This is a genomic window from Leifsonia sp. GW821-FHT13C09, assembly GCF_058806435.1.
On sequence record NZ_JBXAPS010000006.1, the window covers coordinates 24724 to 204984 of the forward strand.

The window sequence follows — 180261 nt, forward strand, 5'->3', positions numbered from 1 at the left end:
CGCTTGTTGGGGGGGGGGAGAGGAGAGGGGGAGAAGAGACAGGGCCGGAGGCCCCGGCCGCTGCACCGGCGGCCGCCGGCCGCAGCACGCCGAAGCGGGCCCCGCGGCGCACCCTGACGCCGCGGGTGCGCCGCCGCCGCTGGCTCGGGCTGGCCTTCGCCGCCCCTGGTCTCCTGTTCTACGGCTTCGTGGTGATCGTCCCGATCCTGCAGAGCGTCAACTACTCCTTCTACCGCTGGGACGGCGTGACCAACGCCACTTGGGTCGGCCTGAACAACTACATCTCGTTCTTCACCGATCCGGCCCTGGTGGAGTCCCTCGGCCATGTGCTCGTGCTGGTCGTCTTCTTCGCCCTCCTTCCGATCGCGCTCGGCCTGCTCTCCGCCGCGCTCCTCGGCCGCGGTAAGCTGCGCGGCGGCGGGGTCTACCGGTGGCTGCTCTTCCTGCCGCAGGTGCTGACCAGCGTCGTCGTCGCCGTGATCTGGAAGCGCATCTACGGTCCGGACGGCCCGCTCAACGAGGCGCTCCGCGCGGTGGGTCTCGGCGACCTCGCCAAAAACTGGCTCGGCGACTTCAACTGGGCGCTCCCCGCGCTCGGCGTCATCGGCACCTGGACCGCCCTCGGCCTCTGCATGGTGCTGTTCGTCGCCGGCGTCGCCGCCATCCCGACCGAGCTCTACGAGGCCGCGCGCATCGACGGCGCCGGCCCGATCCGGGAGTTCTTCTCGATCACGCTCCCGAGCCTCCGCGGCCAGGTCGCCGTCGCGCTCACCCTGACCGTGACAGGAGCCTTGCGCGCCTTCGACCTGGTCTGGATCACCACGCAGGGCGGCCCGGGCACCTCTACCACCACGCCCGCGCTGATCCTCTACCGCAAGGCGTTCCTCAACCCGGATGTCGGCATGGCCGCGGCCATCGGCATCGTCATCGCGATCGTCTGCCTGGGCGTCGCGCTCGTCATCACCCGGCTTTCCGAGGAGAAGGACGCATGATCTCGCGCACCGAGCGAACGCTCAACCACGCCATCCTCGCGTTCGTCACGATCCTCGTGCTCTTCCCCGTGGTCTGGTTCGTGTTCACCGCGCTGAGCCCGAGCCGGAGCGGCCAGATCGACCTCCTGAACCCGCACTTCGAGAACTTCGTCACGGCCTGGAACACGGGCAACTTCGGCTCGGCCATGATCGCGTCGGCCGTCATCACGATCGGCGCGGTGCTCGGCCAGACCGTGCTCGCCATCCTCTCCGGCTTCGCGTTCGGCGTGCTCGGCGTGGTGGGGCAGAAGGTCATCTTCCCGCTGATCCTGTTCGGCCTGATGATCTCGGCCGAAGTCTTCATCATCCCGCTCTATTACACGTTCCAGTCGCTCGGGCTGACGAACTCGTGGCTCGGCCTGATCATCATCCAGATCGGGATGGGCGTGCCGTTCGGCGTGTTCTGGATGCGGGCGACCTTCCGGGCCGTGCCGAAGTCGCTGATCGAGGCGGCCGAGATGGACGGGGCGCGCAGCTGGCGGATGCTCTGGCAGATCCTGCTGCCGATCTCGCGACCCGCAGTGCTGACGCTCGCGCTGCTGTCGTTCATGTGGACCTGGAACGACTTCTTCCTCTCGCTGGTCTTCATCGCGGATCCGGGCATCCAGCCGGCGACCCTCGCGCTCGGCGTCTTCCAGGGTCAGCACTCCCTCGACGTCAACATGCTCGCGGCGGGCTCGCTCATCGTGGCGCTGCCGGTGCTGATCCTCTACGCGTTCTTCCAGCGCCACTTCATCCGGGGCGTGCTCAACGGCGCTCTCAAAGAGTGACCGGCGCCGCTTTTCCCGACTTCCACTGCACCAGAAGCAACAAAGGAGTACCCATGCGCATCGCGCCCGAAATCCTCGACACCGCCGACGACGTCGGTCGGGAGGCCGCGGTCCAGCTCGCCGGCGCGATCGCCGAGGCTGCGGCCGAGGGGCGGACGTTCATCCTCGGCTGCCCCAGCGGCCGCAGCCCGATCGCCACCTACTCGAACCTGGCCGCCCTCGTCGCCGAGCGCGACCTCGACCTCTCCCACGTCGTCGTCGCCCTGATGGACGAGTACGTGGAGGAGGCCGGCGACGGCTTCCGCGCGATCGACCCCGGCCTCCCGCACAGCTGCGTCGGGTTCGGGCGGCGCGAGATCCTCGGGCTCCTCAACGCCGCCGCGACGCCGGAGCACCGCATCCCGGAGGCGAACCTGTGGTTCCCGGACCCGGCCGCCGAAGCCGGCGCGTACGACCGTGCGCTCGCCGCCGCCGGTGGCATCGACGTCTTCCTGCTCGCCTCGGGGGCGTCGGACGGCCACGTCGCGCTCAACCCGGTCGGCGCCGCCGCCGACACCGTGACGCGCGTCGTCCCGCTCGGGGAGGACACCCGCCGCGACAACCTGGGCACCTTCCCGACGCTACGCAGCCTGGACGAGGCGCCGCGGTTCGGCGTGACCGTCGGCATCGCCACCATCCGCGAGCTCTCCCGCTCGGTCGTCATGGTCGTCACCGGCGAGCACAAGCAGGACACCGTGCGCCGGCTGGCCGCTGCGGACTCCTACGAGCCCGACTGGCCCGCGACCGTCCTGTCGGAATGCTCCGACGCGCGCTTCCTCGTGGACCGCAGCGCGGCCGGGCTGCTCCAGACCACCCGCTGACCTCCCCTCTCCGACCAGAAAGGCTCTACTCACACCCATGGCTTCCATCAAGCTCGTCTACATCGGCGGAGGATCGTCCCGCGGTGCGGGCACCATCGCGTCCATCCTCGAGCACGGCGAGGAGTTCGACGGCTCGGAGATCGTCATCCAGGACGTCGACGCCGCGCGCCTGAAGGCCGTCGAGACCATCGGTCAGAAGATCGCGCAGTCGAAGGGCCTCGACATCACCATCACGTCGACCACGGACCGCCGCGCGGCGCTGACCGACGCGGACGCGGTGCTGTCGAGCTTCCGCCCGGGCAACTTCGCCGCCCGCGCGCTGGACGAGCGCATCCCGCTCAAGCACGGCGTGATCGGCCAGGAGACCCAGGGCCCCGGCGGGTTCTTCATGGCGCTGCGGTCGATCCACATCTACGAGGACATCATCCGCGACCTCGACGCCGTCGCGCCGAACGCGATCCTGTTCAACTACACGAACCCGGTCAACATCGTCTCGCAGGCGGTCACCCGGTTCACCGACCGGACGATCTGGTCGATGTGCGAGGGCCCGATCGTCTTCCCGAAGACCGTGCTGCGCGCCGCCGGGCTCGATCCCGAGCGGGCGAACGTGGTGATGGCGGGCGTCAACCACAACTGCTGGTCGACGGAGCACACCTACGACGGCCAGGACCTCGTGCCGCTGCTCGACGCGGCGTGGGAGGCCCGCAAGGACGACCCGACCCTCGGCACGCTGGAGAAGCGGATGCTGCAGCTCGCCGTCACCATGCGCTCGGTGCCCGCCGACTACTTCCAGTACTACTACTTCCGGGAGGAGATCCTGCGCGAGCTGCAGGGCGCACGAACGACCCGCGCCGAGGACCTGCTCGCCGCGCTGCCGGGCTACTGGGAGCACTACGACGAGCAGTCGCAGGCGGCCGTCCCCGAGCTCGACCCGCGTCGCTCGCGCGGTGGCATCCACGAACTCGAGCTCGCCATCGACGTGATGAGCGCGTACTACAACGACGCGCCGGCACGCCTGCCGGTGAACCTCCCGAACACCGGCGGCGTGCTGCCCGGTTTCGACGAGGATGTGGTCGTGGAGATGTGGTGCGACGTGGACGGTTCGGGAGTGACCCCGCTGCCGCAGAAGCCGCTGCCGCACGCGGTCCGCGGACTCGTGCAGCAGCTCGCCGAGTACCAGTACCTTGCGGCGGAGGCGGCCTGGAAGGGCACGCGCGCCGACGGTGTCCGCGCTCTCGCCGCGAACCCGATGGTGCCGACGCTGCGGGTCGCCGAGGAGCTCTACGACGAGATGGCGTACGCACACCGCGCGTACCTGCCCGAGCGGCTGCTGCGCTGAGCATGGCGGAGCGCGCGGACGCCGGGCCGCTGTACCTCGCCGTCGACGCGGGCAACTCCAAGACGGTCGCCATCGTCGTCGACGGTTCGGGCATCGTGTTCGGCCGCGGTCGCGGCGGCCGAGGCGACATCTATGGGGCGTCCAGCATCGAGGTCGCCGAGACGGCGGTGTTCAGCGCGGTCGCGGCGGCGCTGGAGGCCGCGGACGCGGCGGTCGCGGACATCCGATCTGCGGCGTTCCGCCTCGCCGGGGTCGACTACCCGGAGGACGCGGAGTTCTGGGACGAGCGGATCGCCGCCCGGCTGCCCGGGCTGGGTGGCTGGAGCGTCAAGAACGACGGCTTCGCGTCGCTGCGCCTGATCGACGGCACCGGCGTAGGGCTCTCGATCACGGTCGGCACCGGGCCCGCGATCGCCGCGCGGTCGGCGGACGGGCGCGAGCAGTGCTCGGGCTGGTACGTGTTCCACGATCTCGGCGGGCAAGGGCTCGGCAACAGCGCGCTCAAGGCCGCGTGCCAGGAGTGGATGGGGCTGGGGCCGGCGACGCGCCTGACGTCCGTGCTCTGCGAGCACTTCGGCGTGGCCGACGCCGGCGAGCTCCGGCACGTCTTCACCCGACGCTTCGGCGCACTGGACGGGACCGAGCTGTGGAGGGCCTCCCGGCTGGTGCTCGCGCTCGCCGGCGACGGCGACGAGGTCGCGCAGGGGATCGTGGACGACCAGGCCGCCGCGTTCGTCCGGTACGCGGACTGGTGCGCCCGGAGCGTGGGCGCGGACCTCGCGGCGGGCGACCTCCCTGTGCTGCTCAACGGGTCGGTCGCGACCTCCGAGCATCCGGCGATGCGAGAGGCCATCGTGGCCGAGCTCGGCCGGGTCGCGCCGGGCGCCCGCGTCACCGTCGCCTCCGAGTCGCCGCTGCACGGCGTCCTGCTCGACGCGCTCGCCGAGGGCGGCGTCGCGGTGACGCCCGAGCTGATCGCGCGCATCCGGCACGAGCACCCCGAGGACTTCCTGGCGACCTGAGCCGCTTCCCTCTTCTCCCGGCTTCTGAAAGGCCCCCAATGCAGATCCCTCCGTTCGTCGTGGACGACGTCCTCGCCGCCCTCACCCTGGAGGAGAAGGCGTCGCTGCTCTCCGGCGTCGACGACTGGTTCACCCAGGCCATCGACCGGACGGGCCTCCCTGCGCCGGTCCCCGCGATCGAGGTCGGCGACGGCCCGCACGGACTCCGCAAGGAGACCGGCGTCGACATGGTCTGGGTACCGGCCACCGGCTTCCCGACCGCGTCCGCGATGGGCGCCTCCTGGGACCGCGACCTGATGCGCCGGGTCGCCGCCGCGATCGGCGCGGAGGCCCGCGCGGAGGGCGTGCAGGTCGTGCTCGGCCCGGGCGTGAATATGAAGCGGTCTCCGCTGTGCGGGCGCAACTTCGAGTACTTCTCCGAGGACCCAATGCACGCGGGTGAGCTCGGCGCGGCGTACGTGGCCGGCCTCCAGTCGGCCGGCGTCGGGGCGTCGCTGAAGCACTTCGCCGCCAACAACCAGGAGATCGAGCGGACGCGCATCTCCGTCGTCGCCGACGAGCGGACACTGCGCGAGACGTACCTGCCGGCCTTCGAGCGCGTGGTGCGCCAGGCCGAGCCGTGGACCGTCATGTGCTCGTACAACCGGTTGTTCGGCGTGCACGCGTCGCAAAACCGCTGGCTGCTGACCGAGGTGCTGCGCGAGGACTGGGGCTACACCGGCGCCGTCGTCTCCGACTGGGACGCCGTGCACGACCGGGTCGCCGCACTCCGCGCCGGTCTCGACCTGGAGATGCCGGGGACGCACGGCCGGACGGTCGCGGAGGTTGTGGCCGCGGTCCGCGCCGGCGAGCTGGACGAGTCCGTGGTCGACGCGTCGGCCCGGCGGGTCCTGGAGCTGGTCGCCCGCACGTTCCCGGGCCCGGACCTCGTGAACGGCCCGGTCATGGACCTCGGCCATACGGCGGGGGACCGGCTGAGCGCAGCGCAGCTCGACCTCCTCGACGCGTCCGCGCACCACGACCTGGCGCGGGAGGCCGCGGCCGGGTGCATCACTCTGCTGCGCAACGAGGGGGCCATGCTCCCGCTCGCGGAGGCCGGCGGCACGATCGCAGTCGTCGGCGTGTTCGCCGAGCATGCGCGCATCCAGGGCGGCGGCTCGTCCGGGGTCGACCCGACACGGGTGGACGTGCCGCTCGACGCCATCCGGGCGATCGCGGGGGAGCGCGTCGTCTACGCGCCCGGGTACGTCGACGTCCCGAAGAACGCGTACCAGGACGACAACGCGGCCGTGTTCCGGGCGCACGGCGTCTCGGCCGCGGTCGATCGTCCCGCCGTGGCGCGCCGCTCGGAGTACCTGGTCGAGGAGCTGCGGGTCGCGGAGTCGGTGCAGCGGCTCCGTCGGGGCCCGCTGTCCGACCGCGCGCTGCAGCTCGTCCAGGAGGCGGTCGCCCTCGCCGCCCCGGCCGAATCGATCGTGGTCTTCGCCGGCCTCCCGCTCTCCCACGAGCAGGAGGCCAACGACCGGTTCACCCTCGACCTCCCCGCCGAGCAGATCGCGCTGATCGAGGCGCTGGCCGACCTCCGCGACCGCACCGGCGCCTCCCTCACGGTCGTCCTGTCGAACGGCTCGCCGGTGACGATGGACCCGTGGCACGACCGCGTCGACGCCATCGTGGAGGCCTGGCTCGGCGGCCAGGCCGTCGGAAGCGCCGTCGCCGACGTGCTGTTCGGCCGGGTCAACCCGTCCGGCAAGCTCGCCGAGACCTTCCCGCTCGCTGTCGAGGACACTCCCGGCTTCCCGAACTGGAACGGCGAGCGCGGCACCGTCGTCTACGGCGAAGGTGTCTTCATCGGCTACCGCTGGTACGACGCGCTGCGCCGACCGGTGCGCTACCCGTTCGGGCATGGGCTCTCGTACACCGAGTTCGCGTACGGCGATCTCCACGCGTCGGTCGTCGACGCAGCGTCGGGCCTCGTGCGGGTGACCTGCACGGTCACCAATACCGGCGCCGTCGCGGGAGCGGAGGTCGTCCAGCTCTACGTCGGCGACCCCGAGGCGGAGGTGCACCGTCCGGTGCGCGAGCTCCGCGGCTTCGAGAAGGTCGCGCTCGAACCGGGCGAGACGGTCACGGTCTCGTTCGACCTGGTGAGCCGGGACTTCGCCTACTGGGACGCCGCGGCGACCCGCCCCGATGGGCGAACGGGCCTGTGGCGACGCGAGGGCGGCGCGTTCACGATCGAGGTCGGCGCGTCCTCCCAGGACCTCCGGCTGGCCGCGACGATCGAGCTGCCCGACGACCCTACGATCCCGCCGCTCGTGCGCGACGCGGACCTCCGGGGCACCGAGGAGGGTGGAGCGCCGACGTCACGGTTCGTGCAGGGCCACGCCGGCTGAGTCCGCAGTGCTCGGCCGTCCTACTGGGGCTCCTCCTCCGACTCCAGCGTCTCGTCCGCGTCCACCGCGGTGTCGTCGGTCTCGGTCGCTTCCATCGCGGCCTCCGCCTGCGCCCGCTGCTGGGCCTCGGCGGCGGCCTCCCGCTCGCGTTCGTGTCTGCTCATACGCTCCAGTCTCGCTCGAAACGGCTCTCTGCGCCTACGTTGGAGGGGATGAACGCCGACACCGCCGTCCCCGCCGCGTATTTCGTGCAACGGACCGAGAACACCTTCACTCCCACCCCGCACGCCGGTGGCGCGTGGGCCGACGACGAGATGCACTTCAGCCCGCTCGGCGGCCTGATCACGCACGGGATCCTCCGGCACGCGGCGAACCCGGACGGCCCGACGCTGCAGCTCGCGCGGATCAGCTTCGACATCCTCGGCTTCCTCGCCCTGGACGAGGTGCAGCTGTCCGTCGAGACGATCCGCCCCGGTCGAACGATCGAGCTGGTGGAGGCGACCGCCGTCATTCACGGGCGCACCGCCGTGAAGGCGCGCGCCTGGCTGCTGTCCGCGTTCGACACCGCCGAGGTCGCCGGCGGCGCCGCCGGCCGGCTCTCGCCGCCCGAGTCGGCGACGCCCTGGCCGATGACGGACGCGTGGCCGGGCGGCTACGTCGCATCTCTCGACATCCGCGCCGTGCGCACGCCGGAGGCGGGCCGGGCCACCGTCTGGCTCTCGACCGGCTGCGAGCTCATCGAGGGCGTGCCGGTCGACCCGGTCACGGCCTGGATCACACTGGTCGACACGGCCAACGGCGTGGCGGTGCGCGAGCACCCGACCCGGTGGATGTTCCCGAACGTCGACCTGACCATCCACCTCCACCGCGCGCCGTCCGGCGGCTGGCTCGGGCTGGACACGGAGGTGGTGTTCGGGACGACCGGGCTCGGCATCACGCGGTCCGTGCTGCACGACCGGGACGGGGCGGTGGGGTTCGCGGAGCAGGCGCTGACCGTGCGGCGGCTGACGGAGTAGGGGACGAGGCTAGATGACGCACCGGCCGGAGGTCACGACCTCCCGCTGTCGGGCCAAAGCGTCGTCGATGCGGTGGCTTCCGGCGATATAGCCGGAAACGTCGCCATCGATGTAGTCCGCGCACTGCACGATCTTGTCCCGCATGCTCTCCAGATTCATGCCATAGATTGGCTCGTGATGCGCGATGCGATTGCGGAATTTCCTGATGCCGTCGAGCTGAGCGTGAAGTTCCTTGCGGCTCACTCCGCCGAGGTTCCCGAACGCATGCCGAAGCCTTGGCTGCCAGAGAGCGGTCTCGTAGCTGTAGAGCCGGTCCCGGGGCACGCCTGGTCCGGTGAGACCGACCCAGAATCCGAAGGTGGATGCGGCGACCACCTGATCAGGGGTCGGTTGGCCATTGTTTCGACCGAGCAGGTGATCGATCGTCGCTCGGAGTACCGAAGCCTCGCGCTGCGCCAGATTGACGCCGTCGTTCCACCAGGCATCTGAACGCCCGTGGCGCAAGGCATCGTGGATGCTGTTCCGCAGCATGATCTCGAGCACCCCGATGGGTCCCCAGAACGCAGTCGACACTTCGATGTTCCAGGCGTAAAGCCGGATGGCGAGCCGGCGTTGCCCGTCGTAGCGGTCCAGATACCGCCGGAATCGCGGCTCGCTCAGAGATGCGGCGAAGGCCGGAATGGCGTGCGGATCCATCGCTCGACCCTATGAGATGCAAGAAGCCCCGGGAGTCCGATCAGATCGAATAGTCCCGGGGCGCAACAGGGACAAAACTACCACCTCGCGGCTGATGGAGTCCTGCCCCGTCCCTCGAATTCACCCCTTGACTAACCCACTTGTTTTTTGCAAGTATGGTCCACATCAACACCCGAACACAAAAAAGGGGGACCACGATGTCCATGATGTTCGTCAACCTGCCGGTGACCGATCTGGAGCGCGCCAAGGCGTTCTACCAGGCCGTCGGCTTCACCATCAACCCGCTCTTCAGCGACCACAACGCCGCGTGCGTCGTCGTCGACGAGGACCACAACTACTTCATGATCGTCACGCGCGAGTTCTTCCAGACCTTCTCCGACCGCCCGGTCGGCGAGCCCTCGAAGACCGTGTCCGCGTCGACCTCGATCATGCTCGACAGCCGGGAGCTCGTCGACGCGACCGTGGCCGACGGGATCGCCGCCGGCGGCGTGGAGGAGCGTCCGGCCGCCGACTACGGCTTCATGTACCAGCGCCAGCTCGCCGACCCGGACGGCAACATCCTCGAGTTCGGCTGGATGGACCCGGTCGCCGCGCAGCAGGGCCCAGAGGCGTACCTGAACCAGCAGGCCTGAGGTCCGATGGTCGCACGCGACTACGGGCAGTACGACGGGATCACCCGGGCCCTGGAGCTCGTCGGGGAGCGCTGGGCGCTGCTGATCGTCCGCGATCTGCTCGTCGGGCCGCGCCGCTACGGTGAGCTCGCGGCGGGGCTTCCCCGCATCCCGAGCAACATCCTGGCGGCGCGGCTCAAGGAGCTGCAGGCGGCCGGCGTCATCCGCCGGGCCCCGCGCTCGCGCATCGTCCTCTACGAGCTCACCCCCTACGGGCGGGAGCTCGAGCCGGTGGTGCTCGCGTTCGGGGCCTGGGGGTTCAAGACGCTGGGGGATCCGCGGGCGGAGCAGATCATCACGCCGGACTCCATGACCATCTCGCTGCGTACCGCGTTCCAGCCGGAGGTCGCCGCCGAGCTGCCGGCGACGGCCTACGGCGCCCGCTTCGGGGACGACGGCCTCCTCATCCAGGTGGAGGGGCCGCGGCTGGCCGTGACCCGCGGCGACGGGCCCGCCGACCTGGCGTTCGCGAGCGGGCCGGACATCCGGCGGCTCATCTCGGGTGAGCTAACGCCAGAGGCGGCGATCGACGCCGGCGTGGTGGAGGTTCTCCAGGGGCCGCGCACGCTCCTCACCCGCTTCGCGACCACCTTCCACCTCGCCGCGTAGCGATCGACGCCGGCCGATTCCTGCCGAATGTCGTGATTAACGGCGCCGGAGGCAACATTCGGCACGAATGCGTCAGCCGAGGACCCGGTAACCGAGCATGAGGTAGCCGGTCGAGGACACGGCCGAGGATATCGTCTCGAACCGCATCGCCGGCACGCCCTCCAGCAGCCGCCGTCCGCCCTCGGCGACGCCGGGCGCGATCACGAGCCGCAGCTCGTCCACGACCCCGGCCGTCAGCAGCGCTTGCGTGACCGAGATGCTGGCGTGCACGCCGATGTCGCCGCCGTCGCCCTCCTTCAGCCGACGCGCGAACTCCACGACGTCGCCCTCGATCGCCGACGCGCCCGACCATGCAGGCTCGAGCGGCGCCGACGTCGCGACGTGCTTCGTCACTCCGTTGATGAAGTCCGAGAACGGCTGGATGTCGCTGCCCGGCCAGTACCGCGCCCACTCGTCGTAGCTGCGCCGGCCCAGGATGACGGCGTCCTGCGTGGCGATCACCGCGCCGAGGTTGGCGTCCATGTCCGCGTCCCAGTCGGGGATGAATGTGTTCGGATCCTCGGCCACACCGTCGAGCGACACCAGTTCGTAGACCACGATCTTCCGCATGGGACGAACCTAGCCCGGTCGGCCGGAACGCGACAGCGGCGCGGCAGGCGAGTGAGCGGACAGCCGCTCAGGCGGCGCGGCGCGTGCGCCGGGCAAGCCGTCGCCGCGCTGCGGCCAGCTCGTTCACGCGTGCCGTGACCGCCCGCGCCGCCGTGCCTTCGTCGACTTTGACCAGCGGCACGCAGGCGCGCTCACGCCGCCAGACGGCGGTGCGGGTCAACGGCGGACGGCTCATGAAGCGAGACGGTATCCGGATGAGCGCAAAGCGTCAACCGGTCCCGGCCCGGTTCACCCCGCGCGTCACCCGTTTGTCGACCGCCGTTCACCTCAGGAACGCCTCCACCCGCTCGGGCCAGGTGTCTGCGTCCGCGGCGTTCTCCGCGACGAACAGCTCCGAGCCGTCGATCAGCTCGTGCAGGCGCTCGGCGGTCGACAGCGGGTGGCCGGGGTCGCCCGCCCAGGGGAGCAGCAGTACCGGCATCCGCAGCGTCGCGAGCTGGCCGGGACGGGGCAGATCGGACAGCGCCGCGCCGCGCAGCACGGCCGGGGCGGTCGCAGGCTGCAGCTGCGGCTCCGGGGTGACGCCGCGCTCGGCGAGCACCGGCGGCATCGCCAGCGTCGAGGCCGCCATGAGGCCCATGAGCGCGTCCCAGCCCTGTGTCTCCAGCAGGTCGGCCATCTGCCGGTAGATCCCGGCCTGCGCGGGGCGCGTCTCCCACGCGGTCGGCGGCAGACCCAGCACGAGGCGGCGGAAGCGCTCGGGGTGCCGCACGGCGGCGGTGAGGATCGTGCCGGTGCCCATCGAGATGCCGACGGCGTCCACGGGCCCGGTCTCGCCCAGCGCGTCCAGGACCGCCAGGAGGTCGTCGGCGAGAGCCGTCCAGCGGTAGCGTTCCGGATCGTCGGGGCCGGCCGAGTGCCCGTGGCCGGCGGCGTCGTAGCGGACGAGGCGCCGACCGCGAGCGGCGAGCGGGCGCAGGTCGAGCAGGTCCAGGTCGGCGTCGCGGCTGGAGGTGAGCCCGTGCGCCTGCAGGACCGTGGGGCCGTCGCCCTCCATGTCGTAGCTCAGCGTGGCGCCTTCTCGGGTGAGGGTGAGGTCGGCCATGTCGCTCCGTTCCTGCGCGCCGGGAGAAGGGCGCGCGTCGGAGGCGATGGTAGTCCCGGCGGGGGCGGCCGACGCCGTCACGCCACCCGCGGCCTCCGGAACGCGACGCCCGACGTGACCGCCAGGATCACGATCCCGATCGCCTCGATGACGACGGTCTCCGGGACGAGCGTGAAGGTCCACACCTCGCGGATGCCGAAGAGGCCGACCGTCAGCGCGAGCAGCAGGGCGGCCAGGCTGGCGATGACGAACAGCAGGCTGAGCGTGGTGGCGAGCCGCAGCCACGCGCCGCGCAGCGCCAGCATCCCGATCGCCAGCACGAAGGCCGCGACGGAGTTGAGGACGAAGAGCACGCCGAGCAGTCCGCCGACGCCGTCGAAGATCAGGAACAGGTGGATACCGCCGATCAGCACGAGCACGATCGCGCTGAGGATGCGCATGAGCCACAGGGGCCCCTGGCTGCTCTGAATGCTCTGGGTCATGGCACTCCCGCTTCCGTTTCGTCTCCTGGCCTCCGCAGCCGAAGGCCTCATGGGGAACACGAACGAGGCTCAGTATCGGTTCAATCGGCCGGGCGGGGCTAGCATCGCAACCATGCCTCACGCGTCGGACTGGAGCCCGGGCACCGTGCGCGAGGCGGCCGGCGGAGTCGTCGCACTGACGGTCGCGACCTTCCTCGCGGTGACGACCGAGATGCTGCCGGTCGGGCTGTTGCCGGCGATCGGGAACGACATGCGCGTGTCCGATCCGGTCGCCGGGCTCCTGGTCACGGTCTACGCGTTCATGGTCGCCGTGCTGGCGGTGCCGCTGACGCTGTCCACCTCGCGGGTCTCGCGCAAAGGGCTGCTGCAGGCGACGCTGGTGGCCTACACGGTGAGCAACCTCGTCGTCGCGGTCGCGCCCGACTTCGGCGTGCTGGCGGCGGGACGCGCGTTCGGCGGGATCGCGCACGCGCTGTTCTTCTCGGTCAGCATCGGGTACGCGTCCCGGCTGGTGACGTCCGCCTTCACGGGGCGGGCGCTGGCGCTGGTCACCGCGGGAGCCGCGGCCGGGTTCGTGCTCGGGGTTCCGCTTTCGACGTCCCTGGGCACGGCGCTGGGCTGGCGCGCGGCGTTCGGCGTGCTGGCCGCGGTGTGCGCGGTCACGGTCGTCTTCGTCGCCGTGCTGCTGCCGGCGGTCCCGGGAGGCGGGACCGGGCACGTCGGGGAGGGCGCGGGCGCTCGCCGGGTGCGGCTGAGCATCGTCTCGGCCACGAACGCCGTCGTGTACCTGGGGCAGTTCACGGTCTACACGTTCGTGTCGGTGATCCTCCTCGCTGCCGGACTGCCGGTCGCCGGGGTCGGGCCGGTACTGCTCGGGATCGGCGCGGTGGGGCTCGTCGGGACGTGGTTCGCGGCGGTGACCCTCGACCGGCGGCCGCGGGCGACCGTGCTGACGCTGCTGTCCGCGGTGACGGTCGGACTGGTCGGAGTGGGGTTCGCGTTCCCGGCGCTCGCCGGCGTGCTGGCGGCCGCTGTGGTGTGGGGTGCGGGCTTCGGCGGCGTCGCGTCGGTGTTCCAGACGGCGGCGATCCGCACCCGCGGCGCCACCCCGGAGGTCATCGGTGCGCTCGTGAACTCGACGGCCAACATCGGGATCGGCGGTGGCGCAGCGGTCGGCGCCGCGGTGCTCGCCGGACCCGGCCTGGGCTGGCTGCCGTTCGCGGGCGCGGCGCTGGTGGTCGCGGGACTCCTCGTCATCCTGCTGGCGCGCCGCTCCTTCCCATCCGCGCCCGACGCGTGACGCGCGAATCGCGGCGCGCGATTCGTGCCGAATGTCCGGAATCGAAGCGCGAAACGCGACATTCGTGCCGAATCGTGGGGACGGGATCAGCGGCCGTAGGCCGTGAGGAAGCGGTCGCGGAAGGCGTCCATGCGCCACACGGGGGCGTCGGCTGACGGCAGCAGCCCGGGCTGCCAGCCCCACGAGGCGATCCGCGCTGTGACGGCCGGGTCCTTCGCGATGATGCTGATCGGGACGTCGTGGTTCGCGCCAGGGCCGCTGACGATCGTCGCCGGCTGGTGGTCGCCGAGCACGATCAGCACGAGGTTCGGGTCGTCGAAGGTCGTCAGGAACGAGGTCAGCGCGCCCATCGTGTACTGGATGGACTCGCCGTAGAGCTGCTGCACGTGGCGCGGGTCCTGCCAGACGACGCTCGGCGGGAGGCCTTCGGCCGGCTGCGGGTCGTAGACCGAGCCGTCGCCGAGCCGGTCCCAGGGCAGCAGTCTGGGCAGCGGCGTCCACGGCGTGTGCGAGGAGACCAGGTCGATCTCCGCCATCAGCGGCCGGTGCGGGACGGCGAGCTCGTGCTGCTGGAAGTACGCCCAGGTGTACTGGTCGGGCACCTGGGCATAGCTGAAGATCGGCCCTCTGTAGCCCACGTTCGTGGCGTTGAGCTCCTGCTCGTAGTGGTAGAACGACGTCCCGCCCGGCCACGGCTTCGAGTCCGACGGCACGTCGCTGATCGTCCGCCAGCCGGCCTTGCGGAAGGCGGCGGCGAGGGTGAAACGGGTGCCGGCGGTGACCTGGTCGTAGCGCCGCTGGGAGTCGATCCACAGCCCGCTCTGCAGGGTGGAGTGCGCGAGCCAACTGATCCCGCCGAACGTGGACGACGTCAGGAAGGCGCTGCGTTCCGTGTAGCCGTGTGCGGCGAGGGCCGCGTTCCCGCTGCGGAGGACGGCGTCCACCCCCGGCGAGAACGAGGCTCCCTGCACCGCCACCCGCCCGTAGCTCTCCACGAAGGCGATCACGACATCCTTGCCCTTCAGCCCGGTCAGGAGGTCGGCGGCCGGGAGCGTGGCGAAGCGGTCGCTGGACGCCGCGCGGTCGAGGACGGCCTGGTCGCGCGCCGCAGCCTGCACCTGGTTCACCGAGGACGCGGCGGCCGAGAGCCCGTCCGCCGCTGCGACCGGCTCACCGGGCACGAGCTGCACGCCGGCGAGCGCGAGCACCAGCCAGCCGGCGGTGACGGCGGCCGCCGCGATCAGGCTCGGGCGCCGGCGCGGCGTGAGGACGCGCGCCAGGCGCAACAGGGAGGCGGCGACCGCGACGACGGCCGCGACCGCCACCAGCCCGGCGAGCGCCAGGAGGACGATCGCCCCCGCTGTCCCGGCGGAGTCGCGGACCACGCCGTACCCGTCCACCAGCTCGGACCATCCGGCTACGACGTCGAACGGCCGGCCGACCGTCGCCTCGAACACGCGGTCGAGCGCGGCGACGATCGTCGCGAGCACGAGCAGCACCGCGACGAGGATCGCGAGCGTGCGGCGCGCCCACCGCCACGGGAGCAGGACGAGCACGGCCAGGGCGAGGACGCACTCCAGCGGGACGCGCACCAGGGCGAGCGCCGAGTCGGAGGCGACCAGGCCGGGGGCGAGCGCGGCGAGGAACAGGACGAGGGCGGCCAGGGTGGTGGCGAAAGGGGACAGTGCGGTTGCGACAGCACTCCGGACCCGGCGCCCCCGAAGCGACCCGCTCACGGGAACCCCCCGAACCGGTCCGAGAGCGCGTACCGCAGCAGCACGACATCCCCGATCGGCCGGGCCTCGACCAGCGCCGCCCTGTTGTCGCACGTCCACGGGAACGCGCCCTCGCCGACGAAGCGCGGCGCGTCCGGGTCGCCGACGAAGAACGGCGCCACCGCGAGCTGCAGCTCGTCCGCCAGTCCGTCCACGAGGAACTGGGTCAGCGTCCGGCCGCCGCCCTCCACCATCAGCCGGCGGACGCCGCGCTCGCCGAGGTCACTGAGGAGGTCGGCCATCCGGACGTCGTCGCCCAGCGGCACGACGGTGGCGGCCTCGCCGAGCCGGTCGGTGAGGCGGGCGTGCTCACCGCGCGGGCAGTAGACGAGTTTCCGCGTGTCGCCCAGCGTGAAGAAGTTCGCCCCCGGGTCGAGGTCGCCGGTCGAGGTGACGGTCGCCTTCCACGGCGTGCGGCACTTCCCGGAGGCCTCCCGCCGGTCCTGCCGCTCGGCGCTGCGGACCAGCAGCCGCGGGTTGTCTCGGCGCACCGTGCGTGCGCCGACGAGGATGACGTCGTGCCGCGCGCGGACCTCGTCCACCCGGTCGAAGTCGGCGGCGTTGGAGAGCGCGAGCTTCGGCGGTCGCGCGGTGTCGAGGTAGCCGTCGAGGGAGACGGCGCAGCTCACGGTCACATAGGGTCGGTCGCTCATGCCCGCATCCTCCTCCGCCCCGCCGCTGCCGTGAACCGCACGATCAGCGCCGCCGGGGCGAAACACACGAACGCCAGCACGCCGTACAGCGTCGCGGCGGAGACGCCGGCCGCGGCGCTGACGCCGGCCATCGCGAACGCCCATCCGGCCGCGCCTTCCCGTGGGCCCCAGCCGCCGAGGTTGAACGGGATGGACGCCGCGAGGAGCACCACCATCCCGAGCGCGAGCAGGCGCAGCGGCGGCATGCCCGCGCCGACGGCGACGGCGGCGATCGCGAACGTGCCGAGGTGGCAGGCGCAGACGATCACCGACGCGACGACCGCCCGGACGCAGACCGACACCGAGCCGAGGCCCTCGCGGACCTCCCGCCACTCGTGCATCAGAGCCCGCCGGACGCGCCCGCTCGCGAAGGCCGCGACGCCGCCTCCGATGATCACCGCAGCGAGCGCGACGCCGAGCACCGGCAGCAGGAGGCCCTCGAACTCCATCCCCACGACGGCGAGGACACCGACCGCGAGGACGACCTGCACCCCCTGGCCGAGCAGCCGCTCCAGGGCGACCGCCCGCGCGGCCGCTCCCATCCGGTCGGCGGTCCGGCCGTGGTCGATCGCGCGCTGGACGTCGCCGACCACGCCGCCCGGCAGCACCGTGTTCACGAACTGGGAGCGGTAGTACGCGGCTATGGCCGTCGACCAGCGCAGGCCGACGCCGAGCCGCGCGGCGATCAGCCGCCAGCGCCAGGCGGCCGCGACCGTCGCGAGCCCAGTGAGGGCGAACGCGCCGACCACAGTGGGCCCGTCGAGGCTGAGGAGGCCGTGCAGGAAGGGGCCGGTTCCGACGCGTGCGACGATCGCGATCAGGATGGCGACGGGGACGAGGACGCGGAGAGCGATCCGGAGCCAGGGGCGCGCGGTGAGGCGGGGACGCGGCGCTGCCGTCGTCGTCTCCTCCGCTCCGTTCAGCCGTACGGTCATCGCGGCCACGCCAGGACGTCGAGGTGGTACACGACGGCGGAAAGCACGCCGCGGCGCTGCTGCTCACGCCGCAGCTCCCGGTAGCCCGCGGCCTGGTCGAGCAGAGCCCGGTCGCGGTCGGCCTCCGCCTGCTCTGTCGCCGCGTCCACCCAGCCCTCGAACCACGCGCCCAGAAGCGGGGCGCGACGGTCCAGCCGCCACGTCGTCAGCGCCGTGCGGACGTGCCAGCCCGCGCGCGCGAAGAGCCCGCGCACGATCGGCGCGCCGTACCGCCCGAGCAGACGGCGGCCGTCGATCTCCCGGCGCTGGTGCTCGTTGAAGGCGCGGGCGAAGCGGATGTCGCGCGGATCCCACGGTCGCACTTCCACGTCCCCGGTCACGCTGAGCGGCAGGAACGCGGGCGCGCCGACGGCGAGGCAGGCGTCCACGATCGCGTGCGCCTCCTGCGCGGTCACCACGTCGAGGAGTGCGGAGGCCGTCACCAGGTCGGCGCCGGCGACGTCGGCGGGCGCGAGTCGGTCGAGCGGGGTGACGCGGGAGTCGACCGTGATGGGGCGGCCGGTGCGGTCGCGGGGAGGCGCTGTCCGGATCGCGTGCGCGGTGAGGTCGGCGTTCCAGTCGTGGAGGACCCAGCGCTGCGGCCCGGAAAGCTGCGGCACGGAAAGCTGCGGCCCGGAAAACTGCGGCACGGGAAGCTGCGGTGCGAGCCAGCGCATCATCGCGCCTGTGCCGCTGCCGAGGTCGTGCACGGTGATCGGGCGGCCGCGCGTGCCGGCGTCGCCGACGAGTCCCGCGGCCAGGCGCGCGAGCCGCCGCGACCGCGCGCGCCCGTCCTCCGCCTCCCGCAGCGCGAGCCAGTCGGCACTGACCTCCAGGACGCCGCTCACGACGGCACCGCCTCCGTGCGCAGGCCGTCGAGCGCGGCCTCTCGCAGCGCGGATGCGACCACCGCGATCGTGTCCTCCCACCGGCGGCCGGCCTCCCGCGCCTCCAGTGCGGCCGCCTTCAGCGCGTCCCGCCGGGCCGCGTTCGCCCACCACTGCTGCAGCACCACGCGCAACGCCCACGCGTCGTCCGGCGGCACGATCATCGCCGCGTCCTCCCGGGTGATCGCCTCAGGGATGCCGCCCACGCCGGTGGCGAGCACCGGGACGCCGTGGGCGAGCGCTTCCGCGACGGCCATCCCGTAGCTCTCGCTGCGCGACGGCAGCACGACCAGGTCGGCCTGCGCGTACGCCTCCGAGAGCGCGCGCGGGTCGAGGACGCCCGCGAACCGGATCCGGCCGGCGAGGCCGGCGGCGTCGATCACGGCGGTCAGCGCCGCGACGAAGTCGGGGTCGACCTCCAGCGATCCGACGAGCGTGCAGGTCCAGTCGTCGCGGTCGGCGAAGCCCGCTAGGGCGCGCAGCAGGAGGTCCTGCCCCTTGTGCGGCGCGACCGCGGCGACGCACAGCAGGCGGCCGCCGTCGGGGGAGGCCGTGGTCGCGGGGGCCGGGTCGACGCCGGGGTGGGCGACCACGATCCGGTGCGGGTCGGCGGCGTCCTGCTCGAGGAGCTGGGAGCGGGTCGACGCGCTCGTCGCGATGATCCGGCGCGCGGAGCGCAGGGTGGCGAGGTCCCGGTCGCCCAGCAGCCCGTCGCCGGGTACCCCGTCGTCGCGCATCCCGTCCTCCGGTGCCGCCGCCGCGACCATGTGCGCCAGCACCACGATCCGCAGCCGCGACCGCTGCGCGACCACCGCCTCCGGCTCCCGGGACACCAGCAGTCCGTCCACCAGCGCGAGCGCGCCCTCCGGCAGCGCGGCGAGGGCGCGTGCCGTCCAGCCCGTGCCGCGGCCGGTGACCAGGAGCATGTGCACCGTCCACCCCTCGGCCCGGAGGCCGTCGCGGACGCGCTGGTCGTAGCGGTTCCCGCCGCTGACGTGCCGCGGGTCGTCGATGGTGTCCGGCACCACGAAGAACACGTCGGTCACAGCGGCCTCGAATAGCTCGCCCACGCGATGTGGGACTCGTGGAGGGTGACGGCGATGGAGGTCAGCCCGGTGGCCCGGCCGAGCGATCCGTCGGCCGCGGCGTCCGCCAAGCGGTCGGCGATGACCCGGCACAGCACCTCGGTGGTGGTGTTCATCCCGGCGAACGCGGGCTCGGCATCCAGGTTGCGGTAGGTGAGCGAGCCGGTGATCTCGGCGAGCACGGCCGTCGCGCGGCCGATGTCGACCACCACGCCGTCCGCGTCGAGGTCGTCGGCGCCGAAGGTCGCGTCCACGACGAAGGTCGCGCCGTGCAGTCGCTGCGCGGGCCCGAACGCCTCGCCGGTGAAGCTGTGGGCGACCATGAGGTGGTCGCGGACGGTGACCGTGAACGGCATCAGGCGTTCCTCCAATCGATGCTGTGGCAGAGCTCGGGGCCCGGGTCGGCCGCCAGTCGCGCGAGGACCTCCGGCAGCTCCCGCCACGACGACGACCCCGTCAGCAGGGCGTCGAACGCCGGATCCCGCAGCAGCTCGAGCGCGAGCGTCAGCCGGTCGCCCGTGCTGCGGCGGTCGCGGCGGCGCGGCGACACCGCGCCGACCTGGCTCGACCGGAGGGTGAGCCGGCGGGAGTGGAAGTCCTCCCCTAGCATCAGGGTCACCGGCCGGTCGCCGAACCAGCTGGCCTCGATCACCTCGCCCTCGGCGACGACGGTCTCCAGCGCGAGGCGCAGTCCGGCCTCCGACCCGCTGGCGTGGATGACGAGGTCGCGGTCGTGCGGGGCGGCGTCCGGTTCGGCGAAGTCCACGCCCAGCCGCTCGGCGACGTCCCGCCGAGACGGGTCGGCGTCGACCAGCGTCACCTCTGCGCCCGGGATGCCCTGCGCGAGCCGTGCGACGCAGCAGCCGATCATCCCGCCGCCGATCACGGCGATCCGGTCGCCGACGAGCGGTGCGGCGTCCCACAGCACGTTGACCGCGGTCTCCACCGCGCCCGCGAGCACGGCGCGCTCGACGGGCACGCCCTCCGGGACCGGGAACACGGCCGCCGCCGGGACGACGAACGCCGACTGGTGCGGGAACAGCGTGAACACGGTGCGCCCGACCAGCTCGTCTGGCCCCTGCTCGACCATGCCGATGTTGAGGTAGCCGTACTTGACCGGCGCGGGGAAGTCGCCCTCCTGCCATGGCGCCCGCATCAGCGCGTACTGGCTCGGCGGCACCCGGCCGCCGAACACGGTGGCCTCGGTGCCGCGGCTCACGCCCGTGCGCAGTGTGCGGACGAGCACCTCCCCGTCGAGGGGCTCCCGCAGCGGCTCGGAGCGCAGGGCGCCGACGCCGGGCTCCTCGATCCAGAACGCGGTGGCTTCGAGCACGTCCAGCTCCTCTCGCGGCGGCCTCCCGATGGACCGGCCCTTCTGAACCATCCGCCCACACCCTGCGTGTTAAGGCAAGATGCGGCAGCACACGGCGCCGTTCCCCAGAGACACGAGGCTCACGTGAAAAGGGTTCAACTCGCAGCGGTCGGCTGGGCCGGCGCGGGCCTGGCGGTCGCCCTCCTGATCGGGCTGCTCGCGGTGGAGTGGTGGATGACACCGCTGCCCGCGTCGGGCTGGGCGGCTGCAGCCGCCTACCTCCTGGTGTCGAACGTGCTGCTGGTCCGGGGCCTCCAGCGCCGCCGCTCGGAGCGCTTCGGCCCCGCGAACATCGTCACCTCGATGCGCTCGACGCTGGTCGGGCTGATCGCGGGACTGGTGGTGGCGTCGTTCGCTTCGCCGGTCCCCGTCCCGCTGCTGGTCGGCCTCGTGATCCCGGCCCTGGCGCTCGACGCGGTCGACGGCTGGGTCGCCAGGCGCACCGGCAGCACGAGCGAGCTGGGCGCGCGCTTCGACATGGAGGTGGACGCGTTCCTGCTCCTGGTGCTGAGCGTCCACGTGGCGCCCGCGCTCGGGATCTGGGTGCTCGCGATCGGGGGACTGCGGTACGGGTTCGCGGTGGCGGGCCGGCTGCTGCCGTGGTTGCGGGCGCCGCTGCCGTACCGGTACTGGCGGAAGGTGGTGACGGCGTACGCGGGGGTGGCGCTCGCCGCGGCCTGCACGGGGGTGCTCCCGGGGGTGACCACAGTGCTGGTGGCGGCGGCGCTGGCGCTGCTGGGGGAGTCGTTCGGGCGGGATGTGGTGTGGCTGGTGCGGGAGCGGGGGAGGGTGCGGGACGGACTGTAGCGCTGCGGCGACCGTTTCTACGGTCCATCAGTGGCCATTCCTACGATCAACGACAAGCCATTTCTACGACAGACCAGTGGCCATTTCTACGATGATGGCGTGGCCGTTTCTACGATCGATTGGTAGCTTGGTGGCGTGGCCCTCATCGATCGAAACGTCTTCTCCTTCGCGGACTCCATCGCCAGGGCTTTTCCTGCCCTCGTCATCCAAGGGGCACGTCAGGTCGGCAAGAGCACGTTGGCGGGCCAGCTCGCCCGCGGCAAGGACGCACTGGTTCTCACCCTCGACGACGAACAGACGCGGGCTGCGGCAATCGAGGATCCGGCGGGATTCGTCGATCAGAATCGCGACGGCCTGCTCGTGATCGATGAGATCCAGCGTCACCCCGAACTCACGCTCGCCGTCAAGGCGTCGATCGATCGCAACAGGCGTCCTGGTCGCTTCATCCTGACCGGGTCCAGCGACCTCTTGCGCTCTCGGCGGTCGACGGACAGTCTCGCCGGTCGTGCGGTATCGGTCTCGCTGAGGTCGTTCTCGCAGGGTGAGCTCCGCGGAGAGCGCGAGGATTTCGTGCGGGCCGCTCTCGGCGGCGCTCTCCGGGCGAACCAGACATCGGAGGTGACCCGCGATGACTATGCGCGGATGGTCGTTTCGGGCGGGTATCCGAACGCCTACGATCAGACCGTTCGGTTGCGCCGTGTCTGGCTGGACGGCTACGTGGACCGCCTCGTGCGTCGCGATGCGCGTGAGCTGATCAACATATCCGACCCGATGCGGTTGAAGAGTCTTCTGCGCCTCATCGCGGCCAATCAGTCCGGCGAAGTGGTCAAGGCGCGCTTCGCTCAGGACGCCGCCATCCCGCCCACGTCGATCACCTCGTACCTGGACACGCTGGAGATGCTGTTCCTGGTGGACCTGCTCCCGCCCTGGACGCCCAATCTCACATCCCGCGAGACGGGACGTTCGAAGGGGACGATCACCGACTCCGGCCTGGCTGCGCGCTTGTCGCGCGTGACCGAAGCGCAGCTCACCCCCGTCGACGGAAGGGCGCAGCACTTCGGCGGGCTGATGGAGGGCTTCGTCGTCGGCGAACTGCTGAAGCAGCAGGCGTGGTCCGACGAGGAGTTCGAACTCTTCCACTATCGGACCAAAAGCGGAGTCGAAGTCGACATCGTGGTCGAACTCGCCGACGGCAGGGTTCTGGCCATCGAGGTGAAGTCCGGAAGCACGTTCAAGACGGACCACTTCGGCGGCCTCCGCTATCTACGCGACCGACTTGGTGACCGGTTCGTCGCGGGGATCGTCCTCAATACCGGTCAGACCGGATACCGATATTCGGAGAGGCTGTGGGGCCTCCCCGTCGCGGCACTGTGGGAGATCGGGACCTGAGGCATCCCCGATGGTTTCTACGATGGGGAAGTGACCACTTCCACGCACGACGTTCCGGCTTCCCGCCGCCCCCGCATCCTCTCCCTCGGCGGCCCCAGCCTCCTGGTCGAGTTCGGCGGCGCCCGCTTCGCCGTCGACCCGACCTTCGATCGCGCGGGCGAGTACCCGATCGGCTCCCGGGTGCTCACCAAGACCACGGACGCGCCCCTCCGACCGGACGACCTCGGGCCTGTCGACGCGGTCCTGCTCTCGCACGACCAGCACCCGGACAACCTGGACAACGGCGGCCGCGCGTATCTGAGGACGGCGCCCCTCGTCGTGACCACGCCTCTCGCCGCCGGGCGGCTGGACGCCTCGTGCCGCGGGCTCGAACCGTGGGAGTCCGTCGTGATCGGCGGGGTGACCGTCACCACGGTCCCCGCCCGGCACGGCCCGGAGGGGACGGAGGCCGCCACCGGTCCCGTGACCGGTTTCGTCCTGGAGGCGGACGGTTCGCCCACGGTCTACATCTCCGGCGACAACGCCTCCCTCGAGCTCGTCGCCGAGATCGCCCGGCGCTTCCCCGCGATCGAGCTCGCCGTCCTGTTCGCGGGTGCGGCGCGGACGCCGCTGGTCGACGGCTTCCTCACGCTCACGAGCGCGGAGGCGGCGGAGGCTGCGGCCCTCCTGGGCCGGCCGCGCGTGCTCCCCGCGCACACCGACGGCTGGGCGCACTTCACCGAGAGCGCCGACGACGTCACGGCCGCGTTCGCCGCAGCCGGCCTCGGCGACCTCCTGTTGGACAGCACGCGCGGGAGCTGGGCGTCGATCTGAGCGGCGTGCTCTAGGCTGACCATCCCACCCTCCCGTCGAAAGGCCGCTCACATGCCGAACCCCATCGGACGGGCACTGCGCGATCGGCGTGCCGGGCACGACAAGGTCGCCTGGCTCCGGGAGGGGCTGCAGGCCCCGGAGTCGTTCGTGCTGACCAGCCCCGCCTTCGCCGACGGCGCGCCGATCCCGGCGCAGTATCGCGGGAAGCTGCTCGGGCAGGACCTGTCTCCCGCGCTCGAGTGGACGGCGCCGCCCGTCGCCGCCGAGGAGCTGGTGCTCGTCGTGGAGGACCCGGACGCCCCGCGCGCCGAACCCGCCGTCCATACCATCGCGCGCGGCATCGACCCGGCGCTCGGCGGCCTCCCTGAAGGCGCGCTGGCGAGGAAAGGCGCACCGGACGGGATCGCCTACGGCCGGGGGTCGCTCGGCTCCCGCGGCTGGCACGGGCCGATGCCGGTGCCGTCGCACGGGCCGCACACCTACGTCTTCCAGCTCTTCGCCGTGGACCACCGGCTCGACCTCCCGGCCTCGTTCGGGCTGGGCGATGTCGTGCGAGCGATGAACGGCCACGTGATCGCGCGGGCGCGCCTGGATGGGACGTACGAGAACCCGTGAACCCCCTGAACGCACGAACGCCCCCATCCGCGAAGGATGGGGGCGTCCGCGTCTGCGACGGCTACTGGTCGTCGTGGTTCGTCGACCCCGGGGCGATGCCAGGGACGTCGTTCGGGCCGTAGATCTTCGCGTCACCCGGGTAGGGCGACGTCCAGTGCTTGGTCTGGTACCAGGTGTAGCGGTTCATCAGCAGCGGGTTGTCGTAGTCCGGGATGGCCGGGTGTCCGGCCGTTCCGGTGAAGTGCTGCTTTCCGGCCCACTTCTGCCACTCGGCGGCGACCGACTTCTCGGAGGCGGGCACGGCGGCGTCCTTCGCGGCCTGCGCGTTCACCGCGTCGGCCGCGGCTCCCGTCTGACCGAGGGTGTCGTAGCCGCAGGCGGGCTTGGTCGCCACGCCTTCGGTCAGCGGGACCTGGTTGGCGACCGCGGTGTACGGGGTCAGGTCCGGCTTCTTCGTGAACGCGTCCACCATCGGCGTCGCCGCAGCGATCTTCTGGTTCAGCGGCTGCGCGCCGAGGATCTGCTCGATCGTGCGGACCATGCTGATCTGCGAATAGTAGGTGCTCACCGTCTTCCCGTGCACCGCATACGGGCTGATGACCTGGATGGGCGCCCGGTGGCCGTCGACGTGGTCGGCGGAGTCCTGGCTGTCGTCCTCCGCGACGAAGATCGCGGAGTCCTTCCAGTACTGCGAGTGCGAGATCTCGTCGACGATCTTGCCGAGAGCGAGGTCGTTGTCGGCGACCATCGCCTTCGGGTCGGCGGTGCCACCGGTGTGGTCGCTGGAGAGCCAGACCATGTTGAAGTTCGACGGACCGTTCTTCTCGAAGTCCTGCTTCCAGGTCTCGTACCGGTAGATGTCGGGCACGCCGAGGTCGAAAGGCGCCGCGTTCGGGTCGGAGATCGCGTTCAGCGACGGGATGACCGAGCTCGAGTTCCACTTGATGGAGGGGTCGAACAGCTGGGAGGGCGAGCCGCCGGCCATGGTGCTCGTGGCGGCGCAGTAGTACTGCTGCCAGGTCGCGCCGGCCGGCTTGCCCTCGCCGTACTCGAACTCGCCGTAGTTCTTCGCGCTCTTCCCGGCGGACTGCACCGAGTTCCAGAGGAAGCCGCTGCGCTGGTGGCCCAGCACGTCCTCCTCCGTGTCGTACGAGCGGGTGTACTCGCCAGCGCTGGTCTGCGTGTAGGCGGTGTTGTCGCCCTGCATCAGCCAGTTGTGGCCTTCGGCCGAGTTCGTCCCGATGTCGTACGTATTGTCGTACAGGCCGAACTGCGAAGCGAGGGCGTGCTGGTTCGGCGTCACCGTCTGGCCGAACTGGGTCAGCGAGGGGTCGCCGTTGCCCTGCTTCATGTCGCCGTAGAGCTGGTCGTAGCCGCGGTTCTCCTTGACCACCAGGAACACGTGCTTGATCGCCGACGGGTCGCCCAGACGCTTCGGGATGACCGCCGCGGCGTTCTCGCTCCGGTCGCCCTCGGCCTGCTTGAGGGAGTTCTCGGTCCAGCCGTTCTGCGCGAACACCTGAGCCGTGGCCTTCTGGATCTCCTTGTCGCTCGGAAGCGCGAACTTCGTGAGCGAAGCCGTCGTCGAGTGCGTGCCGTGCCCGGTCACCACGGGGACGCCCGCACCCTTGTTGACGGTGATCCCCGGACCGCGCGCGTCGATCCCGCGCGTGTTCGTGACGACGATCGAGCCGTTCACCGCCGCGACGTTCTCGGGGTAGTAGTCGGTCGGCAGGAGCCCGATGAGCGCGGCGGGGTCGCGTGGGTCCTTCGTGTCGACCTTGTAGACGGCGATCGCGTTCGCGTTGCCGAGGGAGACCAGGAGGTGGTCGCCCTGCAGCGTGACGGCGGTCGGCTGGTAGCCGGTCTTCGACGACGCCCACGGCTGGGTCGCGATCGTCTGGACGACGGCGCCGGAGCGCGTGTCGATCACCGAGACGGTGTCGCTGTTGGTGTTGACGACGTAGAGCGTGTTCCCGCTGACGTGCATGGCTGTCGGGTGCAGCTCCACCGGGATGGAGCCGACCGCGGCCGACGGGTTCGCCGTGTCGATGACGCTGACCGTGCCGGTCGTCGACGTTCCGAGGGTGGTGTTCGCGGGGACCGGCGTGCCGTACGAGCCCATCGTGGTCTCACCCGGGAGCGCGTAACGACCGCCCTCGTTGGAGACGTAGAGCTTGCTCCCGACGAACGTCAGCTGCCGCGGCGCGATGCCGACCGCGAGGGTCTGCTTGATCGTGCCGGCGGTGGGGTCGATCGCGACGACGGTGTTCTGGCCGTTGACCGCCGCGTAGAGGGTGGAGCCGTCGGGGGAGAAGGTCATCCCGGCGGTCAGCGCCTCCTGGCCCGCGGCCGAGTTCGGGATGGCGATCTTCGTGCCGGCGCCGAGCGAGCCGTCCGCGTTGAACGGGTAGCGGACGATCCCGGTCGCGACCGGCTCGAACAGGAACTTGCCGTCGGGCGAGAAGACCGGGCCCTCCTGGCCGACGGTGCCGTCCGAGATCTTGAGGTAGTTCATCGAGCCGTAACCCGCGTTGGAGGCTGCGGTCGCGAACGCGGTCGCTGCGAGCGTGCCCGCCGCCGCGACGGGCTTGTACGTGCTGAGGTCGAAGACCTGGAGGTCGACGGAGCGGTCGGCGCTGGTGCCGACGAGGAAGCGGCCGTCGGGGCTGACGGTCGAGCCCATGAGCTTGCCGAACGGCGTCATCAGGCGCGTCCCGGTCGGCTGGATCACCTGGTCGGACGAGATCTGCTCGCCGCCGGCGTAGTTCACGCCGACCTGCTGGTTCCCGAAGGCGATGGTGGAGGCGGTGGCGATGCCGCCGCCGAGGACGACGAGCGCGCAGGTGGCCGCGGTGACCGCGAGGACGCGCTGCCGCGTCGTGAGGGAGGCGAAGCGGCGCCGGCCGGATTTCTGGCGCCGGGGGGTGTTGCGAGGCATGGGACGAGACCTTTCCCGAGAGTGGAGGAGCTGAGAAGGCGAGCGACCTCAGAGCGGGGTCACAGAGAAGACACTGCTGTGACCCTCTTCGGGGGGTCAACCAAACGGTTCGTGAATGCAGGGTTACGGCGGTGCCGCGCTCTCGGGCGTGTCGGCGGCGGCATCCCAGGCGAGAGGCGCGAAGCGCAGGTGAACGCGGGCTGGGCGGCGGGCGCGTCGTCTGTCAGGACTCTCAGGCTGCCCGCACGGCCTTCGGCGGTGGGACCATGGCGGCATGGACAATCTGGAGACCGCCGAGGATGCCATCCGCCGGGCCCGCGCGAGCCTCGCGAGAGCTGCGACCGCCGCCGCTCCCGCCGCTCCCGGTGCCCCCGCCGCCTGGGTCGAGCCGCTCCGTCTCGCGCTCGACGCGATCGAGAGCGCCGTCGCCGAGCTCAGCGAGCTGCGCGACCCGCCGCTGGAGAGCTCCGGGGAGACCGGCCCGGACTCCTCCTACATCCGCTAGCCGCCGAGCGCGGCGACGATCGTCTGCGCTTCGCCCCAGTACTGCTCGTAGTAGCCGGGGTCGGCGTTGACCTGCACCGCGTGCGCCGCCTCGGTGGGCGTCATGGACTGCCAGCCCGGAATGCGCACCAGCTGGCGGAAGAAGTGCGTGGCCGCCGTGTACGGGTCCATCCGGTCGGCGAGCGTGCCCCACGCCCCGTTGTCCCGCTGCTGGAAGAGGCCGCGGCTGTCGGGGCCGGCCGCGTCGCCGTAGTCGAGGTTGCGGAGGCCGGACTCGCCGATCGCGGTCATGACGCCGATGGTCTCGCCGTACTGTCCGACGCCCTGATCGCGGGCGGCCTGGAGGATCGTCGCGGCCATCGCGAGCTCGGGTGCGCAGAATCCGGCGACCGGTCCCTTCGGCACCGCCCGGCCGGCCACCGTGGTCGCTGTGGCGTCGGCGCACGGCGGTGGCGGCGCGGCGACGGTCGCGGTCGCCGTCACGAACCGGGAGGCCGCGAACAGCCCGCCGGCGACGAGGAGGGTCGTCACGAGGAGGGCGACGACCGACTTGCGCATCCGGCACCTCCTGTTTCGATCAGCATGGTTCGTCAGGCCAACCTATGGGGGCGCGCTTTGCGGGTGCTGAGGGCTCCCTGACCAACGTCTGGGCGGGACGGATGCGTCACCGGCGGCGCGAGGCCGCGCTCCCCGCGGTGAGGAGGGCCGCCCCTGCGAGGGCGGCGCCGGCGGCCCCGAGCGCGCGGCGGTTCCGCGACGCCCACGCCTGCACGCTCATCCGCTTCGCCCGCTCGTCGAACGGGCCGTGCGTGCCGTGGTCCACCTCCCGGTCGGCCGGCTCCCACAGGTTGGCGGGCTGGTCGGCGGGCCGCGGCTCGTCGGTCTGCTGGGAGTCGAATCCGGTCTTGCCGAGGTAGCGGTCGAGCAGGCCGGGGATCACCCGGTTGCCGATGATGGCCTTCACCGTGGAAGCCCCCACCCAGTACGCCCGCCGCGGCCGCACGGCCGCCTGGACGATCGTGCGGGCCGCCACCTCCGGCTGGAAGATCGGCGGCACCGGCTGCGCCTGCTTCGGGAGCCGGGACAGCAGCCAGCGGAACTGCGGGGTGTTCATCGCGGGCAGGTGCACCATCGTGATCGCGACAGCGCTGTGGTCGTGGATCAGCTCGGTGCGCACCGACTCGGTGAACCCGACGATCGCGTGCTTCGCTCCGCAGTACGCCGACTGCAGCGGGATGCCGCGGTACGCCAACGCCGAGCCGATCTGCACGATGGTCCCTCCGCCGGCCGGGCGCATGCGGCGCAGCGCGGCCATCGTGCCGTAGACGAAGCCGAGGTAGGTCACCTCGGTGGTCCGGCGGAACTCCTCCGGCGTGATCCGGCCGATCTCCGCGAACACGGACGAGAACGCGCAGTTCACCCAGACGTCGATGCGGCCCCACTCGCTCACGACGCGCTCGGCCGCAGCCTCCACCGCCTCCGCGTCGGCGACGTCGACCGGCACGGTGATCGCCCGGCCGCCGGCGTCGCGCACCTCGGCGGCCGCGGCCTCCAGCCCTGCCTCGCCGCGGGCCAGCAGCGCGACGCTCGCGCCGTGCCGCCCGAACTCGACGGCGGCGGCGCGGCCGACCCCTCCACTGGCGCCCGTCACGACGACGACGGCGCCCTCCAGCGTCTCGATGCGGCTCACGCGTGCTCCTCTCGCTCGGCGGGATGATCCCATTCCGATGCTCCGCCGCCTCCGAATCGGTTCAACCCCTTGCGCTCGGCGGGCCCAGGGCATTCCATCCGATAAGAGGCGTCGGGACGACAAGGAGGCACGAAAATGACCGTCAAGCTCAACCGCAAGGCGCTCGACCACGCCCGTTCGCTCGTCGAGAAGGGCACGGTGGTCCGCGACGAGCGTGACGACTGGAGCGAGCACGCGCCCAGCGCGGACGAGGAGAACGCGTTCATCGAGAAGCACGGCTGGGAGCAGTACGCGCTCTGGCACCTCGGCGAGGACGCCGAGAAGAGCGAGGAGACGAAGGGCCGCTACAGCTTCCCCTACGGCGACTTCGCCAAGGTCCACCGCTGCGCGGTCATCTCGCTGGAGAGCCGGGCCGCCCAGAACGACCACGACGACATTGCGCGGTCCTCCAAGAAGCTCCTCGACCAGATCGACGAGTGATGTCGAGCGTCATCACCTCCGGCGGGGTGGACGTCCGCACGCTGGCCGGTGTGCTCGAAGACCGCGTGGACGGCGAGGTGCGCTTCGACGACGGCAGCCGCGCCGCCTACGCGACCGACGCCTCCAACTACCGCCAGGTGCCGATCGGCGTGGTCATCCCGTACACGGTGGAGGCCGCCGTGGCGGCGATCGAGGTCTGCCGTGAGTTCTCCGCACCGGTCTTCAGCCGCGGCGGCGGCACGAGCCTCGCCGGCGAGTGCACCAACCACGGCGTCGTCATCGACTGGAGCAAGTACTGCAACCGGGTGATCTCCGTCGACCCGGACGCGCGCGTGGCCGTCGTCGAGCCCGGCATCGTGCTCGACGACCTCAACGCGGTGCTCGCCCCGCACGGCCTCCAGTTCGGCCCGAAACCGGCGACGCACTCGCACTGCACGCTCGGCGGGATGATCGGCAACAACTCCTGCGGGTCCAGCGCCCAGGCCTACGGCAAGACCGTCGACAACGTGCGCCGGCTGGAGGTGCTGACCTACGAGGGCGACCGGTTCTGGGCGGGGCCGACCTCCACGGCGGAGTTCGAGCGCATCCAGCGGGCCGGCGGCCGGGTCGCCGAGCTCTACGCGGCGATGCGCGACCTCGCCGAGGGGGACGGCGACCTGATCCGGGAGCGCTACCCGCGCATCCCGCGCCGGGTCTCCGGCTACAACCTCGACTCGCTGCTGCCGGAGGCGGGCTTCGACGTGGGCAAGGCGCTGGTCGGCTCGGAGTCCACCCTGGTCACGGTGCTGCGCGCCGAGCTCGACCTGGTGCCCGTGCCGCCGACCCGCACGTTCCTCGTGCTCGGCTTCCCGAGCATCGAGGACGCCGCCGACGCCGCGCCCACGATCGCCGAGCACGACCCGCTGACGATCGAGGGGATCGACGAGGTCCTGGTGGAGGACCAGAAGACCAAGCGCCAGAACGTGGAGGCGCTCCACCTGCTGCCCGACGGGAAGGGCTGGCTGGTCTGCGAGTTCGGCGGCGACACCAAGGACGAGTCCGACGCGAAGGCGCAGCGGATGGTCGCCGCGCTGAAGCAGCGCGAGATCGTGCCGACCGACCGCGAGTTCGACGACGCCGAGCACCAGAAAGAGATCCTGGAGGTCCGCGAGGCCGGCCTCGGCGCGACCGCGTGGATCCCCGACCGGCCCGACACCTGGGAGGGCTGGGAGGACGCCGCCGTCCCGCCGGAGCGCCTGGGCGACTACCTGCGCGACTTCGGCCGGCTGCTCCACGAGTTCGGCTACGAGAACGTCTCGCGCTACGGTCACTTCGGCCAGGGCTGCGTGCACTGCCGCATCCCGTTCGACCTGACGACGGAGGAGGGCATCGCGCTCTACCGCGCGTTCATCGGCCGCGCCGCCGAGCTGGTCGCACAATACGGCGGCTCGCTCTCCGGCGAGCACGGCGACGGGCAGTCGCGCGGCGCGTTGCTGCCGATCATGTTCGGCGAGGAGGTCGTCCGCCTCTTCGAGCGGTTCAAGGCGCTGTTCGACCCGCACGACCGGATGAACCCCGGCAAGGTCGTGCACCCCTACCAGCCCACCGACAACCTCCGGCTCGGGGTCGGCTACGGCCCGAAGGTGGACGTGGAGCTGCACTTCTCGTACCCGCAGGACCGCGGGCAGTTCGAGCGCGCGGCGCTGCGGTGCGTGGGGGTCGGCAACTGCCGCAGCCACAGCGGCAATGTCATGTGCCCGTCCTTCCGCGCCACGAACGAGGAGGAGCACTCCACCCGCGGGCGGTCGCGGCTGCTCTTCGAGATGCTGGAAGGGCAGTACCGGGAGAGCCCGATCACCGACGGCTGGCGCTCCACCGAGGTGGGGGACGCGCTGGACCTGTGCCTGTCATGCAAGGGCTGCAAGACGGACTGCCCGGTGAACGTCGACATGGCGACCTACAAGGCCGAGTTCCTGTCGCACCACTACGCCGGGAGGCTGCGCCCGGCCGCGCACTACACGATGGGCTGGCTGCCGCTCTGGGCGCAGATGGCGAGCGTCGCCCCCGCCCTCGTGAACCGGCTCGCCCGCCTGCCCGGCGTCGCGCGCGTCGCGAAGCGCGTCGGCGGCGTGGAGCCCGACCGACCCGTTCCGCGGTTCGCACCGCAGCGGTTCACCGACTGGTTCGCCGCCCGGCCGCCCGGGCCTCCCGCGCCGCTCGGCGACGTGATGATCTGGCCGGACACCTTCACCGACAACTTCCACCCGTCCATCGGGCGCGCGGCGGTCACCGTGCTGGAGGACGCCGGCTATCGCGTCGTGCTGCCGCCCGGACACCTGTGCTGCGGGCTGACCTGGATCTCGACCGGCCAGCTCGCGACGGCGGGGAGGATGCTCGCGCACACGGCGGCGGCGCTCGCCGAGGCGCTGGGCGACGATGTGCCGCTGGTGGGGCTGGAGCCGAGCTGTCTCGCGGTCTTCCGCTCCGACGCGCCGGAGCTGCTCCCCGACGACGCCAACGTGGCCGTGGTCGCGGAGCGGGCGACGTCGTTCGCGGAGCTCCTGCAGGGGACCCCCGAGTGGTCGCCTCCGCACGTCGGCGGCAGCGCGGTCGTGCAGCCGCACTGCCACCAGCACGCGGTCGGCGGCTTCGGCGCGGATCAGGCCATCCTCGACGCCGCAGGCATCGAGACCACCACCGTGGAGGGCTGCTGCGGTCTCGCGGGCAACTTCGGCTTCGAAGCGGGCCACCTGGACGTGTCGGCGGCCGCGGCGGAGCACGCGCTGCTGCCGGCCCTCCGCGAGGCGGGCGCCGACGCGCGCGTGATCGCGGACGGCTTCAGCTGCCGGACGCAGGTGGAGCAGCTCGGGGACACGCTCTCCCCGGGTCAGCGACCGCTGCACCTCGCCGAGGTGCTCGCCCTCCAGCTCGGCGCCCGCCGCGGCGTCCCGGTGCGGGTCGACCGCCCCGGCCGCGCTGCCGAGCGCATCCCGGCCGCGGCGGTCGAACGCGCGCTGGCCTCCGACCGGGTGAGGCAGCGCTCATGAGCGGGCGGCTGGATGGCATCCTCCCGCAGATCGACGCGGTCGAGACGCGCGTCTTCCGCATCCCCACCGACGCGCCGGAGGCTGATGGGACGGCCACCTGGGAGCAGACCACGCTCACCGTGGTGCTGCTGCGCGCGGGCGACGTGACCGGACTCGGCTACACGTACAGCTCGGCTGCTGCCGCGACCGTGGTCGACGACGAGCTCGCGCCGGTGCTGCGCGGGAGGTCGCTCACCGACCTCGGCGCGATCGTCGCCGACCTGGAGCACGCGCTCCGCAACCCGGGCCGGCCGGGGATCGGCGCCTGCGCGATGTCGGCCGTCGACGTCGCGCTCTGGGACGCGCGGGCCCGCGCGCTCGGGATGCCGCTGGCCGACCTCCTCGGCCGGGTCCGCGCCTCCGCGGCGGTGTACGGCAGCGGCGGCTTCACGACCTACGACGACGAGCGGCTGCACGACCAGCTGGCCGGCTGGGCGCGCGACGGGTGTCGCTGGGTGAAGCTGAAGATCGGCGAGTCCTGGGGCACCCGCGTCGACCGCGACCTGCACCGCGTCGAGGTCGCGCGCCGCGCCATCGGACCCGATGTCGGCCTGTTCGTGGACGCCAACGGCGCGTACGGCGTCGGCCAGGCGCTGCGCGTCGAGCGTGCGATGCGCGAATTCGACGTGACCTGGTTCGAGGAGCCGGTGAGCTCCGACTACCCCGACCAGCTCGCCGCGGTGCGCGCCGGGTCGTTCGCCGACATCGCGGCGGGGGAGTACGTGTACCGCCCGTCCGACGCCGCCGGCCTGATCGGGTCGGTGGACTGCCTCCAGCTCGATGTCACCCGCTGCGGCGGCTACACCGGCTGGCTGCAGCTCAGCGGGCTGGCCGCCGCCCACGGCGTGCAGGTGTCGGCGCACTGCGCGCCGCAGCTCGCCGCGCACGCGGGCTGCGCGACGCGGAACTTCCGACACCTGGAGTACTTCCACGACCACGCCCGCCTGGAGCCGATGGTGTTCACCGGCACGCTGCCGTTCGTGGACGGCGCGCTCACGCCGGACCGTCGGCCGGGGCACGGCCTGGCGCTGCGCGAGTAGCGCGGACGGGCGCGTCCCGCCCAGGCCAAGGCGGGGACGAGGTCCCGAACACTCGTCCCCGCCGCCTGAGCCTCCGGCACCGCGGCCGCGGATGCCACGCAGCCGCCGATGCCGGGGAGGTCAGCCGCGGAGTGCGCCGTCCATCATGTGCTGGACCGCGGGCGGCGAGCCCACACCGCGTCCGGACACCTCGGACTGGCCGTCTTCGCCCGTGACCACGAGGCCGGTCGCGCTGGCGGCCGACTCGGCGAGAGCCTCCAGCCAGTCGCGGTTGATCGACGGCGTCCGCGATCCGGAGAACTTGAAGTAGAGCGGGATGGACGGGTCGAGCCAGATGGTCGACCTGCCGTCGCCGATGTCCGGGGAGTCCCGCCACGACATCGCGAAGCTCTCGCGCCGCCGCAGCTTGTTCACAATGACGATCTGGAGGTGCAGGAGCAGGCGGTCGTCGAACTCGATGACCGTCGAGTCGTAGATGAGTGAACCCACTGCGGCAACCTCCCTGAGGTGTACGCGTTAAGCGCAAGTGTGATCCGATTCACGCAGAAAGTCGATGCCTCCGCCCGGGATTCGTCGGCGTCGCCCGATGATGCGCGCCCCACCCCGCGCGCGGCATGATTGCCGCATGAGCTCACGTCCTCCCGCCGTGGTCGTGCGCGACCTCCGCAAGTCGTACGGGTCGTTCGAAGCCCTGCGCGGTGTCGACTTCGAGATCGCCGACGGGGAGACCTTCGCGCTGCTCGGGCCGAACGGCGCAGGGAAGAGCACGACCATCGAGATCCTGGAGGGGTATCGCGACCGCTCCGGCGGCGAGGCGAGAGTGCTGGGCGTCGATCCCGGCAAGGCGGGTACCGCGTGGAAGGCGCGGCTCGGGATCGTGCTGCAGTCGGGGGCCGAAGCCGCGAACGTGACCGTGCGCGAGCAGCTCACCCAGTTCGCGCGGTACTACCCGCGCAGCCGCGACGTCGAGGAGGTCATCGCCGCCGTCGGCCTGGAGGAGAAGGCGAAGGTCCGCATCCGGAACCTGTCCGGCGGTCAGCGCCGGCGCCTCGACGTCGCGCTCGGCGTGATCGGCCGGCCGGAACTCCTCTTCCTGGACGAGCCGACGACCGGGTTCGACCCGGAGGCGCGGCGGCAGTTCTGGGAGCTGGTCCGCACGCTCAAACGCGAGGGCACCACCATCCTGCTCACCACCCACTACCTGGACGAGGCCGCGCAGCTGAGCGACCGGGCCGCGGTGATCGCGCACGGCGCGCTGCTCGACATCGGGGCGGTGGACGCGATCGGCGGTTCGGCGGCGCGCGTCCCCATTGTCCGCTGGCGGGACGCCGCCGGCGCGCCGCACGAGGAGCGCACCCACGAGCCGGCCGCCCTGGTCGCCCGGCTCGCCGCCGAGGCCGGAGGGGAGCCGCGCGACCTGGAGGTCATCCGGCCCAGCCTGGAGGACATCTACCTCGGCCTGGTCCGCGAGGCCGACGAGCGCGCGGGAGCGACGGAGGGTGCCGCCGGGCGCCGCGCCTCCGGCGAGGAGGTGGCCGCATGACGTCGGTCGCGCTGGGCTGGGCCCGCATCCGCTACGAGGTGCTCGTGTACTTCCGCCAGGCGGACACCATCTTCTTCACGTTCCTCTTCCCGGTGGTCATGCTCGGGATCTTCTCCGTCGCGTTCCAGGGCCTCGGCAAGGTCGGCGCCGCCCCGGACGGCAGCGGCGGCATCAGCCAGGCCGCCTATTACCTGCCCGGGATGATCGCCGCCGGCATCCTGCTGAGCGGCGTGCAGAACCTCGCCGTCGACATCGCCATGGAGAAGAGCGACGGGACGCTGAAGAGACTGGGCGGCACCCCGCTGCCGGTGGTCTCCTACTTCCTCGGCAAGATGGGCCAGGTCATCGCGACCAGCATCCTGCAGATCGCGCTGCTGCTGTTCGTCGCCCGGGTGCTGTTCGGGGTAGCGCTGCCGACCGACCCGCAGTCCTGGTTGCGCTTCGCGTGGATCTACGCCCTCGGCATCGTGACATCGGCCGTGCTGGGCATCGCGCTGTCTGCGGTGCCGCGCACGGGCAAGAGCGCGACGGCGGTGATCATCCCGATCGTGCTGGTGCTGCAGTTCATCTCCGGCGTCTACCTGGCCTTCAACCTGCTGCCGACCTGGCTGCAGAACATCGCCAGCCTGTTCCCGCTGAAGTGGATCGCCCAGGGGATGCGGAGCGTGTTCCTGCCCGCCGCGTTCGAGGCGAAGGAGCCGAGCGGCAGTTGGCAGCTCGGCTGGATCGCCGTTGTCCTGCTGATCTGGCTGGTAGCGGGGCTGATCGCGTGCCGGGTGTCGTTCCGGTGGATCCGGAAGGACGGTTAGCCGCGCCCCTCGCTCACTCGATCGGCGTGTCCGCCTCGTGCCCCCACTCGGCCCACGACCCGTCGTAGACGCGCGCGTTCGCGTGCCCGAGGATATACCGCAGCACGAACCATTCCGCCGACCCGCGGTTGCCGATCGTGCAGTAGGTGATGACGTCGGCGTCCGGGGCGACCGAGGCGAACATGCCCGCCAGGGTGTCGCGGTCGCGGAACCGGCCGCGCTCGTCGAACACGCCGGCGGCATCCACGTTCACCGCCGACGGGACACGACCCGCGCGGCCGCCCGGCTCCGGGGTCCCGGACGGCCAGAAGCGCTCGCCGGTGTACTCGGCGGCGCTGCGGGCGTCCACGATCGTCGCGCCGGGGCGTCCGATCGCCGCCCGCACGTCAGCGGCGGTGGCCCGGATCGAGTCGTCCGGCGCGGGCAGCGGATACCGGGAGGGCGTCACCTCGGGCGTCTCGGTCGTGAAAGGCCGGCCGGCCTCCTGCCAGACGGCGCGGGAGGTGTCGAGGATGCGCACGTCCGGGTGCCCGTAGAGCGTCATCAGCCAGAACCCGAGCGATGGCGCGTAGCCGTAGAACACGACGGTCGTGTCGGGTGTGATGCCCGAGCGTTCGAACAGCGCCCGGATCGCGTCGTCGCCGACCGGCCGGTAGTCCGGGCCTTTGAGGTCGGCGTACGGATTCCAGAGCACGGCGCCGGGGAGGTGACCGGACGCGTAGGCGGTGGCGTTCACGTCCACCTCGATGACGCGGACCCCGGGGTCCGCGAGGTGGGATTCGAGCCAGTCCGGCCCAACGACGGGGACGGGGTCGAGGGGAGCAGCCTCGCGCACGTCGCGCGTGGCGGCTCGGGTGGTGGTGGAGCTCATGGTGGCCTCCTTGCGGCTCACTCCAACTGGATCCAGCCGAGCAGGTCCTCCCGCGCGACTGCCTGGAAGAGGGCAGGATGGTCGGACCGCAGGTGGGCGCTGATGTCGTCGACGACCTCGGCGTCCGTCTCGCCGCGGGCGATGTAGCCGCATTCGCACCGGATGATCCTGGTCATCTCGTCCTCCCTCATAGTTCTACGCAGGGCCCGTTGGCAGAATGTTGGCATGACATTGGCGTCCGGTGGAGTCCGGGTGCAGCTCTGCGGGACCCTGCACCTCGAGCGTGCAGGTGAGCGGCTGGAGGACGGCCTCCCTGGGCGGCAGGGACGGCTGCTGTTCGCGTATCTCGTGCTCAACCGGCACCGCCCCTGCACCCGCGAGGAGCTGGCCGAAGCGGTCTGGCCCGGCGCGGTCGCCGTCCACGGAGCGGGACTGAACCCGCTCGTGTCGAAGCTGCGGCGGCTGCTCGGCGCCGACGCGCTGGAGGGACGGTCGGCGCTGCGGCTCGAGCTGGGGGAGGACGCCCGCATCGACGTGGAGTGGGCGGAGCAGGCCGTGCACCGCGCCGAGTCGCAGGTCGCCCTCGGGCGCTGGGCGACGGCGTGGGGGCCCGCGACCGGTGCGATGCTGATCGCCCAGCGCGAGTTCCTGCCCGGCGAGGAGGCCGGCTGGATCGACGAGGAGCGTCGCGCGCTCGCCGACATCCTCGTGCGCGCGCTGGAGGCTTACGCGGTCGCGACCCTGGAGATGGGCGGCACCGAGCTTCCCGCGGCGGTCCGCGCGGGCCGTCGGCTGGTGTCGATCGCTCCGTTGCGCGAGACCGGCTACCAGGTGCTCATGCGGGCGCTGCGACGGCAGGGGGATGTCGGGGCCGCGGTCGGAGTGTACGGCGAACTGCGCTCGCTGCTGCGGGACGAGCTCGGAGTCTCCCCGAGCCCGGCCACGCAGCAGCTGTACGCGTCGCTGCTCGCGGAGCCGTGAAGCGTCACTCCGCCAGCCCCTTCGCCAGCATGCTCTCGGCCGCAGCCGCCACCGCTTCTTGCCACGCCCGCGGGTCGAACCCGAGCACGCGCCGCGCCTTCGTGTTCGACGCCTTCTTCCGGTACCCGAGCTCAGCCGCCATCGGGCGCATCCCCGGGTTCGTCTCCGCCGCCGCGCGCACCGCCGCGTCCGGGAGCAGCGCGGTCGCCGGGGGTACGCGGCTCGCGCGCTCGCCGAGTTCGTCGCGCAGCACCGCGCCGACCTCCGCGAGCGGCACGGCGTCCTCCTGGGCCGCGAGCAGGAAGCGCTCGCCGGCCGCGCCCTCCGCGGTGATCGCCGCGATGTGCGCGGCCGCGACATCCCGCACGTCCACGAACGGGACGGCGAAGTCCGGATACGCGGGCAGCTCGCCCGTGAGCACACGCCGGACCAGGTGGTTCGCACCCGACATCCCGGTGCCGATCAGCGGTCCGACGACCGCGACCGGGAGCATCGTGACCAGCTCGGTGGGGCCGTCGCCGATCAGCTCCCAGGCGGCGCGCTCGGCGAGCACCTTGCTGCGGCCGTAGGCGTCCATCCCCGGCCCGTCGAGCGGCGACCAGTCGGCCTCAGTGAACGCGCGGTCGAGCGGAGGATGGCCGAACCCGACCGCGTGGAAGGCGGAGGTGAGCACGACCCGGCGCACTCCCGCGCCCTGGGCCGCGCGGAGCACCCGCAGCGTGCCCTCCCGCGCCGGCACGATCACGTCGTCCTCGTCGTCGACCGGTCCGAGGTGCACCGGCGAGGCGACGTGCAGGACCGCGTCCACGTCCTCCACCGCCTCGGCCCAGCCGGCGTCGTCCAGGAGGTCGGCCGCGACGAAGTGCAGCGCGTCGCCGTTCGTCATCCCGGCCTCGGCCAGGGCCGCGCGAGCGGAGTTCTCGCGGTCGAGAGAGCGGATGGTGGCGCGGACCTCGTGGCCGCTGCCGAGGAGCTGGAGGATGATGTGCCCGGCGATGAAGCCGGAGCCGCCGGTGACGAGGATGCGCTGGTCGGCCATGCTCGGTCCTTTCGGTTGGTCGGGTGCTGACCCTTCGATGGTTCCCCGGCAGGCCGGGCCCAGCCAGCCCCTGTCCACACTGGTAGTGGGAGGGACAGCCTGGACGCTCGGCTCCCGCGTAGCGTGGACTCCATGAACGCGGACACCGACGGGCCGGCCAACCTGCTGGGCGAGTTCCTGCGCGCCCGCCGCGAGCTGGTCTCGCCCGAGAGCGTCGGCATCCCCGTGCTCGGCACGCGCCGGGTGGCCGGCCTCCGCCGCGAGGAGGTCGCGATGCTGTCCGGCATCAGCGCCGAGTACTACCTCCGGCTGGAGCAGGGCCGCGACCGGAACCCGTCCGGGCAGGTGCTGCGCTCCATCGCGCGCGTGCTGCAACTGGACGACGAGGCGACCGCGTACCTGCTCGGGCTGCCGGACGACGACCGCGCACCGCGCCGGCCCCGGCGGCCTCGGGCCGAGACCGTTCCCGGGAGCCTGGCCGCTCTCGTTCCGCAGCTTCCGTTCCCGGCGTTCGTCGAGGGCCGCTACCTCGACGTGCTCGCCGCGAACTCCCTCGCGTCCGCGCTCTCGCCGCGGCTGGTCCCCGGTCGCAACCGGATGCGCGATGTCTTCCTCGACCCCGCCGAGCAGGCGCTCTTCCCGGACTGGGAGGCCGCCTCGGCCGTGCTGATCGCGGGCTTCCGGCGCTCGGTCGGCGCCGACGCCGACGACGCGCGCGTGGTCGAGCTGGTCGGCGAGCTGTCGATCGCGAGCCCGGTGTTCCGGAGGCTGTGGAGCCGCCACGACGTCCGCGAGCGCCAGGGCGCGACCTTCGTGTTCCAGCATCCTCAGGTAGGGCCCCTCGCGGTGCACCGCGAGAAGCTGCAGATCACCGGCACCGACGGCATCGTGCTCGTGCTCTACCACGCCGTCACGGAGGCGGACGCGGAGAAGGTGCGGCTGCTCGGCGCGCTCGCCGACACCGCGGAGGAGAGCACCGCGGAGGAGAGCACCGCGGAGGAGAGCACAGCGGAGCGCTCGAGCGCGTAAGGTGGAGTGGTCCACGGGGGACTCGCCTATCGGGGCGACTTGTCTGGTTCGATTTCCAGAGTCCTCCACCACACTGTGCTGACCAGCCTCAGCCCGCTACCGCGCTCGGCACGGCGAGCTCACCGGTGACGTACTGCGACCTCCCGAAGCCGAACGACCAGTCCTCCGGGCCGTTCTCGACGTAGCCGATGAACACGTCCTCCCCGGCGACCCCGACCCCGGCGAGCCGGCGCGCGATCTCTGCGAACAGGCTCTGCTTCGCCTCAGGCGCGCGGCCGCGCTGCGTGAAGATCTGGATGACGACCACGCCGTCCGTGCGGTCGAAGCCGAGCCCGGCGTCTTCCGCGATGATCGAGCCGGGCGGGCGCTCCGTGACGATCTGGAAACGGTCGCGCACGGGGATGCGGTACTCGGTCACGATGGCGTCGTGGACGGCGTCGGCGATGGCGCGGACGGCCGCCGCGGGTCGGCCTTCCTGCAGTTCGATGCGGACGAGGGGCATGGGGTCCTCCGATGGTTCAGGACGAGGGATCGTTTCCATAGTGGCAGAAAGCTTGTCAGTTTGATAGAACATACGGTGTAGGCTGTGATCAGCGAGCACAGCACGAGCCCGACGAAGGAGTTCCACGCCATGACCGACCAGGGGCAGCCGTTCGACCTGATCACCATCGGGCGCATCGGTGTCGACATCTACCCGCTCCAGGATGGGGTGGGCCTGGAGGACGTCGAGACGTTCGGCAAGTTCCTCGGCGGCAGCGCCACCAACGTGTCGATCGCCGCCGCGCGCCACGGCCTCCGCTCGGCCGTCGTCACGGCGACCGGCGACGACCCGTTCGGGCGCTATGCGCGCCGCGAACTGCGTCGGCTCGGTGTGGACGACCGGTTCGTCGGCACGGTCGGCACCCTCAAGACCCCGGTGACCTTCTGCGAGATCTTCCCGCCCGACGACTTCCCGCTGTACTTCTACCGCGACCCGCTCGCGCCCGACCTCGCCATCACCGCGAAGGACCTCGACCTCGACGCGATCAGCCGGGCGCGGATCTACTGGTCCACCGTGACGGGGCTGTCTCGCGAGCCGAGCCGCACCGCCCACCATGTGGCGTGGGAGGCCAGAGATCGGCGGCCGCTGACGATCCTCGACCTCGACTACCGGCCGATGTTCTGGCCGAGCGGGGCGACGGCGACGGCCGAGGTGGAGCGCGCGCTCGGCCACGTGACGGTCGCGGTCGGCAACCGCGAGGAGTGCGAGATCGCGGTGGGTGAGACCGAGCCGCTGCGCGCTGCGGACGCCCTCCTCGAGCGCGGCGTCGAACTGGCCGTGGTCAAGCAGGGTCCGCGGGGCGTGCTCGCCAAGACGCGCGAGGAGACCGTGGAGGTGCCGCCCTACTTCGTGAAGGTCGTCAACGGCCTCGGCGCGGGCGACGGTTTCGGCGGCGCGCTCTGCTACGGCCTGCTGCAGGGCTGGTCGCTGGAGCGGGTCATCCGCTTCGCCAACGTCGCCGGAGCCATCGTGGCCACGCGCCGCGAGTGCTCGACAGCGATGCCGACGACCGACGAGGTCGAATCCGTGCTGAAGGAGCTCCAGAATGTCCACAGCTGACCTGATCGCCGGCCCGACCCCGATCATCGACGAGGCAGCGTTCGAGCGCCTCCGCGCCCGCCGCCACACCGGCCCCGACGACGTCGCGACCGTCCTCGCCGCCCGCACCCGGCGCCCGCTGGTCCGCGACGACGGCCGCCTCTTCATCGTCGCCGCCGACCATCCCGCGCGCGGCGCGCTCGGCGTCGGCGACGACCCGGTCGCGATGGCCGACCGCTACGACCTCCTGCAGCGGCTCGCGCTCGCGCTGTCGCGCCCAGGGGTGGACGGCGTGCTCGGCACCCCCGACATCATCGAAGACCTTGCGCTGCTCGGCGCCCTGGACGACAAGATCGCCGTGGGCTCCATGAACCGCGGCGGCCTCCGCGGAGCCGTCTTCGAGATGGACGACCGCTACACCGGCTACGACGTCGACGCGATGGTGCACGACGGCGTGGACGCGGCCAAGCTGCTCGTCCGCGTCAACCTGGAGGACGCCGGCACGGCACGCACGCTGGAGGCGACCGCCCACGCGGTCACCGCGGCGGCCCGGGCGCGGCTCCCGATCCTGCTCGAGCCGTTCATGAGCCGCTGGCACGAGGGCCGGATCGTCAACGACCTCACGACGGACGCCGTCATCCAGTCGGTGGCCATCGCGTCCGGTCTGGGCGCCTCGTCGTCGTACACGTGGCTCAAGCTCCCGGTCGTGCCCGAGATGGAGCGCGTCATGAGGGCGACCACGCTGCCGACGCTCCTGCTCGGCGGCGACACCGACGCCGCGCCCGAGGAGACCTTCGCGTCGTGGGAGGCCGCACTCGCGCTCCCCGGCGTGCACGGCCTCGTCGTCGGGCGTACTCTCCTCTACCCGAAGGACGGGGACGTCGGCCGGGCGGTCGACATCGCCGCCTCCCTCGTCCACGGCCGCTGATCCGGCCGGCTCACCGCACGCAGTACCGCGAAGGAACACGATCATGACCAGCACCGACACCACCACCGCCCCCGTCGCCGCGGGCCAGCTGCCGACGATCCCGCACTGGATCGACGGGGCCGAGCGACCCTCCACCAGCGGTCGCACCGCTCCGGTCTTCAACCCGGCGCTCGGCGTCGCGACGGCGAACGTCGCCCTCGCCGATCAGGCCGAGATCGACGAGGCGATCGCCTCAGCGCAGCGCGGCTTCGAGGTGTGGGGCCAGTACTCGATCGCCAAGCGGCAGTCGGTGCTGTTCGCGTTCCGCGAGCTGCTGAACGCGCGCAAGGGGGAGCTGGCGTCGATCATCACCGCCGAGCACGGCAAGGTGCTCTCCGACGCGATGGGGGAGATCCTGCGCGGCCAGGAGGTCGTGGAGCTGGCGACCGGGTTCCCGCACCTGATCAAGGGCGCCTACTCGGAGAACGCCTCGACCGGCGTCGACGTGTACTCCCTGAAGCAGCCGCTCGGCGTGGTGGGCGTCATCTCGCCGTTCAACTTCCCGGCCATGGTGCCGATGTGGTTCTTCCCCATCGCGATCGCGGCCGGCAACGCCGTGGTGCTCAAGCCCAGCGAGAAGGACCCGTCGGCTGCGCTCTGGCTCGCCCGGCTGTGGAAGGAGGCGGGCCTCCCGGACGGCGTCTTCACCGTGCTGCAGGGCGACAAGCTCGCCGTCGACGGCCTGCTGAACAGCCCGGTCGTCCAGTCCATCTCCTTCGTCGGCTCGACCCCGATCGCGCAGTACATCTACGAGACGGCGTCGAAGAACGGCAAGCGCGTCCAGGCGCTGGGCGGCGCGAAGAACCACATGCTGGTGCTGCCCGACGCCGACCTCGACCTGGTGGCCGATCAGGCGGTCAACGCCGGGTACGGCGCCGCGGGCGAGCGCTGCATGGCCGTCTCGGTCGTCCTGGCGGTCGAGCCTGTCGCCGATGAGCTGATCGCCAAGGTGAAGGAGCGCATCGGCCGCCTCCGCATCGGCAACGGCGCGGGAGACGGACAGGGCGAGCCCGACATGGGGCCGCTGATCACCGGCGTGCACCGCGACAAGGTGTCCGGCTACGTCGACATCGCCGAGGCGGACGGCGCGGACATCGTGGTCGACGGCCGCGCATTCACGGTCGAGGGTCACGAGGACGGCTTCTTTTTCGGTCCGACCCTGATCGACAAGATCCCGGTCACCTCCGCCGCCTATCGTGAGGAGATCTTCGGGCCGGTGCTGTCCGTGGTGCGCGTGCAGACCTTCCAGGAGGGCCTGGACCTGATCAACTCCGGGCAGTTCGGCAACGGCACCGCGATCTTCACGAACGACGGCGGCGCGGCCCGGCGGTTCCAGAGCGAGGTCCAGGTCGGCATGATCGGCATCAACGTGCCCATCCCGGTCCCCGTCGCCTACCACTCGTTCGGCGGCTGGAAGGCCTCCCTGTTCGGCGACGCCAAGGCGTACGGCGTGCACGGCTTCGACTTCTTCACCCGCGAGAAGGCGATCACCAGCCGCTGGCTCGACCCGGCGACGCGGCACCACTCGGACAACCGTGGCATCAACCTCGGCTTCCCGCAGAACAACTGAAGACGGTCGGAGATGGCAGAGCACAACGAATGGTTCTTCCCGCGCGGCGCGCTGAGTGACCGCTGGTGGGAGTCCGTGGTCGACGACTCCCTCGACGGCTGGCAGCACACCGGCCTGCGGGTCGCGGAGCTCGCCGGCAACGCGGTCGAGCTGGAGGCCGGCGACGTCGAGCGCATCGTCGTCCCGCTGGCCGGGTCGTTCGCGGTGGAGCACGAGGGCGAGACCACCCACCTCGCCGGCCGGTCGAGCGTCTTCGACGGACCGACCGACGTGGTGTACGTGGGCGCCGGCAACGCGCTGACCATCAGCGGGTTCGGCCGGGTCGCCGTGGCGGAGGCGCCGACGCGGGTCCGCAAGCCGTCGGCGTACATCGCCAAGAGAGACGTCCCGGTCGAGCTGCGCGGGGCCGGTCGGGATACCCGCCAGGTCCACAACTTCGGCACCCCCGGCGCGCTCGACGCCGCCGCGCTGATCGTCTGCGAGGTCATCACGCCCGCCGGCAACTGGTCGTCGCATCCCGCCCACAAGCACGACGAGGACATCCCCGGTCACGAGTCCGCGCTGGAGGAGATCTACTACTTCGAGGCCGCTCCGGTCCGCGGCGCGAGCGCCCCGCCCACGGCGGACGCCTTCGGCAGCTTCGCCACCTACCGCTCGGCCGCGGGCGACATCGAGACCAACGCGCTCGTGCGCACCGGGGACATCGCCCTGGTGCCGTTCGGCTACCACGGCCCCGCGGTCGCGGCGCCGGAGTACGACCTCTACTACCTCAACGTCATGGCCGGCCCCGGCGAGGAGCGCGCCTGGCTGATCAGCGACGACCCGCGCCAGACCTGGCTGCGCAGCACGTGGGAGGGCTTGGAGCAGGACGCGCGCCTGCCCTACTCCACGGGCACCACTGCGACCGATACCCTCCCCACCACCGAAGGAGCCGCCCGATGACGACCCGCAGGATGACGGTGGCCCAGGCGCTCGTCGAGTTCCTCGCCAACCAGTGGACCGTCGACGGTGACGTGCGCGAGCGCACGATCCCCGGCATGCTCGGCATCTTCGGCCACGGCAACGTCGCAGGCGTCGGCCAGGCGCTCGCGCAGGCGAACGCGCAGGACCCGACGCTGATGCCGTACTACCAGGCGCGCAACGAGCAGGCGATGGTCCACCAGGCGGTCGGGTTCGCCCGCATCCACCGACGCCGGGCCACCCTCGCGTCGGCCGCATCGGTGGGCCCGGGCGCCGCCAACATGATCACCGGCGCCGCGCTCGCCACCGCCAACCGCCTCCCGGCGCTGCTGCTGCCGTCCGACACGTTCGCGACCCGCGTCGCCGACCCGGTGCTGCAGCAGCTGGAGCACCCGCACGACCTCGGCATCCAGGTGACGGACGCGTTCCGTCCGGTGTCGCGGTTCTTCGACCGCGTCCAGCGACCGGAGCAGCTCTTCTCGATCGCTCTCGCGGCGATGCGCGTCCTGACCGATCCCGCCGAGACGGGCGCGGTGACCATCGCGCTGCCGGAGGACGTGCAAGCCGAGGCGCTCGACGTTCCGGAGGAGTTCCTCGCCCCCCGCGAGTGGCACGTCCGCCGTCCGGCCCCGGAGGGCTGGGCTCTGGCCGCGGCCGTCGACGCGATCCGCGCCGCGCAGCGTCCGGTGATCGTCGCCGGCGGCGGCGTCCTGTACTCGGGCGCGGAGGACGTGCTGCGCGCGTTCGTGGAGGCGACCGGCATCCCGGTCGGCACCACCCAGGCCGGCGGGGGCTCGCTGAGCTGGAACCACCCGCAGTACCTGGGCGGCGTCGGCGCGACCGGCACCACCGCCGCCAACCGCGTCACGGCGGAGGCCGACCTCGTGATCGGCGTCGGCACCCGCTACAGCGACTTCACCACGGCCAGCCGTACGGTCTTCCAGAACCCGAACGTGCGGTTCGTGAACCTCAACGTGGCCCCGTTCGACGCCTACAAGCACGGTACGCAGCTCCCGCTGATCGCCGACGCGCGGGAGGGCATCGCGGCGCTGACGGACGCGCTCGTCGGCTACTCCCTGCACCCCGGCTACGCGACCTGGATCGCCGAGGAGAAGGCGGAATGGGACCGGGTGGCCGACCAGGCGCTCGCCCCTGCCGCCCCGGAACCGGCGGGACAGCCGGCGCTCCTCGGACAACCTCAGATCATCGGAGCCGTGCAACGCGCCTCCGACCCGCGCGACGTCGTCGTGCAGGCGGCCGGCTCCCTCCCCGGCGACCTCCACAAGCTCTGGCGCGTGCGGGACCCGCTCGGCTACCACGTGGAGTACGCCTTCTCGTGCATGGGCTACGAGATCGCCGGCGGTCTGGGTGTCAAGCGGGGGCTGGAGGCGGTCGGCGACGACCGCGACGTGATCGTGATGGTGGGCGACGGCTCGTACCTCATGCTGCACACCGAACTCGCGACCGCCGTCGCCGAGGGGATCAAGATCGTCGTCGTCCTCATCCAGAATCACGGTTACGCCTCGATCGGCCACCTCTCCGAGACGGTCGGCTCGCAGCGCTACGGCACCCGTTACCGCTATCGCGACGACGCCGAGCTGAACTTCGAGCGCGGGGACTTCCTGCCGGTCGACCTCGCCGCCAACGCGCGCAGCTACGGCATCGACGTCATCGAGGTCCCGCCCGGCCCGGATGCCGCCGCCCGGCTCGAGGCGGCCGTCACGGCGGCCAAGGCCTCCGCCACCTCGACGCTGATCCACGTCGACTCCGACCCGTTCGTGTACGCGCCGGACGGCGAGGGCTGGTGGGACGTCCCGGTCGCCGAGGTCTCCGAGCTGGAGAGCACGCGCAACGCCCGCACCGACTACCTCGATCAGCTGAAGCGGCAGCGGCCGCTCCTCGGCTGAGCGCGCATACCGAACCACCACGATCACCGAAGGACGAGGATGACCGACACCGCCACCGACCGCCGCCCCGCGGAGCCCCACACCTCCGGCCTCCGGATCGGCACCGCGCCCGACTCGTGGGGCGTCTGGTTCGCGGACGACCCGCGGCAGACCCCGTGGGACCGCTTCCTCGACGAGGTGCAGGCCGCCGGCTACCACTGGATCGAGCTCGGTCCGTACGGCTACCTCCCGACGGATCCGGCCCGGCTCCTGGACGAGCTGGCGAAGCGCGACCTCCGGATCAGCGGCGGCACGGTGTTCACCGGCTTCCACAAGGGCGCCGAGCAGTGGGACCGCGCCGTCGAGCAGGTCGAGAAAGTCGCGGCGCTGACCCGCGCGGTCGGCGGCGAGCACATCGTCGTCATCCCCGACCTCTGGCGGTCGGATGCGACCGGGGAGACGCTGGAGCCGCGCACGCTCACCGACGAGCAGTGGGAATCGCTGGCGGCCGGCCACGACCGCCTCGGTCATATGCTCCTCGAGGAATACGGCCTTCGCCAGCAGTTCCATTCCCACGCCGACTCGCACGTCGGCACGCAACGCGAGATCGAACGCCTGCTCGCGCAGACCGATCCGCGCTACGTGAACCTGTGCCTCGACACCGGCCACCTCGCCTACTACGGCGGCGACAGCGTCGCGCTGATCCGGGACCACCCCGAGCGGATCGGGTATCTGCACCTCAAGCAGATCGATCCGGAGTTCCGGTTCGAGGTGCTCAAGAACGACATCGCGTTCGCCGACGCGGCCATCGACGTGATGGTCGAGCCGCCGGCCGGGATTCCCGACTTCGCGCCGATCATCGAGGCGGTCGCCGCGATCGATCCGGAGACGTTCGCGATCGTCGAGCAGGACATGCCCGGCGTCGACATCGACGTACCGCTCGGGATCGCCACCCGGACCCGGCAGCACATCTTCGGGTGCTCGCCGCTGACCCGCACGCGCTGACCTGTAACCGCTGACCGCAACCGCTGACACCCTTCCGCCACGCCGACAGAATCGAGCCAGACCGAATGACCACCAGCAACCAGGACCTCCGCATCGGCGTCGTCGGCGCCGGACAGATGGGCGCCGACCACATCCAGCGCATCACTCGCACGATCAGCGGAGCCACCGTCTCCGCCATCGTGGAGCCGGACGCCGGACGGGCCGAGGCCGCGGCGGCGGCCGCTCCCGGGGCGCGGGCCTTCGGCAGCCTGGAGGATGCGCTCGCCGCCTCGGCGCTGGACGCGGTCATCATCGCGACGCCGGGCCAGTTCCATGAGCCCGTCCTGGTGCCCGCGCTGGAGGCGAAGCTCCCCATCCTCTGCGAGAAGCCGCTGACGCCGGACAGCGCGTCGTCGCTGCGCGTCCTGGAGCTGGAGCAGAAGCTCGATCGTCCGCACATCCAGCTCGGCTTCATGCGCCGCTTCGACGAGGAGTACCGCGCGTTGCGCGAGCTCATCGTCGGCGGTGACGCGGGGGAGCTGCTGATGCTGCGCGGTGTGCACCGCAACCCGTCGGTGCCCGACGGCTACACCCAGTCGATGCTCATCACCGACTCGGTCGTGCACGAGTTCGACGTCATGCCGTGGCTCGCCGGCTCGCCTGTGCGCAGCGTCGAGGTCAAGTACCCGCGGCGCAACGACCTCGCGCCTGAGCGGCTGCGGGAGCCCATCCTGGTGCTCATCGAGCTGGAGAACGGCGTGCTGGTGGACGTGGAGATGAACGTCAGCGTGCGGTTCGGCTACCAGGTCGGCACCGAGGCGGTCTTCCAGAGCGGCGTCGCACGCATCGGTCAGCCGTCCGGGCTGCAGCGCTGGTCGGACGCCGCATTCTCGATCGCCGAGCACACGACCTTCAAGACCCGGTTCGCCCGCGCGTACGACGCCCAGGTGCAGGCGTGGGTGGATGCGGTGCGCGACGGCTCGCTCATCGCCGGGCCGAACGCGTGGGACGGCTACCTCGTCGCCCTCGCGTGCGAGGCCGGTGTGCGGGCGCTGGAGGAGTCCGGCCCCGTCCCCGTCGAGTCGCCCACGCGCCCCGCCTTCTACGCCTGACGCGTTGCGGCGGGAGGTCAGCGGTCGACGAGGGTGAGCTCGAACGAGTAGAGGTCGGGCCGGTACACGTGCCGCCCGAACTCGACCGCCCGGCCGGAGTTGTCGAACGCCGTGCGCGACATGGTGAGCAGCGGGGAGCCGCGGCGGATCTCGAGGAGGTCGGCCTCGTTCGCGCTCGCGGCGCGGGCGCCGATCCGCTGGTTGGCGACCCGGATGGCGACACCGCGTGCCTTGAGGAGCTGGTAGAGACCGCGAGTCTCCAGCTCCTCGCGCGTGATGCCGATGAAGTCCTCCGGCAGCGTGTTCTCGAGGATCGCCAGCGGGACGCCGTCCGCCGAACGCAGCCGGGTGAGCTCCAGCACGGGGTTCCCGAGCGGGACCCCGAGCTCGCGCGCCGCGGTCTCGTCCGCGATCCCGATCTCGTAGGAGATGACGCGGGTCGTCGGCGTCTGCCCGGACTGCCCGAGGTCCTCGTACAGGCTGGTCAGCTCGACGTTGCGGGTGACGCGACCGTGGACGACCTGCGTCCCGATGCCGCGGCGGCGGACCAGGAGGCCCTTGTCGACCAGCTCCTGCAGAGCGCGACGGATGGTCGGACGCGACAGCCCGAGCCGGTTGCCGAGCGAGATCTCGTTCTCGAGGCGCGATCCCGGGGGCACGGTCTCGGAGCGGATCGCGGCCTCCAGTGCGGTCGCGAGCTGGTAATAGAGCGGCACCGGGCTGGTCTTGTCGAGGCTGTCGAACAGGTCCACGGGCAGCGGGTACTCGGCTTGCATCCGCGTCCTCCACAGTCGATCCAAATGTCAGAACAACCGTACACCTTGTGGAGGATGTCAGCTCGTCAGGACAGCAGCGCGCCTACTCGGTGGCGCTCAGCGCGATCGTCCCGATGCCGAGGGCGGCGAGGATCGCGGCCGAGATGCGCTCGAGCGTCTTCGTCACCGTGGGCCGTTTGAGCCAGAGCACCGCGCGCGACGCGAGCAGCGCGACCACCGTGAGGTAGGCGGCTGCGACGACCGCGTCGATCGCGCCGAGCAGGAGCGTGTTGCCGATCGCGGCGCCGTCGTGCGGGACGAACTGCGGTGCGATGGCGAGGAAGAACAGGCCGACCTTGGGGTTCATCACCGTGGACAGCACTCCGGCGAGGAAGCCGGAGCGGAGCGTGGTCGTACGCACCGTCGCCTCGGGACCCCGCGCCGCGTGCCGGCGGCTGGCGATCAGCGCCGCGACGCCGAGGTAGAGGAGGTAGAGGCCTCCCGCGATCTTGACGACGCGGTACACCTCGGCGGACTGCTCCAGCAGCGCGGCGAGCCCGAGCGCGACGGCGAGCGCCCACAGCATCGAGCCGACGGCGGACCCGGCCGACGCCGCGAGCCCGGCGCCCGGGCGCGCCAGGCTGTAGCGCAGCACGAGGAAGGTGTCGGGGCCGGGCGTCACCGCCAGGATCGCGCAGAGGCCCGCGAAGGCGAGGAGGGCGGGGGCTGTCATGCAGCAAGTGTAGAGGGGCTAGGCTCCCGCCATGACGGACGACCTCCTCGCCGCGGTCCGCGCCCGCTTCGACGGCCGGGCCGCGGAGTACGACCGGAGCGAGATGCACCGGGCGCTCGCCGCCGCGGTGGCCGACTTCGCCGACCTGGACGGCGTGCGGGACGTGCTCGACGTCGCGACCGGGACCGGTCTGGTGCTGCGCGCGCTGCACTCGCGCGACGGCGCGCTGCGGCTCTTCGGCATCGACCTGTCGGGCGGGATGGTCGAGGTCGCGCGCGCGGAGCTCCCCGGCGCCACCCTGGTCGAGGGCGACGCGACGGTGCTCCCGTTCGACGACGACGCGTTCGATCTGGTGACGTGCGCGACCGGCATCCACCTCTTCCCGGACGCGACGCCGCGATCGCGGAGTGGGTGCGCGTGCTCCGGCCGGGAGGCCGCGTCATCACCGCGACCTTCGGCGAGGTGGACCCGTCCCAGCACGGCGGCCGGCCGGAGGCGGCCGTAGCGGGGCATGGAGGTGGGCATCATGGCGGTCACCCTGGCGCAGGGCCGCCGCCCTACCCGACTCACCACGAGCGTTTCCGCACCCCCGAACTCCTCGCCGAAGCCGTGGCCCCCGCCGGCCTCGCGCTGAGCCGGCACGCCTGGTGGACCCACGACGAGGACCGCATCCTCGTCGCCGAGCTCCGCCCCGCCTGACGCCACCCCGCACCGGCCGCGCAAGCAACGGAGGACTCCCGCCCTCCACTGCCCCCGGTCTCCTCCGTTGACTGCGTCCGGGGGACCCGGGTGCAGGGATCTCCTCCGTTACCTCCCCCCCGACCACCTCCGGAGATCCATCCCGATCCCCGCCGGATAACCGGAGTTCCGGTCATTCCCGGCCACTTCCCGTCGCAGCCTCCGGAATTGCCTCCAGCGCGACCAACTCTGGAGGGTGATCACGACCCGCCGCACGGGAGTCCGTAACTCCGGACATCCGCGACTGCACCGCCCAGGTTTCCGGAATTGGGCGGCGCGCCAGCCGCGTCAGCGGGCCGGCAGCCGCAGTTCGAGGGCGGTGCCCTCCGGGCCGGTGGAGGCCACGCGCACCTCGCCGCCGTGGCGCACCGCGACCTCGCGCACGAGGGCGAGGCCGATTCCGAAGCCCGAGCGGGAGCGGCCGGTGGCGGTCGGCGAACTGAAGGCGGCGCGGGCGAAGCGGTCGAAGATGCGGGCCGGGTCGATGCCCTGGATGCCCGGCCCCTGATCCGCGACCGTGAGGTACGCCGAGCGCCCCTCGCGCCGGATCGTCGCCGTGACCACGCCGCCGGCGGGGGAGTGGGCGACCGCGTTGTCCAGCAGGGCCGTTGCGCAGCGCTGCAGGGTCGTCGCCGGGACCCCGCACGCGACCTCGTCCCGCACCTGCAACCGCACCGTCACCCCGGCCTGCTCCGCGAGCACCCCGAGCGCGTCGACAGCCCGGCGCACCGGCTCGGCCAGCGGCACAGGCCCGTCGGACGCCGCGGCGCGCTCGCGTTCGGGGTCGGCGGCGAGCAGGAGGTCGTTCACGACGTCGATCAGGGTCCGCGTGTCGTCGCGCAGCTCGGCCACCGTCGCCGTCGACGGGTCGTCGGGCGGGAGGCCGCGCTGCAGCACCTGGAGGCGTGCGTCCAGCACCGCGAGCGGCGTGCGCAGTTCATGGCTGGCGTCCGCGACGAAGTCCCGCTGACGGCGCAGCGCCTCTCCGAGCGGCCGCACGGCGCGGCGGGTGACGACGACCGCGAGCACGCCCGCGACGATCACGGCCAGCACCCCGACGACGATGAACGCGATCATCGCGTCGACCGTGTCGATGTAGATCTTGTGCTCGCCGGGCCGCGGGGCCTCCTGCAGCTCCTTCGGCTGGAGCTGATCGAGGACGAAGAAGAACGCCACCCCGATCGCCGCGACGACCAGCGCGCCGGACGCGATGGTGAGCTGGAGGCCGACCGTGCGGGAGGCGCGGCGCACCTCCCCGAAGTCCGCGTCGTCGCGTCTGGTCACCGCTGCCGCCTCACAACTGCCCCAGCCGGTAGCCCTCGCCACGCACCGTCGCGATGATCTCCGGGTCGGTCTTGCGCCGCAGGTAGTGCACGTACGTGTCCACGGTGCCGGGCTGCTCGTCCGCCTCGAACACGGCCTCCAGGATGTGCGCGCGCGAGAACGTGCGCAGCGGGCTCTCGGCCAGCAGCCGGAGCAGGTCGGACTCCCGCTCGGTGAGCTGGATGCGGCCCTCGTACGGCGAGTAGATGCTGCGGCTCTCCGGGTAGAACCGCCACCCGCCGACGGGCAGTTCGCGGCCTTCGCCGGTGAAGGTGCGGGTCAGTGCCCGCAGCCGGGCGAGCAGCTCGTCGAACTCGAACGGCTTCACGAGGTAGTCGTTGGCGCCGGCGTCCAGGCCTTCGACGCGGTCCCGGAGGGCGCCGAGCGCGGTGAGCATGATGATCGGCGCGACGACGCGGCCGTCGCGCAGCTTGCCGACCAGGGTCACGCCGTCGATGCCCGGCAGGCGGCGGTCGACCACCATCGCGTCGAACCGCTCGGCGAGTCCGACGGTCAGCGCGGCCTCCCCGTCGGTGACGCGCGTGACGTCGTAGGTCTCCGACAGCACCTGCTCGATCAGCGGCCCGAGGCGCGGGTCGTCCTCGACCAGCAGCACGCGCAGTCGGGTGGCCTCCATGTCGTTCAACTTAGCGCGGCCTCCGCGGTTCGCGGCCGTCGCGCGGGGTCGAGCCCCGGGCCGATGAGCGGGAACCGCTCCAGCGGCGGCGCGATCAGCCGCAGCACGCCGAGGACGAGCAGGACCGCCGCCGTCGCGTAGACGAGGGAGGCCAGCACGTCCGTGGGGTTGTGCACGCCGAGGTAGACGCGGGAGAACGCGGTGACCAGCGGCGCGACGATCGCGAACGCCAGCAGCGGGCGCCGCAGCCGGCCGTGCCCGAACACGATCAGCAGTGCGAGGGCGAGCGCCACCGTGAAGCTGGTGTGCCCGCTCGGGAAGCTGAACCCGGTGTCGGTGAGCACGTGATGCGGGAGGTCGGCGGACAGCGGCCGGGGCCGCCGCACGATGTCCTTGACGACGGTGCTGCCGAGCCACGGGAGGAGGGCGAGCGCCGCGAACGCGAGCGCCGGTCCGAGCCTCCGCCGGGCGATCCACGTAGCCGCCGAGATCAGCCCGACGATCACGAGTGCCGCCACGGGCGAGAACAGAACGGAGTCGGTCAGCGTAACGGCGTCGAGGAACGGCGTTCGCGCTCCCTCGACGGCGCGGATGACGCCGAGGTCCCACGCGGTGACGGCGGGGGAGGCGGCGATCGCGAGCCCGGCGAGCACGACGAGAAGGATGGCGACGAGCGGGAGGACGATCCCCCAGGCCGTGGCGGGTGACGCGGCGGTCGGCAGGTCCTCTCCCATCGGGCGGCGGGGCGTGGCTGTGGTCATGGGACCTCCTTCGACCATCCAGCCTGCGCACCGCCTCCCCAGACGCCGCTAAGGATCCCCAGCCGGCTCCCAGTTCCGCCTCTCAGAAAATTCTGGGAGGCGCTGCGGCATGCTGTCCGAATGCTCCGCAACAAGGTCCCCGCCGTCACCGCGCTGTTCTGGGTCACCAAGCTGCTGACCACCGCCATGGGGGAGACCACCTCCGACTTCCTGGTCAAGAACTACGACCCGGTCATCGCGGTGATCGCCGCCTTCGTGGTGTTCGCCGCCGCTCTGGTGCTACAGTTCGCCGTCCGCCGGTACATCCCATGGGTGTACTGGCTGACCGTGCTGATGGTGGCGGTGTTCGGCACGATGGTCGCCGACGTCCTGCACATCGTCATCGGCATCCCGTACCTGGTGTCGACGGTCTTCTTCGCGGTCGTCCTGGCCGTCGTGTTCGCGGTCTGGTACCGCACCCAGCGGACGCTGTCGGTGCATCACATCGACACGCGGACCCGGGAGTTCTTCTACTGGTGCGCGGTGCTGGCGACGTTCGCGCTCGGCACGGCGGTCGGCGACCTCACGGCGACGACCTTCGGTCTCGGCTACCTGGTCTCCGGGATCCTGTTCGGCGTGCTGTTCGCCGTCCCGGGCGTCGCGTACCGCTGGTGGGGGCTCGGTGGGACCGCGGCTTTCTGGACCTCCTATGTTCTGACCCGGCCCTTCGGCGCCTCGATCTCGGACTGGCTGGCCGTCTCTCACGCGCGCGGCGGGCTGAACCTCGGCACCGGCCCGGTCAGCCTGGTGCTGTTCGCGGCGATCGTGGTGTGCGTCGTGGTGATGAGCGTCCGTCGTCCGGCCGACCCGGGAGCCGCGCCGGCCGAGGGTCGCGTCAGCGCGCCCATCCCCGCCGAATAGCGGGCCCAAGCCCGTGTCCCCTGTCTGCGGGTGAAATAGGTTTTCCAAAACCCTATTTGTCCATTGACACAACAAATCGAACTGGCGAAACTTCACAGCGGACGCCCAAAGCCCGGGCGTCCAGCCATACGAAGGAGTATCGCGTGACAATTCGAGGTCGATTGGTGATCGCCGGCGCCGCCCTGCTCGGGGCGAGCGCACTGTTCGTCAGCCAGGGCGCCGCAGTGGCGGACCCGCACGGGAGCACAGAGCGCCCATCCCCGTCCCAGCCCGGCTCCCTGCGGACTCTCGCCGCGCAGAGCGGGCTGCGGATCGGAACCGCCGTCAACATGGACGCCCTGGCGAGCGACTCGGCGTACAAGGCGATCGCGGCGAGCCAGTTCTCGACGGTGAGTCCCGAGAACGTCATGAAGTGGGATGCCGTCGAGCCGACGCAGGGGACGTACAACTGGGCCCCCGCCGACCAGCTCGTCGCGTTCGCCCAGCAGAACGGCCAGCTCGTGCGCGGACACACGCTGGTCTGGCACAACCAGCTGCCGTCGTGGCTCTCGCAGAAGCTGCCGTCGATGTCGTCCACGGATGTCGCGGCGCTGCTGAAGAAGCACATCACCGACGAGGTCACCCACTTCAAGGGCAAGATCTGGCAGTGGGATGTCGTCAACGAGGCGTTCAACGACGACGGCACGCTGCGCGACTCGATCTGGCTTCAGAAGCTGGGGCCGAGCTACATCGCCGACGCGTTCCGCTGGGCGCACGCCGCCGACCCGAAGGCGCTGCTGTTCTACAACGACTACAACATCGAGTACACCGGCCCGAAGAGCAACGCGGTCTTCAGCTCCGTGCAGCAGCTGAAGGCGCAGGGCGTCCCGATCGACGGCGTCGGCTTCCAGACCCACCTCGACACCCAGTACGGGCTGCCCGACCTGCAGAACAACCTGCAGCGCTTCTCGGACCTGCGCCTGAAGGTCGCGGAGACCGAGGTCGACGTGCGGACCACCCTCCCGGTGACCGCGGTGGAGCAGAACGCTCAGGTTGCCGGCTACACGAGCACCCTGCAGGCGTGCCTCGCGGTGCGCAACTGCATCTCGTACACGGTGTGGGGATTCGGCGACGCCTACTCGTGGGTGCCTGGCGTGTTCGCCGGCGAGGGTGCAGCGGACATCTACGACGCCAACCTCCAGCCCAAGGCGGAGTACACCGCGCTGCAGCAGACGCTGGCGCTCGCGGCGGCCCCGCCGGCGCGGGGTGACCGGCACTAGCGGACCGACGGGAGGTCTCCGGGGCGCGGTCCCTGGAGATCTCCCGGGTTCCCTTAACACGAGTCGCTGGTACCCTCGATCGGGTATGACGCCCGCGGACCCCCCTCGCATGCGCGGCCGCCGCTCGGCAGGCCGTCGTGCCGCCGTACCCCCGGCGAGGCAGGCGCACGCCCGCACGGCGTCCCGGCCGACGCCGCCGTCGCCCCGTTCTCCGCGCGCATCCCGTCGTCACGGCCGCCGGGCGTTGCAGCTCCCGCTCCACCACCGGCTCGGCGTCTCGTTGGCCGTGATCGCGCTGGTCTGCGGCTTCTCGATCGTGCCGACGGACGCCGCGCTCGCCGCGACCGTGATCGGCCCGGAGGCCACCACGCTGGCATCCGGTGCTCCTGCGTCGGGCGCGGTGCAGCACCTCTTGGTGGACGCCACGATCGGCGCCCCCGTCGTGAACCGTGACACTCTGGGGGCGACGGACAGCATCCAGAGCCTCAGCCGCATCGGCACGAACCAGTCGTGGGCCGAGCTGGTGCTGATGTTCGGCGGTTGGCAGACGACCAAGGCCAACGTGGACTTCATGCTGCGCTGGATGCGCCAGGAGAACGGGCCGCCGGACTGGTGGAACCGTAACAATCCTCTCAACAACGGCTACGGCTCGGGAGGCGGTGCCGGCCTCGGCAGCTACCCGGACCTCGTGACGGCCGCAAAGTACTGCGCCGAGAATCTGCAGCGCGGCTATCCCGCCGTCGTCGCCGGACTCGTCGCGGGGGACAACGCCGACGTGACGGCGGCCGCGATCTGGGCCTCCCCGTGGGCGAGCAGCCACTACGGCTACGGCTCGCACTGGAGCACGAGCCCCGTCCAGATCGTGACGGCCCCCGCCTCCGCCTGGGGCAACTAGCGCCTAGCTGCCGATCTCGGAGGGCGCGCCCTCGCGGGTGATGATCGCGGCGTCGCCGTCCTCGTCCAGCTTCACGCCGAGGCGCTTGCGGAACGCCCGGGTCAGCACGAGCAACGTGACGATCCCGATCGCCAGCCAGATCAGTCCGTAGGTGAGCGCATCGAAGTGGAGGTTGGCCCACAGCACACCGGTCAGCAGCATCCCGATGCCCGGGAGCACGATGTTGCGGACGATCTGCTTCGCGCCGTGCACCTGCCGCTTGCGGATCGCGAAGTGGATGATCACCGTCGCATTGACCATCGTGAAGGCGATGAGCGCGCCGAAGTTGATCATCGACGACACGAATTCCAGTGTGAAGGCGGCCGCCAGCAGCGACACCGCGCCGACCAGGAGCACGGCGACGGCCGGAGTGCGGAACTTCGGGTGCACGAACGAGAGCGTGCGCGAGATCCGGCCGTTTCCGTTGCGCGCCATCACGTAGATCATGCGCGAGACGCTCGCGTGCGACGCCAGGCTGGAGGCCACCGCCGCCGCGACCGCCGCCGAGATGAAGAGGATCTGGAAGAACAGCCCGCCGGTCTTCAGCGCGATCTCCGGCAGCGTGTCGTCGGTGAAGTGGAAGCCGGCCAGCGTGGGGAAGCGCGACTGCGCGAACCAGGCCGCGACGAAGAAGATCGCGCCGCCGATCATCAGCGCGAGCACGATCGCCTTGGGCACCGTGCGGGTGTCCTTGGCCTCCTCGGTGTACATCGTGATCGCGTCGAAGCCGATGAACGAGAAGCAGACCACGGTCGCCCCGCCGATCACCGCGCCGAGGTGTACGCCCTCGTGGAAGAGCGGCGTCAGGCTGAAGGGCGTCCCGGTGCCCGCTCCGGCGTTCAGCGACGCCCAGGTGAGCGCCACGAACACCGCGATCAGCACGATCTGGAACGCCACCAGGATGCCGTTGACCTTGGAGGTGGACGACATGCTGAACAGGTTCATCGCCGTGATCGCCGCCACGTAGCCGACCACCCAGATCCAGCCGGGCACCTGCGGGAAGAACGACTCCAGGTAGAGCCGGACGATGAGCGCGTTCACCAGCGGCAGCAGCAGGTAGTCGAGCAGGGACGACCAGCCGACGAGGAAGCCGACGTTCGGGTGGATGGTCTCCGACGCGTACGTGTACGCCGATCCCGCCGAGGGGAACACCCGGGTCATCCGTCCGTAGCTCACCGCGGTGAACACCATCGCGACGAGCGCGAACAGATACGCGGACGGGACGACGCCGTTGGTCTCGCCGGTCACGATCCCGAACGTGTCGAACACGGTCATCGGGGTCATGTAGCCGAGGCCGAGGCCGACGATCGCCCAGAGGCCGAGGGACCGGCGCAGTGCGGTGGGGGCGGGGTTGGTGGACACGCGAGCTCCTTCGCTGCAGTCGGGGACGTGCCATAGTAAGCCCACTCCGCAACGAAATCCGAATCGAGCACAACGGATCGCATACCACATCGGGCGATTTAGCCACGGAATACGTGGTGATTCGGCGTTTTGGGTGCCGATTCCGATAGTCGGTGCAAATCGCTCTTCGAAGGCGCGGCGCTACTTCGCGAGCCACTCCCGCAGCCGCGGCAACGGCCAGGTGGTCACGATGCGCTCGGCCGGGACACCGTTCGCCGCCGCCCGCGCCGCACCGTAGGCGAGGAAGTCGAGCTGCCCCGGCGCGTGCGCGTCGGTGTCGATCGAGAACAGGCAGCCCGCGTCGAGCGCCCGCTGGATGAGGTCGTCCGGCGGGTCCTGGCGTTCCGGCCGCGAGTTGATCTCGACAGCGACGCCGTTCTCCGCGCATGCAGCGAACACCGCGTCGGCGTCGAACTCGCTCGGCGGCCGGGTGCCGCGCGAGCCCTGGACGAGCCGCCCGGTGCAGTGGCCCAGCACGTTCGTGTGCGGTGCGCGGATGCCGCCGAGCATCCGCGCGGTCATGGTGCGGCTGTCCGCGCGCAGCTTGGAGTGCACGCTCGCCACCACCACGTCCAGCCGGTCGAGGAGGGCGGGCGTCTGGTCGAGCGTCCCGTCCTCCAGGATGTCCACCTCGATGCCGGTCAGGAGGGTGACGCCTCCGGTGTCGAGCCCGGAGATGACGTCGAGCTGCTCCTCCAGGCGTTCGGCGCTCAGCCCGCTGGCGACGGTCAGCGTGGGAGAGTGGTCGGTGATCGCCTGGTACTCGCGGCCCAGGGTGGCGGCGGCGGCCGCCATGACCTCGATGGGCACCGTGCCGTCGGACCATTCGGTGTGGCTGTGGAGGTCGCCGCGCAGCTGGGCGCGGAGTTCGGCGCCGCCGGCGTCGAGAGGCTCCGCGTTGCGCTCACGCAGATCGGCCAGGTAGGCGGGTACGTCGCCGTCGACGGCCTGCGCGATGACCTGGAAGGTGCGGTCGCCGATCCCTTTCGTGCGCTTGAGCCGCCCGTCGGCGACGCGCGCCGCGACCTCGTCGGTGCCGAGCGGCGCAATGATCGCGGCCGCCTTGCGGAACGCCTGGACTTTGAAGGAGGGGGCGAGTTCGCGCTCCAGCCAGAAGGCGATCTCGTTCAGCGCTGCGACCGGTTCCATGCCCACATGCTCCCACCCCATGGTCGGTTACGGGCGGTTACGCGGGAGACCGGCCGCGGCGGAGGGCGCCGCTAGCGTCGGAGGGTGAGCAGCGCGATCGAGAACCTGGGCCGCGAATCCCGCCGGTACAAGCCGAGCGCCGAGTTCGCGGCGCAGGCGAACGTCGGGCCGGAGGTGTTCGCGGAGGCCGCGGGCGACCCTGTCGCGTTCTGGGAGCGGCAGGCGGCGCGTCTCGACTGGGCCGAGCCCTGGCACACCGCGCACACCTGGGCGCCCGCGACGCCGGGCCCGGACGGCGAGCTCACCATCCCCCGCGCCGAGTGGTTCGCCGGTGGGAGGCTGAACGCCGCGGTCAACTGCGTCGACCGCCACGTCGCCGCCGGCCACGGCGACCGTGTCGCGCTGCACTTCGAGGGTGAGCCGGGGGACCGCGAGACCGTCACCTACGCCGACCTCCAGCGCCGCGTCGCCCGGGCTGCGAACGCCCTCACCGCGCTCGGCGTCGGCCAGGGCGACCGCGTCGTCGTCTACCTGCCGGTGCTCGTGGAGACCGTGGTCATCACCCTGGCGATCGCGCGCGTCGGCGCGATCCACTCACTCGTGTTCGGCGGGTTCTCGGCGGAGGCCCTGCGCTTCCGGGTGGAGGACACCGGGGCGAAACTGCTGGTGACCTCCGACGGCCAGTTCCGCCGCGGCGTCGCGGTGCCGGTGAAGGCGCAGGCGGACGCCGCCGTGGCCGGGGACAACGCCATCGAGCACGTGCTGGTCGTGCGGCGCACCGGCGAGCTCACGCCGGACATCCCGTGGACTCCCGGCCGCGACGTGTGGTGGCACGACGTCGTCGACACCGCGGCCGCCGAGCACGAGCCCGAGTTCTTCGACGCCGAGACACCGCTCTTCATCATCTACACCTCCGGCACGACCGGCCGGCCGAAGGGCGTCGTGCACACCACCGGCGGATACCTCACGCAGGCGTCGTGGAGCCACTGGGCGCTCTTCGACGCGAAGGACACCGACGTCTACTGGTGCACGGCGGACCTGGCCTGGGTGACCGCGCACACCTACGTCCTGTACGGGCCGCTGTCGAACGGCGCCACCTCCGTCCTCTACGAGGGAACGCCGAACACGCCAGGCACCGGCCGGCACTTCGAGATCATCGAGCGCTACGGGGTGACGACGTACTACACGGCACCGACCCTCATCCGCACGTTCATGAGCTGGTTCCCGGACGGGCTGAGTGCCGCCGGCGGCTGGGACCTCTCCAGCATCCGGCTGCTCGGCACCGTGGGGGAGGCCATCAACCCGGAGGTCTGGGTCTGGTTCCGGGAGCAGTTCGGCGGCGGCCGCGCGCCCGTGGTCGACACCTGGTGGCAGTCGGAGTCCGGCGCGGCGATCGTCGCCCCGCTCCCCGGCGTCACGGCGCTGAAGCCCGGCTCGGCGACGCTGGCAGTTCCCGGCGTGAGCGTGCGGGTCGTGGACGAGCGCGGCGAGGACGTCCCGCGCGGCTCCGGCGGCTCCATCGTGATCGACGGTACGTGGCCGGCGATGTCGCGGACGGTCTGGGGCGACCCGGAGCGCTACCGCGACTCGTACTGGCGGGCGTTCGCCGACCGCGGCTACTTCCTCGCCGGCGACGGCGCGGCGGTGGACGACGACGGCTACCTGTGGTTGCTGGGGAGGCTTGACGACGTGATCAACGTCTCCGGCCACCGCCTCTCGACCATCGAGATCGAGTCCGCGCTGGTCGCGCACCCGTCCGTCGCGGAGGCCGCCGTGGTCGGCGTCGGCGATGCGACCACCGGCCAGGCGGTCGCGGCGTTCGTCATCCCGGCCGGAGCGGTGGACCCCTCCGGCCTGCGCGACCAGGTCGCCCGCACGATCGGCGCGATCGCGAAACCGCGCCATGTCGTGGTGGTGGACGACCTCCCGAAGACCCGCTCGGGCAAGATCATGCGGAGGCTGCTGGTCGACCTCTTCGACGGGCGGCCGCTGGGCGACACGACGTCGTTGCAGGACGAGGCCGTGCCCGGTCGGATCGCGGACGTGCTGGCGGCTGCGCGCTGACGTTCCCGGTCAGGAAGCCACCGGCGCCCATCACCCCGCCGCCGACCGGAACAGGGCGAAGGAGGTCTCGCCCACGATCACGCTCTCGCCGTCGTTCAGCGCGAGCTCGGGGTCGCTCGACAGCTCCAGCGCCCAGTGCGCTCCGGGCGGGTCGGGCAGGACGAACTCCACGCCGTTCGCGGCGGCGTTGAGCATCAACAGGAAGGAGTCGGCGCCCTCGTGCATCAGCAGGAACGCGATCGACCGGGCCTCCGGGTCGCCCCAGTCCTCGTCGGCGAACGGCTCGCCGTCGGCGCGGACGATGCGCACCGTGTCCGCGCCGCCGACGTCGGGGGCGTGCCGGTACCACTCCGGCCGCAGCGCGGGCTCGGTCCGGCGCAGCCGGATGAGCGCCGCCGTGAACGCGTGCAGGTCCCAGTCGGCGTTCGCCCAGTCGTACCAGGAGATCTCGTTGTCCTGGCAGTATGCGTTGTTGTTGCCCTGCTGGGTGCGGCCGATCTCGTCGCCGCCGAGGATCATCGGGACGCCGGCGGACAGCAGCACGGTGGCGAGGAAGTTCTTGCGCTGGCGGACGCGGACGGCGTTGATGGCGGGGTCGTCGGTCGGCCCCTCCACGCCGTAGTTGCGGGAGCGGTTGTCGGACTCCCCGTCGCGGTTGTCCTCGCCGTTCGCCTCGTTGTGCTTCTCGTCGTAGCTGGTGAGGTCCGCGAGGGTGAAGCCGTCGTGGGCGGTGACGAAGTTGACGCTCGAGAGGGGCGCCCGGCGGGAGTCCTCGTAGATGTCCGGGCTGCCGAGCACGCGCTGCGAGAGCGTCCCGAGCACGCCGGGTGTGCCGCGCCAGAAGTCGCGGACATCGTCGCGGAACTTTCCGTTCCACTCCGACCAGTCCGCCGGGAAGCCGCCGAGCTGGTAGCCGGCGGTGTCCCACGGCTCGGCGATCATCTTCACCCGCGCGAGGACCGGGTCCTGCTGGATGAGCGTGAGGAAGGCGCTGTGCAGGCTGGCGTCGCCGCCCTGCCGGGTGAGGGTGGTGGCCAGATCGAACCGGAACCCGTCGATGTGGTAGTCCTCCACCCAGTAGCGCAGCGAGTCCATGATGAGCTGCAGGGCGGCGGGATGGCTGACGTTGACGCTGTTGCCGGTGCCGGTGGTGTCGAAGTAGTGGGCGCGGTCGCCCTCGACGAGCCGGTAGTAGGAGGGGTTGTCGATCCCCTTGAAGCTGTAGGTCGGACCGAGGTCGTTGCCTTCAGCGGTGTGGTTGTAGACCACGTCGAGGATGACTTCCAGCCCGGCCGCGTGCAGCGCCTTGACCATGCCCTTGAACTCGTCCACCTGGTGGCCGGTGTCGCCGGTGGCGGCGTACTCGTTGTGCGGGGCGAAGAAGCCGATCGAGTTGTAGCCCCAGTAGTTGCGGAGGCCCTTCTCCTGCAGGTGCGGGTCCTGGACGAACTGGTGCACCGGCATCAGCTCGACGGCGGTCACACCGAGGTTCTTGAGGTACTCGACGGCGGCCGGGTGGGCGAGTCCGGCGTAGGTGCCGCGGAACTCCTCCGGCACCCACTCCATCAGCTTGGTGAAGCCCTTGACGTGGGTCTCGTAGATGATCGTCTCGCTGAGCGGCGTGTGCGGTCGCTCGTGGTCGCCCCAGTCGAACTCCTGCCGGTCGATGACCACGCCGAGCGCGACGTGGCCCTTGCCGTTGGTGTCGCTGCGACGCTTGGGCCGGCCGAGCTGGTGGCCGAACACGGCCTGCGAGTTGTCCCAGGAGCCGGTCACCGCGCGGGCGCGGGTCGGCAGGAGGACCTTCGCCGGAGCGAATCGGAGCCCGTTGGCGGGGTCCCAGGGTCCCGCGACCCGGAGGCCATAACGCGTGCCGGGGACGAGGCCGGCGACGAAGCCGTGAAAGACGTGCCCCGTGCGGTTCGGCAGTTCGGTGCGCTTCTCACGACCGCGCGCGTCGAAGATCGAGACGATGACGGAGTCCGCATTCTCGCTGTAGACGGCGACGTTCGCGCCGCCGTCGACGAGGGTGAGCCCGAGTGGATACGGCGCGGAGCCGTCGGCGCTCACCGCGACATCCGGCGGGACGGGACGCGCGACGCGCGAAGAAGGGGGCAGAGCTGGGACACGGTGCCTCCGATGATCGGTTGACCGCCAGGCTACCTGCGCGCGGACACTGCCGGGAAGCGGTTGACACGAGAGGGGCGGCCCGCTAACCGCGACGCCGCGGCCTCGTCCAGGATGAGCAGGGCCTCCGGATGGCGCTGGAGCACCGACGCCGGGCAGTCCGCCGATACCGGTCCCTCGACCGCGGCCCGGACCGCCTCTGCCTTCCGTTCCCCCAGCGCGACGAGGACGATCCGGCGCGCCCGCATGATCGTGGCCAATCCCTGCGTGAGCGCGTGCGTCGGCACGTCGGCGGGTGTCGTGAAGAACCGGGCGTTGTCCCGCCTGGTCCGCTCTCTGAGCGCGACGACGCGAGTGCGCGTGTCGAACGCGGACCCGGGTTCGTTGAAGCCGATGTGCCCGTTCGCGCCGATCCCGAGCACCTGGATGTCGACGCCGGACTGCTCGATGGCGCGCTCGTACGCGTCGGCGGCCGCACCGAGGTCGGCGGCCGCGCCGTCCGGCACGCGCACCGCACCCGGACGCATCCCCAGCGGTGTCGTGACCGTGCGCTCGATGACACTGCTGTAGCTCTGCGGGTCGGACGGGTCGAGCCCGACGTACTCGTCGAGGGCGAAGCCGCGCGTCCGTGAGAGGTCCAGCTCGCCGCGATCGACCCGGCGGCCGAGCGCGGTGTAGGCGCCGAGCGGCGAGTCCCCGGTGGCGAGCCCCAGCACGGCGTCCGGGCGCTCGGACACGACTGCGGCGATCTCGGCGGCGGCGGCCTCGCCGACCTCCGTGGAGGTCGGCAGGACGACGACGCGCATCAGTGTCCCGCGGGCGCGAGCCCTGCCCCCACGGGAGCGCCGCCGAAGAGCTCGGCCAGCTGCGGGTGCGCGGCGGTGTAACCGCGGAGCAGTTCGCGCGCGGTCGGCACGCTCTCCACGAGCGGGTGCAGGGCGAACGCGAGAAGGGCCTCCGACTCGGACCCGGTCAGCGCCGCGGCGATCGCGTGACGCTCGACCTCCTTCACCTGCGCCATCAGGCCGAGCTGGTGGAGGCTGGGGGCGGGCACGGACAGCGGGTGCGCACCGTTGGCGTCGACGAGGGTGGGTACCTCGATGACGGCATCGTCCGGGAGGCCGGCGATGGTGCCGCGGTTGCGCACGTTGAGGATCATGGTCGCCTGCTCGTTGCGCGTGATCGCGTTCATGACGCCGAGGGCGACGCCCGCGTAGCCCTGGTCGGCGGGGTCGACGGAGGCCTCGTGGTGGTGCGCGGGCTCGTCCTGGGTGCCGCCGGTCGCCTCCGCCATGTAGGAGGCGCTGCGGCGCTCGACGGTGCGGCGCCAGAGATCCGCCTTGTCGCCGGTCTCGCGGGAGAGCTCCCAGAACTCGGACTGCGTCCGGGCGAGGAAGTCGCCGCGGGTCGTCCCCGCCTCGATCATGGCGCGCACCGCGTCGCGGTTGAAGTAGTAGTAGTACAGGTACTCGTTGGGGATCACGCCGAGTTCCCGGATCCACTCAGCGCCGAAGACCTGGCCCTCCTCGAGCTCGCCGAGCAGCCGGTCATCGGCGAGGAACTCGGGAAGGACGTTGCGCCCGTCGTGGTACACGCCGCGCATCCACCCCAAGTGGTTGAGGCCGACGTAGTCCATGTGGATGCGGCTCTGGTCGACGCCGAGCGCCGCAGCAACACGGCGCCCCAGCCCCGAGGGCGTGTCGCAGATGCCGACGACCCGGTCGCCGAGCACGCCCTGCATCGCCTCGGTGATGATGCCGGCGGGGTTGGTGAAGTTCATCACGAAGGCGTTCGGGGCCAGCCGGGCGATCGTCTCGGCGACGCCGACCATCACGGGCACTGTCCGGAGCGCGTAGGCGATCCCGCCGGGACCGGTGGTCTCCTGGCCGAGCACGCCGAGGTCGAGCGCGACGTGCTCGTCGCAGCGCCGGCCCTCCAGTCCGCCGACGCGGATGGCGGAGAACACGAAGTCGCTGCCGGCGATCGCCTCGTCGAGCGAGGTGGTCGTGGTCAGCCGCGGCGCATCCTGAGCGCCCGCGGCGAGCTGGGTCAGCAGCGCCGCCATGGTCGTGAGCTTCTCGGCGTCCACGTCGTACAGGCACACCTCGTCGACGCGGGGGCTGCCGGTGTCCCGGAGCATGGCCTGCCACACGTAGGGCGTACGGAATCCTCCGCCGCCGAGGATGCTCAACTTCATGCGATCACGACCTCTCCGCCGCTCGCGCGGCACAATTCGATGGCTTCGACCGGGGCGCCGTCCGTGGTGACGAGCACGTCGACGTCGGAGAGCGCGCACACGCGGAGCGCGCCCGTCCCGGGGAACTTGGCTTCGCTGGCGAGCAGGACGACCTTGTCGCTCGCCGCGATCATGGCCTGCTTGAGCGGCGTCTCGACGGCCATGTCGTCGACGATCGCTCCTCCCGCCCGGACGCCGGTGCAGGAGAGGAACATCACGTCGGCGGTGATCTGCTGCAGGGACGCCACGGTCAGCGAGCCGACCAGCGTGCGCATGTTGCGGCGCAGCACACCGCCGAGCAGCACGACCCGTACGGCGCTGTCGTTGCGCAGCTCGTCGAAGACGGCGAGATTCGAGGTGACGACCGTGATGTCCCGGCCGCGCAGCATCCGCGCGAGGAACGGGGTGGTCGTGCCGATGTCCAGCAGCACGACGCTGCCATCCTGCACGTAGGCGAGGGCGGCCTTGGCCAGCCGGACTTTCAGGTCGATGTCGGCGCTGTCGTCGTAGGGCGTCTCGGGGGACTCCGCGCCCTCCTGGACCGTCATGCCCGAGCGGAGGACGGCGCCGCCGTAGCTGCGGGTGAGCTCGCCGTTGCGATCGAGGATCTCGAGGTCGCGGCGGATCGTCGACGGGCTGACGCCGAGCGTCTCGGCCAGCTCGGGGACGCTGGCGGTCCCGCTGGTCCGCAGCTCGTTCAGGATGCGCTGGCGCCGTTCACTCACGATCATGCTCATCACGATAGCCGAAACATGCACGAAATACGCAAACGTGCGCAAAGTTGATCAAACCTGCGCAAGAGTGTTACGTTGTCCCGCATCCCGTCCGGAGAAGTGCGAAGGAGTGAACTGTTGCATCACCGTCTGTCCCGACCCGGGGCCCTGCTCTTCACCGGCGATGTGTTCTGCGACCTGATCTTCACCGGCGCGGATGTCCCGGTCCTCGGGCAGGAGACCTACGCCGACCGCTTCGGCATCGCAGCCGGCGGCTCGGCGATCCGGGCGGTGGCGGCGGCACGGCTGGGCGCGGACTCCCGGCTCGTCGCCACCATGGGCGACGACGTGATCGGGTCCCACATCCACGCGCTCCTCCGCGCGGAGCCGAACCTCGACGTCCAGGAGCTCGCGACCGTAGCGGGCTACCAGACGCCGATCAGCGTCGCGATCTCGGGTCCTCACGACCGCGGCTTCCTCACCTACGTTCAGGAGCACCCGGTCGCCGTCCCGCAGCGGCGCGACGACGTCGCGGCCGCGCACCTGGGCATCTCCGATGCCGCCAGTCCGTGGGCCGTCGAGCTGCGCGAAGCGGGGACCGTGCTCGTCGGCGGCGTCGGCTGGGACGCGAGCGGCGAATGGTCCACCGGGCTGCTCGCCGAACTCGATCGCGTGGATGTCTTCATCCCGAACCACGACGAGGCGATCGCGTACACCCGCAGCACCGATCCCGCCGCCGCGGCCCGCGCGCTGGCCGACCACGTCGGCCTCGCCGTCGTCACGCGCGGCGCGGCCGGAGTCATCGCGGTCGACTCGGCGAACGGCGAGGAGGCCGAAGTGCACGGCATCCCCGTCGCCGCCGTCGACCCGACCGGCGCGGGCGACGTGTTCACCGCCGCCCTCATGACCTCCTTCGCCGAGGAGTGGACCCTCGCCGAACGACTCCGCTTCGCCACCGCCACCGCCGCCTATTCGGTGACGGGCCTGGGCGGTGGCGCGAGCGCCCCGACTCCTCGCGAGCTCATCGGCTTCGTCGAACGACACGCCGCGGACTCCGAATGGGCCTTCCTCCACGACTGGAGCCGGCGAGCGCCGCTCCAGCAGACAACGGGAACAGAAAGGTAAATCCATGAAGAAGCAGTTCACCGCGTTGGCGGTCGGCGCGCTCGCTGCGGCGACCGCAGTGCTCCTGGCCGGGTGCGCACCGGGATCGTCGGGGTCCGGCACCGACGCCTCGAAGGTCACGGCGTCCAAGACCGTGGAGTCCGGGAAGTACACGCTGACCGTCTGGGACCAGAACAACACCGGCGACATCGACACCGCGCAGAAGAAGCTCAACGCGGAGTTCGAGAAGAAGTACCCGGACATCACCATCAAGCGCAACAGCCAGTCGTTCTCCGACCTGAAGACGACGCTGAAGCTCGCCCTGTCGGGCAACAACCCGCCCGATGTCGTGCAGGCCAACCAGGGCTACCCCGACATGGGCGCGTTCGTCTCCGGCGGGATGCTGACGCCGCTGAACGACTACTCGTCGCTGTACGGCTGGGACCACTACTTCCCGTCCAACCTGCTCGCCCTCAACACCTTCAGCTCCGACGGCAAGCACTGGCAGACCGGCAACCTCTACGGCGTCTCGAACACCGGCGAGTTCGTCGGCGTCTACTACAACAAGAAGATCCTGAGCAGCCTCGGCGTCGAGGCGCCCAAGAGCCTCGACGACCTGACCGCGGCGATGGCCAAGGCGAAGGCCGCCGGCGTCCAGCCCATGGCGTACGGCGACCTCGAGAAGGTTCGCGGCATCCAGCTCTACGGCGTGGTCCAGGCCGCGACGGCCGGAGCCAAGGCCGTGCAGGACCTCGTCTCCGCCAAGTCGGGCGCGTGGACCGACAAGGCCAACGTCGACGCTGCCACGACCATCCAGGACTGGGCGCAGAAGGGATATCTGCCCGCCGACGCGAACGGGATCTCCCAGGACGCCGCGGTGGCCGACTTCGGCAAGGGCAAGGCGGCGTTCATCATCGACGGCACCTGGGACATGTCCACGATCGGGCAGGCCCTCGGCCAGTCGAACGCCGGGATGGTCGCGCTCACCCCGGCCGGCGCGTCCGCGCCGGTGACCCAGGGCGGGGAGGGGCTGGCGTGGGCGATCACGTCGAAGTCCGCCCACCCGAACGCGGCCGCCGCGTACATCGACTTCATCTCCGGGAAGTCCAGTGCCCAGACGATGATCGACGCGAGCAGCCTCCCGACGGTCCTCCCGGCGGGCCACACGTCGCAGGCGGGGACGCTGAACGCGAGCGTCTACGATCAGTACACCTCGCTGACCGCGGGCAAGAGCATCGTGCCGTACCTCGACTACACGACGCCGACGTTCTACACGACGCTGACCGCGGCCATGCAGGACCTCACCGCCCAGAAGACCTCCCCGCAGCAGTTCACCCAGACGCTGCAGACCGACTACGCGGGCTTCGTCTCCGGAAACAAGTGATGGCTCAGACCCTCGTCGCGACCGCCACCGACGCCCCGCGCACCCGCGTGCGGCGTCGGTGGCAGCCGGCCGCCTACTTGTACGTCGCGCCGTCGGTGCTGGTGCTGGCCGCGTTCATCGTCGTCCCCCTCCTTCAGACGTTCCAGTACTCCTTCTACGACTGGAACGGCATCGGGGCGTCGACCTGGGCGGGGCTGAAGAACTACGCGGCCGTGTTCACGGATGTCCAGCTGCGCGACGCCTTCCTGCACGTCTCCGTGCTGCTCCTCTTCTACGCCGCGTTGCCGGTCGTTCTCGGCTTCGCCCTGACGATCGTGCTGTCGCATGCCAACCGCCTGCGCGGGATGGGCTTCTTCCGCACGGTGCTGTTCCTGCCGCAGGTGATCGCATCGGTGGTCGTCGGCACCATCTGGGTGTCGATCTACGCTCCGCACGGACTGCTGAATCAGGCGCTCGCGGCGATCGGGCTGGGCGACCTGGCTCGGGCGTGGCTCGGCGACTACACCTTCGCGCTCATCGCCATCGGCTTCATCGGCACCTGGGTGAACACCGGGCTGTGCCTGGTGCTCTTCCTCGGCGGCGTGCAGAGCATCGAGCCGGCCGTCTTCGAAGCGGCCCGCATCGACGGCGCCGGGCCGTTGCGCGAGTTCTTCGGCGTGACGCTGCCCGCGCTGCGGGGACAGATCGCCATCGCCCTCACCCTGACGGTGACGGCGACCCTGAAGACCTTCGACATCGTCTACATCACGACCCAGGGCGGCCCGGGCACCAGCACCACGGTGCCGGCGTTCGAGGCGTTCAACCGAGCCTTCAACACGGGCCAGGTCGGCTCGGCGGCAGCCGTCGCGATCGCCCTGACCGTGCTCATCATGGTGATCTCGTGGCTGATCACCCGCCTGCAGCCGAAGGAGAACGCATGAGAATCGGCAGGGTCGAGAAGACCGTCGACTACATCATCCTGAGCGTCTTCGCGCTGTTCGCGCTCCTGCCGCTCGTCGGCGTTCTCTTCTCGTCGGTGATCCCCGCAGCCGACAACGCCGGCGGATTCCAGCTCCCGCGGACCGTCCGGCTTCAGAATTACACCGACGCCTGGACGGAAGGTCACTTCTCGACGTACATGGCCTCCAGTGTGCTCGTCGCCGTCGCCGTCGTTGTGCTCACGTTCGTGCTGGCGACCCTCGCGGGCTACGCCTTCGCGCGCATGACCTTCCCGGGCTCCGGGGTCCTCTTCTTCGTCCTGCTCGTGGGGCTCATGCTCCCAGAGGAGGCGTTCATCATCCCGCTCTACTTCAACCTGCGCACCGCCGGCCTCACCGACACCTACTGGGCGCTGATCCTGCCGCAGACCGCGCAGTCGCTGGGGTTCGCCGCATTCTGGATGCGCAACCACTTCCGCGCGTTCCCGGGTGAGATCATCGAGGCGGCGCGGCTCGACGGCGCGAGCGACAGCCGCCTGCTCTGGCGGGTGCTGGTCCCGGCATCGTGGCCGTCGATCGGCACGATGGCCGTGCTCGTCGGGATGTGGACCTGGAACGAATTCCTCATCCCGCTGGTGATGATCACCCAGGACCAGCTCCGGACCGCCCCTCTCGGGCTGGCGTTCTTCCAGGGGCAGCACATGACGAACTACTCGCTTCTGTCTGCCGCCGGGGTGCTCATCGCGCTGCCGATCGTGATCCTGTATCTGGTCCTGCAGCGGCGCCTGATCTGCGGAATCGCCGGCGGGGTCGGGACGCGCTGAGTCGCGCGCGGTCGCGTCTCCCGCCGTTCAGTTCCGGTCGGCAACGCGCGTGACCCGCACCGCCTGGTCGAACACGGCCTCCGTGACCCTCTCCTCGGCCGCGGGTGGGAGTCCCACTCCGCTTAGGGCGGCCTCCACGCGCAGCCCGCCGCGGGTGTACGCGAACAGGCCGTCCACGCAGGTCACATCCGTCGCCCGCGCGTCGGCCGGCAGCTCCCGGCGCAGCTCGATGAGGCGGCGGTACCAGGCGAGCAGGCGGGCGTGGGTCGGCCGGGCGGGTTCGGCCCAGTCGAGGCGGGCGCTCTCGAAGGTGGCCGGGTCCTGCGGGTCGGGGACCACGTCCGGGTCCCAGCCCATTCGGGCGAACTCCTCGATGCGTCCCGTGCGAGTCGCCTCCGCCAGCTCGGGCTCGGGGTGCGAGCTGAAGAACGGCCAGGGGGTGGTCGCGCCCCACTCCTCTCCCATGAACAGCATCGGCGTGAACGGGCCGAGCAGGATCACGGCGGCCGCGACCGCGAGCCGCCCCTCGTCGAGGGTCGCCGTGAGCCGGTCGCCGATCGCGCGGTTGCCGATCTGGTCGTGGTCCTGGCTGAAGGCGACCAGGCGGGTGAACGGGATGTCGGCGTCGAGCGGGCGGCCGTGGTTCCGTTCGCGGAAGCTCGACCAGGTGCCGTCGTGGAAGAAGCCGCGCTCGAAGACCTTGATCAGCGCCTGCGGCCCTGCGAAGTCGGCGTAGTACCCGCTCGTCTCGCCGGTCAGGTTGACGTGGACCGCGTGATGCACGTCGTCGTCCCACTGGGCGTCGAGGCCGTAGCCGTGGCTGCTCCGTTCGCGGATCAGCTTCGGGTCGTTGAGGTCGCTCTCGGCGATGAGCGTCGCCGGCCGGCCGGTCGTCTCGCGGATGCCGGCCGCCTCCCTGGCGAGCGCTTCGAGGATGTGCTCGGCGCTGCTGTCGCGGAGCGCGTGCACGGCGTCCAGCCGCAGGCCGTCCACATGCATGTCGCGCAGCCAGAACGCGGCGTTGTCCAGGATGAGCCGCCGCACTTCGCCGGAGCCTGGCCCGTCGAGGTTGACGGACGAGCCCCAGGTGTTGCGCCCCTCGCTGAGGTAGGGGCCGAACTTCGGCAGGTAGTTACCGCTCGGGCCGAGGTGGTTGTAGACGACGTCCTGGATGACCGCGATGCCTCGGCCGTGACAGGCGTCGACGAACCGCTGGTAGGCGTCGGGACCGCCGTACGGCTCGTGCACCGCGAACCAGAGGACCCCGTCGTAGCCCCACCCGTGCGTCCCGTTGAACGCGTTGACCGGCAGCAGCTCGACGGCGTCCACGCCGAGCTCCACGAGGTGGTCGAGGCGCGCGGCCGCGGCGTCGAGGGTCCCCTCGGGGGTGAAGGTACCCAGGTGGAGCTCGTAGATCACGCGACCGGTGAGCGGGCCGGGCCGCCAGTCATGGTCGGTCCAGGCGAAGCAGCCAGGGTCCCAGGTGCGGGTGAGCGCGTGGACGCCGTCCGGCTGGCGCCGCGAGCGCGGGTCGGGGAACGGCCCCTCGCCGTCGACGACGAAGCCGTAGTCGACCGGGTCGGTTCCACTGTCGAGTCCACTGCCGAGCGGGGCGGGCAGCCTCCACCAGCCGCGCTCGTCCTGCTGGAGCGGATGCCGTCCGGACCCCGCGATCTCCACCTCCACCGCGCCCGCGCCGGGCGCCCACACGGGGAAGGTGCGCGCACTCATCGGACCACCGCCAGCAGCGCGACGGGGTACCGGTCGAACAGCTCCGCGAGCGGCGTCCGGCCGCTCACCTCGCGGCCGGTCAGCTCGTCCCGGTAGGCCTCCGCTCCGAGATCCACGCTCGTGTCGCCCCACCCTCCTGCGTGCGCCAACCCGACCGGCAGCCGGGTGGCCAGGGTGACGACACCGCCGCGGTCGAACGCCACGAGGTGCTCCGCGCGCTCGCCGTCGGCCATCACCGGCCGGTACTCCGCGAAGAGCTCGGGTCGCTCCTTGCGCAACCGCAGCGCCCGGGAGGTCACCAGCAGTTTCGCCGCCCCCGACGAGTCGAGGGGCGGCAGCCAGCCTTCGTCGAGGTGCGCGAGCAGCCCGGCGGCGGCGTCGAACTCCACCGGCCGGCGGTTGTCGGGGTCGACCAGCGAGCGCTCCCACCGCTCCGAGCCCTGGTAGACGTCGGGGACGCCCGGCATCGTCAGCTGGACGAGCTTCGCGCCGAGGCCGTTGCTCGCGCCCGGGGCGTCGACGATCGCGGCGATCGCCGCGACCTCCGCCGCAACGCGCTGGTCGTCGAACGCGGCGTCCACCAGTTCGCGCATCGCGTCCTCGAAGGCCGGGGAAGGGTCGGTCCAGTTCGTGCTCGCGCCGGCCTCCCGCGCCGCCTTGAGCGCGTAGGCCTGGAGGCGCTCGCGGGAGGCAGGCCACGCTCCCACGATCGACTGCCAGAGCAGGTTCTCGAGCGACCCGTCGCCGATCGTCACGCGCTGCCGGACCGCTGCGAGGAAGCGATCCCAGCGCTCGGGCAGCTCCGCGAGCACGGCGATGCGCGCCCGGGTGTCTTCGCTGCGCTTGGTGTCGTGCGTGCTGAGCGTCGTCAGCGAGTGCGGGAGCCCGGCGAGGCGCTCCTGCTGCAGGCGATGGAAGTCCGCCACGCTCACCGCGAACTCCGACGGGTCGCCGCCGACCTCGGTCAGCGAGACCAACCGGGTGTACCGGTAGAAGGCGTTGTCCTCCACCCCCTTGGCCATGATCGCGCCACTGGTCTGCTGGAAACGCGCGGAGGCCGGCGCGAGGTCGCCGCCGGAGGCCGGCTCGAACGCGGCCCCGAGTGTGCGGAGCGCGTCGGCGAGGTCGGGCCGTGTTGCCGCGGCGGCGTCGAGCGCGGCGCGGAGGTGGTCGGCGCCGAAGGGCAGGTAGCTCCGATAGACCGGGAACGCCGCCGCCAGCTCGGCCACCGCGTCGGCCAGGGAGTCGGTGTCGCCGTCCGTCGGGCCGAGGTCGCGCACGACCCGCAGGACCTCCGACCGCAGGAGCCCGTCCGCCGCCGCCCGCTTGCGGCGGTGCACGAGTCCCGCCCAGTCCCTGCTCTCCTCGCGCTCGTCGTGCTCTTCCGCCAGGGCCGTCAGCGGCTCCTCGCCCGCCGGGTCCACGAACACCCGGTCGACGATCCCGAGTGCGTCGTACCCGGTGGTCCCGGCGATCGGCCAGCTCGGGATGCGCTCGTCGCCCTCCAGGATCTTCTCGACCCAGACCGGGCGCCCGTCGGCCAGCTCGGCGAGCCGTCGCAGGTAGTCGCCGGGGTCGCGGAGGCCGTCCGGGTGATCCACGCGGAGGCCGTCGACGAGCCCTTCGCGCACCCAGCGCGCGATCTCGGCGTGCGTGTCCTCGAAGACCCGCGGCTCCTCCACCCGCACGCCGGCCAGCGAGTTGACCGCGAAGAAGCGGCGGTAGTTGAGCTCGGCGTCGGCGCGGCGCCAGGAGACCAGCTCGTAATGCTGCCGCGCGTGCACCTCGCGGGGCGACGCGAATTCGGTGCCGGGCGCGATCGGGAACCGGTGGTCGTAGTAGCGCAGCTCGCCGTCCACGACGCGCAGCGCGTCCTCCTCGTCCGGTCCGTCGCCGAGGACCGGGATGCGCAGCCGGCCGCCGCCGAACAGCCAGTCGATGTCGAAGTGCCCGGCGTACGCGGACTCCTGGCCGAAGCGGAGGACATCCCACCACCACGGGTTCTCGCTCGGCACGGCGACGCCGAGATGGTTCGGCACGATGTCCACGATCACCTGGAGGCCGCGGCGGTGGGCGGCGTCCGCGAACTCGCGGAGCGCCTCCGGTCCGCCGCGCGCCTCGTCGACCCGGGTGGGGTCGACCACGTCGTACCCGTGTGCCGATCCCGCGGCCGACTGGAGCAGCGGCGACAGGTAGACCGCCCCCACGCCGAGGCGGCGCAGGTAGCCGAGCACCTGCGCGGCGTCCCTGAGCGTGAAGTCGGGCGTGATCTGGAGGCGGTAGGTGCTGGTCGGGACGTCGTGGCTCACACCATGGATTCTTTCGCGCGGCGAACCCCGCTGGAAGGGGGTGGACATTCCCGTGGAAAACCCGTGCTTGCACGCGCTTTGTGGAGGAGGGAGGGGTTGAAAAACCCGCAGCCCCGTGCACTCTGGACCGATCCCCGGCGGGGTGGGAACGTTTCCGGCGAACCTAGCGAAAGGGGACAACGATGGGACTCGACGACAAGATCGGCAACGCCGCGGAGAACGCGGGCGGCAAGGCCAAGGAGGCCACCGGCAAGGCGACCGGCGACGAGCGCCTCGAAGCCGAGGGCAAGGGCGACCAGGCCAAGGCGGACCTCAAGAACGCCGGCGAGAAGGTGAAGGACGCCTTCAAGCACTGACCCGTCCTGACGAAAGCCCCCGCCCCCGTCCACGTGGGCGGGGGCTTTCGCGTCACCGGCCTTTCGTGCCGAACGGCTCAGGACGGAAGCGCGGCGACCGCGCTGATCTCGATCAGCGCCCCCGGCACGCCGAGCCCAGCGACGCGCGACGCGGTCACGAGCGGCGGCGCTCCCTCGCGCGCGAGCCGGGGCGCGATTGCTCCGTAGGCCGCGCCGAGGTCGGCGGCGACGTCGATGACGACGAACCACTGCACCACGTCGTCGAGGGTGGCTCCCGCGGCCGCGAGTGCGACCGCCGCATTGTCGAGGGCGCGCGCCGCCTGAGGGCCGACCTCCGGCGACACCAGTGCGCCGGTCTCGTCGACGCCGTTCTGTCCGCCGAGATAGACCGTCGCCGACCCGGCCGGGACGACGGCCACGTGGCTGAAGGCAGCGCTGCGGACGAGTCCGTCCGGCTGGAAGAAGGAGACTGACATGGCCTCATCCTGCCAGCGACCGGCGACGCCAGCACAGACGCCAGAACAGGAGAGGCTGCGGCCGCGCCAGGAGGCGTCGGAGCGGTATTGCCGAGGTGAAATCCTGCGTGTCAGCTCAGGTCGCGCGGCGACGGCGCGCGGGACCCGCGGCAGGCGCACCCGATACTCGCATCCATGAACTCGCAGTCTCGTCGCGCCCTGTCCGATTCCGGGCCGACCGTGCCGCACGTCGAGCGCGCGACCAGTGTGGCGACCGGTCAGCCGATCCTGATCCGCTGCGAGTGCCCGCTGGCGAGGGACCACACGTACGCGGAGTGGCAGGAGAAGTTCGGCGGCAGTGCGACCGCCGAATGACCGCGTCGGGACCTGCGCCGTTTGCGAACCGTGTGGGTCCGCCCGCTGAGCGCATGGATTCCGTCAGGATGCACGCGACCGCGCCGCAAGCGGCGTAGACCGATATCCGTGACGACGATCGAGCGACCTCCCGCGCGCGGAAAGGCGAAGCGGTTCTTCGAAGGCGCCCACGCCTGGGGCTGGTTCGAGGAGACGTCCGCCCTGTACACCGCACGCACCGGCGTGAGCGCGCGCCGGCTGTTCGTCTACCCCCCGGGGACGACGTCCGCCGAGCGCCGCGCGATCATCTTCCGCCGGCGCTGGGCCGCCGTCGGCGGCCTGCTGGCGCTGATCCCCGCGCTCGTGCTCGCCCCGGCCCCGGCGGTCCTGGCGATCGGCGCGCTGGTGGGCGTCTACGTCGCAGGCTTCGTCGTGGCTGTGGTCGCGACGCGCCGGGTGTGGGGGGAGTGCCGGGTGATCCGCTGCTCCACGGTCGCGGTCGGCGAGCAGTACGAGACGTACGGCGACGAACGGCTGGTCACGGCCTCCCTCGCCGCGCTGCTCGCCCTGGAGCGCGCGCGGGACGAGGGCCGGATCGACGAGGTCGGCTTCGAGCTCGGCTGGAGCCGCGTGTACAACCTGGCGCACGCCCGTCACCCGGAGTAGCTTGCGCAGCATGGGCGACCGTGTGGAGCGCGCCCGGGCGCTGCGTCGCGTCGGGCTGGGAATGCTGTTCGCCGTCCTCGCCCTGATCTCCACGGTCGCGCTCACCGTGCTCATCCCGACCGAGGGAGAGAACCCGCGGGCGTGGGGGATCGTCGTGTGCGGCGTGGTGACCGTGGTGGTGTTCACCCAGCTGGCGCTGCGCAACTGGCGGTTGCTCAAGCACTACCGCGGGGACGACCTCCCGGTCGCGCACGCCGTGCATCGCCGGTTGCTGCACCACTGATCACGGCGTCACGGCAGCAGGATCACCTTCCCGCCGGGATGTCCGGCTTCGACCAGCCGCGCGGCGTCAGCGGCCTGCACCAGTGGGAAGGTGCGCGCGATGTCCACCTCGAGCCCGCCGTCGGCGAGGAGGTCGAGCGCGAGCGCGTAAGCCTCGTCGCGGAGGCGCAGCTCATCGGCGGTCATCGGAACGGGGTTCCCGCCTCCCCAGGCGCGGATGCCGAGCTCAGCCGCGCGCGGCCCGACGACGATCGTGCCGATCCGGGAGCGGTCCTCCACCAGCGCGAAGGACGTCTCCAATGCCTCGTCGGACCCGATCGCGTCGAGGATGAGGTCGTAGCCGCCCGGCGCGGCTGCGCGGAGCCGGTCCAGCAGCCCGTCGCCGTACGCCACGGGGGTCGCGCCGAGCTCGCTCAGCCGTCCGTGGTTCGCGGTCGACCCGGTCGCGACCACGGTCGCGCCCATCCGCCGGGCGAGCTGGATCGCCGCCCTCCCGACACTGCCGGAGCCGCCGTGGATCAGGAGGGTCGTCCCCGGCCCGACGCCGAGCGAGACCAGTGCCTGGTGGGCGGTCCCGACCGGGACGCCGATCGCCGCCGCCTGCTCCCAGCTCACCGGCGCGGGCTTGCGGACGAGGTGGGAGGCCGGTGCGACCAGGTGCGTCGTGTAGGCGCCGCGCGCGTTGCGGACGACCACCTCGTCGCCGGGCGCCCAGTCGTCCACGTCCGCCCCGACCGAGAGCACGACTCCCGCCGCGTCCGCTCCCGGGACCCGCGGCGCCGTGATCGGCGCGCTCGGGCGGCCGCCGCTGCGCAGTTTGCCGTCGATCGGGTTCACGCCAGCGGCGCGCACCTCCACCACCACGCCGTCGTCGGGGGCGACCGGATCCGGGACCGTCGCGACCTCGAGCACGTCGGGGTCGCCGAGGCGGTCGTACTGGATCTGCGTGGCCATGGGGGTCCTTCCGTCGGCGGGGGTCGTCCTTGGAGTCAACCACCGCGCCGGCGGATTGTTCCGCCTCAGCGCCGAGCTCAGCGCCGCGCGAACGCCGCCCGGTAGCGCGTGGGCGGAACGCCGACCTCCGAGTCGAAGTGGTGCCGCAGCAGTGTGGCGCTCGCGAACCCGCTGCGCCGGGCGACCTCCTCGATCGGCAGCTCGGTGGTCTCCAGCAGCAGCCGGGCGTGCAGGACGCGCTGGGTCGTGAGCCACTGCATCGGCGGCACCCCGGTCTCGGCGACGAAGCGGCGCGAGAAGCTCCTGGTCGACATGTGGGTGCGGGCGGCGAGCCCGGAGACGGTGTGGTTCTCGTCCAGGGTGCTGCTGAGGTGGTCGAGCAGTTCGCTGAAAGTGTCGTCCTCGCAGTCGGAGACCGGCCGCTCGATGTACTGCCGCTGGCCGCCGTCGCGCTGCGGCGGGACGACCATGTTGCGCGCGATCGTGTTGGCGACGGCGCTGCCCAGCTCCCGGCGCACCAGGTGGAGGCAGGCGTCGATGCCGGCGGACGTGCCGGCGCTGGTGATGATCGTGCCGTCGTCGATGAAGAGCACATCCGGGTTCACCCGCGCGAGCGGGAAGCGGCGCTGCAGGGCGTCGGCGTGGCGCCAGTGCGTCGTGACCTCCCGGCCGTCGAGCAGGCCCGCGGCGCCGAGCACGAACGCACCCGAGCAGACGCTGAGCAGGATGGCGCCGCGGGCGTGCGCGCGCCGGAGCCCGTCGAGCAGCTCCTCCGGGTACTGCTCGCGGATGGTGGCGGCGGGCACCGCGATGAGATCGGCGTCCTCCATCGCCTCCAGCCCGTAGGGCGCGATGAGCTGCACGCCGGTCTCGTTCCGGATGGGCTCGCCCGGTGTCGCCGAGCAGACCCGGAAGTCGAACGGCTCGATCCCCGCGTAGCTGCGGTCGAGCCCGAACACCTCGCAGATGACGCCGAACTCGAACATCGCGAACTCGTCGATGACGGGCACGGCCACACTCTTCAACATGGCTTCGAGTGTACTGGCCGTATCTTTGCGAAGATAGACCTGAAGCCATATGGTGGCCGAATATTTTCGGTCGTAACGTTGATGACATGGCAAATGGAACCTGGGCACAAGGAATCGAACACGGCTGGGTGGCCCGCCCGGTCCGCACCAATGGCGGCGAGCCGATCCCGCCGCGCCGCCGTCGCTTCGTGCTGAGCGACTGGCTCCCCGCGGCGGTCGCCGCACGCGGCGGCCGCGTCACCCGCGAGACCGAGCGCGGGCTCGCCGACCTGCGCGCCGCGCAGGACGCCCGGACCACGGGACGCTGATCCACGGCAGCCCGCGGCGTCCGGTCACGGGCGCCGCCTAGGCTGGCCCGATGGAGATCAGCGCATCCGGATTCCTCTTCGACATGGACGGCACGCTCGTCGACTCCCACGCGGTGGTCGAGGCCGTCTGGAGCGAGTTCGGCCGGCGCCACGACCTCGACCCCACCGAGATCCTCGCCTACGCGCACGGCAGGCAGGCGGCCGACACCGTCGCACACTTCCTGCCGGGCCTCCCCGCCGAGCGCCGGGCCGAGCTGGTCGCCGGGCTCGTCGCCGAGGAGGTCACGCGCACCGACGGCATCGTGGAGGTGCCGGGAGCGGCGGCGCTGCTGGCGGCGCTCGCCGCGGCCGGCGTCCCGGTCGCGATCGTCACCAGCGCGCCGCGCGAGCTCGCCGTCGCGCGACTGGAAGCGGCCGGCGTCTCGGTCCCATCTGTGCTGGTCACCGCTGAGGATGTGTCCCGCGGCAAGCCCGACCCGCAGGGCTACCTGCTCGCCGCTGAGCGGCTGGGCGTCGCGATCGATCGCTGCGTCGTGTTCGAGGACGCGGAGGCCGGCCTGGCCGCCGCCGTCGCGTCGGGCGGCCGGGTGGTCGTGGTGGGCGAACACGCGTCCCCGACGACGGAGGGGCTGGAGCGCCTCCGGGATTACCTGGGCGACGTGCCCGGGGTCGAGAGCGCGGCCCTGCGGCCCTGAGCCGACTGTGCCGTCCTGAGCCGTCCGTGCGCTCCTGAGCCGACCGTACCCTCTTGGGTCGATCGCGCAGGGGTTGACGGCTCGATCGTCCTGCTTTATGCTTATTCAACCGATTAATTGATAAACGGACGGATTGACAATGGCGGACGATCAGCTCGACCGGGCCTTCGCGGCCCTGTCCGACCCGGTGCGTCGCGCGATGGTGGCGCGGCTCAGCCGGGGGCCGGCGACGGTCAACGAGCTGGCAGAGCCGTTCGAGATCAGCCTGCAGGCGGTGTCCAAGCACATCGCCGTGCTCGAGTCCGCCGGGCTCGTGTGGCGCACTCGCGAGGCGCAGCGGCGCCCCGTGCACCTCGACGCCGCCGCGCTGGAGCGCGTGACCTCGTGGATCGATCGGTACCGCCTGGAGGCCGAGCAGCAGTACCGCAGACTCGATGCCCTGCTCGCAGCGCCCCCGGCATCCTCACCGGAACAGAGCACGCGAACCAAGGAGAAGGAATCATGACCAACCCGGTCGTCATCGATGCCGTGCCCGGCACCTCGTACGCCGACATCACGCGGGAGTTCGAGGCTCCCGTCGAAGCGGTCTTCCGCGCCCACGCCGACCCCGCCCTGTACGTGCAGTGGATCGGCCCCCGAAGCCTCGACAACACGATCACCCACTGGGACTTCCGCACCGGAGGGGGCTACGCCTTCGAGCAGAGGGACGCCGACGGCGCCGTCTACGGGTTCCGCGGCGTCATCCACACCGTGGTCGAGAACGAGCTCATCATCCAGACGTTCGAGTTCCTCGGCGCACCCGACCAGGTGAGCCTCGACCTCCTGCGCTTCGAGCCGCTCCCAGGCGGCCGCACCAGGCTCGCGGGCCACTCGGTGTTCCCCTCGAAGGAGGCGCTGGAGGCTATGATCGCCTCGGGCATGGAGTACGGGATGCGCGAGGGCTACGAGAAGCTGGACGAACTGCTGGCGAGGGGCTGATCGCGATGACCAGGGTCGTCGCCGACATCACCGTCTCGCTGGACGGTTTCGTCACGGGCCCCGACGCCGGCCCCGGCAACGGGCTCGGCACCGGGGGAGAGCCGCTGCACCGCTGGGTGTTCTCCGACGACCCCGACGACAAGCGCATCCTCGCCGCGGCGACGCAGCGCTCGGGCGCCGTGGTCATGGGTCGCAACCTCTTCGACGTCGTGGACGGCCCGGGCGGTTGGAGCGACGAGCTGGGCTACGGCGCCACCGAGGTGGGCAAGCCGTCGTTCGTCGTCGTGACGAGGTCGGCACCGTCTTCGGTGCGCCTGACCGGCCTGGATTGGACCTTCGTCACGACCGGCCTGGAGGACGCGGTCGCCGCGGCCCGCTCGCGCGCCGAAGCGGTCTCCGCGGAGCGCGGCGCCGACCTGGACGCGATCCTCATGGGCGGCGGCGCCCTCGTCGGCTCGGCGCTCGCCGCGGGCCTGGTCGACACGCTCGTGCTGCACCTGTCGCCGATCATCCTCGGCGCGGGCACACCGCTGTTCAAGGGGTCCCGGCCGCGCGAGCTCGTACAGCGGGAGGTCGTGGTCACCACGACGGCGACGCACCTGACGTACGAGCTGGGGTGACTTTTCGCCTGCTCGTTTGAGCAGAACGCGTTGCGGTGCGCACATCATCATCGCGACGTGGCAAGCTCTCTCCTAGTGAGGCGGGCCGCGACTGGCGACAACGGCCGGCGGCCCGCCGACTTATCTTCCGCACGCTTCGAGTCGCAACGACGTTCGGAGAAGCCAACGAAAAAGCCCCGGCTCTCCGCCGGGGCTTCCTCATACTGTCTCAACCAGTCTTGTGTTTCACACTGTGCGCCACGAGGGATTCGAACCCCCAACCTTCTGATCCGTAGTCAGATGCTCTATCCGTTGAGCTAGTGGCGCATGACCCAGCCGCGTTCTCCGCGCGGGCCTGTTAGAGCTTACATGACCGTCTCGCAGACCGCCAATCAGCTCAGGCGAACACCTCGTCAAGGAAGCACACCAGCGCCCGCCAGCTGCGCGCGTCGGCAAGCGGACGGTAGCGGTCGCCGCCCGGGATGGTGAAGGCGTGCGGCGCTCCCGAGTACGTCGTGAGCTGCCAGTCCACGTGCGGCGCGGCGCGCAGCTCGTCCTGGAACGCGGCGACCGCCGTGTCCGGCACGACCGGGTCCGCGCCGCCGTTGAGCACCAGCAGGGAGGCCGCGATCGCCGCCGCGTCGGACGGGTCGTGGGCGATCAGGCCGCCGTGGAAGGACACCACACCACGGACCGGCGCTCCGGTGCGGGCGAATTCGAGGGCGGCCGTCCCGCCGAAGCAGTAGCCGATGACCGCGAGCCGGGCCGGGTCGACGGCGGGGTGCTGCTGCAGCCAGCTGAACCCGGCGGCGACGCGGGAGCGCAGCAGCGGGAGGTCCCGGTAGTACTGTCCCGCGACTGCCGACGCCTCCTCGCCGCTGGGCCGCACGTCGGCGCCGTAGAGGTCCGCGGCGAACGCGACGTAGCCGCGGCGGGCCAGCATCTGCGCGCGCATCCGCACGTTGTCGCCGACGCCGTGCCAGTCGTGGAGGATCAGCACCGCCGGGCGGCGGTCGTCCGCCTGGACGTCCCTGGCGAGGTAGCCCTCCAGGGGGAGTCCCTCGTGCTCGTAGGCGATGACCTCGGCGTCGATGACGGAGTGCTCGCCGATCGGGACCTGCTCGAGCAGGGCCTGGTGGGCAGGGGACAGGGCGGGCGACGGTGTGTCGATCGTCACGGGTGCGGCTCCAGCTTCGGGTGCGCGACGCGGGCGACGGTCGTCGCACGCGGCCTGGCCTGCTGTGGCTGCATCGCGGAGTGCGCGCGGGCCCGAACGGTGCGGGTCGGGTCCCACGTCGTTCACGATACCTCGCCTGACGGGGCGGCGCGACGGACGTACCATGGGCGCATGGCCACGGAGTTCAGCAACGAGACCGATGCGAACCGGTACGCGATGCGGGTCGACGGCGAGCTCGTCGGCGTCCTCGACTACAGCGTCCTCGGTTCGTCGATCTCGCTCACGCGAGCGTTCACGGTCCCCGCTCAGCGCGGCAAGGGCTACGCGGCCGACCTGGTCGCCTACGCGGTCGACGACATCGAGCGCACCTCCGACCGGAAGGTCGTGCCGATGTGCTGGTACGTGGCCGAATGGTTCGACCGGCACCCCGAGCGTGCCGGGCTGCTGCAGCGCCGCGCCGGCTGACGGCGATGGCAGGCCAGGCGGAGCACACGCTGGAACGCACGGCGGCGCGCGTGGTCCGCTTCGGCGACCCGTCCGCGGTCGCGCTCGCCCACGAGACGCTGCGGCCGCCGCGCGGCAACGAGGTGCTGGTGCGCGTCACGCATGCGGCTCTCGGGTCGACGGACGTGCTGGCCCGGCGCGGCGGCTACGTGCTCCAGCCGGCCCCCGGCTTCATCCCCGGCTACGACTTCGTCGGCGTGCTGGAGACGGAGTCCGCGGTGTCCGTGGCGCTCGGCCTCCGCACCGGCGCGCGCGTCGCCGGCGTGCTCGCGCGGATGGGCGCGCACACGACCCGCCTCGTCGTGTCGCCCACCGCTCTGGTCGCCGTCCCGGACGCGCTGACCTCGGAGGCGGCCGCCGTCCTCCCGCTCAACGGTGTGACCGCCGCCCTGGCCCTCCGTTACGCGGGCCCGGCTCATACCGTCCTCATCCAGGGGATCACCGGCGCCGTCGGATCGCTCGCCGCCCAGCTAGCGCTGCGCGAGGGACGCACCGTGCTCGGCACCGGCACCACGCCGCCGCCGGGCCTCTCCGCCGCGGACGTCACCCTCATCGACTATCGCGACCCCGGCTGGCCGGCGGTGGTCCGGGAGCGGACCGGGGGCGGAGCGGAGGCTGCGATCGACCACACCGGGTCGCCGCAGGTCCGCGAGGCGGTCGCTCCCTCCGGAGTCGTCGTCCGCACGGCGTTCGCCGGGCGCGCGGGGCACGAGCGGGACGACGCTGTGCGCGGGACGGCGGCGGCCCTCGCCCGGCGGTACGGACACCCGCGCGAGGTGGTCTGCTCGGTGCCGTTCTGGGTGCTGCGGAAACGGGCGCAGTACCGGCTGATGCTGAAAGGCCTGCTCGCGGACGCGGCGGAGGGACGACTCACGGTGTTCGAGCCGGAGGTGATCCCGTTCGAGGCGGTGTGGGCGGCGCACCGGGCGGCGGATGCGCGGGCGGTGGGGAGGACGGTTGTGCTGGGGATGTGAGGGGGGTCGCCCCGGCGTGAAAAGGCGGCAACGTCGACCGGGGCTTGCCGCCTCTCAGGTTCGTGTGGTTAAGTAGGGGGCAATCCACCCCGTCTTGACGCCTCGCGCTTCACGGCGGGGCTTTTTCTATCCGGGGGCGGCCGATGACCAGCAAGCGCGTTGTCGTTTTCTTTGACTGGCAGAACGTGTATATGCGGGCTCGCGAAGCTTTTCATGACCCGATCAGAGACGCCCCCAGCAAGGGCCAGGTCGATCCGATTGACCTCGCGCACGTGTTGTGTAGCAAGCATGCGGCTCGCTTTCCTGACGACACGTTCGAGCTCGCAGAGATTCGTATCTACCGTGGCCGCCCGACGCAGCAAGCTCAGCCGGGCGCGTACGCGGCGTTTCAGCGCCAGACCGCGCGGTGGAAAGCGAACGCGAAGGTGCGTGCACATTTCAACGACCTGCGCTACCCCGAAGACTGGGGCGAACCGACTTGCACGGATGCAGCGCGCGAAAAGGGAATCGATGTCGCGCTCGCCGTGGACCTGGTGACGATGGCGCACGATAACGCCTACGACGTTGCAATAGTCATGTCAGCCGACTACGACCTTGTGCCTGCGATCAAGCACGTCTATGTCCGGCGTATGACCAAAGGCGCTGGGCCGCTGGTGGAGGTTGCGGCATGGGAGAGTGCCCAGGGCGGTAAGCCGCTCCGGATCCGCCTGCCTGAATACAGACTTTGGTGCACATGGTTGAAGCAAGCGGACTATTGGGGTGTTCAGGACGATCGTGACTACACGGTCGCGACGCCCGCCCAGCCCGCGAGGACCCCCGGCCCGCGGCCGGGAGCCTGGCTGTCACATTAGAGGTACTACAAGCAGTGGTCGGTGTCCGATTCATCGCGTCGCCGCTGCGCATTGGCCGGTCACGCATTGGCCGGTCACGGCGAGCGCAGTGGCGTTTTCGGCACCCCCCGGCCGTATGGGAGCGGATCTCCCCACTCCCACACGACATTCGGGTAAGACCCGGCGCGTAGCGAGACGCCCCCTGTACTGCGTGCGCTGCGCCGGTGACCCCTCCAGGGTAACCGCAGAGTAGACCGTACAGTGGACCCTGTTTCGGCGCGGCGTACCCTGCCGTGCGAGCGGACATCCAGGGGCTGCCCCGCGGCGCGGCCCGCTGGCTATCATGTGCGCCATGAGCAGCAAGAGCCGGCAGGCGCCGCACCAGGAGGAGACGCTGCACCTCGGTGCTCACCGGGGGATGTGGGGGGCGTTCGCCGGGCTGATCACGGCCGTCCTGATCGCCTACCCGCTGTCGGCGAGCGTCGCCTTCGCCACGCATCCGGCGACGCAGAAGCTGTTCGGGGAGCGATTGGCGTCCGCCTCGCAGGCCGGCTTCCAGGCGTTCTGGTGGATCATTGCGCTCGGCTGCCTGGCGTTGCCGTTCCTCGTCGGGTTCGGGATCGCGCGGATGTCGGGGCGCACCCTCGTCGTCATCGGCGGCGTGGTCGTCGTGTTCCTCATCCTGGTGCTCGTGATGGGTCAGTTGTTCCTGTTCTGAGTCGGGGCGGGTAGGGCCGGGGCGGCCCGCGGCGCGACGCTCAGGTGTCGACCTCGCCCAGGTCCTCGGCGTTGAGATCGTCCGGTGAGCCCATCACGGCCGGCACGCACTCGGAGAACGCGTAGCGCAGCAGTACCGGCCACTCGCTGGCGTCGACCAGGTCGAAGACGTCGACCACCGCCGCGCCCCCGATGTGGGAGGGCACGCGCAGTTCGAACGGCGGTTCGCTCGTGCGCTCGAACTCGATCTCGTACGCGACGTCGCCGCGCTCGAGGACGGCAAGCACGATGTCCATGCCTTCTGTCCTACTCGTTTCGGCGCGACGGCAGAACCCCTTCATCCCAGCTGTCTGCAATCAGCGGATGTCGACGCACCGGTCACAGGTCGAGCAGCCCTCGCCGGAATCCCTCCGCCACCGCCGCGGCGCGGTCACCGACGCCGAGCTTCGCGTAGATGCTGAGGAGATGCGTCTTCACCGTCGCTTCGCTGAGGTGGAGCCGCTCACCGGCCACGCGGTTGGTCGCGCCGTCGGCGACCAGCGCCAGTACCTCCAGCCGTGCCGCCGGATCGACCGAACGGCTGGATGCGGTCAACGAACGGTTGGACGCGAGAGAGGTACAAAAGGTACACAATGCATATAATTGCGATTAAGTACGCACAAATGGGTTACCATGTCCCCATGGCTCTCCTCGACGCTTCGATCAGTGCGCGCGACCTCCGTCAGGATCTCGCGGCTGCCGTCGGCCGCGCCGAGTTCGGTCACGAGCGGCTGGGGATCACCCGGCACGGCAAGCTCGCCGCCGTCATGATCAGCGTCGAAGACCTCGAACTGCTCGAGCAGCTCGAACTGGAGCGCGACCGGCGCGAGTTGCGCGCCGCCAAGCGCGCCGACACCGGCGAGCGCATCTCGCTCAGCGACCTCCGGGCCGAGTTCGACGGGTGACATACACCGTCGAGTTCACCGCGGCCTCGGCCCGGGAGCTCCGAAAGCTCGACCCCACGGCACGGAACCGCGTACTCACGGCGGTCGCGCGACTCGAGACCGACCCGCGACCCGGTGGGGCGCGCAGGCTCGTCGGGTTCACCGACGCCTGGCGACTGCGGGTCGGCGACTATCGCGTCCTCTACGAGGTCGTCGACGACACGGTCCTGGTGACCGTCTTCCGCATCGGCCATCGCCGCAACGTCTACGCGCACTGAGCTCCCCTGTTGCATCCGCCCTCCCTGGGGTGTAGACGGGGTACGACACCCCCACCGACAAGGAGGAGCAGGCATGTCTTCGATCGTGGTCCAGTCGTTCGTCACCCTCGACGGTGTCGTCCAAGGGCCGGGCGGCCCGGAGGAGGACGCGGAGGGGGGTTTCCAGCACGGTGGCTGGCAGTTCGACTACGACGACGACGGCACCGTCGCGGAGTGGGAGAAGAACACGGAGGCGCTCCTGCTCGGCCGCCGGACCTACGAGATCTTCGCGGGCTCGTGGGGCGTCTGGCCGGAGGACGCCGAGGGATTCCAGGGCGAGCTCACCCGGCGGTACAACCGCATCCCCAAGTATGTCGCCTCGCGCACGCTCACCGAGGTCGGCTGGATGAACTCCTACCTGCTCGGCCCCGACGTGCCGGGCGCCGTGGAGCGGCTGCGCGGCGAGCCGGGCGGCGAGATCCGGGTGTGGGGGAGCACGGAACTGATCCGCACTCTGGCCGAGCACGACCAGATCGACGAGTACCGGCTGCTGGTGCACCCGCTCGTACTCGGCGTCGGCAAGAAGCTGTTCGGCGACGGCTTCCCGTACACACGCTTCGCGCTGGTGGAGTCGCGCTCGACGGCCTCCGGCGTCGTGATCAACCGCTATCGTCGGGCGGGGGACAGCTGAGTTCGCGCCCTCCCGAGCCAGGTCGTCGAGGTCGAAGCCGGACTGGGTGAGCAGGAGGCGCGTGCCGTCGCCCTCCGGGATCAGCTCCCAGGTGACGACCGTCTCGCGCGCCGTGCGCGCGCTGGCCCACGACATCCGCGGCCGCCAGCCGGGGTCGACCTCCAGCACCTCGCAGTCCACCAGACCAGAGAACCCGGTCGGCGTCATCGGTTGCGTCGTGAAGGCGAACAGGGTGCCGACGGTGCTGCCCGCGTGAGCGACCGAGAGCCAGCGGGCGCCGCCGTGGGTCGCGTCGGCGCGCACCTCGAAGCCGAGCACGTCGCGATAGAAGCCAGGGAGCGCCTGCGACCCGTCCGCTGCGGCGGTCCTAAGCTGACCGCATGGCCGGTGGAGCGCAGGACGACCGCAGCGTTGCGGAACGCGTCTTCGCGATCGCCGACGCCTTCGAGCGCGGTGACGAGCTGACCCTCAGCGAGATCGCCCGCCGCGCGGGCCTGCCGGTCTCGACCACGCACCGGCTCCTGGCGGAGTGGGTGGCCTGGGGCGGTCTGGTCCGCGGGGAGGACGGCCGCTACCGCGTGGGCCTCAAGCTCTGGCGACTGGGTGTCCGGCAGCCGACCGCCCGCCGGCTGCGGGCGGCCGCGCGGCCGTACCTCGACGACCTCCTGGAGTCCACGGGCGAACACGTGCACCTGGCCGTGCGTGACGGGCTGGGCGCGGTCTACCTGGAGCGGCTGTCCGGTCCCGGCGCCGTGCGCGTCATCAGCGATGTCGGATCGCGGCTTCCGCTGCACGCGACCGGCGTCGGTCTCGTGCTGCTCGCCTATGCGCCGGAGGGCACGCTCGCCCAGGTGCTCGCGAACAACCCGCGCAAGTTCCAGCCCAACACGCTCACCGGCGAGAAGGAGCTGCGGGCGAGATTGGCCGGCATCCGCGCGACCGGGGTCTCCCACTCGGTCGAGGAGCTCACCCAGGGCGCCTTCTCGGTCGCCGCGCCGGTGCGGGACGCCACCGGGGAGGTGGTGGCCGCGGTGTCGATCATCGCCCACGCCGAGCGGGAGGCCGAGCCGCAGTTCACGCTCGGCGTCCGGATGGCCGCGCGCGGCATCTCCGGGGTCCTCGGGCTCGACTACGAGTAGCCGCCGCGGGTGATCCTCGGGAGGAATTCCTTCCGCTCAGTGGAAAGCTCGGCCGGGCGCCCGTCGGCTTCGCCCAGGATGGGACGACCTTCCCACCGACGCGAAAGGCGGAACAATGCGCACCCAGGTCGCCATCATCGGGGCCGGGCCCGCGGGACTCCTGCTCGGGCACATCCTCCGACGAGCGGGTGTCGATTTCGTCATCCTCGAACAGAAGAGCCGGGAGTACGTGCTCGGCCGGGTGCGCGCGGGCGTCCTGGAGCAGGGCTCCGTCGACGTGCTGCGTGACCTCGGCCTCGACGCCGACCTCGCCGCACGCGGTCTGACGCACCACGGCATCTACCTGCAGTACGAGGGGGAGCGCCACCACCTCGACTTCGTCGACCTCGTCGGCCGCACGGTGACCGTGTACGGCCAGCAGGCGCTCGTGCGGCACCTGCTCGCCGAGCACGACCGCGTAGGCTCCGACGTCCGGTTCGAGACGGAGGGCGTCGCGCCGCACGACATCGACACGGACGCGCCGTACGTCACGATCGGCGGGACCGGCGGCGACGCCGAGCGCATCGACTGCGACATCGTGGTCGGCGCCGACGGCTACCACGGCGTCTGCCGCCCGGCGATTCCAGGCATCCAGGCGCTCGAGCGCAGCTACCCGTACGCGTGGCTCGGCATCCTCGCCGACGTCGCGCCCTCCACCGACGACCTCATCTACGCCCTGCACCCGGACGGCTTCGCGATGCACTCGATGCGCTCGCCGGAGGTCTCGCGGCTCTACCTCCAGGTGGACCCAGGCGAGTCGGTCGACGACTGGTCCGACGGGCGGATCTGGGAGGCGCTGCAGACCCGCCTCGGCGTGGCCGGCTGGACGCTGAACGAAGGCACGATCACCGAGAAGTCGATCACGCCGATGCGCAGCTTCGTGGCCTCCACCCTGGAGCACGGCCGCCTGTTCCTGGCCGGCGACGCCGGTCACATCGTCCCGCCGACCGGCGCGAAGGGCCTCAACTCGGCGATCGCGGACGTGGCCCTGCTCGGCCGCTCGCTCGTCGCGCACTTCGGCGGCGACGACGCCCTCCTGAAGCGCTACAGCAGCGCCGCCCTCGCCCGGCAGTGGAAGGTGCAGCAGTTCTCGCAGTGGATGACGGAGATGCTGCACGTCCACCGCGAGGTCCCCGACGAGGCGGCCCGCGCCTTCCGTTACCGCAGCCAGCTGGGCCAGCTGGAGTACACCACCGGATCGCGTCACGCGCAGGCGGCTCTCGCCGAGCAGTACGCGGGCCTCCCCTTCTGAGGTATGAGATGAGCGCTGACGACACGACAGAGCCGACGCAGGACCGGATCACCGCGGAGATCGCGGCCGCGCACGCCGCGGCGGCGGCCGCGGGTCCCCTTCCCGTGCACCCGCTGCGGGATTTCGGGCCGTACCGCAGTTCGCGGCTGCGGCACCCGACGCACGAGCTCGTGCGAGCCGACCCCGAGGAGATCGAGCTCGTCTCGCCGGCGTTCGGGCACACCGACGTCGCGGCCGAGGAGAGCGACCTCACCATCCAGCACGCCGGCGAGCCGCTCGGCGAGCGCATCATCGTGACCGGCCGCGTGCTCGACGGCGAGGGCCGGCCGGTGCGCAACCAGCTCGTGGAGGTCTGGCAGGCGAACTCGTCCGGCCGCTACGTGCACAAACGCGACCAGCATCCCGCGCCACTGGACCCCAACTTCACCGGGGTGGGCCGCGCGATCACGGGTGACGACGGCTCCTACCGGTTCGTCACCATCAAGCCGGGCCCGTACCCGTGGCGCAACCACCGCAACGCCTGGCGGCCGGCGCACATCCACTTCTCGTTGTTCGGGTCGGCGTTCACGCAGCGGCTCGTGACGCAGATGTACTTCCCGAGCGACCCGCTGTTCGCGCTCGACCCGATCTACCAGTCGATCGCCGACCCGGCCGCGCGTCAGCGGCTGATCGCCACGTACGATCACGAGGTGAGCGAGCCGGAGTGGGCGCTCGGTTACCGGTGGGACATCGTCCTGACCGGCGGCAAAGCGACCTGGATGGAGCCGGAGGAGGGCGAGCATGCCTGAGACGACCGATCGAACCGAGACGACCGATCGAACCGAGACGACCGTTCGAACCGAGACGACCGATCGAACCCAGTACCTGCAAACCCCGTCGCAGACGGTCGGGCCGTTCTTCGGCTACGCGCTGCCCTACGAGGGCGGACCGGAGGTCGCGGCGCCGTGGCAGGACGGCACGATCCGCCTGCACGGCACCGTCTTCGACGGCGGCGGCGAGCCCGTGCCCGACGCGATCCTCGAGGTCTGGGGCGCCGACGCCGACGGCGCGCCGATCTCCCGGCAGGGCAGCCTCCAGCGCGACGGCTACACCGTCACCGGCTTCGGGCGCGCCGCCGTCGACCGCGCCGGGCACTACTCCTTCACGACGGTCCGCCCCGGCGCACCCGCGCCGGGTCGTGCCCCGTACCTGCTGGTGACCGTGTTCGCGCGCGGCCTCCTGCACCACCTCTTCACGCGCGCCTACCTCGAAGACGGCGACCCGTTCCTGGCATCGGTGCCGGACGAGCGGCGGGGCACGCTGCTCGCCACCCCGGACGGCGAGGACAGCTACCGCTTCGACATCCGCCTCCAGGGCGACGGCGAGACCGTCTTCCTCGACTTCGTGGGGGACGGGCGTGGCTGAACCCTTCGACTGGGGTCTCCTCGAGCCGGCCGGTGCAGTGGGTGTTCCGGCCGCCGACGATCATGTGCTGGCCGCCATGGTCGCGGTCGAGGAGGCCCTGGTCCGAGCCTGGGACGAGCTCGACGGCTCGGCTGACGAGGCCGGGCACCAAACGTTGTCCTTCGCCGTCGCCGCGATCGACCGGGCACGGTTGATCGCCGGCGCGCGGGAGGCCGGGGTGCCGGTCATCGCGCTCGTCGAGCAGTTGCGCGAGCAGGCCGGCCCGCACGCGGGACGGGTGCACCGCGGTGCGACCAGTCAGGACATCGTGGACTCGGCGCTCGTGCTGGTGTCCCGGGAGTCGCTGTCGCGCGCGCGGGACGCCCTGGCGGTCGCGGCAGCGGGGCTCGCGGACCGTGCGATCCGCTCGCGTGCGACGCCGCTGCTCGCTCGCACCCTGACGCAGCAGGCGGAGCCGACGACGCTGGGCGCCGCACTGGCCTCCTGGCTGGACGCCGCGGTGTCGGCGCTGGAGGTGCTCGACCGGCTCGACTACCCCGTCCAGCTGGGCGGCGCCGTGGGAACAGGGGCGGCGTTCGCGCGCCTCGCGGGTCGCGCGGACGCGCCGCAGGTCCTCCGCGCCGCACTCGCCGGCCGCCTGGGGCTCAGCGACCCCGGACGGGCCTGGCACACCGACCGGGGCCCGGTCCTGGCGATCGCGGACGCAGCGGCGCGAGTCGCCGCCGTCGCCGGACGGATAGGCCGCGACCTCGGACTCGCGGCGCGCGACGGAGTGCTCCTGCCCGCCACCGGCGGCGGCTCGTCCGCGATGCCGCACAAGCAGAACCCGGTGGACGCCGTCCTGCTCACGGCGAACGGACTCCGCGCCCCCGGCCTCGTGGCCACCGTTCACTCCGCTGCGCTCAGCTCGGACGCCCGGCCCGCGGGGGAGTGGCACGCCGAATGGCAGGCCTGGCGCGGGCTGCTGCGCATCGCGGTCGAGAACGCGGAGGTACTCGCGCACGCGGTCGCCGACCTGGTGGTGGCCGACGGCGCCGTGGGCGCCGCGGAGTCGTCCGCCCGTGCGGCCGACGCCGCCGACCTGGGCACCGCGGGCGCCGTCGTGGACGCCGCCGTCGCGCGCTACCACGCCCATGCCCGACCCGATCGAGAGGCGGACTCATGACCATCCCGCGACTGCGCGGCTCGATGACCGCGGCCTCGCCGTCCGCCGCCGCCCCGCGCCTCCTGGTGCTGCTGCCCTCCCTCGGGACGACGGCGGAGCTGTGGGACGGCGTCGTGGTACGGCTGGCCGCGGCCCCGGACTCCCCGCGGATCCTGCGCGTCGACCTGCCCGGTCACGGCGCGTCGCCTGCCGCACGCGAGCCCTTCACCATCGCCGAGCTCGCCGCCGCGGTCCTGGCGCTCGTGGACGAGGTCGGCGGCGGTGCGTTCGACGTCGCCGGTGACTCGCTCGGCGGGGCGGTCGCCCTGGAGGTGGCTCTCGCCGCCCCGGACCGCGTCCGCGGCCTGGCGATGTTCTGCTCCGGCGCGCGCATCGGGACGGCGGAGGGCTGGGCCGATCGCGCGGCGCAGGTCCGCGCCTCCGGCACGGCGTCCGTGGTGGCCGGCAGCGCGCAGCGCTGGTTCGCGCCCGGGTACCTGGCCGCGCATCCCGACGGGCCGGGCGGCCACGCGCTGAAGACGCTGCTGGACGTGGACGACGAGTCGTACGCGCTGTGCTGCGAGGCGCTGGGCGGGTTCGACCGGCGGGGGGACCTCGCCGGCGTGAGCGTGCCGGCGCTCCTCGTCGCCGGCGCGCACGACCAGGTGACCACCTCCGCGCTGATGGCTGCGGACGCCGCTGCCCTCCCCGACGCGCGATTCGTGGAGCTGGCCCACGCCGGCCACCTCGTCCCACTCGAAGACCCGGCCGAGACCGCCGCCTTGCTGACGGCGCTGCTCGTGGGACGCGATGCCGACGCCGCTGCGGCCTTCGAGCGCGGCATGGCCGTCCGCCGGGCGGTGCTGGGCGACGCCCATGTCGACCGCGCCACCGCGGCGATCACCCCGGAGACCGCGGACTTCCAGGAGTTCATCACCCGCTACGCGTGGGGCGAGGTCTGGGCCCGGCCGCAGCTGACGCGGCCCGAGCGTTCGATCGCGACCCTCGCCAGCCTGTTGACCGGCGGCCATGAGAACGAACTGCGCATGCATGTGCGCGCCGCCCTGCGCAACGGCCTGACCCGCACGCAGATCGCGGAGGTCATCCACCACACCGCGCTGTACGCCGGGCTGCCAGCGGCGAACGGCGCACTGGCGATCATGCGCGAAGTCTTCACGGAGGAAAAAAATGGATAAGACGTACGCGTCGGCGGCGGAAGCGGTCGCCGACATCCCGGACGGCGCCTCGCTCGCTGTCGGCGGCTTCGGCCTGTCCGGCGTGCCGATCGTGACGATCCGGGCGCTGCTGGCGCGCGGCGTCGGCGGCCTGGAGGTCGTGTCCAACAACTGCGGCGTCGACGGTTGGGGACTGGGCGAGCTGCTGGCCGTCGGCCGCATCCGCCGCGTGATCGCGAGCTACATCGGTGAGAACAAGGAGTTCGCCCGCCAGTATCTGGGCGGCGAGGTGGAGGTCGAGCTGACCCCGCAGGGCACGCTCGCCGAGCGGCTTCGCGCCGGCGGCGTCGGCATCCCGGCCTTCTACACGGCCACCGGCGCCGGCACGGCCGTCTCGGACGGCGGCATGCCGATCCGGTACGCGGCCGACGGATCGGTGGCCGAAGAGAGCGCGCCGAAGGAGTTGCGCCCGTTCGACGTGTTCGGCCGCAGCCGGGAGTACGTGCTGGAGACCGCGATCCGCACCGACTTCGGGCTGGTGCGCGCCGCGGTCGGCGACCGGCACGGCAACCTGCGCTTCGAGAAGTCGACCCGGAACTTCAACCCGCTGGCGGGGATGGCCGGCCGGATCACCATCGCCGAGGTGGACGAGCTGGTCGAGCCGGGTGTGCTCGGCCCCGACGACATCCACCTGCCCGGCATCTACGTGGATCGGGTGATCGCGCTGACCCCCGAACAGTCCGCCGACCTCCCGATCGAGAAGGTCACCGTTCGCGCCCGACCCACCAGCGCCCCGGAAGGGAACTGACATGCCCCGCAGCCGCGACGAGATGGCCGCCCGCGCCGCCCTCGAACTGGAGGACGGCTCCTACGTGAACCTGGGCATCGGCCTCCCGACGCTCATCCCCAACCACCTGCCCGACGGGGTGCACGTCGTGCTGCATTCCGAGAACGGCATATTGGGCGTCGGCCCATACCCCTGGGAGGGCGAGCAGGACCCGAAGCTGATCAATGCGGGTAAGGAGACGGTGACCGTCCTGCCCGGCGCGAGCTACTTCGACTCGGCGGCCAGCTTCGGGATGATCCGCGGCGGCCGCATCGCCACCGCCGTCCTCGGCGCCATGCAGGTGTCGGCCTCCGGCGACATCGCCAACTGGGCCGTGCCCGGCAAGATGGTCAAGGGGATGGGCGGGGCGATGGACCTCGTCAACGGCGCCGAGCGCGTCATCGTGGTCATGGAGCACGTCGCCAAGGACGGCTCCGCCAAGCTGGTCGAGCAGTGCACCCTGCCGCTGACCGGGCGCGGCTGTGTGGACCGGATCATCACCGACCTCGCCGTGATCGACGTCACCGACGACGGCCTGGTGCTCCGCGAGGTGGCGCCGGGCGTCACCGTCGACGACGTGGTGGCCGCGACGGGCGCCCCGCTGAGCATTCCGGCGGGCGTGACCGCAGGGACGGAGAGCGCGCATGCCTGAGCTGCGCGAGGTCGTCGTCTGCTCGCCGCTGCGCACGCCGGTCGGCCGGATGGGCGGCGCGCTCGCCCCGGTCTCCGCGCTGTCGCTCGCCGAGACCGTGCTGCGCGCCCTCCTCGACCGCACCGAGCTCGACCCCGCCGCGGTGGAGGGCGTGATCGGCTCGCAGGGCTATCCCACGATGGAGGCTCCCGCCTTCGGCCGGGTCGCCGCCCTCAACGCGGGCTTCCCGGTCACGACGACGGGCTACCAGCTCGACCGGCGTTGCGGCTCCGGCCTCCAGGCCGTCATCAACGCGGCGATGGAGGTCCAGACCGGGGCGAGCGACGTGCTGGTCGCGCTCGGCGCCGAGTCGATGTCGAACGCCCCCCTCTATACGGAGCAGGGTCGGCGCGGCCTGCCGCCCGGCGGTCTGATGCTGCACGACGCCCTCGCGCGCGGCCGCGAGACGGTGGGCGGGCGCAACTTCCCGAGGCCGGAGGGCAACGTCGGCTCGGCCGAGACGCTGCGCCGTGAGTTCGGCATCCCGCGTGAAGCGCAGGATGAACTCGCGCTCCGCTCCCACCAGCGCGCGGTCGCCGCGCAGCAGTCCGGCGCATTCGACGCCGAGCTGGTGCCCGTGACCGTGCCGAGCCGCACGGGCGATGTCGTGGTGGAGCGCGACGAGCACCCCCGCGCCGACACGACGCTGGAGGCGCTGGCCGGCCTCCGCCCGATCCTGGGCCGCCGCGACCCCGAGGCCACCGTCACCGCCGGCAACTCCAGCGGTCAGAACGACGCCGCCGCCGCCGCGATCGTCACGACGCCGGAGCGCGCCGCCGCGCTGGGGCTCACGCCCGTGCTGCGGCTGCGGTCGTGGGCGGTCGCGGGCAACGACCCTGCGGTGTTCGGCGTCGCGCCTGTCCCCGCGGCGAACCGGGCGCTGGAACGCGCCGGCGTCACCTGGGGCGACATCGATGTGATCGAGCTCAACGAGGCGTTCGCCGTGCAGGTGCTCGCCTGTCTGGCCGACTGGGGCATCGACGCCGAGGACCCTCGGCTCAACCCGCGCGGCAGCGGCATCTCCATCGGGCACCCCATCGGCGCCACGGGCCTGCGGATGCTGGCGACGCTCGCCCACGAGCTTCCGGCCCTCGACGGCACCCTCGCGGTCGAGACCATGTGCATCGGCGGAGGCCAGGCCCTCGCGGCCGTCTTCGAGCGCGTCTGAGTCCGGCTCCGCGCCGCCCCTCGACGGGGGCGGTGCGAGCGGATGCCGCGACGCGTAGGGTGATCTGGGCTGCGTCATCTGACGACGACAGCCCGGGGGAGGTGCGATGACGCAGGACGATGCGGTCGCGGTGGCGATCCGCGGTCTGCACAAGCGGTTCGGGGCGAAGGCGGCGGTCGACGGGATCGACCTCGACGTGCCCTCGGGGAGCTTCTACGGGCTGGTCGGCCCGAACGGCGCGGGCAAGACGACCACGCTCAACATGGTCACCGGCCTGCTGCGGCCCGACGCCGGCCAGGTGCTCATCCACGGCATCGATATGTGGCGCGACCCGCTCGCGGGCAAAGCGCTCGTGGGCGTGCTCTCCGACGGCGTCCGGCTGTTCGACCGGCTCACCGGCGAGCAGCTCGTCGAGTACGCGGGCCTCCTGAGCGGCATGGACCGGCCGACCGCGATCGAGCGCACCCACGACCTCCTGAACCTGCTCGACCTGGCGTCCGCCGGCGGCACCCTCGTGGTCGACTACTCGGCCGGTATGACGAAGAAGATCGCGCTGGCGGCCGCGATGGTGCACGCGCCGCGCGTGCTCGTGCTGGACGAGCCGTTCGAGTCGGTGGACCCGGTCTCCGCGGCCAACATCCGCGACATCCTGCACGGCTACGTCCGGGGCGGCGGAACCGTCATCGTCTCGTCGCACGTCATGGACCTGGTCGAGCGGATGTGCGACCACGTCGCCGTGATCACCGACGGCCACGTCGTCGCGGCCGGCACCGTGGACGAGGTGCGCGCGGGATCCACGCTGGAGGACCGGTTCGTGGAGCTGGTCGGCGGCCGCCGGGTGGGGGAGGGGCCGGAGTGGTTGCGACACTCGTAAGGCTGCGCCTGCTCGTCCTCCGCAACTCGTTCCGCCGCAGCACCTCGCAGCTCGTCGCCGTCATCCTCGGCGGGGTGTACGCGCTCGGCGCGCTGGTCGTCGTCATCGGCGGCCTCGTCCTGCTGGGCTTCGCGCCCACCGAGGTGACGCGCACGGTCGCGGTCATCGGGGGATCGGCCGCCGTACTCGGCTGGGCGGTCTTCCCGCTGCTGCTGTCCGGGATCGAGCAGACCCTCGACCCCGCCAAGCTCGCCGTCTACCCGATCCCGTTGCGCCCGCTCATGCTCGGGATGCTGCTGAGCGCGACCGTCGGGGTCGCGGGAGCGGCGACGACACTCGCGTCGCTGGCGACCTCGCTGAGCTGGATGCGGCTCCCGGGCGTCGCGGTGGTCGCCCTGCTGACGGGCGCGCTCGGCGCCGCGACCTGCGTCGTGGTCTCGCGGGCCGTCACCTCGGTGTCGAGCGGGCTGTCCGGCGGCCGGCGCTTCCGGGAGGCCAGCGGGCTGCTCATCCTCATCCCGCTGATCCTCGCCGGTCCGATCGTCATCGGGATCACCCGCGGCCTCCGCTCGTCGGCCGACGCGCTGCCCGCCGTCGCCGACGGGCTGTCCTGGTCGCCGCTCGGGGCCGTCTGGGCGGTCCCGTCGCAACTCGCCCTCGGCGACCCGCTCGGCGCGCTGGCGCGCTTCCTGATCGCGGTGGCCACCTTCGTCGTGCTGTGGCTCGTGTGGCGCTGGGGGCTCGCCCGGTCGCTGACGACCCCGGCGCGCGGATCGTCGCGGGTGAGGGCGCAGGGGAAGCTGGGCTGGTTCGGCATCCTGCCCGGCACGCCGTCCGGCGCGATCGCCGCGCGCTGCCTGACCTACTGGTTCCGGGACCCGCGCTACCTCCGGCAGCTCCTCGTGATCCCGCTCATGCCGGTGCTGTTCTGGTTCTACTCGAGCCTCAACCACTCGTCGCTACTGCCGCTGATCGGGGCGCCGGTCGTGGCGTTCTCGCTCGGCATCGGGATGATCGCCGACGTCTCCTACGACTCGACAGCCTTCGCCCTGCACGTCGCGAAGGCGGTGCCGGGCCGCGCGGACCGGTGGGGCCGAGCGGCGGCGCTGCTCTCCTTCGCCGTCCCGGCGATCGTGCTCATCGCGCTCTTCGGGGCGGCCGTCGGCGACGCGTGGGACATCCTCCCGGGGCTGATCGGGCTCTCGCTCGGGATCCTCCTCACCGGGGCCGCGGTGTGCGCGGTGACCTCGGCCCGGTTCGTGTTCCCCGTCCCCGAGCCGGGAGACAACCCGTTCCGGTCGCGGCCGGGCGCCAACATCTCGCTGCTCGGCCCGACCTTCGCCGCCTGGGGCGTGATCGCGGTGCTGTGCCTACCGGAGATCGTCCTGTTCATCGCCGGCGTGGTGACCGGCGACGCGCTCTGGCTCTGGGCGGCGCTCGCCGTCGGGGTGGTGCTGGGCGGCGTCCTGGTGGGCGTCGGCGTGCGGATCGGCGGCAGCATCCTCGACGCCCGGGCGCCGGAGCTGCTGCTCCAGCTGCGGAAGGACGCCTGAGCGGGGACGGTCTCGACCGGCCGGTGGCGACGGCCTGAGGCCGCCCCCTAAGCTGGCCGCATGGGCAGCATCGCAGTGCACGAGTTCGTCTCCCTCGACGGCGTCTTCGAGGACCCGAGCTGGACGGCCGAGTACGGCTTCGATCCCGAGATGGGCGACGACCTCGCGCGCATCACGGGAGCGTCCGAGCGGATCCTGCTGGGGCGCCGCACGTTCGAGATGTTCGCCCCGGCCTGGTCGGCGCGCACGACCGCCGACGACCCCGGAGCGGGTTTCTTCAACGACACCGAGAAGCTCGTCGTCAGTTCGACGCTGGACGACGCGGGAGCGGAGTCCACCTGGGCCAACTCGCGGTCGCTCGGCGGCTATGACGCGGGCCGGATCCGGGAGGTCAAGGAGAGCGTGAGCGGCGGCCTCTACATCAGCGGCAGCGGCTCGCTGGTGCGCGCCCTGATCGCGGACGGGCTGGTCGACGCGCTCCACCTCTTCGTCTATCCGGTCATCCGCGGCACGGGTGCGCGGCTCTTCCCGGAAGGCACACCGGAGGCGAAGCTGCGGCTGCGCCAGTACGACGCCTACGCCAACGGTGTCCTCCACCTCCTCTACTCGCCGGCCTGATCTCCACAGATCTCGAATGCGGTCACATACCGACCGCAGTGCCGGATAGCGTCATATCCGACGGTGGACCTCGTCTCCCCAGGGAGACGGATGTCGACGGTCCGCGCTAGCGTTAGCGCTGTACGGGGGTCATCGCACAGTGCCGTGCCGGCGGGGGCCGGCGGCAGCGTGCGCCCGTCACAACACCACCAGAATCAGAACCAGGAATCACCGTGACTCTTCTTCGTTTGGCGCTGCGGTTCATCCGCCCGTACTGGGGCGCGGTCGCGGCCGTGGTCCTGCTGCAGCTCATCGCGACCATCGCCGCCCTGTACCTGCCCACGCTCAACGCCGACATCATCGACAAAGGCGTGGTCAAAGGCGACACGAACTTCATCTGGTCGACCGGCGGCATGATGCTCGTCGTCTGCTTCGTCCAGGTCGCCGCGGCCATCGCGGCGACCTACTTCGGAGCGCGCGCCTCGATGTCGCTGGGGCGCGACGTGCGCCGCTCCTTCTACCGCACGGTCGACTCGCTCCCGGCGCTCGACCTCGCCCGCTGGGGGATGCCGACCCTCATCACGCGCAACACCAACGACGTCCAGCAGGTGCAGATGCTCGTGCTGATGACGCTCAACTTCATGGTGTCGACGCCCATCATGTGCATCGCGGGGATCATCCTCGCCGTGCGCGTCGACGCCGGGCTGTCCTGGCTGATCTGGGTGTCGGTCGCCGTGCTGTTCGTCGTCGTCGGCCTCCTGGTCTGGCTGCTGCTGCCGATGTTCCGCGTGATGCAGGACCGCATCGACGGCGTCAACGGCGTCATCCGCGAGCAGATCGTCGGCATCCGGGTCATCCGCGCGTTCGTCCGCGAGAAGTTCGAGACGGCGCGCTACGACGACGCGAACGCGGCGCTCACCCGCATCTCGGTGAAGGTCGGGAACGTCTTCGTGCTGATGTTCCCGCTCATCATGCTCATCCTGAACGTCGCGACGGTCGCGGTGCTCTGGTTCGGCGGTCACCGGGTCGCCGACGGCGACATCCAGATCGGCGCGCTGACCGCGTTCCTGCAGTACCTGCTGCAGATCCTGGTCGCGGTGATGATGGGCGTGTTCATGGCCATGATGATCCCGCGCGCGATGGTCTGCGCCGAGCGTATCGACGAGGTGCTGAGCGCGGCGCCGTCCACCGGCGCAGGCACGGGTGCGGGCCCCGTCCCCAGCGACGGTCGGGTGGAGGTCGCCGGAGTCACGTTCGGCTACCCCGGCGCCGAGAAGCCGGTGCTGAGCGACGTCTCCTTCACCGCGGAGCCCGGACGGGTGACCGCGATCGTCGGCTCGACCGGGTCGGGCAAGTCGACCCTGGTCTCCGTCATCGCCGACCTGTTCACCCCGCAGAGCGGTCACGTGAGCATCGGCGGCGTCCCCGTCGACTCGCTGAGCCGGGAGCAGCTCTCCGGCGTGCTCGGACTGGTGCCGCAGAAGCCGTACCTCTTCTCCGGTACGGTCGCGAGCAACCTCCGGTTCGGGCGGCCGGACGCGACGGACGACGAGCTCTGGGAGGCCCTGCGGGTCGCCCAGGCCGAGGACTTCGTGCGTGCCAAGGAGCACGGCCTCGAGGAGCGCATCGCCCAAGGCGGCACCAACGTCTCCGGCGGCCAGCGCCAGCGGCTCTGCATCGCCCGCGCGCTGGTGGCGGAGCCGAAGGTCCTGCTCTTCGACGACTCGTTCTCGGCGCTCGACGTCGCCACCGACGCCCGCCTGCGGAGCGCTCTGGCGCAGTCCACGGGCGACGCCACCGTCATCGTGGTCGCGCAGCGCGTGTCCACGATCCGGGAGGCCGACCAGATCATCGTGCTCGACGACGGCAGAGTCGTCGGACGCGGCACCCACGACGAGTTGCTGGAGACGAGCGAGACGTACCGCGAGATCGTCGAGTCCCAGCTGAGCCTGGAGGTGGCCTGAGATGGCGCGCCAGAAGAAGAACCGCACCGCCGGCCGCCGCGGTGCCGCCGCAGAGCAGGACGGCGTCCTCACCGAGGCCGGGGTCCAGACGGCGATCGACGAGCTCGAGTTGGAGTACGAGTACGAGCCGACCGAGGGCGACGGCGACATGTTCGGCGGCACGCCCGCCAAGAAGGCCGAGCACTTCTGGCCGTCGTTCAAGCGCCTGCTCGGGCTGCTCAAGCCCGAATGGCTCGCCATGTCGTTCGTGACCCTGCTGGTCGTGATCTCGGTGGCGCTCATCGTGATCGCGCCGAAGGTACTCGGCCAGGCGACCGACGTCATCTTCAACGGGTTCATCGGCAGTCAGCTCCCGAAGGGCGCCTCGCTGGATCAGGTGATCCAGGGGCTGCGCGCCCAGGGCAACACGCAGTTCGCCGACATGCTCGCCGGATCGCACGTCGTCCCGGGTCAGGGCATCGACTTCACCGCCCTCGGCCGCCTCCTGATGATCGTGCTGGCGATGTACCTCGTCGCGTCGCTGCTGCAGTGGTGGCAGGGCTACCTCCTCAACGGCCTGGTGATGCGCGTGATCTACCGCCTGCGCGCCGACGTGGAGGCCAAGCTCAACCGGCTGCCGCTCAGCTACTTCGACACCCGGCAGCGCGGCGACCTCATGTCGCGCGTGACCAACGACGTCGACAACATCCAGACGGCGTTGCAGCAGGCGTTCTCGCAGCTCATCCAGTCGGTGCTGACGGTCATCGGCATCGGCATCATGATGTTCATCGTCTCGTGGCAGCTCGCCCTCATCGCGCTCATCTCGATCCCGCTGTCCGGCGTGATCGCGGGCGTGATCGGCTCCCGGTCGCAGAAGCTGTTCAAGCAGCAGTGGAGTTCGACCGGCGCGCTCAACGGGCACATCGAGGAGTCGTACTCGGGGCTCGACCTGGTGCGCGCCTTCGGACGCGACGCCGTCATGCTCGAGGAGTTCGACAAGCGCAACGAGAAGCTGTGGAAGTCGACCGTCGGCGCTCAGTTCGTGTCCGGCATGATCATGCCGGCGATGAACTTCGTGTCGTACCTCTCCTACGTGCTGATCGCGGTCGTCGGCGGGCTCCGGGTCGCCTCCGGTCAGATGACGATCGGCGACGCGACCGCGTTCATCCAGTACTCGCGGGAGTTCTCGCAGCCGATCGGCCAGATCGCGGGCATGGCGAACATGCTGCAATCGGGTGTCGCCTCGGCGGAGCGCACGTTCGAGTTCCTGGATGCGGAGGAGCAGTCCGCCGACGTCGAGAGGCGGCACCTCCCGGAGCGGGCGGACGGCCGCGTCGAGCTCGAGAGCGTGGACTTCTCGTACGACCCCGAGACCGAGCTGATCCGGGACCTCTCGCTCTCGGTCGCGCCGGGCCACACCGTGGCGATCGTCGGGCCGACCGGAGCGGGCAAGACCACGCTGGTCAACCTGATCATGCGGTTCTACGAGCTGAACGGCGGCACCATCCGCCTCGACGGCATCGACACCACGGACCTGTCCCGGGCCGAGCTGCGCGGGCAGGTCGGGATGGTGCTGCAGGACGCGTGGCTGTTCTCCGGCACGATCCGCGAGAACATCCGCTACGGCCGGCTCGACGCGACCGACGAGGAGGTCGTGGCGGCGGCCAAGGCGACGATGGTCGACCGGTTCGTCCGCCAGCTCCCCGACGGCTACGACACGAAGATCGAGGCCGACGGCAGCAACGTGTCCGCAGGCGAGCGCCAGCTGCTCACGATCGCGCGCGCGTTCATCGCGAACCCCTCGCTGCTCATCCTCGACGAGGCCACCTCGTCGGTGGACACCCGCACCGAGCTGCTGGTGCAGCACGCGATGGCCGCGCTGCGCAGCGACCGCACCTCGTTCGTGATCGCGCACCGGCTCTCCACGATCCGCGACGCGCACACCATCCTGGTGATGGAGCACGGCCGGATCGTGGAGCAGGGCGACCACGCGACGCTCCTGGCGAAGAAGGGCGCGTACTACGACCTGTACATGACCCAGTTCCGGGGCGCGGCTGCCGAACAGGAGACCGAAGCTGATACGGAGGCCGCGGAGGTCCCGACCGCGTAGCTGCGCTCCGCTTACTCCGAATCGTTCGAAAAGTGAACGAGTTGAGCCGGTGCGGGAGCACGTCGTAGAACAGCAGTATGACGATGGACTCCCGCGCCGCGCTTCCGCCCGGTCCGACCTACGACTACGGCGGCCACAGCGTGTGGATCGTGCCCGAACCGGACTCGAACACACGCTGGCGGGTGATGGAGGACGACGGCTACCTCGGGACCATCGCCACGGCCGATCCCGTCAAGGGCGAACCGGAAGTGCACTTCGCCGTGCACTTCGCGGGTGAGGAGGACATCCCGCCCACCAAGATCGTCCCGCTGTGGACCACGGCCGTCGAGTTCCTCATCGACGCCGGCGAGCCGCATGAGCCACCGGTGACCTGACCCGCGGGGACACGGACTGGTGTGCGGGCGGAGTCGGGGTTGAGCGTCCGCCCGCACACCACCACGAAAACACGGGCCTAAATCCTGGTCGACACGATTGACAACCGCCAGAAGCCGTGGTTGGACGCAGAAGCCGTGCCCGGACGCGACCCGGCCCCGGTGCTCAGGGCACCGGGGCTGGGGAGGCGGGCGTCGCACGGACGCCGGCTTCTGGTCGTCGCGTCAGGCTCCCGCTAGGCGAGGGCGCCGATCGCGAAGCTCACTGCGCCCTGGTCGTCGACCTGGGCGTCGAGCACCTTGTCGTCGAGGGCGACAGCGGCGCCCGGCTCCAGGAAGAGCCGTGCCCCGTCGGACTCGACCACCTGGTCGGCCGGCTCCGGCTCTGGCGTCACGGCCGCGGCGAACGCAGTGTGCTGCGGGTTGCTGCTGCTGATGCGCAGCCCGGCGTCGTCCTGCGGCGCCTGGTCGGTGAGGGTCTTGACGATCGTGCTGGCGTTCTCGGTCAGGGTGAGCACGTGCTCTCCTTTCGTTGTTCCTCCAGGAGTGCCCCACATTCCCGCGGTCCGTGCCGGAGGGCAACCCCACCTCCGCCATTGCCAGGAAACGTTCACGCGGTGCGGAGGCGGGGCGCAGCCTCGGTCAGGCGATGAGCTTCAGAAGCTCTCGGTTGAACGCGGGGAGGTCGTCCGGCTTGCGGGACGACACGAGCGTGAACGGCCCAGAGTCGACCCGGACCTCCTCGTCGACCCAGGTGGCACCGGCGTTGCGGTAGTCGGTCTGCAGGCTCGGCCAGCTCGTCAGCGTTCGCCCGTCGACCACTCCCGCCTCGATGAGCACCCAGCCGCCGTGGCAGATCACCGCGATCGGCTTTCCGGCGTCCGCGAACGCCTTCGTCAGGGCGACGGCCTCCGGGAACGTCCGCACCTGGTCGCCGTTCGCGACGCCGCCGGGCAGCACCAGCACGTCGAAGTCGTCCGCCGCGGCGGCGTCGAGGGTGAGATCGACCGCGAACTCGTCCGCCGGCGTCAGGTGGTTGAACGCCTGCACCGTCCCCGACTCCTTCGAGATCAGTTTCGCGGTCGCTCCCGCGTCGGTCACCGCCTTCCACGGCTCCGCCAACTCCGCCTGCTCGATCCCCTCCGGACCGACCAGGAATGCCACCCGCTTGTCGTCGTAGGCCATTTCGGCTCCTTTCGTCTTCCCCCTCTGTACGCCGGGGCCGGAGGAGAATGAACCCATGCCGAACATCCCCCAGGTCGCGCTCAACGACGGCAACCGCATCCCGCAGCTCGGTTTCGGCGTCTACAAGATCCCGGAGGCGGAGACGGTGGACGCGGTGCTGGCCGCACTGGAGGCCGGGTACCGGCACATCGACACCGCGACGTTCTACGAGAACGAGCGCGCCGTCGGCGAGGCCGTGCGGCGCAGCGGACTGCCGCGAGGCGAGGTCTTCGTGACGACGAAGGTGTGGTGGACCGACAACGGCTACGACTCGACGCTGCGTTCGTTCGACACCAGCCTGGAACGCCTCGGCTTCGACACGATCGACCTGTTCCTCATCCACTGGCCGGCTCCGCGGCACGACAAGTACGTGGAGACGTGGCGTGCGCTGGAGCGTCTGAAGGCGGAGGGCCGCGCCCGGTCGATCGGCGTCGCCAACTTCCACATCCACCACCTGGACCGGCTGGCCGCCGAGACCGGGACGGTGCCTGCGGTGAACCAGGTCGAGCTGCATCCGTGGCTGCCGCAGCGCGAGGTGCGCGCGTACGACGCGGCGCACGGGATCGTGACGGAGGCCTGGTCGCCGCTCGCGCGCGGTCGCGTGCTGGACGATCCCGTGCTCGCCGGCCTCGCCGCGAAGCACGGCGTGACCCCGGCGCAGGTGGTCATCCGCTGGCAGCTCCAGCTCGGCAACGTCGTCATCCCGAAGTCGTCGACCCCGTCCCGCATCCGCGCCAACCTGGACGTCTTCGGCTTCACCCTCGACGCCGACGACCTCGCCGCGATCGCCGCCCTCGAGTCGGGCGAGCGCACCGGCAAAGACCCCGACGACCTCGGCTGACCCGCCGCGCGGTTGCCACCGGAGGACGTCCGCCCACCCCAACCCGCAAATCGCAGCCACCGGAGGACATCCGCCCTCCCCGGGCCCCGGTCCCCTCCGTTACCGACGCCGCAGTTACCGGAGGACATCTGCCCTCCCCAGCCCCCGATCCCCTCCGTTACCTGCGGAAGGGCGGGGTGTCGGCCCCGATCTCCTCCGTTGCGCGCTACTCCCCGGTCGGGTGCGCCCCCACCACGTCCAGCAGCCACGCCAGTGAGAATGCGCGCTCGCGCCACGCGGCGTACCGCCCCGACACCCCGCCATGGCCCGCCGCAATCTCGGTCTTGAGCAGCGCGTCGGCGCCGACCTCGCGCAGCTTCGCCACCCACTTCGCCGGCTCGACGTACAGCACGCGGGTGTCGTTGAGGCTGGTGACGGCGAGGATGCGCGGGTACGTGGTGCGGTGGATGTTCTCCACCGGCGCGTACGACTTCATGTAGTAGTACACGTCCTCGTCGTGCAGCGGGTCGCCCCACTCGTCCCACTCGATCACCGTCAACGGCAGCGACGGGTCGAGGATCGTCGTCAGCGGGTCCACGAAGGGCACCTCCGCCAGCACGCCAGCGAACAGCCGCGGCGCGAGGTTGGCGACCGCGCCCATCAGGAGGCCGCCCGCGCTGCCGCCCTGCGCGGCGAGCTGCGACGGCGTCGTCCAGCCCTGGTCGACCAGGTGCTTCGCGGCCGCGACGAAGTCGGTGAACGTGTTCTTCTTGTGCAGCTTCTTGCCGTGCTCGTACCAGAGCCTCCCGAGCTCCCCGCCCCCGCGCACGTGCGCGATCGCGTACACCACTCCGCGGTCGAGCAGGCTGAGGCGCGGGATGCCGAACGACGGGTCCATGCTCGCCTCGTAGGAGCCGTACCCGTAGAGCACGAGCGGCGCCGGCTCGCCGGGTGTGACCAGGTCGCGCCGGTAGACGAGCGAGATCGGGATGCGCGTGCCGTCCTCCGCCGTTGCCCACTCCCTGCGCTGCTCGAACAGCTCAGGCTCGAACTCGCCGAGGACCGGCTGCTGCTTGCGCAGGGTGAGTTCGCGGGTCCGCACGTCGTAGTCGTAGACGCTCGACGGGGTGACGAAGCTGCCGTAACCGAGGCGGAGGAACGGCTGCGTCCACTCCGGGTTGCCGCCCGCGCCGACCGTGAACAGCTCCTCGTCGAAGTGCAGCTCGTGGAGGACGTCATCCACCTCGCCCGCCAGGCTGCCCTCGGTCGGTGCGGGCAGGCACGCGACCGCGAGCCGCGTCATCCCCTCGCGGCGGTACTCGAGCGCGACGAAGTCGCGGAACGCGTCCACCCCTTCGATGCGCACGGCCGGGTCGTGGGGGAGCAGCGTGCGGCGCGGCCCCTGCGGGTCGTCGGCCGCGACGCTCACCAGCTCGAAGTTGACAGCCCCGTCGTTGTGGACGATGAGCAGCCGGTCGCGCCCGCCGGCGACGACGTGCTCGATGTCGTACTCCACTCCCTCTTTGCGCGGCCAGACGACCCGGAACTCGCCCGTCGGGTCACCCGCGTCCAGCAGCCGGCTCTCGCTGGTGATGTTGGAGCCGGCCTCGATGACCAGAAACCGCCGGCTGCGGGTGAGGCCGACGCCCACCCAGTACTTCTCATCGGGCTCGTGGAAGACCTGCGCGTCGGTTTCGCCGTCCGGGGCCTGGCCGACCCGGTGCCGCCACACAGTGTCCGGCCGCCAGGCGTCGTCCACGGTCGTGTAGAAGATGTACTCGCCGCTCGGGTCGAAGAGCGCGCCGGCTCCTGTGCCGGCGATCTCGTCGGGGAACGTCGCGCCGTCGTCCACCAGCGACCGCACCCGGACGGTGTATCGCTCGTCGCCCTCGGTGTCGACGCCGTAGAGCAGCCGGCTGCCGTCGGCGCTGACGTCGAAACTGCCGAGCGCGTAGAAGTCGTGCCCCTCCGCCTCCGCGTTGTCGTCGAGCAGGACCTGCTCGCCCGGGAGGCCGTGCTGCTGCGCGTGCTCGTCCAGCGCCGGCGGCTCCCAGTCGTCGGGGCCGGCGATGGGCGCGCGGCAGTGGATGCCGTACTGCTTGCCCTCGACGGTGCGTGTGTAGTACCACCAGTCGCCCTCGCGGGTGGGGACGCTCAGGTCGGTCTCCCGGGTGCGGGACTTGATCTCGTCGAAGATCTGCTCGCGCAGCACGGCGAGCTTCTCGGTGCGCGCGTTCGTGTACGCGTTCTCCTCGTGGAGGTGAGCGATGACCGCCGGATCGTCCTTGTCGCGCAGCCACTCGTAGTCGTCGACGACCACGTCGCCGTGGTGGCTGCGCTCGGTCGGCTTCTTCGCGGTGATCGGCGGGGTGAGCATCCCACCAGGCTACCCAACGCGCCGGCCCGCGGGGCCGCCCGCGCGACGCGAGCGTTCGGCACGAATCGCGACTCTCGCCTGGCCATTCGCGACATTCGGCACGAATCCGCGGGCGCCCGCAGGGCAGCACGCGGCAGTGCGAGCGCGCGACATTCGTACGTAATGTCGACTTCAGCGGCGGGACTCGCGACATTCGGCACGAATGTCTGCGGCAGCGCGCAGCGCGGGGTGAGGGTGTCTGCATTCCTCACGACTGTCGACTTTGGCGGCGCCATTGGCGACATTCGGCACGAATGTGCGCGGCGGCGCGGCGGCGCTAGCGTGCGGCGGTGAACGCGAGCAGGCCCGCGCCCGCCCGCCCGGCGTCGCCGCCGAGGCCGCTGCGCACGATCGCCGGCCGCTCCCGCCAGGCGAGCCCTGCCGACACCGCGCGCTCCAGCGGGTCGAACAGTGCGTCGCCCGCGTGCGAGACGCCGCCGCCCAGCACGATCACCTTGGGGTCGAGCAGCAGGGTGAGGATGGTGAGGCCCTGGGCGAGCACGTCGACGGCCTCACCCCAGATCCGGTCCGCGAGCGGGTCGCTGCCGAGCCGCGCCACGATCCGCCGTGTGCTGAGAGCCGCGCCGCCGGCCTCCCGGTAGCGGCGCGCGACGCCGGCGCCGGACATGTAGACCTCCAGGCAGCCGCGCTGGCCGCAGGTGCACTGCTCGCCGCCGGCGATCACGGGGATGTGCCCGAACTCGCCCGCCGCGCCGGTCGCGCCGGTGATGGTGTCGCCCGCGGTCACGAGCGCCGCGGCGACGCCGGTGCCGATCGGGACGAGGACGAAGTCGTCGGAGCCCTGGGCGGCGCCGAAGGTGCGCTCGGCCAGCCCGGCCGCGCGCACGTCGTGGCCGACCGCCACCGGCAGGCGCAGCTCGCCCTGGAGGATGTCGTGCAGCGGGACCTCCCTCCAGTCCAGGTTGGACGCGTAGTGGACGATGCCGCGCTGCTCGTCGAGCATCCCGGGAGTGGCCACCCCGGCGCCGACGACGTCGAGCCGCGTGGCGCCGGCGACGCCCCGGAGGTCGTGGAACAGCGCCACGAGCGCGTCGAGGATGGCGCTGCCGGGCGTGGGCCGGGTGAGTTCGGCGACCACGGCGCCGCCCTCGGCCACGACGGCGCCCTTCATCGCGGTTCCGCCGAGGTCGACCGCGAGCACGACGGGCGCTCCGGGCTCCGGGGTCGGACCGCCGTCGCCCTGCTCGTCCGCGAGCGCGGCCGTCACGGCCGTCCCGCTCATGCCGCGGCCTCCCGCGCCGCCGCGACGACGGCCGCGACCATCGCCTGGGACGTCACCTGCCGGTGTCCCGGGTCGTAGGCGCTCGTCGCGAGCGAACCGCTCGGCGCCGTCGCGGCCGCCCGCAGGTGCACCTCCCGCACACCGGTCCGGCGTACCAGCTCGGCCACGTTCCCGGGCCGGACCCCGCCGCCGGCGAGCACCACGATCCGCTCCCCCGCCTGGGCCACGAGAGCGGCCAACTCGTCGGCGCCCTCCACCGTGGAGGCCGCACCGCCGGAGGTGAGGATGCGCGCCACCCCGAGTGCGGCCAGCTCCTCCAAGGCCTTGGCGCGGTCCGGCACCTGGTCGAAAGCCTTGTGGAAGGTGACCGGCGCGTCCCCGCACGCCGCGACCAGCGCGCGGGCCGCGTCCAGGTCCACCGACCCGTCCGGCCGCAGAGCGCCGATCACGAAGCCGACCGCCAGACCCTGCGGGTTGGGCAGCGCCCGCACCGCGTGGATGTCGGCCACCATCGCGGCGAGCTCGTCGGCGTCGAACACGAAGTCGCCGGCCCGCTGGCGGACGAGGACGTTGATCCCCATCCGCGCCGAGAGCCGGAGGGCGGTCGCCACGGTGCCGATCGACGGGGTCAGGCCGCCGTCGGACAGCGCGCTGCACAGCTCGATGCGGTCGGCGCCCGCGTCCTCGGCAAGGCGGACGCCGGCGAGATCCTCGAGGCAGATCTCGACCAGCACTCCGCTCACGCGACGCGCTCCAGCGCCGCCGCCAGGTCGGCCCCGACCTCGATCCGCCCGACCGGCACGCCGCCGCCGAGAACAGGGAGGTCGACCAGTGATCCCGCGCCGGAGACATCCGTGCCCAGCGCCTCCAGCACGCGGAGCGCGATCAGCGTCGTCGCGCGTGGGCTGCCGTCCACGATCTTCATCGCCACCGCGGTCCCGTCGGCCGCCGCGACCCCGATCACGCCCTCCGCACCGCCCTTGGCCAGCGCGCCGGGGACCGTCTCCATCAGCGTCGAGTTCTGGTGCCCGCTGCCGCCCACGTAGAACGGGTGCGCGCGCATCGCGTCCGCGACCGCGCGCGACGGCGTGCCCGGCGCGGCGGTGACGAGCCGGCCGAACGACCGTGCGACCCCGCGCACGGTCGTCCCGAACAGCGGCGCGCCGCACCCGTCGATCGCGTCGTGCCCGACCGGAACGCCGGTCAGCTCGGCCATCGTCTCGCGCACGTGCTGCTGGACCGGATGCGCCGGGTCGAGGTAGCCGTCCGTCGGCCAGCCGTTCACGGCCGCGGCCAGCAGCATGGCCGCGTGCTTGCCGGAGCAGTTCATCCGGATGCGCGTGCGCGGCTCCCCGGCGCCGATCATCCGCTCGAAGGTGCCCTCGTCCTCCGGCCGGTCGACCGGGCAGCACAGCGCCGACTCGTCGACGCCGGCCGCCGCCAGGATGTCGCGGACGACGCGCACATGCTCGTCCTCCCCGGTGTGGCTCCCCGCCGCGATCGCCAGCGACGGCCCGGCGAGCGGCGCGCCCGCGGTGAGGCACGCGAGCGCCTGCAGCGGCTTGACCGTGCTCCGGGGGAGGACCACCGCGTCCGGGTCGCCCAGCTCCAGCAGCGTCCCGCCGTCCGGATCCAGCGCCACGAGGCTACCGAAGTGCCGGCTCTCGATCAGCCCGGAGCGGCGGACGGCGGCGAGCTCGGCGAGACCGGGCACGGTGTGGGAAGTGACGGTGGCGGTGCTAGACATGGGTCTCTTCCTGGTGCTGGGCGGCCGGCAGGGCCGGAAGCGCGGGTTGTGCGGAGACGCGCCGCCGGGGTCCGCGCTGCAGGCGGGAGGCGAACGCCGAGAGGCTGCCGTTGACGACCAGGTAGATGACCGTCACGGCGACGTAGGTCGGGATGAGCAGATGCAGGTACGACGCGAGCACCTGGCCGCGGTAGAGCAGCTCCGTGAACGCCACGATGTAGCCGAGCGACGTGTCCTTCAGGAGGCTGACGAACTGCGTGACGAGCGACGGCGCGACGTTCCGCGCCGCCTGCGGGAGCACCACGAAGCGCATCGCCTGGCCCGGCCGCATCCCGAGGCTGAGCGCCGCCTCGCGTTGACCGCGGGGGAGGCTCAGGATGCCGGCGCGCACGATCTCGGCGAACACGGCCGAGTTGGCGATCGTCAGCGGGACGGCCAGCTTCCACAGCACCGGGAGGTTGATCCCGAGCTGCGGGAGGCCGAAGAGCATCAGGTAGATCACCAGCAGCACGGGGACCGTGCGGGCGATCTCGATGTACAGGCCGCAGAGGAACCGTACCGCGCGCAGCCGGCTGATCCGGCCGAGCGCGAGCAGCACGCCGAGCGCGCCGCCGAGCACGGCGACGATCGCGGCGGCCTCCAGGGTTCCGAGCAGCCCGACCAGCAGGTAGTTCCAGATCGGCCACTCCGTGAACGGCGCCCAGCGCTCCGGCGCGAGCTGCCCGTGCGACCCGAACTGCCAGAGGCCGTAGCCGAGCAGCCCGGCGATGACGAGGCAGCTGAGCACGGTGCCGATCAGGATGTTGCGGCGCCCGCGCGGCCCCGGCACGTCGTACATGAACGCGGCGGCATATGCCTTCCGCGGACGCTTCGCACGTCCGGCGCGCACCGGCGCGGGACGGTCGGGGATGAGCTGTGCGGTCATCGGGCGATCGCCACCTTCCGCTCCACCCAGCCGGCGGCCAGGCCGATGGCCAGCGCGATGGCCATGTAGAGGATTCCCGCGCTGGAGAAGATCAGGATGGGTTGCGCCGCGACGAGGTTGATCTTGTTCACCTCGGCGGTCAGCTCCACGACGCCCACGGCGGCGGCGAGGGCGGTGTTCATCGCGAGGGCGATCATCACGTTGCCGATCGGTTGCACCACCGCGCGCAGCGCCTGCGGCACGACGACGAGCCGCAGCGACTGGCCCAGCGTGAAGCCGAGGGCGCGGGAGGCCTCCACCTGCCCGACCGGCACGGTGTTGACGCCGGAGCGCACCGCCTCGGCGACATAAGCGGCCTCGTAGACGGTGAGGACGATGATCGCGGTCGGCGTCAGCGGCAGCAGGAGGCCGGCGTCCGGCAGCGCGAACACGGCGAGCAGCAGCAGCGCCAGCAGCGGCACGTTGATGAAGAACTGCACGTACAGGAAGGCCGCCGCGCGCAGCACCGGAATGGGGCTCACGCGCGCGATCGTGACCAGCACGCCGAGCACGATCGAGCCGACGCCGGCCACGACCGCCATGAGCAGTGTCGTGCCGAGGGCCTGCAGCAGCGGCCCGAGGTTGTCGATCAGGGGGTTCATCGCTCGCTCACTCGTGAGGACGGTCTGAGGGGGAGCGGGCGGAGTCGGTCGACCGGCTCCGCCCGCCGGGGTTCCCCGGCTCGCGGCCGGGGAACTCTGGGTCGGGTCAGGAACCCGGGACCGAGCCGATCTCCGGCGCGGTCGGGATGGCCGAGTCGGTCACGGTGCCGAGCGTGGTCTTCCACGCCTGGCCCCACTGGCCGCCCTTCTGGATGGTCTTCAGCCAGGTGTTGACGAACGACTTGAAGTCGCTGTCGCCGTGCGGGAGGCCGATGCCGTAGGGCTCCTTGGTGAACGGCTGGCCGACCACCTTGATCTGCTTCTCGCTGGCGGCGTCGCTGGCGAGCAGCGTGTAGTCCTGCACGTAGGCGTCGCCGCGGCCCTGGATGAGCGCCTGGACGGCGGCCGGGTCGGTGCCGAACGCGGTGACCGTGGCCTTCGGGGCGATCTTCGGCACCTCGGTGACGGCCGGCGTGTTCGCGCCGACGATCACGGTCTTGCCGTCGAGGTCCTTCTCGCTCTTGATGGTCTTGTTGTCGCTCTTGACTGCGACCGACAGGCCGGACTCGAAGTACGGGCCGGCGAAGTCGACCTGCGTCGCGCGCTGCGGGGTGATCGTGTAGGTGTTGAAGACGACATCGACGGTGCCGTTCTGCAGCATCGCCTCGCGGGTCTCCGACGCCGGCGGAACGATCTCCACGTTCGGCTTGCCGAGGATGTAGATCGCGAGCAGCTTGGCCAGGTCGGCGTCGAAGCCGGTGACCTTGCTGGGGTCGGTCGGGTCCTGCTGCGACAGCAGCGGGGCGTCGAGCGCCTCGGCGACGATGAGCTTGCCGCGCTTCTTGATCTTCTCCATCGTGGAGCCGGGGATGATCGCGGCGGTCTTGGCGACGGGGGCGCCGGAGAAGACCGTGTCGGTCTTGGCCGTGGAGCCGGCTCCGTCGCCGGGGAGGGCTGAGGTGCCGGAGGAGCAGGCGGTGACGGCGAGCGTCACGGCCGCGAGCAGGGCGCCGGCGAAGGCGGCCCGGCGGCGGGGCGTGCGGGTCGTGCTGCGGGTCATTGCATCCCTTTCTGTGTTCGGACGATGTGGTGCTGTGGAACGTTGGTGCGGCGGCGTCAGTGCGAGAGCACGGAGGCCAGGAACGACTTGGCCCGCTCGGTGCGGGGCGAGTCGAAGAATTCGGCGGGCGTCGCCTGCTCGACGATCTGCCCGTGGTCCATGAAGACGACGCGGTCGGCGGCGCGGCGGGCGAAGCCCATCTCGTGGGTGACGACGATCATCGTCATCCCGTCGCGGGCCAGGGAGGTCATCACGTCGAGCACCTCGCCGACCATCTCGGGGTCGAGGGCGCTGGTGGGCTCGTCGAAGAGCATCACCTTCGGCTGCATCGCGAGCGCACGGGCGATCGCGGCGCGCTGCTGCTGGCCGCCGGAGAGCTGAGCAGGGTGGCTGCCCGCCTTGTCGGCGATGCCCACCCGGTCGAGCAGTTCCATGGCCTGGCGTTCGGCCTCCGCCTTCTTGGCCTTGCGCACCTTGATCGGCGCGAGGGCGACGTTGTCGAGGACGGTGCGGTGCGCGAACAGGTTGAAGGACTGGAACACCATGCCGACCTCGGCGCGGAGCCGGGCCAGCTCGGCGCCCTCTTCGGGGAGCAGTGCGCCGTCGACGCGGATCTCGCCGCCGTCGATGGTCTCCAGCCGGTTGATCGAGCGGCAGAGGGTCGACTTCCCGGAGCCGGACGGCCCGACGACCACGACCACCTCGCGGGGCGCGACATCGAGATCGATCGAGCGGAGGACGTGCAGGTCGCCGAAGTGCTTGTCGACGCCGCGCAGGCTCACCATCGGGCGAGCGTTCGGTGTTTCCATCGGGTTCCTCGTATCGTCATCGGTCGGGATGCGATGAGCGTACTAAGTAACTCATGTTCTTGCAATTTCGAATTTGGTTGATTCGAAATCGAAGAAAGTCGGTACAGTATTCTCAACCGAGACCAGGCACGCGACGGATGCGTGCGAACAAGGGGGATGCGCTGACATGAGCGGCACGAACATCGCGGCACCCGGGAACGCGCCGGCCACCCCCGGCGGCATCCTCGACCTCGTCCGTTCCGGCCGTGCCGGCTCCCGCGCCGACATCGCCCGCCACACCGGCCTGTCGCCTTCGACCGTCGCGCAGCGCGTCGACGCCCTGCTCGCCGCGGGCTTCCTGCGGGAGGCGGGAGAGGGCGTCTCGCACGGCGGCCGCCGCCCGCGGGCGCTGGAGGTCGACGCCGGCTCGGGTGTGGTCGCTGCGGCCGACCTCGGCTCGCACCACGCCACCTTCGGGCTGTTCGATCTGTCCGGGCGCCTGCTGGCCTCCCGCACCGAGGCGATGGACATCGGGTCGGGACCCGACCGCGTCCTGGCCTGGATCGCCGCGAGCGCCGAAGAGCTGCGCGCGATGCACGCCGCGCCTGGCCAGGAACTGCGGGGCATCGGGATCGGCCTGCCCGGCCCGGTCGACTCCACCACCGGCCGGATGGTCTCGCCGTCGCGGATGCCCGGCTGGAACGGACTCGACGTCGCGGCCGCGCTGACCTCTCGCACCGGCCTCACCGTCGCCGTGGACAACGACGCCAACCTGATGGCCCTCGGCGAGTTCGACGCCACCGCCCAGACGCCGGACGCGCTGGCGGCCGACGGTCAGCTCGTCTTCGTCAAAGCGGGTTCGAGCATCGGCTGCGGGATCGTCGCCTTCGGCGGCGTCTACCGCGGCCATCACGGCATGGCCGGCGACATCAGCCATGTCACGGTGCCCGGGGCGCCGGAGGTGCTGTGCTCCTGCGGCCGGGTCGGCTGCCTCGACGCCGTCGCCGGAGGCGCGGCCATCGTGCAGGCCCTTCGCCAGGCCGGAGTGGACGTCGCCGACACCCGCGACGTCCTCGCGCTCGCCCGGGACGCGCACCCGCTCGCCACGCTCATGCTGCGGGAGGCGGGCCTCCGCACCGGCGGCGTCCTCGCCACCATCATGAACTTCTTCAACCCGCAGCGGCTGGTGCTCGGCGGCATCCTCGGCGAGGCGGAGGCGTTCGTCGCAGGCGTCCGCTCGGCCATCTACTCCGACTGCCTGCCCATGATCACCGACCAGCTCGACATCGCGGTCAGCGTGGCGAAGCAGGAGGCCGGCATCCGCGGCGCCGGGCGGCTGGTCCTCGACGCGCTGTTCGAACCCGCCCAGGTCGACCGCGCGGTGCGATGAGCGGCGCAACCTCCGCGGCGCACGCGGCGCACGCGGCGATCGTGGTCGGCGCCGGCCGGATGGGCCGCGCGCACGCGCAGGCGTGGGCGGCGTGCGGCGTGCCGGTCCGGTGGGTGGTGTCGCCGCGCACGCGTCCCGCCCTTCCGGCCGCGGCCGACGCGCGTTGGGCGGCCTCCCTCGACGAGGCGCTCTCCGACCCGGACGCGGACATCGTCTCGATCTGCACGCCGACCCCCACGCACGCCGATCTCGCCGTGCGGGCCCTCGCCGCGGGCAGGAACGTGCTGCTCGAGAAGCCGATAGCCCTCACCCTCGCCGACGCCGAGCGGGTCGCGGACTCTGCCGCGCAGTCGGCGGGAGTCCTCATGGTCGCCCACGTCGTCCGCTTCTTCCCGGAGTACGCGGCGCTCGCCGCGCGGGTGGCCGGGGGCTCGGTCGGCCGCCCGCGCGCCGTGCTCGCGTCGCGCCTGTCGGCGGCGCCCGCGGGAGCGGAGTGGCTGGTGGACGAGTCCCGCTCCGGCGGGATGATCGTGGATTTCGCCATCCACGACTTCGACCAGGCCAACGCCTGTCTCGGAGAGCCGGTCGCCGTCACCGCCGTCCGAGGCCCGGGCGAGGGCTTCGGCACGCCGGTCGCCCTCACCGTCGAGTACGCGTCGGGAGGCGTGGCGCAGGTGCTCGCGGTCTCCGACCTCCCGGCAGGCACGCCGTTCCGCACCACGCTGGAGGTCGTCGGCGACCGCGGGACGGACACCCTCGCCAGGGCTTCGGGGGACGCCTTCACCGCGCAGGCCCGCTACTTCCTGGACTGTGTCGAGACCGGCAGCGAACCGTCCCGCGCACCGGTGGGAGCCGCGATCGACGCGCTCCGGGTCTGCCTCGCGGCGCGGGAGTCGGTGCGGACCGGCGCGCGCGTCCTGCTCGGCTCCCGGTAGGTCCGAGCGGGCCTGGCGCGCCCGGACCTCGCGGGTAAGGTGGGCCCGTGAGCGAGACATGGTGGAAGTCGGCGGTCGTCTATCAGATCTATCCGCGCAGCTTCGCAGACAGCGACGGCGACGGCATCGGCGACCTGCGGGGGATCATCCAGCACCTCGACTACCTGCAGGAGCTCGGGGTCGACGTGGTCTGGCTGTCGCCGATCTACGCGTCGCCGCATGACGACAACGGCTACGACATCAGCGACTACCGCGCGATCGACCCGCTGTTCGGCACCTTCGACGATTTCGACGAACTGCTGGCCGGGCTGCACGCGCGCGGCATGAAGCTGGTCATGGACCTGGTGGTCAACCACACCTCCGACGAGCACCCGTGGTTCATCGAGTCGGCCTCCTCGCTCGACAGCCCGAAGCGCGACTGGTACTGGTGGCGACCGGCGCGGGACGGCCGGGAGCCCGGCACGCAGGGCGCCGAGCCGAACAACTGGGGGTCGTTCTTCTCCGGTCCCGCGTGGCAGCTCGATCCGGCCACCGGCGAGTACTACCTCCACCTCTTCTCGCGCAAGCAGCCCGACCTCAACTGGGAGAACCCGGAGGTCCGCCAGGCCGTCTACGACATGATGAACTGGTGGCTCGACCGCGGCGTCGACGGGTTCCGGATGGACGTCATCAACTTCATCTCGAAGGTGGTCGAGCTCCCTGACGGCGAGGTCCCGCCCGGGAGTCTGTTCGGGGTGGGCTATCCCTTCTTCGGTCAGGGGCCGCGCATTCACGAGTTCCTGCATGAGATGCACGAGCGCGTCTTCGCGGGCCGCGCCGACCGGATCCTCACCGTGGGGGAGATGCCCGGCGTCTCCGTCGAGCAGGCGCGGCTGTTCACCGACCCCGCCCGCGCGGAGGTGGACATGGTCTTCCAGTTCGAGCATGTCGACATCGACCACGGACCCGGCGGCAAGTGGGACGACCGGCCGGCGAGCGTGCTCGACCTCAAGCGCAACCTCGCCAAGTGGCAGGAAGGCCTCGCCGACGTGGGCTGGAACAGCCTCTACTGGAACAACCACGACCAGCCGCGCGTCGTCAGCCGGTTCGGCGACGACCGGCCGGAGCATCGCGTCGCCTCGGCGAAGGCGCTCGGCACCGTGCTGCACCTGATGCGCGGCACGCCGTACGTCTACCAGGGCGAAGAGCTCGGGATGGCGAACGTGCCGTTCGAGTCCATCGACGACTTCCGCGACATCGAGACGCTCAACCATTACGCCGAGGCCGTCGACATCCTGGGCCAGGACGCCGGCGCGGTCATGGCTGCGTTGCGCCGCACCAGCCGCGACAACGCCCGGACGCCCATGCAGTGGTCGGTCGCGCCGGCCGCCGGGTTCACGACGGGAACGCCCTGGATCGAGCCCAACCCGGACTACGTGCTGGTGAACGCGGACGCGGAGGTCCACGCCCCCGACTCGGTGTTCGCCCACTACCGCCGGCTGATCGACCTCCGGCACCGGTCCGACATCGTCGCCGACGGCGACTTCACCCTGGTGCTGGCCGACCATCCGCAGCTCTTCGCCTACGTGCGCGAGCGGGACGGCCGCCGCCTGCTGGTGCTGGTCAACCTCTCCGGCGAGCCTGCGCGCTACGATCCGGCGGAGCTCGACGGCTGGGAGAATGCGAATCTCGTGCTCGGCAACCTCGACGACTCGGCCGGCCGTGGCGTGTCGGGCTCGGTGGAGCCGTGGGAGGCGCTGGTCTTCGAGCAGGCGTGATCCCCGGGGTTGTGCTCGCCGCGCCGGGAGGTGTGTGATGGGCGACAACGTCGCCTGAGGCGGCGACAGGAGCGGGAGTGGCGCGCCATGGGGAACTACGTCGCGAGGGCCGAGGCGGACATCCGCGCGCCTCGGCGGGAGGTCTGGAACCTGCTGACGTCGAGCGGGTCCCATCCCGAGATCCTGTTCGGGGCGGAGGTCGTCTCCGACTGGCGGCTCGGCTCGCGCATCGTCTGGCGGGGCGAGTGGCAGGGGAAGACCTTCGAGGACCACGGGCGGGTGATCGAGCTGGAGGATCGTGAGGAGCCCTGGCGGATCGTGCTGACGCATTTCAGCCCGCTGAGCGGCCTGCCCGACGTCCCCGAGAACTACCACGGCCTCCACTTCGAGCTGACCGAGACGCCCGAGGGGACCCACGTCACGCTCGATCAGGACAACAACCCGACGGTCGAGGCCGCCCGGCACTCCCGTGACAACTGGGTCGCCATGCTCCAGGGCGTCAAGGAGGTCGCCGAGCGCTCAGCGGCGCGACGGCCGGCCTGACGGGGCCGAGAGGTCAGCCGTGTCCGCCGCCGCCCTTGCCGCCCTTGCCCGGGGGCCCTGGGTTGGGTGCAGGCGCGGGTGGCGCCGGCGCCTTCGGCGCGCCCGGCGCGGACGGCGCCTTCCGCGGCGGCGCGCTCACCCCCAGGTACTTCGCCGGCGGCGCCGGGAAGGCCGTCCCGCCGTACGCCTGGTCGAGGGCGGTCTGGATGCGCTTGACGATCGCGAACTTGACGTTGCCGCCGGTGATGCCCTGGAAGGACTGGCTGCGGAGGGCGACGCCGCCCGAGATGTTGCCCACCCAGGTGGCCTGCGCGACCTTCGTCGTGGAGGTGACGAGCCAGTTCTCGACCGAGTTGTCCGTCGTTCCGGTCTTGCCGAAGATCGGGACGCCGTCGTTCGGGTTGGCGGAGGCGGCCGTGCCGCCTCCGCGCAGCACGCCCTGCAGGGCGTAGATCGCGGCGGCCGCGACGCCCGGATCGATCGGGGTCGTCGAGCACTGGGTCTTGGGCACGGCGTGCTCGACGCCATCGGAGGTGGTGACCTTGTCGATGGCGATCGGGCTGCACGCCTTGCCGTTGTTGGCGATTCCGGCGTACGCCGTCGCCATCGTGATCGGGGCGATGTAGTTGGTGCCGAGCACGGAGGACGGGTTCGCGCGGAACGGGTTGGTCGCCTCGTCGGCGCCGTGGACCAGGAGGGCCTGGGCGCCTTCCTTGATGCCGCAGAGGTCGATCTTGGTGGCCATCATGGCGAAGATCGAGTTGATGGAGGCCGCGGTCGCGTTCATCACCGACGTCGACGTCACCGTCTCGCCCTCGTCGTTCGCGACGTTCCAGGGTGAGCCGCCGATGTCGTTGCAGGGATCGCTCTCGTGGAACGCGGTCTGCGGGAAGACGTGCTGCGTCCCGTTCACCATCTCGTTGAGGGTGTGACCCTCCTTCAGCCATTCGAGCAGGTCGAACGCCTTGTACGACGAGCCGGTCTGGAAGCCTTCGGAGCCGCCGTAGGCGCTGTCCGTGTTGTAGTTGACGGCCGTGGTCCCCGCGGCGGGCGACGCGGTGTTGTCGTAGGGCCTGTTCTGCACCATCGTGACGATCCGGCCGGTGCCGACCTCCACGGACACGTTGGACGAGCCGAGGTCGAGCCTGGGACTGGTCGGCGGGATGTAGGACGACACCGCCTGCTGCGCCTGCGATTGGAGGTCGAGGTTGAGGGTCGTGTAGATCTTGAGGCCGCCGCGCGTCAGGAAGCTGGAGCGCTCGTCGGCGGTCTTGCCGAAGATCGGGCTCTGCTCGATGGTGCGTTCGACGTAGTCGCAGAAGAACGCCGCGTTGTACTGCTGCGCCGTCATGCAGCCGTTCTGCATCTGGCTGATCTTCGGCTCGATCTTCGTCGCCTTCGCGGCGTCGTGCTCCTCTTTGGTGATCTTGCCGTTGATGAGCATGCGGTCGAGCACGTAGTTGCGCCGGGCGAGCGTGGCCGCGTAGCCGTTCGCCGCGCCGTTGGCCTTGTTGTCCGGCTGGTCGATACGGAGGTTGTCCGGGTTGTTCAGGATCGCGATCAGCGTCGCGGCCTGGGGGAGCGAGATGTTCGCCGCCGAAACCCCGAAGTAATATTCGGCCGCGGACTGGACGCCGTAGACGCGGCCTCCGAACAGAGCGATGTTCAGATAGCTCTGCAGGATGTCGTTCTTCGAGTACTCCTTTTCGAGCCCGATCGCGTAGCGCATCTCCTTGAGCTTGCGCACCGGATCGACGGCGGTCGCGTCGCTGTAGCAGGCCTGGTACGCCTTGTACTGCTTCTTCTGGACGGCGTCGGGCGCGGTCGGATCAGGCTGCTCGTTCTCACAGCGCTGCACCAGGATGTTCTTGACGTACTGCTGCGTGATCGACGAGCCGCCCTGGACCGACTTGTGCAGCGCGGTCAGCACCGCGCCGCGGATCGTTCCGGTGACGTCCACGCCGCCGTGCTCGTAGAAGCGCGGGTCCTCGGTCGCGATCGCCGCGTCCTTGAGGTTCTGCGAGATGGCGTCCCAGCCGACCTCCACGCGGTTCTGCGAGTAGAACGTGGCGATCGGCACCGGCTTGCCGCCGGAGGTCGCATACATCGTGGAGGCCTGCGCCAGCGGCTCCACCTTCATGTACTCGGGGAGGCCGTCGAAGACGTTGATGGTCGAGTCCGCCGCCGAGCCGGTGAGGGCGACGGCGGGCGTCACCGCTGCGGCGGCGAGCAGTCCGGCGACAGCGCTCAGTGCCACGAATCCGAGCAGCGCGGGCGCCCACTTCCATCTTCTGCGTCCGTCAGCCGTCATGCGCGCCATGATACGCGTGCACGTTGTCGTGTCCCCGAGGGAGTGCCCGCGTTGTGGAGAACTTCTTCAGGAATGCACCTGTGCGCGTCAGTCGTCACCGCGCAGCTTGTCGCAGAGGGCGGCGAGCTGCTCCAGCTCGTCCGTGTCGAGCCGGGTGCCGACGCGCTGCGCGATGGAGCGCATGTGGTCGAGGGCGACGCGTCGGAACATCTCGAACCCGGTGTCGGTCATCGTGATGACCGTCCCGCGCGCGTCGGACGGCTCAGGACCTTTGACCGCGAGCCCGCGGTCCACCAGCCGGTCGACGAGCCTGCTCACGCTCGGCTGGGTGAGCAGGACGTGCTTGTTGAGATCGCGGAGCCGCAGCGAACGGTCGGGCTGGCGGGAGAGGTTGAAGAGGACGTCGTACTCGTTGAAGGAGATGTCCCTGGTCGGGAACTCGGCTGCCAGCGTCCTCATCACGGCGACCTGCGCACGGAACAGCGACTCCCAGGCCGACACCGCGGTCGCAGTGGATCCCTTGGCCGTGGCGGACACGGTCGTCCCGGTGCTCATGACGCCCCTCCTTCGCACTCGAGTAGTCGATGCGTTCGCATCATCTCATCATGCGCCGACAGCGCTCATCCGTGCCAGCACGGCATTCGCGTCGAAAGGGTGCGGAGTCTGGTGTTGCGGAGTGGTGAGAATCGAAAAGATTGAGGGCCGGCCGCAGAGGCTAGCGGCCGGCCCTCTCCCTTGCACCAAGAGTGTCCTGCAATCACATTCCGCGATGGCTGCCACAGCAAACAACCATTGCTCTTGAACTATATAACGAAGAGGTAACGGGTGCTAGTTATCAAGTCGTTATTTTTGCTGCGAATTCCCTTGGGGATGGTTATCCCTTCGCTGGGGGTGGACAGGCTGGTCTGAAATTCCTACTTGACGCAGCGCTCGAATCCGAATACTCTAACCAAAGTATCCGGAGGCGAGTAATGACTAAGCGAGCTGTGTCCAACCCCCTGGCGCTGGCCGTCCTGGCCTGCCTCTGGGAGAAGCCGATGTACCCGTACGAGATGACGACCACCATGCGGGAGCGCGGCAAGGAGGACAGCATCCGGCTCAACTTCGGCTCCCTCTACGCGGTCATCAAGTCGCTCGAGAAGCACGGGTTCGTCCGCATCGCGCAGACCGAGCGCGAGGGCAACCGGCCTGAGCGCGTCGTCTACGAGATCACCGACACCGGGCGCGCGGAGGCCGACGACTGGATGCGGGAGCTCATCTCCGTCCCCGTCAAGGAGTACCCCGCCATCGAGACCGGGCTGTCGCTGCTGCCGTTGCTGTCGCCGGAGGTCGCAGCCGACCTGCTCGAACGCCGGCGCGACCTCCTGGACGCCGAGCTCGCCGAGCGTGCCCGCGAGTACGAGGAGGCGCTCGCCCTCCCACTGCCCGAGCTGTTCATGATCGAGTCCCGGTACCGCATTGCGATCATGGAGGCCGAACGTGCGTTCATCGCCGACCTGGCCGCGCGCATCCGCGACCGGTCGCTCGGCGGCGTCGACTGGTGGGAGCGGCTCTGGGAGCTGTTCGGCCAGGGCTACGACATGGCGGAGATCCGCGACCGGATCGCCGCCGGAGACTTCGGGCAGGAGGTGGCCGACCTGCTGCGCTGACAGAACGATGGCCGGAGAGCGGCAACTCTCCGGCCATCCACACCTTCGATTCGTTCCTTGCGGAACCTGCGTCAACAGTCACCGAGGGCTTTCTCCATGATAGGCCCGCGACGGTGGCTGCCCGAGATGAAAGGAAGCCACCCGTGGCACCACACACCGGCTCGGCGATCGCCGCCGAGCACCTCGTCAAGACCTACAGCGGAGGCCGGGGCAAGCCCGCCGTCCGCGCCGTCGACGACCTCGGCTTCGAGGTCGCCTCCGGCACCGTCTTCGGACTGCTCGGCCCCAACGGCGCCGGCAAGTCCACCACCATGAAGATCCTGTCCACGCTCGCCCGCGCGGATGCCGGCGCCGCGTTCGTCGCCGGCATCGACGTGAGCCGCAACCCCGGCCGGGTGCGCCGCGCGATCGGCTTCGTGGCGCAGAAGCCCGTCTCCGACCCCAACGACACCGGTGCCGAGAATCTCGTCCTCGCCGGCCGGCTGCAGGGAATGAGCGGCCGAGACGCCAAGGCCCGCGCCCGCGAGCTGCTCGACCGTTTCGGGCTCACAGATCATGCCAGACGCCAGGTGAAGGCCTACTCCGGCGGCATGGCGCGCAAGCTGGACGTCGCGATCGGGCTCATGCACCGCCCGGAGGTGCTCTTCCTGGACGAGCCGACCACCGGACTCGACCCGGAGGCGCGCGCCGAGCTGTGGGCGGAGCTGGAGCGGATGACCGGATCCGAGAACCTCACCGTGCTGCTCACGACGCACTACCTGGACGAGGCCGACCGGCTCGCCGACCGTCTCGCGATCGTCGACCACGGCCGCGTCGTCACGGGCGGCACTCCGGAGGAGTTGAAGAACGGCCTCCGCGGCGACGCCGTCATCGTGGAGCTGTCGCCGGACGCAGACCCGTTCGCCGCCCTCACCGCGCTCGAGCGGGTGGACGCCCTCCGCGAGGTCGGCGGCGACGGCCGCACACTCCGCGCCCGGGCGGACAACGGCGCGGCGACCCTCCCGGCCGCGCTCGCCGCCCTGGAGGCCGCGGCCGTCGCCGTCGCCTCCGCCACGGTCGCCCGGCCCAGCCTGGACGACGTCTACCTGCGGCACACCGGCCGCACCTTCACGCGGGCACAGGAGTCCGCCGAGCACGTTCTGGAGACCGCATCATGACCGCCATCGCGACCGTCCCCGCGCGCCGCCCCGGCCCGACCTTCCTCACCCACACGCTGCTGCTCACCGGACGCCAACTCCGCTGGGCGCTGCGCATGCCGGCGTTCCTGGTGATGAACCTGGTCCAGCCGGTGATCTGGCTGCTGCTGTTCGGGCAGCTCTTCAAGTCGGTCATCGAGATCCCCGGCTTCGGCGTCGGGAAGAGTTACCTGGAGTACCTGACGCCGGGCGTCGTGATGATGCTCGCGCTGTTCGGGAGCGCCTGGTCGGGCACCGTCTACATCCAGGACATGGACCGCGGCGTGATGGAACGCTTCCTCACCTCGCCCACCAACCGCGGCGCCATGATCGTGTCGACGCTCGTCTACCAGTCGATCCTGGCCGTGGTGCAGTCGCTGATCGTGGTGGGGATCGCCTTCTGGGCCGGAGCGCGTTTCGACGGCGGCCTGGTCGGGATGCTGCTCCTGCTGCTCGGCGTGGTGCTCCTCACCGCGGTGTTCTGCTCGTTCTCGAACGCGGTGGCGCTGCTCGCCCGGGATCAGACCGCGCTGATCGGCATCTCGCAGCTCATCACGCTGCCGCTGATGTTCCTCAGCTCGGCGATCATGAACACGAAGCTGTCGCCCGAGTGGGTGCGGAACGCCGCCGCCTACAACCCGTTCGAGTGGGCGGTGATCGTGGGTCGGGAGGCCCTCAGCGCGACCCCCGACTGGGCGAGCCTCTGGGCCCACGCCGGCCTGCTCGCGGCGCTCGCGGCCGTCATGGCCGCCCTAGCAACCAGCGCCTTCCGCGTCTACCAGCGCTCCGCCTGACACAACCCGCCGCGTACGCCCGAATCAGCGACAAACCGCCGAGTACGCAGATTGTCTGCGTACTCGGCGGTTTGCGACGGATTTTGCGCGTACTCGGCGGTTGCGCGCGGCTCAGAAGAGGTCGGGGGAGGGGGCGCTGGCGTGACGGATGGACACGTCGGCGTGGCGGTCGAAGCGGTAGCCGACGCCGCGCACGGTGCGCACGATGTCCTCGTAGCGGCCCAGCTTGGCGCGCAGGCGGCGGACGTGGACGTCGATGGTGCGCTCGTTCGGGATCTCGTCCTCGTCGGCGTTCGACCACAGCGAGGAGATGAGCTCGGCGCGCTCGATGGTGCGGCCCTCGCGCAGCACCAGGTACTGCAGCAGCTCGAACTCCTTGTAGGTGAGCGACACGGTCTGGTTGTCGAGGATGAGGCGCTTGCGGGAGATGTCGACGACGACGCCGGAGGCGGCGCGGTCCTCGTCCTCGTCGACCGTGGCGGTGTGGCGGTGCTTGGCGATCGCGGCCGGGTCCTGGAGGGCGAGGCGCACGACGTCCACGTCGCGCCCACCGGCGCCGGCCGGAGCCAGAGCGACGGCGGCGTAGGTCTCGGCGGCCGGGGCCAGCTCGGCGGTCAGCTGCTTGAGGGCCTCGACGATGCGGCCGAGGTCGGTGCCGGCGGCCGCAGCCTTCAGCTCGTCGATGCCGACGTAGAGGACGAACCCGCGGGCCTCGGTCCCCTCGGGGACGGCGCGGAGGCGAGGCGCGGTGTCGGCAGCGGGGGCGACGGAAGTGGAGGGACGGAGGGTGTCGACGGTTGCGAGAGACATGGGAGGGAGAGCCCTTCGGTGATGATGATGCGTCCGGACCCGGATGCGGCTATCCCCTGCGAGCTTCTGCTGAGGAGGGTGCGCCGGATGGCGGGTTTTCCGGTGTGACGAGGTGCCCCTGTTCAGAAAGGGACTGATGCGCGGGTGCGTTCGTGTGGCGCGCCCGGGGAGCTGTGCCCGGAGCCGACGCTCGTCTGCGTCGGAGGGCGACCGCTCGGCGAAAGGGTCGTCAGATTAGCGACACATTCGGCAACACATGACCGAGTCGCGGCCGGGCATCATCATGCCGGCATCCCCAGGGGCCTCGAAGGAGGTCAGGGTGCGCGAGTTGTCAGTCATGTTGAGAAGTAAACCGTCCCGTGACCCGTCGTGTCAAATCGTTACGGAATGTTGCAGGGGTGCTCGACGCCCTACACAGTGCCGTACAAACGGTCTCCGGCGTCGCCGAGACCGGGCACAATGTATCCGTTTTCGTTCAACCGCTCGTCCAGAGCGCCGAGCACGATGGTGACGTCGCGGCCCTCCGTCGCCTTCTCCAGGGCCGCCAGACCCTCGGGCGCGGCGAGCAGGCAGATCGCGGTGACGTCGACCGCATTACGGGTGAAGAGGAACTCGATCGCGGCGCCCAGCGAGCCGCCGGTGGCGAGCATCGGGTCGAGCACGAAGCACTGGCGGTCGGACAGGTCCATCGGCAGGCGCTCGGCGTACGTGGTCGGCTCGAGGGTCTCCTCGTTGCGCACCATGCCCAGGAAGCCGACCTCGGCGGTCGGCATCAGCTTGACCATGCCCTCCAGCATCCCGAGCCCCGCGCGCAGGATCGGCACGACGAGCGGGCGCGGCTGGCTGAGGGTCACGCCCATGGTGGTGGTCACGGGAGTCTCGATCTCGACGGGCTCGACGCGGACGGCACGAGTGGCCTCGTAGGCGAGGAGGGTGACGAGCTCCTCCGTGAGCGCCCGGAACACGGGCGACGGGGTTTCCTTGTTGCGGAGCACGGAGAGCTTGTGGGTGATCAGGGGGTGGTCAGCTACGTGCACTCGCATAGGCTCAAGGCTAGCCGACCCCGGCTCTGACGAGGACCTACCAGGAGCAGCCGTGACCCTCCCCGTGCCCGCCGACTACGAGCGGTGGATGCGCCGCGCCGTCGCCGACGCCCGGCTCGCCTTCGACACCGGCGACGTCCCGGTCGCGGCGCTCGTGCTGGACGAGGACGGCGCGGTCATCGGCACGGGACGCAACGAGCGCGAGCTGCACCGCGACCCGACCGCGCACGCCGAGATCCTGGCGCTGCGGGCGGCCGCGGCGACGCGCAAGGACTGGCATCTGGAGGGGTGCACGCTGGTGGTGACGCTGGAGCCGTGCGTGATGTGCGCCGGCGCGGTGCTGGCGGCGCGCGTTCCGACCGTGGTGTTCGGGGCGTGGGACGAGAAGGCCGGCGCGGCGGGGTCGGTCTACGACGTGCTCCGCGACCGGAGGCTCAACCACCAGGTGTCGGTGTACCCGGGCGTGCTCGCCGAGGAGTGCGCCGACCTGCTGCTCGACTTCTTCCGCGCCAAGCGCTGACGGAACGGTCTCAGCGGGGGAGCGCCGAGAGCCACTCGGAGAACGCGGCGCGGGAAGCCTCCTGCATCCGCGCGGAGTACAGGGCGCGGTCCTCGCGCATGGCCTCCGGGTCGATCGCGTGCTCGTCCAGCTCGTTGTATCCGTCCGCGACCCACTTCTCGTGCATCTCGTCCGTCACCTCGGGATGGAACTGCACCGCCAGTGCGAACCCTCCGATCGCGAACGCCTCGTTGGAGTAGTCGCTGGACGACGCCAGCCGGGTCGCCCGCTCGGGCAGCTCGAAGGTGTCGCCGTGCCACTCCACCACCGGCACCCCGTCGAAGTGCCGGATCGGCGAGGCCGCGCCGGCCTCCGTCGGCTCCACGCGCCGGAAACCGATCTGCATGGTGTCGCCCTTGTAGACGCGCTCGCCGAGGGCGCCGGCCATCAGCTGCGCGCCCAGGCACACGCCGAGCGTGGGCCGCTCGGCGTCGAGCCGGCTGCGGAGCAGGTCGCGCTCGGCGGCCAGGAACGGGAACTCCTCGGTCTGGTACGCGCCCATCTCGCCGCCGAGCACGACGACGAGGTCGGCCTCCTGCGGGTCGAGAGCCGACACGTCCTCGGTCGTGACGTCGACGATCCGCAGGTCGTAGCCGTGCTCGACGAGGACGGGGCCGATGTTGCCGAGGTGGATGGAGGGGTCGTGCTGCAGGATCAGCGCGGTGCGGGTCACTCGAGTCCTTTGACGATGATGGTGTCGGTGGCGGGGTGCTGCTCGTTCGGGTCGACCCAGACGTCGGGCTCGATGTAGATGACCCGGGCGACGGGGACGGCGTCGCGGATGCGGCGCTCGATCGCGTCGATCGCGGCCGAGACCTCCAGCATGGTCTGCTCGCCCGCGACGGCGAGCTTGGCGCCGACGAGCAGCTCGTCCGGCCCCAGGTAGAGGGTGCGCATGTGGATGATGCGCTCGACCTCGTCGCCGGCCAGGATCGCCCGCTCGATCGCGGCGACGTCGGCGTCGGAGGCGCCCTCGCCGACCAGGAGGCTCTTCGTCTCGATGCCGAGAACGATCGCGACCGCGACCAGCAGGAGGCCGATCAGGACGGTTCCGATGCCGTCCCAGACGCCGTTTCCGGTGATGATCGTGAGCCCGACGCCGAGCAGCGCGAAGACAAGGCCGGTGAGCGCGGCGACGTCCTCCAGAAGCACGACCGGCAGCTCGGGGGCCTTCGCGCGCCGGATGAACTGCGGCCACGACATCCCCTTGCGGAGCGGGTTCGACTCGTGCACGGCGGTCCGCAGCGAGAACGACTCCAGGCCGATCGCGATGGCGAGCACCAGCAGCGGCAGCCACCAGTTCTCCAGCGGGTGCGGATGCGTCAGCTTCTCCACGCCCTCGTAGAGCGAGAAGACGCCGCCGACCGAGAACAGGATGATCGAGACGACGAACGCGTACACGTAGCGCTCGCGGCCGTAGCCGAACGGATGCTCCTTGTCGGCCTTCTTCTTGGCCTGGCGTCCGCCGAGCAGCAGGAGCAGCTGATTGCCGGAGTCGGCGACCGAGTGCACGCCCTCCGCGAGCATCGAGGAGGAGCCGGAGAACGCCCACGCGACGAACTTGGTCAGGGCGATCCCCAGGTTGGCGGCGAAGGCCGCGACGATCGCCCGGGTGCCACCTTCTGCGCTCATGACCTCATCCTAGGATGGGCCCCATGAGCGACACGAAGAACGTCACGCTGCCCACGATCGCGATGCTCGGGGCGGGCTCGATGGGGCGCGCCATCCTCTCCGGACTGACGGCGCCTGGCGTGACCGTGGACGGCGGTATCCGGGTCACGAACCGGTCGAAGGCGCGGGCGGCCGAGCTCGCCGGGATCCCCGGCGTGACCGCGTACGCGACCGAGCACGACGGCGACGCCAACCGCGCAGCGGTGGACGGCGCCGAGCTCGTCATCGTCGCCGTGAAGCCCGGCATGGTCCCCGACCTCCTGCGCGAGATCGCCGACTCCGTGACGCCCGGCGCCGTCGTCGTCAGCGTGGCGGCCGGCGTCACCATTGCGACGTTCGAGTCGATCCTGCCGGAGTCCGTCATCGTGGTCCGCTCGATGCCGAACACGCCCGCGGTCGTTGGCAAGGCCGTCACCGGGATCAGCCCGGGCACCCGCACCGAGCCCGACGACCTCGCGCTCGTGCGCGCGCTCTTCGAGACCGTCGGGGAGGTCGTGGAGGTGCCGGAGTCGCAGCTCGACGCGCTCAGCACGATCTCCGGCTCCGGCCCGGCCTACGTGTTCCTCCTCGTCGAGGCGCTGACCGCCGCCGCCATCGAGAAGGGCTTCACGCCCGAGCAGGCGCGCACCCTGGTCAACGGAACCTTCCTCGGCGCCTCCGAGCTGCTGGTCTCCTCCGGCGAGGACCCCGCCGAGCTCCGCCGCCGGGTCACCAGCCCCAACGGCACCACGGAGCGCGCCATCGCCGTCCTAGCCGACGCCGACCTCCCCACCCTCTTCACCCGCGCCACCGACGCCGCCCTCGCCCGTGCCCGCGAACTAGCCGCCCACTGACCGCCGAGTACGCGAATAATCTGCGTACTCGACGGCTTCTGACCGATTATGGGCGTACTCGACGGGTGCTCAGGCGTGGAGGGAGTGTCGTAGGGCCGCGCGCACGCGGCGAGCGACGGCCGGGAGGTCGTCTGCGGCCGTGACGAAGATGACCTCCCAGCCGCGTTCGACCAGCCACTCGCGGCGGGAGATGTCCTTGCGGTAGGCCGCAGACGTCTCGCGGTGATGGTCGCCGAGATACTCGATGGCGACGCGTGCGGTCGGATACGCGAGGTCGATCATCGCCGCAGTACGACCGTCGGCGGCCGAGATGCGGTAATTGAGCTCAGGCGCAGGCAGGCCGGCGTCCTCGAGCGCGAGGCGAACCAGCGACTCGCGCGGCGAGAGCGAGCCGTACCGGATGCGCTCCGACGCGAGACGCAAAGCGCGGACACCGCGGTGGCGGCCGTGCCGACGCAACGCGGCGTCCAGCTGCGCCCGCGTCGCCGGGGGTGGCTGGTCGTCGTAGGGCTCCGATCCCGTGATCACGAAGTCACCGGCGGCCACCAGCTCCGGAACGCTGAGCATCGTCCCGAGCTGGACCCAGGTGTCCTCCGCGGAGATCGTTCGAAGACCTGCGACCTCGACGACACGCTGGCCCGTGGGAGTGAGCTGATGGGCCTTCACGCCACGCAGTCGGGGTGATCGGTGCGGCTCGAAGACACTGATCTCGACCTCTTCCGGCCTCGAATACGCCGGGATCGGAATTCCGTGGATGACGGCCGCCGACCGATGCGAGAGCACCACGTGGCCCGGAAGCACCGTCACAGCGGCCCTGCAGAACTCCAGGTGGCCCGCGGGCGCATCGCGGGTCCTCATTCCGTGAAAGGGCGCGGCATAGCGCCCGCCGTACAACTCCCAGCGCGACATTCCCGAATCGAGTGCGTCGCGTGCCCTGAACGCATCCATTCGCACACCCAACCGCATTCCGCGATTTCCCGCAGAAGTTATCCACACCCCTTCAGCCGAGTACGCGAATAATCGGTCAGAAACCGCCGACTACGCAGATTATCGGCGTACTCGGCGGTACGGGTCGGACGTGGTACTGGGGGAGCGGTACGACTAGCCTGGGGGGATGGCCGACATCTTCGACGTGATCGCCGACCCGACGCGGCGCGACATCCTCAAAGTGCTGCTCGACCGCAACTCGGATGACGCGCGTCCCGCGGGGGAGATCTCGGTCTCGGAGATCGTGGCCACCCTGGAGCTCAGCCAGCCCACGGTGTCCAAGCACCTCAAGGTGCTGCGCGAGGCCTCGCTGGTGTCCGTCCGCGAGGAAGGCCAGCACCGCTACTACCGGCTCGACCCGACGCCGCTGGAGGCCGTGGAGGACTGGATCATCCCGTTCACCGCGTCCGACGTCGACCTGTCCGCGTACTCCGTGCAGCTCGCCGACGAGACGCGCGAGTTCGCCAGCACGGTCGGCAAGGTGCTCGCCGACACCCGCCGCCGGGTGGAGCGCGTCACGCCGAAGAAGTGGCGGAGGGACTGATCCGACGCTGGAGTCGGAGCCCGCTCACGGACTAGAGTTCCCTAGTTCCCCGTCGTCACGACCCGAGTACGATGACGGGCAAGAAAGGGACACCGCATGGTTCACGATGGGGGCTCGAACGCTCTACGCGAGGTGCGCTTCCTGACGGTCGCCGAGGTGGCCGACATGATGCGCGTCTCCCGCATGACCGTCTACCGGCTCGTCCATTCCGGTGAGCTCCCGGCGATCCGTTTCGGCCGGTCGTTCCGCGTTCCGGAGTCCGCCGTGGCTCAGGCGCTGGAGGCCGTGGTGCCGCATCTGGACGGCGGCGTCGCGGACTCGGCGTGAAGTCGGGTAGACTGGCTGCTTGTGTCGCCGCGTGTCCCGCGGCAAACCCCTAACTTTGTGAGGTCTACGTGGGTTCCGTTATCAAGAAGCGTCGCAAGCGTATGGCGAAGAAGAAGCACCGCAAGCTTCTTCGCAAGACGCGCCACCAGCGCCGCAACAAGAAGTAGACCTCGGCGTCTGCTGCTCGAGCGCCGGTCCGTGAGGGCCGGCGCTTTCTGCTGTCGGCAAGGCGCAGCCTGCTGTCGGTGAGGCGCAGCCTGCTGTCGGCAAGGCAGCTAGGCTTAACCGCGTGTCCACCGTCACCGTCACGCTCATCGGCAAGCCGGGCTGTCACCTGTGCGACGACGCACGGGAGGCGATCCGCTCGGTGATCGACGGCCTCCCCGCCGGCGCCCCCGAGGTGCGCGTGGAGGAGCTCAGCATCCTGGAGGACGCCGAGCTGCACGAGCGCTACGTCGAGGACATCCCGGTCGTGCTCGTGGACGGTCGGCAGCACACCTACTGGCGCGTCGATCAGGCGCGCCTGCGCACCGCCCTGCTGGAGGAGGCCCGTTGACCCTGCGTCACGTCGTCATGTGGAAGCTCGCGTCGACCGATGAGGCGGAGCGTGCCGATCAGGCCGCCCGTATCACGGCGGGGCTGGAGTCCCTCCCCGCGGTCGTCCCGGAGATCCTGCGCTTCGAGGTGGGCGTCAACTCCCTGCCGGTGAACGAGTTCGACATCGTGCTCGTGAGCGACTTCGAGGACGAGGCCGCCCTGCAGCGCTACATCGTGGACCCCGAGCATGAGAAGGTCGCGTCGTACATCCGGTCGGTGGTCTCCGGCCGCGCTTCGGTCGACGCGGAGTACTGACCCCGAACGCACGCGTGCCCGGCGCCTGAGGCAGGCGCCGGGCACGTCGAGCGTGGTGCTCGTATGGTCGCTCAGACCACCGGGCTCTCTTCGATGTCCTCGTCGCTGCGGCGGTAGTCCGAGAAGAACTGCGCGAGGGTCGGAGCGTAGAGCGCGCGCACCAGGTCGCCGGCCTTCTCGCCGTCGTGCGCCTTGGCCGCGTCGTAGATCTCGGTGACGCGGGCGGGCAGCTCGTCGGTGTCGAACGGGCGCTTCCAGACCGCGACGTAGCGCAGCACCTGCGGGCTCAGGCCCTCGCTGATGGCGAGCAGCACGTCGTTGCCGCTGTTGCGCTCGAACTCCAGGAAGAAGTCGTTCACCGCACGGCCGAGCGCCGGGAGGTTGTTCGACTTGGCGGCCTTGCGGATCTCCTTGACCGCCTTGTCCTGGCGGCCGAGCGCCGCGCTGTCGAGGTTCGGGACCGAGGTGCGGGCCGCGTACTCGTGCAGGAGGCCGGTCGTGTAGATCGCTTCGTCGATCGCGCGGAGGTCGATGGGCGCCACGCGCGTGTAGCGGTTCGGCGCCATCTCGACCAGCCCGATGTCGGCGAGCTTCATCAGCGCCTCACGGATCGGCGTGCGGGAGACACCGAGCCAGGCGGTGAGCTTCTCGTCCAGCAGGGTCTCGCCCGGCTCGAGCGTGCCGTCGAGGATGCCCTCGTAGAGGCGGTTGTAGACGACGTCGCGCAGGAGCTGGCGCTCGACGGGTGCGGAGTCTTTGACGGGGAGCGGCATCAGCGCCCCTCCTTCCCTGTGAGTGCGGCCTTCTTCGTTCCGAACTCGTCCACCACGGTGACGAGTCCCTTGTTCCAGAAGTCGGACACGCCCTTGGCGGCCTTGGCGCCGTTGCCGGCGATGGCCGCGTCGACGGCGGACGCGACGTAGGGCGCGCCCTTCGTGAACGCCTTCGAGGACGGCGCCGCGATCAGCGCACGCCGCACCTCGGGGAGGTGGCGCGTGAACAGCTTCGCGAGCGTGCGGTTGTCGAGGCGGCGGAGGAAGACGTTGATGAAGCCGTCGGTGAGCACGCGCTCCTTGACGAGCTCCGCCATGTTCTCGCCGTCGCCGAACCGCTCGGTGAAGGCGCGGAGGGCGTCCTTGTCGTCCTCGGTGAGGAGCGGCGTCGCGTCGCGCACGATGCCGACGAGGAGGCTGCCGACGGTGTCGATGAGCGCACGGAGGCGCACCGGGTCGATCGGGGTCACGCGGGTGCGCTTCTGGGGCATGATCTCCACCAGCCCCATCGCCGCGAGCTGGTTGAGGGCTTCGCGGACGGGGGTGCGGGAGACCCCGACCCACTTCTCGATCTCAGCGTCGTAGAGCTGTTCTCCTGGCGTGAGGTCCCCGTCGACGATGGCGTCGAGTAGACGAACGAAAACTTCGTCCCGAATGAGCCGTCGGGGACTGACGGCCTCTGCGATGGGTACAGGCATACATGAATATTACATCCACCTGCGTCGGATGCAAGGCCATCGCGTGATGAAGTCAGGCGTGTCGTATCGCAGGATAGCCTGTCCCGCCCTCAAAAGCGCCTGAGTGGCACTCAAAAACGGTTGCCGAGAGCCTTCGCCTTCAGCGCGTCGAACTCATTCTGGCTGATCACGCCCTTGTCCAGAAGCGCCTTCGCCTGCTCGATGTCGGCGGCCGGCGTGGCCGACGGCGTGGGATGCGTGTAGTAGTCGGTGTCCTCCGGGACGGTCCTGCGGTCCCGCGCGTTGCGCTCGGCCATCCCGCGGCCGCGCGCGATCAGGTACACCAGGGCGGTGAGGAAGGGCACGAAGATGAGGAAGATCACCCACACGGCCTTCCACCAGCCGTTGAGCTTGTCGTCGCGGAACAGGTCGACCAGGATCGTGAACAGCACCATCAGGTAGGCCACGAAGGCAAAGGCCCAGAAGATCAGCCAGATGAAGTTCCAGAAACCGTTCACGATGGGCTCCTCCCGGTCGGTGTGCACACGGTAACGGTGCGGCGGCACGCCTGGCTAGACGGCAGTGCTCGGCCGTCCCGACAGTCGTCGCGGTTAGGCTGACCGCATGCTCAGCCAGCTGCCCCCTCGCGTGTGGCGGGGGAGGACGCCCGCCGGCTGGGCGGGGCTCGTCGCCGGTCTGATCGTCGGCGTACCGGTCGCCCTGGCGGCGGGGCTGGCGCTGCTCGCGCTCGGCGTCGTCGCAGTCGTCGTCGGAGCCGTCGTCGGCCTCCTGGCGCTCGCCGCCGAGTGGGCCTGGTTCGCCGTGCAGCGTGCGTCGCGCGTGGCCTACCCGTTCCCCGTGTCCGCCCCGCGCCGCCGACGCGCGAGGCGCACGGCCCTGAGCGCCGTGTACCTCAGCGCCGCGCCCCGGCTGACCGGCGGGCTGGCCCGGGTCGCCGGCTGGGTGCTCGGACCGCTCGCGCTCCTGATCGGGCTCGTCGGGATCGTCCTGCCGCGCTGGCGCGCCCGGCCGTACCTCGCGGTCTTCACCCTCCCGGCGCTGCTGCGCAAGACGGTCGCCCTCGGCCGCCGCCGCGGGCTGCTGCGCGACGGGCACGACGCCGTGCTGCTCGGCTACGACGACCTTCTGGAGCGGCGCTTCCCGCTCCTCCACGACTTCCTCACCTGGTGGGGCGACCCGGGAGCGGGCGACGCCTATACGCCGACGCCCGGGCTCCCCGACGTGCCGGCCGGGCTGCTCGGCCTGGACCTCGGCCCGTCCCCGGATCCCCTCGGCACGCCCGGGCTCGCCGCGGGGGCGATGCGCCGCCGCTCCGTGCACACCCTCCGCGATCTGCTCCTCAGCCAGCGCGAGATCGACGACCTCTGCGACCCCGACCTGGACGAGCGCATCGAGACCGGGGTCATCCGGCTGGTCGAACGCGAGCACGACGGCGTGCGGCGCTGGATCGTGCAGTTCCCGAGCACGAAGTCGTGGAGCCCTCGGCCCGGCGTCGCGCCCAACGATCTGACCGCGGACCTCGTCATCGGCGCCGAGCAGGAGGCGACCATCACGCGGGCCGCGCTGGAGGCGATGCGGGAGGCCGGCATCCGGCCCGACGAGCCCATCGTCCTGGCGGGGTTCAGCCTCGGCGGGATGGTCGCCGCGCAGGTCGCCCTGCGTGCGCACGCGGCGGGGTTCGCCGTGACGCACCTGGTCGTCGCCGGCACTCCGCTCGGGCGCCTGCCCGTCCCGGCCGGCATCCGCACCTTGGCCATCGAGCACGTGCTCGACCTCGTCCCGCGCATCGACGGCCGGGAGAACCCGGTGCGCCTGGACCTCGACGGCTCGCGCACGCTGGTCACCGTCAAGGCCGGCCCGGCCCTCGCCCCCGGCTTCCGGCTCGGCGCGCTGCACCAGGCAATCGCATACGCGGACACCGCCGGGGCGATCGAGGCGGACCCGCCCGGAGACGTCGTGGCCGGGCTGCTGGCCGAGTTGCGACCGTTCTTCGGCCCGGGGCAGCGCGTCCACGACCGCGCGGCGCTCCGGGCGGGGAGCCTGACGGCGCAGGCCGCCGTCCCGCTGTACCTGCACAGCACCGTGGAGGAGGGCATCACGCGCGGCGCCCTGCGGCAGTCGCTGCGCAGGCTCCCCGGCGTCTACGCGGTGGACGTGTACCAGTCGCGCGGAGGTCTCGCGACGACGATCCTGTGGAGCGCCGACGTGCTGGTGCGGGCTCTCGAACCGTGGCTCGCCCCGACCAGGCGCGCGGCGATCTACCGCGGGCTGCTGTCGCTCCTCGGCCGGCGGCGCGCCGTCGGCATCCACCTGCGGCTGCAGGCTCGCGAGACGCCCGGGCTGACGTGGGAGGCCACGCTGCAGCGGATGCCGGACGGGCGCTGGCGCGAGACCATCGACATCGTCGTGGACGACCGGGCGCGGCCCGTGGACGTGTCCCGGCTGTTCCCCGAGGGCGTGAGGACACGGGTGGTCATGCACCGGCCGGACGCCTTCGAGCCGGTGCTCGACGCCGCAGGGGTCTGATCGCGTCGTACGATCGGCGGTACGGTCCGACACCGAGGACGGACCCTGGGGCGAGGAGGCGACATGGGACGCGAGACGTTTTGGGCCGAGGACCCCGACCCGCTGCTGCGCGTCGGCGAGGGTTTCCTGCTCGCCGACGCGGACACCGCGGCGACGCCGGCCTTCGACGGGCGCAAGAAGGACGGCCAGGCGGCGCTCGCCGAGGGCGCCGCGATCCTCGCCGACCTCCAGGAGCGGCTGTTCGCGGCCGGGACGCTCGGCGACCGGCGCAGCATCCTGCTCGTGCTCCAGGCGATGGACACCGCGGGCAAGGGCGGCATCGTGACCCACGTCGTCGGGCAGATGAACCTGGGCGGCGTGCGGTACGCGGGCTTCACCAAGCCGACGGAGGTGGAACTGGCCCACGACTTCCTCTGGCGGATCTGGAGTCACGTGCCGGCGGCGGGCGAGGTCGGCGTCTTCGACCGCTCGCACTACGAGGACGTCCTCATCGGCCGGGTCCGCAAGCTGGCCCCGGAGGAGGAGATCGAGCGCCGCTACGACGCGATCAACGAGTTCGAACTGGAGCTGGCGGAGTCGGGGACGACGATCGTGAAAGTGATGCTGCACCTCGGCAAGGACGAGCAGAAGAAGCGCCTGGCCGACCGGCTGAAGCGCGTCGACAAGCAGTGGAAGTACACGACGGGCGACGTCGACGAACGGCTGCTCTGGGACAGCTACCAGGACGCCTACCAGGTGGTGTTCGACCGCACGTCGACCGCCTATGCGCCCTGGCACGTCGTGCCGGCGGATCGCAAGTGGTACGCGCGGCTCGCGGTCCAGCACCTCCTCATCCACGCCCTGGAGGAGCTGCAGCTGGAGTGGCCGTCGCCGGACTACGACGTGCAGGTCGAGAAGGCGCGGCTGGCGGCGAGCTAGGGCGGCGCGCGCTCAGGCGGCGGGCGCTGTCAGGCCGCGGCCGGGTCAGGCTGCGGCCGAGCTCAGGCTTCGCCCGGGGTCAGCCGAAGGCTTCGACGATCGGGCGGAACTTCATGGTCGTCTCCGCGTACTCCCGGGCGGGGTCGGAGTCGGCCACGATGCCCGCGCCGGCGTAGGCCGTGAGGTCGCCGGTCTCGTCGAGCTGCGCGCAGCGCAGGGCGATCGCCCATTCGCCGTCGCCGTCGCCGCCGACCCAGCCGACCGGGCCGGCGTACCGCCCGCGGTCGAACGGCTCCAGCTCGCGGATCAGCGCGACCGCCTCCGGCGTCGGCGTCCCGGCGACGGCGGCCGTCGGGTGCAGGGCGTCCGCGAGGTCGAGCGAGCTCGACCCGTCGCTGAGCGTGCCGGCGATGTCGGTCGCGAGGTGCCACAGGTTCGGGAGCTTGAGCGTGAAGGGCTCGTCGCTCGCTCCGAGGTCCGCGCTGTGCGGGCGGAGCGCGTCGAGCACGCTGGACACGGCGAAGCGGTGCTCGCCCTGGTCCTTGGCCGAGCTCGCGAGGGCCAGCGCCGAGGCGCGGTCGCTCTCGGCGTCGCGGCCGCGCGACATCGTGCCGGCCAGTACGCGGGCCGTCACGGTCCCGTGGTGCACGCGGACCAGAGTCTCCGGCGAGGACCCCACCAGCCCGTCGACGGCGAACGTCCAGCAGTCGGGATAGCCGAGCGCGAGCTCCACGAGCGCCCTCCGTACGTCGGACTCCAGTGGGAGGTGCGCGGACAGCTCCCGCGCCAGAACCACCTTGGAGAGGTCGTGCTCGCGGATCCGCGCCACCGCCGTCGCGACGGCCGCCTCGTAGCCGTCCTCGTCCAGTCCGGCCGGGAGGAGGCTGAGCCGGTACTCGTCCCCGAAGGCGATCGGCCGAGGCAGCCCCGCGTGCGCCGCGTCGGCGCGTACCCGCGGGTCCGCGGGGGCGGCCGCCGCTGAGTCGTCTGCCGGCGTGATCCGCGTGATCCAGCTCCGCCCGCCGCGGCGCCCGAGAACGATCTGCGGCACGATCAGGACACTGGTGGCCGTGCTCTCGTCGTCGAACGCGAAGGTCCCGAACGCGACCAGGCCGGTGCCCGGCGTCCGCACGGAGTCCGTGACGGTCGCGGCCTGGACGGTCGCCCGCCATGCCGCCGACGCCTGCCGGATGCGCTCCGGGCCCCGGAACTCCAGCCGAAGCGCTTCGCCTATGCCGGCGATCCCCTCGCCTTTCCGGATCCACACCAGGGGCCGCCGGGAGTCGAGGAAGGGAACGAGATGCCGGACGTCGTCGAGGGGGGTGGTCTCGACCGACAGGGCGGTCACGCCCGTAGCCCGGCGGGTGGTCGAGGGTGCTGTCACCGGACCAGCCTACGCCCGGGGCGCTGAGCGCCGGATGCGCGGCGGCTGGGCGTTGACCCGGTGGCGGATGCACAGCGCGGGGCCACGAAATGCACGGCATGTCGGCGCAGCCTAAGCTGGGGGGGTGAGTAAGGCCGACCTCCGCAAGCAGCCCTCCCAGGTCGCCGCCATGTTCGATGAGGTGTCGACCCACTACGACCGGACCAACACCGTCCTCTCGATGGGCAACGCGACGCTCTGGCGGCTGGCGACGACCCGAGCCGTCGGCCCACGCGCCGGCGAGACGATCCTCGACGTGGCGGCGGGGACCGGCACCTCCAGCGCGTCCCTGGCGCGCAACGGGGCGAGTGTGGTCGCCGCCGACTTCTCGGAGGGCATGATCGAGGTCGGCAGGCAGCGGCAGGCCGGCAACCCGTTCATCACGTTCGTGCAGGCGGACGCCACGAAGCTCCCGTTCGACGACGACACGTTCGACGCGGTCACGATCTCGTTCGGCCTGCGCAACATCGTCGACCCGCGCGCCGCGCTCGCCGAGTTCTACCGGGTGACCAAGCCCGGCGGCCGGGTCGTGGTGTGCGAGTTCTCCCAGCCTCCCGTCGCCGCGATCCGTGCGGGCTATGGCGCGTACCTGCGCTACGGGATGCCCGTGCTGGCCCGAGTGGCGAGCTCGAACCCCGCGGCCTACGAGTACCTGATGGAGTCCATCGAGGCGTGGCCGAACCAGCCGGCGCTGGCGTCGTGGCTGCGCGAGGCGGGCTTCGAGCGCGTGGCCTGGCGCAACCTGACCGCGGGGATCGTGGCGCTGCACCGCGGGTGGAAGCCGGTGGAGGCGGAGAAGCCGGCACAGCCGGCGGAAGCGGCGAAGCCGGCCACGAAGAAGTCCGCGGCTAAGAAGCCGGCGGTTAAGAAGCCGGCGGCTCAGAAGCCCGCTGACGTGACGCCTGAAGCTGCGAAGCCCGCCGCTGCGAAGCCCGCCGCTGCGAAGCCTGCTGCTGCCGCGAAGCCTGCTGCTGGGAAGCCTGCTGCCGCGAAGCCTGCTGCCGCGAAGCCCGCTGCCGCGAAGCCCACCCCTGCCAAGCCCGCCGCCCGCAAGGCCGCGCCCGAGTCCGCAGCGCGCGCGGGATCCGACCGCCCCGTCGGCTCCGAAGACTCCACGACCGCCATCCCATCCGAGGGGGAGTAAGTGCCACGTAGCGTTCCGGCGGTGCGGCGACCCGCGTCGCTCAGCAGCCAGCTCGGCCTGACCGAGCGGATCTTCGTCCGGGGAGAGGACCGCCAGGTCGCCAACGCGGTCGACGACGGGCTCGCGCAGGTCGAGGAGGCGCTGCACCGCGAGATGCGGTTCGCCGACAATCTCGCGGACGTCACAACCCGGTACCTCCTGGAGGCCGGCGGCAAGCGCGTCCGTCCCATGCTCACGCTCCTCACCGCGCAGCTCGGCGACGGGAACAACCCGCGCGTCCTGCAGGCCGCGCAGGCGGTCGAGATCACCCACCTCGCCTCGCTCTACCACGACGACGTGATGGACGACTCGCAGATGCGGCGCGGGGTGCCGACGGCCCAGTTCGTCTGGGGCAACTCCGTCGCGGTCCTGACCGGCGACCTCCTGTTCGCCCGGGCCAGCAAGCTCGTCTCGGCACTGGGCGAGCGCGCCATCCAGCTTCAGGCGGACACCTTCGAGCGGCTGTGTCTCGGCCAGCTCCACGAGACCATCGGGCCGCAGGACGGCGAGGACCCGATCGCCCACTACATCCGCGTGCTGGAGGACAAGACCGGCTCCCTCATCGCCGTGGCCGCCCAGATGGGCGTCGCGTTCTCGAACGCCGACCCTGCGTACGAGCAGCCCGTGGTGACCTTCGGCGAGAAGATCGGCGTCGCGTTCCAGCTCATCGACGACGTCATCGACCTGTCCTCGGTCGGCGTCGCGGAGACCGGCAAGACGCCGGGCAACGACCTCCGCGCCGGCGTCGCCACCCTGCCCGTGCTGAAGCTGCGGGAGCGCGCGGCCGCCGACCCCGAGGCGCGCGCCCTGCTGGAGCGGCTCGAGCGCGACGTCATGGGAACGGCCGAGGAGGGTGAGATCACGCCGGAGGCCACTGCGGCGATCGCTGCGCTCCGGGAGCACCCGGTCACCGCGGACACCCTCGCGGAGGCGCACCGCTGGGCCAGGGAGGCTGTGGAGGCGCTCGAACCGCTGCCCGACGGCCCTGTGAAGAAGGCGCTCGTGCGGTTCGCCGACACGATCGTCGAACGTTCGAGCTGAGCACGAAGGAATCAACGCATGACCAAACTGCGACTGGCGATCGTCGGCGCCGGCCCGGCCGGGATCTACGCCGCTGACATCCTGCTCAAGGCGGAGCGCGGCTTCGACGTCTCGATCGACCTGTTCGAGGCACTCCCCGCGCCGTACGGACTGGTGCGCTACGGCGTCGCCCCCGACCACCCGCGCATCAAGGGCATCATCACCGCGCTGCGCGAGGTGCTCGACCGCGGCGACATCCGGATCTTCGGCAACGTGACCTACGGCGTCGACATCACGCTCGACGACCTCAAGAACCACTACAACGCGGTGATCTTCGCGACCGGAGCCGTCCACGACTCGGCGCTCGACATCCCGGGCATCGACCTCCACGGCTCCTACGGTGCGGCCGACTTCGTGAGCTGGTTCGACGGCCACCCCGACGTGCCGCGCACCTGGCCGCTGGAGGCGAAGTCCGTCGCGGTGATCGGCAACGGCAACGTGGCGCTCGACGTCTCCCGCATCCTGGCGAAGCACGCCGACGACCTGCTGCCGACGGAGATCCCGGACAACGTCTACGAGATCCTGAAGAACTCGCCGGTCACCGACGTGCACGTCTTCGGGCGGCGCGGCCCGGCACAGGTGAAGTTCACGCCCCTGGAGCTGCGCGAGCTCGGTGAGCTGCGCGACGTCGACATGATCCTCTACGACGAGGACTTCGAGTACGACGAGCACTCCAAGGACGCCATCGCGAGCAACAAGCAGGTCATGGTGATCGACCGCGTGCTGCAGCAGTGGCGGCAGCGCGAGGTGGGCGCGGCCTCCCGGCGGCTGCACCTGCACTTCTACGCCAAGCCGCTGGAAGTGCTCGGCGACGAGGGCGGCAACGTGCGTGCGATCCGTTACGAGCGCACCGAGTCGGACGGCGCAGGCGGCGTGCGCGGCACCGGCGAGATCCGGGAGCTGGAGATCCAGGCGCTCTACCGCGCGGTCGGATACTTCGGGTCGCCGCTGCCGGGGATCCCGTTCGACAAGAAGCACGGCGTCATCCCGAACCACGAGGGCCAGGTGCTGCGCAACCGCGACAACGAGCGGATGTACGGCGTGTATGCGACGGGGTGGATCAAGCGGGGCCCGGTGGGCCTCATCGGTCACACCAAGTCGGATGCGATGGAGACGATCAAGCATGTGATCAACGATCAGGGCAACTGGTGGTCTCCCGCCGACCCCTCCGAGGAATCTGTGGAGAACCTGCTGCGCGAACGCGGTGTGGAGTACACGAATCTCGACGGCTGGCACAACCTCGACGCGCACGAGCAGGCGCTCGGCGCCGAGCGCGGCCGCGCCCGCATCAAGGTGGTCCCGCGCGAGGACATGCTGCGCGCGTCGAACGGGGCCGCGGTGGAGGCTGCGGCGGAGTAGGACGCCTCTCGCATTCGGCCCCTCCCGTCTGGCACGCTGGTGTCATGGTCGGCCCAGCGGAGTGGCGCCCCGACGTCCTGGGCGCCGGGTTCCAACAGGTGACGCTCCCGCTCGGCCACGACGCCGAGGGCGAGGTCGTTGCCACGCTGGTGCGCTACGAGCCGTGGCCGCACCTGGCCGACCTCCGGCCGGGCCGTCCCGCTGAGGAGACCGACGTCCTCTACGTGCACGGCTGGTCGGATTACTTCTTCCAGACCGGGCTCGCGCGGTTCTGGCACGAGCAGGGCGCGCGGTTCTTCGCGCTGGACCTCCGCAAGTACGGCCGCAGCCTCCGGCCCGGTCAGACTCCCGGGTTCGTGGACTCGCTGGACACCTACGACGACGACATCGAGGCGGCGCTGCGGGCGATGGGCCACGCGGAAGGCGAGCGCTCGCACCGCCGGCTGATCCTGCTCGGCCACTCGACGGGAGGCCTCACCCTCAGCCTGTGGGCCGACCGGCATCCCGGCCGGGCGTCGGCGCTCATCCTCAACAGCCCGTGGCTGGAGTTCCAGGCGCACTCGGCGGGCCGGGCGATGCTCGCGCCGCTGGTCGACCTGCAGTCCCGGATCGAGCCGAGGGCCGCCATGCCGAACGTCGACCTCGGCTTCTACACCCGGTCGGTCTCGCGGACGCTGGACGGCGAATGGGACTACGACCTCACCTGGCGTCCGGTGCGCGGGTTCACCGTGTATCCCGCCTGGCTCACGGCCATCCTCGCCGGGCACACCCGTGTCGCGGCGGGGCTCGCGATCGACGCCCCGGTGCTCACGCTGCTGTCGGCGCGCTCCACGCTGCTGCCGTACTGGACGACCGACATGCTGAGCTCTGATGTGGTGCTGTTGGTGCAGGACATCGCCGTGCGCTCGCTGCGGCTCGCGCCGACCGTGACGGTCGCACGCGTCGAGGGGGCGCTGCACGACGTGTTCCTGTCGCGGGAGCCGGCGCGCGCGGCGGCCTACGGGCAGGTCGTCCGCTGGCTGAGGGGAGCCCTCAGCGGAAGTTCACGAACTGCAGGGCCACATCCAGGTCGGCGCCCTTCAAGAGGGCCATTGTCGCCTGGAGGTCGTCCCGGCTTTTCGAGCTGACGCGGAGCTCGTCGCCCTGGATCTGCGACTTGACGCTCTTGGGTGCCTCGTCGCGGATGAGCTTGTTGATCTTCTTGGCGGCGTCCTGCTCGATGCCGTTCTTGAGCCCGACCTCGATGCGGAACTCCTTGCCCGACGGGTACGGCTTGCCGGTGTCGAGCGACTTGAGGGTGATGCCGCGCTTGATGAACTTGGACTCGACGACCTCGAGCACGGCCTTCACGCGCTCCTCGGTGTTGGCCTTGAGCAGCACCTTCTCGCCGCTCCACTCGACCGAGGCGCCGACGTTCTTGAAGTCGTAGCGCTGCTCGACCTCCTTGCGGGCCTGGTTGACGGCGTTGTCCGCCTCCATCTTGTCGACCTTGCTGACGACGTCGAACGAGGAGTCTGCCACTGTTCCATTCCCTTCTGTTGGCCAAGCTCCAGCTTACGCGGCCGTGGCGGCGCACTCCGGGGACGACCATCCTCTACGCCGCGACGTACTCCTGTCGCACGACTCCTTTCGTGGCGTGTTCGATGTAGCCGAAGTCCAGGTCGGAGTTCAGCACCACGGCGTCGTTGGCGACGGCGTAAGCGGCGATGAGGCAGTCGAAAGCTGCCGCGGCGCGAACCAGTCCCGCGTTCCAGAGTGCCCACTGGATGTCGAGGGCGTCGCGCTCGCCCGGGTGGTTCCACGCTCCGAGGAGCGAATCCATGTCCTCCCTCAGTTCCGCATGTTCCTGAGGCGAACGCGCGGAGTGGCAGTACTCCAGCACCTGGGGCGGACAGGTGATGATGAGGTGCTGCGGCGAGATCTCCCTCAGCCGCTGGGCGATGGCCGCGCTCGATCCCGCTTTCTGCCAGATGCTGTTATCGACCAGATAGGTCGTCACGACGTGGCGCGTCCCGGTTCCGGTGCGATCGTCGGGGCGTCGATCTGGCTCGGATCGAAGCGCCGGCCGATGACGCGCTCGACAGCGGACGGCTGGCTCCGGACGGCGATCAGGGTACGGAGCGCGAGGTCTACCACCTCACGATTGGTCGCAGCGCCGGTCAGCTCCTTGGCCTGCCTCAGCTCTTCCTGGTCGATGTCGATCGACGTGATTGCCATGTCGCCCCCTGCGGTCCTGTTTCTATATACCGCAATATATAACGGCGAGGGCGGCCACGACTGTGCCGCTCAGGCCGTCTGCTGGAGCTCCGCGTAGTAGGTGACGTGGCAACCGTCCCCATTGCACTCGACGCAGACAACGATCTCCTCGCTGTGCTGCCGGGGGTCGGCACCCGTCCCGTCGCACCGTTCGCAAATCTCGAGGGTTCTCATGCCCACGATTGTGCGCGCGGCCACCGACATCGGCCGCAGGAGGCGGGGTGTGTCGCGAAGTAGTGGCGACTCATGCGAATTCTGCTGTGGGCGGAATCCCAAAATCGGATCGGCGCGGACACCGGCGCCCGGCTTAGGCTTCAGGCATGTTGATGCGGCACGCGATCGGCTCCGTGCTCCGCCGGCTGCGGACGGAGCGGGGTGCGACCCTGCGCGAGCTGTCGGAGACCTCGCGCATCAGCATCCCGTACCTGTCGGAAATCGAACGCGGCCGCAAGGAGGCGTCGTCCGAGATCCTCGCCGCGCTCTGCCGGGTGCTCGACGTGACCGAGCGGGAACTGCTGGCGCAGGTGGTCGCGGAATTCGCCGAGGCCGAGGTCCTGACGCTGGTGCGCGACGGCGGCGACGCCCGCCGGGCCGACGCCCCGACGGTGCTCCTCGCGGCCTGACCGCCCCCGATTTCGTTCGGCGGCGCGCGCCGAGTATCCTTACATGGCGCCTTCGGGCGCGAATGGCGAGTTACCCAAGCGGCCAAAGGGATCTGACTGTAAATCAGCCGGCGTAGCCTTCGGGGGTTCGAATCCCTCACTCGCCACCATCCGAAAGGGATCCGGTTCGTCCGGATCCCTTTCCGCGTTTCCGGGCTCCCGCGTCTCTGCGACCGGTTCCGGCATCTGTGCCAGGCTTGTCCCCATGCCCACCCCCACCGAGCTGCTCGAGATCGCCACCACCGTCGCGCGTCGTGCGGCCGCCCTCGCGTTGCAGCGGCGGAGGGATGGGGTGGAGGTCGCGGCTTCCAAGTCGACCATCACCGACATCGTCACGCGGGCGGACCGGGAGTCCGAGGACCTCATCCGCAGCGCGCTGGCGGCGTCGCGGCCGCGGGACGGGTTCCTCGGGGAGGAGTCGGGCGGGGAGCGGGGGAGCAGCGGGCTCACCTGGGTCGTCGACCCGATCGACGGCACGGTCAACTACTTCTACGACATCCCGGCCTGGGCGGTCAGCGTCGCCGTCGTGGAGGGCGACCCCGATCCGGCCACGTGGCGGACCCTGGCGGGGGCCGTGGTGAATCCGTCGACCGGGGAGGTGTTCACGGCGGCCGCGGGAGGCGGCGCGCGGCTGAACGGCGAGCCCATCCGGGTCAATGACGGGGTAGAGTTGCCGCTCGCGCTGGTCGGGACCGGTTTCGGGTACGACCCGGAGATCCGGCGCAAGCAGTCGGCGTTCGTGCACGAACTGATCCCGCAGGTGCGTGACATCCGGCGGATCGGCGCGGCCTCCCTCGACCTGTGCTCGGTCGCGTGCGGGCGGCTCGACGCGTACTACGAGCGCGGCCTGAACCCGTGGGATCACGCCGCCGGGGCGCTCATCGCGCAGGAGGCTGGGGCGAGGGTCGGCGGCCTCGACGGGGCGCCGGCGGGCAAGACGCTGATCCTGGCGGCGGGGCCGGACCTGTATGCGCAGCTCGACCCGCTGGTGCAGGGGTACTACCGGAACTGGGAGTGACCGGGGCGGCCTCCCGAATGGTGGGGCAGTTACCGTTTCGTTATATTAGGTCGGGTGCGCCATGGAACCAGACCTCGGACGGGTATCGGCGCGTCGTCGGCGCAGAGCCTCACCCGTCGCGAGCTCCGGCAGCGTGAGCAGGCGGCCCAGCGCGCGCGCGAGCCGCGGTTCGGCCGTGGGGTGAGCGTTCTCGCGATGCTCTCGGTGCTCGGGATCGCGGTCGCCACCACCGTCCCGGCGATGGCGCTCCTGACCGATGACCAGGTCCGCGCCCGCACCGCGTCGGCGCCGTTCTCCAGCGCGCCGGCGTCGGAGGGGGAGGTCCAGGCGCTCGACAGCATCGCGCCCGAGCGGGAGGTGATCGTCCGCGACGGCAGTGCTGCGACCTCCGGAGAGCAGCTCGCGGCGATCCGTTCGATGCGGATCGCGGACACGTTCCGCAACAACCCGGCCGGCGCCATCCAGTGGCCCTTCCCTGTGGGTGTGCCGATCACCTCCGGTTTCGGGCCACGCGAAGCGCCGGCTCCGGGGGCCTCCACCGACCACCTCGGCGTGGACTTCGCGCCGGGCGCCGGCGTCCCGATCCAGATCATCGCGGACGGCGTGGTGCGGGAGGTCGTCAGCGTCGACCGCGGAGGCTGTGGCGTGAACGTGACGATCGACCATCAGATCGGCGGACGGCTGATCAGCAGCAAGTACTGCCACCTGCAGACCGGGTCGGTGAGGGTCGCCGAGGGGCAGCGGGTGCGCGTCGCCGACATCGTGGGCACGGTCGGCAACACCGGCATCTCGACCGGGCCGCACCTCCACTTCGAGATCCGGCTGGACGGCACGCGGCCGGTCGACCCGGTGGCCTGGCTGAAGGCCAACGCGAGCTGACGTCCGCAGCCGGTGGGCAACGGAGGAGATCCGGGGCGACACGCCGGCCGGGGACGGCGAACGGAGGAGATCCGGCCCGGGTCGGGGCGGATCTCCTCCGGTGGCTACACTCGGCGGGTCAGATCAGCCAGGCGGTGGTGTCCTGGGGGAGCATGCCGTTCTCGAGCGGGCCGCTCGCGAGGATGACGGTGCCCTCGGGCAGCGGCAGCGGGGACTTGGCAAAGTTCACCGCGACGGTGACCTTCCCGGAGCGGAACAGCAGCGCGTTCTCGCCGGCGTTCGACCACTCCAGCTCGCCGAACGCGAGGTCGTGCTCGCGGCGGGCCGTCAGCGCCTCCTGGTACATGGTCAGCGTCGAGCCGGGCACGCCCTCCTGCGCGGAGCGGACGTAGTCCGCCCAGATCGCCGGCTGGGGCAGCCAGCTCTTCGGGCCAGGGCCGAAGCCGTACGACGGGTCGGCGCCCTCCCACGGGATCGGCACGCGGCAGCCGTCGCGGCCGTAGCGCTCGCCGTTCGTCCGGAACCAGGTGGGGTCCTGACGCGCCTCGTCGGGGAGGTCGATGGCCTCCGGGAGGCCGAGCTCCTCACCCTGGTACAGGTAGGCCGAGCCGGGGAGCGCGAGCATGAGGGCCGTCGCGGCCCTGGCGCGGCGCAGGCCGAACGCCGGGTCCGGGATGCCGTGCGACTTCGGGCCGATGCCGTGACCCTGCGGGTTGTCGCCGGTCAGCGCCAGCCGGGTGGCGTGGCGGACGACGTCGTGGTTGGAGAGCACCCAGGTGCTCGGGGCGCCCACGCTGCCGAACACGGCGATCGAGCGGTCGATCACCGAGCGGAGTGCGACCGCGTCCCACGGCGTCTCCAGGTAGCCGAAGTTGAAGGTCTGCTGCATCTCGTCCGGGCGGACCCAGTTCGCCAGCTTCTCCAGCGGCTCCACCCACGCCTCGCCGCAGAGGACGCGGTCGCCCTCGTACTCCTCCAGCACCTTGTGCCAGTCGCGGTAGATGTCGTGGACGCCGTCCTGCCCGAAGTACGGCGGCGTGACGGGCTCGCCCTCGGCGTGCGCGCTGATCTCCGGCTCCAGCACGATGCCGCCGGTGGTGGTGGCGATCGCGCCGCCGCCCATGCTGCCGGCGTTGGCGGGAGGGGTGTAGTCGGGGAGGCCGGCCTCCTTGATCATGCCGTGCGCGACGTCCACTCGGAACCCGTCGACGCCGCGGTCGAGCCAGAACCGCAGGACGTCGCGGAACTGCTCCCGGACCCACGGGTTCTCCCAGTCGAAGTCGGGCTGCGACTTGTCGAACAGGTGCAGGTACCACTGGCCGGGCGTGCCGTCCGGCTCGGTGACGCGGGTCCAGGCGGAGCCGCCGAAGATGGACTCCCAGTTGTTGGGGGCCTCGTCGCCGTTCGCGCCCTTGCCGTCGCGGAACAGGTAGCGCGCCCGCTCGGGGCTGCCCGGGCCGGCGGCCAGCGCCTCCTGGAACCAGACGTGGTCGCTGGACGAGTGGTTCGGGACGATGTCGATGATGACGCGCAGCCCGAGGTCGTGGGCGGCCTCCAGCATCGCGTCGAAGTCGGCGAGGGTTCCGAAGCTCGGGTCGACGTCCCGGTAGTCGGCCACGTCGTAGCCCGCGTCGTTCTGGGGCGACGTGAAGAACGGCGACAGCCACACGGCGTCGACGCCCAGATCGCGGAGCGCGGGGAGGCGGCGGGTGATGCCGGGGAGGTCGCCCATCCCGTCGCCGTCGGCGTCCGCGAACGAGCGCGGATACACCTGGTAGATGACAGCGGAACGCCACCACTCGCGGCCGGGAATGCTGGGCGAGAGCGTGCGGGAGGATTCGGAAGTAATGGGGATCACCTGTCTTGGGAGGGAGGCGGGGGAGGTCGTGGGGTGCGGGCGCGTCACGACGCGGGCGGCGCGGCCGTGCTCTCGCGGACGATGAGCTGGTACGGCACCGGGATCGTCATTTCGGCGGCGTCGGAGGCCATGCTAGCGGTTTCGGGCTGTGCGGCGGCCGACGGGTCGAGCGAGCGCATCAACAGCTCCACCCCGAGCTCGCCCTGCTCGGTGGGGAACTGCGCCACGGTGCTGAGGCCGAAGAACGCCGACAGCTCGAAGTCGTCGATGCCCACGATCGACACGTCGTGCGGAACCCGGATGCCGAGATCCCGCGCGGCCAGGATGGCGCCGATCGCCATCTCGTCGGAGGCCGCGAAGATGCCGGTGGGCCGATCGGCGGGCGATCCCAGCAACTGCTTGGCCGCGTGGTACCCGCCGGCGATGGTGAAGTCGGCGGTGCGGTACGCGCCCGCGTCGATCGGGATGCCCGCCTGGGCCAGAGCGCGCTCGTAGCCGTGCCGGCGACTGGTCGGGATGTGGAAGTCCAGGTCGAACTCGCGACCGCCCCCGATGTGGCCGATGCGGCGGTGGCCCAGCCCGATCAGGTGGGCGGTGGCGAGCTCCGACACGGCCACGTCGTCGATCGTCAGAGAGCGCACGCCCTTCAGCGGGCCGCCCACGCTGACGAGCGGCTTGCCGAGGTGCAGGAGGCGGCCGATCTCCTCGTCGGTCAGCTCCAGCGAGATCGCAATCACGGCGTCGACCCGCTGGCGCAGGAGATGCTCCTGGAAGACGATGCGGCGTTCCTCGCCGCCTCCGCTCAGGTTGTAGAGCGTCAGGTCGTAGCCGCGACGGAGCAGGGCGCGCTCGGCGCCCTCGATGACGGAGGCGAAGTACCACCGGTTGAGATGCGGGACGACGGCGCCGATGTTCTTCGTGCGGCCGGACGCGAGGCTCGACGCGTAGGACGACACGACATAGCCGAGGGTGGCAGCCGCCTCGGTCACGCGCGAGCGGGTGGCGGCTGAGACGTTGGGTGCGCCGTTCAGCGCGCGCGAGACCGTCGCCGTCGACACGCCCGCGAGGCGCGCGACGTCTTCGATCCCAGCCATCTCCGCCCTTCCTCGTCCGGTCTGATCCTAGTGGCGGGGAACGGCGGTATTCGGCCGTTCCTGCAAACGCTTCCAGAATTGCATGCAAGTAGGTGCCTGGTTAGGGTCAGGTAGAGCAGTGATCCGCGGAAAATCAAAGATTGCGCTCTGCGTTTTCGTTTGCTATCAATGAAAACGTTTGCAAATCACAGACCGAAAGGCAACACCAATGACGGTGAAACCACGCATCCTCCTGACCGCAGCGGCTACGCTCACTGCCGTCCTGGCACTCGCCGGGTGCTCGGCGGGCACCTCGAGCTCGAGCGCGGCCGACTCCTCCAACAAGACCCCGCTGACCGTCTGGGTCGACGCGGACCGCGCGACGGTGCTCAAGGACGCAGCCGCGACGTTCACCAAGCAGACCGGGGTCAAGGTGACCCTGGTGCAGAAGGACTTCGGCAAGATCCAGGACCAGTTCGTCGCGCAGGTGCCCACCGGCAAGGGACCCGACATCACGATCGGCGCCAACGACTGGACCGGCAACTTCGTCGCCAACGGCGTCGTGCAGCCGATCGAGCTCGGAGACAAGGCCGCAGGCTTCCAGAAGGTCGCGATCAACGCCATGAGCTACGAGGGCAAGACCTACGGGCTGCCGTACTCGATCGAGAACATCGCCATCCTGCGCAACACGGCGCTCGCATCCGAGCCGGCGACCTCCTACGCGGACATGGTCTCCAAGGGCTTCCTGGTGCAGGTCGGCCCGCAGTCGGACCCCTACCACCTGTACCCGTTCCAGGCCTCGTTCGGCGCCCCGGTCTTCGGGACGAACGCCTCCGGCGGTTATGACCCGACGAAGCTCGAGCTCGGTGGCGCGCAGGGCGACGCCTTCGCCGCCTGGCTCGCCCAGGAGGGCAAGGCCGGCGTGCTGCGGACGTCGGTGACCGGCGACATCGCCAAGCAGCAGTTCCTCGCGGGCAAGGCCCCGTTCTTCCTCACCGGGCCGTGGAACGTCGCGGACGCCGAGAAGGCCGGCATCAAGCTCGCCGTCGACCCGATCCCGTCGGCCGGCGGCAAGGCGGCGACGCCGTTCGTGGGCGTCCAGGGCTTCTTCATCAGCTCCAAGACGAAGAACAAGCTGGCCGCGAACGACTTCCTCACCAACTACATCGGCACCGAGAAGGTCCAGACCGAGCTCTACAAGGTGGGCGCCCGCCCGCCGGCGCTGACCGCGGCCTTCACGAAGGCCTCCAGCGACCCGATCATCGAGGGCTTCGGCAAGGTCGGCGCGACCGGTCAGCCGATGCCGAACGTCCCGGCGATGGGCAAGGTGTGGCAGTTCTGGGGCGTGACCCAGGCGTCGATCATCGACGGCAAGGGCGACCCGGCCCAGCTCTGGCAGAAGATGACCAGCGACATCCAGGCGGCCATCCAGAAGTGACGGCGCCGCTCCGGCCGGCGCGGGCAGCGTCGGCCGGAGCACCGTCGCGGCCGGCGCGGGCAGCGTCGGCCGGAGCACTGCCGCGACCGAGGAGGGTCGACATGACGACGCAGACAGAGGTCGAGGACGACCTCGACGCCACCCCGGGTGGGGGACTTCCGCCCATCCGCGCCAAGCGCTCGGCCCGCGCCGCGCGGCTGGCCGAGCGGGCGTCCATCGGCGCCCCCGCACTCATCGCCAAGATCGCGTTGCTCGGGATCGTCGACGCGACCAGCCTCTACGCCCTCCTGGTGCTGGCGGGCAAGAGCGAGTGGACCGTCTTCGCGATCGTCGCGGCGGTGACGGTGATCGTCAACGCGGTGTACTTGGGCCGCAAGGCGCTGCCGGCGAAGTACCTGGTGCCGGGTGCGCTGTTCCTGGTGGTGTTCCAGCTCTTCGTGGTCGGGTACTCCGGCTACATCGCCTTCACCAACTACGGGACGGGACACAACAGCACCAAGGAGGACGCCGTCACGGCGCTGCTCCAGTCGGCGCAGACCCGGGTGCCGGGCTCGGCGACCTACGACATCAACGTCGTGCAGGGGCCGGACGGACTGGGCTTCCTCGTGACCGGCTCCGACGGTCGCGTGTCGATCGGCGACGCGAAGCATCCGCTGCGCCGGATCGACGGCGGCCTGCCCGGCGGGTACCGGAAGCTCGACTTCTCCGCGGTGATCGCGCAGCAGAACGCGATCGGCGACCTCGCGGTCCCCGTCAGCGCCGACCCCAAGGACGGCGCGCTGCGCACGTCGGACGGCAGCACGGCCTACCTGTACCGCTCGACCCTGGTCTACGACACGACGGCCGGCACGATGACCGACACCAAGACCGGCGTCGTCTACCGCGACACCGGGCACGGGGCCTTCACCGCCCCGAACGGCAAGCAGCTGATGCCGGGCTGGCAGGTGCCGGTCGGCTTCCAGAACTTCGTTAAGGCCTTCGGGACGGACTCCATCCGCGGTCCCCTCCTGCAGGTGACGCTGTGGACGTTCGCCTTCGCGCTGCTGTCGGTGATCACGACCTTCGCGCTGGGCCTGTTCCTCGCGGTCGTGTTCAACGACTGGCGGATGCGCGGGCGCCAGTTCTACCGGATCGCGATGATCCTGCCGTACGCCTTCCCGGCCTTCCTCTCCGCGCTGGTGTGGGCCGGGATGCTGAACCCGGACTTCGGGTTCGTCAACCAGGTGCTCTTCGGCGGCGCCAAGATCCCGTGGCTGACGAACGAGTGGTTGGCCAGGGGCAGCATCCTCTTCGTGAACCTGTGGATGGGCTTCCCGTACATGTTCCTGGTCTGCACGGGTGCGCTGCAGGCGATCCCGAGCGAGCTCGAGGAGGCCGCGAAGGTGGACGGCGCGACGGCCTGGCAGGCTTTCCGCCGGGTGAAGTTCCCGCTGCTGCTGGTCTCGCTCGCGCCGCTGCTGATCAGCTCGTTCGCGTTCAACTTCAACAACTTCAACCTGATCTACATGCTGACCAACGGCGGCCCGCAGCTGCCCGACGCGGGGATCAACGTCGGCTCCACCGACATCCTGATCTCGATGGTCTACAAGGTGGCGTTCGTCGGCGCCAACCGCGACTACGGGCTGGCGAGCGCGTTCTCGATCATCATCTTCGTCGTGGTCGCCGCCATCGCTGCGATCAGCTTCCGTCAGACCAAGGCCCTCGAGGAGCTGACATGACCGGCATCGCCACCTCCACCACTCCATCCGCGTCGGCGCCCGGTGCCGTCCGCACGCCTGCCGCAGGCGGTCGACGACCGCGCAGCGCCGGCCGGTGGTTCCGCCAGACCGGCTGGCGGCACCTGATCGGCGTCGTGATGGTGGTCTTCAGCGTCTTCCCGCTGCTCTACGTTCTCTCGGCGTCGCTGCGGCCGGGAGGGACGCTCATGACGGCGAACGGCCTGTTCAGCACGATCGACCCGTCGAACTACGTCCAGCTGTTCCAGCTGCCGCAGCAGCCGTACGCGGCCTGGTTCGCCAACACGCTGGTGATCGGGCTCTCGACGGCGGTCGGCTCCGTCTTCCTGGGTGCGCTCGCCGCGTACTCGTTCTCGCGGATGCGGTTCCGCGGCCGCCGGATCGGGCTGCTCTCCCTGTTGCTGGTGCAGATGTTCCCGCAGCTGCTCGCGATGGTCGCGATCTTCCTGCTCCTCAGCGGGATCGGCGACATCTTCCCCGCGCTCGGGCTGGACAGTCAGCTCGGGCTGATCATGGTCTACCTCGGCGGCGCACTCGGAGTGAACACCTATCTCATGTACGGGTTCTTCAACACGGTGCCGGTGTCGATCGACGAGGCCGCGAAACTCGACGGCGCCGGCCACGCGCGCATCTTCTTCACGATCGTGCTGCGGCTGGTGGCCCCGATCCTCGCCGTCGTCGCGCTGCTCTCCTTCATCGGCACGACGAACGAGTTCGTCATCGCGAGCACCGTGCTCATCTCGCCCGAGAAGCAGACCCTCGCCGTCGGCCTCTACCAGTTCGTCTCCCAGCAGTTCTCGGCGAACTACGGCATCTTCGCCGCCGGCGCGGTGCTCGCCGCGCTGCCGGTGATGGCGCTGTTCCTCTTCCTGCAGAAGTACATCGTCGGCGGCCTCACCGCGGGGAGCGTCAAGTGAACGCCGGCTCGCTGCTGCCGCACCACGACGGGTCGCCGCTGCACGTGTCGGACGAGGCGCCCGAGCTGGGCGCGACGGTGCGGGTGCGGCTGCGCGTCCCGCACGAGTGGGGCGGCGTCGCCGCCGTGCGCACGCGCTCGAACCCCGACCACGAACCGCGGTTCACCGAGGCCCGGCTGCTCGGCGCGGCCGACGGCTGGGACTGGTGGGAGGCTCCGGTCCTGGTCGAGAACCCGGAGCACGGCTACCGCTTCCTCATCACCCGCAGCGACGGCAGCTCGGTGTGGGTGAACGCCACGGGCGTGCACGAGCTGGAGACGCTCGATTCGGAGGACTTCCTGCTCGTCGCGCATCCCGCGCCGCCGACCTGGCTGCGGGAGACCGTGCTCTACCAGGTGTTCCCCGACCGATTCGCGCGGTCGGCGGGAGCCGACGAGCGCGCTCTGCCGGACTGGGCGATGCCCGCGGCGTGGGGCGACCCGGTCGACGAACTGCCGCCCGGACGCTCCCAGCAGTTCTACGGCGGCGACCTCGACGGGATCGTGGACCGGCTCGACCACCTGCAGGAGCTCGGGGCGACCACCGTCTACCTCACGCCGTTCTTCCCCGGGCGCTCCAACCACCGTTACGACGCCAGCAGCTTCTCCGAGGTCGACCCGCTGCTCGGCGGTGACGCCGCGCTCATCCGCCTGGTGGAGGCGGCGCACGCGCGCGGGTTGAAGGTGATCGGCGATCTGACGGCCAATCACTGCGGCGACGGCCACGAGTGGTTCCGGTCGGCGTACGGCGACCCGGACGCGGCCGAGAGCGACTTCTTCTACTGGCTCGACGAGGCCCACACCGAGTACGTCTCGTGGCTCGGCGTGCCCAGCCTGCCCAAGTTCAACTGGAACTCCGCCGAGCTGCGCCGCCGGTTCATCGAGGGGCCGGACTCCGTCGTCGGCCGCTGGTTGCGACCGCCGTACTCGCTCGACGGCTGGCGCATCGACGTGGCGAACATGACCGGCCGCTATCGCGACGACGACCTGAACGCCGAGGTGCGGCGGACCATCCGGCGCACCATGATCGAGGTGAACCCGGACACCATCCTGCTGGCGGAGTCCACCAACGACGCCACGGGAGACTTCCGGGGCGACGCCTGGCACGGGGCGATGACCTACGCCAACTTCACGCGGCCGGTGTGGGCGTGGCTCTCCGAGCCGCTGACGCCCTCGACCTTCTTCGGGCTGCCGCTCGGCCGCATCCCGGACCAGACCGGGCGCGACGTCGTCACCGCGCACACGAAGTTCACGGCGGGCTTCCCGTGGCGGACCCGGCTCGGGACGATGAACGCGCTCGACACCCACGACACGGCGCGCTTCGCGACGGCGGCCCGTCGCGGCGCCGTTCCGGTGGCGCTCGGACTCTCGGCGACGCTCCCCGGCATCCCGACGGTGTTCGCCGGCGACGAGTTCGGTCTCACCGGTGTTGACGGGGAGGCGTCGCGAACGCCCCTGCCGTGGGGAGACCCGGGGGCGGAGCCCGTGATGTCCCTGTACCGCGACACCCTGGGACTGCGGCGGTCGCATCCCGCGCTGTCGGACGGCGGGATGCGCTGGCTGCACGCCGCCGACGACGTGCTCGTGTATGTGCGGGAGAGCGTGGAGCAGACCGTCCTCGTGCTCGCGACCAGGGCGGAGGCGGCGGTCACGCTGCCGGCGTCCGCGCTCCCGGGCGCAGCGGGCGCGCTGCCCGGCGTGCGGCCGGCGCTCGGAGACGCCTCGGCTGTCATCGGCGCCGACGGTGCGATCGTGCTGACCGCGGCCGGCCCGACGTTCACGGCGTGGGCACTCCCGGCCGTCCGCGTCGCGGGAGACTGATCAGCGCCAGTGGTCCGGCCGGGCGAGGCCGGCCGGGAGGCGGGTGGTCGCGTCGCCGGTGGCGGCGTTCACCTGCGGCTGCGTGAGATAGAGGGCCCCGGCCGCATCCGCTCCGGCCAGCCGGGCGTCGCGCAGGTCGGCGCCGAGCAGCTCCGCCCGGGAGAGGTCCGCGTCGCGGAGGTCGGCCGCGATCAGGATCGCGCCGCGCAGCTCGGCGCCCCGCAGGTCGGCGCCGCGCAGGTCCGCGCCGAGCAGGTCGGCGCCCGGGCCGAGCCGGCGGCGTCCGGCCCGCGTCACAGCGGTCCGGTCGCCGTCCGTGCCGGCTTCCCGCGTGAGCCGGGCGGCCTCGCGCAGGAGCCTGGCGGCGGGCGCGCGCAGGCTCTCCACATCCAGCGCGAGGATGTCGGCGGGTGCCGCGTCCGCGGCTGCCGTGACCTCGCCCCAGGAGGCGCGCAGGCTTTCGTGGAGGGGCGTCGCGGCCGGCATCCCGAGCGCTTGGCGGAGGTACCAGAGCAGTTCGTGCAGCTGGCGGACGATCGGGAAGACGGCGAACATCTCGGCCCTCACGCCCGCGTCGTCGCGCCACGACCTCCCTCCGAAGGTGTGCCGGGTGACGAGCTGGCCGGCCCCGAAGCAGTCGAACACGGTGCAGCCCTTGAAGCCGCGCTCGCGGAGCTGCGGGTGGATGCGGCAGCGGAAGCCGTCCTCCAGGTTCACGCATTCCTCGCCCGCGGGCTTGTCGAACGCGAAGTCCGCGGAGCGCGCGAAGGCGAGTGCGACACAGCAGAGCCCCGAGCAGGAGGCGCAGTCCGCGGTGAGCTCGCGCTCGGTCTCGGCGCCGGGGGAGAGGGCCATTCCTCCACAGTAGGGCTGCGCCGGCGGCCTCTCCACATCTTCGACACATTCGGAATAGCCCGGTGCGGACGGCGTTAGCGTGAAAGGACAGCCACGAAAGGAACACGGAATGACTTCACCGCGCCGCGCCATCGGAACCTCCGACCTCCAGGTCTTCCCTCTCTCACTCGGCGGAAACGTCTTCGGCTGGACGGCCGACCGCGACACCTCGTTCGCGGTCCTCGACGCCTATACGGCGGCGGGCGGCAACTCCGTGGACACCGCCGATGGCTACTCGGCCTGGGTGCCCGGCAACACCGGCGGCGACTCGGAGCGCATCCTCGGCGAGTGGTTCGCCGCCCGCGGCCGCCGTGACGACGTCGTGCTCGCGACCAAGGTCAGCCAGCACCCCGACTTCAAGGGCCTGGCCGCCGACAACATCCGCCGTGCGGCCGACGCCTCCCTCGAGCGCCTGCAGAGCGACTACATCGACCTCTACTACGCGCACTTCGACGACCCGTCGGTCCCGCTGGAGGAAACCGTCGCCGCGCTCTCCGGCCTGGTCGACGCGGGCAAGGTCCGCTACATCGGCATCTCCAACTACTCGCCGGAGCGCATCGAGGAGTGGTTCGCCATCACCGAGCGCGAGGGGCTGCACCGGGCCGTCGCCCTCCAGCCGCACTACAACCTGGTCGAGCGCGCCTACGAGGAGAAGTACCGCCCGATCGCGGAGCGCGAGGGTCTCGGCGTGATGCCGTACTTCGCGCTCGCCGCAGGCTTCCTGACCGGCAAGTACCGCGACGGCGTGACCGTCGACAGCGCCCGCGCGGGCGGGGCCGCCAAATACCTGGACGAGACCGGCCGCAGCGTCCTCGCGGCCCTCGACGAGGTCGCGGCGGCGCACGGCGTCTCGGTCGCGACCATCGCGCTCGCCTGGCTCGCCGCGCAGCCGACCATCACCGCGCCGATCGCGAGCGCCCGGACGCTGGAGCAGCTGCCGGACCTCCTGGCCTCGGTGGACGTCGCGCTGACGGCCGACGAGCTCGACGCGCTCGACGGTGCCTCGGAGGCCGCGAAAGCCGCCTGAGCTGGGCCGATCCGTGGGTCCGGGTGGTACGAAGCACCCTCGCGGTGATGGTATCCTCGTACGGTTGCCGAAAACGGCCCGGACCCTTTCCGGATGCCCGGCTTCGCCCCCTTAGCTCATTGGTAGAGCACTTCCTTGGTAAGGAAGAGGTAGTGGGTCCGATTCCCACAGGGGGCTCCGTCTCCCGGTCGCGACGACGGGAGGCCACGGCGGGGTAGCTCAGGTGGTTAGAGCACACGGCTCATAATCGTGGTGTCGCGGGTTCGAGTCCCGCCCTCGCTACATAGCTTGAAAACACTGGGAACGGCGGCTGATGATCAGCCGCCGTTTTCTCGTTAGTGGGGCGATTTGCCCACATTTTGCCCACACTTGAAATCGGTGTTTCGTGATTCCGGTGGCGCCAGGTTCATCTTGCTACGCCGCGAATGTGGATTGACGGTGTGCGTTTGGCATCGATCCCTAGGGCGTCCTCGCTCCACGAGTCTCTTGAGAAAGTGGTCCCCTAACGCGGGGTAGAAGCCGAATGCGAGCCTTGGCTAAGGTCTTGTGTCTGACGCTGACAACAGCTGAGGGGATCGTTGGTGACTGACATGGCCGCGGCCGTCGGAGCAGAAGCAGACTCGATCACAGATGGGGTGGTGCAACTTCGGTTCGCCGACGATGAGAACTCGCTGCATGCACTGAATGCCGCGGAACTCGCGCAGGTCCTTCAGGGTCTAGTTGAGTTCACGGACGACATGGCCAAGAACGGTCTTTTTGGAGACGGGATGCCGCCCGAAGTCCTGGTCCGACCCGTGAAACAAGGTTCCTTCGTACTTGAAGCGATCCTGACGTGGGCCCAAGCCAACCCCGAACCGGCGCTGGGCATTGCGATGTCAGCGGGCGGGGCCCTCTTGAAGGCATTCGACGTCGCACTCAAAAGGCTGCGTGGCTCAAAGGTGACTGACTTCGAGCATCTGCCCAACGGCAACGTAAAACTCAAATGGGCAGACGGTGATGTCAGCGAGGTTCCGGTTCCTGTCTGGACCGATCTGAACGCGATGAAAAGGAAGACCCGCCGAGCACTGAGCAAGCTCATGGCACCGCTCAGTGATCAGGCCGAGCGTCTCGAGGTGCGAGAGGCCAATGTCGACGAAGAGTCGGACTCGGTGCTCCAGTCGGAACCGGAAGCTGTAGCGACCCGCGGTGACTATCGCGAAGCCATCACAGAGCCAGAAGAGGTCGTCGAAGAAGTCGAGACTTTCACGGTCGAAGCCACTCTTCAGAGCATCGATTTCCGGCCGGGGGAAAAGTGGCGTGTAGCTACCGCACGTGGAACACGTCTTGCTAGCATCGAGGACCAAGAGTTCCTTCGCGGACTTGATCGAGGCACGCCCCTTCACAAGAACGATCTGTTCGAGGTCACAATCCGTGAAGCCCGTACGATCGCGAATGGTCGTACCACTAGGGACTGGACGATAACCAGCGCACGTCGGACGAAGCGAGGCAATGATGACGGAGATGCGGGCGCATCACGGTCGTCACACTCGTAGGCACTCATCCGAGATCAATCTGCTTAGCGTCGCTCTCTTGCTCGTCGCTTTGGTAGCGCTAGTACTTGTGCTTGTAGGGGTGCTCGCTGGTGGAACATCTCCGTTGTGGCTTCTTCTGCCGCTCGGGTTGGCGATCTGGAACATTCTTACTTTGCGAAGTTAGTTGGCGTTATGTCGTCAACATCCTTTTGAATGCTCTCCCAGCATGGCGGGGAATGCGTACGAGACTGTGTCGCAGTTAGCCGTCTGCGGTGGTCGCGCTGTCTGCCGCTAACGCGGCGCGGATCAGATCGTCGGCTGCAACATTCAATCGAATAGCAACGGAATCAAGGTCGTCGTCGAACAGGTCGCTGTATGTGTCGAGCGTCATTGCCGCTGACGCGTGTCCGAGCATCCGCTGGACTGCTTTTACATTCGCGCCCGCGCTCACCGCGAGCGAGGCTGCGGTGTGACGAAGGTCGTGGATAGTCATGGGTGGCAGATCGGACTCTGCGAGCGCACGGTCCCACCACGAGTTGACTGCCATCGTGGGAGTTCTCTGATATCCGCCGTGCCCGTCATCAAAGATGACGTCGTTCTGAGTTTTGCCAGCGCATGCAGCTGAGAGGGCAGCAGCGAGAAATTGAGGGTACGGCACGCTACGTCGCTCGTGCGTCTTGGGGGTGCCCACGACGATTGATCCGTTCACGTAGACAGCGTTCTCCACGACCGAGATTCGGCGCCGGCGCGAGTCGACATCGCGAACTCGCAGCGCTGAAGCTTCGCCCCACCGAAGGCCGGTGTAAGCGAGCGTCGCAACGATTGGTGCGTGCTCCGCGCACGCAACGAGCAGCGCTGCGACTTGTTCGTTTGTCAGGTAGACGTGCTCGCGAGACCTTCGCCTGGGGAGCTTGACACCGCGCGCCGGGTTAGACGGGAGGAGGTGATCTCGAACCGCCGTATCGAGGATGCCGGCAAGTATGTCGTGACTTCTCCGAACGATCGTTGGGGACTTCGGCTTCTTGCCCTCGATTCCTTCTCTCAACTCCGTGATCCAAGCCTGGACCTCGCTGTGTCGGATATTGCCGATCATCGCCTTGCCCCATCGCGGCTCGACATGCAGCCGCCAGGCCGACTCGTAGACGTAGGTAGACGAGGGTTTCAGGTGGGACCGCGACGCGAGCCACGCCTTCCCGAGCTGATCCACGGTCGCGCGAGCGGCAGTGGGATCGATGTACTCGCCCGAAGCCTTCTTCGTCTCGACGGACGCCAAGAAGAGCTCAGCCTCGCGCTTGGTCCGGAAGCCGCGCTTGTCAGTCTGCGAATGGTCGGGCTTCCGGTAGCGAACGCGGTACCGCTTGCCGTTCGCTGACTCGTATGGGGTGATGCTGCCCATGACTACTCCAAGTCATTGTCTTTGCTCGCGACGTCGACGAAACCACCGGACTCGAGCAGGCCGGCGAGTCGCGCCACTTCCTTTGCGACGGTGTCGATCTGTCGCTTGATGTCCTTGTTCGCCTTGATGAGGTCGGCGTCGCCTGAGGTGGATTGCACGTTCATGACGAGGCGAAGTCGTTCGAGCTCGCGTTGGAGCGTCCCTAGTTGCCGCAACGTGCCGAGCGCCTCGATGTCATCGCGTTCACCTGCCCATCTCGGGCGATACGAACTCAAGGGTGTGGCCGACAACCAGCAGTCGAACTCGGCGGCAGTCATGTCCGCGAGTGCGTCGTTGAGATTGGGCAGGTCCATTTTCGCGTTCGGCCGACCGATCGGCGCGAGCAGATACGAGGGCGGTGTGCCGAGACCGTGCGCGATGTTGAGCAGCTGCGTGATGCCGATGTCGGCTTTGCGGCCCGACTCGATGTTCTCCACGACAGCCGCCGTGACGTTGCCTCCCGAGAGCGATTCTGCAAACTCCCTCGCAGTCCGAAATCCTCGCTCCCGGCGCGCGAACTTGATCCGCGCGCCCACGTTGTCTTCAGTGCGGAAGTTAGCCATTTCAACAGCATAGACCTCCCTCCATTGTCAAACCAGGGAAATCAAGCTATCGTGAATTTCACTGAAATAGAGCTCCTTTCTAGTCGAAACGGAGAAGACGAGATGACTGGAGAATACATTCGGCCCACAGAGGTGGCCGAGATGACGGGACTTTCCGTCGCCGCGTTGGCGCAGCTTCGCTACAAGGGGAAGGGTCCGCGCTACTACAAGCCCACGCCGCACCAGGTGGTCTACAAGCCGGCGGAGGTGATCGCATGGGTGGAGGCGAGCGTCCAGACCGGGACGGCGGTGCTGGCGTGACCACCACGCCCGCCAGCGGTTCACCCAGCCCGGGCGTCATTCAGGACTTCGTTGATGGCTATCTCGTGCCGGTTGATCCGATGGATGACCTGCAGTGCGAAAGCTGTCAGTAGAACTGCCGGTTCACCCCGGCGTGCCGCTCATCGATGGCCCCTTTTCGGGGGTAACGTGCGGCACCAAATGGAGTGGCTGATTCTTACCCACCTCACCGCAATGTCGGCCTCGCGAGACGAGTCAGGACAGCGGTGACGCATCGTGACTGAGACTCCCGAATCCTTGAGTCGCAGTCGCCGCTCACCTCTCCAACAGGGTGCGCCGCCCTCAGCGAATCATGCCCGGCGTCGCCCTGCTTCCCTCTCAAGTCCGACCGTCCGCCGCGCGCTCACTCGCGCTGACGCTGCTGTCCTGACGGGTCTGCGACCCGAACCCGATCCTTCACATAGGCCACCTCCATGCAAGGGAAGGTTGTGATCTCGTGGCTGAAGGAAACCGCGCCGACGTTCGTGTCGCGGAACTGATTCGAGAAGTCGACTCCATGCGCAGCTTCGTCGTCTACACGATCGGGCGCCGCGCAATCGATCCCGACGACATGATGCAGAAGATCCGGGAAACGGTGTGGCGTCGTAGCCGCACCTACAAGCGCGAGGCCGGAACCCCGAACGCCTTCGTCTTCGGGGTTGCGCGCAATGTTCTGCGCGACGAGCTCCGTCTGCGCGTACCAGCCCAGCTGGCGCTCTGGGACGAGTTCGAGTCGCTGGTCCAACCGGATCCCCTCACCGTGATGGTCGAGCGCTACGACGTCCACCGTTGGATGGTCCTCGTCGCCGAATTCGTCAGCCCACTCGATTGGGCAGTCGTCAGTGAGCTCGCCCTCACGGACGGGAACGTGGAGCGCGTCTGTGCCGCGCGAGGCCTGTCACCTCGAAGCTTGCGCACCATCCGGGATCGGGTATTCCTTACCGCGCACACCGTCCGCGCGGCGTTGGCGGCGGTCGATGCCGACCTTCCGATCACCGGAGCGGTTATGGTGCGTTGCCTTCCCGATCACGGTGGTTTACGCGAGGTCGCCCGGCTACTTGGAAAGAACCCGCTGGCGATCGCCAAGGAGCTCGACATCCATCCCGGATCCGCGCGAGCACGCATCGCGCGAGCCAAGCGGCTGATCTACATCGCGCACACTGTCATGAGCCAGGAGATCGCCGCATGATCGGGACCGCCACCTCGGCCGCGGCCCACGCGGTCACCCACCCGAAGACGACGCGGAACCTCCTCATCGTCGCGGCCGTGATCGTGCTGATCGTCCCGGTCGGCCTCGTCGCTCTCCCCATCACGACGGTGGTTGCGATGGGCGCCGGGTCGCTCGGTGTCGGCGGCGGTGCATGCGGAGGAGCGCCGCCGAGCGTCGCATCCGGACAGACCGTCGATGGCTACGGCGCAGACCAGCTGAAGATCGCAGCGACGATCATCACCGTTGGACAGCAGATGAACATCCCGCCGCACGGGTTGAGTCTCGCGATCATGGTCGCGATCGGCGAATCCGGCCTCCGCAACCTCGACCACGGCGACGCCGTCGACAACACCACGATCGGGGTGTTTCAGCAAGGCGCCGGCTACGGAACTCGCGATCAACGCATGGACCCCGCGACCGCAGCCCGCGCCTTCTACACGCGCATGCTCCACGTGCCCGACTGGCAAACTACCGAACCCACCCTGGTCGCACACGCAGTGCAGATCAACGCCGACCCGAACCACTACGCTCCGTTCTGGACGTCAGCCGAACGCATCCTCACTGCCCTCACCGGAGCCGCAACGGGAACATGCCAGGTTCCGGCCGATGCCCGCGCTGCCGCCGCAGAGCTCGTCGCGGACATTCAGGCCGGCAAGCTCACCTTCCTCGAGCCGCGATACCAGCAACAAGTCATCGACATGGCCACCGGCAGCGCAACACCCGCCTGCACCATCGACTCGCACATCCTGCAGCTCATCGTGGTCGTGGTCCAAAGCTTCCAATCCATCGGAGTCAGCGACCTCAACCGCCGCTGCACCGGCATGACCCCCGGAGCCGGTACTGCATCGGCGCACTGGAAGGGGAAGGCCGTCGACTTCTACGCCGTGAACCGCCGCTCCCTCACCGGTGCGGACGACCTCTCGATTCAGCTCATCCACGCCCTCGACCCGTACGCCCCACACGGATCCAGCATCGGCCAAAGCGACTGCCGAACCCGCTCCCACGTCACCACCGGTCTGCTCCTGAACTTCACGAACGCCTTTCCCGATACCTGCAATCACCAGCACGTGCAGGTGCCCTGACCAAACCAATTTCCGATTTGCGCGTCAGAACCCGCCCGAAAACACAACGTGTAGGTGAAGGGCACATAAGCAACCGAGGTGAATGACATGAACAAGAAGCTGATCGCCATCGCGGCACTACTGCCGTGCGTCGCCCTCGTCGGCTGCGTGAGCGTCGCTCCGCACCGCGACCCCTCGTTCACAACCGTTGCCCCCGTGGCTCCCACGCCGACCGCAGATACCGCAGTGCCCATCGCGGACGGCATCGTCGACACCGTCTGGATCCAAGTCTTCGGAGGCACCACGTTCAAGTCCAAGCACGGCTGCAAATGCACCCTCCCGAACACTACGGCCGAGCTCTTCCCCGAGGGCACGCCAGTGCTGTTCCTGAAGATCACGATGACCGGTGAGTGGAAGCCCTCGCAAGGCACCCAGACAAGCCAGGACGTCACCGGCACGTCGCTGAAGGGAACCCAGTTCGATGGACGGCCTGAACCGGCAGTCCTGGACACTGCCGACGGGCCAGCGGCCGCCAAAGCCGCAGGACTTCCCTGGCTGCCAAGCGGGCTCTTCCACGGGCAAACCGACTGGAGTATCCCGAACGACCGAGACCGCTCCTTCGCAGCGGCCTACTACCTCCCCTCGGGCGTCGACCGACTCCAGCTCAGCGTCAGCGTGCCATCCGAGGGCCAGCCCAACGTGTTGTTCGTGACGCTGCCCGAAGCCGCGATCCGTGCCTCCACCGGATCGGGGGAGTGACGCCATGGCCGTCCTGACCAACCTGCTCGCGCTCGTCGCGATCATCTGCGTCTGCCTCGCCGGAGCTGCCGGAGCGGGATACCTGGCAGTTCGTCGCCGTGACCTCCCTCCGAACGACAAGACCACCTCAGATCGAATTGATGGAAGGAACACCGGATCATGAACGCTCTCAACGAAGCGATGGTCACCGTGCATGCACGCGCCGTCACCGTCCTCACGGTCAACAACCCGTCGCCGGACTTCTCCGGGCCCGGGGTCGGGGCGCTGCAGTCGATCGCGAACGTCGTGTTCGCCATCGTGCTCACCCTCGGCGTCATCGGCGGACTGATCGCCGCCGGATTCATCGTCGTCGGTCACATCTCCAGCAACGGACGCGTACAGAAGGCGGGCCTCGTGGGGGTCGTCTCCTGCATTGCCGGAGTCGCGGTCGCCGCTGGCATCGCCGGGCTGATCAACTGGGGCCAGTCGCTGCACGTGGCGTGATCACCATGCTTGTACTCGCCACTGCACCGGACCCGTTCTCGCCGAACTACGGCTGCTTCATTTCCGACTTCGGCTGCCAAGCCTCCCAGACGGTCGCACAGTTCATGGCGTCCACCATCCGCAACCTCGGCGACTTCATCGCCACCATGATTGCCGGATCCTTCAACACCAACATCGACCAGGGCAGCTGGAACATCGCCCACTCGCAATTCCTGTTCTGGATCGCGGTCACCGCACCGATCATTCTCATCGTCGCGCTCATCCAGATCGCGATCGCGATGATCCTGCAGGACTGGGCACGCATCGGTCGCACCGCAGCCGGCGCCGCTCTCGCGATTCCGTTCAGCGCGATCTGCGTCTGGGTGATGCAACGGTTCTCCGGGATCACCGACGACGTCACCAGAAGCCTCACGGCCTCGGTACAGGGCGGCGATCTGAGCCAAAGCCTGCTGCGCGTTGTCGGCATCTTCGATCCCGCGAGGCAGGCATCCGGCGTGATGCACAGTGCCGAGTTCGTCAAAGGCGGCGTCATCTTCACGATGGCGACCGAGGGGGCTCAAGGACCCGCCGCGGTCGGCGAGTACGTCCTCGCGTTGCTCGTGGTCGGGCTGATGATGATCGCCTCGCTGTTCCTGTTCATCGCGATGTCGATCCGCGAGTTCGGCCTCCTCGCCCTGGCAGCGATGGCGCCGGTCGGGCTGATGATGATCGGACAACCCAAGCTCACCGCGTGGGCCCAACGGTGGATGAATCTCACCGCCGGCCTGCTCATCGCCAAACCACTCGCCGCGGGTGTCGTCCTTCTCGCCGTCGAACTGACCAAGGCCAGCCTCAGTATCGGCGTCATCCTCGTGGCAGCCGGCGCCATCATCGCAGCGTCGTTCTCGCCGCTCTGGGCGACCAAACTCGTGTCCTTCGCCGGCGCCGAAGTCGGCACCGCCTTGCACCACCGCTTCTCGGTCCGCGACCAGTTCTCGCGAGCATCGACAGCCGCCGCCCCCGTGCGCTCGGCCGCACGGGTCATCCGAGTTGGGAGGTAGCTCATGACCACCTTCACCGCCGAACAGCTCATCACCGACGAAGGCGCACCCCGCGTCCGCTTCGCGGCCCGCGAGCGTCGCGGCGTCTTCCTCGGACTCAGCTTCCTACAGCTCGTCGTGGTCGGCGGCGGCATCGCCATCCTGCTCGCAACGCTCTTCATCAACCCGAACGCACTCTGGGTGATGCTCCCCGTCATCGCGCTCGTGCTGTTCTTTGCGCTCGCCACCTATCGACGAGAGCCGGTGTTGGTGATCGTCGCCCAGGCCGCCCGCTACATCTACCGGAGCATCGCCGGCCAGACCATCTTCCGCCGCGACGTCTGGCTGCGCGTCACCATGGCCTCGCTCAACGTCGGCGAGGCACGGGTCGCAGCGGTCACTCCTGTCGTCACGTCGAAGTTCCTGCTGCCCGGCGCCCTCGGCGATGTCCAGGTTGTTCAGATCCCCGGCGCGGGCGCGTTCATCTACAACGCGCGCGGACGCCTCGCGACCGTCACCGTGAGGGTCGGCTCCCGCGCGTGGGCGCTGCGGGACAAGGGCACCCAAGAAGCCGCCTACGACGGCTTCGTCGAATGGCTCAGCTCCCTCGAGAACCTGCCCGGGGTTCGCGAGACCACCATCCGCATCCGTGTCGACCGAGCCTCCTCGAACGAACTCCGGGACTACCTCATCGCCCGCGAAAGCGATCACTCTCCGCAGGTCAGCCCGGAGCTAAGGCAGCAGTACTGGGACCTGACACAGGCGGCGTCGAAGCGGTCGATGGGGTTCACGAACTACGTCACCCTCACCTTCGACACCGGAGCGCTCAACAGCGCGATTCGCGACGCCGGCAAAGGCCTCACCGGTCTCGCCGCGGTGCTCAAGGAACGCGTGGCTGGCATCGAGACCTCGATGGAGCACGCCCGCCTCACGCCAGCCGGGTGGCTCACCTCAACAGACCTCGACGAACTCCTGGCGCTCTCCGCGGACCCGGTATCGGCCGCGACACGGCGTGAGCAGGACGCGGCCACCGGCGCTCAGCCCGCTCCGCCGGTGATGGGCATCGACGAAGGCTGGGACGCTATGCGCGTCGATGAGTCCTGGCACCAGACGTTCTGGGTCGCCGAATGGCCCCGCACCGACGTCCGCACCGGGTTCCTCGAACCGCTCCTCTACGCCGGCGACGCGACCCGGGTCATCACCTTGCAGGTGCGACCCGTAGCGACCCACAAGGCGCTGGCCCAGCTCAATCGGGCCCAGTCAGACATGGAAACCGCCGCCACCATTCGGATGAAGCTGTCCTCCCGGATTCCACTCACTCATCTGCGCGAGGAAGAAGACCTGGCGGTGCGCGAGCACGACCTCGTCGACGGGTTCGGCGACGTCCAGTACCGCGGGTTCGTCACCATCTCCGCCGAGTCCAAGGACGCCCTCTCCAAGGCGCGCACGGACATCGAACAGGCATCGCACCCCGCCCGGCTCGTGCTGGCGTCGATGTCGGGGCAGCAGGCTGCCGGGTTCGTCACCGGCGCGCTACCTGTGCCGTTGGAAGGGGAGTGAGATGAAGTCCAACGCGGTTATGGGACGTGTTCCGGCTGACGAGCGAGCCGGGTCGAACGGTCGCCACCGCAATACCGCTTCTGCTGAAACCAGTTCGCCGTGGAAAGTGCAGAGCGCGGAGTTGCCGTCGTCGAAGATGCCGGCGTGGGGGTGGAAGCAGCCGCACAACCTGCGTGGCCCGCTGCGCGCCACCCCGCCGGCGCACCGCTGTAGCTCGAAGGTCCTCGGCGGCGCGTATCCGTTCCTTGCTGAGACCGGGGACATTCTAACTGGCGCGTACATCGGGGAGAACCTGCTCTCGCGTGCGCCGTTCTGCTTCGACCCCTGGGACGCCTACTCCGCCGAGGCCGTGCGCTCGCACTCCGTCGCCATTCTCGGGGTGAAAGGAACCGGCAAGTCGATGCTGGCCAAGTCCTGGTCGTCCCGGCTAGCCCGACTCGGTCGGAAGATCGCGGTGCCGCACGACCCTAATGGAGAGTGGGTGCGGGTCGCCGCCTACATCGGCGGCACCTCTATCTCAGTCGGACCCGGCAAAGCCGCACGGATTAACCTGCTCGACGAGGGTCCGAGGGATGCGTCGTTCTCGGATGAGGACTGGAACCAGAACGTTCTCCAATACCGGCGGCCACGGTCAAGACGATCATTCGCCGCCTCCGCGAAGGCGGGAACCTGGAACCGGTCGAGCACACCGCCCTCGACGTCGCACTCGACGCCCTCCGCGGCCAGTCCACCGTCACCATCACGCACGTCTACGATCGGCTCGTCGACCCGGGCGAGACTGTGCCGGCCGAAGTTGCGGAGGCAGGACATCGCCTCGCCCACTCACTGCGACGCATGGTGTCTGGTGACCTCACCGGGTTCTTCGACGGACCCTCCACCGTCCGGTTTGACGCCGATGCGCCGATGATGGTGGTCGACACGTCCGCGTTGAAGGGCGCATCCCCGGAAGCACAGGCGCTCGCCCGGCTCGCTACGGCGAACTGGATACGCCGTTCGAGCTTGGGCGCGAACCGGCAGGCCCGAGTGATCATTCATGAAGAGGCTGCCGTCGAACTCCTCAATGACGTCTCCGGTGGCGACGGCCTCGCCGAACGCGTCGAGGACGAGAAGATCGCCCGCCACCTCGGCACCAGCAACTGGTACCTCCTGCACCGGGTCGCCGATCTTGACGCGCTCGGCGACCGCAACAGCGCCCTCCATTCCCGCGCCCTCGGACTGTTGGCTGACTGTGAGACCCGTATCTCCTATGCCCAGCACTCCGGTGAGATAGCTCGATCAAGGGAGATCCTCGGGTGGAATGACACTCAGGCTGATCTTGTCCGGAAGCTCCACAAGGGCGAAGGGCTTTGGCAGATCGGCCAGGACCGGGTCGCGAAAGTCCGCAACATCTGCACCGACTACGAGCTCGGGATCTTCCGCACCGATGCGATGGGCGGTGAGCGAGCATGAGAAACCACGGCTCCTCCTGGACCCACATCGCCCTCTACTCGCTTTTCGCGCTCGTCGTCGCAGGCGCCTTGGGCACCGCGATCGCGGCGGCCACGATTCACCTGAGTTGCGGCGCAGGCGGTCAGCCTTCAAGCGTCTTCGCCGGCCTCCAACTCGCCCTGGGAGGGAGCCCCGACGGGTTCACTTACCCGCCGACATGCGATGTGCCGGTGGCACTGATTCGTGTACTCGACGTGCTGGTGCTCCTGTGCATCCTCGCCGCAGCCGGCGTCACGACGCTCTGGTGGCTCCGCTACCGCCAGTCGGACCAGCACTTCATCCGCAAACTCCGCGGCCGCGACGGGCTCGCCAAGCCGGGAGAGGTTCGCAAGCACACCTCGGCCCGCACCGCCCTCCATCGAGCGAAGACCCTTCGCCCTTCACTGGCGAACCCTGACCCGTCCGCCGCCGGCTGGAAAGTCGGAAGCGCTCACGGCCAAGACGTCTACGTGTCGATCGAAGACTCGATCGTCGTCGAGGGCGCACCCCGCTCCGGAAAGGGTTACCGGTTCATCATCAACGCCATCCTCGACTGGAACGGCCCCCTGATCACCACCTCTACCCGGAACGACAACCTCTCCGCCACGATGCGCGAACGCGCCCGTGTCGGCAACGTCACCGTCTTCGACCCACAAGAGCTCTCCGGGGTGCGTTCCACTTTACGTATCTCACCCGTCACCGGTTGCGAGGATCCCCTCGTCGCTGACCAGCGTGGGCAGGCCATCGTCGCCGGCACCGCGTTGGGTGCGTCGAAGACGAACCAGGAGTGGGCGCAAGTGTCGTCCTCAGTGCTGTCGCGCCTTCTGCACGCCGCCGCTGTGTCCGGACGCGGGGCGGAAGCGCTGGCCCGTTGGGGGTCGAACCCCCGCCTCGCCCTCGAAGCAGTCAGCGTCCTCGCCAACGATGGGACGCCAGGCTGGTCAGAGGATCTAGACGCGATCATCAACGGCGACCAGAAACTGCTCGCCAACTCCTGGTTCGGCGTCGCCGCCGCAATCCGCCCACTCGCCATCCCCGCCATCCGCCACGCAATGACCCCAGGCCCTGGCGAAGAGTTCGACCCCGACGAGTTTCTCACCGGATCCAACAGCCTCTACCTTGTCGGCACCGGCGCCGGCGCCGGATCTGTCGGGGGATTCCTCGGGGCGGTCCTCGACGACATCGTCGAGACCGCCCGCCGCAAAGCTCTCGCCTCACCCGGCTCGCGCCTCGATCTCCCGCTCGCTCTGATCTTGGACGAGATCGCGAACATGTTCTCCTGGCCCGCCCTCCCGCGCATCATGGCCGATGGCGGCGGCATCGGCATCTCCACCATCGTCGTCCTCCAAGCGCTCTCGCAGGCCGAGACAGCGTGGTCACGGTCTGAGGCCGACACGATCTGGTCGGCCGCGACCGCCAAGCTCCTGCTCGGCGGCGCATCCGACGTCGACCACCTCCGCGACATCGAATCCCTCCTGGGCCTCCGCCGGATCCGGACCACCGGCCACTCGTACAACGACTCCGGATCCTCCACCAACGTCAACAACGAGAAGGTGCCCGTCATGACAATCGACGAAATCCGCCGCATGCCCGAGACCATCGGACTCCTCGCCTACCGCAACCGTCGTGGCATCCTCCTCGACCTCCGAGGCTGGACCGAGCGGGACGACGCCCGGCGGGTCAAGACCGGCAAGCAGCTCACCGAACTCGACCAGCAGGTCGTCTTCGCGGAGCAGTATCAGGCGGCCATGGACCGCCGACACGCAGCAGGGGAGCGGAACTGATGTCCAACCGTCGCCGGCCCGCCCGGAACAACTTCTACCGCACCCGCTACCTGCACTCGCCAGCCTGGTTCGCGCGCCGAGACCGCTGGTTCCTCGAAGAGAACGCACGATCAGGACAGGTGCGCTGCGCGCTCTGCCTCGGCATCGGCAACACGCACACTCTCGAGCTCCATCACCTCGACTACCGGGGAGTTAGCCAGACACCGCGGGGTTGGGCGGCACGGGAGCAGCACGACGATCTGACCGCGCTGCACCCGCGCTGCCACGAATACGTGCACCAGCTGATCGAACGCGACCGCGCCCTCTCGGGCTTCGTCTCTCGGAGGGTCGCGTCCAACCAGGCCATCGCCCGGCTCCAGGCCAAGATCGGTCGATACATCGAGTCCACGGAGTGGCCATGAGCAGCGAGCCACCCATCGAGCAACTCCTCGATTCCCTTCCAGAAGGGTGGGACGCCCAGACGCCGCGACGCTCGTCCGGGATGCTCGGCGTCACCGTCGTGAACTGGCGCACCCTCGAGGATGCCGACGCGCCCCAGGTCTGGATCGAGCTCGGTGAGTGGGTGTCATGGTTCGTCCGCCGCTACAACCTTCCCTCGCGCAAGATCCCGCCGTGCTGGTACAAACACGGCGCCCTCGTCGAAGAGCTGTCGGCCCTTCACATCGCGTGGCTGGTTTCATACGACAGCCTCGACGCCGGCTATGGACCGATCGGCTGGCACGAACGTCTCGCCGTCGCCATCCCGCGCCTCGCCGGTTGGTACAACGGCGAATGCCACAACGGACACACCGAGCTTCCCAGCAGCACTGATGTCGAGGCTCTCGACTGGGCGGATTGGATCGGCCGCTCACACGCAAACTAGGCGATTGCGCGTCATGCCGAGGTCATACTCCGAGCGAAAACACAACGTGTAGATGAAGGCGACCATCCGGTCGCACCAATGGAAAGGAACAGGAATATGAGCACACGAGTCCCGATCAGCATCGAAGGCAACCTCGTCGCCGACCCCGACTTCGGCGAGTCACAGAACGGCACCAAGTACGCCAAGTTCACGGTCGCCGTCACCGACCGCAAGCAGGTCGACGGCAAATGGGTCGACGGCGACACCCAGTACCACCGCACCACCGTCTTCGGCCGCACCGCCGAGAACGTCCAGGCGAGCCTCGCCAAGGGCGACACCGTCATCGTCAACGGCAACCTCGAGTTCCGCCACTGGACGGACCAGGCAACCGGCGAACCCCGAGCCGCTACCGAGGTCGTCGCCGACAGCGTCGGGCCGTCGCTTCGATACACCACAGCGGAGGTCGCGCGGCGCTCCCCAAAAGCTGAGGGCCCGGATGCAAACGCGACCGGGCCAGCGCACCTTGTCGAATCTTTGACGCCGCCTATCGCTCTCGCATGAGCTCCGAAGTGAAGGGCCGGCCCGCGCCGGCCCTTCACTCGTGCCTAGATATTCCGACCCACTTGACCCCTAAACCGGGGAAAGCGAGCGTTCTGCTCCCCTGAATATCCTTTAGGTTTACGCGCCATCGTTTTGCTTCGTGACAGATAGCCATCGCTCGGGAAGGGCCGCTGGCAGCGTTCGTTGTCAGTCAGCCAATCGACGTGGGGGTAGATCATGATTTCGCAAGCGGATCCTAGAGGCTCTATATGGCGCCGTTGGGATCCGCACATCCATGCTCCCGGCACCGCGCTGAGCAATCAGTTCGGACCGAATGATTGGGATGCGTATGTAGATGCGATTGAAGCGTGTGAACCTAAGATCGAAGCCCTCGGGATCACTGACTACTACAGCCTTGACGACTATGAGCGAGTGCGTCGATACAAGGAGGAAGGACGGCTTCCCGACGTGGGGCTGATCTTCCCGAATATTGAGCTTCGGTTACCGACAGCAACCCGAAATGCACCGGTTAATATTCATCTTCTCGTGTCGCCTGAAGATTCGGAACATCTCGTCGAGGCGAAACGCTTCCTTGCAACACTCACCTTCGAATTTGGCGGTGAATCGTATCGGTGCGACCGCAGTGATCTCGTGAAGCTTGGTCGAGCTCAAGACTCAAAGATCATCGATGACGATGCGGCGCTGCAGACCGGAACCAACCTCTTCAAGGTAACCCTCGAAAATCTCAAGGAGTCTTTCAGCAAGAGCTCTTGGGCGCAGCGCAATATCCTTATCGCAGTCGCGGGCGGCAGCGGTGATGGCACTTCAGGAGTGCGCGACGACGGAAGTTCCCTTCAGGGAGTTCGCATTGAAATTGAGCGCATAGCTCACGTCATATTCTCCGGCTCGCCGCAACAGCGGAAGTTTTGGATCGGTGAAGGTGCCCTCGAAGTCGATGCGCTGACTGCGACCTATGGAGGCCGCAAGCTTTGTCTGCACGGGAGTGATGCCCACCGCCTTGACCGCGTCGGAAAGCCCGACCAGGACCGATATACGTGGATCAAGGGTGATGCCTCTTTCGAGTCGCTCCGACAGGCTTACCTTGAACCGGGCGAACGCGCAGTGGTGGCAACGCTCCCTCCGCAGGGCGCTATGCCGTATCGCGTAATTGACCGGATCCGGGTTACAAATGCCGAGTGGATGAAGAACTCGGAGATTCCACTCTCATCGGGCCTTGTCGCGATTATCGGCGCACGCGGTTCAGGTAAGACAGCTCTCGCCGACCTGATTGCAGCCGGAGCCGGTGCAGCTAGTCAGGAGGAGTCAGACAAGACATTCTTGCAGCGCGCTCGAGCTTTCCTGCCCGGCTCAAGTGTCGAAATGGAATGGGGCGACGGGAGGGCAAGCACGACACCCCTGCCGCCAACGGACTCAGCCGCGGTTCCTGGCGTCCAGTACCTTTCGCAGCAGTTCGTCGAACGCCTCTGTTCTTCAGAGGGGATAACCGATGAGTTGCTCCGCGAAATCGAGCGCGTGATCTTCGAGGCTCACCCGCATGAGGAGCGTCTTGGTGCCTCGACCTTCCAGGAACTGCTTGGCCTACGAGCAGGACATGGTCGGGGGTTGCGGCAGTACGCAAATCAGCAAATTGAGCAACTTTCAAGCCAAATCGATCAAGAGCGAACCGCACTCGGCCAGGTCGCGGGCCTGGAGATGGAGGTGAAGCGACTCACGGACCTCCTTGGTGAGGATCGAAAGGCGCGGAGCTCCCTGGTTGTCGTGGGCGGAGAAGCGCGCGCTACAAGACTCGAGGCCATCAATGCTGCTCTTGCCTCGAAACAAAGCTCCGTCGACGTTCTTCGTCGACAGGAGCAATCTCTGGGCGAATTGTCTGAGAGTTCAAGAGATCTAATAGAGCGTCGGCTTCCGACAGTCGTTGCAGAACTCGTACGGAATCACGCCGCGTCTGGTCTGACCTCGGATGAGTGGGGCCAGTTTGCATTGTCCTTTGTTGGCAACCCAAGCGCGCTCCTCGCTCAGAAGCTGACCGGGGTACGAACTCAGATTGTCCAGTTGACTGGCAAAATGCCAGCGCGCCAGGAGGTTCCCGCGTCGCAGATGGCTCCGTTCCTCGATGAGTCGGCGGACCTCTCGCTGGCCACGTTGAACACGTTGAAGGCAGAAGCGTGGCGGCTTGGCCAGGTGATCGGCCTGGACAGCGCAAAGCAAAAGCAGCTGCAGGCATTGAACGCTAAGATCTCCGGCAACGAGGCCCTACTTCTCACCACTACAAACCGCCTCAGCGACGCTCGGGGGGCGCGGGCTCGGATTGACGCACTCAGTCTTCAGCGTAAGCAGGCGTACGCGTCCCTGTTCGACGGTTATGCGAGCGAACAAGAGCAGCTCGAAGAGATGTACTCGCCGTTGCGTGACATCCTCACGGATCAAAAGGGGACCCTCGGGGAGTTGACGTTTAGTGTCAAGAGGGTTGTGGATGTCCGCTCCTGGGCCACGCAAGGCGAAAGCCTCCTTGATCTCAGAACAGGCGAGTTCCGAGGCCACGGAGAGCTTGAGCGAATCGCGACAGACACACTACTCCCGGCATGGGAGTCAGGCACTAGTGGCGAGGTCGCCGAAGCTATGGCGGCGTTCAGAGTCCGTCATGACACGAATATCTTGCAACAGGCCAAAGTGCCAACAAAGGACGCGGCGGCATACCAAAAATGGGCTCGCGCCGTCTCTGCTTGGTTGAACAGCACGGACCACATCCGGGTCCGTTACGGGATCCTCTATGACGGTGTCGAAATTGAACAATTGTCCCCTGGCACACGGGGCATCGTTCTGCTGCTTCTTTATCTAGCCGTCGACCAAACGGATGACCGACCGCTCGTCATCGACCAGCCCGAGGAGAATCTCGACCCCAAATCGATTTTTGACGAGCTAGTCCATCGTTTCGTTGAAACCCGAAATCGCCGCCAGATCATCATCGTCACCCACAACGCGAATCTTGTAGTCAACACGGACGCCGACCAGGTGATCATCGCGAACGCGGGCTCTCATCGGCCTGGCAAGCTCCCGGAGCTCACTTACGTGAGTGGGGCACTTGAGAATCCCCTGATTCGTGGCGAAGTGTGCGAAATTCTGGAGGGTGGCAGGCCCGCTTTTGAGGAGCGAGCGAAACGACTCCGAATCAGCCTGGCTTAGTCAAGGGCATCCTCTGCCCTTTTAGCGCGAGCCTCCCCAAGGCGTGAACTCCTAGAATCGCGCCCCATCGTCGGGCCGTTGATGGAGACTATGGTCGTGGCTACCGAAGAACCTCTACCCATGCCGCTCGGCGTTTCGGACAACCAGGCTGTCGCGCTTTGCCGGGACTGGATGCTGCACCTTGGGGCCGCCGACACCGTCGTCGCGTCGGGTTCGGTTCGAGATATTTGCCACCTCTTCAGTAGTCGTTATTTGGCTTGGGTAGATAACGGCCGCGCGAGCCTTGAGTCGACTGCTGTTCTCCACGCGGCACAAGTCGCATCTAGCGACGGTCGACGGGCGATCATTTTCAAGCGCGGTGGTATCCGAGGCGAGGCGCAGCAGCTTGCAGATTCGCACGGCGTGGCGCTCTTCTCGTACGTGCCCTCCGACGGTCTTCTAGAGGGGGCAAACCCTCTCGGTTATGAGCTCCGGGCATCAGGATTGGTTAACTGACAGGTCGCTCCTCAAACGCTTAGCCCGGCGTCCGCTCCGCTTGTCGTAGCCTCGTAGCCACTGCCATTTGCCTGGCTGGTTGCCGCCCGACGGAGCTCCTGGCGAGCAGCCGTTCGAGAGCGCTCGATGGTCTCCTCGATGGTCTGGTGCTGCATCATCTGGATAAGTTCGGATCTGGCCGCGGTCTTGGATGGCGACGTCAAGATGACATCGTTGCGATCCCTGCCACGTGTGAGCCCGACGTAGAGCCCCGCAGAGTCGACTCCGGGGCCCACGAGGGAGCGGTCGCTGGTCTCGCCTTGAACGCCATAGACGGTGGACGCGTATCCAAGGTGGATGTTCTCTGAGGCGTATGTGGAGGTCACCCTTCGCAGATCAGAGGCGTCCGTGGTCGACGCGAGTACCACGTGCTCCGCTGTGATCGCTTTGATGACCCAGTTCTGGCGATTGTCGACGCCGGCCCGTGAGTCGTTCCGTCGCGTCTGTACCACGTCGCCTTCGAGGAGCATTTGTCCATCCTGTCCGCTTGCGATTCGAGTTGCTGCGAGGGATCCCAGCTGCAGTCGGCGTGCTTGGATTGCTTCGTTGATGGCCTGCGCTTCTGCGTGAGTGGCAGTCACAAGGGCGACGGATGCACCGTCCTTCGCTGCTGCAAACCAACCTTCCACCATCGACTCGCGAGCCGCGACATCGCTGTTGACCAACGCGACGTGACCGGTGTCTAACAGCTCGTCAGCGACAGCGCCGGCGTCCTCAGGGCTGAGGGGCTCCCGGAGACGTAGTGACAGCTCGCCCCATGCTGGGTCGCTGAACCGGTGAATAGCGGTGAGCTCAACACGCCTGGACGCGCGGCGCCAGAACAGCGCCATCGCGCCAGAGTGGCCCACAGGCAACGCTTGCCGCTGATCTCCGACGAGGGCAACGCTCGCTCTGGTTTGCTGAACGAGCTCGAGCAGCGCATTCGCGGCTTCGAGCTCCATCATGCCCGCCTCATCGACAACGATGCGGTCGCCAGCGGTGATTCGACGAGTGGGGCCATCGTATGTGCGACCGGTATTCATGTCGACGTCTCCAGGAGCTAGTCGTGTCCACTCGGTGCCGCCCGCACGATTGGATACCCAGCGCCACCCGAAGTCGTGGAGGAGCTGGTGCAGGGACGATGACGAGCTTTCAGCCTCTCTCCCGGCTACCGAGGAGGCCTTCTTGGTCGGCGCGACGATGATCATGTCGCGACCCCTCCGTCGAAGTGCGGCGCCGGCAACCTTCAGCATTGTTGTCTTTCCAGTGCCGGCAGCTCCGCTTATGCAGACTATTGCGCCGGTCCCGCCGATCGCAGCTGCACCATCCATCTGCTCCGGATTCAGTTCTCGATCGGGCTCCACCAGCCGGCCCACTGCAGCGATCTCGTTTGTGGGGAGAGGCTCGCCAGGTCCGGCCATCAGCTCGACGCGACGGGCAACACTAGACTTCAGCGCCGCAGTCGACGTCGCCATCAGGTGCTTGATGTGGCGAGGAACGTCGGGCTCGTTCAAGAGTGTGACCGTGTGGGCCTGGGCAGCCGCGTCCTCGATCCGATCGATGAGAGGCTCAAGCGCGGAACGAGTAGCAATGATCCCGGACTCCGAGAGGGCGCGGATCACGCCGGCGCGGACATCCATCTCGCTGAAGCGACCGCCCGTGCCGGTCGACCGGGAATCCGCATCGACGATAGCCATCGCCGCGAGCAAGTCCAGGTCGAGAGTGTCGAGGGGCCGCGCGGCGACAGGTGTGGCAACTCGCTGTCGCCCGAGTGTCGGATCGGCAGTTAGAAGTTCGCGCCGAACTAGGGTCGCCCAATCCTCGGTGTCGAAGTTCGATGGCTTGTCTGGGCGCCCGTATGCCCAAGCCCATCGATCGATCTGGTTCAGCACTTCGTGCGACGGCTCCTGCTCCGGATGTTGCGCTCTCCAATCGGCGACGCGAGCCGCCCTATTCGCCTCGATCTGAGCCGACCGCTTCGACAGCGGGCGCACCAGGTGCGTCAGCTGCGTGATCTCACCGTCGGCGTTCAGGGTGAACCCTTTCGCGGCTAGGGCCGCAAGCCATGCCGGGTCAGTGCGGGAGGCAAAATCGCCCTCCGCATTGACCACGTTCTGGAAGCGCAGCGCGACGCGCGTGTCGACGTTCGACCACCGTCCGTCGCGTCCCTGGACCTTCACATTCAGCCACAGGTGTCGATGCTTGTGCGGGTCCAACGACCGCGACCGTTCGTGCCGCAGCTCCACGACTTCGACCCGTGTCAGGTCCTCGCGGATGCAGCCTTGCTTCCCGCGTCGAGCGTTGAGTTCGGTCTGCCACAGCTTGATGATCCGGTCCCGCAAGCGGTCCTGGAGGTCCTCGTACGCGGCCGCCAGTTCGGGGTCCAGCATGGCGGCGATCGAGTACGACTTCGGGGCGTTGATTGTCGCGTCCAGGATCAGATCTGCGACCGGCGATTCGGAATCGCGGCCGCGTCGTTCACCGGTCAGCGGGTCGATCCCGTCCACCCATTTCTTCAGCTGCGACCGGGTGAGCAGGTCGTCGCGGATGTTTCCGGCCTCGACGATGTAGCGAGTCATGACAGCGTCTGCGTAGCCGGCCGCAGCGATCACGCCGTCGGCGGTCTTCGCGGTCAGCGTCGCATCACATACCCCGGCGAAGGCGTACTGGACCGCCTGCTTCACACCCTGTGAAGTCTGGCCCCGCTTCCACCGCTGGATTCCACCCCTCATACCTACACGTTGTGTTTCCAAGCCGGTTTTGACGCGCAAATCCGAAATTCATCTCAAAGTGTCTTGTCTCAGGACATCGGAAGCGGAAGTGTCTCAGGACATCGGTGCCGGTTGGTGTCTCAGGACATCGGTGACGGTTCGTCTGGTCGCGGGTTGGGGCGGCGGCCGCGGGGTCGGCCGTTGCTGACGTATTTGACGCCGGGTGAGGGCCAGGGTTGTTCGATGATGAGGGTGCCGTCGAG

At 70.2% G+C, this 180261-nt stretch carries 186 protein-coding genes, 4 tRNA genes and 1 pseudogene; 117 read left to right on the forward strand and 74 right to left on the reverse strand.

Annotated elements, in window-relative coordinates; all coding sequences use genetic code 11:
- Positions 1 to 125: 125 nt before the first annotated feature.
- From AC1ROW_RS17470 to AC1ROW_RS17495, 6 genes are read left to right on the forward strand one after another with little or no spacing between them, the layout of a single operon-like run.
- Positions 126 to 992, forward strand: coding sequence for a carbohydrate ABC transporter permease (locus AC1ROW_RS17470; RefSeq protein WP_493020168.1), 867 nt, complete (start codon positions 126 to 128; stop codon positions 990 to 992).
- Positions 989 to 1801 (forward strand): carbohydrate ABC transporter permease, encoded by an 813-nt coding sequence (locus tag AC1ROW_RS17475; protein WP_493020169.1) that lies wholly within the window; start codon positions 989 to 991, stop codon positions 1799 to 1801. Before AC1ROW_RS17470 ends, AC1ROW_RS17475 begins: the two co-directional genes overlap by 4 nt.
- A gap of 53 nt (positions 1802 to 1854) precedes the next feature.
- Positions 1855 to 2661, forward strand: a complete 807-nt coding sequence (locus tag AC1ROW_RS17480) for a 6-phosphogluconolactonase (protein WP_493020170.1) — start codon at positions 1855 to 1857, stop codon at positions 2659 to 2661.
- Between the two features lie 37 nt (positions 2662 to 2698).
- Positions 2699 to 4000: a family 4 glycosyl hydrolase gene (locus tag AC1ROW_RS17485; protein WP_493020171.1), complete on the forward strand. Its 1302-nt coding sequence runs from the start codon at positions 2699 to 2701 to the stop codon at positions 3998 to 4000.
- Between the two features lie 2 nt (positions 4001 to 4002).
- On the forward strand, positions 4003 to 5022 hold the full coding sequence (locus tag AC1ROW_RS17490; RefSeq protein WP_493020172.1) for a hypothetical protein: 1020 nt from the start codon (positions 4003 to 4005) through the stop codon (positions 5020 to 5022).
- A gap of 38 nt (positions 5023 to 5060) precedes the next feature.
- The gene (locus AC1ROW_RS17495; protein ID WP_493020173.1) at positions 5061 to 7418 is read left to right on the forward strand and encodes a beta-glucosidase family protein; all 2358 of its coding nucleotides are present in this window, start codon (positions 5061 to 5063) and stop codon (positions 7416 to 7418) included.
- Between the two features lie 20 nt (positions 7419 to 7438).
- Here AC1ROW_RS17495 and AC1ROW_RS17500 read toward each other — a convergent pair whose 3' ends face one another.
- A complete protein-coding gene (locus AC1ROW_RS17500; RefSeq protein ID WP_493020174.1) occupies positions 7439 to 7582 on the reverse strand; it encodes a hypothetical protein in 144 nt (47 codons plus the stop codon).
- 48 nt (positions 7583 to 7630) lie between these two features.
- Between AC1ROW_RS17500 and AC1ROW_RS17505 the strand changes: the two genes are divergently transcribed.
- Complete coding sequence (locus tag AC1ROW_RS17505; RefSeq protein ID WP_493020176.1) at positions 7631 to 8434, forward strand: thioesterase family protein; 804 nt, start codon at positions 7631 to 7633, stop codon at positions 8432 to 8434.
- Positions 8435 to 8443: 9 nt separating this feature from the next.
- On the opposite strand, the gene AC1ROW_RS17510 is transcribed toward AC1ROW_RS17505, so the two are convergent.
- Positions 8444 to 9130 (reverse strand): hypothetical protein, encoded by a 687-nt coding sequence (locus AC1ROW_RS17510; RefSeq protein ID WP_493020178.1) that lies wholly within the window; start codon positions 9128 to 9130, stop codon positions 8444 to 8446.
- Positions 9131 to 9327: 197 nt separating this feature from the next.
- Here AC1ROW_RS17510 and AC1ROW_RS17515 point away from each other — a divergent pair, with 197 nt between their 5' ends.
- Both AC1ROW_RS17515 and AC1ROW_RS17520 read left to right on the forward strand, forming a co-directional pair.
- A complete protein-coding gene (locus AC1ROW_RS17515) occupies positions 9328 to 9762 on the forward strand; it encodes a VOC family protein (protein WP_493020180.1) in 435 nt (144 codons plus the stop codon).
- 6 nt (positions 9763 to 9768) lie between these two features.
- Positions 9769 to 10410, forward strand: coding sequence for a winged helix-turn-helix transcriptional regulator (locus AC1ROW_RS17520; protein ID WP_493020182.1), 642 nt, complete (start codon positions 9769 to 9771; stop codon positions 10408 to 10410).
- Positions 10411 to 10482: 72 nt separating this feature from the next.
- Here the strand turns inward: AC1ROW_RS17520 and AC1ROW_RS17525 are convergent, their stop codons facing one another.
- From AC1ROW_RS17525 to AC1ROW_RS17540, 4 genes are all read right to left on the reverse strand, one after another.
- The gene (locus tag AC1ROW_RS17525) at positions 10483 to 11019 is read right to left on the reverse strand and encodes a dihydrofolate reductase family protein (protein ID WP_493020184.1); all 537 of its coding nucleotides are present in this window, start codon (positions 11017 to 11019) and stop codon (positions 10483 to 10485) included.
- Between the two features lie 67 nt (positions 11020 to 11086).
- The gene (locus tag AC1ROW_RS17530) at positions 11087 to 11254 is read right to left on the reverse strand and encodes a hypothetical protein (RefSeq protein WP_493020186.1); all 168 of its coding nucleotides are present in this window, start codon (positions 11252 to 11254) and stop codon (positions 11087 to 11089) included.
- Positions 11255 to 11341: 87 nt separating this feature from the next.
- Positions 11342 to 12124: an alpha/beta fold hydrolase gene (locus tag AC1ROW_RS17535; RefSeq protein WP_493020188.1), complete on the reverse strand. Its 783-nt coding sequence runs from the start codon at positions 12122 to 12124 to the stop codon at positions 11342 to 11344.
- A gap of 77 nt (positions 12125 to 12201) precedes the next feature.
- Complete coding sequence (locus AC1ROW_RS17540) at positions 12202 to 12606, reverse strand: hypothetical protein (RefSeq protein WP_493020190.1); 405 nt, start codon at positions 12604 to 12606, stop codon at positions 12202 to 12204.
- 112 nt (positions 12607 to 12718) lie between these two features.
- On the opposite strand from AC1ROW_RS17540, the gene AC1ROW_RS17545 reads away from it, so the two are divergent.
- Positions 12719 to 13906: an MFS transporter gene (locus AC1ROW_RS17545; protein WP_493020192.1), complete on the forward strand. Its 1188-nt coding sequence runs from the start codon at positions 12719 to 12721 to the stop codon at positions 13904 to 13906.
- Positions 13907 to 13992: 86 nt separating this feature from the next.
- Here AC1ROW_RS17545 and AC1ROW_RS17550 read toward each other — a convergent pair whose 3' ends face one another.
- From AC1ROW_RS17550 to AC1ROW_RS17580, 7 genes are read right to left on the reverse strand one after another with little or no spacing between them, the layout of a single operon-like run.
- Positions 13993 to 15642 (reverse strand): CDP-alcohol phosphatidyltransferase, encoded by a 1650-nt coding sequence (locus AC1ROW_RS17550; protein ID WP_493020194.1) that lies wholly within the window; start codon positions 15640 to 15642, stop codon positions 13993 to 13995.
- On the reverse strand, positions 15639 to 16334 hold the full coding sequence (locus tag AC1ROW_RS17555; protein ID WP_493020196.1) for a RibD family protein: 696 nt from the start codon (positions 16332 to 16334) through the stop codon (positions 15639 to 15641). Before AC1ROW_RS17555 ends, AC1ROW_RS17550 begins: the two co-directional genes overlap by 4 nt.
- Entirely contained in the window at positions 16331 to 17308 is a 978-nt protein-coding gene (locus AC1ROW_RS17560; protein ID WP_493020198.1) for a lysylphosphatidylglycerol synthase transmembrane domain-containing protein, read from the reverse strand. Before AC1ROW_RS17560 ends, AC1ROW_RS17555 begins: the two co-directional genes overlap by 4 nt.
- Positions 17305 to 18195 carry an SAM-dependent methyltransferase gene (locus AC1ROW_RS17565; RefSeq protein WP_493020200.1) on the reverse strand — a complete coding sequence of 297 codons (891 nt, stop codon included), beginning with the start codon at positions 18193 to 18195 and terminating at the stop codon, positions 17305 to 17307. Before AC1ROW_RS17565 ends, AC1ROW_RS17560 begins: the two co-directional genes overlap by 4 nt.
- Positions 18192 to 19304 carry a glycosyltransferase family 4 protein gene (locus AC1ROW_RS17570; RefSeq protein ID WP_493020202.1) on the reverse strand — a complete coding sequence of 371 codons (1113 nt, stop codon included), beginning with the start codon at positions 19302 to 19304 and terminating at the stop codon, positions 18192 to 18194. The genes AC1ROW_RS17565 and AC1ROW_RS17570 overlap by 4 nt, the downstream gene beginning before the upstream one ends.
- Positions 19277 to 19675, reverse strand: coding sequence for a 6-pyruvoyl trahydropterin synthase family protein (locus AC1ROW_RS17575; protein ID WP_493020204.1), 399 nt, complete (start codon positions 19673 to 19675; stop codon positions 19277 to 19279). Before AC1ROW_RS17575 ends, AC1ROW_RS17570 begins: the two co-directional genes overlap by 28 nt.
- Positions 19675 to 20652: a zinc-dependent alcohol dehydrogenase gene (locus tag AC1ROW_RS17580; protein WP_493020206.1), complete on the reverse strand. Its 978-nt coding sequence runs from the start codon at positions 20650 to 20652 to the stop codon at positions 19675 to 19677. Before AC1ROW_RS17580 ends, AC1ROW_RS17575 begins: the two co-directional genes overlap by 1 nt.
- Positions 20653 to 20775: 123 nt before the next feature.
- Here AC1ROW_RS17580 and AC1ROW_RS17585 point away from each other — a divergent pair, with 123 nt between their 5' ends.
- The 4 genes from AC1ROW_RS17585 (at position 20776) to AC1ROW_RS17600 (ending at position 24315) form a co-directional block, all read left to right on the forward strand.
- The gene (locus tag AC1ROW_RS17585) at positions 20776 to 21498 is read left to right on the forward strand and encodes a CDP-alcohol phosphatidyltransferase family protein (RefSeq protein WP_493020208.1); all 723 of its coding nucleotides are present in this window, start codon (positions 20776 to 20778) and stop codon (positions 21496 to 21498) included.
- 135 nt (positions 21499 to 21633) lie between these two features.
- The gene (locus AC1ROW_RS17590) at positions 21634 to 22887 is read left to right on the forward strand and encodes an ATP-binding protein (RefSeq protein WP_493020210.1); all 1254 of its coding nucleotides are present in this window, start codon (positions 21634 to 21636) and stop codon (positions 22885 to 22887) included.
- A 30-nt stretch (positions 22888 to 22917) separates the two neighbouring features.
- A complete protein-coding gene (locus AC1ROW_RS17595; protein ID WP_493020212.1) occupies positions 22918 to 23700 on the forward strand; it encodes an MBL fold metallo-hydrolase in 783 nt (260 codons plus the stop codon).
- A 51-nt stretch (positions 23701 to 23751) separates the two neighbouring features.
- Entirely contained in the window at positions 23752 to 24315 is a 564-nt protein-coding gene (locus AC1ROW_RS17600) for a YbhB/YbcL family Raf kinase inhibitor-like protein (protein ID WP_493020214.1), read from the forward strand.
- A 61-nt stretch (positions 24316 to 24376) separates the two neighbouring features.
- Here the strand turns inward: AC1ROW_RS17600 and AC1ROW_RS17605 are convergent, their stop codons facing one another.
- Positions 24377 to 27256, reverse strand: coding sequence for a bifunctional YncE family protein/alkaline phosphatase family protein (locus AC1ROW_RS17605; protein ID WP_493020216.1), 2880 nt, complete (start codon positions 27254 to 27256; stop codon positions 24377 to 24379).
- Between the two features lie 274 nt (positions 27257 to 27530).
- On the opposite strand from AC1ROW_RS17605, the gene AC1ROW_RS17610 reads away from it, so the two are divergent.
- Positions 27531 to 27761 carry a hypothetical protein gene (locus AC1ROW_RS17610; RefSeq protein WP_493020218.1) on the forward strand — a complete coding sequence of 77 codons (231 nt, stop codon included), beginning with the start codon at positions 27531 to 27533 and terminating at the stop codon, positions 27759 to 27761.
- On the opposite strand, the gene AC1ROW_RS17615 is transcribed toward AC1ROW_RS17610, so the two are convergent.
- A complete protein-coding gene (locus tag AC1ROW_RS17615) occupies positions 27758 to 28318 on the reverse strand; it encodes a hypothetical protein (protein ID WP_493020220.1) in 561 nt (186 codons plus the stop codon). The genes AC1ROW_RS17610 and AC1ROW_RS17615 overlap by 4 nt on opposite strands.
- A gap of 106 nt (positions 28319 to 28424) precedes the next feature.
- On the reverse strand, positions 28425 to 29450 hold the full coding sequence (locus AC1ROW_RS17620) for an SDR family oxidoreductase (RefSeq protein WP_493020222.1): 1026 nt from the start codon (positions 29448 to 29450) through the stop codon (positions 28425 to 28427).
- Positions 29451 to 29585: 135 nt separating this feature from the next.
- On the opposite strand from AC1ROW_RS17620, the gene AC1ROW_RS17625 reads away from it, so the two are divergent.
- The 3 genes from AC1ROW_RS17625 to AC1ROW_RS17635 are packed head-to-tail and all read left to right on the forward strand — an operon-like array spanning position 29586 to position 34035.
- Complete coding sequence (locus tag AC1ROW_RS17625) at positions 29586 to 29930, forward strand: hypothetical protein (RefSeq protein ID WP_493020224.1); 345 nt, start codon at positions 29586 to 29588, stop codon at positions 29928 to 29930.
- Entirely contained in the window at positions 29930 to 32956 is a 3027-nt protein-coding gene (locus AC1ROW_RS17630; protein WP_493020226.1) for an FAD-binding and (Fe-S)-binding domain-containing protein, read from the forward strand. Before AC1ROW_RS17625 ends, AC1ROW_RS17630 begins: the two co-directional genes overlap by 1 nt.
- Positions 32953 to 34035 (forward strand): enolase C-terminal domain-like protein, encoded by a 1083-nt coding sequence (locus AC1ROW_RS17635; RefSeq protein WP_493020228.1) that lies wholly within the window; start codon positions 32953 to 32955, stop codon positions 34033 to 34035. The genes AC1ROW_RS17630 and AC1ROW_RS17635 overlap by 4 nt, the downstream gene beginning before the upstream one ends.
- Before the next feature lie 120 nt (positions 34036 to 34155).
- Here the strand turns inward: AC1ROW_RS17635 and AC1ROW_RS17640 are convergent, their stop codons facing one another.
- Entirely contained in the window at positions 34156 to 34524 is a 369-nt protein-coding gene (locus AC1ROW_RS17640; RefSeq protein WP_493020230.1) for a DUF7882 family protein, read from the reverse strand.
- Between the two features lie 136 nt (positions 34525 to 34660).
- On the opposite strand from AC1ROW_RS17640, the gene AC1ROW_RS17645 reads away from it, so the two are divergent.
- Together AC1ROW_RS17645 and AC1ROW_RS17650 are read left to right on the forward strand one after the other, a co-directional pair.
- Positions 34661 to 35578: an ABC transporter ATP-binding protein gene (locus AC1ROW_RS17645; protein WP_493020232.1), complete on the forward strand. Its 918-nt coding sequence runs from the start codon at positions 34661 to 34663 to the stop codon at positions 35576 to 35578.
- Positions 35575 to 36387 carry an ABC transporter permease gene (locus AC1ROW_RS17650; protein ID WP_493020234.1) on the forward strand — a complete coding sequence of 271 codons (813 nt, stop codon included), beginning with the start codon at positions 35575 to 35577 and terminating at the stop codon, positions 36385 to 36387. The genes AC1ROW_RS17645 and AC1ROW_RS17650 overlap by 4 nt, the downstream gene beginning before the upstream one ends.
- Before the next feature lie 13 nt (positions 36388 to 36400).
- Here the strand turns inward: AC1ROW_RS17650 and AC1ROW_RS17655 are convergent, their stop codons facing one another.
- On the reverse strand, positions 36401 to 37258 hold the full coding sequence (locus AC1ROW_RS17655) for a sulfurtransferase (protein ID WP_493020236.1): 858 nt from the start codon (positions 37256 to 37258) through the stop codon (positions 36401 to 36403).
- A gap of 17 nt (positions 37259 to 37275) precedes the next feature.
- A complete protein-coding gene (locus AC1ROW_RS17660; protein ID WP_493020238.1) occupies positions 37276 to 37434 on the reverse strand; it encodes a DUF1059 domain-containing protein in 159 nt (52 codons plus the stop codon).
- A gap of 49 nt (positions 37435 to 37483) precedes the next feature.
- Here AC1ROW_RS17660 and AC1ROW_RS17665 point away from each other — a divergent pair, with 49 nt between their 5' ends.
- Positions 37484 to 38239 carry an AfsR/SARP family transcriptional regulator gene (locus tag AC1ROW_RS17665; RefSeq protein WP_493020240.1) on the forward strand — a complete coding sequence of 252 codons (756 nt, stop codon included), beginning with the start codon at positions 37484 to 37486 and terminating at the stop codon, positions 38237 to 38239.
- Between the two features lie 4 nt (positions 38240 to 38243).
- Here the strand turns inward: AC1ROW_RS17665 and AC1ROW_RS17670 are convergent, their stop codons facing one another.
- Complete coding sequence (locus AC1ROW_RS17670) at positions 38244 to 39278, reverse strand: NAD-dependent epimerase/dehydratase family protein (protein WP_493020242.1); 1035 nt, start codon at positions 39276 to 39278, stop codon at positions 38244 to 38246.
- 132 nt (positions 39279 to 39410) lie between these two features.
- On the opposite strand from AC1ROW_RS17670, the gene AC1ROW_RS17675 reads away from it, so the two are divergent.
- Positions 39411 to 40307 carry a helix-turn-helix domain-containing protein gene (locus tag AC1ROW_RS17675; protein ID WP_493020244.1) on the forward strand — a complete coding sequence of 299 codons (897 nt, stop codon included), beginning with the start codon at positions 39411 to 39413 and terminating at the stop codon, positions 40305 to 40307.
- Between the two features lie 88 nt (positions 40308 to 40395).
- On the opposite strand, the gene AC1ROW_RS17680 is transcribed toward AC1ROW_RS17675, so the two are convergent.
- Positions 40396 to 40809 (reverse strand): tautomerase family protein, encoded by a 414-nt coding sequence (locus AC1ROW_RS17680; RefSeq protein WP_493020246.1) that lies wholly within the window; start codon positions 40807 to 40809, stop codon positions 40396 to 40398.
- 129 nt (positions 40810 to 40938) lie between these two features.
- On the opposite strand from AC1ROW_RS17680, the gene iolC reads away from it, so the two are divergent.
- From iolC to AC1ROW_RS17715, 7 genes are all read left to right on the forward strand, one after another.
- The gene (gene iolC / locus AC1ROW_RS17685; protein ID WP_493020512.1) at positions 40939 to 41907 is read left to right on the forward strand and encodes a 5-dehydro-2-deoxygluconokinase; all 969 of its coding nucleotides are present in this window, start codon (positions 40939 to 40941) and stop codon (positions 41905 to 41907) included.
- A complete protein-coding gene (locus AC1ROW_RS17690; protein ID WP_493020248.1) occupies positions 41894 to 42814 on the forward strand; it encodes a Cgl0159 family (beta/alpha)8-fold protein in 921 nt (306 codons plus the stop codon). Before iolC ends, AC1ROW_RS17690 begins: the two co-directional genes overlap by 14 nt.
- 43 nt (positions 42815 to 42857) lie before the next feature.
- Positions 42858 to 44423, forward strand: coding sequence for a CoA-acylating methylmalonate-semialdehyde dehydrogenase (locus tag AC1ROW_RS17695; protein ID WP_493020250.1), 1566 nt, complete (start codon positions 42858 to 42860; stop codon positions 44421 to 44423).
- Between the two features lie 12 nt (positions 44424 to 44435).
- Entirely contained in the window at positions 44436 to 45365 is a 930-nt protein-coding gene (gene iolB, locus AC1ROW_RS17700) for a 5-deoxy-glucuronate isomerase (RefSeq protein ID WP_493020252.1), read from the forward strand.
- Complete coding sequence (iolD, locus tag AC1ROW_RS17705; protein ID WP_493020254.1) at positions 45362 to 47290, forward strand: 3D-(3,5/4)-trihydroxycyclohexane-1,2-dione acylhydrolase (decyclizing); 1929 nt, start codon at positions 45362 to 45364, stop codon at positions 47288 to 47290. The genes iolB and iolD overlap by 4 nt, the downstream gene beginning before the upstream one ends.
- Before the next feature lie 39 nt (positions 47291 to 47329).
- Positions 47330 to 48274, forward strand: coding sequence for a sugar phosphate isomerase/epimerase family protein (locus AC1ROW_RS17710; RefSeq protein WP_493020256.1), 945 nt, complete (start codon positions 47330 to 47332; stop codon positions 48272 to 48274).
- Positions 48275 to 48339: 65 nt separating this feature from the next.
- Positions 48340 to 49365: a Gfo/Idh/MocA family protein gene (locus tag AC1ROW_RS17715; RefSeq protein WP_493020258.1), complete on the forward strand. Its 1026-nt coding sequence runs from the start codon at positions 48340 to 48342 to the stop codon at positions 49363 to 49365.
- A 17-nt stretch (positions 49366 to 49382) separates the two neighbouring features.
- Here AC1ROW_RS17715 and AC1ROW_RS17720 read toward each other — a convergent pair whose 3' ends face one another.
- Entirely contained in the window at positions 49383 to 50141 is a 759-nt protein-coding gene (locus AC1ROW_RS17720) for a GntR family transcriptional regulator (RefSeq protein ID WP_493020259.1), read from the reverse strand.
- A gap of 82 nt (positions 50142 to 50223) precedes the next feature.
- Positions 50224 to 50853: a LysE family translocator gene (locus tag AC1ROW_RS17725; protein WP_493020261.1), complete on the reverse strand. Its 630-nt coding sequence runs from the start codon at positions 50851 to 50853 to the stop codon at positions 50224 to 50226.
- 31 nt (positions 50854 to 50884) lie between these two features.
- On the opposite strand from AC1ROW_RS17725, the gene AC1ROW_RS17730 reads away from it, so the two are divergent.
- On the forward strand, positions 50885 to 51358 hold the full coding sequence (locus tag AC1ROW_RS17730; RefSeq protein WP_493020263.1) for a class I SAM-dependent methyltransferase: 474 nt from the start codon (positions 50885 to 50887) through the stop codon (positions 51356 to 51358).
- A 521-nt stretch (positions 51359 to 51879) separates the two neighbouring features.
- On the opposite strand, the gene AC1ROW_RS17735 is transcribed toward AC1ROW_RS17730, so the two are convergent.
- The 3 genes from AC1ROW_RS17735 to AC1ROW_RS17745 are packed head-to-tail and all read right to left on the reverse strand — an operon-like array spanning position 51880 to position 54312.
- The gene (locus AC1ROW_RS17735; RefSeq protein WP_493020265.1) at positions 51880 to 52875 is read right to left on the reverse strand and encodes a sensor histidine kinase; all 996 of its coding nucleotides are present in this window, start codon (positions 52873 to 52875) and stop codon (positions 51880 to 51882) included.
- Between the two features lie 10 nt (positions 52876 to 52885).
- Positions 52886 to 53551 (reverse strand): response regulator transcription factor, encoded by a 666-nt coding sequence (locus AC1ROW_RS17740; protein ID WP_493020267.1) that lies wholly within the window; start codon positions 53549 to 53551, stop codon positions 52886 to 52888.
- 5 nt (positions 53552 to 53556) lie between these two features.
- Entirely contained in the window at positions 53557 to 54312 is a 756-nt protein-coding gene (locus tag AC1ROW_RS17745) for a phosphatase PAP2 family protein (protein WP_493020269.1), read from the reverse strand.
- 120 nt (positions 54313 to 54432) lie between these two features.
- On the opposite strand from AC1ROW_RS17745, the gene AC1ROW_RS17750 reads away from it, so the two are divergent.
- The 3 genes from AC1ROW_RS17750 to AC1ROW_RS17760 all read left to right on the forward strand — a co-directional run bounded on the left by AC1ROW_RS17750 (position 54433) and on the right by AC1ROW_RS17760 (position 57366).
- The gene (locus AC1ROW_RS17750) at positions 54433 to 55212 is read left to right on the forward strand and encodes a COG4705 family protein (RefSeq protein WP_493020271.1); all 780 of its coding nucleotides are present in this window, start codon (positions 54433 to 54435) and stop codon (positions 55210 to 55212) included.
- 143 nt (positions 55213 to 55355) lie between these two features.
- Entirely contained in the window at positions 55356 to 56471 is a 1116-nt protein-coding gene (locus AC1ROW_RS17755) for an endo-1,4-beta-xylanase (protein ID WP_493020273.1), read from the forward strand.
- A gap of 244 nt (positions 56472 to 56715) precedes the next feature.
- Positions 56716 to 57366, forward strand: a complete 651-nt coding sequence (locus AC1ROW_RS17760; protein WP_493020275.1) for a hypothetical protein — start codon at positions 56716 to 56718, stop codon at positions 57364 to 57366.
- A 3-nt stretch (positions 57367 to 57369) separates the two neighbouring features.
- On the opposite strand, the gene AC1ROW_RS17765 is transcribed toward AC1ROW_RS17760, so the two are convergent.
- Entirely contained in the window at positions 57370 to 58767 is a 1398-nt protein-coding gene (locus AC1ROW_RS17765) for an APC family permease (protein WP_493020277.1), read from the reverse strand.
- 180 nt (positions 58768 to 58947) lie between these two features.
- On the reverse strand, positions 58948 to 59955 hold the full coding sequence (locus AC1ROW_RS17770; protein ID WP_493020279.1) for a PHP domain-containing protein: 1008 nt from the start codon (positions 59953 to 59955) through the stop codon (positions 58948 to 58950).
- An 84-nt stretch (positions 59956 to 60039) separates the two neighbouring features.
- On the opposite strand from AC1ROW_RS17770, the gene acs reads away from it, so the two are divergent.
- Complete coding sequence (acs, locus tag AC1ROW_RS17775; RefSeq protein WP_493020281.1) at positions 60040 to 62019, forward strand: acetate--CoA ligase; 1980 nt, start codon at positions 60040 to 60042, stop codon at positions 62017 to 62019.
- A gap of 30 nt (positions 62020 to 62049) precedes the next feature.
- Here the strand turns inward: acs and glgX are convergent, their stop codons facing one another.
- From glgX to AC1ROW_RS17795, 4 genes are all read right to left on the reverse strand, one after another.
- Positions 62050 to 64089 (reverse strand): glycogen debranching protein GlgX, encoded by a 2040-nt coding sequence (glgX, locus tag AC1ROW_RS17780; RefSeq protein ID WP_493020283.1) that lies wholly within the window; start codon positions 64087 to 64089, stop codon positions 62050 to 62052.
- 89 nt (positions 64090 to 64178) lie between these two features.
- Positions 64179 to 64952: a glucosamine-6-phosphate deaminase gene (locus tag AC1ROW_RS17785; RefSeq protein WP_493020285.1), complete on the reverse strand. Its 774-nt coding sequence runs from the start codon at positions 64950 to 64952 to the stop codon at positions 64179 to 64181.
- Complete coding sequence (locus AC1ROW_RS17790) at positions 64952 to 66343, reverse strand: 6-phospho-beta-glucosidase (RefSeq protein ID WP_493020287.1); 1392 nt, start codon at positions 66341 to 66343, stop codon at positions 64952 to 64954. Before AC1ROW_RS17790 ends, AC1ROW_RS17785 begins: the two co-directional genes overlap by 1 nt.
- A complete protein-coding gene (locus AC1ROW_RS17795) occupies positions 66340 to 67113 on the reverse strand; it encodes a DeoR/GlpR family DNA-binding transcription regulator (RefSeq protein ID WP_493020289.1) in 774 nt (257 codons plus the stop codon). The genes AC1ROW_RS17790 and AC1ROW_RS17795 overlap by 4 nt, the downstream gene beginning before the upstream one ends.
- 120 nt (positions 67114 to 67233) lie before the next feature.
- On the opposite strand from AC1ROW_RS17795, the gene AC1ROW_RS17800 reads away from it, so the two are divergent.
- From AC1ROW_RS17800 to AC1ROW_RS17815, 4 genes are read left to right on the forward strand one after another with little or no spacing between them, the layout of a single operon-like run.
- Entirely contained in the window at positions 67234 to 68220 is a 987-nt protein-coding gene (locus tag AC1ROW_RS17800; protein ID WP_493020291.1) for a carbohydrate kinase family protein, read from the forward strand.
- Between the two features lie 4 nt (positions 68221 to 68224).
- Complete coding sequence (locus AC1ROW_RS17805; RefSeq protein WP_493020293.1) at positions 68225 to 69583, forward strand: extracellular solute-binding protein; 1359 nt, start codon at positions 68225 to 68227, stop codon at positions 69581 to 69583.
- On the forward strand, positions 69583 to 70503 hold the full coding sequence (locus AC1ROW_RS17810; protein ID WP_493020295.1) for a carbohydrate ABC transporter permease: 921 nt from the start codon (positions 69583 to 69585) through the stop codon (positions 70501 to 70503). The genes AC1ROW_RS17805 and AC1ROW_RS17810 overlap by 1 nt, the downstream gene beginning before the upstream one ends.
- Entirely contained in the window at positions 70500 to 71324 is an 825-nt protein-coding gene (locus tag AC1ROW_RS17815; RefSeq protein WP_493020297.1) for a carbohydrate ABC transporter permease, read from the forward strand. The genes AC1ROW_RS17810 and AC1ROW_RS17815 overlap by 4 nt, the downstream gene beginning before the upstream one ends.
- Before the next feature lie 27 nt (positions 71325 to 71351).
- On the opposite strand, the gene treZ is transcribed toward AC1ROW_RS17815, so the two are convergent.
- Together treZ and treY are read right to left on the reverse strand one after the other, a co-directional pair.
- A complete protein-coding gene (gene treZ, locus AC1ROW_RS17820) occupies positions 71352 to 73055 on the reverse strand; it encodes a malto-oligosyltrehalose trehalohydrolase (protein WP_493020299.1) in 1704 nt (567 codons plus the stop codon).
- Positions 73052 to 75364: a malto-oligosyltrehalose synthase gene (gene treY, locus AC1ROW_RS17825; RefSeq protein WP_493020301.1), complete on the reverse strand. Its 2313-nt coding sequence runs from the start codon at positions 75362 to 75364 to the stop codon at positions 73052 to 73054. The genes treZ and treY overlap by 4 nt, the downstream gene beginning before the upstream one ends.
- A 182-nt stretch (positions 75365 to 75546) precedes the next feature.
- Here treY and AC1ROW_RS17830 point away from each other — a divergent pair, with 182 nt between their 5' ends.
- The gene (locus AC1ROW_RS17830; RefSeq protein WP_369961383.1) at positions 75547 to 75720 is read left to right on the forward strand and encodes a CsbD family protein; all 174 of its coding nucleotides are present in this window, start codon (positions 75547 to 75549) and stop codon (positions 75718 to 75720) included.
- 77 nt (positions 75721 to 75797) lie between these two features.
- Here the strand turns inward: AC1ROW_RS17830 and AC1ROW_RS17835 are convergent, their stop codons facing one another.
- Positions 75798 to 76196, reverse strand: coding sequence for a Rid family hydrolase (locus AC1ROW_RS17835; protein WP_493020303.1), 399 nt, complete (start codon positions 76194 to 76196; stop codon positions 75798 to 75800).
- A 174-nt stretch (positions 76197 to 76370) separates the two neighbouring features.
- Here AC1ROW_RS17835 and AC1ROW_RS17840 point away from each other — a divergent pair, with 174 nt between their 5' ends.
- The 3 genes from AC1ROW_RS17840 (at position 76371) to AC1ROW_RS17850 (ending at position 77478) form a co-directional block, all read left to right on the forward strand.
- Positions 76371 to 76550 carry a hypothetical protein gene (locus tag AC1ROW_RS17840; RefSeq protein ID WP_493020305.1) on the forward strand — a complete coding sequence of 60 codons (180 nt, stop codon included), beginning with the start codon at positions 76371 to 76373 and terminating at the stop codon, positions 76548 to 76550.
- A 108-nt stretch (positions 76551 to 76658) separates the two neighbouring features.
- Positions 76659 to 77195, forward strand: a complete 537-nt coding sequence (locus AC1ROW_RS17845; RefSeq protein ID WP_493020307.1) for a DUF6611 family protein — start codon at positions 76659 to 76661, stop codon at positions 77193 to 77195.
- A 10-nt stretch (positions 77196 to 77205) separates the two neighbouring features.
- Positions 77206 to 77478: a hypothetical protein gene (locus AC1ROW_RS17850; protein WP_493020309.1), complete on the forward strand. Its 273-nt coding sequence runs from the start codon at positions 77206 to 77208 to the stop codon at positions 77476 to 77478.
- Between the two features lie 8 nt (positions 77479 to 77486).
- On the opposite strand, the gene AC1ROW_RS17855 is transcribed toward AC1ROW_RS17850, so the two are convergent.
- Together AC1ROW_RS17855 and AC1ROW_RS17860 are read right to left on the reverse strand one after the other, a co-directional pair.
- Positions 77487 to 78431: an NADP-dependent oxidoreductase gene (locus tag AC1ROW_RS17855; RefSeq protein ID WP_493020311.1), complete on the reverse strand. Its 945-nt coding sequence runs from the start codon at positions 78429 to 78431 to the stop codon at positions 77487 to 77489.
- 77 nt (positions 78432 to 78508) lie between these two features.
- On the reverse strand, positions 78509 to 79459 hold the full coding sequence (locus AC1ROW_RS17860; RefSeq protein WP_493020313.1) for a helix-turn-helix domain-containing protein: 951 nt from the start codon (positions 79457 to 79459) through the stop codon (positions 78509 to 78511).
- Positions 79460 to 79545: 86 nt separating this feature from the next.
- On the opposite strand from AC1ROW_RS17860, the gene AC1ROW_RS17865 reads away from it, so the two are divergent.
- The 5 genes from AC1ROW_RS17865 to AC1ROW_RS17885 all read left to right on the forward strand — a co-directional run bounded on the left by AC1ROW_RS17865 (position 79546) and on the right by AC1ROW_RS17885 (position 82060).
- A complete protein-coding gene (locus AC1ROW_RS17865) occupies positions 79546 to 79767 on the forward strand; it encodes a hypothetical protein (protein ID WP_493020315.1) in 222 nt (73 codons plus the stop codon).
- 50 nt (positions 79768 to 79817) lie between these two features.
- A complete protein-coding gene (locus tag AC1ROW_RS17870) occupies positions 79818 to 80462 on the forward strand; it encodes an HAD-IA family hydrolase (RefSeq protein WP_493020317.1) in 645 nt (214 codons plus the stop codon).
- A gap of 139 nt (positions 80463 to 80601) precedes the next feature.
- A complete protein-coding gene (locus AC1ROW_RS17875; protein ID WP_493020319.1) occupies positions 80602 to 80967 on the forward strand; it encodes an ArsR/SmtB family transcription factor in 366 nt (121 codons plus the stop codon).
- A complete protein-coding gene (locus AC1ROW_RS17880; RefSeq protein WP_493020321.1) occupies positions 80964 to 81440 on the forward strand; it encodes an SRPBCC family protein in 477 nt (158 codons plus the stop codon). Before AC1ROW_RS17875 ends, AC1ROW_RS17880 begins: the two co-directional genes overlap by 4 nt.
- Positions 81441 to 81445: 5 nt before the next feature.
- Positions 81446 to 82060, forward strand: coding sequence for a dihydrofolate reductase family protein (locus AC1ROW_RS17885; protein WP_493020323.1), 615 nt, complete (start codon positions 81446 to 81448; stop codon positions 82058 to 82060).
- A 233-nt stretch (positions 82061 to 82293) separates the two neighbouring features.
- On the opposite strand, the gene AC1ROW_RS17890 is transcribed toward AC1ROW_RS17885, so the two are convergent.
- Together AC1ROW_RS17890 and AC1ROW_RS17895 are read right to left on the reverse strand one after the other, a co-directional pair.
- Positions 82294 to 82366: transfer RNA gene (locus tag AC1ROW_RS17890), tRNA-Arg, on the reverse strand.
- Between the two features lie 70 nt (positions 82367 to 82436).
- Positions 82437 to 83216 (reverse strand): dienelactone hydrolase family protein, encoded by a 780-nt coding sequence (locus AC1ROW_RS17895; RefSeq protein ID WP_493020325.1) that lies wholly within the window; start codon positions 83214 to 83216, stop codon positions 82437 to 82439.
- Positions 83217 to 83387: 171 nt separating this feature from the next.
- Here AC1ROW_RS17895 and AC1ROW_RS17900 point away from each other — a divergent pair, with 171 nt between their 5' ends.
- The 4 genes from AC1ROW_RS17900 (at position 83388) to AC1ROW_RS17915 (ending at position 86242) form a co-directional block, all read left to right on the forward strand.
- Positions 83388 to 83681, forward strand: coding sequence for a GNAT family N-acetyltransferase (locus AC1ROW_RS17900; protein ID WP_493020327.1), 294 nt, complete (start codon positions 83388 to 83390; stop codon positions 83679 to 83681).
- A 5-nt stretch (positions 83682 to 83686) separates the two neighbouring features.
- On the forward strand, positions 83687 to 84694 hold the full coding sequence (locus AC1ROW_RS17905) for a quinone oxidoreductase family protein (protein ID WP_493020329.1): 1008 nt from the start codon (positions 83687 to 83689) through the stop codon (positions 84692 to 84694).
- A 143-nt stretch (positions 84695 to 84837) separates the two neighbouring features.
- On the forward strand, positions 84838 to 85545 hold the full coding sequence (locus AC1ROW_RS17910) for an NYN domain-containing protein (protein WP_493020331.1): 708 nt from the start codon (positions 84838 to 84840) through the stop codon (positions 85543 to 85545).
- 331 nt (positions 85546 to 85876) lie between these two features.
- Positions 85877 to 86242, forward strand: coding sequence for a hypothetical protein (locus AC1ROW_RS17915; protein WP_493020333.1), 366 nt, complete (start codon positions 85877 to 85879; stop codon positions 86240 to 86242).
- A gap of 40 nt (positions 86243 to 86282) precedes the next feature.
- Here AC1ROW_RS17915 and AC1ROW_RS17920 read toward each other — a convergent pair whose 3' ends face one another.
- Positions 86283 to 86537: a hypothetical protein gene (locus tag AC1ROW_RS17920; RefSeq protein WP_493020335.1), complete on the reverse strand. Its 255-nt coding sequence runs from the start codon at positions 86535 to 86537 to the stop codon at positions 86283 to 86285.
- Between the two features lie 82 nt (positions 86538 to 86619).
- A complete protein-coding gene (locus tag AC1ROW_RS17925) occupies positions 86620 to 86835 on the reverse strand; it encodes a LuxR C-terminal-related transcriptional regulator (protein ID WP_493020337.1) in 216 nt (71 codons plus the stop codon).
- An 86-nt stretch (positions 86836 to 86921) separates the two neighbouring features.
- On the opposite strand from AC1ROW_RS17925, the gene AC1ROW_RS17930 reads away from it, so the two are divergent.
- From AC1ROW_RS17930 to AC1ROW_RS17940, 3 genes are all read left to right on the forward strand, one after another.
- Positions 86922 to 87185 (forward strand): type II toxin-antitoxin system prevent-host-death family antitoxin, encoded by a 264-nt coding sequence (locus tag AC1ROW_RS17930; protein WP_493020339.1) that lies wholly within the window; start codon positions 86922 to 86924, stop codon positions 87183 to 87185.
- Positions 87182 to 87442, forward strand: a complete 261-nt coding sequence (locus tag AC1ROW_RS17935; RefSeq protein ID WP_493020341.1) for a type II toxin-antitoxin system RelE family toxin — start codon at positions 87182 to 87184, stop codon at positions 87440 to 87442. The genes AC1ROW_RS17930 and AC1ROW_RS17935 overlap by 4 nt, the downstream gene beginning before the upstream one ends.
- Positions 87443 to 87515: 73 nt before the next feature.
- Entirely contained in the window at positions 87516 to 88112 is a 597-nt protein-coding gene (locus tag AC1ROW_RS17940; protein ID WP_493020343.1) for a dihydrofolate reductase family protein, read from the forward strand.
- Positions 88113 to 88175: 63 nt separating this feature from the next.
- On the opposite strand, the pseudogene AC1ROW_RS17945 reads toward AC1ROW_RS17940, so the two are convergent.
- A pseudogene (locus AC1ROW_RS17945) lies at positions 88176 to 88430 on the reverse strand (hypothetical protein); the annotation flags it as partial.
- A gap of 62 nt (positions 88431 to 88492) precedes the next feature.
- On the opposite strand from AC1ROW_RS17945, the gene AC1ROW_RS17950 reads away from it, so the two are divergent.
- The 15 genes from AC1ROW_RS17950 to AC1ROW_RS18020 all read left to right on the forward strand — a co-directional run bounded on the left by AC1ROW_RS17950 (position 88493) and on the right by AC1ROW_RS18020 (position 104401).
- Complete coding sequence (locus AC1ROW_RS17950) at positions 88493 to 89251, forward strand: IclR family transcriptional regulator (protein WP_493020345.1); 759 nt, start codon at positions 88493 to 88495, stop codon at positions 89249 to 89251.
- A gap of 115 nt (positions 89252 to 89366) precedes the next feature.
- A complete protein-coding gene (locus tag AC1ROW_RS17955) occupies positions 89367 to 90542 on the forward strand; it encodes a 4-hydroxybenzoate 3-monooxygenase (RefSeq protein WP_493020347.1) in 1176 nt (391 codons plus the stop codon).
- Between the two features lie 8 nt (positions 90543 to 90550).
- The gene (gene pcaH / locus AC1ROW_RS17960) at positions 90551 to 91330 is read left to right on the forward strand and encodes a protocatechuate 3,4-dioxygenase subunit beta (protein WP_493020349.1); all 780 of its coding nucleotides are present in this window, start codon (positions 90551 to 90553) and stop codon (positions 91328 to 91330) included.
- A complete protein-coding gene (pcaG, locus tag AC1ROW_RS17965; RefSeq protein ID WP_493020351.1) occupies positions 91323 to 91946 on the forward strand; it encodes a protocatechuate 3,4-dioxygenase subunit alpha in 624 nt (207 codons plus the stop codon). The genes pcaH and pcaG overlap by 8 nt, the downstream gene beginning before the upstream one ends.
- Entirely contained in the window at positions 91939 to 93111 is a 1173-nt protein-coding gene (locus AC1ROW_RS17970) for a lyase family protein (protein ID WP_493020353.1), read from the forward strand. The genes pcaG and AC1ROW_RS17970 overlap by 8 nt, the downstream gene beginning before the upstream one ends.
- Positions 93108 to 94286, forward strand: a complete 1179-nt coding sequence (gene pcaDC / locus AC1ROW_RS17975) for a bifunctional 3-oxoadipate enol-lactonase/4-carboxymuconolactone decarboxylase PcaDC (RefSeq protein WP_493020355.1) — start codon at positions 93108 to 93110, stop codon at positions 94284 to 94286. The genes AC1ROW_RS17970 and pcaDC overlap by 4 nt, the downstream gene beginning before the upstream one ends.
- Positions 94279 to 95073, forward strand: a complete 795-nt coding sequence (locus AC1ROW_RS17980) for a CoA transferase subunit A (RefSeq protein ID WP_493020357.1) — start codon at positions 94279 to 94281, stop codon at positions 95071 to 95073. Before pcaDC ends, AC1ROW_RS17980 begins: the two co-directional genes overlap by 8 nt.
- A 1-nt stretch (position 95074) precedes the next feature.
- Positions 95075 to 95743 carry a CoA transferase subunit B gene (locus AC1ROW_RS17985; RefSeq protein WP_493020359.1) on the forward strand — a complete coding sequence of 223 codons (669 nt, stop codon included), beginning with the start codon at positions 95075 to 95077 and terminating at the stop codon, positions 95741 to 95743.
- Complete coding sequence (locus tag AC1ROW_RS17990) at positions 95736 to 96950, forward strand: acetyl-CoA C-acetyltransferase (protein WP_493020361.1); 1215 nt, start codon at positions 95736 to 95738, stop codon at positions 96948 to 96950. Before AC1ROW_RS17985 ends, AC1ROW_RS17990 begins: the two co-directional genes overlap by 8 nt.
- 106 nt (positions 96951 to 97056) lie before the next feature.
- Positions 97057 to 97824 (forward strand): ABC transporter ATP-binding protein, encoded by a 768-nt coding sequence (locus tag AC1ROW_RS17995; protein ID WP_493020363.1) that lies wholly within the window; start codon positions 97057 to 97059, stop codon positions 97822 to 97824.
- Positions 97806 to 99377: a transporter gene (locus AC1ROW_RS18000; protein WP_493020365.1), complete on the forward strand. Its 1572-nt coding sequence runs from the start codon at positions 97806 to 97808 to the stop codon at positions 99375 to 99377. Before AC1ROW_RS17995 ends, AC1ROW_RS18000 begins: the two co-directional genes overlap by 19 nt.
- A 60-nt stretch (positions 99378 to 99437) precedes the next feature.
- Positions 99438 to 99995 (forward strand): dihydrofolate reductase family protein, encoded by a 558-nt coding sequence (locus tag AC1ROW_RS18005; RefSeq protein ID WP_493020367.1) that lies wholly within the window; start codon positions 99438 to 99440, stop codon positions 99993 to 99995.
- A gap of 212 nt (positions 99996 to 100207) precedes the next feature.
- The gene (locus AC1ROW_RS18010) at positions 100208 to 101938 is read left to right on the forward strand and encodes an ABC transporter ATP-binding protein (protein ID WP_493020369.1); all 1731 of its coding nucleotides are present in this window, start codon (positions 100208 to 100210) and stop codon (positions 101936 to 101938) included.
- A 1-nt stretch (position 101939) separates the two neighbouring features.
- Positions 101940 to 104027, forward strand: coding sequence for an ABC transporter ATP-binding protein (locus AC1ROW_RS18015; protein ID WP_493020371.1), 2088 nt, complete (start codon positions 101940 to 101942; stop codon positions 104025 to 104027).
- A 77-nt stretch (positions 104028 to 104104) separates the two neighbouring features.
- Complete coding sequence (locus tag AC1ROW_RS18020; RefSeq protein ID WP_493020373.1) at positions 104105 to 104401, forward strand: hypothetical protein; 297 nt, start codon at positions 104105 to 104107, stop codon at positions 104399 to 104401.
- 233 nt (positions 104402 to 104634) lie between these two features.
- On the opposite strand, the gene AC1ROW_RS18025 is transcribed toward AC1ROW_RS18020, so the two are convergent.
- Positions 104635 to 104916: a Fe-S cluster assembly protein HesB gene (locus tag AC1ROW_RS18025; protein ID WP_493020375.1), complete on the reverse strand. Its 282-nt coding sequence runs from the start codon at positions 104914 to 104916 to the stop codon at positions 104635 to 104637.
- A 124-nt stretch (positions 104917 to 105040) separates the two neighbouring features.
- A complete protein-coding gene (locus AC1ROW_RS18030) occupies positions 105041 to 105583 on the reverse strand; it encodes a type 1 glutamine amidotransferase domain-containing protein (RefSeq protein WP_493020376.1) in 543 nt (180 codons plus the stop codon).
- Positions 105584 to 105638: 55 nt separating this feature from the next.
- On the opposite strand from AC1ROW_RS18030, the gene AC1ROW_RS18035 reads away from it, so the two are divergent.
- On the forward strand, positions 105639 to 106463 hold the full coding sequence (locus AC1ROW_RS18035; protein WP_493020377.1) for an aldo/keto reductase: 825 nt from the start codon (positions 105639 to 105641) through the stop codon (positions 106461 to 106463).
- Positions 106464 to 106668: 205 nt separating this feature from the next.
- Here the strand turns inward: AC1ROW_RS18035 and AC1ROW_RS18040 are convergent, their stop codons facing one another.
- The 8 genes from AC1ROW_RS18040 to AC1ROW_RS18075 all read right to left on the reverse strand — a co-directional run bounded on the left by AC1ROW_RS18040 (position 106669) and on the right by AC1ROW_RS18075 (position 115283).
- Positions 106669 to 108819 (reverse strand): S9 family peptidase, encoded by a 2151-nt coding sequence (locus tag AC1ROW_RS18040; RefSeq protein ID WP_493020379.1) that lies wholly within the window; start codon positions 108817 to 108819, stop codon positions 106669 to 106671.
- 316 nt (positions 108820 to 109135) lie between these two features.
- On the reverse strand, positions 109136 to 110101 hold the full coding sequence (locus AC1ROW_RS18045) for an ROK family protein (protein ID WP_493020381.1): 966 nt from the start codon (positions 110099 to 110101) through the stop codon (positions 109136 to 109138).
- The gene (locus tag AC1ROW_RS18050) at positions 110098 to 110844 is read right to left on the reverse strand and encodes a copper homeostasis protein CutC (protein ID WP_493020383.1); all 747 of its coding nucleotides are present in this window, start codon (positions 110842 to 110844) and stop codon (positions 110098 to 110100) included. The genes AC1ROW_RS18045 and AC1ROW_RS18050 overlap by 4 nt, the downstream gene beginning before the upstream one ends.
- Positions 110841 to 111848, reverse strand: coding sequence for an asparaginase (locus AC1ROW_RS18055; RefSeq protein ID WP_493020385.1), 1008 nt, complete (start codon positions 111846 to 111848; stop codon positions 110841 to 110843). The genes AC1ROW_RS18050 and AC1ROW_RS18055 overlap by 4 nt, the downstream gene beginning before the upstream one ends.
- The gene (locus AC1ROW_RS18060; protein WP_493020387.1) at positions 111841 to 112773 is read right to left on the reverse strand and encodes an amino acid ABC transporter permease; all 933 of its coding nucleotides are present in this window, start codon (positions 112771 to 112773) and stop codon (positions 111841 to 111843) included. The genes AC1ROW_RS18055 and AC1ROW_RS18060 overlap by 8 nt, the downstream gene beginning before the upstream one ends.
- Positions 112770 to 113414, reverse strand: a complete 645-nt coding sequence (locus AC1ROW_RS18065; protein ID WP_493020389.1) for an amino acid ABC transporter permease — start codon at positions 113412 to 113414, stop codon at positions 112770 to 112772. Before AC1ROW_RS18065 ends, AC1ROW_RS18060 begins: the two co-directional genes overlap by 4 nt.
- 106 nt (positions 113415 to 113520) lie before the next feature.
- Complete coding sequence (locus AC1ROW_RS18070; protein WP_493020391.1) at positions 113521 to 114474, reverse strand: glutamate ABC transporter substrate-binding protein; 954 nt, start codon at positions 114472 to 114474, stop codon at positions 113521 to 113523.
- Between the two features lie 56 nt (positions 114475 to 114530).
- Positions 114531 to 115283, reverse strand: coding sequence for an amino acid ABC transporter ATP-binding protein (locus tag AC1ROW_RS18075; protein ID WP_493020393.1), 753 nt, complete (start codon positions 115281 to 115283; stop codon positions 114531 to 114533).
- Positions 115284 to 115449: 166 nt separating this feature from the next.
- Between AC1ROW_RS18075 and AC1ROW_RS18080 the strand changes: the two genes are divergently transcribed.
- The 4 genes from AC1ROW_RS18080 (at position 115450) to AC1ROW_RS18095 (ending at position 119887) form a co-directional block, all read left to right on the forward strand.
- On the forward strand, positions 115450 to 116652 hold the full coding sequence (locus AC1ROW_RS18080) for an ROK family protein (RefSeq protein WP_493020395.1): 1203 nt from the start codon (positions 115450 to 115452) through the stop codon (positions 116650 to 116652).
- The gene (locus tag AC1ROW_RS18085) at positions 116649 to 117587 is read left to right on the forward strand and encodes a Gfo/Idh/MocA family protein (RefSeq protein WP_493020397.1); all 939 of its coding nucleotides are present in this window, start codon (positions 116649 to 116651) and stop codon (positions 117585 to 117587) included. Before AC1ROW_RS18080 ends, AC1ROW_RS18085 begins: the two co-directional genes overlap by 4 nt.
- A 47-nt stretch (positions 117588 to 117634) precedes the next feature.
- Positions 117635 to 119344: a glycoside hydrolase family 13 protein gene (locus AC1ROW_RS18090; RefSeq protein ID WP_493020399.1), complete on the forward strand. Its 1710-nt coding sequence runs from the start codon at positions 117635 to 117637 to the stop codon at positions 119342 to 119344.
- Between the two features lie 87 nt (positions 119345 to 119431).
- Entirely contained in the window at positions 119432 to 119887 is a 456-nt protein-coding gene (locus AC1ROW_RS18095; protein ID WP_493020401.1) for an SRPBCC family protein, read from the forward strand.
- A gap of 13 nt (positions 119888 to 119900) precedes the next feature.
- On the opposite strand, the gene AC1ROW_RS18100 is transcribed toward AC1ROW_RS18095, so the two are convergent.
- Together AC1ROW_RS18100 and AC1ROW_RS18105 are read right to left on the reverse strand one after the other, a co-directional pair.
- The gene (locus tag AC1ROW_RS18100; protein ID WP_493020403.1) at positions 119901 to 122198 is read right to left on the reverse strand and encodes a transglycosylase domain-containing protein; all 2298 of its coding nucleotides are present in this window, start codon (positions 122196 to 122198) and stop codon (positions 119901 to 119903) included.
- Between the two features lie 87 nt (positions 122199 to 122285).
- A complete protein-coding gene (locus AC1ROW_RS18105) occupies positions 122286 to 122753 on the reverse strand; it encodes a MarR family winged helix-turn-helix transcriptional regulator (RefSeq protein ID WP_493020405.1) in 468 nt (155 codons plus the stop codon).
- Between the two features lie 416 nt (positions 122754 to 123169).
- On the opposite strand from AC1ROW_RS18105, the gene AC1ROW_RS18110 reads away from it, so the two are divergent.
- From AC1ROW_RS18110 to AC1ROW_RS18120, 3 genes are all read left to right on the forward strand, one after another.
- A complete protein-coding gene (locus AC1ROW_RS18110; protein ID WP_493020407.1) occupies positions 123170 to 123847 on the forward strand; it encodes a PadR family transcriptional regulator in 678 nt (225 codons plus the stop codon).
- Between the two features lie 143 nt (positions 123848 to 123990).
- Positions 123991 to 125004 (forward strand): ABC transporter ATP-binding protein, encoded by a 1014-nt coding sequence (locus AC1ROW_RS18115; protein WP_493020409.1) that lies wholly within the window; start codon positions 123991 to 123993, stop codon positions 125002 to 125004.
- Positions 125001 to 125816, forward strand: a complete 816-nt coding sequence (locus AC1ROW_RS18120) for an ABC transporter permease (RefSeq protein ID WP_493020411.1) — start codon at positions 125001 to 125003, stop codon at positions 125814 to 125816. Before AC1ROW_RS18115 ends, AC1ROW_RS18120 begins: the two co-directional genes overlap by 4 nt.
- A 111-nt stretch (positions 125817 to 125927) precedes the next feature.
- Here AC1ROW_RS18120 and AC1ROW_RS18125 read toward each other — a convergent pair whose 3' ends face one another.
- Both AC1ROW_RS18125 and upp read right to left on the reverse strand, forming a co-directional pair.
- Positions 125928 to 126626: a winged helix-turn-helix domain-containing protein gene (locus tag AC1ROW_RS18125; RefSeq protein WP_493020413.1), complete on the reverse strand. Its 699-nt coding sequence runs from the start codon at positions 126624 to 126626 to the stop codon at positions 125928 to 125930.
- Positions 126627 to 127036: 410 nt separating this feature from the next.
- Complete coding sequence (upp, locus tag AC1ROW_RS18130) at positions 127037 to 127669, reverse strand: uracil phosphoribosyltransferase (RefSeq protein ID WP_493020415.1); 633 nt, start codon at positions 127667 to 127669, stop codon at positions 127037 to 127039.
- Between the two features lie 52 nt (positions 127670 to 127721).
- Here upp and tadA point away from each other — a divergent pair, with 52 nt between their 5' ends.
- Positions 127722 to 128189 carry a tRNA adenosine(34) deaminase TadA gene (gene tadA / locus AC1ROW_RS18135; RefSeq protein WP_493020417.1) on the forward strand — a complete coding sequence of 156 codons (468 nt, stop codon included), beginning with the start codon at positions 127722 to 127724 and terminating at the stop codon, positions 128187 to 128189.
- Between the two features lie 10 nt (positions 128190 to 128199).
- On the opposite strand, the gene AC1ROW_RS18140 is transcribed toward tadA, so the two are convergent.
- Both AC1ROW_RS18140 and AC1ROW_RS18145 read right to left on the reverse strand, forming a co-directional pair.
- Complete coding sequence (locus AC1ROW_RS18140; RefSeq protein ID WP_493020419.1) at positions 128200 to 128901, reverse strand: glutamine amidotransferase; 702 nt, start codon at positions 128899 to 128901, stop codon at positions 128200 to 128202.
- Positions 128898 to 129860, reverse strand: a complete 963-nt coding sequence (locus AC1ROW_RS18145; protein WP_493020421.1) for a cation diffusion facilitator family transporter — start codon at positions 129858 to 129860, stop codon at positions 128898 to 128900. Before AC1ROW_RS18145 ends, AC1ROW_RS18140 begins: the two co-directional genes overlap by 4 nt.
- Positions 129861 to 129883: 23 nt before the next feature.
- Between AC1ROW_RS18145 and proC the strand changes: the two genes are divergently transcribed.
- A complete protein-coding gene (proC, locus tag AC1ROW_RS18150) occupies positions 129884 to 130732 on the forward strand; it encodes a pyrroline-5-carboxylate reductase (RefSeq protein ID WP_493020423.1) in 849 nt (282 codons plus the stop codon).
- 69 nt (positions 130733 to 130801) lie between these two features.
- Here proC and AC1ROW_RS18155 read toward each other — a convergent pair whose 3' ends face one another.
- Entirely contained in the window at positions 130802 to 131398 is a 597-nt protein-coding gene (locus AC1ROW_RS18155) for a putative endonuclease domain-containing protein (protein WP_493020425.1), read from the reverse strand.
- A 448-nt stretch (positions 131399 to 131846) separates the two neighbouring features.
- Here AC1ROW_RS18155 and AC1ROW_RS18160 point away from each other — a divergent pair, with 448 nt between their 5' ends.
- The 5 genes from AC1ROW_RS18160 to AC1ROW_RS18180 all read left to right on the forward strand — a co-directional run bounded on the left by AC1ROW_RS18160 (position 131847) and on the right by AC1ROW_RS18180 (position 133442).
- Entirely contained in the window at positions 131847 to 132263 is a 417-nt protein-coding gene (locus tag AC1ROW_RS18160) for an ArsR/SmtB family transcription factor (RefSeq protein WP_493020427.1), read from the forward strand.
- Between the two features lie 96 nt (positions 132264 to 132359).
- Positions 132360 to 132590 carry a helix-turn-helix domain-containing protein gene (locus tag AC1ROW_RS18165; RefSeq protein ID WP_493020429.1) on the forward strand — a complete coding sequence of 77 codons (231 nt, stop codon included), beginning with the start codon at positions 132360 to 132362 and terminating at the stop codon, positions 132588 to 132590.
- 68 nt (positions 132591 to 132658) lie between these two features.
- The gene (locus AC1ROW_RS18170) at positions 132659 to 132757 is read left to right on the forward strand and encodes a 30S ribosomal protein bS22 (RefSeq protein WP_003792170.1); all 99 of its coding nucleotides are present in this window, start codon (positions 132659 to 132661) and stop codon (positions 132755 to 132757) included.
- 122 nt (positions 132758 to 132879) lie between these two features.
- Positions 132880 to 133146 carry a glutaredoxin family protein gene (locus tag AC1ROW_RS18175; RefSeq protein WP_493020431.1) on the forward strand — a complete coding sequence of 89 codons (267 nt, stop codon included), beginning with the start codon at positions 132880 to 132882 and terminating at the stop codon, positions 133144 to 133146.
- Positions 133143 to 133442 (forward strand): Dabb family protein, encoded by a 300-nt coding sequence (locus AC1ROW_RS18180; protein ID WP_493020433.1) that lies wholly within the window; start codon positions 133143 to 133145, stop codon positions 133440 to 133442. The genes AC1ROW_RS18175 and AC1ROW_RS18180 overlap by 4 nt, the downstream gene beginning before the upstream one ends.
- Before the next feature lie 71 nt (positions 133443 to 133513).
- Here AC1ROW_RS18180 and AC1ROW_RS18185 read toward each other — a convergent pair whose 3' ends face one another.
- The 3 genes from AC1ROW_RS18185 to AC1ROW_RS18195 form a co-directional block, all read right to left on the reverse strand.
- Complete coding sequence (locus tag AC1ROW_RS18185) at positions 133514 to 134215, reverse strand: GntR family transcriptional regulator (RefSeq protein WP_493020435.1); 702 nt, start codon at positions 134213 to 134215, stop codon at positions 133514 to 133516.
- On the reverse strand, positions 134215 to 134913 hold the full coding sequence (locus AC1ROW_RS18190; protein ID WP_493020437.1) for a GntR family transcriptional regulator: 699 nt from the start codon (positions 134911 to 134913) through the stop codon (positions 134215 to 134217). Before AC1ROW_RS18190 ends, AC1ROW_RS18185 begins: the two co-directional genes overlap by 1 nt.
- A gap of 110 nt (positions 134914 to 135023) precedes the next feature.
- Positions 135024 to 135410: an SHOCT domain-containing protein gene (locus tag AC1ROW_RS18195; protein ID WP_374939528.1), complete on the reverse strand. Its 387-nt coding sequence runs from the start codon at positions 135408 to 135410 to the stop codon at positions 135024 to 135026.
- Positions 135411 to 135516: 106 nt separating this feature from the next.
- Between AC1ROW_RS18195 and AC1ROW_RS18200 the strand changes: the two genes are divergently transcribed.
- Both AC1ROW_RS18200 and AC1ROW_RS18205 read left to right on the forward strand, forming a co-directional pair.
- Positions 135517 to 137439, forward strand: a complete 1923-nt coding sequence (locus AC1ROW_RS18200; protein WP_493020439.1) for a thioesterase domain-containing protein — start codon at positions 135517 to 135519, stop codon at positions 137437 to 137439.
- Positions 137440 to 137502: 63 nt separating this feature from the next.
- On the forward strand, positions 137503 to 138357 hold the full coding sequence (locus AC1ROW_RS18205; protein ID WP_493020441.1) for a PPK2 family polyphosphate kinase: 855 nt from the start codon (positions 137503 to 137505) through the stop codon (positions 138355 to 138357).
- A 79-nt stretch (positions 138358 to 138436) separates the two neighbouring features.
- Here AC1ROW_RS18205 and AC1ROW_RS18210 read toward each other — a convergent pair whose 3' ends face one another.
- Positions 138437 to 139741: an isochorismate synthase gene (locus AC1ROW_RS18210; RefSeq protein ID WP_493020443.1), complete on the reverse strand. Its 1305-nt coding sequence runs from the start codon at positions 139739 to 139741 to the stop codon at positions 138437 to 138439.
- Positions 139742 to 139865: 124 nt separating this feature from the next.
- Between AC1ROW_RS18210 and AC1ROW_RS18215 the strand changes: the two genes are divergently transcribed.
- From AC1ROW_RS18215 to AC1ROW_RS18230, 4 genes are read left to right on the forward strand one after another with little or no spacing between them, the layout of a single operon-like run.
- A complete protein-coding gene (locus tag AC1ROW_RS18215) occupies positions 139866 to 140924 on the forward strand; it encodes a demethylmenaquinone methyltransferase (protein ID WP_493020445.1) in 1059 nt (352 codons plus the stop codon).
- A 21-nt stretch (positions 140925 to 140945) separates the two neighbouring features.
- Positions 140946 to 142004 carry a polyprenyl synthetase family protein gene (locus AC1ROW_RS18220; protein WP_493020513.1) on the forward strand — a complete coding sequence of 353 codons (1059 nt, stop codon included), beginning with the start codon at positions 140946 to 140948 and terminating at the stop codon, positions 142002 to 142004.
- Between the two features lie 18 nt (positions 142005 to 142022).
- Positions 142023 to 143402 (forward strand): FAD-dependent oxidoreductase, encoded by a 1380-nt coding sequence (locus AC1ROW_RS18225; protein ID WP_493020447.1) that lies wholly within the window; start codon positions 142023 to 142025, stop codon positions 143400 to 143402.
- Between the two features lie 44 nt (positions 143403 to 143446).
- The gene (locus AC1ROW_RS18230; protein WP_493020449.1) at positions 143447 to 144529 is read left to right on the forward strand and encodes an alpha/beta hydrolase; all 1083 of its coding nucleotides are present in this window, start codon (positions 143447 to 143449) and stop codon (positions 144527 to 144529) included.
- Here the strand turns inward: AC1ROW_RS18230 and AC1ROW_RS18235 are convergent.
- The 4 genes from AC1ROW_RS18235 to AC1ROW_RS18250 form a co-directional block, all read right to left on the reverse strand.
- The gene (locus AC1ROW_RS18235; protein ID WP_055920621.1) at positions 144435 to 144923 is read right to left on the reverse strand and encodes a YajQ family cyclic di-GMP-binding protein; all 489 of its coding nucleotides are present in this window, start codon (positions 144921 to 144923) and stop codon (positions 144435 to 144437) included. The genes AC1ROW_RS18230 and AC1ROW_RS18235 overlap by 95 nt on opposite strands.
- 73 nt (positions 144924 to 144996) lie before the next feature.
- The gene (locus tag AC1ROW_RS18240) at positions 144997 to 145401 is read right to left on the reverse strand and encodes a PIN domain-containing protein (RefSeq protein ID WP_493020451.1); all 405 of its coding nucleotides are present in this window, start codon (positions 145399 to 145401) and stop codon (positions 144997 to 144999) included.
- Complete coding sequence (locus tag AC1ROW_RS18245; protein ID WP_493020453.1) at positions 145398 to 145619, reverse strand: type II toxin-antitoxin system VapB family antitoxin; 222 nt, start codon at positions 145617 to 145619, stop codon at positions 145398 to 145400. Before AC1ROW_RS18245 ends, AC1ROW_RS18240 begins: the two co-directional genes overlap by 4 nt.
- Before the next feature lie 69 nt (positions 145620 to 145688).
- Complete coding sequence (locus AC1ROW_RS18250) at positions 145689 to 145832, reverse strand: hypothetical protein (RefSeq protein ID WP_493020455.1); 144 nt, start codon at positions 145830 to 145832, stop codon at positions 145689 to 145691.
- A 146-nt stretch (positions 145833 to 145978) separates the two neighbouring features.
- On the opposite strand from AC1ROW_RS18250, the gene AC1ROW_RS18255 reads away from it, so the two are divergent.
- From AC1ROW_RS18255 to AC1ROW_RS18270, 4 genes are all read left to right on the forward strand, one after another.
- A complete protein-coding gene (locus tag AC1ROW_RS18255) occupies positions 145979 to 146281 on the forward strand; it encodes a helix-turn-helix domain-containing protein (RefSeq protein WP_493020457.1) in 303 nt (100 codons plus the stop codon).
- Between the two features lie 64 nt (positions 146282 to 146345).
- Positions 146346 to 146430: transfer RNA gene (locus tag AC1ROW_RS18260), tRNA-Tyr, on the forward strand.
- 95 nt (positions 146431 to 146525) lie between these two features.
- A complete protein-coding gene (locus AC1ROW_RS18265) occupies positions 146526 to 147338 on the forward strand; it encodes an inositol monophosphatase family protein (protein WP_493020459.1) in 813 nt (270 codons plus the stop codon).
- A 54-nt stretch (positions 147339 to 147392) separates the two neighbouring features.
- Positions 147393 to 148217, forward strand: a complete 825-nt coding sequence (locus AC1ROW_RS18270; RefSeq protein WP_493020461.1) for a M23 family metallopeptidase — start codon at positions 147393 to 147395, stop codon at positions 148215 to 148217.
- A gap of 118 nt (positions 148218 to 148335) precedes the next feature.
- Here AC1ROW_RS18270 and AC1ROW_RS18275 read toward each other — a convergent pair whose 3' ends face one another.
- Both AC1ROW_RS18275 and AC1ROW_RS18280 read right to left on the reverse strand, forming a co-directional pair.
- Positions 148336 to 150072 carry a glycoside hydrolase family 13 protein gene (locus AC1ROW_RS18275; RefSeq protein WP_493020514.1) on the reverse strand — a complete coding sequence of 579 codons (1737 nt, stop codon included), beginning with the start codon at positions 150070 to 150072 and terminating at the stop codon, positions 148336 to 148338.
- A 47-nt stretch (positions 150073 to 150119) separates the two neighbouring features.
- On the reverse strand, positions 150120 to 151169 hold the full coding sequence (locus AC1ROW_RS18280) for a LacI family DNA-binding transcriptional regulator (protein ID WP_493020463.1): 1050 nt from the start codon (positions 151167 to 151169) through the stop codon (positions 150120 to 150122).
- Positions 151170 to 151377: 208 nt separating this feature from the next.
- Here AC1ROW_RS18280 and AC1ROW_RS18285 point away from each other — a divergent pair, with 208 nt between their 5' ends.
- From AC1ROW_RS18285 to AC1ROW_RS18300, 4 genes are all read left to right on the forward strand, one after another.
- Positions 151378 to 152586: a sugar ABC transporter substrate-binding protein gene (locus AC1ROW_RS18285; RefSeq protein WP_493020465.1), complete on the forward strand. Its 1209-nt coding sequence runs from the start codon at positions 151378 to 151380 to the stop codon at positions 152584 to 152586.
- Between the two features lie 101 nt (positions 152587 to 152687).
- Positions 152688 to 154304 (forward strand): ABC transporter permease subunit, encoded by a 1617-nt coding sequence (locus AC1ROW_RS18290; protein ID WP_493020467.1) that lies wholly within the window; start codon positions 152688 to 152690, stop codon positions 154302 to 154304.
- Positions 154301 to 155239 (forward strand): sugar ABC transporter permease, encoded by a 939-nt coding sequence (locus tag AC1ROW_RS18295; RefSeq protein WP_493020469.1) that lies wholly within the window; start codon positions 154301 to 154303, stop codon positions 155237 to 155239. The genes AC1ROW_RS18290 and AC1ROW_RS18295 overlap by 4 nt, the downstream gene beginning before the upstream one ends.
- Positions 155236 to 157098 (forward strand): glycoside hydrolase family 13 protein, encoded by a 1863-nt coding sequence (locus AC1ROW_RS18300; protein WP_493020471.1) that lies wholly within the window; start codon positions 155236 to 155238, stop codon positions 157096 to 157098. Before AC1ROW_RS18295 ends, AC1ROW_RS18300 begins: the two co-directional genes overlap by 4 nt.
- Here the strand turns inward: AC1ROW_RS18300 and AC1ROW_RS18305 are convergent, their stop codons facing one another.
- On the reverse strand, positions 157099 to 157953 hold the full coding sequence (locus tag AC1ROW_RS18305; RefSeq protein WP_493020472.1) for a pentapeptide repeat-containing protein: 855 nt from the start codon (positions 157951 to 157953) through the stop codon (positions 157099 to 157101). It abuts the gene before it with no gap.
- A gap of 109 nt (positions 157954 to 158062) precedes the next feature.
- Between AC1ROW_RS18305 and AC1ROW_RS18310 the strand changes: the two genes are divergently transcribed.
- The 4 genes from AC1ROW_RS18310 (at position 158063) to AC1ROW_RS18325 (ending at position 160551) form a co-directional block, all read left to right on the forward strand.
- Positions 158063 to 159019 carry an aldo/keto reductase gene (locus AC1ROW_RS18310; protein WP_493020473.1) on the forward strand — a complete coding sequence of 319 codons (957 nt, stop codon included), beginning with the start codon at positions 158063 to 158065 and terminating at the stop codon, positions 159017 to 159019.
- Positions 159020 to 159124: 105 nt separating this feature from the next.
- Positions 159125 to 159196 (forward strand) — tRNA-Thr (locus tag AC1ROW_RS18315).
- Between the two features lie 31 nt (positions 159197 to 159227).
- A tRNA-Met gene (locus tag AC1ROW_RS18320) sits at positions 159228 to 159301 on the forward strand.
- A gap of 308 nt (positions 159302 to 159609) precedes the next feature.
- Positions 159610 to 160551, forward strand: a complete 942-nt coding sequence (locus tag AC1ROW_RS18325) for an LAPAL motif-containing putative phage structural protein (protein ID WP_493020515.1) — start codon at positions 159610 to 159612, stop codon at positions 160549 to 160551.
- A gap of 238 nt (positions 160552 to 160789) precedes the next feature.
- On the opposite strand, the gene AC1ROW_RS18330 is transcribed toward AC1ROW_RS18325, so the two are convergent.
- Positions 160790 to 161926 (reverse strand): site-specific integrase, encoded by a 1137-nt coding sequence (locus AC1ROW_RS18330; protein ID WP_493020474.1) that lies wholly within the window; start codon positions 161924 to 161926, stop codon positions 160790 to 160792.
- Positions 161927 to 161928: 2 nt separating this feature from the next.
- Positions 161929 to 162528, reverse strand: a complete 600-nt coding sequence (locus tag AC1ROW_RS18335; RefSeq protein WP_493020476.1) for a helix-turn-helix domain-containing protein — start codon at positions 162526 to 162528, stop codon at positions 161929 to 161931.
- Between the two features lie 141 nt (positions 162529 to 162669).
- On the opposite strand from AC1ROW_RS18335, the gene AC1ROW_RS18340 reads away from it, so the two are divergent.
- The 8 genes from AC1ROW_RS18340 to AC1ROW_RS18375 all read left to right on the forward strand — a co-directional run bounded on the left by AC1ROW_RS18340 (position 162670) and on the right by AC1ROW_RS18375 (position 168938).
- On the forward strand, positions 162670 to 162828 hold the full coding sequence (locus AC1ROW_RS18340; RefSeq protein WP_345840020.1) for a helix-turn-helix transcriptional regulator: 159 nt from the start codon (positions 162670 to 162672) through the stop codon (positions 162826 to 162828).
- A gap of 475 nt (positions 162829 to 163303) precedes the next feature.
- Positions 163304 to 164035, forward strand: a complete 732-nt coding sequence (locus AC1ROW_RS18345; protein WP_493020478.1) for a sigma factor — start codon at positions 163304 to 163306, stop codon at positions 164033 to 164035.
- The gene (locus tag AC1ROW_RS18350) at positions 164032 to 165138 is read left to right on the forward strand and encodes a hypothetical protein (RefSeq protein WP_493020480.1); all 1107 of its coding nucleotides are present in this window, start codon (positions 164032 to 164034) and stop codon (positions 165136 to 165138) included. Before AC1ROW_RS18345 ends, AC1ROW_RS18350 begins: the two co-directional genes overlap by 4 nt.
- 87 nt (positions 165139 to 165225) lie before the next feature.
- Entirely contained in the window at positions 165226 to 165876 is a 651-nt protein-coding gene (locus AC1ROW_RS18355; RefSeq protein WP_493020482.1) for a hypothetical protein, read from the forward strand.
- Positions 165877 to 165880: 4 nt separating this feature from the next.
- Positions 165881 to 166039 (forward strand): hypothetical protein, encoded by a 159-nt coding sequence (locus tag AC1ROW_RS18360; protein ID WP_493020484.1) that lies wholly within the window; start codon positions 165881 to 165883, stop codon positions 166037 to 166039.
- Positions 166036 to 166359 carry a hypothetical protein gene (locus AC1ROW_RS18365; RefSeq protein WP_493020486.1) on the forward strand — a complete coding sequence of 108 codons (324 nt, stop codon included), beginning with the start codon at positions 166036 to 166038 and terminating at the stop codon, positions 166357 to 166359. Before AC1ROW_RS18360 ends, AC1ROW_RS18365 begins: the two co-directional genes overlap by 4 nt.
- A gap of 5 nt (positions 166360 to 166364) precedes the next feature.
- Complete coding sequence (locus AC1ROW_RS18370; RefSeq protein WP_493020488.1) at positions 166365 to 167399, forward strand: hypothetical protein; 1035 nt, start codon at positions 166365 to 166367, stop codon at positions 167397 to 167399.
- Positions 167400 to 167402: 3 nt separating this feature from the next.
- Complete coding sequence (locus AC1ROW_RS18375) at positions 167403 to 168938, forward strand: PrgI family protein (protein WP_493020490.1); 1536 nt, start codon at positions 167403 to 167405, stop codon at positions 168936 to 168938.
- Between the two features lie 495 nt (positions 168939 to 169433).
- Here the strand turns inward: AC1ROW_RS18375 and AC1ROW_RS18380 are convergent, their stop codons facing one another.
- Positions 169434 to 169760 (reverse strand): hypothetical protein, encoded by a 327-nt coding sequence (locus tag AC1ROW_RS18380; RefSeq protein ID WP_493020492.1) that lies wholly within the window; start codon positions 169758 to 169760, stop codon positions 169434 to 169436.
- 12 nt (positions 169761 to 169772) lie between these two features.
- Here AC1ROW_RS18380 and AC1ROW_RS18385 point away from each other — a divergent pair, with 12 nt between their 5' ends.
- The 7 genes from AC1ROW_RS18385 (at position 169773) to AC1ROW_RS18415 (ending at position 177269) form a co-directional block, all read left to right on the forward strand.
- Positions 169773 to 170387 (forward strand): hypothetical protein, encoded by a 615-nt coding sequence (locus AC1ROW_RS18385; protein WP_493020494.1) that lies wholly within the window; start codon positions 169773 to 169775, stop codon positions 170385 to 170387.
- 209 nt (positions 170388 to 170596) lie between these two features.
- Positions 170597 to 172189: a type IV secretory system conjugative DNA transfer family protein gene (locus AC1ROW_RS18390; RefSeq protein ID WP_493020495.1), complete on the forward strand. Its 1593-nt coding sequence runs from the start codon at positions 170597 to 170599 to the stop codon at positions 172187 to 172189.
- Positions 172189 to 172590 (forward strand): hypothetical protein, encoded by a 402-nt coding sequence (locus tag AC1ROW_RS18395; protein ID WP_493020497.1) that lies wholly within the window; start codon positions 172189 to 172191, stop codon positions 172588 to 172590. Before AC1ROW_RS18390 ends, AC1ROW_RS18395 begins: the two co-directional genes overlap by 1 nt.
- Positions 172587 to 173051, forward strand: a complete 465-nt coding sequence (locus tag AC1ROW_RS18400; RefSeq protein WP_493020499.1) for a hypothetical protein — start codon at positions 172587 to 172589, stop codon at positions 173049 to 173051. Before AC1ROW_RS18395 ends, AC1ROW_RS18400 begins: the two co-directional genes overlap by 4 nt.
- 96 nt (positions 173052 to 173147) lie before the next feature.
- Complete coding sequence (locus AC1ROW_RS18405) at positions 173148 to 173591, forward strand: single-stranded DNA-binding protein (RefSeq protein WP_493020501.1); 444 nt, start codon at positions 173148 to 173150, stop codon at positions 173589 to 173591.
- A 216-nt stretch (positions 173592 to 173807) separates the two neighbouring features.
- Entirely contained in the window at positions 173808 to 176774 is a 2967-nt protein-coding gene (locus AC1ROW_RS18410) for a TrlF family AAA-like ATPase (protein ID WP_493020502.1), read from the forward strand.
- 96 nt (positions 176775 to 176870) lie between these two features.
- A complete protein-coding gene (locus tag AC1ROW_RS18415) occupies positions 176871 to 177269 on the forward strand; it encodes a hypothetical protein (RefSeq protein WP_493020504.1) in 399 nt (132 codons plus the stop codon).
- 11 nt (positions 177270 to 177280) lie between these two features.
- On the opposite strand, the gene AC1ROW_RS18420 is transcribed toward AC1ROW_RS18415, so the two are convergent.
- Positions 177281 to 179971 (reverse strand): AAA family ATPase, encoded by a 2691-nt coding sequence (locus AC1ROW_RS18420; RefSeq protein ID WP_493020506.1) that lies wholly within the window; start codon positions 179969 to 179971, stop codon positions 177281 to 177283.
- Positions 179972 to 180261 lie beyond the last annotated feature (290 nt).

Bases quoted from the DNA above. Each gene is read 5' to 3' on its own strand.
- AC1ROW_RS17875 (WP_493020319.1), top strand. From the start codon at position 80,602: ATGGCGGACGATCAGCTCGACCGGGCCTTCGCGGCCCTGTCCGACCCG.
- AC1ROW_RS18125 (WP_493020413.1), bottom strand. From the start codon at position 126,626: ATGTCTCTCGCAACCGTCGACACCCTCCGTCCCTCCACTTCCGTCGCC.
- AC1ROW_RS17840 (WP_493020305.1), top strand. From the start codon at position 76,371: ATGAACTCGCAGTCTCGTCGCGCCCTGTCCGATTCCGGGCCGACCGTG.
- AC1ROW_RS17795 (WP_493020289.1), bottom strand. From the start codon at position 67,113: ATGATCGTGAGTGAACGGCGCCAGCGCATCCTGAACGAGCTGCGGACC.
- AC1ROW_RS18305 (WP_493020472.1), bottom strand. From the start codon at position 157,953: ATGGCCCTCTCCCCCGGCGCCGAGACCGAGCGCGAGCTCACCGCGGAC.
- AC1ROW_RS17625 (WP_493020224.1), top strand. From the start codon at position 29,586: ATGACCGTCAAGCTCAACCGCAAGGCGCTCGACCACGCCCGTTCGCTC.
- AC1ROW_RS17955 (WP_493020347.1), top strand. From the start codon at position 89,367: ATGCGCACCCAGGTCGCCATCATCGGGGCCGGGCCCGCGGGACTCCTG.
- iolB (WP_493020252.1), top strand. From the start codon at position 44,436: ATGGCAGAGCACAACGAATGGTTCTTCCCGCGCGGCGCGCTGAGTGAC.
- AC1ROW_RS18355 (WP_493020482.1), top strand. From the start codon at position 165,226: ATGAACAAGAAGCTGATCGCCATCGCGGCACTACTGCCGTGCGTCGCC.
- AC1ROW_RS18065 (WP_493020389.1), bottom strand. From the start codon at position 113,414: ATGAACCCCCTGATCGACAACCTCGGGCCGCTGCTGCAGGCCCTCGGC.
- AC1ROW_RS17910 (WP_493020331.1), top strand. From the start codon at position 84,838: ATGACCAGCAAGCGCGTTGTCGTTTTCTTTGACTGGCAGAACGTGTAT.
- AC1ROW_RS18035 (WP_493020377.1), top strand. From the start codon at position 105,639: ATGCCGAACATCCCCCAGGTCGCGCTCAACGACGGCAACCGCATCCCG.
- AC1ROW_RS17785 (WP_493020285.1), bottom strand. From the start codon at position 64,952: ATGCGCGTCGTCGTCCTGCCGACCTCCACGGAGGTCGGCGAGGCCGCC.
- AC1ROW_RS18375 (WP_493020490.1), top strand. From the start codon at position 167,403: ATGACCACCTTCACCGCCGAACAGCTCATCACCGACGAAGGCGCACCC.
- AC1ROW_RS18255 (WP_493020457.1), top strand. From the start codon at position 145,979: ATGTTGATGCGGCACGCGATCGGCTCCGTGCTCCGCCGGCTGCGGACG.
- AC1ROW_RS18250 (WP_493020455.1), bottom strand. From the start codon at position 145,832: ATGAGAACCCTCGAGATTTGCGAACGGTGCGACGGGACGGGTGCCGAC.
- AC1ROW_RS17635 (WP_493020228.1), top strand. From the start codon at position 32,953: ATGAGCGGGCGGCTGGATGGCATCCTCCCGCAGATCGACGCGGTCGAG.
- AC1ROW_RS18245 (WP_493020453.1), bottom strand. From the start codon at position 145,619: ATGGCAATCACGTCGATCGACATCGACCAGGAAGAGCTGAGGCAGGCC.
- pcaDC (WP_493020355.1), top strand. From the start codon at position 93,108: ATGACCATCCCGCGACTGCGCGGCTCGATGACCGCGGCCTCGCCGTCC.
- treZ (WP_493020299.1), bottom strand. From the start codon at position 73,055: ATGAGTGCGCGCACCTTCCCCGTGTGGGCGCCCGGCGCGGGCGCGGTG.
- AC1ROW_RS18225 (WP_493020447.1), top strand. From the start codon at position 142,023: ATGACCAAACTGCGACTGGCGATCGTCGGCGCCGGCCCGGCCGGGATC.
- AC1ROW_RS18060 (WP_493020387.1), bottom strand. From the start codon at position 112,773: ATGACCGCACAGCTCATCCCCGACCGTCCCGCGCCGGTGCGCGCCGGA.
- AC1ROW_RS18120 (WP_493020411.1), top strand. From the start codon at position 125,001: ATGACCGCCATCGCGACCGTCCCCGCGCGCCGCCCCGGCCCGACCTTC.
- AC1ROW_RS17745 (WP_493020269.1), bottom strand. From the start codon at position 54,312: ATGACCACAGCCACGCCCCGCCGCCCGATGGGAGAGGACCTGCCGACC.
- AC1ROW_RS17805 (WP_493020293.1), top strand. From the start codon at position 68,225: ATGAAGAAGCAGTTCACCGCGTTGGCGGTCGGCGCGCTCGCTGCGGCG.
- AC1ROW_RS17645 (WP_493020232.1), top strand. From the start codon at position 34,661: ATGAGCTCACGTCCTCCCGCCGTGGTCGTGCGCGACCTCCGCAAGTCG.
- AC1ROW_RS17830 (WP_369961383.1), top strand. From the start codon at position 75,547: ATGGGACTCGACGACAAGATCGGCAACGCCGCGGAGAACGCGGGCGGC.
- AC1ROW_RS17655 (WP_493020236.1), bottom strand. From the start codon at position 37,258: ATGAGCTCCACCACCACCCGAGCCGCCACGCGCGACGTGCGCGAGGCT.
- AC1ROW_RS17915 (WP_493020333.1), top strand. From the start codon at position 85,877: ATGAGCAGCAAGAGCCGGCAGGCGCCGCACCAGGAGGAGACGCTGCAC.
- AC1ROW_RS17600 (WP_493020214.1), top strand. From the start codon at position 23,752: ATGCCGAACCCCATCGGACGGGCACTGCGCGATCGGCGTGCCGGGCAC.
- iolC (WP_493020512.1), top strand. From the start codon at position 40,939: ATGACCGACCAGGGGCAGCCGTTCGACCTGATCACCATCGGGCGCATC.
- AC1ROW_RS17680 (WP_493020246.1), bottom strand. From the start codon at position 40,809: ATGCCCCTCGTCCGCATCGAACTGCAGGAAGGCCGACCCGCGGCGGCC.
- AC1ROW_RS17610 (WP_493020218.1), top strand. From the start codon at position 27,531: ATGGACAATCTGGAGACCGCCGAGGATGCCATCCGCCGGGCCCGCGCG.
- AC1ROW_RS17950 (WP_493020345.1), top strand. From the start codon at position 88,493: ATGGCCGGTGGAGCGCAGGACGACCGCAGCGTTGCGGAACGCGTCTTC.
- AC1ROW_RS17860 (WP_493020313.1), bottom strand. From the start codon at position 79,459: ATGTTGAAGAGTGTGGCCGTGCCCGTCATCGACGAGTTCGCGATGTTC.
- AC1ROW_RS18350 (WP_493020480.1), top strand. From the start codon at position 164,032: ATGATCGGGACCGCCACCTCGGCCGCGGCCCACGCGGTCACCCACCCG.
- AC1ROW_RS17650 (WP_493020234.1), top strand. From the start codon at position 35,575: ATGACGTCGGTCGCGCTGGGCTGGGCCCGCATCCGCTACGAGGTGCTC.
- pcaG (WP_493020351.1), top strand. From the start codon at position 91,323: ATGCCTGAGACGACCGATCGAACCGAGACGACCGATCGAACCGAGACG.
- AC1ROW_RS18340 (WP_345840020.1), top strand. From the start codon at position 162,670: ATGACGGGACTTTCCGTCGCCGCGTTGGCGCAGCTTCGCTACAAGGGG.
- AC1ROW_RS17810 (WP_493020295.1), top strand. From the start codon at position 69,583: ATGGCTCAGACCCTCGTCGCGACCGCCACCGACGCCCCGCGCACCCGC.
- AC1ROW_RS17545 (WP_493020192.1), top strand. From the start codon at position 12,719: ATGCCTCACGCGTCGGACTGGAGCCCGGGCACCGTGCGCGAGGCGGCC.
- iolD (WP_493020254.1), top strand. From the start codon at position 45,362: ATGACGACCCGCAGGATGACGGTGGCCCAGGCGCTCGTCGAGTTCCTC.
- AC1ROW_RS18295 (WP_493020469.1), top strand. From the start codon at position 154,301: ATGACCGGCATCGCCACCTCCACCACTCCATCCGCGTCGGCGCCCGGT.
- AC1ROW_RS17500 (WP_493020174.1), bottom strand. From the start codon at position 7,582: ATGAGCAGACACGAACGCGAGCGGGAGGCCGCCGCCGAGGCCCAGCAG.
- AC1ROW_RS18280 (WP_493020463.1), bottom strand. From the start codon at position 151,169: ATGGCTGGGATCGAAGACGTCGCGCGCCTCGCGGGCGTGTCGACGGCG.
- AC1ROW_RS18325 (WP_493020515.1), top strand. From the start codon at position 159,610: ATGGCCGCGGCCGTCGGAGCAGAAGCAGACTCGATCACAGATGGGGTG.
- AC1ROW_RS18095 (WP_493020401.1), top strand. From the start codon at position 119,432: ATGGGGAACTACGTCGCGAGGGCCGAGGCGGACATCCGCGCGCCTCGG.
- AC1ROW_RS17985 (WP_493020359.1), top strand. From the start codon at position 95,075: ATGCCCCGCAGCCGCGACGAGATGGCCGCCCGCGCCGCCCTCGAACTG.
- AC1ROW_RS18055 (WP_493020385.1), bottom strand. From the start codon at position 111,848: ATGTCTAGCACCGCCACCGTCACTTCCCACACCGTGCCCGGTCTCGCC.
- AC1ROW_RS18330 (WP_493020474.1), bottom strand. From the start codon at position 161,926: ATGGGCAGCATCACCCCATACGAGTCAGCGAACGGCAAGCGGTACCGC.
- AC1ROW_RS18205 (WP_493020441.1), top strand. From the start codon at position 137,503: ATGGGACGCGAGACGTTTTGGGCCGAGGACCCCGACCCGCTGCTGCGC.
- AC1ROW_RS17995 (WP_493020363.1), top strand. From the start codon at position 97,057: ATGACGCAGGACGATGCGGTCGCGGTGGCGATCCGCGGTCTGCACAAG.
- AC1ROW_RS18230 (WP_493020449.1), top strand. From the start codon at position 143,447: ATGGTCGGCCCAGCGGAGTGGCGCCCCGACGTCCTGGGCGCCGGGTTC.
- AC1ROW_RS18310 (WP_493020473.1), top strand. From the start codon at position 158,063: ATGACTTCACCGCGCCGCGCCATCGGAACCTCCGACCTCCAGGTCTTC.
- AC1ROW_RS17720 (WP_493020259.1), bottom strand. From the start codon at position 50,141: ATGCAAGCCGAGTACCCGCTGCCCGTGGACCTGTTCGACAGCCTCGAC.
- AC1ROW_RS18185 (WP_493020435.1), bottom strand. From the start codon at position 134,215: ATGCCGCTCCCCGTCAAAGACTCCGCACCCGTCGAGCGCCAGCTCCTG.
- AC1ROW_RS17540 (WP_493020190.1), bottom strand. From the start codon at position 12,606: ATGACCCAGAGCATTCAGAGCAGCCAGGGGCCCCTGTGGCTCATGCGC.
- AC1ROW_RS17770 (WP_493020279.1), bottom strand. From the start codon at position 59,955: ATGGAACCGGTCGCAGCGCTGAACGAGATCGCCTTCTGGCTGGAGCGC.
- AC1ROW_RS18110 (WP_493020407.1), top strand. From the start codon at position 123,170: ATGACTAAGCGAGCTGTGTCCAACCCCCTGGCGCTGGCCGTCCTGGCC.
- AC1ROW_RS17670 (WP_493020242.1), bottom strand. From the start codon at position 39,278: ATGGCCGACCAGCGCATCCTCGTCACCGGCGGCTCCGGCTTCATCGCC.
- AC1ROW_RS18285 (WP_493020465.1), top strand. From the start codon at position 151,378: ATGACGGTGAAACCACGCATCCTCCTGACCGCAGCGGCTACGCTCACT.
- AC1ROW_RS17730 (WP_493020263.1), top strand. From the start codon at position 50,885: ATGACGGACGACCTCCTCGCCGCGGTCCGCGCCCGCTTCGACGGCCGG.
- proC (WP_493020423.1), top strand. From the start codon at position 129,884: ATGAGCGACACGAAGAACGTCACGCTGCCCACGATCGCGATGCTCGGG.
- AC1ROW_RS17520 (WP_493020182.1), top strand. From the start codon at position 9,769: ATGGTCGCACGCGACTACGGGCAGTACGACGGGATCACCCGGGCCCTG.
- AC1ROW_RS17900 (WP_493020327.1), top strand. From the start codon at position 83,388: ATGGCCACGGAGTTCAGCAACGAGACCGATGCGAACCGGTACGCGATG.
- AC1ROW_RS18385 (WP_493020494.1), top strand. From the start codon at position 169,773: ATGGTGTCTGGTGACCTCACCGGGTTCTTCGACGGACCCTCCACCGTC.
- AC1ROW_RS17660 (WP_493020238.1), bottom strand. From the start codon at position 37,434: ATGACCAGGATCATCCGGTGCGAATGCGGCTACATCGCCCGCGGCGAG.
- AC1ROW_RS17535 (WP_493020188.1), bottom strand. From the start codon at position 12,124: ATGGCCGACCTCACCCTCACCCGAGAAGGCGCCACGCTGAGCTACGAC.
- AC1ROW_RS17475 (WP_493020169.1), top strand. From the start codon at position 989: ATGATCTCGCGCACCGAGCGAACGCTCAACCACGCCATCCTCGCGTTC.
- AC1ROW_RS17510 (WP_493020178.1), bottom strand. From the start codon at position 9,130: ATGGATCCGCACGCCATTCCGGCCTTCGCCGCATCTCTGAGCGAGCCG.
- AC1ROW_RS18290 (WP_493020467.1), top strand. From the start codon at position 152,688: ATGACGACGCAGACAGAGGTCGAGGACGACCTCGACGCCACCCCGGGT.
- AC1ROW_RS17615 (WP_493020220.1), bottom strand. From the start codon at position 28,318: ATGCGCAAGTCGGTCGTCGCCCTCCTCGTGACGACCCTCCTCGTCGCC.
- AC1ROW_RS17555 (WP_493020196.1), bottom strand. From the start codon at position 16,334: ATGAGCGACCGACCCTATGTGACCGTGAGCTGCGCCGTCTCCCTCGAC.
- AC1ROW_RS17905 (WP_493020329.1), top strand. From the start codon at position 83,687: ATGGCAGGCCAGGCGGAGCACACGCTGGAACGCACGGCGGCGCGCGTG.
- pcaH (WP_493020349.1), top strand. From the start codon at position 90,551: ATGAGCGCTGACGACACGACAGAGCCGACGCAGGACCGGATCACCGCG.
- AC1ROW_RS17710 (WP_493020256.1), top strand. From the start codon at position 47,330: ATGACCGACACCGCCACCGACCGCCGCCCCGCGGAGCCCCACACCTCC.
- AC1ROW_RS17495 (WP_493020173.1), top strand. From the start codon at position 5,061: ATGCAGATCCCTCCGTTCGTCGTGGACGACGTCCTCGCCGCCCTCACC.
- AC1ROW_RS17865 (WP_493020315.1), top strand. From the start codon at position 79,546: ATGGCAAATGGAACCTGGGCACAAGGAATCGAACACGGCTGGGTGGCC.
- AC1ROW_RS17855 (WP_493020311.1), bottom strand. From the start codon at position 78,431: ATGGCCACGCAGATCCAGTACGACCGCCTCGGCGACCCCGACGTGCTC.
- AC1ROW_RS17575 (WP_493020204.1), bottom strand. From the start codon at position 19,675: ATGCCGTTCACGGTCACCGTCCGCGACCACCTCATGGTCGCCCACAGC.
- AC1ROW_RS18265 (WP_493020459.1), top strand. From the start codon at position 146,526: ATGCCCACCCCCACCGAGCTGCTCGAGATCGCCACCACCGTCGCGCGT.
- AC1ROW_RS17740 (WP_493020267.1), bottom strand. From the start codon at position 53,551: ATGGAGGCCACCCGACTGCGCGTGCTGCTGGTCGAGGACGACCCGCGC.
- AC1ROW_RS17725 (WP_493020261.1), bottom strand. From the start codon at position 50,853: ATGACAGCCCCCGCCCTCCTCGCCTTCGCGGGCCTCTGCGCGATCCTG.
- AC1ROW_RS17920 (WP_493020335.1), bottom strand. From the start codon at position 86,537: ATGGACATCGTGCTTGCCGTCCTCGAGCGCGGCGACGTCGCGTACGAG.
- AC1ROW_RS18145 (WP_493020421.1), bottom strand. From the start codon at position 129,860: ATGAGCGCAGAAGGTGGCACCCGGGCGATCGTCGCGGCCTTCGCCGCC.
- AC1ROW_RS18200 (WP_493020439.1), top strand. From the start codon at position 135,517: ATGCTCAGCCAGCTGCCCCCTCGCGTGTGGCGGGGGAGGACGCCCGCC.
- AC1ROW_RS17530 (WP_493020186.1), bottom strand. From the start codon at position 11,254: ATGAGCCGTCCGCCGTTGACCCGCACCGCCGTCTGGCGGCGTGAGCGC.
- AC1ROW_RS18045 (WP_493020381.1), bottom strand. From the start codon at position 110,101: ATGAGCGGGACGGCCGTGACGGCCGCGCTCGCGGACGAGCAGGGCGAC.
- AC1ROW_RS18015 (WP_493020371.1), top strand. From the start codon at position 101,940: ATGGCGCGCCAGAAGAAGAACCGCACCGCCGGCCGCCGCGGTGCCGCC.
- AC1ROW_RS18395 (WP_493020497.1), top strand. From the start codon at position 172,189: ATGTCCAACCGTCGCCGGCCCGCCCGGAACAACTTCTACCGCACCCGC.
- AC1ROW_RS17715 (WP_493020258.1), top strand. From the start codon at position 48,340: ATGACCACCAGCAACCAGGACCTCCGCATCGGCGTCGTCGGCGCCGGA.
- AC1ROW_RS17930 (WP_493020339.1), top strand. From the start codon at position 86,922: ATGGCTCTCCTCGACGCTTCGATCAGTGCGCGCGACCTCCGTCAGGAT.
- AC1ROW_RS17480 (WP_493020170.1), top strand. From the start codon at position 1,855: ATGCGCATCGCGCCCGAAATCCTCGACACCGCCGACGACGTCGGTCGG.
- AC1ROW_RS18370 (WP_493020488.1), top strand. From the start codon at position 166,365: ATGCTTGTACTCGCCACTGCACCGGACCCGTTCTCGCCGAACTACGGC.
- AC1ROW_RS17990 (WP_493020361.1), top strand. From the start codon at position 95,736: ATGCCTGAGCTGCGCGAGGTCGTCGTCTGCTCGCCGCTGCGCACGCCG.
- upp (WP_493020415.1), bottom strand. From the start codon at position 127,669: ATGCGAGTGCACGTAGCTGACCACCCCCTGATCACCCACAAGCTCTCC.
- AC1ROW_RS18070 (WP_493020391.1), bottom strand. From the start codon at position 114,474: ATGACCCGCAGCACGACCCGCACGCCCCGCCGCCGGGCCGCCTTCGCC.
- AC1ROW_RS17605 (WP_493020216.1), bottom strand. From the start codon at position 27,256: ATGCCTCGCAACACCCCCCGGCGCCAGAAATCCGGCCGGCGCCGCTTC.
- AC1ROW_RS18040 (WP_493020379.1), bottom strand. From the start codon at position 108,819: ATGCTCACCCCGCCGATCACCGCGAAGAAGCCGACCGAGCGCAGCCAC.
- AC1ROW_RS17525 (WP_493020184.1), bottom strand. From the start codon at position 11,019: ATGCGGAAGATCGTGGTCTACGAACTGGTGTCGCTCGACGGTGTGGCC.
- AC1ROW_RS18100 (WP_493020403.1), bottom strand. From the start codon at position 122,198: ATGACGGCTGACGGACGCAGAAGATGGAAGTGGGCGCCCGCGCTGCTC.
- AC1ROW_RS17630 (WP_493020226.1), top strand. From the start codon at position 29,930: ATGTCGAGCGTCATCACCTCCGGCGGGGTGGACGTCCGCACGCTGGCC.
- AC1ROW_RS17490 (WP_493020172.1), top strand. From the start codon at position 4,003: ATGGCGGAGCGCGCGGACGCCGGGCCGCTGTACCTCGCCGTCGACGCG.
- AC1ROW_RS18005 (WP_493020367.1), top strand. From the start codon at position 99,438: ATGGGCAGCATCGCAGTGCACGAGTTCGTCTCCCTCGACGGCGTCTTC.
- AC1ROW_RS17505 (WP_493020176.1), top strand. From the start codon at position 7,631: ATGAACGCCGACACCGCCGTCCCCGCCGCGTATTTCGTGCAACGGACC.
- AC1ROW_RS17695 (WP_493020250.1), top strand. From the start codon at position 42,858: ATGACCAGCACCGACACCACCACCGCCCCCGTCGCCGCGGGCCAGCTG.
- AC1ROW_RS17485 (WP_493020171.1), top strand. From the start codon at position 2,699: ATGGCTTCCATCAAGCTCGTCTACATCGGCGGAGGATCGTCCCGCGGT.
- AC1ROW_RS18360 (WP_493020484.1), top strand. From the start codon at position 165,881: ATGGCCGTCCTGACCAACCTGCTCGCGCTCGTCGCGATCATCTGCGTC.
- AC1ROW_RS18335 (WP_493020476.1), bottom strand. From the start codon at position 162,528: ATGGCTAACTTCCGCACTGAAGACAACGTGGGCGCGCGGATCAAGTTC.
- AC1ROW_RS17675 (WP_493020244.1), top strand. From the start codon at position 39,411: ATGAACGCGGACACCGACGGGCCGGCCAACCTGCTGGGCGAGTTCCTG.
- AC1ROW_RS18400 (WP_493020499.1), top strand. From the start codon at position 172,587: ATGAGCAGCGAGCCACCCATCGAGCAACTCCTCGATTCCCTTCCAGAA.
- AC1ROW_RS18365 (WP_493020486.1), top strand. From the start codon at position 166,036: ATGAACGCTCTCAACGAAGCGATGGTCACCGTGCATGCACGCGCCGTC.
- AC1ROW_RS18405 (WP_493020501.1), top strand. From the start codon at position 173,148: ATGAGCACACGAGTCCCGATCAGCATCGAAGGCAACCTCGTCGCCGAC.
- AC1ROW_RS18160 (WP_493020427.1), top strand. From the start codon at position 131,847: ATGGCCGACATCTTCGACGTGATCGCCGACCCGACGCGGCGCGACATC.
- AC1ROW_RS17980 (WP_493020357.1), top strand. From the start codon at position 94,279: ATGGATAAGACGTACGCGTCGGCGGCGGAAGCGGTCGCCGACATCCCG.
- AC1ROW_RS18105 (WP_493020405.1), bottom strand. From the start codon at position 122,753: ATGAGCACCGGGACGACCGTGTCCGCCACGGCCAAGGGATCCACTGCG.
- AC1ROW_RS17690 (WP_493020248.1), top strand. From the start codon at position 41,894: ATGTCCACAGCTGACCTGATCGCCGGCCCGACCCCGATCATCGACGAG.
- AC1ROW_RS18085 (WP_493020397.1), top strand. From the start codon at position 116,649: ATGAGCGGCGCAACCTCCGCGGCGCACGCGGCGCACGCGGCGATCGTG.
- AC1ROW_RS17885 (WP_493020323.1), top strand. From the start codon at position 81,446: ATGACCAGGGTCGTCGCCGACATCACCGTCTCGCTGGACGGTTTCGTC.
- AC1ROW_RS17790 (WP_493020287.1), bottom strand. From the start codon at position 66,343: ATGAAGTTGAGCATCCTCGGCGGCGGAGGATTCCGTACGCCCTACGTG.
- AC1ROW_RS17560 (WP_493020198.1), bottom strand. From the start codon at position 17,308: ATGACCGTACGGCTGAACGGAGCGGAGGAGACGACGACGGCAGCGCCG.
- AC1ROW_RS17665 (WP_493020240.1), top strand. From the start codon at position 37,484: ATGACATTGGCGTCCGGTGGAGTCCGGGTGCAGCTCTGCGGGACCCTG.
- AC1ROW_RS17750 (WP_493020271.1), top strand. From the start codon at position 54,433: ATGCTCCGCAACAAGGTCCCCGCCGTCACCGCGCTGTTCTGGGTCACC.
- AC1ROW_RS18020 (WP_493020373.1), top strand. From the start codon at position 104,105: ATGACGATGGACTCCCGCGCCGCGCTTCCGCCCGGTCCGACCTACGAC.
- AC1ROW_RS17940 (WP_493020343.1), top strand. From the start codon at position 87,516: ATGTCTTCGATCGTGGTCCAGTCGTTCGTCACCCTCGACGGTGTCGTC.
- AC1ROW_RS17850 (WP_493020309.1), top strand. From the start codon at position 77,206: ATGGGCGACCGTGTGGAGCGCGCCCGGGCGCTGCGTCGCGTCGGGCTG.
- AC1ROW_RS18030 (WP_493020376.1), bottom strand. From the start codon at position 105,583: ATGGCCTACGACGACAAGCGGGTGGCATTCCTGGTCGGTCCGGAGGGG.
- AC1ROW_RS17515 (WP_493020180.1), top strand. From the start codon at position 9,328: ATGTCCATGATGTTCGTCAACCTGCCGGTGACCGATCTGGAGCGCGCC.
- AC1ROW_RS17880 (WP_493020321.1), top strand. From the start codon at position 80,964: ATGACCAACCCGGTCGTCATCGATGCCGTGCCCGGCACCTCGTACGCC.
- AC1ROW_RS17815 (WP_493020297.1), top strand. From the start codon at position 70,500: ATGAGAATCGGCAGGGTCGAGAAGACCGTCGACTACATCATCCTGAGC.
- AC1ROW_RS17835 (WP_493020303.1), bottom strand. From the start codon at position 76,196: ATGTCAGTCTCCTTCTTCCAGCCGGACGGACTCGTCCGCAGCGCTGCC.
- AC1ROW_RS18190 (WP_493020437.1), bottom strand. From the start codon at position 134,913: ATGCCTGTACCCATCGCAGAGGCCGTCAGTCCCCGACGGCTCATTCGG.
- AC1ROW_RS18080 (WP_493020395.1), top strand. From the start codon at position 115,450: ATGAGCGGCACGAACATCGCGGCACCCGGGAACGCGCCGGCCACCCCC.
- AC1ROW_RS18410 (WP_493020502.1), top strand. From the start codon at position 173,808: ATGATTTCGCAAGCGGATCCTAGAGGCTCTATATGGCGCCGTTGGGAT.
- AC1ROW_RS18075 (WP_493020393.1), bottom strand. From the start codon at position 115,283: ATGGAAACACCGAACGCTCGCCCGATGGTGAGCCTGCGCGGCGTCGAC.
- AC1ROW_RS18165 (WP_493020429.1), top strand. From the start codon at position 132,360: ATGGTTCACGATGGGGGCTCGAACGCTCTACGCGAGGTGCGCTTCCTG.
- AC1ROW_RS17870 (WP_493020317.1), top strand. From the start codon at position 79,818: ATGGAGATCAGCGCATCCGGATTCCTCTTCGACATGGACGGCACGCTC.